Origin of the sequence: Mycobacterium kubicae (genome assembly GCF_015689175.1) — a bacterium.
Lineage (GTDB): Bacteria > Actinomycetota > Actinomycetes > Mycobacteriales > Mycobacteriaceae > Mycobacterium > Mycobacterium kubicae.
In genome coordinates this window covers 5508066-5736691 of the sequence record NZ_CP065047.1, presented here as the reverse complement: position 1 = coordinate 5736691, position 228626 = coordinate 5508066, and the positions used below count along the sequence as shown (strand labels likewise).

Sequence of the window (228626 nt, the reverse complement as noted above, 5' to 3'; positions counted from 1 at the left end):
TTCCCCGGCGGGCTCGACGAGTCGCAGCCGGACGGGTTCGACGCATCAGTGGCCTTGAACCTCACCGGACCTTACCGATTGACGGTCGGACTCTACAAAGCATTGCAGGCCTCGACGACGCTCGGCGGCGGCAGCGTCGTCAATATGGCATCGATGTCGGCGCTGCGGGCGGTGCCGCTGGTTCCCGGGTACGGCGCGGCGAAGGCCGGAATCATTTGCCTCACCAGGAATCTCGCCGTCAAGTGGGCCGGTAAAGGGATACGGGTGAACGCGGTCGCGCCGGGAACGATCGACACCCCCATGACCGCGCCCATGCACATCGCACCCGAACTGGTCGAATCCGAGTTGGCTCATATCCCATTGCGTCGCATGGGTTCAGCTGACGAAATCGCGCCCACGGTGGCATTCCTGTGCACCGAGCACAGCAGCTACACCAGCGGCGCGGTCTTCGTCGTCGACGGCGCGTCGGATTGCGTCTGAAAGGACACCGCCATGACATTTCCGCTGCGACCCGAAGACCTCTATCACACCGGCATCGTGGTACCCGATATCGAAGCCGCCATGGCTCGCTTGAGCGCGCTGGCCGGATACGAGTGGACCACCGTGCAGAGCTATACGCTGCCCTTCCGCACCGCCAACGAGACAACGCAGCTCACCACCAGTTTCGTCTACTCACTGCAAAGCCTGCATCTGGAATTGCTCCAAGAGATACCCGGGACACCGTGGACCGCAAAGCCAGGCAACGCGATTCACCATCTCGGGTACTTCACCGACAACCTCGTCGACACCGCACGCGCGCTGGAGGGTAACGGCTTCTCCTTCGAACTGACCGCGGACTTCGCCGGACCGGACCCGGCGCTGTTCGCTTACTACACCGATGACTCCGGCACCCGGATCGAGATCGTCGATCGCTCAATGTTTCCCGACTTCTCCGCGTTCCTGCAAACCCAGCCCGCGATCGGTAGGCGAACATGATCCTGACGGTATTGCGATTCAATTTTGGCTCGCCTGAAGGTGATCCGCGTACGCAGAGCAAACTGATCGGCGCCGCGCTGGAGATGGCGCAATGGGGCGAATCCCGAGGCATCACCACGGTCAGTGTGGACGAGCACCACGCCACCGGGCACGGGTGGAGCTGCAACCCGATCATGGCCGCGTCGATGTTCTTGGCCCGTACGTCGACGCTGATCGCCAGCGTGGACTGTGCGTTGGGTCCGTTATGGCATCCCGTCCGGTTGGCCGAAGACATCGCGCTGGTCGACAACATGAGTCACGGCCGGCTGCACACCACCGTGGGACTCGGGTACCGCACCGTCGAATTCGAGCTGATGGGTGTGGAATACGCCGAGCGCGGCCCGCTGATGGATGAGCTGGTGGCCAGGATGCTGTCGGTCTGGTCGGGCGCGGACGCGGACGCCGGCGTGTGTACCGGGACGTGGACCCGCCCGCACCCGCCGCTGTACATCGGCGGCGGGGTCCGCGCGACCGCGCGCCGGGCTGCACGGTTCGGCTTGCCACTCAGCCTGGCCGACCACCTGCCCGACATCGCCGACTACTACCGCCAGCTGTGCGCCGAGGCCGGCGTCCAGCCGTTCGTGCTGATGCCCGGCCCGAGCAACCGCGGAATGATCTATCTGCACGAGGATCCGGAGCAGGCCTGGGCCGAACTCGGCGACTACATCTTGTGGGAGGCGATCACTTACGGCGGTTGGTCGGCGCAGGGCCGTTCCTTGATGCATCTGCCCGGAGTGCAAACGCTCGACGAGGTTCGGGCATCGGGACGCTACCGGTTCGTGACCCCCGACCAGCTCATCGCCGAACTCCGCGGCGCAGATCAGTACGGCCCCCTCGTCATGCACCCGTTGGTCGGCGGCATGCCGGTCGAGGAGGCGTGGAAGTCGGTGCACCTGCTCACCGACACCGTGCTCCCGGCGCTGGCGTGACGAATTGATCTAGAGACCGAACGAAGGCCCGGGCGGCGCCATCGCACTTACCAGTACCGGCAGCGAGATCGCTCCGGCCCCGCCGGTGACGACCAGGACCCAGCGACCGTCGACCGGCAGCCTCAGTTGCAGCTCGAAGAAGGCAAACCCGGGGAACTCCGCCACGGCCGCCTCCGGGACCTGGAAGTCCAGCTCTATCGGCTCGTCATCGGACGGCGGGCGCATTTGAAGGTGGACGCTTCGATCGGTGTTTCCCGGTTCGGCCTGAGTGAGGACTACCAGCACGAAGCGCGCCAGCCGGTCGGGGCCCACCATGAACCGGGACACCACGCCGCCCGACACATTGAGCTTGTTATCCACCGCGGCGGCCGCATCTGCCAGGAAGGCACCGGTAAGTATCACGCGCTGAACCTACCCCGCGGTGCTTCCACGGGCGCCGGATTGCTCGCTGCCGCCGCCACTAATTAGTGATCTAGCAGATAGTGTCCTATTGCTACTATTGCATCTGACAGTGATGCCGAATGAGCGGAGGCGGACATGCTGCAGTCCATGACGATCGATTCCGAGGCTGCCCACATCGGCTCGCGCATTGCCGACAACGCCGCCCAGGGAATCCAGTCAGGAGTGACCGCATCGACGGCCCTGACCTCGCTCATGCCGGCCGGTGCGGAGGAAGTTTCGGCACAGGCTGTCTTAGCCTTCACCACCGAAGCCGCCCAACTGCTCGCCCTGAACAAGGCCGCTCAGGAAGAGCTGCTGCGCGCGGGATCGGCCATCACCGAGATCGCCCAAAAGTACGCGGACGCCGACGCCACTGCGGCCGGAGCCCTGCTCGGCGTCGGCTTTCATCGGGCTGCCGGATAGACGCGGTTCAGGCAACGCTTTACCGCTCTTTTCCCAGCCGAACGCGCGATACTAGGCACATGCCTGATCGCCAGCCTGATCGCAATGTGCTGGGCGGCGCCTTGGAACCGTGCGGCACCGAGCCAGTAACCGGGTTTTACCTTGATGGCTGTTGCTCGACCGGCCCCGAGGACCTCGGCTGGCACACGATCTGCGCTGTGGTCACCGCCGAGTTCCTCGAACACCAGCGCTCCATCGGCAACGACCTCTCGACACCGGTTCCCGAGTACCGATTCCCCGGCCTGCTCCCCGGAGATCGTTGGTGCGTGACCGCCGTGAATTGGCTACGCGCCCACCGCGACGGTTGTGCTGCGCCGGTGGTGCTTGCTTCCACCCACGAGCGCACGCTCGAGGTGGTGCCGCTCGAGACACTGCAAGAACACGCCGTCGACGTCCCCGACGATCTGGCCAATCTGTAAATCCGGTGTTTGCTTCCCCCTGATCGAGGGTATGGGGTCGCTACAAGCGAAATCCCCTATCAGGGCGGAGGATTCGATGATCCGCGAAATCATACGCGACATTGGCCGAGCCTTCGCACTGCTAGGAGCTGCGATACTGTTCCTCCTCGCGGTTCTGCTGGGAGGCACCCAGCGGTCGGTCGCGGATCCCACTGCCCCGCCGACGGTGCCGAGCCCGTCAGCCCCTGCGTCCCCGCCCACGGGCGTGGTAATCGCACCAGACCAAGGCGGTACCGGTGACCCCGGTGGCGGCGGCGGTGCCGGTGGTGGTGCCGGCGGCGGTGGCGGCGCCGGCGGCGGATAACCGGTCAGGGCAATTCGGTCGAGTACAGCCACTCCTGCCATAACGGCCGCAGCGGCTCATCGGAATAGCTCGCCGCCAAGCCGGTGAAGTCCTCGGTAACCGCGGTCCCATGTTGATAGCGCTTCGTCCAATCTTGAAGTAGTGCAAAGAATTTGACGTCGCCTAGGCGTGTGCGCAAGGCATGCAGGGTCAGGGCGCCCCGCTTGTACACGCGGTCGTCGAACATATCCTCTGGACCTGGATCGGTCAGGAGTAGGTCTTGCGGCTGGTCTTGCAGTTGCCGGTGGTAGTGGTCGGCGAGTTCGTCGGCGCTGGAACCGCCGCCGTGTTCGGACCATAACCACTCCGCGTAGCAGGCGAATCCCTCGTGCAGCCAGATATCGCGCCAGCGGCGCGCCGTCACCGAGTTGCCGAACCACTGATGCGCCAGTTCGTGAGCGATCAGTCGCTCGCTGTCGCCGGTGCCGTCGCAGTGGTTGGCGCCGAAAATCGAAATACCTTGTGCCTCAAGCGGTATCTCCAACGCGTCGTCGGTCACAACCACGGTGTAGCCAGTGGACAGTGGATAGGGGCCGAACAAATCGATGAACAACTGCATCATCTGTGGTTGCCGGGCGAAGTCATGGTCGAACTCGCTGCGCAGGCGTTCAGGCAAGGCCGCTGCGATCGGCACCGGGGTGCGGGCCAGCCGAGTGGTCTCATAGCGGCCGATCTGCACAGTGATCAGGTAGGTCGACGTGGGTTCGGGTTGCTCGTAGGTCCACACCGTGTGACCCGCTCGCGCCCGGCGCGACACCAGCTTCCCGTTGGCGATCACGCGATAGGCATTTTCGGAGCTGACCTGCAGGCGAAAGGCTGCCTTGGCGCGGGGATGGTCGTCGCAGGGAAACCAGGAGGCGGCGCCGTTGGGCTGACCTGCGACGAGCGCGCCGTCGGTCAGTTCCTCGAATCCGACGTCACCCCACAGTGAACGGATCGGTTTCGGTGCACCGCCGTAACGGACCACGACGGTCATCGCCGCCCCGGTCGCCAGCTTGGTCGCCATCTTCACTCGCAATTTGCCGCCACGGCAGGAGAATTGACCGGCCGGCTCGCCGTTGACCGACACCTTGCGTACCGACAGGGCAGGGGAGAGGTCGAGGGTGAACGACTGCAGCTCGGTGACGGTGACAGCGGTGATGGTCGCAATCCCGGATAGCCGGTTGGCGCCGACCTGGTACTCCAACTCGAGTTCGTATCGGGACACGCGGTAGCCGAAGTTGCCGTTCTTGGGCAGGTAAGGGTCGATCACCGGAGTGTTCGCCGCGGAATCCTTCACGCCGCGTGACCTTCGAGGGCGGCGGCATCACTGGTGCGAGCGCCCTTGCGGCGGCGGGCAACCCAAGGTCGGATCGGGTTGCCTTGCCAGCGCGTCGACGGCGGCACCTCGTCGCCGCGCACCACCAATGACGCCGGGCCTACAGCCGCACCCGCACCCACGCGCGAGGCGGGCAGTGCAACGCAATGAGGGCCGAGCGTCGCACCGGATTCCAGCACGACGTTGTCCATCCTCATAATTCGATCGTGGAACAAATGCGTCTGCACCACGCAGCCGCGGTTGACGGTGCTGCCGTCGCCCAGGGTGACAAGGTCGGCCTCGGGCAGCCAATAGCTTTCACACCAGGCGCCGCGGCCGATGTGGGCACCCAGGCCGCGCAGCCATAGGTTCAGTACCACTGTTCCGCTGGCAGCACGGGCGAACCACGGCGCCGCAACGGTTTCCACGAAGGTATCGGTCAGTTCGTTGCGCCACACGAACGACGACCACAGCGGAAACTCGCTGGGTGCTATGCGCTGCACCAGAACCCATTTCGCGACAATAGTGGTCAACCCGGCGACTGCGCCGGCGGCCAGGAGCAGCACACCGCCACACGACGCGGCCCACCAAATACCGTGCGTGTTGGCCACCGCCTGCAACGATCCCAACACCGCCACACCGATCAGCGCCGTCACCATCACCGGTAGGACCCGGCAGATCTCGACTGCGGCGCGCGCCGCCTTGAGTCGTGCCGGCGGAGCGTAGGTGCTCTCCTCCGTGGTCTCGGCGGGGCGCCTGCGCAGCCGCATGGGTGGGCTGCCCAACCACGACGACCCGCGTTTGGCTTTCGGCGGAGTGGCCGACAGCACTGCGACCAGTCCTTCGTCGGGAACACGACGGCCCGGTTGGGTGATGCCCGAGTTGCCGAGGAACGCACGGCGGCCCACGGTCGTGCGGGCCGCGTAGATCCATCCGCCCCCGAGCTCATAGGACGCGACCATGGTGTCGTCGGCCAGGAATGCGCCGTCTTCGATCACTGTGAATTTGGGAGTGAGCAACACCGTGGAGATCTCTGTGCCACGGCCGACGGTAGCGCCCAGGATGCGCAACCAGACCGGGGTGAACTGGCTGGCGTAGAGCGGAAAGAGGTACTGGCGCGCGGCGTCCATCAACCGCTCGGTCGTCCACAGCTGCCAGCCCGATCGGCTGCGCACCGGGTGGTAACCCTCGCGCAGGCCGATCGAGAGCACACGCACACAGGCCACGGTCGCCACCGCGTAAACAGCCAGGGCGGCCAGCGTTGCCGCCGGTGTCCACAACAGGGCCGGTAGTACGGCCTGCCCGAGCGTATGCGTGCGGTGCACCGCAGCCAGGATCACCGTTACACCGGCGACCGCCGCGAGCAGCGGCAGTCCGGCGAGCAGCAGCGACGTCAGGCCGTACCCGGCCACCCAATGGGCCCTGCTCGGTGGGCGCTCGTCCGGCCAGGGGTGGCGAGCCTTACCCGACTTCACCGCGGGTGAGCCCTTCCAGTACTGCCCGTTCTTGATCTTGTCGAGCACGCCGGACCCGGGTGCCACGTCGGCGTTCTTGCCGACGACGGCGCCGGGTAGCAGCACGGTTCGGCTGCCGATGGTCGCGTCGTTGCCGATGGTGATCGCGCCGAGGTGGAAGGTGTCCCCGTCGATCCAGTGTCCGCACAGGTCGACTTCGGGTTCGACAGCGCTGCGATGCCCGATGCTCAGCATGCCGGTCACCGGCGGCACCGAGTGCAGGTCGACGCCTTCGCCGATGTCGGCGCCGAGCGCGCGCGCGTAGTAGACCAGCCATGGCGCACCGGCCAGGTTCTCCGCCCCGCTGGCGTGCGCCAGTCGTTCGGCGAACCACACTCGCAGGTGCACCGATCCGCCGCGGGGATAACTGCCGGGGCGCACCCCGCGCAGCAGTAACCGGGCGAAGAGCACCGCGATGCCCATCCGGCCCAGCGGTGTGACGAAGAGGACGAACGCCGCCGCCACCAACCACCACGGCACCGAGACCGTCCACGTCACCACATGCACGGCACGCGCGACGTTGTTGCCCAGCGCCAGCCAGGTCACCCATGGCAGCGCTGCCAGCGTCGCGAGCGGCACGGCCAGCACCACCTGAATCGCCTGCGTCTGCCAGGGCGTCGGACGCACATCTCGCGTCGTCACCTGCGGCGGCGGTTCGAGGTCGTCGAGAAACCCGGCCAGCGACCCGAGCCGCGGGTGGTCATACACGTCGGCGACTGTGAGCTGGGGATATCGACGCCGTAGACCGGCGACGAGTTGCGCGGCGGCCAGCGAACCGCCGCCGAGTTCGAAGAAGTCGGCTTCCGCGCCGGCGACCGGCGTGCCGAGCAAGTCACGCCACAACTCGGCCAGCCGGCCCGTCGTACCGGTGAGGTGGGGCGTCTCCTCGGTGTCGCTGTGGCCCGGCGGCGGCCAGGGCAGCGCGTCGCGGTCGATCTTGCCGGAGGTGCGGGTGGGCAGTTCATCGATCCGCACCAGGCGCGGAACCAATGCCGCGGGCAAGTGCTCGGCCAGTTCATTGCGCGCTACCTTCACGTCGAAGGACGGATCTGCGCTGACCACATAGCCGACCAGCACCGGGGTGCCGGTGGCGGTGCGGCGAACCGTGCACGCACCGCCACTGACCTTGGGCAGGTTGACCAACGCCGAATCCACCTCACCCAATTCGATACGCCGCCCGCCGACCTTGACCTGGTCGTCGCTGCGACCGCAGAACAACAGGCCGTCGCGCTGCAGCCGAACCAGGTCACCGCTGCGGTAGGCCCGCCGCCAGCCCAGCGTCGGCAGCGGCGCGTACTTTTCGGCGTCCTTGTCCTGGTCCAGATAACGGGCCAGCCCCACTCCGCCGATCACCAGTTCACCGATCTCGCCGTAGCTGACCGGCTCCCCGTCGGCGTCGACGACGGCGAGGTCCCATCCGGCCAGGGGCAGGCCGATGCTGATCGGACCGGTGCCGTCGATTTTGGCAGCGCAGGCGACCACCGTCGCCTCGGTGGGACCGTAGGTGTTCCATACTTCTCGACCGTCCACTGCGAGGCGCTCGGCAAGCTCGGCAGGGCAGGCTTCACCGCCGAAGATGAGCAGCCGCACCGCTTCCAGCGCTTCGGCAGGCCACAGTGCCGCCAGCGACGGAACCGTCGAAACCACGGTGACGTCGCGCGTGACCAACCAAGGGCCCAGGTCCATCCCGCTGCGCACCAAGGACCGCGGCGCGGGAACCAGGCACGCGCCGTGCCGCCACGCCAGCCACATCTCCTCACACGAGGCGTCGAAAGCCACCGACAAGCCGGCCAACACCCGGTCACCGGGCCCGATCGGACTGGCTTGCAGGAACAGGCGCGCTTCGGCGTCGACGAAGGCGGCGGCGCTGCGGTGGCTGACGGCCACTCCCTTGGGGGTGCCGGTCGACCCTGAGGTGAAGATGATCCACGCGTCGTCGCGGGCCATCGGTGATCCGGCCCGCCAACCGCGCGAAGACCCGGGCCCACGGCGAAGTCCTTCTTCGGTGATCACCACAACGACATTGGCCGCACCGAACACCAACTCGGCGCGCTCGTCGGGATCGTCGGCGTCGACCGGCACATACGCCGCACCGGCGGCCAGCGCCGCCAGAATCGCCACATACAGCGAATAACTGCCCGACGGCATCCGGATCCCGATGCGGTCTCCTCGGCCGACCCCGCGCGCGGCCAGCCAGGCCACGCTGTCTTCCATGTCGGCGACCAATTCGCTGTAGGTCAGCTGCACCGTGCCGTCGTCGATCGCCGCGGCGTCGGGGTAGCGGGCGGCGGTGTCGTAGATGATGTCGATCAGCGTGCGCGGGCTCGGTGCGTCAGCGGACCGCAAATACTGCGCAGGGATGTCGGGCACCCAATATTTCTACGCTGTGAGTGCCGCCGTGGCTGTGCTTGACGCACCGAGCACGACCGTGGCGGTAATCTCACGCGGCTCGCGTCGCCCTCGAAAGTGCTCTGCGACGCCCCGGTTGCCTCCCGGTTGCTTAGGACTTGGCCCAGCGGTCACTGCGCACCGCGTCGAGGGCTTCGGTGACGTAGTGGTCGAGCGGCCGCGGGGCCTCGGCGGACTGCCGTACCCACCGCTGAAAGGCGAAATCTGCTGCGGAGAAGGCGATCTGGACCAGCAAGCCGGGCCGCATGTCGGCTTCAGGGTCGGTGCCCATGCGTTCGGCAACCAACTCGGTCGCCCGCTCCCGGTCGGCGGGGGTGAGAAATCTGAGCTTGTGCAGTAGTTCGGGCGCCACCAACAGCGCTTCGCGCCACTCTTCGGTGTCGTCCTGGTCGAACGATCGGGTCCGCGCCACGATCGCATTGATCAGCGCGGTATCAGGCGATTCGCTGTCCGGCCGGTCCTGCAGCAGGTTGATGATCGCCGTCCCGCCGTAGCGGACGGGCGCGAGCAGCAAGTCTTCTTTCGTCGGTACGTGCCGGAAGTACGTGCGTGGGGAAACGCCTGCGGCACTCGCGATTTCCTCTGTGGTCACCGCATCGTATCCGCGTTCGATGAACAGCCGGAACGCTGCGCGCCTGATGTCGGCGCGAACCTGTGCGCGCTGTCGGTCCCGCAGCGACCCTGCCGTCATCGAAAGCAGCCGATCCCGCCGTCGACATGGATGGTCTGCCCGGTGATGAAGGTGGCATCGGTGCTCAGCAAGAACGCCACCAGCGCACCGACATCGGTGCGGACATCGCCGATACGTTTCATCGGCACGCGCCGCACTGCCTTCGCGTAATCGTCAGGGGCGAACTGCTTCCAAAACTTCACGCCGTCGGATTCGGCGAACGGGCAGATCACGTTGACCCGGATGTTGTCGCGGCCCCATTCCAAGGCCGCGACCTTGGACAGCCCACGGATGGCTTCCTTGGCGGCGGCATATCCGCCCCACTTCGGTTCCCCGCCGGTTCCTGTGCCCGAGCCCAGGTTCACGATCGATCCGCCGCCGGCTGCCACCATCACCGGGTACACGGCTTGCATCAGCAGGAAGCTGGCGCGGGGGCCCACGTCGTGGCCCAACGCGAAGTCTTCGATGGTGACGTCCACGAACCGCTTCGGTTCGTTGGTCGCTATGGCGTTGTTGACCAAGCCGTGCACGGCACCGAAAGCCGATACCGCGGCGGCCACGATGCGCTGCGCGCTAGCCGGCTCGCGCAGGTCTGCCACCACTTGCTCAGCCCGGCCCAGCCTCTGCAGTTCGGCGGTAGTGGCAGCCAGCGCCTCGTCCTGGATGTCGGTGAGCAGCACCGCTGCACCACGCTCCAGCAACGCGGCGGCGATGCCCTTGCCCACGCCCTGCGCGGCGCCGGTGACGATTGCGACCTGCCCGCGTAGCGAGTTTGCATGGGTGTAGCTCATTGTTGTTGCGTCGCAGCGAGTTTCGCGTCCGGACGGCCCGCGATCAGCGGTAGGTCGAGGTAGGTCTTGATGCCTGGCTCAGCGGCGCACACGTCGGGGATGGCGTTGACACAGTGGTTGGCGGTGGCGACGACGCCGGGGTTTCGTTTCAGCCCCTCGGCGATGGTCGGTGGCTGCAGTCCCTTGAACGTGAGGCTGATGGTGGGATCACCGGTGATCTCGATCTCGAAGCGTTCGCCGATTCCGCCGAAGTTCCAGTCCGGGTCGAGGTTCTCCTCACCCATCAGCCAATTGACCGCCGCTGTGATGACCGGCTCGCCGTCGACGAGCGCCTGCCACCGGAACCGGCGAGCGGCCACCGTTCCTGCGGTGATGGGGAACGGGTCGTAGTCGATGTCGGCCGTCGCGACCGCTATGTCCTGCGTCGTCTTGATGTCGGGATCAATGCGAAAACCCATGTGGTCGGCGATCATTCGCACCGACATCTTGAAGCCCGCTTCGAGCAGGCTGGCCATCGGCCCTTGCATGGCCTCCTGCGGGGTTCCGCCGAATCCCATGATGTGGCGCACCACATCAGGTGCGTTGTAGGTGCGGATGTCGGAGAACTCCTCGGCCCTGAGGTGCGTGACTGCAGACGACAATGACGACACCATGAGCGGAAAGCGTTCGGTGATGCCACCGGGATGAATTCCCGAACCGTGGAGAGTGACCCCACCTTCCACGGCAGCGTCGTGAATCGCTTTGCTGCGTGCGTTGGTCAAGTCCGGATACACCCAACCCACCGGGGTGACCACGTTCTTGCCCGACCGCAGGATCGCTTGCACCTCTTTGTCATTGGGAATCAGGGGACTGTAGACGACGCAGTCGGCATCGAGCGCCAAGAGTTGGTCGACGCTGGTCGTGGCGGCGACACCGAGCCGGCCGGTTCCGATGATGTCACCGACGTCGCGCCCGTCCTTTTCTCCGCTGTGCACCCAGCAGCCGGCCAACTCGAGCTGCGGGTGATTGTTCACGCATTCGATGGCGGCCTTACCGACACCGCCGGTCGCCCACTGGATGACGCGAAGCTTGGCTGGGCTACTCATCGGTGACCTCCCGCGGCCGAGTTACGGAGCAGTTGGCACCGTATGACTACATGGCAGTAACTGTCAACGAGGATGGCCGTCGTCGCCTAAACCGGCGTCGGCGCCGGCATGGGTCTGATAGTTTCCGGTCATCGCACCAGTGGTCGGGAGGCGCCATGCTTCGGACAGTCGCTACAGCAATCGGATTCGTCATCGTGGGGTGGTGTGTCGCGATACCTCAGGCCGCCGCGGACAACCCGGTGTGCAGCACGACGTGGTGCGCCTTTCTGGCGCCGTCGGGCAATCTCAGCTGCGAGATCGATTATCAACGGGGCAGCGGCATTTCCGACGAGACGTACTGCCAGACCAACTCGCCGCCGCAGTCCGTGCAGATGACCTCCAGCGGGGCGATCAAGCCGTGCACCGGAGAGGGTTGTCTGGGCAATGCGGGCGAAGGCACCCCCACGCTCGGCTACGGCCAAACCGCCGGGATAGGCCCATTTAGTTGCCGGTCGGAGACCAGTGGGGTCACCTGCACGGTCACCTCGGGGCGCGGCTTCACCATTTCCACCGAGGGGATAACGCCCACCGGCTGATCGGCTCAGCGGACTCCGGTCTCACCGGGGCGAGTTTGGTTGCCGGCGTTGGGGTTCGACGCCGCCGGGTCCGAACCGACCGTGGTGATGAGGTATTCGTAGGTGCCGGTGGTTTGCAGCAGACGGTCCAGGACCGGCGGTCGGTGGTCGAGGTGAAGGTGGATGCCGGCCTGATGGGTCTGACGGTGCACGAGCAGCAGGCCGGAAAGGCCGGCAGAGTCACAGAACACCAACTCGGAGAAGTCGAGGTGGATCTGCGTCAGGGCGGGCTGTTCGGTGATCAGCTGCGATACGGCCGCCACCAGGGTGGTGGTGTTCTGGTAGTCGAGCTCACCGGCCACGCGCACGCAGGCCGATCGGCTAGCGGTGGTGATGGTCAGGCTGAGACTCATTGGGGTGCTCCCGAGGTGGCCGTGAGGGCATCTCCGGCTCCCTGCAGCAGGCGTTGACTGCGGGGAAAGTCCTTCAGCTGCAGGGCCAGCAGGTCCAGCGCCGGGAGGAGACCACCGGCCGGGACCCCGCGGGCAGTCAGGATCTCGGCCGTCCACATGATGAAGTCGGTGAACAGGTCATCGTCGTCGGTATAGAGACCGGTGCCGAGGAAGTCGACGATGTGGGCGATGTCCTCGATGGTGTGCTGACGTTGTTGCTCGGTATAGGCGCGCATCGCCGGAATGCGGTCCTCCAATTCGGTGACGGTCGACTGGACCAGTTGCGGGGCGGTTCGGCTGACCATGGTGTATTCCTGGTCGGCCAGGTGTGGCAGGTCATCAATGGGTTGGCGACTGGCACCGAGGTGCATGCGCGGAAACTCCTGCGCCAGCCGCTCGCAGGCGGCACGGGCGTCCGGCGCCCAGGCGTCGGCCCCCAACTGGCGGGCGTAGCGGCCGTCGCTGCCGAAGGCGGCGCCGCCGGCAAGGACTGGAACCCCTGCGGCCTGGCACGCGGTGATCGCGGCGTGCGCGGTGGGTAGCCGGGTGGGGATGGAACAGGACAGGGCGACGACATCGGGTGCGTGCTGATGCAAGTGTGCCACCAGATGCGGGGTCGGGACCTGTGCGCCCAGGAAATCGACCTGCCAGCCACGCAAGCGCAGCACTTCGGCCAGAAGCCGTGCGGGCAGCGCATGCCACTCACCGTCTACGCACGCCACCGTGACTCGGCCGGTGCGAGCAGGGGTCCTGCTGGCGGGGTGGTGGGCAAGTGCGGCGATCACCCGGTCGTTGATCGCGGTAGCGGCATGTTCTTGCGCAACGGTGATGCGGTTCGCGGCCCACTCGGCACCCACCTTCTGCTGCACGGGGGCAATCACATCCAGCAGTGCGTCCTCGGGCCCCAGGCCCGCATCGATGGCGGCGAAGATGGTGGCGGCGGCCGCGAACTCGTCGCGGTCGATGACCGCTCCCCACAACCGCTCACGAAGAAGGTGCCTGTCAACGGCAGCGGCAGCGCGCGAAGTGGCGGTGTCGGTGTCGTGCATGCTCAAGCGGTGTACCTTCCGCGGGTGTGGCCGTCCACCGCGCTGAGGTAAGTGCGGCGCGGGGCGGTGATGGCCACCACTGCGATGTCGTCGTGGGCGCGTCGGCCCACCCACTGCGTCGTCATCATCAAAACGCGTTCCACTATCGCCTCCGCCGGTAATCCGGCGCACCCCGTCAACGCCGTCGCCAGCCGCTCTTCACCGAAGAAGTCATGGCCCAGCGGACCGCCCCGCGCTTCGGTGACTCCATCGGTGTACAGCACACACGTCTCGCCGGGAGCAAGGCACGTCTCGAACGTCTGCAGCGTGATCCGGGGGAACGCGCCCACCAGGGTGCCCTTGGTGTCGGCCTGTTCCACGTGCCCGCCGTCGCGCACGATCAACGGCGGCGGGTGCCCCGCGCAGGTCAACCGCAACAGGACCGCGCCGTCTCGATGCGAGACCGAGGCGAGCACCAGCGTGGCGAAGCGGGTGCTCTCGGTGGCCAGCATTGCGGTGTTGAGCAACCTGAGCACGCCTTGGTGATCATCGGCCAGCGGCGTCAACGCCTGCAGCGTGTTGCGGATCTTGCCGGTCATCATGGCGGCGTCCAGACCCTTGCCGCAGACGTCGCCCAGCACCACCAGGGTTTCGTCCTCGGGAGTTGCTCCTGGATGAAGGTCGTAGAAGTCGCCGCCGACCACCTCGTAGTCTTCGGAGGCGCGATAGCCGCCGGCGAATTCGATCCCGTGTAATCCGTGCAGCCGCGGCGGCAACAGGTCGCGCATCAGGGTTCGGGTGATCGCGGCTTGCTCGGCATACAGGCGGGCGGCGGACAACGCCGCGCCCGCACGGGCGGCGAACAGGCGGGCGAACACCTCGTCGTCCTCGCTGAATACCGACTGGTCGGTGTGCCGCAGCAACACCAGCGCTCCCGCCGAGACGCCGTGGCCGGGAAGCGGAATGATCATGACCGACCCCACCGGACCGGTGAAGTCTTGCGGGATGAGCCAGTCCGGGACCGTGTCGGGTTGGATCCAGCGCGACGGAACCGGTGGGAAGCCGCGCAGTGCCTCACCCAGGCCCCCCACCTCGGCGGGATCGGCGTCGACACTGCGCTGTTCGACCACACCCGCGGGGCCACTGTAGAAGACGGGCAGCCGCCTACCGTGGCTTACCGGAGCGATGACGACCGCGGCGTCGGCGAGGTGTCGCGCCGCCATCTGCACTGTCGCTTCTCGGCAGCGGTCGACGTTGAGCGACGCCATCAGCACCGACGATGCCTCCAGCAAAAACGCTGTGCGCTCCTGCTCCCGAGCCAATGCCCGCTGCGCCTCACGAAGCAACTGGCCGGTGTTCTCGACCAGCGACCATGCCACCTCGCCACCGGCCAGGACCGCCGGGTGGGCGTCGAATTTGCGGCCACCCACGGTGCCGGAGGCGACGGAATTCTCACCGGTCAAACTACCCGCCGACGTCGTAACGAGATCACGATGCGCCGACGAGAGCCACGCCGCCGCTTCCTCGAGTGGGCTACCCAAGTGCACGCCGGGCAGCGCGGACGGAGCGGAATCGCTCAGTGCGCGCACAACGCCTGCGCGATCGACCACCACCGTCGGGCAGGGAACATTGGTCCACAAACCGGCGAGGTCGATTTCGACGCCCGCGGGAGCACCATCGTGCATGAAGGACCTGCTAATCGTTGCGACCGGCTAACGCTTAACAAGCTAGTCTAAACACACTAATTGTGAATCATGGTCACAAGGATCATTGCGGGGCGCGCGCTGCTACTCGCCTCGCCATTCCGACAGGAAAAGAGCGTTTTTCCAACACAATCGGACTAGCATCGCAATGGCGGCGGATTGAGAACGGTTGCTTCTGCTCCAATGCAAGGCGATCCTGTGGTTGCAACCGCAGCGTTGAGCAAACAGCGCTGACACTCGTCGCCGCCCTGAATCTCAAAGCGCAAACTCATATCAAAGTGCTTGGCTCTCGGTGCCCGGTTCAGCGAGGCGATCAGCGGCTTGCAGAATGCCGGCGGAGCGAACCCAAATGATCAGGGACCCGACCGACAGGGCACCCAACAACAGGAACGCTGCGCGATACCCCAATTCTTGGGCGATGTACCCGCCGAGCAGCGGGCTCAGTGACGCACCTATTCCCTGGGCCGCAATCAGCGCACCCTGACCGACATTGATACGTCCGGTGCCATCGAGCAGTCGGGCAACCAATCCAGGTACGGCCACCGAGAGCATGCCGGCGCCAACTCCATCAAGGATCTGAACCGGGATGACGCCCCAGGTGGTGATGACACCGGCGGCCACCAGGGCGCGCACGGGTAACGCCATGAACGCGATCAATATGACAAGCCAATTGCCCCGGCTCTGCGCGAGTCGCGATGCCGCCAGCGATGCGACAATCATGACGGCCTGGGCGACGACGATGGTGGCGGCCACCGTGATGAACGGGTCGGCGCGGGTGGCCACCACCGCCAGGCCATAGAGGGGCAGCATTGCGGCGTTGCCGAGGTGGAACAAGACGATGGCCGCTGCCAACGCCCGCAGCGGCGGCGACTCCAGCAGCACCCGAAAGCCGGTGACCTGTTCGGCATCTCCGCCTACCATCGCCCCGCGCGCGGCGCGGTGATCGATGTGCCGTGCCGGGATCAGCAGCACCGCAGTGATCGTCAAGCCCGCAAAGGCCGCCGCAAGTCCCAACACGGCAACGAACCCGAATTGCCATCCCACCAGACCGGAAAGGGCTGCACCGACCATATTGCCCGCGTGGTTGTAAGCCTGATTGCGGCCGTTCTGCGCGATGAAACCGGATTGCCGCACCACTCCGAGGGTGATGGCGATGACCGCAGGGCCGAGTACCGCGCCGGCGATTGCGCTGGCAGCCTGGGCCGATGCGACCACCCAGAATCGGTTCGAGGCGATGATCAGCGCCGAGGCGGCGACTGTGCAGAGGCCGGCGACGACCACGGCCGCGCGCTTGCGTGTGGTGACGTCTACGAGCGCGCCCGCGGGGCCGGTGGCAAGCAGCCCCGCCACGTTGCCAAGCGACGTAAGGGCCCCGATAGCCCCGGTTGTCCAGCCGCGGCCAGCCAGCACCACGCCGAGAAATGGGCCGACACCGGCCTGCATGTCGGCGATGAAGAAGTGCACAGCCTGTAGTGCCACACGATCCCGACGCTGGACCGGTAGGGAGTTCGGTTGTGCGGGGAATGTCTTCACGAGCAGACAATAGAGCAGCGCACCGCCCGGCCACCGTTGACGCAGCGCCGCACAGCTTTTCAGGTCGACGCGGCTCCGCTTATCGGCAACCGTCCAACCACAACCACACCATGCGAAGAAATATGTTGTGCCACAATCACTGTGCGCAGCCGGGTCAACAGCAGCTACCGTTCGGCGCCGCGTCGCGATCTAATGATCGCATGGAACTGATGCTGCCCACCGACTCGATGTTCCTCTTCGCCGAATCGCGCGAGCGTCCCTTGCACGTTGGTGGACTGTCATTGTTCGAGCCGCCCAAAGGCGCCGGCCGCAAGTTCGTTCGTCGGTTCTACAAAGGCTTGGTCGCCAACAACGAGTTTCAGCCGACCTTCCGTAGGCGTCCGGCAACCATCGGCGGTGGGATCGCCCAACTGGCGTGGGCCTACGACGACGAGGTCGATACCGATTACCACGTTCGGCGCTCGGCGCTGCCGTCGCCCGGACGGGTACGCGACCTACTCGAACTGACCTCGAGGCTGCACACGAGCTTGCTCGACCGGCACCGCCCGCTGTGGGAATTGCATGTCGTCGAGGGGCTCAAAGACGGCCGGTTCGCGATCTATACCAAGATGCACCACGCCCTCATCGACGGTGTCTCGGCGATGAAGCTCATGCAGCGGACCCTTTCGCCGGACCCGGAGGACACCACGGTGCGGGCGATGTGGAGTTTGCCGCGGCCACCGCGCCCACAGTTCGCCGGGTCACCGTCGCGGTGGGCAGCACTAGCCAAGGCGGCCGGATCTGTTGCGGGACTCGGTTCTTCGACGCTGAAACTGGCCCGCGCCGCATTGGTGGAACAGCAACTGACGCTGCCTTTCGTCGCGCCGCACACCATGTTCAACGTCAAGATCGGCGGGGCGCGCCGCTGTGCCGCGCAGTCTTGGTCGCTGGAGCGAATCAAAGGCGTGAAGCAAGCCGCCGGAGTGACCGTCAACGACGCCGTCCTGGCAATGTGTGCCGGCGCGTTGCGGTCCTACCTGATCGAGCAGAGCGCCCTCCCAGAAACTCCGCTGATCGCAATGGTGCCGGTGAGCCTGCGCGCCGAGAAGGACGCCGACAGCGGCGGCAACATGGTGGGTAGCGTCTTGTGCAATCTCGCCACGCATGTCGAGGACCCTGCCCAACGAATTCAGATCGTCAGCGAGTCGATGCGCGGGAACAAGGAGGTGCTGTCGCAATTGCCGCGCACGCAGGTGCTGGCGTGGTCGGCGCTGAACATGGCACCGCTCACCCTGACGGGGGTACCGGGCTTCTTGGCCACGGTGCCGCCGCCGTTCAACATCGTCATCTCCAATGTGCCCGGACCGGCGCAGCCGTTGTACTACGCAGGCGCCCGCCTCGACGGCAGCTATCCGCTGTCCAATATCCCGGACGGCCAGGCGTTGAACATCACCCTGGTGAACAACGCGGGGAACCTGGATTTCGGGTTGGTGGGATGCCGTCGCAGCGTCCCGCACCTGCAGCGGTTACTGACGCATCTAGAAGATGCGCTCACCGATCTCGAGCGCGCTGTCGGGGTCTGAGGGGCACACACTGATGCCCAGGATGAGTGCGGGCCTGCTGCTGTATCGGTTGCGCGACAGCGTCATCGAGGTTCTGCTCGCACATCCCGGCGGCCCATTCTGGGCCCGCAAAGACGACGGCGCGTGGTCGATCCCCAAGGGGGAGTACACCGAGGCCGAAGATGCCTGGTTGGCCGCCCGACGCGAGTTCGCCGAGGAACTCGGGCTGCCGGTGCCCGACGGCCCCCGCATCGAGTTGGGTGCGGTCAAACAGTCGGGCGGCAAGGTGGTCACCGCTTTCGCGGTGCGAGCCGATCTGGACATCACCGATGCGAGAAGCAACACCTTCGAGCTGGAGTGGCCGAAGGGGTCGGGGAGAACGCGCCAATTTCCGGAAGTCGATCGGGTTGGCTGGTTCACGGTGGGGGACGCGCGCGTGAAGCTGCTGAAGGGACAGCGCGCTTTCCTCGACCGATTGCTGGCTGACGCGGCAGTGACGGGCCTAACCGAGGGTCCGTCTGGGCGGTAGGCGGAAACAAGCGAGCCGCTGCCCGTGGCTGAGCTCAGCGAGTTGCCCCAGAAATACGTTGTTGCCCCAGGACGGCGAGCAGCTGCAATTTCTCGTGAGCTTCGGTGCGCGGCGGTGCGGTCAGCACCAGCAAGGCCTGAGATTGATCTTCGGTCAGGAGCGCTTGACAGTCCACCTCGATCTCACCCAGTTCCGGGTGAACCAGGGTCTTGTGGTCGGCGAATCTCCTCGCGACCTCTTGCCGGTTCCACAACTCGACGAACTCGCTGCTCGACTTTTGCAGAGCTCTCACCAATTCGCCGGCTTGCGAGTGCGCTCCCATGGATCCGTACGCAGCCCGCAAGGCCGCCACCTGTGCGCGGCTTTGCCGGTCATGGTCTTGGGTGCGGTAGCGATTCCGTTCGGCCGGATCGGTGAACCACCGGTATATCCCGCTGCGGGCAAGACCGCTGTATCGCGTGGCATCCCCGAACAGCGCTGCAGCCATGGAGTTTTGCACCAACGTGACATCGAGCGGCGAGATGATCAGGGCTGGAGTGTCGCTGAGCCGATCGAGCACCCGCAGCAGCGCCGGGGCGACATGGGACCCGACTGCTATCGAGTCGGGCGGATTGCGTCCCGCGACCCGAAACAGGTAATCCCGCTCGTCGGCGGTGAGCCGCAGCGCACGGGCCAAGGCTGCCAACATCTGCTCACTGGGCTGCGGGCCGCGCTGCTGCTCCAGCCGGGTGTAGTAGTCGGTGGACATGGCGGCCAGCGCCGCAACCTCTTCCCTGCGCAAACCGGGGGCGCGACGCCGCGCACCGGCAGGGAATCCGACGTCTTCGGGCCGCAACGCTTCGCGGCGGTGGCGAAGAAACTCGGCCAGCGCTGGACGATCCATGCCACCAGTATCGCCTGCCAACCTCACCGCACCACTGCCCAAGCCAGGGACTGCTGATCCCCCGATAACTGATCCTTCCAGCCCCGCTGGCCGATCGGACAATCTGACTACATGGACATTTCGGGAAACACCATCTTCATCCCCGGCTCGACGAGCGGCATAGGCCTGGCGCTGGCGTTGGCGTTGCGGGACAAGGGGAATACGGTCATCGTCGGCGGACGACGCACCGATCTGCTGGAGCGGATCGCCGTCGACCATCCAGACATTGACACAGTGCGCATCGACACCACCGACCCGGACAGCATCGGCGAAGCTGCCCAGCAGGTTCTCCGCACCCACCCAGACCTCAACGTCCTGGTCACCATGGCTGGGGTCATGCGATCCGAAGACTGGCACAAGCCGGATACTTTTGTGTCATCCGCCGAGTCGGTGATCACCACCAATGTGTTGGGTCCCATCCGCTTGATCGGTGCGTTCATCGAACATCTGCAAGCACAGCGAAACGCCACCATCATCACCGTGTCATCCGGCTTGGCCTTCACCCCGTTGCGGCCCACACCGAGCTATAATGCGTCCAAGGCCGCAATCCACATGCTCAGCGAGTCGCTTCGGTTGCAACTCGCCGACACCTCGGTGCAGGTCATCGAATTGGTACCGCCGTCCGTGCGCACCGCGCTCATGCCCGGACAGGAAAGCAACGATTCGGCCATGCCGCTCGACGAGTTTGTCGCAGAGGCCGTTTCACTACTCGAGACGCAGCCCGAGGCCCACGAAATCCTGGTCGAGCGCGTAAAATTGCTGCGCTACAGCGAGAGCCGTGGCGACTACGAGCGTGTAATCGAATTGCTGAATTCCTCTGACCCGCATGCCAATTCGGCGTCAGCGAACAGGAGTGACGGCCATGCCTGACCGTAACGTCATTGTCATCACGGGCGCATCGAGCGGCTTCGGCAATCTCACCGCTCGAGCGCTCGCCCACGCGGGACACACCGTCTATGCGGGAATGCGCGCCACCGCAGGACGCAACGCCGATCGGGTTGCCGAACTGTCCGAGTTTGCAACGACAGAGTCGGTCGATGTTCGCGCCATAGAGATGGATGTTCAGGACCAAGCTTGCGTCGACGAAGCGATCGCGCGCATCGTGAGCGAGCAGGGCCGCTTGGACGTGGTGGTGCACAACGCCGGCCATATGTGTCTTGGTCCTACCGAGGCGTTCACACCCGAACAGTTGGCGCAACTGTATGACGTCAACGTTCTCAGCACCCAGCGGGTGAACCGCGCCGCGCTTCCCGTTCTGCGCAAGCAGGGCAGCGGCTTGCTGGTATGGGTGGGCAGCTCCAGCACCCGCGGCGGTCACCCGCCGTTCCTCGCGCCGTACTTCGCCGCAAAGGCAGCGATGGAATCTCTCGCCGACAGCTACGCCGCCGAGCTGATCAAATTCGGCATCGAAACCGTCATCGTCATTCCCGGTGCTTTTCCCACTGGCACCAACCACTTCGCGCACGCCGCAGCACCTGCCGACCGGGCTCGAAACGATGAATACGCCAGCCGCTACGGCACGCTGCAAGACAAGGTGATCGCGAGCATCGATGACATCTTCCCACCTGGTCACGACGCCGCGGAGGTCGCGGCTGAGATCGTTCGGATCATCGGCCTGCCGGCCGGTGAGCGGCCGTTCCGAACGCATGTCGACCCGACTCGGGATGGCAGCGAAGTCGTGTGCACCGTGTACGACCGCATCAGAGCCGAGTTCTACCACCGCATCGGCATCGAGGAACTGCTGCCCGGTCAAGCCAGTCGCTGATCAGCCAGGCCGGTCGGCGCCCGACGGGCACAATGTCAGCATGACCACCAGCCCGACGGAGCAGGCCGAAGCGCAGACCCTGTTGCTGCAGTTGATCGACCCGGCGACCCGGCCCGATCCGTACCCGGTCTGCGCTCAGGTGCGCGAGCGGGGACCGTTACAAATGCCGGGCGCCAACTTCGTCATGTTCTCGAGTTATCGCGACTGCGATGAGGTGTTGCGGCATCCCGCGTCGAGCAGTGACCAGCTGAAGTCCACCGCCGCCCAGCAGATGGACGTCGACCCGGCAGCACGTCGGGAAACGCCGCCGGGATTCCTGTTCCTGGACCCACCCGATCACACCCGGCTGCGGAAGTTGGTCAGCAAGGCCTTCGCGCCGAAGGTGGTGAACGCGCTGCAGCCCGAGATCCGTGCCCTGGTGCACGGTTTGCTCGACCGCATCGCCGCAGCGGGCCATTTCGACGTCATCGACGACTTCGCCTACCCGCTGCCGGTGGCCGTCATCTGCCGGTTGCTGGGGGTGCCGCTCGAGGACGAGCCGCAATTCAGCTGGGCGTCGGCGCTGCTGGCCCAGTCGCTGGACCCGTTCTTCTCGTTCTCCGGGGAGCAAGCCGACGACCTCAACGAAGCGTTGGACGCGGGCGCCTGGTTACGCGAGTACCTGCACGGCCTCATCGCGCGGCGTCGCTCGCATCCCGGTGACGACCTGATGTCCGGTCTGATCGCCGTGGAGGAGTCCGGCGATCAGCTGACCGCAGAAGAAATAGTCTCCACCTGCGTCCTGTTGCTGGTAGCCGGGCACGAAACCACGGTCAACCTGATCGGCAACGCCATCCTGGCGATGTTGCGTGACCGTCCCCAGTGGGCGGCGCTGGGCGCCGACGCCACCCGCGCGGCCGCGGTCGTGGAGGAGACGCTGCGCTATGACCCGCCGGTGCAATTGCTCGGCCGCATCGCCGATGCGGACCTGGCGATCGGTGACACCCAGGTGGCCAAAGGTGATGTAATGATGTTGCTGCTGGCCGCCGCGCATCGCGATCCCACCGAATTCGCTCGCCCGGACATCTTCGACCCGGACCGGCCGACCATGCGCCACTTGGGTTTTGGGCGCGGTGCGCACTATTGCCTGGGTGCGCCGCTGGCGCGGCTGGAAGCCAGTGTGGCGCTGTCGGCGGTCACCGCGCGCTTCCCGGCGGCGCGCCTCGACAGCGCACCTCAGTACAAGCCGAACGTCACACTGCGCGGCTTGTCGACGCTGACCGTCACCGTCTGACCGCGAGCGTGCGTGTCTGTACAGCGACACGCCGTAATTGCCGTACAACTGCGCACCCTCGCGGCAGAAGGGCCGGCAAAAGGTGTCGGCAAAAGGGGTCGGCGAAGCTAGCCGCCGAAGGAGATCATCAAAGGAATCGGTGTGGCGACCGGCAGGGCGCCTTCCGCATCGCGGTAAACGCCGATGGTGTACTCACCGGTGCTCTCGACCGCGAACGACAGCTGCGGGTTGAAGCACCGGTACTTCGAGGGCCGGCCGTCCTCGTCGGGCCATTGCCACGCCGAACGAAGCGTGCCTCGCACCGAGCCGCCGGGATCCTTGCACACGACGAATATCTCGGCGTCGTACTCGCCGCCGGCGGGTGCATGCACCACGAGCACCAGAGGAATGGTCAACCAAACAGGAACTTGGGTAACCCAATAGCTCGTCGTCGGTATGCGGGTCGCGTCGATGGCGGCGTCGTCAATCGTGGCGGATCCGGCCACCAGCAGTGCGGCTACGTGCATCCCGACAGACTAACGTCCAGCCGGTCGTGTCCGGGCAACTCCAACCTGCGGGTCGGGGCCGGTGTAGGAGCCGCGGGGTGGGCGCCTGCGGTGATCGATCCGCTGCTGCGGCGCGGTGCCCCCGGGATGCACCGACGAGAATGCATATGGCCAAGGGCTTTTCGGCAACGCCGCCTATTTGCGGGCCAGTGCATGCCAGGCCATATCGGCAATGATTTCGCAGTAACCGTCGTCGACGGGACCGTCGCCGTAGAGACCGCGAATGTAGAGCGGTGACGACACAATCTGTACCGCCGCCAAAGTGTTGATCCCGTCGCGCAATTCGCCCCGCTGCCGCGCCCGGTCGATGACCGTGCGCACGACAGCGAAACGCTCACGCCAGTAGTTCAATCGGGTGTCGGTGTCGTGATGTCCACGCCCGTCCATCACCAGCGCGCGCAGAAAGATGCGGCCGTGCATGGTGTTGATCTGGGCGGCAATGTGGCGGGCCAACGCCAGCAAGTCTCCCCGCAGCGAGCCGGTGTCCAACGCTTCACGTATCGCCTCGGCGTCATCGAGGGCGGCATCCATGATCAGGCGTTGCCGATCGCCCCAGTACCGGTAGATCATCGCCGCGTCGAGGCGGTGACGTTCGGCGAGCGCTTCGATGCTGAACCGTTCGACGCCCCAGCGCGCCAACTCGTCGAGCACGGCCGGCATCACCCGGGCTTTGATGTCGGCAGGAATGAACTGGCGAGACGTGTCGGGTTCGTGAAACGGCCGCATGCATCCACCCCTACCCCGTGCCCAGGCCCGGCACTATGTCGCCCAGGCTAAATGTCACAGGTTGTTCGAGTTGCTCGTAGGTGCAAGAACGCGGATCGCGGTCGGGCCGCCATCGGTTGAATTGGGCCGTGTGGCGAAAGCGCGCGCCCTCCATGTGGTCGTAGCGGACCTCGACCACCCGCTCCGGGCGCAGGGGCACGAATGAGAGATCTTTGCCGGCGTTCCACCGCGAGAACTCGTTCTTGCGCGGTGTCCGTTCACCGGCTTCGTGAGCGGCCCAGTTCCATGGATGGCCGTCGAAGGTGGTGACCAGGGGCTGCAGTTCGGTGAACAGCCGGCGCCGTTCGCCCATCGGCAATGCGCCGATCACTCCCACGGAGGCCAGTTGACCGTCGTCCTGGTACAGCCCCAGCAGCAGCGAGCCGATCGCATCGCCGCCCGACTTGTGCACTCGGTAACCGGCCACCACGCAGTCCGCGGTCCGCTCGTGCTTGATCTTGTACATGACCCGCTTGTCGGGCTGATAGGTCCCGGTCAGCGGCTTGGCGACGACACCGTCCAGCCCGGCGCCTTCGAAATCGTCGAACCACCGGGCAGCCAGCTCCTGGTCCGTGGTCGCCGGTGTCACGTGAATCCACGGACCAGAATCGGCCAACGCCTCGACCAGCGCGGCGCGGCGCTCGCTGAACGGACGCTTGGTGTAGTCCTCGTCGGCGAGGGCGAGCAAGTCGAACGCGATGAAGGACGCCGGTGTCTGTTGGGCCAGCATCCGCACCCGCGAGTCGGCCGGGTGGATGCGCTGCTGCAGGGCCTCGAAATCCAGACCGTGGTCGGTGGCGATGACGATTTCACCGTCGATGACACACCGCGGGGGCAACTCCGCTTTGACGGCCGCGACGAGTTCGGGGAAGTAGCGGGTCATCGGCCGTTCGTTGCGGCTGCCCAGCTCCACCTCGTCGTCGTCGCGAAAACAGATGGAGCGGAAGCCATCCCACTTCGGTTCGTACGACGCGTCGGAGGGGATCGCCTTCACCGACTTGGCCAGCATCGGCGACACCGGCGGCATGACGGGTAAGTCCATCCCTTCATTCTGGCCTGCGCCATGTTGGAATCGAAGACATGGCTGCAGCAGCGCAAGAGGTCGACGTCGACGGCATAGCGGTGCGGTTGACCAATCCGGACAAGGTGTACTTCCCCCAGCTGGGCTCCGAAGGCACCAAGGGGCGGCTGGTCGAGTACTACCGGGCCGTGGCCGCGGGCCCCATGCTGGACGCGCTGCGCAACCGGCCCACGCACCTGCAGCGGTTCCCCGACGGTATCGACGGCGAGGAGATCTACCAGAAGCGGGTGCCGCAGCATCACCCCGACTATCTTCAGACGTGTCGGGTCACGTTCCCGTCGGGGCGCACGGCCGATGCGCTCAAGGTGACCCACCCGGCGGCGGTCGTGTGGGCCGCCCAGATGGGTACCGTCACGCTGCATCCGTGGCAGGTGCGCTGCCCGGACACCGACCACCCCGACGAGCTGCGCATAGACCTCGACCCGCAACCGGGCACCGGTTTCGCGCAGGCCCGAGCGGTGGCCGTCGATGTGCTGCGCCCGCTGCTCGACGAACTCGGACTGATCGGTTACGCCAAAACCTCCGGCGGCCGAGGCGTTCACGTGTTCCTGCGCATCAGCACCGACTGGGACTTCATCCAGGTACGCCGGGCCGGCATCGCGCTGGCCCGCGAAGTGGAGCGCCGCGCGCCCGATGCGGTCACCACCTCCTGGTGGAAGGAGGAACGGGGCGAACGCATCTTCATCGACTTCAACCAGAACGCCCGCGACCGCACCATGGCGTCGCCGTACTCCGTGCGACGCACCCCAATCGCGACCGTTTCAACGCCGCTGAGCTGGGACGACCTGGCCGGCGCCGACCCCGACGACTACACCATGGCCACCGTGCCGGATCTGGTGCAACGGCGCGAGGATCCGTGGGCGGGGATGGACGCCAATGCCCAATCGATTGCTCCGCTGCTGGCGATGGTGGAGGCCGACGAGGCGCGTGGGCTCGGCGACATGCCATACCCGCCGAACTATCCGAAGATGCCGGGAGAACCCAAGCGGGTGCAGCCCAGCCGCGACACGGACCTGAAGGACAAGCACGGTTGACCCCTACGCAGCCCGGCGGGAGCGTCTTATTCTGTGAGCACCGCGTAACTCGGGGGCCAGGACGACGGAGGGTCGGATGACGGCCGTAACGGCGTGCCGGGCATGTGGCGTCCAGCCCCTCGAGGGGGCTCGCTTCTGCCACGGCTGCGGTGCCCCGACGGCCGCCGCGGACACCCGCGCCGAGTACAAGCAGGTCACGGTGCTCTTCGCCGACGTGGTGCATTCGATGGACATCGCCGCGACCGTCGGCCCGGAGCGACTGCGCGAGATCATGACTGAACTGGTCACGCGCTCGTCCGCGGTGGTGCAGCGGTACGGCGGCACCGTCGACAAATTCACCGGTGACGGCGTCATGGCGCTATTCGGCGCACCCGCCGCTTTGGAGGATCACGCACTGCGCGCCAGCCTGGCCGCCCTCGGAATACAGGAGGAGGCCAAGCGATTGGCGGCCGACCTTGCCGACGGCGTGCCGTTGATGCTGCGGGTCGGACTCAACTCCGGAGAAGTGATCGCCGGTGAAATCGGTTCTAGCGCTTTGGGTTACACCGCGATCGGCGAGCAGGTGGGCATGGCTCAGCGGATGGAGTCGGTTGCGCCGGCCGGTGGTGTGATGGTGAGCGAATCCACCGCTCGTCTGATCGAAGGTGTTGCGGTGCTGGGCGAGCCGCAGCGCTTGCAAATCAAAGGTGCCCGCGAGCCGATCTCGGCACTGCAGTTGGTCAGTGTCGCTACCCAGCCCGAACGTTTCAAGGTGTCGGAGTCGACCTTGGTGGGCCGAGGGTGGGAAATCAGTGCGCTGACCGCGATGCTGGATCGGGCCATCGGTGGGCGCGGGTCGGTCGTGTCGATCAGCGGACCCGCGGGTATCGGCAAGACCCGGCTGGTGCGCGAGGCCGTACAACGAGCGAAAGCCCTGAACTTCCAGGTCTTTTCCACCTTCGGCGAATCGCATGCCACCGACGTCTCCTATCACGTGATGAAGCGGTTGTTGGGTGCGGTGGCGCAGACAGACGGACTCGACGACGAAGACGCCCGCGCGGCGGTACGGGAGCGCTTTCCCGACGGTGACCCCCAGGACCTGTTGCTGCTCGACGATCTGCTGGGAATCAGCGACCCCGAAATCCAGCTGGGGAAGGTCGACCCGGACGCGCGTCGCCGTCGCCTCACCGCACTGATGAACACGACCCTGTTGGCCCGCACGGAACCAGCGATCTTCGTCATCGAGGATGCGCACTGGATTGACGAGGCCAGCGAATCGATGATCGCCGACCTGTTGCCGGTGATCCCACAGACCCAGTCGGTGGTGCTGATCACCTACCGCCCCGAATACCGAGGGGCCCTGCAGCTGGTCGCCGGTGGGCAAACCTTCGCGTTGCCACCGTTGACGGACACCGAAGCTTCGGCTCTGGTGGCCGAGCTGTTGGGCGACGATCCCTCCGTCGGCCAGATCGGCGAAGTCATTGCCTCGCGCGCCGATGGCAACCCGTTGTTCGCCGAGGAGATCACCCGTGAGCTCGCCGAACGCGGTGTACTCGGGGGCGAGCGCGGACGCTATGCGTGCCATGCGGACGCGCATGAGGTCCGGGTACCGGCCACCTTGCAGTCGACCATCGCCGCGCGCATCGACCGGCTGAGCCCGGGAGCCAAACGCACCCTCAGCGCCGCGGCGGTCGTCGGGTCCCGATTCAACTGCGACCTGTTGGTCACCCTCGGTATCGATCCCTGCATCGACGAGCTCATCGATGCGGAACTGATTCACCAGGTTCAATACCACGCCCCCGAGTACGCGTTCCGGCATCCGCTGATTCGCACCGTGGCATACGAGTCGCAACTGAAATCCGATCGCGCGCAATGGCATCGGCGATTAGCCGCTGCGATCGAAGCGCGTGATCCCGACTCGCCCGACCAGTACGCGGCACTGATCGCCGAACATCTGGAAGCCGCCGGCGACCAGCACGACGCGTACGGCTGGCACATGCGCGCGGCGACCTGGGCAACCAACCGCAACATCGCCGCGGCGCGGCTGAGCTGGGAGCGGGCGCAGAGGATCGCCGATGCACTGCCCGCCGATGATGCGCTCCGCAAGGCATTCCGTATTGCGCCCCGCACCATGTTGTGTGGCAGCGCGTGGCGCGCCCACACCGACCCCAGCGCCACCTTCGAGGAATTACGCCAATTATGCAGCGAGGCAGGCGATAAGGCGTCACTTGCCATCGCGATGGCGGGGCTGGTGATAGACCTGGCGTATCAAGCGCGCATCCGGGAGGCATCGCAGTTGGCGTCCGAGGCGATGGCACTCATTGAATCGGTTGGCGATCCCACGTTGACGGTCGCGTTGTCGTTCGCGCTCATCTATGTCAAAGGGGAGAGTACCGAGTGGCTGCAGGTGATCGAGTGGTCACAGCGAGTCATCGACTTGGCGGACGGTGACCCAGCGAAAGGCAACTTCATCATCGGGTCCCCGTTGGCGATCGCTTTCACCACGCGGGCCATCGCGTGTTACTGCCGGGGCCGACTCGGATGGCGAGAAGACTTGCGGCAGGGCCTGGACATGGCTCGCCGAGCCGATCCGCTGACCTACGCCCGGTCCGTCGCGTACGTCTACTTCCCGGCGATCCCGGCGGGTGTGTTGCGACCCGACGCTCACGTGGTGCGAGAGATCGAAGATGCCCTGCGGATCGCCGAAAGGTCCAGTGACGATTTCGCTTTGGGGTTTGCCCGGCTCACCCTGGGGGTCGCGCTGGTGCATCACGAGACAGACCATGACCGGGGAGAGCGGCTGCTGGCCGAGGTCAGTGAACTGTTCCGCCGGCACGGCCACAACCTGTCCGAATTACCGATCGTCAATGTGTACTCCGCTCGCGACATGGCCCGGCGCGGACGTGCGGACGAGGCCATAGCCCTGCTGCGTGCCACCGTCGAGCAGCTGGCTATCGAGGGTCAGCTACTGACGTGGGGCATCCCCGCGACCGCGGTGCTCGTCGAGGGCTTGCTCGAGCGAGGCACAGAAAGCGACGTGGCCGAAGCTGTCGCAGCGATTGACCGTGTCGTAAGCGAACCCCACGACGACGATCTGCCAGTGCGCGACATATGGCTGTTGCGGATGCGGGCACAGCTGGCCCGGGCTCAACGCCGGGCGAGCGACTACGCGACGTTGGTGCATCGCTATCGCGAGATGGCCATCGCCCTGGGTTATGAGGGGCACCTGGTGTGGGCTGCGGCGATGCCTGAATCCCTCTCAGCCGATTGATGATTCGCGCAGCGCGGCCACCGTATCGGCCAACGTGGTACGCGCGTCGCGGTAGTTGATGCCAAGCTCCTTCTCGCTCGGAGAATCGTCGGACGCCGGCATCTGGGTGTAATACTGCATTCCCGCCGCGGTGAGCGGATTGTCAAACGGCAGATACGGATTGACCAAGTCCATCACCGCTCCCACCGCACGCAGCGCGGAATCGGGAACCGGAAGAGGGACCATGGTCGTATCGGAGACCTCGCCGAGCAGCTTGGCCAGTTCGGTGACCGAAACCCGATGCCCGCCAACCATGTACCGGCGCGGCCCGCGCCCTGGCTCCAGCAGCGCCGCGTGCACCGCCGCCAGGTCTCGGACGTCGATCACCAACCATGCGCCGGCGCGTCCGGGGATGGCGTGCATCTGCAGCGCGGCTTTGACACCCTCGCCGGCCTCACCGTACTGATCGCCACAAGGGGGGCCCAGAACCATTCCCGGGTAGGTGATGTTGACCGGCGCGCCGGCGTCTTGCAAACCGCGCGCATAGATTTCGACCTGCGCCTTGGATGTGCCGTACCCGTCGGTCCCACCGACCACCGGCAGATCCGCCGACAGCGTCTCCAGGCCCGGATCGAAAAGCGCAGAGAAACTCGAGACGTGCACGACGGGATCCAGCCCAAGCTGGACCGCCTGACCGAGGACATTGCGCGCGCCGTCCATGTTGGTGGACAACATCTGCGCCCGCTGCCGCGGATCGGTCGCCACCAGTGCTGCGGCGTGGACGACGGCGTCGCACCCGTGCAGCGCCTTGCCGACCGAGTCGCGGTCCTTGATGTCACCGACCGCATAGTCGGACACGTCCACGCCCAGCGCGGCGACCGATGTCTGCAGGCGCTCGGGCTTTCGCACCAGGAAGCGGACCTCATGACCCGCGTCGGCGATGGCCTTGGCGGTCCATCCGCCGACGAACCCTGTACCCCCGGTTACCAGAACACGCATGCACGCATTGTGCACGACGGGTTTGCTGCGCAGTCCGATCGGGTAACACCGGTTACCAGATCGCACCTTTCGGGAGGGATGCCGGCGTGGCTGTCGACTTCAAGGACGTCATCAAGTCCAAGTACTTGCTTCTGACGACGTTTACCAAGGACGGCCGCCCCAAGCCGACGCCGATCTGGGGCGTACCGGACGGTGACCGGCTTCTCGTCATCACCGACGACGGGTCGTGGAAGGTCAAGCGGATTCGCAACACGCCACGAGTGACCATCGCCAAGAGCGCGGCGCTGGGCAAGCCGAAAAGCGATGAGGTGGAGGCCGTCGCCCGCGTCCTGCCCAAGTCCGAGACCCGGCGCGTCTACAACGCGGTGCTCAAGCGGTACTGGTATCACGCGTGGTGGTTCTACGCGCATTCGATCGTGCGCGGCGGCATCGACAAGGTGCACATCGGCCTCGAGGTGAAACCCGCCGCGTAAGCCGGCTCCGCCCCAGCCGCGGCGGAGCTGTCACCATGGATACGTGACCACGGTGATTGTGGTGACGGTGTTGGTGCTTCTCGGGCTCGGCATCGTGATCAACGAGCTTCTTCGGCTACGCAGGTATCTGAAGAACACGGCTTTGCCACCCGAACCGCCGGCGCCGCCGGAGCCCCCCTCGTTTGACCCCCCTATTTAGGGGTAGAGCTTCCCCAACGACTTCAGGGGAGCAACATGCGAGCGATGGTGTATCGCGGTCCGTACAAGGTGCGGGTCGAAGAGAAAGACATGCCCCCCATCGAGCACCCCAACGATGCCATCGTGCGGGTGACGATGGCCGCCATCTGCGGGTCTGACCTGCACCTCTACCACGGCATGATGCCGGACACCCGGGTGGGCATGACGTTCGGTCACGAGTTCATCGGGGTGGTGGAACAGGTCGGGTCCTCGGTGCAGAATCTGAGTCCGGGTGACCGGGTGATGGTGCCGTTCAACGTCTACTGCGGGTCCTGCTACTTCTGTTCGCGGGGACTGTACTCCAACTGCCACAACGTCAATCCCAACGCCACCGCGGTGGGCGGCATCTACGGCTACTCGCACACCTGCGGCGGCTACGACGGCGGTCAAGCCGAATTCGTGCGCGTCCCCTTCGCGGACGTCGGGCCCGCGAAGATCCCGGACTGGATGGACGAAGAGGACGCGCTGCTGTGCACCGACGCGTTGGCGACCGGGTACTTCGGCGCACAACTCGGTGACATCGTCGAAGGCGACACCGTCGTGGTCTTCGGCGCGGGACCGGTCGGGCTTTATGCCGCACGGTCGGCATGGTTGATGGGGGCCGGACGCGTCATCGTCATCGACCACCTCGAGTACCGGCTGGAAAAGGCCCGCAGTTTCGCGTTCGCCGAAACCATCAACTTCGCCGAGTGCGACGACATCGTCGTCAAAATGAAGCAGGAAACCGAATACCGGGGCGCCGACGTCGCGATCGACGCGGTCGGCGCCGAGGCCGACGGCAACTTCCTCCAACACGTCACCGCCGCCAAGTTCAAGCTCCAGGGCGGCTCACCCATCGCGGTCAACTGGGCCATCGACTCGGTGCGCAAGGGCGGAACGGTGTCCATCATGGGCGCCTACGGGCCGATGTTCAGCGCCGTGAAACTGGGGGACGCGCTGAACAAAGGGCTCACGCTGCGCATGAACCAGTGCCCGGTCAAGCGGCAGTGGCCGAGGTTGTTCGAGCACATCCGCAACGGCTACTTCAAGCCTAATGACATTGTGACGCACCGTATTCCGCTTGAGCATATCGCCGAGGGATACCACATCTTCTCGGCCAAACTGGACAATTGCATCAAGCCGGTCATTCTGCCCACCGCAAGCTGAGGACGCCGACGAATCATGGCCTACACACCCAATCTTCCGCTGACACACAACTGCGACGCGTTGCGCGCCCGAATCCCGGGCTGGGGCGCAGATCTCGACCCGAAGGACCGCCCGTCCTTCCCGAAACTTCAGGAGAACGCCCCGCCTGCCACCGGAGCGCACTGGGAGTTTCCTGAACGCCAGCCCGAGAAGTGGCCCAGGGAACGCTCGATCGAGCACCAATTCCTCACGCCGGTGTTCGGCACCTCGGCACCGCCCAAGGGCTTGTCCGGCGTCATCCGCAAGTACGCCTACCGCAAATACAGCGAGGCTCGGGCCGCGCACTGGTTGCTGCTGATCGCCGCGGACCGCGTCGACGCGTTCGAAAGTCACGTGACCTCGATTCTGCGCGGGCACCCGGACAATCCGTTCACCGAGACGGGCATCAAAAGCGAATTGAGCCATCACGGTTACTCCTCGCGAGTCGGCACCAAGCGCGTCGACCTGGCGCACGCCTGGATCGATCCGATACTCGTCGGCGCGCCATGGGTTATCCCCGGCATCGCCGCCATGTGGGCTGCCAAGGCCATCCGCCGCACTGGTCGCACCGACTCCGACACCTGACGCCGCTGGTGGCTGACCTAGCCGAGCGGCGAAGTTTGTCGGTCCAATTTTGGGGAACATGCTGGTCGTGACGGTCATCGGCATGCAGACGCGGCGGGTGTTGGAACCCGCGGGTGCCGGCCAGCGCCCGATGATCAGTTACTTACTCATGCCCCGGCCGAAGGACCTGGTCAAGGGTTGGCTGCCGGCTGTGACCTATGTGCTCGGGGTGCTCAGCACCGGTGAGATCAGTGCGCAGTCGATCGCACGCGCACTGCTGGTGTTGGCCGCGGTCGAACTCTTGATCTATCCGGCGCGGTATCAGTGGAACGACATCCGCGGGTTCGTCGCCGACCAGAACCACCCGGCGGCAAGCCGACGTGGCCGGCTGCCCGGCCCATTGAGCAAAGCGCGCGACCGCGTCACGGCCAGCGGCATGGTCGCCGCGGCGAAGCTGGCGATCACCGGGTTGTTGATCGTGCTGCTCCCCGGACTGCAGTTGGCCGGCGTGCTGACCTTCGCCGTTGTCGGCGTATTCGGTGTGGCCATCCTCTACGAGGCGGTGCGATCCACCAGCACAGGAAAAAGCGGCGCCATACCGCCACCGGTTCGACCCGGGGTCGTTTCCCTGTGGGTGCTGGTGGGCGCAGGCTACGTAGTGCGCGGCATGGTCGGGCTGGCCCTGGCGGTCGACCTGAGTCAACGGCCGACGTTGGCCTTGGCGGCTGCGGTCACATTGTGGTGCTACGGAACCGCCTTCGTGACCTCGCGGTGGGCGATCGAGGCAATCAGCTTCGCCTCGGCCCGCAATGGCCGGCTGGTCTGGAGCGCGCGGGCAGATCAGGCGCGCGAGCACCTTTTGGCGCTCGTGCGGTGGCTACCACCCTCAATCGCGCAGCCGGACAAAGACATTCGCCGCTGGGTTCCGCTGCAGCAACATACCGCGGTGAGTGCACCGTGGAATCTGGCGATGATAGGGGCCGGTGCGTCGGCGGCCTTGACGGGTCGATTGTTGTCGGGCACCTGCTCTGTTGAACAGGGCGTGTGGGTGGCGGCCGTAGGCGCACTGGCTGCCGCGCTGGCCATCTGCGCGCCAGACCGTCGGCTCATGGCGGTGCTGATGACCGCGCTGTTGTTCATGGGCACGATGACGGTGTTGCAGGTGCCACGTCCGATTCTGACCGCTTTGCCTTGGCTGCTGCTGCTGAGCGCCTATCTGTTCTTCAGCACGCGCAGCCTCCGAAAATTACACCGCCCGAATGTATTTCGCTACGCGCTCGGTCGGATCGGCGCGGCGGCGGGACGGGTTGTCGTGGGCCCGACCACCTGGCAGGCGCTGCAGGTGAAGGATAGTTCCGGGACTGAAAGTCAGGCGTGGGCGACGGTACAGCGCTCGAGCTGATGGAGGTCGCGCAGCGGGCCGCTGAAGCCGGCGCGCGTGTTGCGATGCACTGGCGGGAAAACGCCGAAGACCTGCCCATTGAGCAGAAAACCGGCCCTCGCGACCTGGTCAGTCGAGCCGACCGGGAAAGCGAAGACGCCATCGTCGCGGTGCTTCGCCAGATGCGGCCCGACGACGGCATCTTGGGAGAAGAACACGGTGCCGTCGCGGGCAGCAGTGAGGTGGTGTGGGCAGTCGATCCGATCGACGGCACCACCAATTACCTGTATGGCCGGTCCGACTGGGCAGTCAGCGTTGCGGCCCTGAGCAGGCGCGACAATTGCGTGCTGGCCGCCGCCATTGCCGAGCCGCCGATGGGCTTGATGACCACCGCCTGCCAGGGTGGCGGAACTTGGTCACAAGGACGGCGGGTCTCGATCTCCGAGCAGGATTCGCTCGAGTGCGCGCTCATCGAAGTCAACTTCGGGCGAGAAAATCAGCGCGGCAAAGCGGGCGCGATGATCGACGCCCTGTCACCGCACACCCGTGACATCCGCCGCGGCGGCAGCGCTGCCAGCGCGCTGGCTCAGGTGGCAACCGGTCGCGCCGATGCGGCGTGGGTCCCCGGGCTGCAACCCTGGGACGGAGCCGCCGGTGTGCTGCTGGTGTCCGAGGCAGGCGGGGCGGTAGGCGACCTGGCTGGGCCTACCCCGCCATGTTGGCCGGCCAGCGGTGACGTCTTGGCATCCACCCCCAACTTGTGGGCACCATTACAGTCCCTTATCGCGCCGCTTTATACCGAAGTTGTTTGAGGCGGTTTTCGGCGGGTATCTGGGCTCCAAGCGTCTAGCACTTGCGCCTCTGCTGATTCACTGCCCGATCGAGGGAGAAGCGACGTGTCTAGTGTGATCCGACTACGGCGAAGTGTAGCCGTTCCGCTCAGAAGTGCCACTCTGCAGTTGCATTGCCGTGCCGTCGATGTACCGACGTATGACCGAGCGGCGCTGACGCCGGGAATCGTCCACATCGGCGTTGGAAACTTCCATCGTGCACACCAGGCCGTGTACTTCGATGACCTTGCTGCGCTTGATGTTTCGAGCCAGTGGGGAGTCACCGGAGTCAGCCTGAGGAATAGTCGGGCGACAGGCCTGCTGTCGGAGCAGGATGGGCTGTACACCGTGGTGCAGAGAAGTAGCCGGGGCGACACCGCGCGGGTGATCGGATCAATCGGGCGATGCCACTATGCCCAGCATGAAAGTGATGCAGTGCTCGACGTTCTGGCCGATGACCGAACCAAGGTTGTCAGCCTGACGATTACGGGCAACGGTTACTACATCGACGGCCACACCGGCCAATTCGACGACGCCCATGACGATGTGCGCGCCGACCTGAATTCGACACGAGCCTTCAGCACCGCATGGCCTTTTCTGGCCGAAGCCCTGGATCGGCGTCGGCGCAACGGCATCGCACCGTTTACGGTGCTGTCCTGCGACAACCTGCCGGACAGCGGCAAGGCATCGCGCACTGCCTTGGTGTCGTTCGCGGCGCTGCGCGACGAGTCGCTTGCCCATTGGATCGGCCAGAACGTCGCATTCCCATCCAGCATGGTGGACCGCATCACCCCGAAGACCGGAGATGCCGAGATGCAGTTGGTCGAAAGCAGCTTCGGCATCGCCGATAAAGCGCCTGTGGTGGCCGAAGAATTCCGCCAGTGGGTCATCGAGGACACGTTCTGCAACGATCGCCCGCCGCTGGAAGAGGTTGGCGTCGAGTTCGTCACCGACGTGTCGGCCCACAAGCTGGTCAAGACCCGTCTGTTGAACGGAATTCATTCTGCCGTTGGCTATTTGGGCACGCTGGCGGGCTATCAACGCACCCATGAAGCCATGGGTGACCCGGTGATCTACTCCTACGTCGAGCAACTGATGCGCGAGGAAGTGGCGCCGCTGTTGCCGGCCGTGCCAGGTCTGGACGTCGACGCATACTGCACAACCGTGCTGGACCGGTTATGCAATCCGCGTATCAGTGACCAGCTGTCCCGGCTGGCCGGACGAGGTTCGGTGAAGATGCCGTCGTATCTGCTGCCCTCGTTGCACGAGGCGGCCGCCGCGGGCAGGCCGCGGACGCTGTTGACGTTGGCGGTCGCCGCCTGGATCCGCTATCTGTGGGGCTATGACCTCAATGGCGCCGCCATCGAAATCCAGGATGTCCAAGGCGATCTGCTGACCACGCTGGCCACCCTGGGCAAGTACAACCCCAGTCCGCTCCTGCGCCACGAATTGTTCGGCGATCTGCGTATGGTGCCAGACTTGGTACATGAACTGGGCCAACTGGTACACAGCCTGGACACTCGCGGGGTGGCACCCACGTTGCGTCGCTACCTGTGGAGCGATCACCGGGAGCTGCTGCGTCGATGAAAAGGGAGCGAATGAAAGTCATTCGACAGATTGAGGTAGCGAGCATCACCACGGTGCTGTGTGACGCCGACGGGAATCTCTTTCCTTCGGAGGAACCAGCCTTCGATGCCTCTGTCGAGGTGACAAACGACTTCCTGGCCAAATTCGGCGTGGCAGTCCGGTATACCGCCGAAGAGCTCCGAATAGGCACCACCGGCAAGAACTTTCGCACCACGGCCGTCGACTTGGCGGTGCAAGCCGGGGTGCCCCTTGATGAGACGCTCGCCCGAGGCCGTCCCGACGCGCGCATCGCCTCGCCCGACGACGTCGCACAGGGGCGCGCCCTGGGCAGCACCGAGCTGGAGCAGTGGGTGCAACGTGAACGTGAACACGTCACCGCCCACCTCGCAGCCACCCTACGTCCGGACGGGCACGTGCACGATGCGCTGCAAGCGCTGGCGACTCGATATGGGTTGGCGGCGGTGAGCTCCAGCGCCGCCGCTCGCCTCGCCGGATGTTTCACAGCGACCGGTCTGGACGCCCTGATCCCCGCTGACCTGCGCTTCAGCGCGGAGGATTCGTTGCCAGTGCCGACCAGCAAGCCGGATCCGGCGGTGTACCTGCTGGCCGGTGAGGTGTTGGGCGTCGGCCCCGCGCAGGGACTTGCGATCGAGGACTCAGTGCCCGGTGTCCTGTCCGCCGTCGCGGCCGGCTTTCCGACGATCGGCAACCTCATGTTCGTTGCCCCAGAGGAACGCGCGGCCCGCACTCGGGAACTGGTGGTCGCCGGCGCCTGCGCCATAGCTGAGTCTTGGTCGGCCATAACCGATTTCGTGCTGTGGTCGGATGCCTCATCGCTGCTTCGGGAACGTCAAGAAGCGACCGGCTGACGGTTGACGCGCCGCATCCGCGGGCGGACCCCCTTGCTCGTTGCGGAGGGGTGGAAATGCCCAAGCGCGGGTGCCCCAGCGACTGGTGCCGCTACAGGTGGCTGACGACGAAGTCCGCCGCCTGGGCGGTCATGCCGTTCGCGCCGTAGGACGCATGGGCAGCGGGATCATTCCCGGTTCCGCAGATCCCGTCTCCGGGCGCGCACAGCTGGATGGTCTTGCCCTGATACAGCGGACCGATAGCGATCGGCGGCGCTTTGAGATTGCTCAAGAATTGCGGCGATGGGGTTCCGAGTAACGCGACGGCGGCGACGTGGTTGGCCACTTCTGGTGACAGCGGCTGCGGTACAGATGCCGCCGGAACACCTTGCGGCACAGCCGCGGACGTCACATAACCGGCCACCGCAGCACCCTGGGAGAAGCCCCCTAGCACCTGTCTGGTCTGAGGGCAGCTATTGGCCATGGATTCGATATGCGAGCTGGCGTCGCGGATCCCGTCGACAACGGTCCGGGGGAAATCGGGACTGCCGAAGTCGTTGCTGGCGGGATAGTTCACCGCGTACACGTTGAGCGATCTGCCGCCCACTCGGGACCGCAGCGCGTCGACGAACGAGGTGCCGATGCCGCCGACACCCGGAGGTTCGCTGGTGCCGCGGGCGAACACCACCTCGACGTCGGGACAGGGTTGGGCTGCCGACGTGGGTGCGGCCACGATGGCCGACGCTGCGACCCCCGCTGCTATGCCGGCACCAGCCGCAAGCCGGCGCACGGTTGGGTGTATCTGTGGTGTCACTGAATTTCCTTGCCTCATTTGGGTCTAAGCGGTCGGGGTGAGCTTCAGTATCGGAATGCGGCGACCTTGCTCTGCGGTCTTGCCCCGGTAATCGCGGTAGCCACCGTAGGACCGTTCAGCAAGCTGGTACAGCCGCTGGTATTCGTCGGGATCTTCGACTTCGGTGGCGTGGAACGGTTCTCCACCCAATTCACAGTCGGGGTTGGCCACCAGATTGTGGTACCACTGCGGGTTATGGTCTTCGCCGAAGTTTGAGGCGACCACGATCACGTCGCGGCCCTGGTGGAAGTAGGCCAGTTGGGTCTCGCGCGGCTCACCGGTTTTGGCACCGTTCATCCGCAACGTCGCCGACGGGGCCACTAGGGCACCCCAGTTCAGTTTGCCGTTGGAGATCCGGCTCAGCACCGGATCCGTTCGGGCCGCGACATGCTTGGCGAACAGCTGGCCGACGCGTGAGCGCGCGAAACCGCTGCCCAGGCGGGACAGCGGCGTGGTGCGGCGCTCGGGATCGACGTAGCGCAGGGGCATCGTGGCGAGGTACCCCGCTACGACGGGTTTAATGCTTGAAGGCGTCCTTCACCTTTTCGCCGGCGTCTTTCAAGTTGGCTTTGGCCTGGTCCAGCTTGCCTTCGTTCTTGGTGCTGTCGTCGTCGGTAGCGCGACCCAGGCCCTCTTTGGCCTTGCCGCCCACGTCGTCGATCTTGTTCTTGATCTTGTCTTCAGCGCTCATGGGTGGGGGGATACCCGATGCGGGCCGATCTTGAAACCGTGGACCTCCTCACGCCTGCGGCACGACACCACGCGGCAGCGTCAGCGGCAGGTCGGCGTAGGTGACGATGCCCGGTGCGGCGGCGACGACTGCCGGGATGGCGTGAATGGTCGGCATCGCCGTCATGATGTGCCCGAGCGTCATGAACTCGGCGATGGTGGTGGCCTCGAAGTACGGCGGCGGCAGAAAGCCCACCTTGGTGGTGACGGTCGGCTGTCCGTCGATCTGAATGACCCAGCCGTCCTGGTCGATCTGCCAGTCCGGCTCCAGCGTCTGCCCTTTGCGCCACCGCACGTTGAGCTCGACGACGGTCTTGCCGCCCACCACCCCTTGCCAGCTCGCGTAGACGCCGGCGACACAGCCGGCGGGTATCGTCCACGACCCCAGATCCAGATCGGCCGTGGTTTCGGCGTACTCGGCCACACACCGCACGTCGTCGAGTTCGACACCGAGCGCGTCGGCGACCAGTCGGACGGCTTCACCGAAGATGGCCGTGCCATGCTCGGTCATGGCCTGCAGGCCCGGATGATCGATCGGCTTGCCGAACCCCACCGGCTGCTCGGTGGCCGGCGAGTCATAGAACGTGGTGTCCGCGGCCTCGTTGACGGTCACCTTGTCCACCCGGTTGCAGACCATCGCCGACACGATCGCCAACAACTCCGCGAAACCCGGGCTGACCCCGGAGCCGAAGATCGTGGAGCCACCCGTTCGGCATGCCTGAAGTATCCGGTCGCGCCCGTCGCCCAGATTGTGTCCGGTGATGAACGACGCCGTGGTGACCACATTGACCCCGGCGGACAAGATGCGGACCAGCTCGTCGACGTCGATCCACATCGGGTTGTAGACCACACAGTCCGGTTTCAGCGCGAGCAGCTGCCCGGCGTCGTTGGTGGCGGCTACGCCCAGTGGGGGCAATCCGCACAGCTCACCGGCATCTTGTCCGGCCTTGTCCGGTGACCACGCATAGCACCCGATCAGTTCCAGCGCGGGGTTGGCGACGATGGACTGCAAGGAGCTTTTGCCGACATTTCCCGTAGTCCACTGCACGACCCGATAAGTGTTTGGCACTCGCTCAGCATAGGTAAGCGCACGCGCCCGCGACAGAGGTTGTGGTCCGGCTCAGTAGGCGGATTCGCTGGCCAGTACCTCGGCCAGAAACGCGTCTTCGGGCGGCTGGTCCAGTCGCGCCCGGGCCCAGCGGCGAACCCGGTCCCGGGTGTCGCGCGACTCCTCGACGTCGGCGCCCACCACCACAGACGTCGCCGGCCAGTCGTGGCCCCAGGCGGCCGTCTCGGTCATCGGCCGACGCTGAGAGTCCAGGATGGGCAGCGTGGCACGACCGTCGGCTGCCAGGGCGCCAACACCGCTGACTTCGCCGGATCGCACCGCGACGGTGACCCCGGTGGCCGGATCCGGCCCGATCACGGCCGCCCGCACGACGGCGACGACGTCCTGACCGGTCGTCTCGACGCTCCAGTCGACGGTCTGCTCCGCCGCGTCGAAGATGCCGGGCGGCACCGCGCCCCAGTTGATCGACGCGACACCATGTGCGATGGCGCCGCGCGCACGGGGGTCGGTCCCGGCGGCCAACGCATAGTCGTCCCGATGTCCGGTCGCCAGCTCACTCACCGCCGACGAATCACCCACTGCCGCCGCCAGTTCGGACCATACCGGGTCCTCCAGGCCGAGCTCGTCGGCGAGGTCGGCGCCGGCTGCGATGAGATCGTGGACGCGCCGGTCATCGGTATAGAGGTGGGTGAGCAGGTCCGCGGCGTGGGGCTCGAGCAGTCCCGCCACATCGGAGTCCAGGGTGTCGTCGGTGAAGAAACCCTGCGCGCCGCTGGTCAGCAGCGCCACCTCGACGTCGAGCAAGGCCCGGTCCAGGGCCGCGATGTCGTCGCGCTGGCTGGCCGGCCACCAGCGTCGTAGCCAATGGCCCACCGCCAGCCTGTGCAACGGCCCCAACGACCCTGGGATCAAGTTCACGTCGGTCAGTTCGACGCCGGGCGATTCTTGCTCGTCGACCAGCGCCGACGCGATCGCGACGTGGCCCGACTCACCGACCACCCGCCACAGCCAGTCGGCGCGCGAGACATCGGTGAAGGTGATCCGCGTTGCCTCGGCCGGCTCGTCGATGGTCCAGGACAACACCGCGCCGCTGACCTCGAGCACCGCGACCAAGGGTGACGGCGTGGCCAAGGGCTCGGTGGCGCCGGTGCCCCAGAGCCCGGCTTCGGTGACCAGTCTCATCCGGCCACCTGCAATTGCAGCATCGTCTTGATTCGTTGCCGATGGTCCAGGCTGACGGACCGGGCGACGCCCTCGAGCAGCGACCGCACGTCGTCGACATCGTCACACGGTTCCTGCCAGACGTCGCGTCCATGCAGGCGCGCCCACAACCGGCTGAGGTAGGGCTGTGAGTAGGCGGCAAGATCGTCGACCACCTGGCGTTGCCGTGGATGGATGGGGCCGCCTTCGGCGAGGTAGCGCCGAGCATGCAGCACGTATGCCTCCTTGCGCAGCCGCGCTTGGATCTGCGCGGCCAGGGCGTAGCGGTTGGTGGTGGATCGATCCAGCGGAGACAGCTCGACGGCGACCTCGATCCCGGCCACCATGGCCGCCTGCTTGTCCTCGCTGAGCAGCCCCCACGGGGCGCACGCCCGGTCCACCTCTTCGGCGCACAACAGCGGAACGTCGGGCAGCGCGTCACGATCCAGGGCCCGTCGCAAGGTGGCCCGTACCCGGTCCACCACGCTGCGATCGAGCGGCCGGTCGCTGTCGGAGTTGGCCGAGATGGCCGGACGGCGTTGTGGCTCAACGGAACTCAAGCCGAGGCTGACGATCGACCAGGGCAGCTTCGCCGGTTCGATGCGGGCCAGCGCGCCGAGGTTGTACGGGGTGGCGTCGGCGATCACCGCCGACCACACGCGCTGCCGCGCGGTCTTGGCGTTGTGGCTGGTGGCGGGTCCGAGCACGGTGCCGAGTTCGGCAAAAAACGGCTCGATGGGGGTGTCGTCGGGGCGCACATCACGCCAGCTGCGGTCGAGTTGGTGACCCAGGGTGGCGACGACCTGCGGGTCGGCCACGTAGTCGTGCAACACCTCGACTGCGGTGCGGTCCCTGCCTTGGTGAATGTCAGTGAGGACCGCCGCCGCGGTCTCGCGATCCTGGGGTGCGGGCGGCCCCTTGGTCACGGCGAGCTCGAAGCACACCGGGAAGTACAGTTCCTGAGCGTTCCCGCTGCGAATCCGCTGTCGGCGCCGCTCCAGCTTGAGCAGCTCGAACCATGCTGCGGCAGCACATAATTGAGAGCCATTGCCGACGATGAGGGCGTGCATCTGCGCGGCGGTTTCGGCGGTGACGACCGGGGTCGAGTACTGCGGGTTGGCACGCAAGCGCAGGACGAGCGGGTCGATGATGCGTTTGACGGTTCGGCTCAGCGGCCCGCCGTCGTCACTGCTGAGCACCTCGACACCGGGACCGATTGCGCGCCACGCTTGGTCGATCACCGCTCGGCGGGGATGGCCCACCGGCGCGGCGGTCGTTACCTGCGGGTCGGCACTCATGTGCACAGAATAGGGGCAAAGGCCGAAACTAAACCATCAGAAAAGTTGGGTTCGGTAGCCGGCGGGGCACTAGAGCCTGGTGCCATGAACAAGACCAAGCTGCTGGCCTTCGGCGCCGAGATCGCGCTGATCGCAACGACCGTCCTGTACCTGGCCTTCCACGAGTTGTGGATTTCGATTCTCAGCGTTGTCCTGGGCGGCGCCACCGTGGTGATCATCAGCCGGACCGGCCGCGGTGAGCGCTCGCTGCCACCAGGCGAGCGCACCGTCGGCGTCGGCACGGTGCGCGAAGTCGGTGCTGAGGTGTCGCACCCCGATGCCGGCGAACCGCAGATCTGGGTCGAGGTGTGCAGTGTGCACGGCGACACCTTCATCGGCCGACTGGTGCGCGATGACTCAGACCCCGCCGTGGCGACGTTACGGCCCGGATCGGTGGTACTGGTGGCCTTCAACCCCGAGGAACCCGAACAGCTTTCGCTGCCGGACGACGTGCTGGCCGTCCGCGCATCAGGGCTGGTCTTCGCGTGATGTTCATCGCGCGCCGTCGACAGCGAAAGTGGCGAGGGCACCCCAAAACAATGGGCTGGCGGTGACGGTTCCGTCCCGCCAGCGCCGCATTTGTTGCCGTTGCCAGCGATTGACGGCGCACCCGGCCTCTTCAGCCTCGTGAGCATCGTCCACGGCCGCGATCACCTCGGCCATCGGATCCACGGATTCTTGTGTTGCCGCGGCGAATTGCCGATACGCCGCGGTGGTGGGCAGCGACCACAGGGTGGCAGTCACCAACTGTGCGCCGCACAGAATCATCGCCGCTACCAGGCCGGTGGCCTCGTCGAAATGGTAGTCACCGCCGGAGGCGCAGGCGATCAGCGCCACGCGTGGCGGCATCGGCAGTCGCAGGGCCATCAGATCCGCGGCGGTCAACGGCCGGTGGTTGCCGATGGGCTCGGCGTCGCCTGGGCAGTCGGCGGTGCAGGCGAGGTGCAGGGCCGCACGATCGGCCTGGCCCGCTGCACCATCGGCTGAACTGGCATGTCCGACAAACAGCAGCCGGCTCGGCTCGTGCGCCAGTAGCGCGGCCAGCCAGCGGCGATCGGCGTCCTGGCGGCGAAACAACTCGACCGCGGCCGCGACGCTGGGCAATACCGGGCGCCGGCTCATCGATTCGGCGAAGTGCCGCGCCAGCGGTGTCTGGTTCGAGGGTCTGCCGAGGACCGAACCGAGTGCAGAATCCGGCCGTTGCCCGGGCACTCGCGGGTCCAGCACCAGCAGCGGCGAACCGTCTTGTCTGATGCGCCACGGCGCCGGTGTGCGCGGCGCGTGCACGATGTTCTGCGGTACGGCCCAGAAGACGTCGACCAATTCCATCAGCCGGTAGCCATCGGTGTGTTCCCTGACATCGGCCAGTTGCCAGGGGATTCGAGCCGCCGCTCGGCCGCTGGCCGTGATCGCATGGTGCCGGGCGTGCACGAGTTCCTCCTTGCTGGGCCCGGATTTGGGCAGCGCCAGCAGTCCCCACGGCACCCGAGCCAGCCGGGCGCTGGGAGAGACGAACAGGACCGCGCGGGGCGAGGCGATGCACTCGGTCAGCAACTGCCAGCCCGACGTGCCGATCAGCAAGACGCCCAAGATGTAGGCGACGGTCAGCTCGGCTTGCGGGTCGGCGAACGGGCCGCGCTGCAGGGCGCGCTCGATGGCGTCGCGCCGGCTTTCGGTGTCGTGCGGCTCGGGCAGTGCGGCGGCCAGTTCGTCCAATGCCGCCAGCAGGATCGGCTCTTCTACCACCCAGGTGACGGTTCTCGACGGCTGACCCACGATCCGCAGACTGGCGTAGGTGGCGATCCCCACGTCGGCGAATCGCAAGACCAAGGTCAGTCGGTCCGGCTCGGTCACGGCCAAGTGGACCAGACCGGTTCGGCCGCGGTGACCTCCCGGCCGTATCGCTGCACCGCCAGTTCGCGGTAGTGGCTCATGATCGGCGGGGCATCCGGTTGCATCTGCAACGGTGGAAGCGGGCCCAGCCGCGTCAGCGAACTGCCGGCTTGGGGCGTCGGCCCGGCGGCGGCGGTGGCAAGTTCCGGTGCGGTGTCGGGGGCGTCGAGGAACGCCGGCGCGGCAGCGGTGGACGCCCACTCGGGCTGCTCGGCTGGGCGGCGCGCATCTGAGCTGAAAGTCCCCCGCGCGCTATGGTATTCGACCAGTTCGCTGATCAGTGCGGTGTTCTCCCACTCCCAGGCGACGGCGAAGGCGCTAGCCAGAATCGGCGCGGACACGTTAGCGGCCCAGCGCGCCCTCGCGTCGGCGTCGGTGATCGAATACCGTACCGAGTCGACGGCCAGCGCGGCGGGCACCTTGAGCTCGGCGGCCTGTTCGAGTTTGGTCATCGCACGCCAGTATTCGGGCGTGCCGACCTCGCCCTTAAGTATCCCCAAGGATTGGGCATGGCGCGCCTCGGTTTCCTCCAGCGTCTCGTCCGGGTTCCCCGCACCGTCGAACCCCAGATCCGTCAAGGCGTCCGCGCGCCATACCGTACCCAGGTGGCTGTCGAGTCGGGCGTACTGCAGCCAGTTGCTGCGCGGTGAGGAGTCGAGCAGTTCTCGCGCCTGCGCGATCAGTTCCACCGCCTCAGCGAAGCGGCCCCAGAAAATGGCTATCCAGCTGCGCTGCATGAGAATTCGGTGCAGATGCAGGGGTTTGCCCAATTCCCGCCAGTGTCGCTCGGCATGTTCCCAGCATTCGTCGGCCGCCTGCAGCGCACCGAGTCCCGCGCGGGTGAGACCCGCATACAGCCAGCAGCGCGCAACGTCGTGCGCGCGGGCATATTTCGCGATGACCGGATACGCCTGGTTTATCAGCCGCTCGGTGCCGTCGTAATCGTTTGCGATCCAGGTCGCGGCCGCGAGCTCCAGTTGCGTTCTGGCAGAGGCCAACTCCCAGCCGTTGGCTTGTGCGCGCGAGTCGGCGCGGCGCAGCCACGGTTCGGCATCGTCCAGCCGCCCGGTCTCCACGCAGAATCTGCCGTATGCGGTGGCGCCGGTGACCCACAGAAAGTCGTCGCGCCGGTTTGTGGCGCGGGGCGCGTTGAGAAACTCGACAACGTTGTCCCACAGATCAACCGACTGCACGTGCAAGTCGTCGTCACACAGCGCCTCGGCGCACAGGATTCGGGCGTGGGTACGCAGGTATACGTGCTCGCCGGTCAGGTCGGGGAACTCCTCGGCGTGGTCTGCGTCCAATACCGACAGCGCCGCCGCGGCGCCTTCATGATCACCTTGGGCTGCGGCCAGCCCGGTCTGCAGGAACTGGGCGCGCCGCGAATACCGGCAGATCATGTGCGACATCTCGGTTTCGGACATCCGCACCTGAGCCGCGGCCTCGGGCATGGTGCCGGCGAGTATGCCGGAATAGATGGACAGGCAGTCCCGGATGCGCTGAATGCTCTCGGGCACTGCGTGATACGCGCCGCGGGTCAGGTAGATGGCGCCCAGTTGCGCGATGACCTCGAGCAGCAGGTCGTCGCGGTCCTCCCGTTCGATGTCCGGTATCAGAGACAGCAACAACTCCTGGGCGCCACCCTCGTAGGCGGCGAAGGCCAGGTGCTGTGCGCGGTCGAGTTCGTCGGCGATCGACACGGCTGCATCATAAGTCCGCGCAGCTGCCGCCGCGGGCGCAATCCGCAGCGGCGGACGTGCCAGGCACGCCCGCCGCCCGGAAGATTTCCCCATCAGCCGCAGGTCACCTTGATGTTGAAGTCCTTGGTGATCATGCCGGCCATCGGGTTCTTCAAGTCCGCACCCTGAGCCTGGCCGGTGATGGTGTAGGTCTTGCCGTCGACCGCGACCTTGGCCGAGCCGACCTTGGCGCCCATGCTGTCGCTGACCGACAAGGCGTTGCCTTCCACCACCAAAGCCAGCGATTCCACCCGAGGCGTGGGCTCGTCGGTCATCACAACCGCCAGCGCCTGCTGCTGTCCACCGGTTGAGCCGCTGCCGATGTCGATCTTGCCGCCCTGCTTCACGCACGTCACCGAGGCGGGGTTGAGGCCGGGGAGGTCGGTGCCGCCCACCTGAACCTGCGTTCCGCCGTTTCCGGTGGAGACACTCGACGCCGGACCGGCCGAGTGGCCGCCACTCGAGCAACCCACCAGGGCCGACGCACAAGCAACGCTGCCGATCGCAACCGCGAGAACACGCTTCACTGAACTTCCTTCCCTCACACGCCGCCCCGTTGGCGTCGTCATGGGAACAAGTACAGATGCGCCGATTCGCTACCGATCCCAATTATGGTTGCGGCGAGTCGGTGAGACAGAAAAGGAGCCCGGTGATGGCGAAGGTGAAGTGGCTAAAAGCCCCTGAAGGGCACGACTATCCGGCTGCCGCTGACTATCTCGACCTGCTTGCGGACGCGGCGACGGTCGATCAGTTGACGCAGAAACTGCGGGCCGGTGCCGTCGCACACAAGAAGGCCAAGGACATCCTGCGGGCGGCGGCGTTGCCGTTGCTGCCCAAGAAGAACGCGCACGTCGCCGAGGACTTGTCCAAAGTCAAGAAGGGACAGCCGTTGTCGCCAATCCTGTTGGTGCGCGGAGATTTTGCGGCCGGCGTGCCGCCGCAGATCGCTGATGGCTACCACCGGGTGTGCGCCAGCTTCTACACCGACGAGAACACCGACATTCCGGTGATCCTCGTGTAGTGGGAGAGTTTGTCACTGTGATCGACATCCAGGCCTCGCAATCGGCGCGCGTATTGACCATGTCGGCCGGGCGCGTCAACGCCCTCGACGTCGAGTTGCTCGGTGAGCTGACCGACGCCGTCAATGACCTGGCCCGTACCTTCGGTGGACCCCTGGTGGTGACCGGCGCCGGACGGGTGTTCTGCGCGGGCGTCGACCTCAACCGTGTCACCGAAGGCGGCGCCGAATACACCGACCGGTTGGTCCCGGCGCTTTCGGCGGCGTTCGAGGCGCTGTTCGTCTATCCCGGACCCACCGTGGCCGCGATCAATGGCGCCGCCATCGCCGGCGGCTGCGTCCTGGCCTGCGCCTGCGACTGGCGGTTGATCAGTCCGGAGGCCCAAATCGGCGCCTCGGAGGTCCGGGTGGGCGTGTCGTTTCCGGTGGCCGCGCTCGAAGTCATGCGCTACGCATGTGGTGCACATGCCGAGGAAGTGTTGCTGGGCGGCAGAAGCTATCGGCGGGCCGAGGCGGTGGCTCGGGGACTGGCGCACCGGGTGGTTGCCGATGAGGAACTGAGCGCGGCGGCTCTCGCCGAGGCGACGGATCTCGGCGAAATTCCCGCCGCGGCTTATCGGCACACCAAAGCGCAATTGCGGGCGCCCGCGCTGGCCCGCATCCGCGAGGGTGAGTCGGTTGACCGTGAGGTGCGAGCGCTGTGGGGCGCGGCCGAAACCCGGCAGGGGATCGTCGACTATCTGCAGCGCCTACGGCGCAAATGAGGCGACTATTCGTCGACGGCGATACCGCCACGGGTGCGGCGACGCCGGTGCGAGGTCTTGCCGCTCGGGCGGCGGTTGCGTAGTCCGGTTCGAGGCTCGGCTTCGTCGGCCGGGGCTTCCACCGTTTCGGCCGCGTCGGGCTTCGGGCTCTCGGCCGTCTCGGCCGGCTCCTCTTCTGCCGACTCCGCGACCGGTTCCGCTGCTGCCGGCTCGGTGGCTTCGGTCTCTGTTTCGGCGACCTCGGCTGGCTCGGCTTCGGCTTCGTCGGCTTCGGCTTCGTCGTCTTCGGCTTCGTCGTCGACGTCTTCGTCGAGATCTTCAGCCGCTTCGGCGTCCTTCTTCTTGCGCCGCCGGCGCCGCTCCTTCTCCTTCTTGGGCTTGAGCGGCTTCGGGGGTGGCGGCGGCAGTTCGGCGATGAAGGACAGGTAGAACGAGAAGAAGGCGAGCACCGCAATCGCGGCGGCGGCGCCGTAGATCGCGAACAACCACCTGCCGAAGGTGTCCACGCTGAGCCATATCTCGCTGATGGCCGTGCCGACGACCAACACACCGGCCAGGATGTGGCCCACGATCGACCAGGTGCGCAACGAGAGCGCCAACTTGGGGGTGCCGAGTTCGGGCCGGCGAGTCCGTAACAGCGTGAACAGCACCGGCAGCGCGGCCAGCCCGATCAGGACGCCCGTCGTGATGCGCAACGCCGTCCCCAACTTGTGCGACGTGTCGCCCATCAGCTCAGGCCAGCGGGGGAGCACGAAGTAGAAGAAGAGGACGCCGGCGCCAATGGAGACTGACGCGTGCAACAGCATGGCGACCCTGCGCCCCATACCCCTCCTCATGGCAGAACGTACAGCGGAGGATGCGGGATTTGAACCCGCGAGGGCTGTTAACCCAACCCGCGTTCCAGGCGAGCGCCATAGGCCACTAGGCGAATCCTCCGTGGTCATGGTAGCGGCTAAGTGAAGCTCCAGTGTCTCGCGGTGGCCGCCGAGTGTCTCTCGGCAGGTATTACACTCACGATGGACCCCGCGCGGCGTCTATCCTGTGAACTCCCCCAGGGCCGGAAGGCAGCAAGGGTCAACGGGCTCTGTCGGGTGCGCGGGGTCCCCTCAGTTCGGGCACAGCCGAACCAGTGCTTGCAACCACTCGACGGCGAAAGGGCCTTACGGTGTCGTTCGATTCCCTCAGCCCCGAAGACCTGTCCGCGCTGCACGCGCAACACCAGCAGGAGTACGCGGAGCTGCAGTCCAAGAAGCTGAGCCTGGACCTGACCCGCGGCAAACCCGCGACCGAACAGCTTGACCTGTCCAACCAGCTGCTGAGCCTGCCCGGTGAGGACTTCCGGGACCCCGAGGGCGTGGACACGCGCAACTACGGCGGCTCGCACGGCCTGCCCGCCCTGCGCGGCATCTTCGGTGAGCTGCTGGGCATTCCGGTGCCGAACCTGATCGCGGGCAACAACTCCAGCCTGGAGATGATGCACGACGTCGTCGCGTTCTCCATGCTGTATGGCGGCGTGGACTCGCCGCGGCCGTGGAAAGACGAGCCGACGGTGAAGTTCTTGTGCCCCGTCCCCGGCTACGACCGGCACTTCGCCATCACCGAGACCATGGGCGTCGAGATGATTCCCGTCCCGATGCTCGACGACGGCCCGGACGTCGGCCTCATCGAGGAACTCGTCGAAAACGATCCCGCTATCAAGGGCATGTGGACGGTCCCGGTGTTCGGCAACCCGACCGGCGTCACCTACTCCTGGGAGACGGTTCGCCGGCTGGTGCAGATGCACACCGCGGCCCCCGACTTCCGCTTGTTCTGGGACAACGCCTACGCCGTGCACACCCTGACGCACGACTTCATCCGGCAGGTCGACGTGCTGGGCCTGGCCGCGAAGGCCGGCAACCCCAACCGGCCCTACGTCTTCGCGTCGACATCCAAGATCACCTTCGCCGGAGCGGGCGTCAGCTTCTTCGGTGGCTCGTTGGGCAATATCGCGTGGTATCTGCAGTACGCCGGGAAGAAATCCATCGGTCCGGACAAGGTCAACCAGCTGCGGCACCTGCGTTTCTTCGGCGACGCGGACGGGGTGCGCCTGCATATGCTGCGCCACCAGCAGATCCTGGCGCCGAAGTTCGCGTTGGCCCTGGAAATCCTGGAGCAACGGCTCAGCGACTCGAAGATTGCCTCCTGGACCGAGCCCAAGGGCGGCTACTTCATCAGCCTCGACGTGCTGCCCGGCACGGCACGCCGGACGGTCGCGCTGGCCAAGGACGCCGGAATTGCGGTCACCGAGGCGGGCGCGTCGTTCCCGTACCGTAAGGATCCCGACGACAAGAACATCCGCATCGCGCCGACGTTCCCGTCGCTGCCGGACCTGCGTAACGCGGTCGACGGACTGGCGACCTGCGCGCTGCTGGCCGCGACCGAGTCGCTGCTCAACCTGGCTCCCGCGCGGTGAGCTGTGTGAGTGTGCGCTGGCGGCTTCGAGTGTGCGCTGCCGGCGGGGAAACGAGCGAAATCCCGCCCTACGGTCACGCTGAAAGCCGCTGATGCACAGTCGACGCGTAGCCCGGGATGGTCGTCAGAGCGCGCCGGTAGCCTGCTGACGTGGCTCTGTACCGCAAGTATCGACCCGCGACTTTCGCCGAAGTGGTGGGGCAGGAACACGTCACCGAGCCGCTGTCGATCGCCCTGGAAGCGGGCCGGATCAACCACGCTTACCTGTTCTCCGGGCCCCGCGGCTGCGGCAAGACGTCCTCGGCGCGGATCCTGGCCCGGTCGCTGAACTGCGCGCAGGGCCCCACGGCGTCGCCGTGCGGGGTCTGCGAGTCCTGTCAGGCGTTGGCGCCCAACGCCCCGGGCAGCATCGACGTGGTGGAACTCGACGCCGCCAGCCACGGCGGCGTGGACGACACCCGTGAACTGCGCGATCGGGCGTTCTACGCCCCGGCCCAGTCGCGCTACCGGGTCTTCATCGTCGACGAGGCGCACATGGTGACCACCGCCGGGTTCAACGCGCTGCTCAAGATCGTCGAGGAGCCCCCCGAGCACCTCATCTTCATCTTCGCCACCACCGAACCGGAGAAGGTGTTGCCGACGATCCGGTCGCGCACCCATCACTACCCGTTCCGGTTGCTGCCCCCGCGCACCATGCGGGCGCTGATCGGGCGGATCTGTGAGCAGGAGGGCGTCGTCGTCGACGACGCGGTATATCCGCTGGTGATCCGCGCCGGCGGCGGCTCTCCCCGCGACACGTTGTCGGTGCTGGATCAGTTGGTGGCCGGCGCCGAGGGCAACCATGTCACTTACCCGCGGGCGCTGGGCCTGCTGGGAGCCACTGACGTGGCGCTCATCGACGACGCGGTCGACGCGCTCGCCGCCGGGGATGCCGCCGCGCTGTTCGGGGCGGTCGAGTCGGTGATCGACGCCGGTCACGACCCGCGCCGCTTCGCCACCGACCTGTTGGAACGATTCCGCGACCTGATCCTGCTCCAAGCGGTGCCCGACGCGGCGACGCGCGGCGTGGTCGACGCGCCCGAGGACGTCTTGGAGCGGATGCGCGAGCAGGCGACTCGCATCGGGCCGGGCACGCTGACCCGATACGCCGAGGTGGTGCAGGCCGGTCTGGGGGAGATGCGGGGTGCCACGGCGCCGCGTCTGCTGCTGGAAGTGGTGTGTGCGCGGCTGCTGCTGCCCTCGGCCAGTGACGCCGAATCGGCGCTGCTGCAGCGGGTGGAACGGATCGAGACCCGCCTGGAGATGTCGTTGCCGGCCTCGCAGACCGCACCGGCACCCGCCGCCGCGCCCGTCGTGCCGGTCCGGCGAGCCGCTGCGGCACCCCCGGCCGAGCCCAGGCCCGCCCCCGTCGCGGCGCCGGCGGCCAAGCCGGCTCCCGAGCCGCCGCCGGCTCCCGAACCGGCTGCAGAACCGCCGCCCAAGCCGGCTCCCGAGCCGGCCGCCGCGCCCGGTGAACTCAACGCCGCGGCAGTGCGAAGCATGTGGCCGACGGTGCGGGAGAAGGTGCGTCAGCGCAGCCGCACGACCGAGGTGATGCTGGCCGGCGCGACCGTGCGTGCGCTCGAGGACAACACGCTGGTGTTGTCCCACGACTCGGCACCCCTGGCCCGGCGGCTGTGCGAACAGCGCAACGCCGACGTCATCGCCGAGGCGCTCAAGGACGCGTTGGGCGTCAACTGGCGGGTGCGGTGTGAGACCGGCACGCCCGAGCCGGCCCCGAGCGTGACCACGACCAGGGCCGAAGATCTTGCGCCCGAGGCGCTTTCGGCGCAGCGCGACGAAGAGGAAAGCATGTTGGCCGAAGCCGGCCAGACGGACACCTCGGCGCCTCGCCGCGATCCCGAAGAGGTTGCCCTCGAGCTACTGCAGAACGAACTGGGCGCGCGGCGAATCGACAACGTCTAGGGCGTCCACCAGGGCCGCAGCGGCAGGTCGTCGTGGCCCCAGGTGTCGACCTTGGTCGCCAGCACGTGATGCAGCTGCAGATTGTTCTGTTCGAACGCCACCCGCGACGCGGCCATGTACATCCCCCACACTTTCGCGGTCGGTAGCCCCACCTCGGCCACCGCCTCGTCCCAGTGCGCGACGAGGTTGTGGCACCAGTCGCGCAGCGTCATCGCGTAATGGTGACGGAAGTTCTCCTCGTGCAGCACCTCGAGACCGGCATCCTGGATCTCGGTGATGATGCGTCCGGAACCCGTCAACTCCCCGTCGGGGAACACGTAGCGATCGGTGAACCCGCCGGCGAACGACGTCGACTTGTTGTCGTGACGGGTGATGCAGTGATTGAGCAGCAGACCGCCGGTGCGCAACTTCGACTTCAAGAATCCGAAGTAGGCGGGGTAGTTCTTGACGCCGATGTGTTCGGTGAGCCCGATCGAGGACACGGCGTCGAAGCCGGTCTCGGCGACGTCGCGGTAGTCGCAGTGGCGTACCTGCGCCAGCTCACCCAGCCCCTCGTCGTTGATCGCCTGCTGCGCCCACTTGGCTTGTTCGGCCGACAGGGTGGCACCGATGACCCGGACGCCGTGGCGGGCGGCGTAGCGGACCATGCCGCCCCAGCCGCATCCGACGTCGAGCAGCCGGTCGCCGGGCTGTAGCCGCAGCTTCTCGAAGATCAGCCGGTACTTGTTGTCCTGGGCCTGTTCCAGCGTGGTCTCGGCGTCGGGGTAGACCGCGCACGTGTAGGTCATCGACGGCCCCAGCACCCACTCGTAAAAGGTGTTGGACACGTCGTAGTGGTGGTGGATGGCCTCGGCATCGCGGGTCTTGCTGTGCATCACGCCGTCGGCGATGCGGCGCCAGCGGGGCCGCGTCTCCTGGGGCGGCGGCGCGATCGGCAGCAGGTGCTCGACGCCGATCGAGCGCACGACGTTGGCCAGGGTGCGCAACGACGGCCGCTTGAACTGCACCTTGTTGGTCAGGGCCTTGAGCAGTTCGTACGGGTCGCCGGGATGCACGCCGTGCAACTGCAGGTCCCCCGAGACGTAGGCGCGGGCGATGCCCAGTTCACCGGGCGCGGTGGCCAGGTATGTGGCGCCCCGCGGGCTGCGCAGGTCCAGTCCCAGGACGGCGTCGTCGGGTCCGGCGGTACTGCCGTCGTATGCGGTGAATCGCAGCGGCTGGCGGCCGCCGGCGGTGAATACCGCCAGCACCTCGGCCATGCTGAGTCGAGCGCCGATGGGGCCGGCGGCCCGGCTGGGTTCCTTAACCGTCGTCATCGTCTTTGCACCGCCTTTGCATAGAGATCGAGCAGACGTGAATCAGGGTCGTAGGTTTTCTTCACGGTGTTGTAGGACTCCCCGCCGTAGAGCTCGTCGAACTCTTCGCGGGTGTAGAAGGAGTCGGAATACAGCGACTTGTGCCCGTCGAGCTGACTGACTTTGCGCTCGATGGCGCGGTTCGTCTCGCCCTCGGTTGCACCGGCCGGAACCGATGACCAGAACCCGATGTTGACGTAGGTGTGGTCGGGGCGGATCGGATACAGCGGCCAGCCATGGTGATCGCGAAGACGCAACGGGCACAACCAAATCGGCGTGATCGGCACGGCATCGAGGAACCACTGCAAGAATTCGCGGGCCCGTTCGATGGGCACCTCGACGTCTTGCACCACCCGCTCGCGCGGTGGACGGCCGTTGTGATTTTCGATCCTGTCGCCGATCCCGAAGCGCTGATCGAGGCTGACGAACTTCCAGTAGACGCTGCTGCGCCGGAAGCGCCGTGGCCACCAACGCCGCAACCGGGGGTGCTGCGCGCCGAATGCCCGTGAGCACCAGAACCAGTCGGTGTCCCATCGCCAGAAGTAGTCGTTGATGGTCAACCGGTCTTCTTTGCCGCTGCCCTCGGCGCTGTCGTGCTGAATCGACCGGTAGTAGATGTCGTTTCCGGTGTAGTCGCTGACCGGCCCCGGCGTGGTGGTCCGCTTGCCTACACACAGGTAGCTTTCGTCGGCGCTGAACACCACGGCGTCGAGGTAATCGACCGCCACGCCGTCGAGACCGCGGGTTTCGACGATGCGCTCCATGGCCGCCAGCATTGCGTCCAGCGAATGGAAGCGAATGTGTCGCAGCGCCACGAACGGCGCGATGGGCTCCAGCTCGATCCGCAGTCTCGTCGAGTAGCCCAGCGTGCCATACGAATTCGGGAAGGCGCGATACAAATCAGCATGCTGGTCGGCCGACACTGTCAGCAATTCGCCTGCGCCGGTGAGGATGTCCATCTCCAGCACCGATTCGTGCGGCAAACCGTTGCGGAATGACGCCGACTCGATACCCAGGCCGGTGACCGCCCCGCCGAGGGTGATCGTCCGCAGTTGCGGCACCACCAGTGGCGACAAGCCGTATCGCAGTGTGGTAGCCACCAGATTTTCATAGGTGCACATGCCGGCGACGTCGGCGGTGCGGGCGTCGGGGTCGATGCTGATGACGTCGGTCAGTCCGGACGTATCTAGGCCGGGCGCACTGGTTTTGGCGCGCGTGCGGAACAAATTGGACGTGGGCTTGGCGAGCCGGACCGACGCTGTCGCAGGGATGGAACGATAACTGGCCAGCAGTCGCTCGACGCCGGACGTGTAGGTAGACAGTGCGGATCCCGAGACAGGCATCACATATACCCTAGTCCTCGACTAGGGCCCCTGCATCTGCGCGCGGGCCCGTACCCGAATACCACAGAGGAGGTGCTCGACGATGGGACAAGTGAGCGCTGCCAGCACTATTCTGATCGACGCCGACCCCGCGGCCGTGTTCGACGCGGTGGCCGATTACCAGACTGTTCGCCCGAAGATCCTCTCCCCGCAATACAGCGACTACCAAGTGCTGCAGGGCGGCAAGGGCCAGGGCACGGTCGCCAAGTGGCGGCTGCAAGCCACCAAATCCCGCGTGCGCGACGTGCAGGTCAACGTCGACGTCGCCGGTCACACCGTCATCGAAAAGGACACCAACTCGTCCTTGGTCACCAACTGGACGGTGGCACCGGCCGGACCAGGTTCCAGCGTCACCGTGAAGACGACCTGGACCGGCGCCGGCGGAGTCAAAGGTTTCTTCGAGAAGACGTTTGCGCCGCTTGGGCTCAAGCGGATCCAGGGAGAGGTGCTGGCGAACCTGAAGACAGAACTGGAGCGCTCGGCCTAGCGCGCCTGGCCCTGGGTAGCCAGGAATCCCGCGACGCCGCGGGTCAACGCGTCGGCGTATTTCTGGCGGCCTTCGGCCGACTCCATCAGCGCCGAGTCGGCGGGGTTCTTCATGTTGCCCAACTCGACCAGCACCGACGGATATTGCGCCAGGTTCAGGCCGGCCAGGTCCGAGCGCCCGTACAGACCGCTTTGCCCGATGTAGTTGGCCGGCGGGATACCCGAGGCCTGCAACTGGTCGCGCATCACCCGCGCGAACTGCACCGACGGTCCCGCCTGTGCCGCGTTGAGCGGCGGCGACGAGTAGTTGACGTGGAAGCCGCGACCCGAGGCCGGGCCGCCGTCGCCGTGCAGGCTCACCACCGCGTTGGGGTGCAGGGCGTTGGCCATGTTGGCGCGTTCGTCGACGCACGGCCCCAAGGCGTTGTCGTTGCCGCGCGACATGGCGGTCCGCACGCCCAGGGCATTTAACGCGGCGCGCAGCCGCAGCGCGGTGTCCCAGGTGAACGTGTGCTCCTGGTAGCCGCTGTTGGTTGAGGTTCCGCTGGCTTGGCAGTCTTTGGTGCCGCCGCGACCGGTGGGCACCTGACGGCCGATGGAGGCGTCGTTGGCGCCGTTATGGCCGGGATCGATGAACACCACCATGCCGGCGATGTTGGAGGGATTTGCGGTCGCGGTGGGGAGGGTCGGCGTCGAAGCAGCAACGAGCACCCCGGCAACCATGGCTATTCCGACACGCAGGCTAACTCGTAGGTCCACGGCGCCAAGGTAGCGTCGCGCGGTCTACGCTGGGTGTTTCGAATCGCCCGACATCCGCAGGCGAAACCAACTCGAGACCAAGATGCGAGGGGACTGTCATGCAACCCGGAGGCGATATGTCGCAGCTGCTCGCTCAGGCGCAGCAGATGCAACAGAAACTGTTGGAGGCCCAGCAGCAGTTGGCGAACTCCGAGGTGCATGGGCAAGCCGGCAAAGGCCTGGTCCAGGTCCGGGTCAAAGGCAGCGGCGAAGTGATCGGCGTGACCATCGACCCGAAGGTGGTCGACCCGAGTGACATCGAAACCCTGCAGGACCTGATCGTCGGCGCCATGCGCGACGCATCCGCACAAGTCACCAAGATGGCCCAGGAGCGGCTGGGCGCGCTGGCCGGTGCCATGCGCCCACCGGCCGCGCCCGCTCCGCCCGCGCCTCCCGGGATGCCCGGTGTGGCCGGCGGTCAGGGCATCTGACCTGCAAATATGTTTGAAGGACCGGTCCAGGATCTGATCGACGAGCTCGGCAAGCTGCCGGGCATCGGTCCCAAGAGTGCCCAGCGCATCGCCTTCCACCTGTTGTCGGTGGAACCCCCGGACATCGATCGGCTGACCGCCGCGCTGGGCAAGGTCCGCGACGGGGTGCGGTTCTGCGCGGTATGCGGCAACGTCTCCGACGCCGAGCGGTGCCGGATCTGCGCCGACCCCCGTCGGGACGGCGCCCTGGTGTGCGTCGTCGAAGAGCCCAAGGACGTCCAGGCCGTCGAACGCACCCGCGAATTCCGCGGCCGCTACCACGTGCTGGGCGGGGCGCTGGATCCGCTGTCGGGCATCGGCCCTGAGCAGCTGCGGATCCGTGAGCTGCTGACCCGGATCGGGGAACGGGTCGACGACGTCGAGATCACCGAGGTGATCATCGCCACCGACCCCAACACCGAGGGAGAGGCGACCGCGACCTACCTGGTGCGGATGCTGCGCGACATCCCCGGGCTGACGGTGACGCGGATCGCCTCAGGTCTGCCGATGGGCGGGGACTTGGAATTCGCCGACGAGCTGACGCTGGGCCGTGCGCTCACCGGCCGTCGCGCCATGGTCTGATCTCGTTGTTCGCGCCGAGCCGGTAATTCTGCAGGCCGTTACTCGCTTGGGTTCAGGGGGTAATTGCAACACTTCGTAGTAAGGAGTGTTCGGTGACGCGCCAATGGCAGGGGTTATCGGCTCGGCGTCGGTTCTGGGAGTTGATCGCTGCGGGATGGTCTTCAGAGGATGCCGGTGTTGCTGTCGGCGTGTCTGGAAGCTGCGGCTGGAGATGGTTTTGCAGATTTGGTGGCGTGAATCCACAACTGCAAGCGCCACAGGGGCGCAAGCGTCCGCGGCTGTCGCCTGAGGAGCGCGAACAGATCATGATCGGCACCTCACGAGGTGAGTCGATTCGCTTGATCGCTCATCGATTGAAGCGGGCGCCGTCAACGGTCATGCGCGAGATTGACCGAAACGGCGCTGCTCGCGGTCTGACCGGTCGCTATCGGGCTAAGTATCGGTTCGGGGCCCGCCAGTGCGGGTGGGATGCCACGTCGGGGTATTCGGCGCGGATCGCTCAACGCCGGAGCGAGGAACGGGCGCGCCGCCCGAAGGCCGGCAAGCTGACCCGCTGCCCGCAGTTGGCCGGCAAGGTGCAGGCATTGTTGACTAAGAAATACAGCCCGGAGCAGATCGCCGGCGAGCTAGCCAAGACCTATCCCGACAGCCCGGAGATGCACGTGTCCCACGAGACCATCTACCGAGCGCTTTACGTGCAAGGACGCGGTGAGTTACGCCGCGATCTGGTCACCTGCCTGCGCACCGGGCGCGCGCTGCGTCGACCCCGTAAGAGAGCTCGCGCAGGAGATGGTCGCAGCCGCATTCCGGGCATGGTCAACATCAGCGAGCGCCCCGCCGAGGCCGCCGACCGCGCCGTACCTGGGCATTGGGAGGGAGACCTCATCATCGGCAAGAACCAGGCCTCTCAGATAGGCACCCTAGTCGAGCGCTCCACTGGATTCGTGCAGCTGCTGCACCTACCCGCTAGCCGCCAGGCCGATGTGGTCGCCGAGGCCATGATCGCCAAAATCCAAGTCCTGCCACGAGATCTGTGGAAGACCCTAACCTGGGATCAAGGCCACGAAATGGCCGCTCACGGCCGTATCAGCCTTGCCGCTGACCTCGACATCTACTTCTGCGACCCACATTCACCCTGGCAACGCGGCAGCAACGAAAACACCAACGGCCTCTTGCGCCAATACTTTCCGAAGGGCACCGACTTATCAATCCACTCAGCTGCCTACCTCGACGAGGTTGCTGCCGAACTCAACAACCGGCCACGAAAGCGATTCGACTGGGACAGCCCCGCCAAGATGCTCGATCGGCTACTGTCGAGCGCGTCAACAGCCACTGTTGCAAGCAAACCTTGAATCCGCCTCGAACTTCTGCCGCAATTCTTCAGGCTCAGCGCGTCGACAGCCGCTCGCGGCGCAACAACTCGACCTCGGGAAGTTCCAGCGGTGGCAGGTCGCCGACCACCTTGCTCAACAGCCGATCGGCCAACTCCGGGTTGCGCGCCAGACACGGGCCGTGCATGTAGGTCGCGACGACGCTGCCCTGCACGGCGCCGTCCACGCCGTCCCCGGCCCGGTTTCCGGCGCCCTTGACGACCTCGCAGAGTGGCGAGGCCGCCGGCCCGAGCGTCGTCCCGCCGCGGTGGTTCTCGAACCCGGTGAGGCGTTGGGTCAACCCGGCCAGCAGCGGCTTGGCCACCACTTCGCCGATGGTGCGGGTGGGCTGCGGCGAGGTCGTCGCGTCCAGCAGGCCGACGCCTTCGACGCGCTCTCCCGACGACGTCTCATACCAGTGCCCCAACACCTGAATGGCCGCGCAGATGGCCAACACGGGCGCGCCCCGGTCGGCGGCGCGCTGCAAGCCCGGATGCCGGATCAGATGCCGGGTGGCCAGCCGCTGCGCATAATCCTCCGCCCCGCCGAGGGTGTAGAGGTCCAGCGACTCCGGCACCGGGTCGTCCAGGGTGATCTCTTCGATCTGGGCGTCGATGCCGCGCAGCAGCAGCCGTTGGCGCAAGACCAGCGCGTTTCCGCCGTCGCCGTAGGTGCCCATCACGTCGGGCAGCACCAGCCCGATCCGCACGGTCGAGTCAGCCATGACGCCCCAATGCCCGCTGCAGTTGCAAGAACGCGGTGTAGTTGGCGACGACCTCCACCCGCCCGGGCGGGCAGGATGCGATGGCCGCGACGGTGTCGTGCACCAGCGTGTGCTCGACGCCCGCGTAGCCCAGACGGACCGCCAGGTCGGTGCCGCGCTCGCCGGCGGCCACCACCTTGGTCTGCTCGAAGTGCTCGAACCGCACATCCCACAACCACGACAGGTCCTCACCGTCGGGCACCTGACCGTTGACCGCGATCACCACACCGGCCGCGTGCTTGTCCACCATCGACAGCGCCTCCTGCCAGCCGGCCGGGTTCTTGGCCAGCAGGATCCGGGCCTCGTGCGCACCCACGCGCACGGTCCGGTAGCGCCCGGCGACCTCGTCGACGCCGGACACCGCGGCCACGGCCTTGCCCGGGTCGGCACCCAACGCGACTGCGGCCGCGACGGCCTGGGCGGCGTTACCGCGGTTCACCGCGCCCGGCAGGGCCAGCTGCATGGGCAGGGCCAACCCGTCGGGGCCGTACAGGGTCTCCTCGTCGAACCACCACTGCGGGCTGGGCCGCTTGAAGTCGGCGCCGGTGGAATACCAGTGACCCTTGTCGCGGACGATGACCTCGCCGCTGCGCGGGCAGCTGACCGAGTCGTTGGCCCAGGAGCCGCCCGCGGCCACCCACACCACGTGGGGGCTGTCGTAGGCGGCGGAGGTCATCAGCACGTCGTCACAGTTGGCGACGACGACGGCTTGCGGGTGCCGAGCCAATCCGGCGCGCAGGGTGCGCTCGATGACGTTGATCTCCCCGACGCGGTCCAGTTGGTCGCGCGACAGGTTGAGCAGCACGACGACGCGCGGGTCGACCGCGTCGCAGACGTGCGGGACGTGCATCTCGTCGACTTCCAGGGCGGCCAGTTCGGCGGCGCGGTCGGCGGCGAGCGCGGCGACCAGGCCGGCGTCCATGTTGGCGCCCTCGGCGTTGGTGGCCACACCGCCCAGGGTGCCCAAGGCCGCGGCGGTCATCCGGGTGGTCGTTGACTTGCCGTTGGTGCCGGTGACGACGACCGTGCGCCGGCCCGCCCCCAGTTGGCGCAGGACCGAGCGGTCCAGCGTCATCGCGACCAGCCCGCCGATCATGGCGCCGGCTCCCCGCCCGGTCACCCGCGACGCCCACCGGGCGCTCGCTCCGGCGGCGAGCGCCAGACGGGCGCGGGCGGTGATCACGCGGGTGAGTTTAGAGGTGATCGCAAGCGCGGCGCTTGTCGCCGGGCGCAGCGGGTCACCTCCGTCGGGTCCAGAGGTGATCGCAAGCTCGGCGCTTGTCGCCGGGCGCAGCGGGTCACCTCGGGGATAACAACTCGACACGAGGCGTCAGCGAGCCGGCGATGTCGGTCGGACATGTCATCCTCGAGCCATGAACCGGATGTCCTGGGGTCGGCCGGCGCGCGAGCCGGACGAGGGATGGGCCGTGATCGACGTCGAGACCTCGGGCTTCAGGCCCGGCCAGGCGCGAGTCATCAGTATTGCCGTGCTCGGGTTGGACGCCGCCGGCCGCGTCGAGCAGTCGGTGGTCAGCCTGCTCAACCCGGGAGTCGATCCCGGGCCTACGCATGTGCACGGGTTGACTGCCGCCATGCTGGAAGACCAGCCGCGATTCGCCGACATCGTCGGCGAGGTCGCGCAGGTGTTGCGCGGGCGCACGCTGGTCGCCCACAACGTCGCCTTCGACTACGCCTTCCTCGCCGCCGAAGCCGAGTTGGCGGAGGCCGAACTGCCGGTCGACTCGGTCATGTGCACCGTCGAGTTGGCGCGCCGACTCGAACTCGGCATCGAGAACCTGCGGCTTGAGACCCTCGCCGCGCACTGGGGGGTCGCGCAGGAGCGGCCGCATGACGCGTTCGACGACGCCCGCGTGTTGACCGGAATCCTGAGCCCGGCGCTGCAACGCGCCCGGGAACGCGACGTCTGGCTGCCCGTCTACCCGGTGACCCGGCGCCGCTGGCCCAACGGCCGGGTGACCCACGAGGAGCTGCGGCCGCTGAAGTTGCTGGCGTCGCGCACGCCGTGCCCGTACCTCAACCCGGGGCGCTACGTCTCGGGCAGGCCGCTTGTGCAAGGCATGCGGGTGGCGCTGGCGGCCGAAGTGCGCCGCACCCACGACGAACTCGTCGAGCGCATCCTGCACGCCGGCTTGGCCTACACCGATTCCGTCGACCGCGACACGTCGCTGGTGGTCTGCAACGAAACCGTGCCCGAGCAGGGCAAGGGCTATCACGCGCTACAGCTGGGGGTGCCGGTCGTTTCCGACGCGCAGTTCATGAACTGCGTCGGATCCGTCGTCGGCGGTACCAGCATGGAAGACTTCACCGACGTCACCGCGCTCGACGATCAGCTCGCCCTGTTCTGACGCCGGGTCACGGGCCGCCGCGCCAGTGTTCGATGCGGTGATGGTCGGGAGTGAAGCCGTGCTGCACTCCCCACAGCACGGCTTGGGTGCGGCTGCTGACGCCCAGCTTGCGGTAGATGGTGCGGATGTAGGACTTCACCGTGTTGGGACTCAAGTAGGTGAGCCGGGCGACGTCGGCGTTGCTCTTGCCCTGGGTGATCAACGCCAATACCTCGGCCTCGCGGTCGCTGAGCCCTTCACCGCGGCCGGGCCAGTCCAGTCCCGGCGCGCTGCGCGCCCGCGGCGCCACGTCGCTGATCACCACCTCGCCCGCATGCACGGCCTCCAAGGCGGCGACCAGTTCTCGCGCCGGCAGGGTCTTCGACAGATACCCGTGTGCCCCGTGCTGCCGGGCGCTGTCGACGAGATCGGGGTGGAAGTTCCAGGTGTAGACGACCACTCGGTGCGCCCGAGGGTTGGCCACCAGCACCCCGATCTCCTCGTGGTCGGATTCGGGTTGGGCGAACGAGTCGTACAAGACGATGTCGACGGTGTCTTCGACCGGCATGGTCGAGTCGAGTTCGGCGATCACGACCCGGTCGCGGTAGGGGTCGAGCATGTTGGCGACGCCCTTCACGACGACGTCATAGTCGTCGACGAGCGCGATCCTGATCGGCGCGCCGGCAGCTGGCGGCATGCCGGCGACATTACCTCCCTAGGGGTGTATTGCCACCCCCCTTAGGGGTGGTCAACTGAGGTCGGCGTCGGGGGAACCGGGCCAACGAACAGTCGGCCCTCATCTAGAGGAAGGCTTGTCATGATTATTCTCGGCATCATCGCGCTGATCGTTGGATTCGTGCTCAAGATCTCCATCTTGTGGACGATCGGCATCATTCTCATCGTGGTCGGCGCCATCTTGTGGGTCTTGGGCTCCACCGGACGCGCCGTCGGCGGCCGCCGCCATTACTTCTGACCCCGAGCGGTCCGTAGCCGCCGGCCCCCGTTTCAGCCAGGCCGATATTTAGTGGTCACACCGGCGGGGGCCGGAAGCTATGTTGAACGCCATGCTGAGCGGGCGGGCGCGGACCCTGGCGGCCACGCTGCTGGGAGCCGCGCTGGCGGGCACAGCGTGCGGCGGTGCGCAGGCCGGGTCGAACGCCGAGGTGGTGCGGATACCCGCCGACTTCTGTGCGCTGCTCAGCGCGGCCGACATCAGCCGGGCGACCGGCCGGACGCTGCCGTCGCCGCGTCCCTTCAAGACCGGATTGGGCGAACAGGACTGTGAGTCGGTCCCGTCGTCGGGCGACACCGTCAGCTTCAACCTGTTCTGGGGCAACTGCGTGGACGGCAAGCCGCCCAACATGGATTGCCTCAACTCGGTGTCCGGGGTTTTCGCGACCGACAGGCAGCAGGCTATCGGCCCAGTCCAGCCGCTTGCGGGCCTGGGCGAGCAGGCGTTCTGCCTTTCCGGCCCGTTCTCGATGGTGCAGGTCCTCAAGCGCTGGTTCCAGGTGACCGTGGTGGCCGACACCTGCCCGCAGGCCCAGCAGCTGGCCGGAACCTTGCTGACCAAGCTCGACTAGCGCACCGCCCGGTTGACCGCTGACACCACCGCCCGCAGCGACGCGGTGGTGATGGACGGGGCAATGCCAACGCCCCACACCGTCTTACCGAAGATCGAAGCCTCGACGTACGCCGCCGCCTGGGCATCCCCGCCGGCGCTCATCGCGTGCTCGGAGTAGTCCAGCACCGCCACGTCGAAGCCGACGGTGCCCAGGGCGTCGACGAAGGCCGCCAGCGGACCGTTGCCCGAGCCGCTGATCTCGGTGTCCACTCCGTCGATCTTGACCGTCGCGGTGATGGTCGTCGCGCCGCTGTCATCCTCGGGGGCCTCGACGCGTTGCTTGATGCGCTCCAGCGGCCGCACCGGCGCGAGGTACTCCTGGGAGAAGGCTTCCCACATCTCCTTGGGCGCGACCTCCCCGCCCTCGCCCTCGGTGATCTTCTGGATCACTTGGGAGAACTCGATCTGCAGCCGTCGCGGCAGCGCCAGGCCGTGATCGGCCTTCATGATGTAGGCCACCCCGCCCTTGCCGGACTGCGAGTTGACCCGGATCACGGCCTCGTAGGTCCGCCCCACGTCCTTGGGGTCGATCGGCAGGTACGGGACCTGCCACAGCATGTCGTCGACATCGGTGTCGGCCGCGTCGGCGTCGAACTTCATTGCGTCCAGGCCCTTGTTGATGGCGTCCTGGTGACTGCCGGAGAACGCGGTGTAGACCAGGTCGCCGCCGTAGGGATGACGCTCGTGTACCGGCAGCTGGTTGCAGTACTCGACCGTGCGCCGGATCTCGTCGATGTTGGAGAAGTCGATCTGCGGGTCCACGCCGCGGGAGAACAGGTTCAGCCCCAACGTCACCAGGCAGACGTTGCCGGTGCGTTCGCCGTTGCCGAACAGGCAGCCCTCGATCCGGTCGGCCCCGGCCTGGTAGCCCAATTCGGCTGCGGCGACGGCGGTTCCGCGGTCGTTGTGGGGGTGCAGGCTCAGGATCACCGACTCCCGGTTGGCCAGGTTGCGGCTCATCCACTCGATCGAGTCGGCGTAGACGTTGGGCGTGGCCATCTCCACGGTGGCGGGCAGGTTGAAGATGATCGGGTTGTCCGGCGTGGGCTGGATGATTTCGCCGACGGCGTCGCACACCTGCTTGGCGTACTCCAGCTCGGTTCCGGTGTAGGACTCCGGTGAGTACTCGAACCGCCAGCGGGTGCCCGGGTACTTGACCGCCTCCTCCATGCACTTGCGGGCGCCGTCGGTCGCGATGGCTTGCACCGCGGCCCGGTCGGCGCGGAAGACCACGCGGCGCTGCAGGATCGAGGTCGAGTTGTAGAAGTGCACGATGACGTTCGCCGCGCCTTGGCAGGCCTCGAAGGTCCGCTCGATCAGCTCGGGGCGGCACTGGGTCAGCACCTGAATGGTGACGTCGTCGGGAATGGCGCCGTCGGTGATGATCTCGCGGACGAAGTCGTAGTCGGTCTGGCTGGCCGAGGGAAAGCCGACCTCGATCTCCTTGTAACCCATGCGGACCAGCAGGTCGAACATGCGCCGCTTGCGGGCCGGGCTCATCGGGTCGATCAGCGCCTGGTTGCCGTCGCGCAGGTCCACCGCGCACCACAGGGGAGCGGTATCGATGACGCGGTCGGGCCAGGTGCGGTCGGCGACCCGGATGGGCTCGACTTCCTCGGCGAAGGGCCGGTACCGGGTGACCGGCATGGACGATCCCCGCTGCGGATTCCAGGCGGGCTGGCCGGGCCGCGGCGGACCGGCGGGTGTGACGATGGTGCGTGCTGACGTGAACGAGTCGGGTGAATCGGGATTAGTCACGGTTATTGCTCCGGGTATATGAGAGAAGGACCTCAGACCGGCGCATCGCGAACCCCCGCGACGGGAAGCCGGTCTGGATCAGACCCCGTCGCGGCGTCCGAGGAGGAGCACCCGCTGCACGGTGTGAACTCTACCGCGATCCACGCTGCGGCCAAAACCGCGCCGAACGTGCGCTGGCGGCTTCGATTGTGCGTGCATGGCGGCGAATGCCGGGAAAGGTCGCCGCTGCCTCACTCCCGAAGCCGTGAGCTCACACGCGAGGCCCTGCCGTAACTGCGGCCATCGCCACATCATTACGAAATGCGCCGCCACGTATCCTGTTGTGGACTTATAGCCAGCGCTAGACGCGGACTCTCCTGGTAGCGGAAGGGAAATAGTGGCGCTCGTCGTGCAAAAGTACGGCGGATCCTCGGTGGCCGACGCCGACCGGATTCGTCGTGTCGCGGAGCGCATCGTCGAGACAAAGAAGCAGGGCCATGACGTGGTTGTGGTCGTTTCGGCGATGGGTGATACCACCGATGACTTGCTGGACTTGGCGCAGCAGGTATGCCCGATCCCGCCGCCGCGGGAACTCGACATGCTGCTGACGGCCGGTGAACGGATCTCCAACGCGCTGGTGGCAATGGCCATCGAATCGCTCGGCGCGCAAGCGCGGTCGTTCACCGGGTCGCAGGCCGGGGTCATCACCACCGGCACCCACGGCAACGCCAAGATCATCGAAGTCACGCCCGGCCGGCTGCAGGCCGCGCTCGACGAAGGACGGATCGTTCTGGTCGCCGGCTTCCAGGGCGTCAGCCAGGACACCCGCGACGTCACCACGCTGGGCCGCGGCGGTTCGGACACCACAGCCGTCGCGCTGGCCGCGGCGTTGGGCGCCGACGTCTGCGAGATCTACACCGACGTCGACGGCATCTTCAGCGCCGACCCCCGCATCGTGCACAACGCGCGCAAGCTGGACACCGTCACCTTCGAGGAAATGCTCGAGATGGCCGCCTGCGGCGCCAAAGTCTTGATGCTGCGCTGTGTGGAATACGCACGGCGCCACAACATTCCGGTGCATGTCCGGTCGTCGTACTCGGACAAGCCAGGCACCGTCGTCGTCGGATCGATCAAGGACGTAGCTATGGAAGATCCCATCCTGACCGGAGTCGCGCACGACCGCAGCGAGGCAAAGGTGACCATCGTCGGGCTGCCCGACATTCCCGGCTACGCGGCCCGGGTGTTCCGCGCGGTCGCCGAGGCCGACGTGAACATCGACATGGTGTTGCAGAACGTCTCCAAGGTCGAAGACGGCAAGACCGACATCACCTTCACCTGCTCACGCGACAGCGGTCCGACCGCGGTGGCCAAGCTGGACTCCCTCAGAGAGGAGATCGGCTTCACCCAACTCCTCTACGACGACCACATCGGCAAGGTGTCGCTGATCGGTGCCGGCATGCGCAGCCACCCCGGCGTCACGGCGACCTTCTGTGAGGCGTTGGCCGCCGTCGGGGTCAACATCGAGCTCATCTCGACCTCGGAGATCCGCATCTCGGTGCTGTGCCGCGACACGGAACTAGACAAAGCCGTTGTTGCGTTGCACGAGGCGTTTGGTCTCGGTGGCGAGGAGGAGGCGACGGTGTACGCGGGGACGGGGCGGTAGCTATGGGCGCAAAGGGTGTGTCGATCGGCGTCGTCGGGGCCACCGGTCAGGTGGGCCAGGTGATGCGGACCCTGCTCGACGAGCGCGACTTCCCCGCCGAATCGGTGCGGTTCTTCGCCTCGGCCCGGTCACAGGGCCGCAAGCTGTCCTTCCGGGGGCAAGAGATCGAGGTGGAAGACGCCGAAACCGCCGACCCGAGCGGGCTGGACATCGCGCTGTTCTCCGCGGGCGCATCGATGTCGCGGGTGCAGGCGCCGCGCTTCGCCGCCGCCGGTGTGACGGTGATCGACAACTCCTCGGCGTGGCGCAAAGACCCGGACGTGCCGCTGGTGGTGTCCGAGGTCAACTTCGACCGCGACGCGGCAAACCGGCCCAAAGGCATCATCGCCAACCCGAACTGCACCACCATGGCCGCGATGCCGGTGCTCAAGGTGCTGCACGACGAAGCTCAGCTGGTGCGCATCGTGGTCTCGACCTATCAGGCCGTCTCGGGCAGCGGGCTGGCCGGGGTCGAAGAGTTGGCCACCCAGGCGCGCGCGGTGATCGGCGACGCCGAGCGGCTGGTGCACAGCGGCGGCGCCGTGACCTTCCCGCCGCCGAACAAGTACGTCGCGCCCATCGCGTTCAACATCGTGCCGCTGGCCGGCTCGCTGGTGGACGACGACTCCGGTGAGACCGATGAGGACCAGAAGCTGCGCCACGAGAGCCGCAAGATCCTCGGCATCCCCGACTTGCACGTCAGCGGGACCTGCGTGCGGGTGCCGGTGTTCACCGGCCACTCGTTGTCGATCAACGCCGAATTCGCCCGGCCGCTGTCCCCCGAGCGGGCCCGTGAACTGCTGAAGGACGCCCCGGGCGTCAAGCTGGTCCAGGTGCCGACACCGCTGGCCGCCGCGGGGGTCGACGAATCACTGGTGGGTCGCATCCGGCAGGACCCCGGCGTGCCGGATGGTCGCGGCCTGGCGCTGTTCGTCTCGGGCGACAATCTGCGCAAGGGCGCCGCGCTGAACACCATCCAGATTGCAGAGCTGCTCGCCGCCCAATTGTGAGCTCGGCTCGCGCGGCCACGCTGACCGCTTTCGCGTGGGTGGTTGCCTCGCAATGCTTTCCCGTCGCGCACGCGGACCCTCCCGCGCCGATGCCCGAGCCGGTCGTGCAGCCGCTCGAGCCGGGTCAGGTGCTGCGGATCGGGCCGTCAGCCGGAACCGGTACGCCCACAAGGGATTTCAACGTCGGGGCGACGGACCTCTGCGAATTCATGGAGTTCCCAGCAGAAGTGCTGCAGATCTGCGGGGACAGCTTCCCCGGGCAAGGGGTGGGCTTCGGTCGCGACTTCGCACCGATCGCCTTGCGCGTCGACACCGCTTCGGTCGACGACCCCGAGGGTGTGCGCTACTCGGGCGTGATGGGCGTATGGGAGCCGTTGCTGGCCGATCCGACGCCGCCGCAGACCTCGCAGTTGCCCGCCGGAGTGGTGCAGATCAATCGCCGCAACTACCTGATGATCACCACGGCCAGAAACCTCGAGCCGCAGACTTCGCGGCTGGTGACGGCCGAACCCGCGCGCGGACGGTGGCGCACCGTACCGGGCTCGGCGCGCGAACCCGCCTACCAGGACGGACGCCAGACGCAGATCAGCGGTTACTACGACCCGATCCCGACGCCAGATTCACCGACCGGCTGGGTCTACATCGTCGCCAACAGCTTCACCCGCAGGCAGCCGGTGGTGCTCTACCGGGTCACGCCCGAAGCCTTCACCGACCGGGGGCGCTGGCAGGGCTGGGCGGCCGGACCCGACGGCGGTTGGAACAAGCCGCCCACACCGCTGTGGCCGGACCTGGTCGGCGAGATGAGCATCCGCCAGATCGAAGGCCAGACGGTGTTGTCCTACTTCAACGCCAGCACCGGCGACATGGAAGTCCGGGTGGCTCATGACCCGACGCAGTTGGGCACCGCCCCGGTCACCACGGTGGTACAACACGACGACTGGCCCGACCCCGCCGAAAGCCTGCCGGCCCCACAGGACAACCGCCTGGCGCAACCGTACGGCGGGTACATCTCGCCGGGATCGACGCTCGACGAGCTGCGGATTTTCGTCAGCCAGTGGAACACCCGGCCGCGGGAGACCGGCCCGTACCGGGTCATTCAGTTCGCGGTGAACCCGTTCAAGCCGGAGTGATCCGGTCAGCTTCGACGACAGCCTTGATGCGTTCCAGGGTGGTGCGCATGTCGCGCAGGTTGCGCCGCTTGCGCAGAAATCCCAGGAACGAGGTCGCCCGCAACCAGGCCGGCACCGGCACTCGAAACGACTCGGTCACGTCCGTGCCGTCGTCCGTCTGGGTGAATCGGTAATGCCAGGTGTTGACCGCTCGGTCACCGAGCAGCACCTCGAAACCGAACTCACGACCGGGGTCGCAGGCCGTCACCCGGCAGGTGGTCCAGTACACGGGCCCGATCTCGTTGCGCTTGACATGCCCGCGGAAGCGGGCCCCGACCGCCGGCTCGGTGGCACCGTCGAGCCACTCGGCGTCGAAAGTCTCCGGCGAGAAGCGGCCGGTATTGCGGACATCGGCGACCAGCCGCCAGATGGCCATGGCGGGCGCCTGCATGTGGACGGTCACTGCTCCCTGCACTGGCCAATCGTATTCCCCGCGCTCACAGCTGCTACATAAGTTGCGCATAGCGGCCACTACTGGTTTCCCCCGCATCATCTGTCTCATGAGCGAAATTTCTGACACCCCAACTGCGCGGACTTCGACCGCGGTAGCACCTGCGCCAGCCAACGCACCGGCATACCAGACCCCCAAGGTCTTCCGAGCCGCCGCGTGGGTGGCCATCGTCGCCGGCATCGTCTTCATCGTGTCGGTCATCTTCTTCACCGGGTTCCGGCTCGGGATGCACAACGGCGGCGGCCACCACGGCCACCACCACGGGCATCACGCGTTGTGGCACCGTACCGGCGGACCCGGCGGTGGACCCGGCGCCGTAACCGGCGGCGGAGGCCAGGGCGCCAACCCGGGCGCCGGTCAGACCGGTCCCGGTCAGGTGCCCTCTTCGGTGGCGCCCTCGGGCGCGCCGGCCCCCACACCCGGTCGGTAGAACACTTGCAACCAGTAGCCCGGTGCTCGTTTGACGAGCACCGGGCTACATCACTTCATAACAACTTTGTCTTGGTAGCCCTTTACGGTTGCCGCGACCCGGGCCATATTCGAAGGCATGAGTGAAACACCCGAATCCTCAACCCCGCCGCGTCCGGTCGCTACCGAACCCGCGCCGCCGCATCGCGGTCCCGCCTACCTGGAGAAGCCGCCCCGGCTGTACCAGGCCGCGGCATGGGTGGTGATTGTCGCCGGAATCATCTTCATCGCGTCGACCCTGTTCTTCACCGGTGCGATGATCTTCGGTCACCACCATCACCACCACCGCCACCACCATCACGGCATGTTCGCTCCGGGTGGCCCGGGCGGGCCCGGCCCCGGTCCCGGGTGGCAGTTCCGCTACCCCGGCCCACCGCCTCCGGGCATGGGCCCCGGCTTCCCCGGCGGACCGGGCGCTCCGGCCAACGGCGGCCCGGCCCCCGGCCCCAGCAGCGCGACACCCGCACCGGCGAGCCCCGGTCCCAGTACCGCGCCGGCTCGCCCCTAGCGTTTCGGCAAGGCTCGCCTTTCTTGATTCGTTCCAGAATCGGCGCATACTGGGCGCCGTGATCCCCCCTGTCGTCGGCCAGTGCATGTGGTCGGTGCCGTACCGCAATGCTGTTGCCGCCATTGATGTTTCGTTGATTTAGCCCTAGTTGACGAGGAGTACCGCATGACTCAGCCCTACACGACCACCGACGCCGGGGCCCCCGCGCCCAGTGACGATCAGTCGTTGACCGTCGGGCCCGACGGTCCCATCCTGCTGCAGGACCACTACCTGATCGAACAGATGGCCCAGTTCAACCGGGAGCGCATCCCGGAACGTCAACCGCATGCCAAGGGCGGCGGCGCGTTCGGCCACTTCGAGGTGACCAACGACGTCAGCCAGTACACCCGGGCCGCGGTATTTCAGCCGGGGACCAAAACCGAGACGCTGATCAGGTTCTCCACCGTGGCCGGCGAGCGCGGCAGCCCAGACACCTGGCGCGACCCGCGCGGCTTCGCGCTGAAGTTCTACACGTCGGAGGGGAACTTCGACATGGTCGGCAACAACACGCCGGTCTTCTTCATGCGCGACCCGATGAAGTTCCAGCACTTCATCCGGTCCCAGAAGCGCCTGCAAGCCAGCAACGTGCGCGACCACAACATGCAGTGGGACTTCTGGACCTTGTCGCCCGAATCGGCGCATCAAGTGACGTGGCTGATGGGCGATCGCGGGATCCCCAAGACCTGGCGACACATGAACGGCTACAGCAGCCACACCTACAGCTGGATCAACGCCGCCGGCGAGATCTTCTGGGTGAAGTACCACTTCAAGTCGGATCAAGGCGTCGACTTTCTGACTCAAGAAGACGCCGACCGACTGGCCGGTGAGGACGGCGACTACCACCAGCGCGACCTGTACGAGTCGATCGAGCGAGGCGAATTCCCGAGCTGGACGCTCAAGATGCAGATCATGCCGTTCGAGGAAGCTAAGACCTATCGCTTCAATCCGTTCGACCTGACCAAGGTGTGGCCGCACGGCGACTACCCGCTGATCGACGTCGGCAAGTTGACGCTGGACCGCAACGTCACCGACTACCACACCGAGATCGAGCAGGCCGCCTTCGAACCGAACAACATCGTGCCCGGCACCGGCTTGAGCCCGGACAAGATGCTGCTCGCTCGCGGGTTCTCCTATTCCGATGCTCACCGCGCCAGGTTGGGCACCAACTACCGGCAGATCCCGGTCAACGAGCCGAAGGTCCCGGTGCACAGCTACTCCAAAGACGGTGCGATGCGGATCAGGAACACCACCGATCCGGTGTACGCGCCGAACTCCTACGGCGGCCCACACGCCGACCCGGCCCGCGCCGCGGAAATCCGGTGGCAAGCCGACGGCGAGATGATCCGCGCCGCCTACACCCTGCGCGCCGAAGACGACGATTGGAGCCAGGCCGGCACGCTGGTCCGGGAAGTTCTCGACGACGACGCCCGGGAGCGCCTGGTGCACAACATCGTCGGCCACGTGTCCAAAGGCGTGAAGGAACCGGTGCTGTCGCGGGTGTTCGAGTACTGGCGCAATGTCGACGCCGATCTGGGCAAGAAGGTCGAGGAAGGGGTGCGGGCCAACTCGGGCCAGTAGGGCATGATCTTGCCCATGAGCATCGAAGTCGTTTACACCACCGCGTCGACGGCCAGCGGCGGCGGCCGCGACGGCCACGTCAAGTCCGACGACGGCCGCATCGACCTGGACACCCGGCCGCCAAAAGCCATGGGAGGCAACGGCGAGGGCACCAACCCCGAGCAGCTCTTCTCGGCCGGTTATGCGGCGTGCTTCCTGGGTGCGCTGCGGCTGGTGGCGGGCAAGTCCAAGATCAAGCTCGACGACGCCACCACGGTGACCGTCGAGATCGGGTTCGGCAAGGACTCCGACGGCGGCTTCGGTCTCACCGGCACGATCGTGGATTACCTGCCCGGGCTCGAGCAGAGCGTCGCCGACGACTTGGTCGGACAAGCCCATCAGGTGTGCCCGTATTCGAAGGCCACCCGGGGCAACGTCGACGTTGCGGTGTCAGCGAAGGTCTGATGCGCGCAGCCAAGGTGGCGGTCACTCTGGCCATCGGGGGCACGCTGGCGGTCCCGGTAGCCCAAGCCCGCCCGTCGGAGCCGGGGGTGGTGAACTACGCCGTCCTCGGCAAGGGATCGGTCGGCAACATCGTCGGCGGACCGATGGGCTCGGAGTCGACCTTCACCCGGCCGTTCCAGCCGGAATGGGTGGATGCGCCCGAGTGCAACAACTGGGCCGACGTCGGATTGCCCGAGGTCTACAACGACCCGGACCTGGCGTCGTTCAACGGGGCCACCACCCAGACGTCGGCCACCGATCAGACCCATCTGGTCAAACAGGCGGTCGGCGTGTTCGCCACCAACGACGCCGCAGCGCGGGCATTTCACCGGGTCGTCGATCGCACCGTGGGCTGTCCGGGCCAGACCACCGCGGTGCATTTCGACGACGGTTCCACGCAAGTGTGGTCGTTCAGCGGTGGCCCGGCGACGGCCACCGACGAAGCCTGGACCAAGCAGGAAGCCGACACCGACCGCCGTTGCTTCGTTCAAACCCGGCTGCGTGAAAACGTGTTGTTGCAGGCCAAGGTCTGCCAATCTGGCAACGCCGGTCCTGCGGTCAATGTGCTGGCCGGCGCGATGCAAAACGCGCTGGGACAGTAGCGGGTACGGGGACTCCCAGGGCGGCGGGAATATGTCGGTGCGATCTGGAAGATGAAGTGTTGGCGGCTGTCGCTAGGGATAGCCCGCGCAACCTAGGCTGCGAAAGACGCTCGTGGCCCGGAGGGATCGTGACATGACGTTCGGCGCAACCACCGCCGCGGCTTCCCCGCTGGGGAATGCCCGCCGCGATGACGTCGAGATGACCAGTTCGGCGGCCGCCGCGAAATACATCGCGGACGGATGCCTCGTCGATGGCCCGTTGGGACGCGTGGGCCTGGAACTCGAGGCGCACTGCTTCGACCCGGCGGACCCGTCGCGTCGGCCGTCCTGGTCGGAGATCTCCAACGTCGTCGACTGGCTGGGTCCGTTGCCGAACCGCAGCGCGGTCACCGTGGAACCCGGTGGTGCGGTGGAACTGTCCGGACCCCCGGCCGACGGCATCGTCGCGGCCATCGACGCCATGGCCGCCGACCAGGCCGTGCTGGGGTCGGCGTTCGCCGATTCCGGTTTGGGATTGGTGGCCCTGGGCGCCGATCCGCTGCGCCCGCCGATGCGGGTGAATCCCGGGCTGCGCTACCGCGCCATGGAGGAGTTCTTCGGCGCCAGCCACAGCGGGGCCGCCGGCGCGGCGATGATGACCTCGACCGCCTCGATCCAGGTCAATCTGGATGCCGGGCCGCAGTCGGGGTGGGCCGCGCGCGTGCGACTGGCACACGCACTCGGGCCGACGATGATTGCGATCGCGGCCAACTCCCCGATGATCGGCGGCGAGTTCTCCGGCTGGAAGTCCACCCGGCAGCGGGTGTGGGGACAGATGGACTCGGCGCGGTGCGGACCCATCCTCGGCGTCAGCGCCGACGACCCCGGCACCGACTGGGCCCGCTACGCGCTGAAGGCGCCGGTGATGATGGTGCTCGACCCGGACCCGTCGGCGGTCACCGATTACGTGCCCTTCACCGACTGGGTCGACGGCCGGGTGCTGCTGGGCGGTCGTCGACCCACCGTCGCCGACCTCAACTACCACCTGACCACGCTTTTCCCGCCGGTACGCCCGCGCCGATGGCTCGAGATCCGCTACCTGGACAGCGCTCCGGGCGAGCTGTGGCCCGCAATCGTGTTCACCCTGGTGGCACTGCTCGACGACCCGGTCGCGGCCGACCTGGCCGCCGAGGCCGTCGAACCGGTGGCCACCGCATGGGACATCGCCGCCCGCGTCGGCCTGGGTGACCGCCGCCTGCACACCGCCGCCAACCGATGCTTGGCCATCGCCGCCCAGCGGGTGCCCGCCGAACTCACCGACGCCATGCAGCGGTTGATCGTCAGCGTCGAGGCGGGCCGGTGTCCGGCCGACGACTTCTCTGACCGGGTGATCGCCCACGGCATCGCCCCGACCGTGGCCCAGTTGGCGCAAGGAAAGTCGTGACCACGCGTGAGAAGATCGCTGCCGACCTGCAGCGGGCCCGAAACCGCACGCTGCGGCTGGTCGACTTTGACGACGCCGAACTGCGCCGTCAATACGACCCGCTGATGAGCCCGCTGGTGTGGGACCTCGCGCACATCGGTCAGCAAGAAGAACTGTGGCTGCTGCGCGGCGGCGACACGACCAGGCCCGGACTGCTCCCGACGGCGGTGGAGGGACTCTACGACGCCTTTGTCCACGACCGGGCCAGTCGGGTCGACCTGCCGCTGCTCTCCCCGCAGCAAGCACGGTCGTACTGCCAGACCGTGCGCTCGGCGGCACTCGACGCCTTGGACACTTTGGCCGACGACGCCGACGACTTCGCATTTGGCCTGGTCATCAGCCATGAGAACCAACACAACGAGACCATGCTGCAAGCGCTGAACCTGCGGACCGGCGCGCCGCTACTGCAGGCGGCGGCCGCCTTGCCGCCTGGGCAGCCGGATCTGGCCGGCACCTCGGTGCTGGTGCCCGGCGGCCCCTTCGTGCTCGGCGTGGATGCCGCCAGCGAACCGTACTCCTTGGACAACGAACGTCCCGCCCACGTCGTCGACGTGCCGTCCTTCCGCATCGGCCGGGTACCGGTCACCAACCGGGAGTGGCGGCAGTTCATCGACGACGGCGGCTACCACCAGCGGCGGTGGTGGTCAGAGCGGGGTTGGCAACACCGGCAGAGCGCGGGACTCACCGCGCCGCAATTCTGGGGCCCCGATGCCGCGACACGCACCCGCTTCGGTTACGTCGAGGACATTCCCGCCGACGAGCCGGTGCAGCATGTCACCTACTTCGAAGCGCAGGCGTACGCGGCCTGGGCCGGTGCCCGGCTGCCCACCGAGGTGGAATGGGAGAAGGCCTGCGCCTGGGATCCGGTGACCGGCTCGCGGCGGCGCTACCCCTGGGGCAGCGCGGAGCCGACGGCCAAGCACGCCAACCTGGGTGGAGCGGCGCTACGTCCGGCGCCCGTCGGCGCCTATCCGGCGGGCGCCTCGGCCTACGGCGCCCAGCAGCTGCTGGGTGACGTATGGGAGTGGACCAGTTCGCCGTTGCGGCCCTGGCCCGGGTTCGTCCCGATGATCTACGAGCGCTACTCACAACCGTTTTTCGACGGCGACTACCGCGTCCTGCGCGGCGGATCGTGGGCGGTCGAACCGGCCATCCTGCGGCCCAGCTTCCGCAACTGGGACCACCCCATCCGGCGGCAGATCTTCTCCGGTGTCCGGTTGGCCTGGGACGTCTGATGTGCCGTCACCTCGGATGGCTCGGCGCGCAGGTGCCGGTGTCCTCGTTGATGTGGGATCCGCCGCAAGGGTTACGAGTGCAGTCCTATGCGCCGCGCCGGCAGAAGCACGGCCTGCTCAACGCCGACGGCTGGGGGGTCGGCTTTTTCGACGGCCAGATGCCGCGGCGCTGGCGCAGTGCCGCGCCGCTGTGGGGCGAGACGTCGTTCGAGTCGGTGGCGCCGGCGCTGCGCAGCCACTGCGTGATCGCCGCGGTGCGGTCGGCGACCGTCGGCATGCCGATCGAAGTCAGCGCGACCGCGCCGTTCACCGACGGACACTGGTTGTTGTCGCACAACGGTGTGGTGGACCGCACCGTGTTGCCGCTTCGTTCCACGGCTGAATCGCTCTGCGACAGTGCGATATTGGCGGACGAAATCTTCCAGCGGGGAATGGACAGGCTGGGCGATACCATCGCCGAGGTGGGTGCTGCCGACCCGCTCGCAAGATTGAACATTCTGGCGGCCAACGGTTCTCGGCTTGTCGCCACTGCGTGGGGAGACACCCTGTCGATTCTGCGCCGGGCGGACGGGGTGGTGTTGGCCAGCGAACCCTATGACGATGACCCGGACTGGGAGGACGTGCCCGACCACCATTTGGTGGAGGTCACAGGAGATCAAGTCAACATCACCGCACTGGACGGAAAAGGAATCAGATGACGCTGTCGCTGTCCAACCATCTGGCCGAGGACTCGGCTTATCTCGCGCTGCGGCGCGACGTGTTCGACGGCCTGCAGCAAACACCGAAGTCGTTGCCGCCCAAGTGGTTCTACGATTCGGTGGGCAGCGATCTGTTCGACCAGATCACCCGGTTGCCCGAATATTATCCGACGCGCGCCGAGGCGGCGATTCTGCGCGCGCGATCGGTCGACATCGCTTCGGCGAGCGGGGCGGACACGCTGGTGGAGTTGGGCAGCGGCACTTCGGAGAAGACGCGAATGCTGCTCGACGCATTACGGGGGCAGGGATCGCTGCGCCGGTTCGTGCCGTTCGATGTCGACGCCAACGTGTTGTCGGCGGCCGCCAACGCCATTCAGCGCGAGTACCCAGGCGTCGAAATCCACGCTGTGTGTGGTGATTTCGAGGAGCACCTGACCGAAATCCCCGGCGGTGGACGGCGATTGTTCGTCTTCTTGGGGTCGACGATCGGTAACCTCACGCCGGGCCCGCGTGCGCAGTTCCTCGCTACGTTGGCCGCCGTGATGCGCCCGGGAGACAGCCTGCTGCTGGGCACCGACCTGGTCAAGGACACCGACCGCCTGGTCCGGGCCTACGACGACGCGGCGGGGGTGACGGCGAAGTTCAACCGCAATGTGCTGTCGGTGGTCAACCGGGAACTCGACGCGGATTTCGACGTCGATGCCTTCGCGCATGTGGCGCGGTGGAACGCCGAAGAAGAGCGCATCGAGATGTGGCTGCGCTCGCAGCGCCAGCAGCGGGTGCGCGTGGGTGCCCTGGATTTGACGGTCGAGTTTGCCGCCGGTGAGGAGATGCTGACCGAGGTGTCGTGTAAGTTCCGCCCGCAGGCGGTCGACGCCGAGCTGGCCGAGGCGGGGTTGCGTCGCACGCACTGGTGGACCGACGACGCAGGCGATTTCGGATTGTCGCTGGCCGCCAAGTGAGCCGCCCCGACGAGCTGGCCGACCGCTGGCGAGCGGCGCGCCCGCCGTTCGCCGGGCTGCATCTGGACAGCGCGGCCTGCTCGCGACAAAGCTTCGCGGTCCTAGACGCTGTCGCCAAGCATGCGCTGCATGAATCGGAGGTGGGCGGATACGTCGCCGCGGACGCCGCCGCGCCCGTGCTGGATGCCGGACGTGCCGCAGCCGCAAAACTATTCGGAATGCCCGGTGCCGAGGTGGTGTTCACCACCGGCTCATTGCATGCCCTTGATCTGTTGCTGGGCAGTTGGCCGTCCGACCAGCGCACACTGGCCTGCCTACCCGGCGAGTACGGGCCCAACTTGGCGGTCATGGACGCCTACGGATTCGAAGTACGCACGTTGCCTGCCTTGGCCGACGGGCGCCTGGCGCTCGACGATGCGGCCTTTGAACTCGCTGACGACCCACCGGACTTGGTGCATCTGACCCCCGTGGCCAGTCACCGAGGTGTGGTGCAACCGCTGGCCATGGTGGCCAAACTCTGCGGCGAACTCGGGTTGCCACTGGTCGTCGACGCCGCGCAGGCCCTGGGTCAGATCGATTGCGCAGTCGGTGCCGACGTCACGTACTCTTCGTCGCGCAAATGGATTGCCGGGCCGCGCGGTGTGGGTGTGCTGGCCGTGAAACCCGAGCTGATGTCCCAGCTGACCCCGCGGCTGCCCGCACCGCAATGGTCGGCCGAGCTCTCAATCGCACAGCAACTTGGTTTCGGGGAAGCCAATGTCGCTGCGCGGGTCGGGTTTTCGGTGGCGTTGGGTGAGCACCTGGCCTACGGGCCGGACTCGATACGCGCCCGGTTGGCCGAACTGGGCGACACCGCCCGCAGCCTGCTGGCCGATGTCGGCGGCTGGGTAGTGGTGGAGGAGGCCGAAGAACCGAGCGCCATCACCACGCTCGCGCCAGTCGACGGAGCGGACCCCGAAGCGGTGCGCGCATGGTTGCTGGCCGAGCGGGGCATTGTCACCACCTACGCCGCAGTGGCCCGCGCGCCGCGGGAACTGACGGCCCCGGTGCTGAGGATTTCGCCGCATGTGGACACCACGGCGGCGGACTTGGAGGTCTTCGCCGAGGAACTGATCGCCGCCACTTCGGCCACCATGCCTTAGAGATCGGATGCATGGAGCGATCGCTCCTGGCGGACGGTACGGACCTCGGTAAAAAATCGAACTTTTTGGGCACTAAAGACGGTGCTTATTAGGCGCGTGTGCGGTAGCTTGTCGCTCCAATGACGCGCGCCGGCGTTGGGGTCGCGACCCCTGCGGTGGCCCGCGGCTCCACGTTTGAGTCTGCGAGAAAGGCTGCCGAATGAACTTCTCAGTGTTGCCGCCGGAGATCAATTCGCTCCGGATCTTCTTGGGCGCGGGACCCGCGCCGATGCTGGAGGCGGCGGCAGCATGGGACGGACTGGCCAGCGAATTGAGCACCGCCGCCGCATCATTCAACTCCGTAACCGCAGGTCTGGTCGGCGGCTCATGGCAGGGCGCGGCGTCGCAGGCGATGGCTGCGGCCGCGGCACCGTACGTCGGATGGTTGAGCGCAGTCACCGCGCAGGCCGAGCAGACGGCCGCGCAGGCCCGCACGATGGCCAGTGCGTTCGAAGCGGTGCGGGCGGCGACCGTTCATCCGGCGATCATCGACGCCAACCGCGCCGGGCTGCTCTCGCTGGTGCGGACCAACCTGTTCGGCTTCAATACCCCGGCGATCGCGGCGTTCGAAGCGGCTTACGAAGAGATGTGGGCCGTCGATGTGGCCGCGATGTTCGACTACTACGCCCAAGCCGCGGCTGCGGTTTCGACGTTGACGCCGTTCGCCCAGCCCCTGCAAGCGCTGGCGGGTCTGGCATCCCAGGTGGCCAGTGCGCCGGCAGCCGCCGCCGCGCCGGCCGCCGCGGCGACGCGGTCCCTGCAACTTTCCCTCGGCTGGGCCAATGTCGGCGCCGGTGACTTCGGTTTCGGCAACCTGGGCTCCGGCAACATCGGCAACGGAAACTTCGGCTTGTCCAACCTCGGGTCAGCGAATCTCGGCGATTGGAACATCGGCCTCGGTAATCTCGGTACCTCCAACATCGGCTTCGGGAACTTCGGATTCGGAAACCAAGGGTTCGCCAACTCCGGCAACTTCAATATCGGCTTGGGCAACACCGGTAACAACAACATCGGCATCGGCCTCACCGGCAACAACCAATTCGGCATCAATCTGAACTCCGGCGCCGGCAACATCGGCTTGTTCAACTCGGGCACTGGCAACATCGGGTTCTTCAACTCGGGTACCGGAAACTACGGTCTGTTCAACTCCGGAAGCTTCAACACCGGCATCGGGAACTCGGGTATCGCGAACACCGGATTCTTCAACCCGGGCTCGATCAACACCGGCGCCTTCAACGCGGGTGTGGCGAATACGGGTACTTACAATGCCGGCAGTTTCAATACCGGCGACGTCAACCCGGGCTCGTACAACACCGGTAGCTTCAATATCGGCAACACCAACACCGGCTATTCCAACTGGGGAAATTACAACACCGGCGCGTTCAATTCCGGCAACCTGAACAACGGATTCGGCTGGACCGGAGACCAACAGGGCGGGGTTTACTTCGCGGTCACCACGCCAGATATCCAGCTGCCGCCGGTCGACATCTCCAAGATTCTGGTGGGCGCGTTCAATCTGCCGCAGATCGACGTTCCGCCCATCCACATCGGTCAGTTCGTGTCGCCCGAGGCTTTGGTGAGCGCGTTCAAGTTGCCCCAGATCACGGTCCCGCCGATCGACATCGGGCCGTTCCTGTCACCGGTCGCCGCGCTCAGTGCATTCCAGACGCCCGCGATCACGTTGCCGTCGGTGAGTGTGCCGTCCGGCGCGACCTTGGCGAACCTCATGTTGGGTGCGTTCCAGACACCGGCGATCACCTTGCCGTCGATCAGCGTTCCGTCCGGGGCGACGCTGGCGAATCTCGCGGTGGGAGCATTCCAGCTGCCGGAGATCACCATTCCGCCGATCAACATTGCTTCCGGGCAATTACCGCCCATCAGCGTGGGTGGGTTCAGCCTGCCGCAGATCAACACCCCGGCGATAACGGTCCCGGGAATTCAACTGCCCGAGATAACGATACCGGAATTCAATACGCCGCTGATAAAGATCACGCCGTGGAGCTTGCCGTCGATAAGTATCCCCAATTTCACTTTCCCAACAATCAGCTTCCCGGACATCATCATTCCTGGTGGCGACCAGACACTGATCACGCTGCACACCGGGTTCGCGCTGGCACCTGATTACCAAATTCAGCTCGGAAACATCAACATCAATCAGATACTGCTGGGTAGTCAAAACCCTGGCTCCTTCGGCGGCTTCACCTTCCCGAGCATCGGCATCGGACAAATGACCCTCCCGACGCTGAACATCAGCAACAATGGTGGCCCATACACATTCCCGTCCATCGGAATCTCCGGCTTCACCATCCCGGCCCTGCAGATCAACCCCATCAGCCTGCAGCCCTTCGACCTGCCGCAGGTCAGCTGGCCGGCATTCTCGACGCCGCAGCTGACCATCCCGAGGATTTCACTCAGCGACTTCCTGCTGCCGCAACTGAGTTGGCCGGCATTCAGCACTCAGCCGTTCACCATCCCGCCGATCGGCATCGGCGACTTCCTGCTGCCGCAGCTCAGTTGGCCGGCGTTCACGACGCCACAATTCACCATCCCGCCCATCGGGATCGGCACCTTCAATCTCCCGCAACTCGCTTCGCAGGCGTTCAGCCTGCCCCAGATCGGGATTCCGCCCATCTCACTCGGCGCGTTCAACCTGCCGCAGATCTTCTCCGAAGCGTTCGACCTGCCCTCGTTCGGGATCCCGCCCATCTCACTCGGCGCCTTCAACCTGCCGGACGTCTCGATCCCCAGCATCCACCTGTACAGCCAGAAGCTCTTCGAATTCCAGATTCCGCCGGCCCCTGGCTTCGGCAACACCACGGACTCGATCCTCACCTCGTCGGGCTTCTTCAACACCGGTGGCGGCAACGTGTCGGGGTTCTTCAACAACGGCTCGAACGCCTCAGGGTTCTTCACCGGCAACCCGCTGGGACTCAACGGCGTCTCGGGCTACAACGTCTTCGGCGAAATCTCTTCGGGCATCTCTAACTTGGGCGGTGGCGTCTCGGGCATCGGCAACATCGGCACAGCGACCGTCAACAGCTTCGTGTCCGGCCTGGAGAGCATCGGCTCGAATCTCGCCGGAATCTTCCTGCAGAACTACTGAGCCGGTTTGTGCGCCTGCAGCAGATAGGCCGGGAACTTGATGCGGCCCTTCTCGTCGAGGTCGTGCGGCGGGAAGGCGATCGGGGTCTCGGGCACCTCGTTCGGGATCGCCGAGGCGTTGGCGTGGATGAAGGCCGGGCGGATCTCGTCGATCTCCCAGTACTTGCTCACCGCGGCGCGCAACTCCTCCTCGTCCACCTCGTTGGGCTTGGTCTCCAGTTCGGCGGGGAAAGCGCCCTTGGCGAACACCAGCACGTAATAGTTGGCGCCGGGGGCCGCCGCGCGATGCACCGACCGCAGATAGCCGTCGCGTCCCTCCACCGGCAGCGAGTGAAACAGCGTGCTGTCGATGACCGTGGCGAAGCGCCCGTCATAGCCGGTGAACGACGTAATGTCGGCTTGCTCGAAGCTGGCCGTGGTCAGCCCGCGTGTTTGTGCGGCCTTGGTGGCCGCCGCTATCGCGGTCGGGGTGATGTCGATGCCCACCACGGTGTAGCCCTGGGCGGCCAGCGCCAGTGACAATTCGGCGAACCCACATCCGGCGTCCAGCACGTCACTGCGGACCTTCCCCTCGGCGATCAACGCCGCCAGTTCGGGCTGCGGCTCACCGATATTCCAGGGTGGCGGACCCTCGAAGCCGGCTTCTCCCCGGTATGCGCCGTCCCAGTCCATAACCTCAGATGTCATGGCTCCCAACGTACGCGCCGCTAGACCGCCCAGCTGTGCACCGGCTCGTTAGCGTGCATGTGCTCGCAATACCGGCGCAGCATCTCGGCCAGCGCGGCCGGGCGGGTCAGCCCTCCCTCTTCGAGGGCCGCCACGGTGGCCACCTGCCAACTGGCGCCGTTGCGCCCGGTCTTGGCCCGTCCCTCGATCACCCCGAGGAAGCGCTCGCGCACCTCGACGTCGACCCCCCACCGGCGCAGACCGTCGTCGGCCATGGGCAGCAAGGCGTCGAGCACCAACTGGCGCGCGCTGACCTCCCCGGTCTCCGGCCAACGCATGCGCGCGTCGATGCCGTCTTTGGCCGCGGCCAGAAAATTCTCCTGTGCCACAACGAAATCCATGCGCGTCCACAACGGAGAGTCGGCTTCGGCCAGGGTGCGCAGCAGGCCGTAGTAGAAGGCCGAGTTGGCCAGCATGTCCACCACGGTGGGCCCGGCCGGCAACACCCGGTTCTCCAGCCGCAGGTGCGGGCGTCCGTCGACCACGTCGTACACCGGCCGGTTCCACCGATAGACGGTGCCGTTGTGCAAACGCATCTCGGACAGTTGCGGAGTGCGGCCGGCGGCCAACTCCGCGGCCGGGTCCTCGTCGGACACCTCGGGCAGCAACGACGGGAAGTAGCGGACGTTCTCCTGGTACAGGTCGAGCACCGAATCGATCCAGCGTTCCCCGAACCACACCCGCGGTCGTACGCCTTGGGTCTTCAGTTCCTCGGGCCGGGTGTCGGTGGATTGGGCGAACAGCTCGATACGCGTTTCGGCCCACAACCGATGGCCGAAGAAGTACGGCGAATTGGCGCCGAGTGCCAACTGTGGTCCGGCCAGCACCTGGGCCGCGTTCCAATGCGCCGCGAAATCGCCCGGCGACACCTGCAGATGCAATTGCATGCTGGTACAAGCGGATTCGGGAGCGATGGAGGCCGCCTGCCAACTCAGCGGCTCCGGACCGGAGATGTTGATCGGAATGTCCTCGCCGCGGGCGTTGAAGATCGACTCGTTCAAGGCGGTATAGCGCGTCGACTCGCTCATCCAGCCCTCGTCGAGATGCTCGGGCATCAGGGTGGGCAAGATGCCGATCATGACGATGTGACTGCCGCGGGCGTTGGCCTTCTGCTCGGCGTCGTTGAGGCTTCTGCGTACCTCATCCTCCAGGTCCAGCCCGGTGTGTCCGGGAAGCGGCCGTGGCGGAACGTTGAATTCGATGTTGTAGGCGCCCAACTCGGTTTGGTAAGCCGGATCGGCAATGGCGTCCAGCACGCGCCGATTCGACATGGCGGGCTGGTAATCGGCGTCGACGAGGTTGCACTCGATCTCCATGCCGGTAAGCGGGCGATCGGAATCGAAATTGGACCGCTCGAGCATCGTCTCGAAGACGTCCAAGCACAGTTGCACCTTGCGCCGGTACTCCCGCCGATGTGTGCGGTCATACGTGGTGCGCTTGACCTCTTCGCCCACACTGCGATGCAACAGGTTTACCGACCGCGACGCAACTACGCGCATCATGGACCATTACATGCAGTGTCGTATGTCACTAGCGAGGAGAGCCGTTGCCCGAGTCCTGTGAATTCGTAGCCGCCATCGATCAGGGCACGACCAGCACGCGCTGCATGATCTTCGACCACGACGGGGCCGAAGTCGCCCGTCATCAGCTCGAGCACGAACAGATCCTGCCGCGCGCCGGCTGGGTCGAACACGACCCCGTGGAAATCTGGGAACGCACGTCGTCGGTGCTGATGTCGGTGCTGAACCGGGCCAATCTCACTGCCAAAAACATTGCGGCGCTGGGCATAACCAACCAGCGCGAGACGACCCTGGTGTGGAACCGGCGCACCGGACGGCCCTATTACAACGCGATCGTCTGGCAGGACACCCGCACTGACCGCATCGCCTCGGCGCTGGACCGCGACGGCCGCGGCGAGGTCATCCGCCGCAAGGCCGGCCTGCCGCCGGCCACCTACTTCGCCGCCGGAAAGCTGCAGTGGATTCTGGACAACGTCGACGGGGTCCGCGATGCCGCGCAACGAGGTGACGCGCTGTTCGGCACCGCCGACAGCTGGGTGCTGTGGAATCTGACCGGCGGCCCGCGCGGCGGCGTGCACGTCACCGACGTGACCAACGCCAGTCGCACCATGCTGATGAATCTCGAGACGCTGGACTGGGACGACGAGTTGCTGTCGTTGTTCTCCGTGCCGCGCGAGATGCTGCCGTCCATTCAGCCGTCGTCCCCGGTGCTGCCGTACGGCGTCACCGTCGATACCGGTCCGGTGGGCGGTGAGGTGCCGATCACCGGGATGCTCGGCGACCAGCACGCGGCGATGGTGGGGCAGGTGTGCCTGGACACCGGGGAAGCGAAGAACACCTATGGCACCGGCAACTTTCTGCTGCTCAATACCGGCGAACAGATCGTGCGGTCCGACAACGGGTTGTTGACCACGGTGTGTTACCAGTTCGGCGACGCCAAACCGGTCTATGCGCTGGAGGGTTCGATCGCGGTGACCGGGTCGGCGGTGCAGTGGTTGCGCGATCAGTTGGGGATCATCAGCGGCGCCGCGCAGAGCGAGGCGCTGGCGCGTCAGGTCGACGACAACGGCGGGGTGTACTTCGTGCCGGCGTTCTCCGGGCTGTTCGCCCCGTACTGGCGATCGGATGCGCGCGGCGCCATCGTCGGGTTGTCCCGGTACAACACCAACGCGCATGTGGCGCGCGCGACGCTGGAGGCGATCTGCTACCAGAGCCGCGATGTGGTGGATGCGATGGCGGCCGATTCCGGGGTGCGCCTCGAGGTATTGAAGGTCGACGGCGGCATCACCGCCAACGACTTGTGCATGCAGATCCAGGCTGACGTGCTGGGGGTGGACGTCGTGCGGCCGGTGGTCGCCGAGACCACCGCCCTGGGCGCGGCCTACGCGGCCGGGTTGGCCGTCGGGTTCTGGGACGACCCGTCCGACCTGCGCGCCAACTGGAAGGAAGACAAACGCTGGACGCCGGCGTGGAGCGACGATCAGCGCGCCCAGGGTTATACCGGCTGGCGTAAAGCCGTCGAGCGCACCCTGGACTGGGTCGACGTCTCCTGACCCCCATGCCGCGAGCGTGCGTGTCTGTACAGCGACACGCCGGCAGAGCCGGCATTCTGCGCACGCTCGCGGCACACCGGGAGTGACTATTCCTCGCCGAGGATGCCGTAGATCTCCCGGCGGGCGTTGTTGACGATGTCGACGATGCGCTGCTGCTGCTCGGCGCTGGCGGTGTGCGCCGACTGTGCGACGGCCCCGAACAGCTGTCCGACCGCGGACCGCAGATTCAGCTGGCCCGGATCGACGCCCTCGGCGATCTCATCCCACGGGGGGCTGACCACTTTCTCGGCGGCGCCGCGCCCCTCGTCGGTCAGTTCGAACAGCTTCTTGCTGCCGTCGGACTCGCTGGCCCTGATCAGGCCTTCGTCGCCGAGTAGCTGCAGCGTCGGGTAGACCGAGCCGGGGCTGGGCCGCCAGATGCCGTTGCTGCGTTCGGCGATCTGCTGAATCATCTCGTAGCCGTGCATCGGCCGTTCGGCCAGCAGGACCAGGATGGCCGCGCGCACGTCGCCCCGCCGGCCGCGGCCGCCCCGCCGAAAGCCGCCGCGCCCTCCGCCCGGGCCCCCGAAGGGTCCGAAGCCGAAGCCGCCGCCGAAACCGGGCCCGAAACCGGGGCCGAAGCCCATCGGCCCGTCGTGGCCGGCGGCCTGGTCGCGCAGGTGCTCGAAGAATTCTCGTTTGGCGTGTCGCTTCGCGTCATGCAGAGCGCGCCGCTGAGCGGGGCCCGGCCCGAAACCGAAGCCGGGACGCCCACCGAACGGCCCGCCGGGAGGAATGAATGGGTTGTGCATGAGTGTCTCCTTGAGTTCTCTGAAGAAAGCGCCGAGTGCGACGCCCTCGGGTGTGTTACCTATGCATCACGATATATCGCTAACTATCGCTTCGCAATGTGGACTTCGGGCGCCGGGAGCGTCATCGCCGGTTTGCATCGCCCCGCGGCGGGGTAGCACCTGAGCAATGAACGGCGAGAATCACCACCTCACGTTGCCGACCGGTCCGGGCAGCGCCACGCAGCCGAGGCCGGGTGAGGGAGAGCCCGGCGTGGGAAATCGATCGTGGGTCAACTGGGTGTTGGCCCTGTTGACGGTGCCGGGCGCGGCGATCGTGATGTTGTTTGCGCTTGGGGCGGTGATGAGCACCGACTCCTGCATCGACAGCCAGTGCTCCAATCTGGGTGCCGGTGTCAACTTCGACGTGCTGTTCTACGGCCCGCCCTTCGTGGCCCTGGCGGTCATCGTCACCTCGGTCTTCACCGCCAAGAAGCGGGCCGGCATTGCGGTACCGCTGTGCGGGATAGCGCTGTTGATTGCCGACGTCGGCTTGCTCGCGTTGTCAGTGCAGCACTAGCTCGGGGGCGAGAAGCCGCCGGTGTTCGGCGGTTGCGGCGGTGGTCCGGGCTGTGCGGCGGCCGCCGGCCACGGCGACGGTTGCTGCCCCGGCCAGGGCGCGCTGCCGGGCGCCATGGGCGTGGGCCACGGCGTCGGTTGAGGCGCCACGGGCCGCATGCGGGCCAGTTCCCGGCGGTGACGTTCGGCGAGGACGGCCGCGAGCACCAACTGCGGCGGTACCCCGGGAGGTGGTGGCGGCGCGATGTGCGACAGCACATCGCTGGCGATCCGGTAGGCCATCTGGTCGCGCAGCGCTGGGGCGAGTTGTGGGGCGCGAGACAGGAATTGGCGGGCGACTTCGGCTTGCCCGGCGGTGAGCCCGGACAGCTGCAATGAGGACGCCCACCAGGTGAGTGCCGGCGGCATCAGCGGTGGCGGACCCAACCGGGGACCGCGTTCGCTGACGACGACGGTGCCGGCGAAGATGTCACCGATGCGCTTGGCTTTCGGCGACAAGATGCTGCAGATCACCGCCGGGCTTCCGAACAGCATCCAGATCTCCACCGACGACGCGAGCGCGCGAAACAGGGCCTGCCGGAACCGTTCCGGGCCGCCGTCGTCGGACACCACGCGCAGACCCATCACGATCTTGCCCACCGAACGTCCGCGCGTGGCGGTTTCCCAGCCCAGCGGATAGCCGATGACCACCAGCACCGTGAAGATGATCAGGAACGCGACCGTCAACGCTTCGTCGAACTGGCTCAGCGTGGCCGCCCACAACATCAGCCCGAGCAGATAACCGATGAACATGACGAAGATGTCGATGAGCGCGCTCACTGCCCGCACCGGCAACTGGGCGATCTGGACGTCCAGGACCACCGCGTCCCCGGTCACCACCTCCGACATACTCCGGAACGGTACAGGCTTTGCCGAGCTGGTCCGCTGGACTGGATCGGTAGGCTGCGCAGGGTGGACGTCGACGCGTTCTTGCTGACTCACCGCGCCACGTGGGATCGGCTTGACCAGCTGATCAAACGCCGTCGCTCGTTGAGTGGCGCGGAGGTCGACGAGCTCGTCGAGCTCTATCAGCGGGTGTCCACGCATCTGTCGATGTTGCGGTCGGTGTCGTCGGACTCGCTGGTGGTGGGGCGGCTTTCCAGCTTGGTGGCGCGGGCGCGCTCTGCGGTCACCGGCGCCCATGCGCCGCTGTCCAGCACGTTCGTCCGGTTCTGGACGGTCTCCTTCCCGGTGGTCGCTTACCGGACGTGGCGGTGGTGGCTGGCCACCGCCGTGGTGTTCTTCGCCGTCGTGGTGGTGATGGGCTTCTGGGTGGCCGGTAGCCCCGAAGTGCAGTCCCTGGTCGGAACCCCCACCGACATAGACGAATTGGTCAATCACGACGTGAAGTCCTATTACAGCGAGCACCCCGCGGCGGCGTTCGCGCTGCAAGTCTGGGTGAACAATTCGTGGGTGGCAGCCAAGTGCATCGCCATGTCCGTCGTTCTCGGACTGCCGATTCCGGTGGTGCTGTTCCAGAACGCCGCCAACCTGGGTGTCATCGGTGGGCTGATGTTTCAGGCGGGCAAGGGTGGCCTGCTGCTGGGATTGCTGCTCCCGCACGGATTGCTGGAGCTCACGGCGGTGTTCCTGGCGGGCGCAAGCGGGATGCGGCTGGGTTGGTCGGTGATCGCGCCCGGGGACCGGCCGCGCGGTCAGGTGCTCGCCGAACAAGGCCGCGGGGTGGCCTCGGTCGCGGTGGGTTTGGTGGCCGTGTTGCTGGTCGCCGGTCTCATCGAAGCGATGGTGACCCCTTCACCCTTGCCGACGTTCGTGCGGGTCGGCATCGGTGTGCTGGCCGAGGCGGCGTTCCTGTCCTACGTCGTCTACTTCGGTCGCCGCGCCGCCCGGGCGGGGGAAACCGGCGACATCGAAGACGCCCCCGACGTCGTGCCGACCGCCTGACGCGGGGCAGCGTTACAGCCGCCCCGTCGCCTTCATCGCCAAATAGCGGTCGGCCAGACCGGGCGCCAGTTCGGTGGGCGGTTCGTCCACCACCTCGACGCCGTCGCGGCGCAGTCGCGAGGCGATAGCGCGCCGGTCGTTGCGGGCTCGTTCGGCCGCTGCAGCGTCGTAGACCGCTGCCGCGTCGGAACGTCCGAGGGCCAACTCGTCGACGCGGGGGTCAGCGACCGCGGCGACCAGCACGTGATGCTTGGTTGACAACCGCGGCAGCACGGGCAGCAGCCCCTCGTCGAGCGCGGTGGCATTGAGGTCGGTCAGCAACACCACCAGCGAGCGCCGCCGGGTGCGCCGCGCGATGGTGGCAACCATTGCGCGCCAATCGGATTCGACGAGGGCCGGCTCGAGCGGGGCCATCGCGTTGACCAGCTGGGCCAGTAGTTCGGTGCGCGACGCGCCGAACACGCCGGCCCGGCTGACCCGGTCGTGGGCAAGGAAATCGACATGGTCCCCGGCGCGGGACGCCAGGGCCGCCAGCAGGAGGGCGGCGTCCATGGCCCAATCCAGCCGGGGCCAGCCGGCGGGGTCGGCGGCGGTGGGGTCCACGCCGACTCGTCCCGCGGCCATGCGTCCGGTGTCGAGCACGATGACCACCCGCCGGTCGCGTTCGGGCCGCCAGGTGCGAACCATGACGTCGGCGCGCCGGGCGGTCGCGCGCCAGTCGATGGAGCGAACGTCGTCACCGACGACATACTCACGCAGCGAATCGAATTCGGTTCCCTGCCCGCGGATCAGCGTGGGCAGCAATCCGTCGATCTCGCGAAGTTTGGCCAACCGCGACGGCAGGTGCTTGCGCGACAGGAAGGGCGGCAACACCCGCACCGTGCCGGGCACCGACTGCGAGCCCTGCCGTCCTGCCAGGCCCAGCGGACCGATCGAGCGCGCGGTGACCACCGCGGCACGCTGGTCGCCGCGACGCACCGGCCGCAGTGCGGTGTCCACCCGCTGGTGTCCGCCGGCGGGCAGGGTGAGCCGGTGGGTACGCGGCTGCGCCCGCGCGCTCGGCGGCCAGGCGTCGCGCACCTGACCGCGAAACCGGCGCCGTCCGTCGTTGTGGATCTCCAAGCCGGCGTCCACCGGCTGGCCCAGGCGTGCCGAAGAGTCCGGCGACCGGGCATAACGCAGGTTGCGAGTACTCGCCGCCAACCCGACGTCGACGGCCACAGCCGCCGCCAGCACCACCAGCAGGACCGCGAAAGCCCTTGCCGGCCACGGTGACACTGCGATCGGCAGCACACACAGCAGCGCCAGTAAGCCGGTGCGTCCGGTCAGGACCACTAGCGGGGCACCGCCACCGAGGCCAGGATGCCGTCCAGCACACCGTCGGGCGTGGCGCCTTCCAGCTCGGCTTCGGGCCGCAACATCACCCGGTGCCGCAGCGTCGGACGGGCCATGGCCTTGACGTCGTCGGGAGTGACGTAGGTACGCCCGGACAGCCAGGCCCACGACCGTGCGGTGCCCAACAGCGCGGTCGCCCCGCGCGGCGACACTCCCAACTGCAGCGCGGGCGAGGAGCGGGTGGCCGCGACGATGTCGACGATGTAACCCAGCACCTCGTCGGCGACCAGCACCTGGCGCACCGCCTCGCGGCCGGCGGCCAGTTCGGCCGGTCCGGCGACCGGACTGATCCCGGACAGATCGCGGGGATCGAAGCCGTGTGCGTGCCGGCCCAGGATGGCGATCTCGGCGTCGCGGGCCGGCAGGCTGACATTCAGCTTGAGCAGGAACCGGTCGAGTTGGGCTTCGGGCAACTGGTAGGTGCCCTCGTATTCGATCGGGTTTTGCGTGGCGGCGACGATGAACGGGTCCGGCAGCGCTCTGGGCTCGCCGTCGACGCTGACCTGACGCTCCTCCATGGCCTCGAGCAGCGCCGCCTGCGTCTTGGGCGGCGTGCGGTTGATCTCGTCGGCCAGCATCAAGTTGGTGAACACCGGTCCGGGTCGGAAGGCGAACTCGGCGGTGCGCGCGTCGTAGACCAGCGATCCGGTGACGTCACCGGGCATCAAGTCGGGAGTGAACTGCACCCGCTTGAACTCCAGCTGCAAGGCCGCGGACAGGGCACGGATCATCAGCGTTTTCGCCACGCCGGGAACGCCTTCCAACAGCACGTGGCCGCGGCACAGCAGCGCGATGACCAGGCCGCTGATCACTCCGTCCTGTCCGACGACGGCCTTGGCGATCTCGGTGCGTAGCGACAGCAGCGCCTCACGCGCCGAGTCGGCGGTCGGCGTCTGGGCGGGCGGGGACTGTGTCACGAGTGGGTGACCTGCCTTTCGATGTCGTCGAGCGCACGGGCAAGTTGTAGCAAGTCGCTGTCGGTGGCCGGTGGCGGGCCGAAGAGGTGGTAGCGGACGAACTCCGGATCGGCGCCGCTGCGCTGGGCGATCGTTGCCACCACCGCCGGCGGTGCCGCGCCCGCGCCGACGCCGAGGCGGGGCACCAGGCGCTGCAATGTCGCGGTCCGCAACGCGTCGGCGGCGCGGTCGCGGGCCCGCCGCGACCGGTAGAGCCGGCCGCGGCCCTCCACGGTCTCCGAGGCGCGCACCACGACGGGCAGCTCCTCGGCCACCAGCGGACCGACTCGGCGACCCTTCCACAGCGCCACCAGGATGACCACCAGCCACAGCTGCCAGACCATCCAGGTCACGTTCGCCGGAATCAGGTCGAAAATCGAGGTGGCAGAGGACTTCTCGCCTTCGATGCGCTGCGGTGCGAACCAGATCACCCGGGGGCGGTCGCCCACGAGGTTCATCGCCAGCGCCGCATTGCCCGCCTGGAGCAGTCCGTCATTGGTCATGAACTTGCTGCTGCCCACGACGGTAACGGTTCGGGTGCCGGTGCTACCCGAGTCCCGATAGCGGACCAGTGCACCGCCGTAGCAACTGGTCACCGGGATATTGCCGCTGGCCTCGTAGGTGTCGCTCGGTCCGAAGCTGACCGGTCCGGCCCGGGTGGCTTCGCGCAGCGAACAATTGGGCTGACTGTCGAAAGGATCGGCGGATCCGATGCGCAGGCCCGGGGTGAGTGCCGCGCGGGTTCGCGAGGTGGGGTCGACGAGCAACAGGTCACCGGGTGCTTTCGCCAGGCGGTCGAGAAGCGCCGTGTCGGTGAGGTATTGACTCTGGGCCACCAACAGCAGCGTGTCGGGACGCGCGGCGTTCTCCACGTCGGCGACGGTGTTGGCCACCACGACCTCCACCCCGGCGTCACGCAGCAGCGTCACCAGGGCGTGCGCGCCGGACGAACTGGTGGATTCGGGGTCCATCGTCCCGCCGGGTCGCGGTGCGGTCAGGTACGTGGTGAGGGCGGCGACCACGGTGATTGCCGCCAGCGCCAGCAGGATCGCCCGCCACGGCCGACGGCGCTGCGCCGGTTCCACCCGGGCGGCGGTCACCGGACTTGCGCCCATGAATCCGGGGCGATGAGTTTGTGGCCCGCTGAGTGCGTGGCCGGTGTGCGGGATCGCAGGTGGTCGTCGAGGTCGGCGATCATCTGGTAGGCGGCTTGGGTACCGGGCCGTTCGCCGTATGTGACGTCGTTGAATGCGGTTGCCGCTTCGGCCAATTCGCCCGCTAGGTGGGGTATGGCCGCGCCGGCATCGGAAGCCAACTCGTTGGCGGTGCGCCCAGGTGTCGGATCGAGCACCCCGGTCTCTTCGAGCTGGCGAGCGACGGCGCGCAACCGGTGCCGGATCGCCGCGGCCCAGTTACCCTCGGCGGCATAGCTTTCCGCGGTGGCTCGGTGCTGCGCTGCGGTGAGCTGACCGGCGTCGAAGAGTTGATGGTCACCGCCGCGGTGGGTCCGCATGGTGTTGCGCGCGATGTGGACGCCGACGATGACGGCGATCACGAGCAAGATGAGCAGCACGGTGACGGTGAACCACCCGCCGGACACCTGCGAGCCCTTCTCCAGCAACCGGTACAGCAGCTCATTGATCCAGTCGCTGAACGCCTTGGCGGGGGAGTCCTTTGGGTAGATGGGTTTGTTGAGCTCACGCTGCGCGGCCTGATGGGCGGCATCGCGGTCAATGTCGATGGAAGGCACTATCCGTAGGCCCCTAAACCGGTCTCGTGAGCCATAGGTTGTCGGTGGACTCCACCGCGGCCGGGCCGCCGGCCGCGCCGGTCTGCAGAACCAGGTCGAACGCTTCAGCGCGCATCCGCCGATCCATGTAGAGCAGCACGACCACTCCGGCGGTGAACGGCGCGGTGATTATCTGGCTGATCGCGCCGCCGATGCTGCTCAACGTGGTGCCGACGAGCAGCATGGCGGTCGACCCGCCGGCGGCGGTCATCAACTGGCCGACGAGGCTGAACGGCGCCGAAACGGCCCCACCGACCACACCCACCACCAGCGCCGTCAGCAGTCGGATGCCCAGCACCCGCCAGAAGCCGTTCCTCACCAGCGCGAACGACCGGCTGATGGCGTCGAGGACCGGCAGCCTTTCCAGCACGATCAGTACCGGGGCGAACAGCAGCACGGTGTACAGGTAGGCCAGCAGCAACCCCACCGCCAGCAGCAGCGGGAACCCCAGCAGCACCGCGGCGGCTCCGTTGGCGGCCACTCCCACACCGACCAGGATCACGATGACCAGCCCGACCAGCGCCACCAGCCCGGCGGCTTCGATCAGGGCCAGCCCGAGCAACGCGAGCAGGCGACCGCGGACCTTGGCCCATGCCTCCCGCACTGTGATCGGCGACCCGAACACCGCCCGCCCGACGATGACGGTGAGCATCCCGCTGAGCAGCATTCCGCCCAGCCAGGTCACCAGCAGGCCCCCGGCGATCGAGGCCAACCACGTTCCCACGACGCCGCCGGTCAATTCGTCTGGGCGGCTGTCGCTCAAGTTGCCGTAGGCGGCCAACGGTCCGAGCGTGGCCAGCAACGTGATGACCTGCATGACCACGACCACCATGGCGGTCAGGCCGAGCGTCGCCTTGGGATTGGTCCGGATGTAGCCCACAGCGCCGTTGAAGATGTCGCTGAGCGTCAACGGTCGCAGCGGGATGATGCCCGGCTTGGCCGCGCCTGGGATGAGCGGTGGACCGTACTGCGCACCATAACCGGGCACAGGGCCGTAAGCCGGCCCAGAAGGCGGCACAGGGCCGTAAGCCGGCCCGTAAGGCGGCACAGCGCCGTAAGCCGGCCCGTAAGGCGGCACAGCCCCGTAAGTGGGGGGACCGTATGGCGCGCCATGCGCGGGCGGCGGCCCGTACGCCGGGGGCGGGCCATAAGCCGGCGGCGGTCCGTAGGCCGGCGGGACGCCGTACGCCGGAGGGACGGGCGGCTGGCCAACCGGATAGCCAGGCGGCGGCGTGCTCACCGGGTGCGGCGCCCGTCGTCGTTCGTCATGGCCTCCATCCTGTCGGCGGCCGGGGCATTTCACAATGTGGGCCCGGCGGGCGAGTCCGGTGCTCAGCACTCGATCGCGTGGCGTCCCGGCGCGTAGCGTCTCAGCCATGGCGGAACTCAAATCCCGGCTCCGGTCGGATCTGACCGAGGCGATGAAGACGCAGGACAAGCTGCGCACCGCGACCCTGCGCATGGTGCTGGCCGCGATCCAGAACGAGGAAGTCTCGGGCAAGCAGGCCAAGGAACTCTCCGACGCAGAAGTGCTCAAGGTGCTGGCCAGGGAATCTCGCAAGCGCGGCGAGGCGGCCGAGATCTACACGCAGAACGGCCGGGGCGAGTTGGCCGCCAATGAGCACGCCGAGGCCCGCATCATCGACCAATACCTGCCCACACCGCTCACCGAGGCGGAGTTGGCCGACGTGGCCGACACCGCGATCGCCCAGGTTGCCGAACAGATCGGGCAGCGGCCCAGCATGAAGGAGATGGGTCTGGTGATGAAGATGGCCACGGCGATCGCCGAAGGCAAAGCCGACGGGGCGCGACTGTCCGCGGCCGTAAAAGACCGGCTTTAGCCTCGCCGCCACGGGGTACTCGGGGGGTTATGGCGCGTTTCGGCTATACCCTCATGACAGAACAGACCGGCCCCAAAGAGCTTGTGCGCGACGCGGTTTCGGCCGAGGAGCGGGGCTTCGACTTCGAAGTGTGCAGCGACCACTTCTCGCCGTGGCTGACATCGCAGGGCCATGCTCCCAATGCCTGGGCGGTGCTGGGCGCGGTGGCGCACGCGACCGAACGGGTGGACCTGTACACCTACGTCACCTGCCCGACGATGCGGTATCACCCGGCGATCGTGGCGCAGCAGGCGGCCACCGTGCAGATCCTTTCCGACGGACGATTCACCCTCGGGTTGGGTAGCGGCGAAAACCTCAACGAACACGTCGTCGGCAAAGGCTGGCCGACCGTCGAGCGCAGGCAAGACATGCTGCGCGAAGCGATCAAGATCATCCGTGAACTGTTCGGCGGCGACCTGGTCGACTGGCGCGGCGAGTACTTCCAGGTCGACTCCGCCCGGTTGTGGGACGTGCCCGACATCCCTCCCGCGATCGCGGTGGCGATGGCCGGGCAGCGGGGCGTGGACAAATTCGGCAAACTCGCCGACCACCTCGTCGCCGTGCAACCCGACAAAGAACTGGTCGACGCCTGGCACATCGCGAGACAAAGCGGTGGCTGGCCCGGCGCCGGACGGGTCATCGGCCAGATTCCGGTGTGCTGGGACCCCGACCGTGACGCCGCCGTCCAGCGGGCGCACGACCAATTCCGCTGGTTCGCCGGTGGATGGGCGGTCAATGCCGACCTGCCGACGCCCGCGGGATTCGCCGGTGCGACGCAGTTCGTGCGGCCCGAAGACGTCGCCGAGAGCATTCCCTGTGGACCGGACCTGGACGCGATCGTGGAGGGCGTGCGGCCGTACTGGGAGGCCGGCTTCTCCGATATCGCCCTCATCCAGATCGGCGGACCGAATCAGGACCAATTCTTGAAAGAGGCCGCCGAACCGCTGCTGGAGAAACTGCGCGCGGCGTCGAGTTGACGTTTGGTCAATTGCCGCAGGGGTATGGGTCCGAAATACGAAGGACGGCTGGGCCTGGACCACGACCCGGATCGAGTGAGACCGCCGGAGTTGTCGTCGGCGAGTGTCCGGCAGCGCAAGGAGCTTATAAATGAATGACACTGGGGCGAGCACGACGACGAAGCTGGTGAAAGGGCTTGGCGTGGCCAGTCTGGGCCTCGGCCTCACCGAGGTGCTGGCGCCCGGAAAAGTCACCGCGCTGGCCGGCGTGGACGACACGCAGCGGTCTCGTCTGGTGACGCGCGTGCTGGGAGTGCGCGAATGCGGCCACGGCACAGCGCTGTTGCTCGGGTCGGAAAAGTTGGTGTGGACCCGCGTGGCCGGCGACGTGCTCGACGTCGCGATGCTTGCGGCCGGTGTGGTCCGGCGCGGGCGGGGCCGGCGCAGGCGGGGCACCATCACCGCGGTCGCCCTGACCGCCATCGGCGCCGCCGATCTGTACGCCGCGCTGCGCACCACAGGCTCTGGTGGCGCGGCGGGGGGAGGCCGCCACGCGGGAGCCACCCGTCACCACACCTTGCGCGCCGCTGTCACCGTACGGCGCTCACCGCAGGACGTCTACGGTTTCTGGCGCAATCTGGAAAACCTGCCCAGCTTCATGTACCACCTGGAGTCGGTCTCGGCCGGCCCGGACGGCCGTTCGCACTGGGTGGCCAAATCGCCGGTCGGGCAGCCCGTGCACTGGGATGCGCAGATCACCGAGGACGAACCGAACCAACGCATCGCGTGGCAGTCATTGCCGGGCTCGGGAATTGAGAATGGCGGCAGCGTCGAGTTCCGGCCCGACGCCTCGGGGGAAGGTACCGAGGTCCGGGTGATGATCGGCTATCACCTGCCGGGCGGCGCGCTGGGCAAAGCCGCGGCAACGCTACTGGGTGAGTCGCCCGACCAGCAGGTCAACGACGACCTGCGCCGCTTCAAGCAGATCATGGAAACTGGCCAAGTACTGCGTTCCGACGGTTCACCGGACGGGACCGTCGCATTCCGGCAGATGCATCAGCAGAAGGCGCAACCGGCAGGCGAAGGAGCGCAGAAATGAAGGCCAACGTCTATACCGGGCGCAATAGTGTTGAGGTACAAACGGTTCCGGACCCCACCATCCTCAACGACCGCGACGCCATTGTCCGCGTCACCTCGACCGCCATCTGCGGTTCGGACCTACACCTCTACGACGGCTACATCCCGACGGTGAAGCACGGCGATGTGCTCGGGCATGAATTCATGGGCGAGGTCGTGGAAGTCGGCAAGGCGGTGACCAATTTGGCGGTCGGCGATCGGGTCGTGGTGCCGTTCCCCATTGCCTGTGGAGCTTGTTCGGCATGCGAGCGCGACCTGTACTCGCTATGCGAGAACTCCAATCCCAACGCCGGCATCGCCGAGAAGTTCATGGGCCATTCGCCGGCCGGCTTGTTCGGCTATTCGCACATGCTGGGCGGATTCGCCGGTGGCCAAGCCGAATACGCGCGGGTGCCCTTCGCCGACGTGGGACCGCTGAAGATCGACGATGATCTCACCGACGACCAGGCGCTGTTCTTGTCCGACATCCTGCCCACCGGTTACATGGGCGCGGAGATGTGTGACATCAAGCCCACCGACATCGTCGCCGTGTGGGGCGCCGGTCCGGTCGGGTTGTTCGCCATCATGAGCGCCTACCTGTTGGGCGCGGCCAAAGTCGTTGCCATCGACCGGGTGCCGTACCGACTGGACCTTGCCCGCAAGCTCGGCGCGACACCGCTGAACTTCGAGGAAACGTCGGTGCTGGCCGAACTGCAAGACATCACCGCCGGCCGCGGGCCCGACCACTGCATCGACGCCGCCGGTATGGAAGCCCGCAACGGCGTGACGGTGGTGGACGCCTACGACCGGGTTAAGCAGGCGATGCGGCTGGAAACCGAACGGCCACATGCGATTCGGGAAGCGATCATGGCCTGCCGCAACGGCGGCACCGTGTCCATCGTCGGCGTCTACGGTGGACTGATGGACAAGTTTCCCATCGGCTCGTTGATGAATCGCTCACTGACCGTCAAGACCGGCCAATGCCATGTGCAGCGGTACATGCGTCCCCTGCTGGAACGGATCCGCAACGGCGACATCGATCCGACCGTGATCATCAGCCACCACCTGAAACTCGACCAGGCGCCGCACGGGTACGAGATCTTCAAGCACAAGCAAGACAACTGCACCAAGGTTGTTCTCAATCCGTAGAGGAGTACGACAATGTCAAATGAACTGGACGGCAAGAAGATCGCCATACTGGCCGCGGACGGTGTGGAGAAGATCGAGTTGGAGCAGCCCCGCACGGTGTTACAGGAAGCGGGTGCCCAGATCGAGGTGCTGTCGCTGAAGGAAGGCGAAATCCAGGCACGTGAGCATGATCTCGAGCCGGCCGGCCAAATCAGCGTGGACCGCACAGTGTCCGACGCCTCGGTCGACGAATATGACGGATTGGTGTTGCCCGGCGGCACCGTGAACCCAGACAAACTGCGACTGGACGATTCGGCCGTCTCGTTCGTGCGCGATTTCGTCGAATCCGGCAAGCCGGTCGCCGCCATCTGCCATGGTCCGTGGACGTTGGTCGAGGCCGGCGTGGTGAACGGACGAACGGTCACTTCGTATCCGAGCATTCGCACCGACCTTCGCAATGCCGGTGCCAATGTGGTGGACGAAGAGGTCGCCGTCGACGGCAACCTCATCACCAGCCGCTCACCGAAGGATCTGGAGGCCTTCTGCTCAACGCTCGTCAAGCAATTGGCGCACGCCGCAGCGGGTTCGACCTCGGCGTGACCAGCACAATCCGTGGGTTTCAACTATGTAAATTGCGGGCATTAGAAACGCCATGCCGTGCTCGCCACGGCTACAGCCCAGCAAGTGCCGAGAAAGGCTCAATGTGACGACCACCTACCCAGCGCCGGGTGATTCTCTGGTCGCCGATCGGGTGTACCAGCCGCAATCTGACTCACACCTACTCGTCGACGCAATGCGACGTTCGGGACTTATCCCGCAGCGCAGGGTGCTCGACTTGTGTACCGGCACAGGGTTCGTCGCAATATCCGCCGCCGAAATGGGTTGCGCGAGCGTCACCGCCTTCGATGTCTGCCCACACGCGGTGCGCTACTCGCGCGGCAACGCTGCGGGCGCCGGGGTCGAGGTCGATGTGCGGCAAGGATCTTGGGAAGGGGCGATCGAGTACGGGCCGTTCGACGTCGTCGTGTCCAACCCGCCTTACGTGCCCACCCCGCCGGTCGATGACACCGACCTGATTCCGTCGGCGGCAGGCCCGTCCTGGGCGTGGAATGCCGGCCCGGATGGGCGGATGGTGCTGGATCCGCTGTGCGCAACCGCGTCAAAGCTGTTGTCCGACGGCGGGTCTCTGCTACTGGTGCACTCCGCGCTGGCCGGTCCTCAGCGGTCGCTCGATACTCTGCGGTCCACTGGGCTGGACACCTATGTTGTTGCCTCCGAATGGATCCCTTTCGGCCCGGTGATGACGGCGCGGGCGGCGTGGTTCGAGGAGACCGGTCAGATAGCCCCCGGCTGCCGGGAGGAAGAGCTCGTGGTGATCCGGGCGGACAAGCCGTGAGCACCACTCGAGTACAAGTGGTGCCCAACGGGCCGGTGCTCGTCTCCGGTCCCGCGCGGATCGAGATGCCCGACGGTGCCGTGGTGGAATCGGACCGCTTCATGGTGGCGATCTGTACCTGTCGGCGCAGTCAGGAGTATCCGCTGTGCGACACCAGCCATCGCAGATGCCGCCGGGTCAAGGCGCAGCAGTCCGCCTAACCAATTGGTCTGCGCAACGAGCTCTCACCGCGCTGCCAGGCGGCCATGAGGACATCGGCCAAGCGATTCTCCACTGCGGCGTGCGCACGGATTCCGAAGACGACGTCGGATTCCAGGTGGGGTTCGCGGGCCACCAGATCACCGACCACGTCGATGCGCACCACGTGTTCGTGGACCGCGTCCGCCTCGACGTGCTCGCGGTAGAACTCGATACAGGCCGGCGGCGCTTGCATCCGCTGCAATGCCTGCACCATGCGGCGCGATCCGGGCGGGGACGTGATCTCGGTTGACGCGAAGTGCCCCACCGCCGCACCACGCCACCGACGGTGCAAGCCGAACAGCGACATCAGATTGACCGCCGCCAACGCCTCGGCGGGCACCGCGTCCAGGTACGCCAGATATGTCGAATCCAGATCGGCGGCGTCCAGCAGGTCGGCGAAGAGCTGTTGGTGCATCTGCGGCCCGCGGCCGGCCCCGTATTCGTCGAACTCGATCGCCACGAACGCCGCCTTGGCCCGACCCGTCAGCCGTGGAATGGCGAACGCGTGCGGGTCGGCTTCCTTGAGGTGGTACAGCGACCTGTGCACGAAGTATTCGCGCATCTGCTCCCAGGTTCCGGTGTCGCGCAGATGGTAGGACGGACCGGTGCCATCGGCGGGTTCGATTGTCAGCGCTTCCATTTCGGCGGCCGCGGTGTGCTCCGGATCGATGGGGCCCACGTCGCGAAGTACACCGGCCAGAAAGACCCGTTCCAGTTCGGCGCGCAGCGCCAACAGGGTCGGGTTCCACTCCCAGCCCGGATCGACCGAGGCGAATCCCCGGTAGTGCAGCTCGTAGCACATGTACAGGGCCAGTTGTAGGTCCAACCCGTAGGGGTCGGAGTCACGCACGGATGCGGTGACGTGGCTGGACTGCTCCTGTGACGGGGTCCCGGTCAGCATCCGGCGTACCGCCATCGACAACGGCCCGTGGGCCGCAGGCAGGACGGGGTCGACGGCAATCGATGCGCGAGTCACAGTTCTTTGTACCCGGATAGCGGGTCGGCAAACGGGATCATCGGGTCAGTCCAGCGGCGTGGAAACGGAAAAGGCCATGTCAATGCGGGTCCCGTCGGCCGTGTTGGCGACGTCGACCGCGTCACTGATCGCCCTGATCAACGGCAGGCCGCGCCCGGAGTTGCCGGGGTCGGCCGGCGGTGTCTTCCAGGTTCCCCAATCGGCTACGCGGGCGCGGATTTCACCGTCGGCGGCGGTCACTTCGACCAGCATCTTTCCGGTGTCGTTGCCGCGGTAAGCGTGCTCGACGCAGTTGGTGCAGGCCTCGCTGATGACCAGGACAATGTCACAGGCTTGCTCCTGCGGTACGGCGGCGGCCCGCAGCCAGGGGGTCAGCTGACGGCGGACCACCACCAATTGATCTGGCGTGGCGGCGGTTTCAAGGCGAAGCGGCGCTAATTCGTGTCGGTACACCACCATTGCTACATCGTCGTCGAAACCGGCCGCCGGCGCCAACCGGTCCAGCATCGCATCGGCCACCGCGTCAACCGGTAGTCGCATCGTGTCGCCGAGCACCTCGGCGACCCGGGCCAGGCCCTCGTTCAGGTCTTCATGCTTGCGTTCCACCAAACCGTCGGTGAACAAGATGAGCGTCGAATCGGGAAGCAACGCATGCGACCCCTCTGGCCGAGAGTGGTTGCGGCGCACGGCAAGCGGTACCGACGTGGCGTGGTCCAGAAATGTCGGGTCGGCCGCGGGTGCGGCGAGTATGGCAGGCATATGGCCGGCGTTGCTGTATTCGAGCATCCCGGTGCTGATGTCAAGAATCGCCAAAAACACTGTGGTGCAATAGGCGTCCGGCGTGAACGACGCCGCCGCATCCAGCTGTTCGAGCAGCGTCGCCGGCCTGGCGCCGGTGAGCAGCAACGCGCGCGCCGAACTGCGCAGCTGACCCATGATCGCCGCCGCAGGCAGACCGCGGCCCACGCAGTCACCCACCACGATGCCGATCCGGTGGTTGTCGATCGGCAGCACGTCGTACCAGTCACCGCCGATCTCCAACGGCGGCACCGCCGGTTCGTAGCGCACGGCGAAGCCGGGCGGGGGCGTCACCGGCGGCAGCATGGCACGCTGCAGGGTCAGCGAGGTTTCGCGTGCGCTCTCGAATTGGCGGACATGCCCCACTGCCAGGCTCAAGTGGCCGATCAGCACCGTCACCAACAGCCGATCTTCGGCGATCACCCAGCGCGGCACCCGCAGTTCGAGCCACAGCGCAACGTCGGCGGCGCCGGAGAGCACTGCCACCATGCCTCGTGCCTTGCCCGGAGTATCCGGCCACTCGACGGTTCTGGCCGTCAGCGGCAGTTGGCGGCGTGAGTCGAGAAACACTTGGCGTAACACCGGATCCATTGCCCGCCAGCTTGTTTCGTGGGGTTCACCGGCCACTTGGACGATCGGTTCGCCGTCGCCGGGGGGCCAGGTAACCGCGATCACCCGTTGTACGTCCACGGCGGCGCGGCATTCTTCGAGGGTGATCTCCAATAATTCGCCCATGCTCTTGGCCACCCCGACAGCGGTGGCCAGTCGCAGTACCGCGCTTTCCCGGGCGGCGAAGGCGCGCTCGGCGGTGATATCGCGGATGGTGCCCACGTACACGTCTCGACCGGCACCGCCGCCCCGGACCGCGTTGATGCTCACTGCGACCCAGGCCAGATGACCGTCATGGTGGCGAATGGGCGTCTCGTACTGCGCGCTGCCGATCTGGCGCACCACCGCCATCTGCTGGGCAGCGGTCTTCTTGTCCATCAACCAGGGATGCGGCCACCGGTACGGCAAACCCTGCGCGGAATATCCGAGGATGTCGGTGAACGCGTTGTTGATCTCGGTGACCGTACCGTCGTGGTCGGCTACGAAGAAGCCTTCCTGCAGCGAGTTCACCACGGCGGTACGGAATCGGTCGCGATCGGCCAGGCCCTCGGCGCGGGCCCGCTCTTCGGCGTATCGCTTTGTCCCGTCGAGGAATCCGCGAGTCGCGATGTCAAGGGTCGCCAACGTCTGCAACAGAAACTCGAGCGCGGTGTCAGCGTCGCCGGCAACGGTCTTGGATCGCTCGTCGATCAGGCGGAAGTGGTTTTCGATGATGTCGAGGATGCTGATTTGGTCTTGCAGCGCCCGGCGGCCAAGCTCATGGCCGACGGCAAGGCTGTCCTCGTCGCGCGTCGCCAGATACCGGTGCAGCGCGGCGACGTAGCTTTGGTGAAAGTCGTCGGCGGAGGTCATGTCGAGATACCGCGATGACGCGCGGCGAGCACCATCGCGTCGTCGGTTTCCTTGGCGTGCTTGCCGAGTATCTGATCGGCGATATCGACCGCCGAGGCCGCGAAGTCAATATGGTCCAGGTGGTCATCGCCGATGCCGTCGCTGGTGATCACGAGCAGGTCGCCGAGGCGGATGGGAACCACTTGGGCGGGCCGAATCTCGGGGATCCGGAAGCCGACGATCCCCCCGGCCAGCCGGGCCGAGCTGCGGATCTGGGTTCCGGCCGCCGATTTGGCCACCAGGTGGGCGCTGACATTGCCGATCCCGGTCCAGCTCAACTTGTTGGTCTGGAAGTCCACCCGCGCTACCGTCATCGCGACACCTCGGGTGCCGCCCAACACGCGATGGCACAGCTGCAGCAGGACCTCGAGTCGTTCTGCGCGCGAACGGGTCAGGGTCTGCACCGCCATTGCCGCGGCGCTCGCGGCCGCGGCGCCATGACCGAGGCCGTCGAGCACGCCGAACAAAGCGCCCACCGGGCTGCCGTCACCGTCGATGTCGACGGCTACCTGCTGGTCGCCGCAGGACTGCTCGCCGGGGCGGGGCCGGCCCGCGCTCGCCCACTCGATGGGGCCGATCCGCCCACTGTCGCGCAGGGTGTCAGGCACGGGACGGGACCCACTTCCACATCTCGATGACCGTTCCCTGGCCGAGCGCGGATTCCACGATCAACCGATCCATCAACCGGCGCGCACCGGGCAGGCCCATGCCCAGGCCCCGCCCGGTGGTGTAACCGTCCTCCATCGCACGGTCGATGTCGGCGATCCCCGGGCCCTCGTCCTCGGCGCGCACGACCAGCGCTTTGCGGCCTTCCCGGTCAGCCACGCCAACGCGGACCGCGCCCCGGCCGGCGTAACTGGTGATGTTGCGCGCGATCTCCGAGATCGCGGTGGCGATCATGGTGACGTCGGTCAGTGAGAAGCCAAGCTCGAGGGCAAGTTCGTGGCCGGCTCTGCGGGCGGCGACGATGTCGTCGGGGTTGTTGATTTCGACCAATATGTCACCCGGCACCGTCGCGCCCGATCGTCGTTTTGCCCAACCCCAACCTCTTGTGCAGTAGGGCGATGCCCTCCTCGAGGTCGAGCGCCGTACTCATATCGTCGAAGGCCAGCCCCAACTGGACCATCGCGAACGCCACCTCCGGCTGCAGGCCGACGATCACCGTGTCGGCCCCGCGCAGCCGCGTCATGTGCGCGATGGTGCGCAAGGACCTGGCCGCGAACGAATCCATCACGTCGATGGCGGTGACGTCGACCACGATGCCCTGGGCCCGAAACCGGCTGACCCGCTCCATCAGGTCATAGCGCAGCCGCTCGGTGTCGGAGTCGGTGAGTGCGGCCTGCACAGTGGCGATCAAGATCGCGCCCTGTTTCAAGATCGGTACGGGCATGGGCAGCTCCGGTCAGTCTCGGTCGCCGGTGCTAGTCGCCGGTACGGGTGACTTCGTAGCCCAGCAGGCGCTCGGCCTCCTCGATGCCACCCTGCAGGTCACCGACGGCGTTCATCTTCGACAAGTCCAATCCGATCGTCACCAGTGTCAGCGCGATCTCCGACGACAAGCCGGTGATGATGACGCTGGCGCCCATCAACCCCGAGGCATCCACCGTTTGCACCAGGTGGTTGGCCACCGTCGAGTCGATGGTCGGCACACCGGTGATGTCGATGACCACCACTTTCGCGCGGTTGGCGCGGATCGCGCGCAGCAGTTGCTCGGTGACCTGCCGGGCACGCTGACTGTCCAGCACGCCGATGATCGGCAGAATCAGCAGCTGCTCGCGCACCTGCAGCACCGGCGTGGACAGTTCGCGGATCGCCTCCTGCTGCTGGCGGATGATGCGTTCACGTTCCTGGACGAAGCTGACGCCCACGGTGTTGGCGATGCGGTTGGCCGCCGGCTCGTACGCGTCCAGAACCCGGTTGAGCATGTCGAACTCGGCCTGATACTTCTCGAACAAGGAGCGCGCCAGCACGTCGCGGAGCAGCAGGACGATGCCCAGGACCTCGTCGGTTTCCACCCCGCGGGGAATGATCCGTTCCGACAGGTCGCGCGCATAGTCCTGCAGCGCTTCCACGCTGCCGGTCTCGAGCACCTCCACATAGTTGTCGTAGACAGCGGTCGCCTCGGAGAAGATTTCCTCGGGCGTCATCGCCGTCAGCAACTCGGCTTCGGTGATTCTTCGAGCCCACTCTTCACGCAATGCGGTGCGGTTCTGGCGCAGGTGTTGGACGAGCTGAGGCAGCAGACCTTCGCTGGAAACGGTCGCCGTGGCGTTCATGCTGTTGAAGTCCGTCGAATCTGACATTTGGCCTCCCAAGGCCTCCCAAGTGCCACGACGCGCTCGCAGGGCGCAACTCCTATGGGGGAGAGTAGCCTGATTCTCGACGTGGGACGTGTTGAGGTCTTCTTCTCGCGATATGCACCGCAGGTTAGGCTTGCAGCACGCTCGCCGCTTTGTGAGGCCCGGACTGAAGGATCGCCATTGTCAGCTCCTGATTCGATCACTGCCACCGTTGCGGACCATGACGGAGTTGCCGTGCTCAGTATCGGCGGCGAAATCGACTTGGTCACCGCTCCGGCCCTCGAAGAGGCAATTGGTGGCGTGGTGGCAGGCAATCCGGCAGCGCTCATCATCGACCTTTCCGGTGTGGAATTCCTGGGCTCGGTAGGCCTGAAGATCCTGGCGGCGACGTACGAGAAGGTCAGTGATGCGGCCGAGTTCGGCGTGGTGGCGCGCGGCCCGGCAACGCGACGCCCGATACATCTGACCGGTCTGGATCAGACTTTCCCGCTTTATCCGACGCTGGACGACGCGCTGACCGGTGTGCGCGACGGCAAGCTCAACCGCTAGCTATACCGCCAGTTGGTGCCATAAGTAGGTAACGGTTCCGTCACGATCGAAGATTACGATCTCTTAAGAACTCGCCGTCCTTCCTAAGAATTCTCAGCTTTCCCTTCCGAATTTGGCTGTTATTTAACAAGTTTTGCCACATAAGTTGCATTCGTCACGCGCCGGGGCGAGTAACTGCGCAAACCCGTGTTCGTTATCGGCGAACATCTCCGGGAATGTGTTTTCGCTTCCGCTACTTTGGATTTCGGGACGTTCGGGAGTCCTTTCATCAGATCGAGCTCAGTTCGCTCATTCGGAGGAACAAGACACCATGAATTTCAGCAGTATCGTCGCGCGTCGGCGAGTTGCCGGCGTCAGCGCCGGATGTCTGCTCGGGGGAATCGCTTTGGGAATCGTCGGCGCGCCGTCGGCCGCGGCGGCACCCGACTGCAGTCAGCAAAGCGTGAATGCCACCGTCTCGTCGGCAACCGGAGCGGCGCAGCAGTACCTCGCCTCGCACCCGGGAGCCAACGACGTGGTGATGGCAGCCTACGGTCAGCCACGCGGGGAGGCGGCGGCTAACCTTCGCGGCTACTTCACCTCGCATCCAAACGAGTACTACGACCTGCGCGGCATCTTGGCGCCCATCGGTGACACCGAGCGTCAGTGCAACGTATCGGCCTTGCCGCCGAACCTGGAATCGGCCTACCACGAGTTCATGGCCGGCTGATCCAGCACAACTGGGTGCCTACCCGCCACGACCCGCCACAACTTTCCCGTGGCGGGTCGTTTGGCTTTTCGGCGGTTCGCGACGGGCATCCGGCAGGGGCCCCAACCGCGGCCGTGGGCGTGCAATGATCTCCGCCATGGATGTCGACCATCCGGAGAACGACCAGCAATGGGACCACCGTGAGCGCGGCGAAACCGAACTGCAACGGCTCGACCGCAACTGGACCAGCCTGTTGCAGGAACTGCGCGTGGTGCAGACCGGCGTGCAGCTGTTGACCGGGTTTCTGCTCACGCTGCCCTTCCAGCAGCGGTTCGACATTCTCGGTGACGATATGCGGGTGGTGTACCTGGTGACCGTGGGGTGCTCGGTGGCCGCGACCCTGCTCCTCATCGCCCCAGTCGGCATGCACCGGCTGCTGTTCCGGCGGCACCGCCTGGCCGTACTGGTGTCGGCGGCGCACCGGTGCGCCTACGCCGGCCTGGTACTGCTCGGGCTCGCGTTGGCCGGGGTCACGGTCATCATTTTCGACGGAGTGGCCGGCTCGGTCGCGGGGGTCATCGCCGGCGTCTGCGCGCTGACCATGTTTGCCGTCTTCTGGCTTGTCGTCCCGTTACTGCTGCGCACCAAGGATGTGGAGCTGCCCGGTCTGTGAGCCGAAGCCGGTGCACAGGTGTGAAGCATTGGCTGCGTGGGTAACTCCCGTTTCAAGCTTCGACAGAAGCCCAGACGGCTCGACCCGAGGAGCGACATGCGGCTGCGTCGCAGCGTGCTCAGCAAGCCCGGCCTTACTCGCAAGCGCCGGGGCAAAGGCTTTGCCTACTACGGTCCCGACGGTGAATTGATCACCGACCCGGGCACTTTGCAACGCATCAAAGAACTCGTCATCCCGCCGGCGTGGAAGAAGGTGTGGATCGCCCCCTACCCCAACGGGCACATCCAGGCCGTCGGTACGGACGCGGCCGGCCGTCGCCAATACCTCTATCACCTGGCGTGGCAGCAGGAGCGCGCCGAGGAGAAGTTCGACCGGGTGCTCGAGATGTCCAAGGAATTGCCGGCGTGGCGTTCCCGAGTGGCCAAAGACCTTGCCGGCCGCGGTCTTAGCCGTGACCGGGTGCTCGCGCTGGCGCTGCACCTGCTGGACCGTGGCTATTTCCGCGCCGGGGGCGAGCAGTACGCCGAGGAAAACGAGTCCTACGGAATAGCCACGCTGCTCTGTGAGCACGTCACCATCCGCCGCAAGGCGGTGGGCTTCGACTATCCCGCCAAGAGCGGAGTGCGGCGCACCTTGGAGATCGAGGACCCCGAAGTGGTCCGTGCGGTGCGTGCGCTGTTGCGTCGCCCCGACCGTACCGAGCGACTGCTGGTGTGCCACACCGCATCCGGATGGGCGGACGTCAAAGCCGACGACCTCAACGCACGATTCAAAGAACTGGTTGGGGAAAACTACAGCGTCAAAGATCTACGAACCTGGCATGGCACGGTATTGGCCGCCGCGGCGTTCGCCGATGCCGACCCACCAGTGAACCAGCGGGTGATCAAGCGGGTCGAGTCCGCCGTGATGAAAGAGGTGTCCGAAGGACTGGGCAATACGCCGGCGGTCGCTCGAGGTTCGTATGTGGATCCCCGCGTGGTCACCGGTTACGAGCGGGGCATGACGATCGCCGGTGCGGTGCGCCGCGCGGAGCGTGAGCGTCGACCCGATGTCGCGCAGGAGATCGTGGAGAAGGCGACCCGGATGCTGATCCGCCGGGTCGCCAAAGGCGAAGGATCAGCCGCCTCGCCTGCGCTGGCGAAGACCGCCTGAGTTCGTCTGCTTTCTTAACTGTCCGCATTATGAAGTAGTTGTGCGGGCATCGCGACCACAGGGTTTCCCGCGACGACCGCTGAGAATGGTCGGATGAGCGCGCTGATGCACGGCTACCAACCGGGCAGCTTCACGCCGACCGCCGATTTGCTCCTCTCACACGCCCATCGACGACAAAGGGTTCTGAGCGAGTTGATCGATCGAGTGCGCCGGTTCCAAACCGCCTTCGGTTGCCGGCACCGGCTCATCGATACCAAGGCGAGGTTCCGACCTCACCGAGAAGTTCGAGGCCGACGTGCAAGAGCGGGTTCCTCAGACGGTGCTGGGCCGTCAGTGCGCGGCGGGCAGGGATCAATCAAGCCATGGGCATTGTGATGATGCGCTACGGGGTGGATCCCCAAGCCGCCTTCGGATTGCTGACGAGTTGTCGCAAAGCTCGAACATCAAGCTCCGGTTTTTGGGCCGAAGAAATCGTCGACGATGCGATGGCACGGCAGACGCTGCTCACCGACGCCGTGCACCCCGGTGGTCGACCACTGTCCGTGTACAGCAGGCGGTAGCCCCCGCAGAAGTTCAGGGCACTACCCAGTGTTGGCCACCTGCCGGGGCTGGACGGAATCCGCCTGACGGTAGATATTCAGCGCGTCCAGCGCGATTCGTTCCCAGTTGAACCGTGACTCGGCTCGCAACCGCCCCGCTGCGCCCATGCCTTCTCGTCTAAAGGGTTGACACTGAAGGGTTTTCAACGCGTCCGCGAACTCCCTAGGAACGTTCGGCGAAACCAGCAGCCCGGTGACGGAGTGAATGATGGTGTCGGTCAGGGCCCCGATGGCTACCGCGACCACGGCGACCCCACTGGCCATTGCTCGCAGGGCGGAGGTCGCGTCACCCCCTTGCCGAGGCGCGCACGCGACGACATCGGCCGATCGCAACAGCATGGGCAGCTGATCAGCGGCGACGGTGCCCAAGAAGTGCACGCGGTCGCGTACTCCCAGTTGGGCGGCAAGGCCGGCCAATGCGGCTCGGTCGGTATCACCGTCGGCGCTTGGCGCCGTCTCCACGATAACCAGCTCAGCGCCGGGAAGCTTGGGTAGCGCGCGGATAGTACGGTCAAACCCGTTGGCGCCAGAGAGATCTGGGCCAAAACACAGGATGCGATAATGGTGCGTTCGGTCTAGTGCTGGGCCAACCGGGCTGAACCGTGAGACGTCGACACCGGTCGATAGCACGGATAGCTTTGCCCGGTTACGCCGCAATCGCGCCAGCGTCATCAACTCATCGCTGCTGCCCCCGGTTACCCAGGTCGCATTCCGGACCAGTAGCGGCTCCAGGCGGGCTCTTTCGGTTTGTGAGGCATCGACGTGACTCGGACGCCACATCGCGGTCAGCCCACGAAAAGTCTGAACGGTCGGCGCGCCGTGGCGCCGGGCCGCGAGCTGCGCGGCCAAGCCGCCCAACCAGCCGTGCCCGTGCACGACGTCGGGCGGATTCGACGACCACACACTGGCCAACTCGCTCGCCCAGTCGCCAACGAACGGCAGCACTTGCGCCGCGGACTGCGGAGTGGCCGGCCCAGCGCATATCGGGACGACAGCGAAGTCGCGGTGGGCACCTGCTTCAGCGGAGGCGTGATTGGGCCGTCGCGGATAAGAGGTGACCTGGTGACCGTGACCTGCCAGCGCAGCGGCGAGCTGCTCGCAGCCATCACCGATCAGGTCATCTCCATGGACGATCGCAATCCGCACCGAGTTTCCCTCCTAGGCACCCACCATGGGCGCCTCGAACTGCGGGAATACCCGATGCTCAGCGGGCGAGAAACGCTCTGACGCCTAAGCTTCGTATATTGGACAGACTTCGCATAGCGACTGTCGTAATGCCCGGCACGGGTGTTAGTCGAGCACCTCCATGAGCAGCAGCGCGCCGCCCACCCCACGCTCGGTGGAGCGCCCTACCGTTTTCCAGCCTAGGGAACCATGCCTCGCACCGATATAGGCCCGGGGATCGATCTCGCTTGAAGTTGACGTTTAGCGAATAACGTAAAGGGTATTCGGAGCGCCATGTTGGAGCCTGGTGCTGCCCAAAAAGCGCCCAGAAATGTCCTGGTGTGGCATGTGCATGGCTCCTGGACACAGGCTTTCGTCGCGGGGGCGCACCGCTATCTGATTCCGGTTGCTGCCGATCGGGGCAGCGGCGGCATCGGCTTGGCCGGCCGGTCGTGGCCCAACGCGCGCGAGGTAGCGCTCGAAGAGTTGAGGCAATGCGACATCGATCTTGTGGTGCTGCAGCGCCCGGAAGAGGTAGAGCTGTTGGCGCAGTGGGCTGGTCGACGCGCTGGTGTCGATTTGCCGGCTGTCTACGTCGAGCACAATGCACCCCGCCCGCATGCCGAGCGCAGTCGCCATCCACTTGCCGACCAAAGCGATATCCCGCTCATCCACGTCACCGACTTCAACCGGCTGATGTGGGACAACGGGTCGGCGCCGACTCAGGTGATAGATCACGGGATGGCCGACCCGGGCCAGCTGTACACGGGCGACATCCCGCGGGTCGCCGCCATGATCAACGAGCCGGTGCGCCGCGCCCGTACGGTCGGCACTGATTTGTTGCAGCCGTTGTCGGCCTATGGCCAGATTGACGTCTGGGGTATGGGCACCGAAGCGCTGAGCGCAGATAACGGCGCGGTCATCGGCCGTGGTGATGTGGCCGCCCCGCAGCTGTGGACGCAGGTCGCCCGCCGCCGGGTGTATTTGCACACGGCCCGCTGGACTTCGCTGGGGCTGTCGCTGGTCGAGGCGATGTTCTTGGGCATGCCGGTGGTAGCGGTGGGTACCACGATGGCTCCCTTCGTCGTGCCGACCGAGGCAGGTGTGGTGAGTGCCGACGTGTGCGCGCTCGGCAGCGGAGTGCGTGAGTTCCTCAACGATCATGCGGCCGCTGTGGCCGCCGGCAAGGCCGCTCGCGAATTCGCCACTACGCGTTTCGGTCTCAAGCGCTTTCTGACCCAATGGGACGAAGTGATCGACCAAGTAATCGAGGAGCAGCGGAGTTGACGCCGAAGGAAGCCCGCATGAGAATCGCGATGATCTCCGAACACGCCAGTCCGCTGGCGCATCTGGGTGGCGTAGATGCCGGCGGCCAAAACGTCCATGTCGCAGAGCTTTCGGCGGCTCTAGCACGACGCGGACACGACGTAGTGGTCTACACTCGCCGCGATGATCCTGACCTGCCCGAGCGGGTGGAGACCGAGCACGGCTACGCCGTGATTCATGTGCCGGCCGGCCCGGCGCGGGTATTGGCCAAAGATCAACTCCTGCAGTATATGTACGCGTTCGGATACTACTTGGAAAACCACTGGGCAACGGAAACGCCGGACGTGGCGCACGCCCACTTCTGGATGTCCGGCCTCGCGACGCTGCGCGCCGCCCAACCGCATCACATTCCTACGGTGCAGACCTTCCATGCGCTGGGTTCGGTCAAGCGTTTGCACCAGGGTGTCGACGACACCAGCCCGGACTGCCGCGTCGACCTCGAGACGACGCTCGCCCGCGGTGTGGATTGGGTTGCTGCCACCAGCACCGACGAGGTATTCGAACTTGTGCGCATGGGCCGCGCTCGGTCCCGCACGTCAGTCGTGCCGTGTGGAGTGGACATCGACGCGTTCAGTACCGAAGGCCCGGCCGCCGCGCGCAGTGATCGCGGACGCATCGTTTCGGTCGGAAGGCTGGTGCCGCGCAAAGGATTCGAAACCCTCCTCCATGCCCTACCCGACATTCCCGACGCCGAGTTGGTCATCGTTGGCGGGCCGCAGCGGGCGGCGTTGGCCGACGATCCGTATGCGCAGCAGTTACAGCGGTTGGCCGGTCGACTCGGGGTCGCGGACCGGGTCGATTTCGTCGGTGCCATCAGTCGGGCCCAGATGCCGTCGGTGTTGCGCTCGGCCGATGTGGTCGCCTGCACACCGTGGTATGAGCCGTTCGGCATCGTGCCGCTGGAGGCCATGGCGTGTGGCGTGCCGGTGGTGGCCTCCGCGGTCGGCGGCATCCGCGACACCGTCGTCGACGGTGTAACCGGCCGCCTGGTGCCGCCCAAGGATCCGCATGCGCTGGCGCAGGCCATCAGCGCACTGCTTCGAGACCGCAAATCGTGCAAGGCGCTGGGGGACGGGGGACGGGAGCGGGCCAAGGCCCGCTACACCTGGGATCGGGTCGCCGCCGATACCGAGCGCGTCTACGAAAAGGTGGTGCCGGCGCGGCGAGAAATGACGGCAGCCGGCAGCCGGTCTGGGTAATGTTGTGGCTCAGTGGCTTTCCAGCAGTCGCACCGAGCGTTCGACCGGCTCGGGCAGTGGGTGTCGCTCCCGCAGGACGGCGGGCACTGCGGCCAGTGCCTCGAGCAGAGCCGCCGCATGCGCGCGGTCACGCACCGCCGCCCAGGCCAACTCGGCGCTTGCCCGCAGCCATCGGCTCGCAGGTCGGCGCAAGCCGGCGGTGAGCGCGGTATTGCGCCGAACGCGGGCCTGCTCCACCTTGCTCGGGTGCCGTGTCGGTGACGGCTGGTGGTATGCGACCAGCGATCCGCAGAAGCAGAGATCCCAGCCGTGCGCGGCCAGATCCCAGGACAGCAAGGCCTCTTCGCCGCGGAAGTGCAGGATCGGGCTGAACCCGCCGACCTCTTCGAACGCCTTCCTGCGCACCATTGCTGAGCATGCTTGGAAGCCCAGGATCGACGGGCCAGGCAACTGCGGGTCATGCCCGAGGGGGCTATCGGCGAGCAGAGCGACGAACGGATCGTCCTTTTGTTGGGGCCACATCACGGTTCGGGCGGCCAGCACCGCCACCGTCGGATATCGGTCGAAGACGGATTCGGCAAGCTCGATCGCGTCCGGTGACCACCAGGAGTCGTCGTCGCAGAAGGCGACATACGGCGTATCACAGTGGGCCACACCGATGTTACGAGCGACCGCACCTTCGTTACGGGCCAGCGGCACCACCGTCACCCGACCCGCGGACCGCTCGGCGATGTCGGTGGCGGCCGCTACCGAATCGTCATGTGAGTCGTTGTCCACCACCACAATCGGACACTTGGTGGTGTCCAACAGCCGTATCAAGACGGAGGACAACTCCGCGGCGCGGTCGCGCGTCGCGATCACGAAAGAGGTTCGAGATTGGTTGCCGGAGGAGGTGGCCACAATTGCATCGGCTACCCGGGATTCCCTACGCCAAACTCGGTTTCAGTATCGAATTGCGGGGTATGAAGTGCCGGTGCGTCAGTTATCGCGCGTCCTTATCACGGGTGGCGCCGGGTTCTTGGGCGGTCACTTGTGCAGTCGTCTGCTCGACTCGGATGTCGAAGTCGTAGTGGTTGACGACTTGTCCACCAGCCTGCCCGGCGCGGCGGACAGAATGACCGACCGGTCGGGCTATCGCCTTGTCCGGCAGAACATTTGCGATCCGGCGGTGATTGACACGATAGGCACCGATTTCGACACCGTCTTCCATCTGGCTTCACCCGCTTCACCGATTGACTACCAGCGGTTACCCATCGAGACGTTGCGTGTGGGGTCGGCAGGCACCGAGACGGCGTGTGCGATCGCCGAGCGTGGTGGTGGCCGGCTGGTGTTGGCGTCGACCAGTGAGGTATACGGCGATCCCGAACAGCATCCGCAGCGCGAAACTTACTGGGGCAACGTCAATCCGGTGGGCCCGCGTAGCGTATACGACGAAGCCAAGCGATACGCCGAGGCGTTGGTGTTCGCCTATCGCCGACTCGGCCGCGTCGATGCCGGCGTGGCGCGCATCTTCAACACCTACGGGCCCGGCATGCGTGCCGACGACGGCCGGATGGTGCCGACATTCTGCCGCCAGGCACTCGCCGGTGAACCGCTGACCGTGTCCGGCAGTGGTGCCCAGACCCGTTCGTTGTGTTATGTCGACGACACGGTCGCCGGTCTGATTGCGCTGGCGCGCAGCGACTTCAGTGGTCCGGTCAATGTCGGCAACCCGATCGAGTTGACGGTGCTGGCGGCTGCGGAGATCATCCGAGATCTGGCCGGTAGTGACAGCCCGATCGAATTCACCCCAGCCGCCGAAGACGACCCACAGCGCCGCTGCCCCGACATCACCGTGGCCCGCGAGCGTCTGGGGTGGGAACCACAAGTCGATTACCGGACCGGGCTGGCAACCACGCTGCAGTGGTTCCGCGACACCAGCGACGTCAACCGGGACTTCGTCTCGGTGCCTGAGCAGATGGCACGGTAGGAGGCAGTAGTGCGAATTCTCGGTGTCAACGCGGTCTTTCATGACCCGGCTGCGGCCCTGGTCGTTGATGGACAGGTGGTGGCGGCCGCCGAGGAGGAACGGTTCTCGCGGCGCAAGCACGGGAAACAAGCCGTTCCGTTCTCGACGTGGGAAGTGCCGGTGGCCGCAATCCGGTGGTGCCTGGAGCAAGGCGGAGTCGATGCCGCCGACATCGACGCCGTCGGCTATTCCTACGACCCGGCGCTGATGTACGAAGAACCGGTCGACCCGGCCGGACTGGACCGAGACTGGGAATACCTACGGACGCTGTACGCCCAACGCGCACCACGGTTCCTGGCTGCTGCCGTACCCGGTCTGAACCCCGCCGTCTTCCAGCACGTACGCCACCACGTCGCGCACGCGGCATCCACCGCACTGGCTTCACCGCACCCCGACACCGCCGTGTTGGTCGTCGACGGGCGCGGGGAGCGGACCTCGATGCTGGCCGGCGTATACCGCGATCACAAACTGGACGTGCTGGCGTCCCAGCCGTTGCCGCATTCGCTGGGACTGTTCTACGAAAGCCTCACCGAACACCTGGGATTTGCGCGGTCGAGCGACGAGTACAAGGTGATGGCGATGGCTTCCTACGGCCGACCCAGATTCGTCGACCAGCTCAAGGAGAAGGTCTACGCCTGCGGGGACGGCGGATTCCGCACCGAACCGATCGACTGGGACGCGCTGGCGCCGCAACGTCCGCCCGGCACGACAGAGCTCGACCCCGTCCATGCCGACCTGGCCTGCAGTGTGCAGCGGGTGGTCGAGGACGTGTTGCTGGAGCTGGTGGGCTGGCTGCGCGAGCGCACCGACGGAGACGCGCTGTGCCTGGCCGGTGGCGTGGCACTCAACTGCGTTGCCAACACCCGCATTCACGCCGAAAGCGGATTCGACCGGATCTGGGTCCAGCCCGCCGCCGGTGACTCCGGCACCGCACTGGGAGCCGCACTGAGCCTGGCCGCGGGGTTCGGTGAGCCGATCGCGCCGATGCCGACGGCGCAGTTGGGCCGCGGCTGGTCCGACGAGCAGATCAAGGCGACCCTCGACGAGGCCGCCGTGCGCTATGAACAGCCCGAGGACTTCGCCGGTGCGGTCGGTGACGCGCTGGCCGACAACCAGTTGATCGGCTGGTTTCAGGGGCGTGCCGAATTCGGGCCGCGGGCACTCGGTGGTCGCTCGTTGCTGGCCGACCCGCGCGCCGCGGCCAACTTGGAACGCCTGAACGCGGTCAAGGGGCGCGAACAGTTCCGTCCCGTTGCGCCAATGGTTTTGGCCGAACGCGCCGCCGAGATCTTCTCCCGCGGGCCGCTGCCCAGCCCGTACATGCTGTTCGTGCACGACGTTGCGCAGGCATGGCGGAACCGCATCCCCGCGGTCACCCACGTCGACGGCACCGCGCGGATCCAGACCGTCGAGCAGGCCGCCAACCCGCGCCTGCACGCGACGATCAGCCGATTCGCCGAACGCACCGGCGTTCCAGTGGTGGTCAACACCAGCTTCAACACAGCGGGCCGGCCCATGGTGGACAGTCCGCGCGACGCGCTCGAGGTGTTCGGCAGCTCACCGATCGATATGCTGGCGATCGGTTCCTATCTGGTCAGGCGGCGCCCGTGACCGACGGTTACTCGATCGTGATACCGACCATCGGCCGAGAGTCTCTGCGCCGCTTGCTCGTTGCGCTGGAGCAGGGGTCGGGACCCGAGCCGGACGAGGTGGTCGTTGTCGATGACCGGCCTAGGGCCGACGACGACCTTCCTCTTCCCGGCGGTTTGAACCTGCGGGTACTTCGCAGCGGCGGTCGCGGGCCGGCCGCCGCACGCAACGTGGGCTGGCGCGCCGCCTCCACACGCTGGATCTGCTTCCTCGACGACGACGTGCTGCCGCATCCGACGTGGAAGTCGGACGTGATCGCAGACCTGCAAGCCGCCGAGAAGACGGGAGCCGTCGGCTCCCAGGCCACGATTGAAGTGCCCACGACACCGACGCGTCAACCGACCGACGATGAACGGCGCACCCTGCGCCTGGCGCAGGCGCGCTGGATCACCGCCGACATGGCGTACCGGCGCGACATGCTTGTCGCCATAGGCGGTTTCGACGAGCGCTTTCCCCGCGCCTACCGGGAGGACTCCGATCTGGCGGTACGCATGGTGGCGGCCGGCGGAGAGATTGTGCGCGGCCGCCGGCGGTGCACGCATCCCGTCGCTGCGACCAACTGGTGGGCCAGTGTGCGGGCCCAGATCGGCAACCGCGACAACGCCCTGCTGCGGCGCAAGTACGGCCGAACCTGGCGAACCATGATCGGCGAGGGCCCCGGTCGCATGCCCGCGCACACCGCCACCACCCTGGCCGCCGCACTGACCCTGATCGCCGGGATTGCCCGACGCGGTTCGGCGGCCCGCCTCGGCGCGCTGCTGTGGCTGGGCTGTATCGTGGAATTCACCATCCGGCGCTGGCGCAGCGGTCCTCGCAGCGTCGCCGAAGCGCTGCGGTTGACGGTTACCAGCGCGGTCATTCCACCAGTTGCCGTGTGGCACCGCCTGGTTGGGGAGTGGACGTTTCGCCGGGCCCGGCGTGATCCGCCGCTGGCCGTGCTGCTGGACCGCGACGACACCATCATCGTCGACCGGCACTACCTCAACGATCCCGACGGCGTGCTGCCCACCCTCGGCGCCACTCGGGCGCTGGCGCGGCTGCGGCAGCGCGGAGTGCTGCTCGCCGTCGTCACCAATCAGTCCGGGGTGGCGCGCGGGCTGATCAGCCCGGACCAACTCACCGCGGTCAACGCCCGCGTCGACGAGGTGCTCGGGCCGTTCGACTCCTGGCAGGTATGCGTACACGGGGAGAGCGACGGGTGCGGTTGTCGCAAGCCGCAACCGGGGATGGTGCTGGCGGCCGCCGAGGCGCTGGCGGTACCGCCGGACCGCTGCGTGATGATCGGCGACACCGGCGGCGACGTGGACGCGGCGTTGGCCGCCCAGGCCGGCGCGGTGCTGGTGCCGACCGCGCGCACGCTGCCCGAGGAGGTCGATCGGGCCCGCGCGCACGCGCGCGTCGCCGCCACGCTCGAGGACGCGGTCTCGCTGGTGTTGCGGGAGTGGCTGTGACGGCCGCGCGTACCGCGGTCGTCGCTCGCCTGGACAGTGCGGGCGATGTGTTGATCACCGGCCCCGCGGTGCGGGCCGTTGCCGCCTGCCACGACCGGGTGGTGATGCTGGTCGGACCGCGCGGTCGGGATGCTGCCGAACTGCTGCCGGGGGTTGACGAAATCCTGGAGTGGCAGGCGCCGTGGGTGGACTTCGACTCCCCAGAACTCACCGCTTCGCACGCCGAGGCGTTGATCAAACAGCTTCGCGACATCGGGCCCGCTCGGATGTACATCCTGACGTCGTTTCACCAGTCCCCGTTGCCGCTGGCGCTGTTGGCGCGGATGGCGTCGGTGCCCTGGATAGGGGCGATCTGCGTCGACTACCCCGGCACCTTGCTGGATTTGCGGCATCAGGTGCCCAGCGGCATACCGGAACCGGAGCGTGCGCTGTCGCTGGTGGCCACCGCCGGATGCGCCCTGCCCGATGGGGACGACGGTGCACTGCGCATTCGTGATGTCGGCCCGCTGCCACAGCACCTGGCCGCACAGCTGGGGACTGACCCGTTTGTCGTCTTCCACCCCGGTGCCGCGGTGCCCGCACGGCAGCCCGGCCAACAGCGCAGCGCGGCCATGGTCGCGGCGCTGGCCGGGGCCGGGTACCGCGTGGTGGTGACCGGCGGTCCGGACGAGGCCGGCCTCACCGCCGCGGTGGCCGGTGACGTGGCGCTGGATCTGGGCGGCCGGACCAGCTTCGCCGAACTGGCGGCGGTGTTCGCGGTCGCGCGAGTGGTCGTGGTCCCCAACACCGGCCCGGCACATTTGGCCGCCGCCGTCGGGACTCCGGTGGTGTCGTTGTTCGCCCCCGTCGTGCCGGCCGCGCAGTGGAGCCCGTACACCCGGCGGGTCACCGTGCTCGGCGACCAGCAGGCGGCGTGCCGCGCCACCCGCGCCCGGGTCTGCCCGGTGCCGGGCCATCCCTGTCTAGACGGAATCAGCGACGCGGAGTTGCTGGCCGCGGTGCGGTTCAGAGGAGGAGAGCCATGATCGAGACGCATTTCGACGCGTTACGCGATGCGGTGGAACGCACCAGCGGGGAGGTGCCGCGGCTGCGGGAGTGGGGGCGTCACCTTGCGCAGGTCCTGTCCGGCGGAGGCCGGTTGTTGGCATGCGGAAACGGCGGCAGCGCGGCCGAAGCCCAGCACCTCACCGGCGAACTCGTCGGCCGCTTCCGTGAAGAACGAATTCCGTTGTCTGCCATAGCCCTACATGCGGAGACTTCCGCGTTGACCGCGATCGCCAACGATTACGGCGAAGAGGAGATCTTCGCCCGCGGAGTGCGGGCACACGGGCGTCCCGGCGACGTTCTGGTGGCGCTGTCCACCAGCGGCACCAGCCGCAACGTGGTGGCCGCGGTCAAGGCCGGCCAGGAGATCGGAATGCAGACGTGGGGACTGACCGGGCCCGCGCCCAACATGCTCGCCTCCATGTGCGACCAGGCGATCAGTGTGGACGCGGCGTCGACAGCGACCGTGCAGGAAATCCATCTGCTGTTGGTGCACGGGCTGTGCATGGCGCTCGACGATGCGCTGCTGCGCCCGGAGACCTCATGAAACCCCTTGTGATCATCGGGGATTCGATACTCGACGTCGATGTCGAAGGCACCGCGACGCGGCTGAGCCCCGAGGCGCCGGTACCGGTGGTCGACGCCGAGCGGACGGTGCAGCGGCCGGGCGGGGCAGGGTTGGCCGCGGTGCTCGCCGCCCGCACCGAAACCGAAGTCGTGTTGGTCACCGGCATCGCCGATGACGAGCCCGGGCGTCGGTTGCACGGTCTGCTCACCGACGCGGGCGTGCGCGTTCTGCCGCTGCCGATGACCGGAACCACCGTGACCAAGACCAGGATTCGGGCGCGGGGCCAGTCGATGCTGCGGCTGGACCGCGGCGACGGCCGACCGGCGGATCGTGAACTGGCGGCGGAGGTGACCGACGCACTGAGTGCGGCCAGGGCGATCTGCGTTGCCGATTACGGCGCCGGGGTGACGAGTCTGCCGGCGGTGCGGGCCGCCTTGACCCAGCTGACCGCCCGGATCCCGGTGGTGTGGGATCCGCATCCGCGCGGTGCGACACCAGTACCGGACTGCGCGTTGGTCACGCCCAATCAGGAAGAGGCGCGCCACTTCGGTGGTGACGAGGGGGACGCCGGTGAAGTGCTGCGCCAGAAATGGCTTGCCGGCGCGGTGTGCATTACCCGCGGCGCCCGCGGTGCGCGGGTGTACGCCGCCCAGGGCGGTGTCCGCCATATCGGCGTGCCGGATTTGCCGGTGGCGGGTGCGGCCGATGTCTGTGGCGCCGGAGACCGGTTCTCCGTCGCCGCGGCGGCGGCCCTGGGTTCGGGTGCCGACGCGATCGCGGCGGTTGAAGCCGCCGTGGCCGACGCCGCCCGATTCGTGGTCACCGGTGGGGCCAGCGCCGTCTCGACTCCGGTGACCGGTAGGGGTGCCGACATCGTGCCGATGTCGGCGCACGCCGAGGACTCAACCGGCGCTGACGCGATCGCCTTGGCGGAGCGGCTGCGGCGCAACGGGCGAACCGTCGTCGCGACCGGCGGCTGCTTCGACCTGCTGCACAGCGGTCACATCCGCCTGCTGCGCCAAGCCCGTGACCTCGGTGACGCCCTGGTCGTGCTGGTCAATTCCGATCGCTCGGTGCGCGCACTGAAAGGTCCGGGGCGGCCGGTGATGCAGGACGTGGACCGCGCCCGGGTCCTGGCCGCGCTGGCCTGCGTCGACGCCGTCGCAATTTTCGATGCGGCCACCCCCGAAGGCGTGCTCGAAGATCTGCGACCCGACGTCTGGGTCAAGGGCGGCGACTACACCGCCGATGATCTGCCGGAAGCCGACGTCGTGCGCCGTCATGGCGGCGAGGTCGTCATCTTGCCCACCGTTGCCGGTTATTCCTCCTCCCGCTTGATCGCGGCGGCGAACTCCGGCCGCGCCAACGACGAAAGGCACTGACATGACTGAACTTTCCACGACGTCCGACACCAACCCACTGGGGGCGGTCCTGATCAGCGGTGGCTCTTCGGGGTTGGGCGCCAGCACGGTGGCGGCGGTCGCCCGCCGCGGTGGGGTGCCGTTGGTGATCGACAAGAAGCCACCCGCAGCCGACGTGCCATGGGCGCCCTGCGATCTGGCCGACACCAGCGCGGTGACGGCGGCCGTCGAGTCACTCGCCGAACGGGTCCAGGGGCAGATCACGGGTGTCTTCACCGCCGCGGGCATCGACTCCTGCGGAACCCTCGAACAGGTACCGGCCAAGGAATGGGAACAGGTCATCGCCGTCAACCTGGTCGGCACCGCCGCCGTCATTCGCGCCGCCCTGCCCTATCTGAAGACCACACACGGACGCATCGTCACCTGCGCCTCGACCCTGGGCATCAAAGCGGTCAGCGATGCGACGGCCTACTGCGCCTCGAAGTTCGGCGTCGTCGGCTTCACCCGGGCGCTGGCGGCCGAACTCGCCGGTGAAGTGGGCGTCACTTTGCTGATTCCCGGTGGCATGCACACCCCGTTCTTCGACGGCCGCACCGAGCAATACAAGCCGCCACCGGACGCCAAACTGAATCAGCCCGAAAACGTCGCCGAGACAGTGCTTTTCGCGCTGTCTCAACCGATAGGGTGTGAGGTGCGCGAAATCGTGGTATGCGCCCCCACGGAGTCGTCGTGGCCGTAACGGCGCCGCCTGACCCGCCCGACACCATTGTGGTGCTGCGGGCGCTGGGTCTCGGTGACCTGCTGACGGCGGTGCCCGCCCTGCGCGGCTTGCGCCGCCACTATCCCGATGCCCGGATCCTGCTGGCCGCACCCGAACGCTACCGGGATCTGGCGATGCTCACCGGGGCGATCGATGCCTTGCTGCCCACCGAACGCCTGGGCGACCTGCACTCCAAGCCGCGTCCGCCGGCACTGGCGGTGAATCTGCATGGCAGCGGACCGGAAAGCATCGATCACCTGCTTTCCTGGCAGCCGAAGTCGGTGATCACCCATGCGCATCACCGCCACCCCGCCCTGGCCGGTCCGCCGTGGGATTCCGAAGTACACGAAGTGACGCGTTGGTGCAGCCTGCTCGAGTGGGCTGGAATCCATTGCGAGGCAACGGATGTAACGCTGAGACGCCCTTCGGTGCACTTCGACCAGGCCGGTGCCGTGGTGATCCATCCGGGCGCCTCGGCACCCGCACGCCAGTGGCCGACCAGAAGATTCGCCGCGGTGGCCGCGGCCCTGCGTGATGAGGGGTACGAGATCGTGATCACCGGGTCCACCGGCGAGTTCGATCTCGCCCACGATGTCGCCCGCGCCGCAGGGTTGCCACGTACCACGGTGGTGGCGGGGTTACTCGACCTGCCGGCATTGACCGCTTTGGTCAGAGACAGCCGGCTGGTCATCTGTGGGGATACGGGCCTGGGTCACCTGGCCGCCGCCACGTCGACGGCCTCGGTGGTGCTGTTCGGGCCCACACCACCGCGTCGCTGGGGACCTCGCGGGCCCGCACCGCACGTCGCACTGTGGGCCGGCGAAACCGGCGACCCCAACGCCGGCACCCCGCATCCCGGTCTCGAGAAGATCAGCGTCGCCAGTGTGCTGGAAGCCAGCCATCACCTGTTGAGCGAGGCGGCATGAGTACCGCTGTCCGGGTAGGTGTGGTGGGTGTCGGCTACGTCGGACTGACCACCGCGGTCTGCATCGCCGAGCGAGGTTTGGACACCGTCGCTGTGGACGTCGACCCGCAGCGGGTCGATCAGCTGCGATCTGGCATTCCGGTGATCGACGAGCCGGAGCTGCCAGAACTGTTGCGCGACGGGCTCGCTGCCGGACTGCTCCGCTTCAGTGGCGACTATGCAACCCTGGCCGACCGCGACATCGTCTTCGTCTGCGTGCCGACGCCCAGCGCCGATGATGGCCGCCCAGACCTCAGCGCGGTGCACTCGGCCGTCGACCGCCTCGGCGAGGTGCTTTGCAGCGGCGCCATCGTGGCGATGAAGTCGACGATTCCGGTCGGCACCACGTCGGTGGTCGCAGAGCGGCTGCGAGACAGAGGGATTCGGGCGGTGTCAACTCCTGAGTTCTTACGCGAGGGGCGGGCCGTGCACGATTTCAGGCACCCCGATCGTCTCGTCGTCGGCACCCTCGACGAAACGGTCGCCGACGTCATCAGCCGCACCTGCGGGTCGGGCACCGAACCCGTCTTCCAGATGACTCCGGAAAGCGCGGAGGTGGCCAAATACGCCAGCAACGCCTTCTTGGCCGTCAAGCTTTCCTACACCAATTCGCTGGCGACACTGTGCTCCCGAGTAGGCGCCGACATCCACGACGTGACCCGCTGCATGGGCGCCGACCGCCGGATAGGGTCGGAATTTCTGCGACCCGGTCCCGGCTGGGGCGGATCCTGCCTGCCCAAGGACACCGCGGCGTTGGTGCACACCGCGCGCCGCCACGGGGTCACGTTCGCCGAAGTGGAGGCGGCTCGCACGACCAACGCCGCCCAAGCCGACCGCATCGCCGCCGCGCTGCGCCATGCCCTGGGTCGAGAGCTCTCGGGATGCCGAATCACCGCGCTGGGCTTGACATTCAAAGCCGACACCAGCGATACCCGGGATTCCCCCGCACTGGCGGCCTGCCGAGAGTTGGCGCAGGCCGGCGCCCACGTCATGGGCTATGACCCGCAACTGCGCGGCATCGATCCTGTCGTATTGCAGCAGTCCCGAGTCACCGCGGTGGACGAACCGTACCGGGCCGCCAAAGCTGCAGAAGCAATCGTCGTGCTGACCGAGTGGCCCGCATTCCGGGAACTGGACTGGCGCGCCATCGCCCGGGAGGCGCCGGCGGCGGTCGTCGTGGACACCAGGAACCTGCTGGACCCGGTGCGGGTGCGGGACGCGGGCTTGGCCTACTTGGGAAACGGTGTGCCACTAGGGTTTTGACACGATGACGGCCCCGGCCGCCGGGCCGGGGCCGTCATCTGTGTGATTATTGGTTGGACTTCTGCCGCTCCTCGGCGGCCTCTGCGCCGCCGCGCGCCGATTCGGCTTCCGCTTCTTTCTTGGCGACGTCGCGCTGGGCGTCGGCCTTCTCTTGCTGGGCGGCGCCTTCGTTCTTCAGGTCGTCGCTGCCGGTGACGCTGCCGATGGCCTCCTTGGCCTTGCCCTTGATGCCTTCGCCGACGCCCTTGGCGCCCTCTGCCGGACCACTGTCGCTCATGACATTCCCATCGTTGTTCTTACTTGGTTCGCGAGCCGCGCCTGCCGCGCGGCACACCCCGATCGGGATTCCCGATCACCACCGCACGAAACAGCAACCGGAGTTCACCGCACCGCACGCGCTCCGGAGACGACGCTAAGTAGTGGTGATGACGGCCGAGTTGGCTTTGGTCTGGTTTGGCAGCACCAGGCGCAGGCAATGCCGTTAGGGGTATGCGAATTCCAGGAGGTGCCGTTCATGCCCAATTCGTCGATCAAGAACGAGAAGCTCTACCAGGACCTGCGCAAAAAAGGTGACTCGAAGGAAAAGGCGGCGCGGATTTCCAATGCCGTCGCCGGCCAGGGCAAATCCAAGGTCGGCCGCAAGGGTGGAAAATCGCAGTCTTACGACGAATGGACCGTCCCGCAGCTGCGAAAGAAAGCCAAAGAGCTCGGTATGACCGGCTATTCGAGCTTGACTAAAGACAAGTTGATCAGCAAGTTGCGTAATCACTGAGCCGCTGACCTGCGTCCGAGCCGCGGGTCCGAGCCGCACGGGCGATCGGTCATTGCCGTCGCGCAAGAAAGTACGTCGAAAATGTTTCCGCGCATTACAGCGGGGTAAGCGTAGGCACGCGATGGTGCGGGCCGGTGCCTTCACGATCGTCGCGGGTGAAAGGACTAAGCAGCATGTTCTTTCACTCGGTTATCTGTCGCGACCGCAAATAAATGGAGGAACAATGCGTAAGACCCTTGCAGTCATGTGTGCCACCGGTTCGCTTTTGTTCGGTGGGGCGGGGCTTGCCAACGCCACCACTGAAGTCTCGGTGCCGGCCTCGACGACGACAATCGTGGCGGACAACGACGCCAACAACAACAACCACAGCGACAAGACGGGCCTGTGGGGCCTCACCGGTCTGCTCGGTCTGTTGGGACTCGCCGGGCTGAAGCGGCGTAACGACGTTCGTCCCACGGCGGGAACGACGACGACCAACCCGCGCGGTGGTGCCGTCTAACGACCTTTGGGTGCAAGCCCCCGCAGTACTTCGGTACTGCGGGGCTTCTCCATCGGTTGCCGGTCGCGCCTGGCGCCGCAGTCGCTAATCCGGAGGTTCCTTCTCGGCCGCCTCGGAACCGAGTCTCGGAGCTTGTTCCCGCTCGCTCACGTTTCCCGGTACACCCTGGTCGCGCCGTTCTTCGGTCACGCCGCTCTCAAGTGAGTCGACGACATCCTCGAGCTCTTCGTCACGGCTCGGATGGGATTCCATAGTGCAGTACGGTACCCAGTTGCACCGGGTTCTAACTGTGCCGGAGCTGGAGATCACGCGCGGTCATTCCCGCAGCCCCAGCCGGCCGGCGAGCACCAGGAATGCGACCGCGAAGTCGTTGTCGGCGGTCTTCTCTTCGATCGTGTCCCAGTCCAGCTGTTCGCGGATCGCCCGCGCGGCCGGCAGCAGCTTGGTGAAGTCGCAGTAATGCTCGGTGAGGGCCCGCAACTTCTGAATGAACACCGTGGTCGGCGGCAGTACTGGCATGAGGATCGCTTGCACCACACGCGGCTGGGCGCAGTCGAGCAACTCAGGCTCGACGATTTCGCTGTTGACCCGGTGCAGCACGTCGACCACGGTTTCACCGATCTGAGCCTTGAACAGCCAGTCCTCCGGCGGGCGCGTGATGCGGAAGCCAGCCTTCTCCAGAGTCGTGACGGCCGCTGGGACGTCGGACTCCGCAACCACCATGTCGACGTCGTGAGTGGGCTCCGGCGCCCCATAGGCCCACAAGGCGTAACTTCCGGCGAGAGCAAACCGTGGACCATGCTCCTTGAGGGCCGATGCTGCTGCTCGCAACGTCTCGCGCAGATCGGCGCAGCGAGCGTCGCGGTCAGCGCCGGAGTCCGCTTCGAGGCTGGCAGTCATGGTTGGTAGGGCATACCCCGCGTTCGCGGAAAGACAACCTGACTAGTCTGGGGGTATCGGGCAATCGTTTAGTGGGCTGAGTTTCGGGAAAATCAGCATGCCATGGCAGTCGCAGCGTCGCGAGCTTGGTGCAGCCTGCGCGGGTTTCGCGCACTGGCCTCCGGCGAGGGTCTAGCTGCGGTCCTGGTTGCGCGGGTGGCGCCGGTCTTCTGTGCCAGTCACCCGCTGCGACTGGTGGGGGCGGCAGAAGAGGTTTGGGTATGACGGCCGGCTTGGTGCAGCACTGGCTGGAATCGGGGCGATTAGAGTTACCACTTCCCGCATCGGGGCGTACCGCCGAACGCTGGCAGCGGCTCACGGAGCTGGCCCATGAGGACATCGCGGCGGCCCGCATCGCCGAAACGCATGTGGAAGCGATCGCGATCCTCAACGAGCTGGGTGGCAAGCCGCCCAGCTCCGATCAGCTGTGGGGCGTGTGGGCGACCGAATCCCCCGATGCCGTACTGATTGCGAGCAACGTCTGTGGTGACGCGTTCACGCTCAGCGGCACCAAGGTGTGGTGCTCGGGTGCCGGCTTTTGCACCCACGCACTGGTCACCGCTCATATCGACGATCCGCATGGCGAACTCGGCCTGTTCGCCGTCACCGTCACCGACCCGGGCATCAAACCGCTGCCGAGCACGTGGTGGAACTCCGGTATGGCCGGCAGTGACACCCGGCCAGTGCAATTCACCAACGCGCACGCGGTTGCGGTCGGCGATCCCGGTGGCTATCTGAACCGGCCCGGGTTCTGGCACGGCGCCATCGGCGTTGCGGCGTGTTGGCTGGGCGGCGCCCGACGCGTGGCCGACCCGCTGTACAAATGCGCCGGCAGCAAATCGGCCGACGCGTACGCGCTGGCGCACCTGGGTGCGGTGGACGCTGCCCTTGCCGCCGGCGATGCGATGTTGTCGGTGGCGGCAGCCCAGGTCGATGCGGACCCGTTCGACCGGGCCCGTACCGCCCAACTGCTGGCCCGGCGCACCCGCGCTGTCGTGGAACACGCTGTCGACGAGGCGATCACCCGCACCGGCCGTGCTCTGGGACCGGGCCCCCTGACTCAAGACGGCCGGCACGCGCAACGCGTCGCCGACCTGTCCATATATATACGGCAGAGCCACGCCGAGCGGGACCTTGCCGAGCTGGGCCGTCTGGCCGGGCGGACGTAGGGATGGTGCCGGAGTCGGAACCCCGGGCGTAGCCGTGCGCGTGGCGACCTTCAACATCCTGCACGGCCGCACCGTTGGTGACGGAGTCGATCCGCAACGGCTGCGCGATTGCGTGCGTCGCCTTGATCCCGACGTCCTTGCCCTGCAAGAGGTCGACTGCGATCAACCCCGGTCGGGACGCGCGGACCTGACCGCGGCAGCGGCCGAAGCCATGGGTGCGGTGGAGCACCGCTTCGTCGCCGCCATCTCGGGCACTCCCGGGGCGACATGGATGGCCGCCACCGGCCGGGAACAGCCCGGCACCGCCGCCTATGGGATCGCGCTGCTGTCCCGGTTCCCGGCGGTCAGTTGGCAGGTGGTGCGATTGCCGCGCATTCCGATGCGGTTCCCGATGTACCTGCCCGGACCGAACAAGGTCATGATCGTCGACGAAGAACCGCGGGCGGCGGTCATCGCTCGATTGGATACTCCGTTGGGGCCGTTGACGGTGGCCAACACCCACTTGTCGTTCGTGCCGGGTTGGAATCGGCGACAGCTGCGCCGACTGGTCCGCGACCTGCGCGGTTTGCCCGGCCCGCGGCTGCTGCTCGGCGACCTCAATCTCACGCCGGCCGCGGTGCACCGCTGGTCGGGCATGCGGCCGCTGGCGTCGGCGGTGACCTTTCCGGCGCCTGAGCCGCAGCGCCAGCTCGACCACATCTTGACCGACGATCGTGGCCTGCGCGCCGCCGGGACGGAGGCGGAGTTGATGCCGATTTCCGACCACCGTCCGCTGGTGGTCGATCTGCACCGGTAACGCGGGCTCAGCCGTCCTGGCTGCGCGCCTCCGCACCGGTCATGCCGGCGTCGAACTCGTCGTCGCCGGATTTGCGTCCGACGTACGCGCCGTCCTCGTCGCGGCTGGCGCGTGACCGAGACTGATGATGCTCTGCCTCGACGTCGGACTCGGTCTGATCGGACTTACCCTTGCTCATGTGCAGCCTCTCGTTGGGGCGTTGTGGTGGCCGGGATGGCCAGTGCTCCGACATTCCCGCAATGCACCGGTCGCAAACGCCGGGTCAAGGCAAACACTCTGCAGCAGAAACGATTTCAGCATTCATGTTGCGCTCCATCATCTTCAGCGCGGCGGCCCCGAGATCTTTGTCGATGTGCGCGACGGCGTCGGGCGGTACCACGACGTCGAAGTGGCGCAGGTAACCGTCGAGCGCGCTGTAGAGAATGCACTGCTCGGTGACCTGACCGGTGAGCACGATGCGCTTGGTTTTCAGCCGATCCAGTAAGTAATCCAGCGGGGTGGAATAGAAGACGCTGTGGCGCACCTTGGTGATGAGCCGCGTGCCCGCGGGCGGCACCAGTGGCCGGACCAGGTCGGGATGTTCACCGTCGACCGCGCTCGAGATGATGTCGTGCGGCTCGGCGGTGAAGTCGCCGTGGTTGTCGTTGACGTAGATCAGGTCGACGCCGTCGTGCTCATTGGCATCGTCGATGAGGCTGACCAGTGGGTCGATGATGTTGCCGACGTTGGTGGCCAACTGGTCGGCGTCGGGGTGGCGGTAGTCGTTGAACATGTCGATTACCAGCAATGCAGTATCACTCACGGCCCGAGGAATACCCACCTTTGCGCCCTCCACCCGTCCGGAATTGGCTGCGCGCCGCCAAGGCGTCCCGACATTAGAACGCCCATGTTTGAACAGCAAGGTCATCGGGTATGCCCGCGAAGTACGTTACCGCTGGTGAGTGGTGGTCGAGCACGGCCTACACGCAAGCCCGCGGCGATGTAGCAAAAATAGCGAACTGAACAACTGTATCCACAGGATATAGTCGTTGTGCGGCAGCAATCGGGACTGCCCAGAGTTCGTAACGGTTTTCGAGCCGGCCCCGCCGGTTTGCAGTGGTATTTGCTGGGAGTAGTCATGGTTTACACCGGACACGGCGCAGCTCGTTGTGCCCACGCGGCTGACGAAGCGGCTACCAGCGGTGTGAGCATCCCCGGCCTGATCACCGCCGGTGCGTGGGCACTCGGCTTGGTGGCCGGCATCGTGGCCTTGGTGACGGGACATACCGCCGTCGCCGCAGTGGCGTTGGTCGCCGCGGTCATGGCGCCGTGGCTGGGGCTGGCCTTGATCGGCCATCGGGACCACGGGGCTTCGTTCCCAACCAGGCAACCGGTCGAGGGTTCGTCGGCCGATGCCACCTCTTTCGCCGGCGGGTGGCCAAGCCTGCGCTTCACCACGAATTAACGGCCCTACGCGCCGGTTTCGCTGTCAATTTTCTGATGCTGGCGGGTGTGGATCGTTTCTGAATGGGGTACTGCCTGAGCCACGGGTGACCACAGTGGGGTGTGTGACCCGGGCACACAGCAGGGAGGAACCCCTATGACTACTGCTAGCGATTACGACGCACGCCGCGTGTCAGACCCGGACGCCGGCGACGGGGCCGCCCTACGCGACTTGGGTTCCTCTTTACCTGGCATGTCCACGGCGGTCGTGGATGAAGATCCCAACGACGTCCCGTTCTTCGAGCTACCCGATGGCGACCTGACCGGCGAAGAATTGTCCGTTGCGGTTGTTCCCAAGCGCGCCGATGAATTCACTTGCTCGTGCTGCTTTTTGGTGCAGCACCGCAGCCGCCTGCGCAGCTCGGCGAACGGGCGCTTTGTCTGCGCCGACTGCAGCTGAGGTGCCGTGGCCGGCGGCATAACGGCTTGTCGACGCTCTGGTCGGGCACTAGTGCACTAGCGTCGCCTTCATGGCGATCCCGCTGAGTCGTCCGCCGGGTCTGCCCGCTCCTCGCAGGTTCCGCGGCGTGTTCGCCGCGGCGTACGCGCTGGCCTATCTGGTCGGCGGTGAGCGGCGGATGCTGCGGCTGATCCGTCGCTACGGTCCGATCATGACGATGCCGATCCTGAGCCTGGGTGACGTCGCCATCGTCTCTGATCCGGTACTGGTCAAGGAAGTGTTCACCGCGCCGCCAGACGTCCTGCTCGGTGGCGAAGGCGTGGGTCCCGCCGCGGCTATCTACGGTTCGGGATCGATGTTCGTGCAAGAGGAGCCCGAGCACCTGCGACGCCGTAAACTGCTGACCCCGCCGCTGCACGGCACGGCCCTGCACAGCTATGTGCCGATCATCGAAAACTCCACGCGCGCAGCGATACACAGCTGGCCGGTCGATCGTCCGTTCGAGATGCTGGAAGCGGCTCGGTCGCTGATGCTCGACGTGATCGTCAAGGTCATCTTCGGCGTCGAGGACCCCGCCGAGGTGCGCCGCTTGGGGCGGCCGTTCGAACGGCTTCTGACACTGGGAGTTTCGGAGCAATTGACGGTCCGGTATGCGTTGCGTCGGCTCGGTACCTTACGCGTGTGGCCTGCGCGTGCCCACGCTTTTCGAGAGATCGACGAAGTGGTCATGCCGCTGATCGCCCGACGCAGACACGATCCCAAGCTCAGTGCGCAGCACGACATCTTGGCCTTGCTCATGTGTGCTCGCGGCGAAGACGGTGAAGGGTTGTCGGACAACGAGATCCGCGACGATCTGATTACGCTGATGCTGGCCGGGCACGAGACCACCGCGACCACGCTGGCGTGGGTGCTCGATCTGCTGTTGCACCACCCGCAGGCGCTGCAGCGGGTGCGCGAGGAAGCCGTCAGCGGTGTGGAGGAATTCACCACCGCGGTGATCAACGAGACCTTACGGGTACGGCCGCCCGCACCGTTTACCGCACGCGTTGCAGCGCAACCCCTTTCGATAGGTGGATACCGCATCGAGGCGGGCACTCGCATCGTGGTCCACATCATCGCAATCAACCGCAACCCGAACATCTACGACAACCCGCACGAATTCCGTCCGGAGCGATTCCTGGGGACCCGGCCGCAGACCTATGCGTGGGTCCCGTTCGGTGGCGGCATCAAACGGTGCCTGGGCGCGGCCTTTTCGATGCGCGAGCTGGTCACCGTGCTGCACGTCTTACTGCGCGAAGGCGACTTTGCTGCCGTCGACGACAAGCCCGAGCGGATCGTGCGGCGCTCCATCATGCTGGCCCCCCGTCACGGCACCCGGGTCACCTATCTTCCAGCGTTCCAAGAATCCGTTTAGAACCCGTCAAGCGCTGACCGCGATCGTCTTGTCTTGGACCGCAGCGAGCGAAGGGGAACCCGCGATATGAACGCGACATTCGAACCGACCGTTGTCCAGACCGCGCCGGTGCGCCCCGGTAATGCCTATGCATCCGCGGCGCTCGCCTTCGGGCTGGTGGGCGCGGTGGTGCTGAGCGTCATCTGCGCGATCGCCGCGTTGAGCCAGATCCAGGGTTGGGAAGAGGGTCGCGGCGAGGCGCTGGCCGGGCTCGGCATTTCGGTCGCGTGGATCGTGACGGTCGTTTCGTTGGCGCACGCGCATGTCATCTAGCGGCAGTAAGTCATTTCGATTGGAAGCGCTTCCGGCCGGGTACCCCAGAGAGGTCAGCTAATTAGACACCGTTCAAAAAGGGGCTGCGGACATGATCATCTTGGGCATCATCCTCTTGGTGGTCGGGTATTTCACCGGCCTGAGCATTCTGTACACGATCGGCGGCATCCTGGTGCTCGTCGGCGTGATCTTGTGGATCCTGGGAGCGGTCGGGCGTCCGGTGGGCGGGCGCAGAGTCTGGTTCTAGGACCGTCACGGCACCGTAGAAAGGCCCTGCCTAACAACTAGGCAGGGCCTTTCTACGTAAGTCCATACGAGTCGGGGTGGCGGGATTCGAACCCACGGCCTCTTCGTCCCGAACGAAGCGCGCTACCAAGCTGCGCCACACCCCGATTGAAGCCACGACAGCCTATCGCACCGGCCCATCGCCGCACCAAACCGCAGGCCAAGCGGTCACGGCCACCGGCAGGTTTGTTCGAACTCGATCAGTAGCCGAGCCGGTCCCGACGGATCGAGCCCCTGGGCGCTCACCCAGTCGTCGCTGAAGTAGGTGTCGGCGTACCGGTCCCCGCTGTCGGCGAGCAGCGTCACCACCGAACCGCTGCGGCCGTCGGCGACCATCTCGGCGAGCAGGCCGAACGCGCCCCACAGGTTGGTCCCGGTGGACGGTCCGACGCGGCGACCCAGCACCGCACTGACGTGGCGGGCAGCGGCGATCGAGGCGGCGTCGGGAACCGACACCATGCGGTCGACCACCGTGGGCAGAAACGAGGGCTCGACGCGCGGCCGGCCGATACCCTCGATCCGCGACGAGGACGGCATGACGATGTCGTCGCGTGCTTGGGCGTAAGCGGGGAAGAACGCCGAATTCTCCGGATCCACCACACACAAGCGGGTCGCGTGTCGGCGGTAGCGCAGGTAGCGGCCGATGGTGGCGCTGGTTCCGCCGGTGCCCGCGCCCACCACGATCCACTCGGGGACGGGATAGGTCTCGTCGCGCATCTGCGTGAAGATCGACTCGGCGATGTTGTTGTTGCCGCGCCAGTCGGTCGCGCGCTCGGCGTTGGTGAATTGGTCGACGTAGTGGCCGCCGGTCTCGTGCGCCAATCGCTCGGCTTCGGCGTAGACCTGGCGGGAGCTGTCGACGAAATGGCAACGGCCGCCTTGTGCTTCGATCAGGGCGATCTTGGTAGGGCTGGTCGCGGCCGGCATCACGGCGATGAACGGCAGCCCGAGCAGGGCGGCGAAATACGCCTCGGATACCGCCGTGGACCCCGACGACGCTTCGACCACCGTGGTGCCCTCGTGGATCCAGCCGTTGCACAACGCGTAGAGGAACAACGACCTCGCCAACCGGTGCTTGAGGCTGCCGGTGATGTGGGTGGTCTCGTCTTTGAGGTACAGCGCGACGTCGGCCTCGGCGGACCATGCCGTGGGCAGTGGGTAGCGCAGCAGGTGGGTGTCAGCGCTGCGGCGGGCGTCGGCCTCGATCAACCGGACCGCGTTGTCCGCCCAGTTGCGGGACTGGCTGCGGACCGCGATGTCGGTCCGGTCGGTCAACGCACCGAGACTTTTGGCTGCGACCGGCCCAGGTTGCTGGTTGAATCGCGGCCGCCCATCGGGGTGGCGATCAGCGTGAGCAAGGTGGCTTCGGGTCGGCAGCAGAAGCGCACGGGTGCATACGGTGAGGTGCCGATTCCGGCCGAGACGTGCAGGCGCATGTGCTCGCCCCACTGCGATGCGCCCTTGGCCCGAGAGCGGTCCAGGCCGCAGTTGGTCACCAAGGCGCCGTAGAACGGCAGGCAAAGCTGTCCGCCGTGGGTGTGTCCGGCCATCACCAACTGGTAGCCGTCCGCGGCGAAGCGGTCCAGCACCCGCGGTTCCGGCGAATGCGTCAACCCCAGCCGCAAATTCGCCGCGGGGCTGGCCGGGCCGGCGATGGTGTCATAGCGGTCCCGGTCGATATGCGGGTCGTCGACGCCGGCGGCGGCGATGTGCAGGCCGGCCACCTCGAACTCGCGGCGAGTATGGGTGAGATCCAGCCAGCCGCGCTCGGTGAACGCCGCGCGCAGGTCCTGCCACGGCAGCGGTTCGCCGCGGGTGCGATGTCCCGGGTTGGTCAGGTAGTTCATCGGGTTCTTCAACCGCGGCCCGAAGTAGTCGTTGCTGCCGAACACGAAGACGCCCGGGCGGCCCAATAGGTCACCAAGAGTCTGAACCACCGCGGGAACGGCCTTGGGGTGAGCCAGATTGTCACCGGTGTTGACGACGAGGTCGGGTTCCCAGCTGGCCAGCTCGCGCAGCCACGCCTGTTTGCGCCGCTGGTTGGGCAACATGTGCAGATCGCTGATATGCAACACCCGCAACGGCGTGGACCCCGGGCTCAACACCGGCATGGTCACCTCGCGCAACACGAATGCGTTGCGCTCGACCAGCGCGGCGTAACCTACCCCGGCGACCGCCGAGCCGAGCGTGGCAGCACCGGTGCGTAACAAGGCGGGGAGCACCCGGCCACGATGCGAGCCGCGCGGCGGCCCGGGGAGAGACCGAGCTATCGATTTCTGGGCATCAGCCATGCCAGGCATGCTACTGCCGGTCGCCGACTGGGGGCGCGTCTCCGCCGTGATCAAGGCCTACGGAGGAGGCGGCTCGGCCGGCGGCGGCGCGAGCAATGGAATGGTGATCGGCGGCAGGCCCGGAATCTCGACCACCTGCGAACCGACCGGCACCGGCGCACCCTCCGGCGGTGGCGGCGGTGGCGGCGGGATGCCGTTGCTGACCTGGATCGTGATGATCGAGCCGGGGATCGTCTGCCCGGTGGGCGCGGTTCCGACCACCTCACCGAGTTTGGCGCTGCTGTTGACCGAATTGGTTTGGTCGGCGACCTGGAATCCGGCGTCTTTGAGGCGCTGGCGGGCCTGGTTCACGTCCAGACCCACGACACTGGGCACCCGCGAGCCGGGGGAGCCGTCGACATAACGCGGGTCGGTCGGCGGCAGGTGCACTTCACCGAAGTTCAAGGCGATCGGCTTCATGGCCGTGAACCAGGTGCGCGCCGGCTCGTTACCGCCGTACAGGTCGCCCTCACCGCAGTGGCGCAGCGGCGCCGAACACAGGTCGGTCGGATTGGTGGAGTCGTCGTAGATGTAGTTCGCCGCGGCGTAGCGGTTGGTGAAGCCCACGAAACCCGAAGAGCGGTGCGCTTCGGTGGTGCCGGTCTTACCCGACATCGGCAGGTCCCAGCCCGCGGCCCCGGCCGATCCCGACGCGGTGCCGCCGCCCGAGGCGTCCTTGCTCATCGCGTTGGCCAGCGTGTTGGCCAGCCCTTCGGGCACGACCTGATCGCAGGTCTCGGTGGTGACGGCGACCTCGTTGCCGTTGCGGTCGATCAGCTTGTCGATCGGGTTGGGCGGGCACCACATTCCACCGGAGGCCAGCGTGGCGGCGACGTTGGACAGCTCCAAGGCGTTGACCTCGATGGGCCCGAGGGTGAACGAGCCGATGTTCTGCCGCTTGACGAAGTCAGCCAGGCTTTCGTTGCTGTCGGGGTTGTAGTCGCGGGCGGTGCCCGGGTTGGCGTAGGAGCGCAGCCCGAGTTTGATCGCCATGTCGACCGCGCGCCCGACTCCGATCTGTGAGATCAGCTTGGCGAAGGCGGTGTTGGGTGAGGTGGCAAGCGCTTCGGTGACATTCATCGATCCGCGGTAATTGCCGGCATTGACCACACACCAGGTGTCCTTGGGGCATCCCTTGGCCCCACCGCTGCCCAGCCCCTTGGCCTGGAAGCGGGGTGGCACGTCGAGTTGGGCGTTGATGCCCATGCCCATGTCCAGGGCGGCCGCGGTGGTGAACAGCTTGAAGATCGAGCCCGCGCCATCGCCGACGAGGGAGAACGGCTGCGGACGCATGGTCTCGCCGGCTTCGGTGTTCAGCCCGTACTTACGGTTGCTGGCCATCGCGATCACTTTGTGCGAATCCTTGCCCGGCCGGATCACGCTCATCACGCTGGAGATACCGGCCAGGGTCGGCGGGGCGAACTTGTCGATGGCCGCCTTGACCGGGACCTGCACGTCTGGGTCCAGCGTGGTCCGGATGAGGTAGCCGCCGCGGGCCACCTGCTCCTTGTTGATGCCGGCGCGAGACAGATATTCCTGGACGTAGTCGCAGAAGAAGGCGCGATCTCCCGCGGCGATGCAGCCGCGCGGCAATTCGTTGGGCTGCGGCAGGATTCCCAGCGGCTCGGCCTTGGCCGCCCGCAAGGCGTCGGCTTCCTGCGGGATGTTGGCGATCATGGTGTCCAGCACCAGGTTGCGCCGGGCCAACGCCCCTTCGGGGTTGGTGTAGGGGTTCAGCGTGCTGGTCGACTGCACCATGCCCGCCAGCAGCGCAGCCTGCTGCCAGTTCAGATCGACGGCATTGATGCCGAAGTAGGTCTGCGCCGCGTCCTGAACCCCGAAAGAGTTGTTGCCGAACGACACCAGGTTCAGGTAGCGGGTGAGGATCTCGGGTTTGGTGAAGGTCTTGTCCAGCGTGAGCGCCATCCGGATCTCACGCAGCTTGCGCGCCGGGGTGGTTTCGACGGCCGCGCGCTTCTCGGCATCGGTCTGGGCGGTCACCAGCAGTTGGTAGTTCTTGACGTACTGCTGCTCGATGGTCGAGCCGCCGCGGGTGTCCACATCGCCGGAGGCGTACCCGGCCAGACCGGTCAGGGTGCCTTTCCAGTCCACCCCGTTGTGGTCGGCGAACCGCTTGTCCTCGATCGAGACGATCGCCAGCTTCATCGTGTTGGCGATCTTGTCGGACGGCACTTCGAACCGGCGCTGGGAGTACAGCCAGGCGATGACGTTGCCCTTGGCGTCGACCATCGTCGACACCGCGGGCACTTGACCCTCCAAAAGCTGAGCGGAACCGTTCGCCACCACTTCCGAGGCGCGGTTCGACATGAGACCGACTCCGCCTGCGAAGGGGAACATCAGGGCGGTGGCGACGATACTGGCCAGCAGACAGCACCCAGCAAGCTTCAGGACCGTGATCACGGCCGGGGGGCGCTCGGACATGCGTACTACAGTAGCGACCTTCTGTCACCCCACCGCGCCGCGCAGGCGGAAAATTTTCTTTCAGCAGGTAGGGCGCCCGCGGACCCGTCGTAGCGGCGCTATTTGCAACTGAGTCACAGGTCAGAGGCCAAAAATGGGACAGGCGCGACCCGTTTCCCCCGGCCGGTCGGGATAAGACTGCACGGCCGTCCCAAAAAAACCGTTATAGGACTGTTGCGCAATTGGCACCTGACCACCTAACTTAGATACGCAGTGAGATTCAGGTAACACCGATGAGCACAGTGTGGCTAACTACGCACCATCGGCTGTACCCGAGGAGGGCGGTCGCGAACAGCGGCCGGAAGGAAGGGATCAGCTCGTGTCAGGTCAGCGTCCGGCGGCCCGGCGGACAAATCTTACGGCCGCACAAAATGTCCTTCGCCCTGTGGAGGCGGAAGACCGTATTGCCTGGGTCTCGAAGGCTTTGTGCCGAACGACCGATCCCGACGAGCTTTTCGTCCGGGGCGCAGCTCAGCGCAAGGCCGCTGTCATCTGCCGGCACTGCCCGGTGATGCAGGAGTGCGGTGCAGATGCGCTGGACAACAAGGTGGAGTTCGGTGTGTGGGGTGGCATGACCGAACGCCAGCGCAGGGCACTGCTCAAGCAGCACCCTGAGGTCGTCTCCTGGTCGGACTACTTCGACAAGCGCAAGCGCCGCGGCGTCAGCTAGTCGTTCTGCGGTAGGCCGAGGGGGCGGACCCAGCGGCCTTCCTCATTACTTTTCTGTTACAGCTTAGCTGGCCGCAGTATCGATCCGTCGGTATCTCTGCAGGTCACGGGCGTTTTTTGCCTATTTTCGGCGCCAGCGGTTGATGACGGCCATTGAATCGGCGTCAAATAAGCGCCGGTCTGCGTCCGGCGCCTCGTTCATCGTCGCAGGTAGACGCGATAACGGGGTTGCCGGCCGCGGGCACCTCTGGGGCGGTCGGGGCCAGAGCCTTCCGGGATCGGCTATCCCATACGGCAGCGCCGTGGATTTGCAATCAAAAAGCACGTTCGCGCGAAATTCGCATGATGAGCGGTTTGTATCTGACGCTTTAGTTAGCAATTTCGGCGGGATTTGAGGCGGTTTAACCGACGGCTGTCGAGTGCCCGTCTTGACGGGCTTCCTCATTACGAAAGTATTACACGTTAGGTGGGCTTGTCACTTTAACAACGCTGTTTTCGCAGGTCACAGGCATTATTCGGCGAAATAGACAGCTGTCAGGTTCGGCCCGTCGTTGAATCGGCGTCAAATAAGGAGGTGAGGGCAACCCCGCGGCGCGGCTCTTAGCCGGTATTTGTCCAGGTCAAAGCGCTACAGGCGGCGCCGGTCGGCGTCAATAAGACTTTTCGAGGGCTGCGGAACCGGTTTGACCGGTTGATCAGCGGGCGGTTGAGCGGCTCACGTCGTCACCGGTGCGGGCCGGCGTGATCTGGTCGGCCAGGGCGCGCAGCGCATCCAGGTCGGACACGTCGAACGGCAGCGACGGCACGCCGACGATCGGGACGTCGGGGTTAGCGCCGGTGAACCGGGACAGCAGCCGCACCTCCCGTTTGGCGGTCTGTCCGCGGTCGGCGTGGATATGCAGTACGGCCGCGGCCAGTGTGGCTGAGTCGCTGGACTCGGCGTCGAGCTTTTCGGCCGCGTCGATGGCACGCTCGACCGGCAGGGCGCACAACGTCGGGTGCGTCCGGTTCAACACCAGCCCCGCGAGCGGCATCCCTTCTTGCGATAGCCGGTCGACGAAAAAGGATGCTTCCCGCAGTGCGTCGGGTTCGGCGGCCGACACCACCACGAATTGGGTGCCGCGCCGCTTCAGGAGGGCGTAGGTGCGGTCGGCCTTCTCGCGGAAGCCGCCGAAGGTGGCGTCCAGGGACTGCACGAACGCCGCCGCGTCACCCAGCATCTGCGAACCGAGCACGGTCGACAATGCCTTCATGGCCAAGCCCATGGCGCCGGTGACCAGTCGCCCGATGCCGCGGCCCGGAGCAAGCAGCAGCCGCCACAGCCGGCTGTCCATGAAGCTGCCCAGGCGTTGGGGGGCGTCGAGGAAATCGAGTGCATTGCGGGAGGGAGGAGTGTCGACCACCACCAGGTCCCACCGGTCCTCGCTGAGCAGCTGCCCCAACTTTTCCATGGCCATGTACTCTTGCGTCCCGGCCAGCGAGGTGGCGACGGTCTGATAGAACTGGTTATCCAGAATCGACTGGGCCCGTTCGGGTCCGGAGTATTGGACCACCATCTCGTCGAACGTGCGGCGCATGTCGAGCATCATCGCGTGCAGCTCGCCGGTCACCTCCGGGGCTAGCGGCACCCGCTGCGGGGTGTTTCCAAGATCGTTGACGCCCAACGCTTGCGCCAACCGTTTCGCGGGGTCGATGGTCAACACGACCACCGTGCGGCCGTATTCGGCGGCGCGCAAGGCGATTGCGGCCGCGGTCGTGGTCTTTCCGACGCCGCCCGCGCCGCAGCACACGACGACCCGGTTGCTGGTGTCGGCCAGAATGGCCGCCATATCAAGGGTCTTGGGTGTGGTACTCATCGAACTCCCTGCTGCGCAAGCGATTCCGACAACTCATACAGGCTGCCCAAGTCCACGCCGTCGGAGATCGCCGGCAGTTCCAGGCGCGGCACCTGCAGGGAATCCAGCTGCTGGGCGGTTTCCGATCGGGCGGCGATCCGCGTGGCGTGCTCGATGGTTTCGGTCAGCAGGCCGGCGAAGTCGTCCTCGGAGAGTTCGATACCGGCGGTGGCCAGCCCCGCGCGCACCGCGTCCGCGTCCACGTCACCCTCGGCCGCCTTGGCCAGGTCGTCGGTGTCCAGATACGCCGGAATGTTGCGGTTGACGATGACGCTGCCGATGGGCAGTTCCATCTCCGCCAGCTCTTCGATGGCCTCCAGAGTTTCCTGCACCGGCAGCGCCTCGAGCAGCGTCACCAGATGGATGGCGGTCTGCTCACTGTGCAACAGCTGCACCACGCCCTCGGCCTGCGAATGCACCGGCCCGCCGCGGGCCAGATCCGACACGGCCTTGGTGACGTCGAGAAAGCGCGCGATCCGACCGGTCGGAGGCGCGTCGACGACGATCGCGTCGTATACCGGTAACCGGTTCTTGTCCAGGCGGATGACCGTTTCTTTGATCTTGCCGGTCAGCAGCACGTCACGTAGGCCGGGCGCGATCGTGGTCGCGAACTCGATGGCGCCGATGCGGCGCATGGCACGGCCGGCGATGCCCAGGTTGTAGAACATGTCGAGGTATTCCAGAAAGGCGGCCTCGATGTCGATGGCCAGGGCGTTGACCTGGCCGCCGCGCTCGGCGGTCGCGATCTTCAGTTCCTGGTAGGGCAGCGGGGGCACGTCGAAAAGTTGCGCAATCCCTTGTCGCCCTTCGACTTCCACCAGCAGGACTTTGCGACCGCCGGCTGCCAGCGTCAGGGCCAAGGCTGCGGCGATGGTCGACTTGCCGGTACCGCCTTTGCCGGTCACAAAGTGCAGGCGGGCCTTCGACAAACGCGACGGCCAGCCGACGGAACTACCGCCGGTAGAAGTGTTTGCCACCTTCGCATGCTAGCCCGACCGCCTAGCCCCGCCACCGGCCTGGCCGGTGCTGGTCACCGCCGGCGGATAAGCTCGCGAGATGACCCAACCCACCGCATGGGAGTACGCGACGGTTCCGCTGCTCACGCACGCCACCAAACAGATCCTCGATCAGTGGGGCGCCGATGGCTGGGAGCTGGTAGCGGTGCTGCCCGGGCCCACCGGCGAGCAGCACGTCGCCTACCTCAAGCGCCCGAAATAGCGCACGGGCGATGAACGCTGGCTCCTCCTGGACGGCGCGATTGGGCCAACTCGGTGTCGCGCTTCCGCAGACCGTGGCGCCACTGGCCGCCTACGTTCCCGCCGTCCGCACCGGCAATCTCGTCTACACCGCCGGTCAACTGCCCTTCGAGGCCGGGAAGTTGGTGGCCACCGGCAAGGTCGGCGCGGACATCAGCCCCGAAGAAGGCAAACGGTTGGCCCGGCTGTGTGCGCTCAACGCGCTGGCGGCCATCGACTCCCTGGTCGGGCTCGACACGGTGACCCAGGTGGTCAAGGTGGTCGGGTTCGTCGCGTCGGCATCGGGTTTCCACGGTCAGCCCAGCGTCGTCAACGGGGCTTCCGACCTGCTCGCCGAGGTGTTCGCCGACAAAGGGGCGCACGCGCGATCGGCCGTCGGTGTGGCGGAGTTGCCGTTGAATGCCCCGGTCGAAGTCGAGCTGATCGTGGAGGTTGGCCTGACGTTGCGATGACCCTGACCCATCCGGCATACGGGCAGTTGCGGCCGGTCACCGACACCGCGTCGGTGCTGCTGGCCGACAACCCGGGCCTGTTGACGTTGGAGGGCACCAATACCTGGGTGCTGCGGGGGTCGCGAAGTGACGAGGTGCTGGTTGTCGACCCCGGGCCCGAGGACGAGCACATCGAGCGGCTTGCCGCGCTGGGCCGCATCGCCTTGGTGTTGATCAGTCACCGGCATGTCGATCACACCGCTGGCATCGACAAGTTGGTCGAGCTGACCGGGGCGCCGGTGCGCGCGGCGGATCCGCAGTTCCTGCGGGGTGACGGGGTGGCGCTGAGTGATCGGGAGATCATCGACGCCGCCGGCGTAACGGTCACGGTGCTGACCACGCCCGGCCATACCGCCGACTCGGTGTCGTTTGTTCTCGACGACGCGGTGCTGACAGCCGACAGTGTGCTGGGCCGGGGCACCGCGGTGCTCGACAAGGATGACGGCAACCTGGCCGACTACTTGGATTCGCTGCACCGGCTGCGCGGGCTGGGTCGCCGGACGGTGCTGCCCGGGCACGGCCCCGAGCTGCCCGACTTGGACGCCGTCACAGCCGAATACCTGGTGCACCGGCGGGAGCGGTTGAATCAGGTGCGCTCGGCGCTGCGGTCGCTGGGGGATGACGCCACGGCGCGACAGGTGGTCGAACACGTGTATGTCGACGTCGACGAGAAGCTGTGGGATGCGGCCGAGTGGTCGGTTCAGGCGCAGCTGAACTATCTGCGTCGGGAGTGAAGTTCGGGCGTCGAGTGTGCGGCTGGGGCGTCGAGCGTGCGGCGGAGGCGTCGAGTGTGCACGTAGGGCGATCGGGTGTGAAGTGTGGGCGGCTGGGGCGTCGAGTGTGCAGCTAGGGCGTCGAGTGTGAAGCTACGGCGGGTAAACCGCGAGATTCCCGCCCTGGACGCACACTCGACGCCCTACGTGCACACTCGACGGAGAAGGCCGACGGGCTGCGCCCGCGCTGCGCGCGGGCTTACCTCGCTCGGCGCGCCAGACGCTCGGAGTCGGAGATCAGCACGCTCTTGCCCTCCAGCCGGATCCACCCCCGGTGGGCGAAGTCGGCCAGCGCCTTGTTCACCGTCTCCCGCGAAGCGCCGACCAGCTGGGCGATCTCTTCCTGCGTCAGGTCGTGGGTGACTCGCATGGCGCCGCCCTCCTGAGTGCCGAACCGCTGGGCGAGCTGCAGCAACTGCTTGGCCACCCGGCCCGGCACGTCGGTAAAGATCAGGTCCGCCAGGTTGTTGTTGGTGCGGCGCAGCCGTCGCGCAAGCACCCGCAACAGTTGCTCGGCAATCTCGGGACGGTCGGCGATCCAGGCCCGCAGCGCATCACGGTCCATCGACACCGCGCGCACCTCGGTGATCGTCGTCGCGCTGGACGTCCGCGGCCCAGGGTCGAAGATCGACAACTCGCCGAACATGTCCGACGGCCCCATGATGGTCAGCAGGTTCTCCCGGCCGTCCGGTGACCGACGACCGATCTTCACCTTTCCGGCGACGATGATGTAGAGCCGATCGCCCGGCTCGCCCTCGGCAAAAACCGTGTGTCCTCGGGGGAAGTCGACCGGCTGCAGTTGTTTGGTCAGTGCGGCGACTGCGCTGGGCTCAACCCCTTGGAAGATTCCTGCCCTTGCCAGGATCTCATCCACGATGCCTCTTCAGCCTTCCAACGAAGTGATACGGGCAGGCCAATTAATTACGACTGACACGAGTCTAAAGGTAGGCCAATAGGTGCGACCTGCCAACGCTACACACGATTGACATGTCGAGAAGCCGTAACCGGCGTATTGGGCCGGTGCCGACCGTGCAGGCGCGACGGCCGCCCCACCTCGGCCCGAACGGCACCATCGGTGGCAAAGAAGGCCTCGGCGTGGTGGCGGCCGGTGAGCGCTCGGGGCGCCGGAACCGCGGCGAGTTGCTGGGCCTGACGTCGATGTAGGTATTCCAGCGCCTCCGGCATTCCCTCCCGGGCCAGCGTGCGCACATCGACAGGCTCGGCCTGGTCGAGGAAGTCGGCGACGTCGGTCGCGCTCACCGTGCCATGGGCAAGCACCTTCTCCAGCCGCCCGAGGCCGAGTGCAGCAACCATCAGCAGCCCCGGGATGCAGGCCACCAGCAACCATGACACAGAGAGAGTAAACATGGCCTTGCATCAACACCGGGTCTCGGGAAGATCACGAAATCAGTACTCTGTCGTAGGTGACAGCGGCCAAGTCATCCGGGCGTTCCAAGTCCAAGCCACCCGCGCCCGGCTCCGAAGTCGCCAAGCGCTGGACAACCGAGACCCGAACGGGTCTGGTGCGGCGCGCCCGCCGCATGAATCGCACGCTGGCACAGGCCTTTCCGCACGTCTACTGCGAACTGGACTTCACCACGCCGCTCGAGCTGGCGGTGGCCACCATCCTGTCGGCACAGAGCACCGACAAACGGGTGAACCTGACGACGCCCGCGCTGTTCGCCAAGTACCGGACGGCGGTGGACTACGCGCAGGCCGACCGCACCGAACTGGAAGCCCTCATTCGCCCTACCGGCTTCTACCGCAACAAGGCAACGTCGTTGATCGGTCTCGGGCAGGCGCTGGTCGAGCGGTTCGACGGTGAGGTGCCGGCCACCATGGAAGAGCTGGTCACGCTGCCGGGCGTGGGCCGCAAGACGGCAAACGTCATCCTCGGCAACGCCTTCGATATTCCCGGCATCACCGTCGACACCCACTTTGGCCGGCTGGTTCGGCGCTGGCGCTGGACCGCCGAGGAGGACCCGGTCAAGGTGGAGCATGCGGTGGGCGCACTGATCGAGCGCAAGGAATGGACCTTGTTGAGTCACCGGGTGATCTTCCACGGCCGGCGCGTCTGCCACGCCCGCAAACCCGCCTGCGGGGTGTGCGTGCTGGCCAAGGATTGCCCGTCTTACGGGCTGGGGCCTACCGAACCCTTGTTGGCGGCCCCGCTGGTGCAGGGCCCGGAAACCGAGCACTTGCTGGCTCTGGCCGGGTTGTGAGCCAGCCGCCGGACGCCGGGATGACGCGTTGACCAGCAGAACCCGCTGGACCATTGCGGTCCTGGTGGTGGTCGCCGCGCTGATCGTGGCCCTGGTAGCCCAGTTGCGCGACGACAACGCACCCACCTCGACCCCCCAACCACCGGCGGCGCGGGAACACCGCGATGCCGACACACCCGCGGCGCTGGCCGGCCCGCGGCAGCGGGCAGCCTTGGCGCCCTGTCCCGGGCCGGGTGACGGTCCCGGTTCGACGGCGTTGCGCGATGTCGTGGTGGAGTGCGCGGCCGACGGCGCGCCCGTGGACGTGGCGCGGGCACTAGCCGGACACCGCGTGGTGCTCAATTTGTGGGCCTATTGGTGCGCGCCTTGTGTGGCCGAACTGCCCGCAATGGCTGAATATCAACGACGGGTGGGAAACGACGTATTGGTGGTGACGGTGCATCAGGACGAGAACGAGACGGCCGGGTTGCTGCGACTGGCCGATCTCGGTGTTCGGCTGCCCACCCTGCAAGATGGTCGCCGTAAGGTGGCGGCGGCGCTGCGGGTTGCAAACGTCATGCCCGCGACGGTGGTGCTGCGGCCGGACGGTAGCGTTGCGCAGACCCTGCCGCGGCCCTTTGGCAGCGCCGACGAGATTGCGGCTGCGGTCGGAAACGACACGGGGTAAGCGTGGGCAATGGGACCCGAGGAGGCGCCGATGAGTGCTGCGGTGGCCTTGACTCCTGAACTCGCTCCGCCGTGGCTGCGGCCGCTGGTCGACAACATCGACGAGATCCCGAACTCCTACCGTCGTCGCCTGTCGGCCGAGATGCTGGCGATGGTGACGGCGGCCAAGGTGACGTCTTCTGCGGCGGCGCGCCGCGGCGCCGGTCGGGAGGCCGCCGTGCTGGTGCTGTTCTCCGGCCCGGACGCCGGACCGGCCGACGGTGGTCCGCCCGATGACGCTGACCTCCTATTGACCGTGCGCGCGTCGAGCCTGCGCCACCATGCCGGGCAGGCCGCCTTCCCCGGCGGCGCTGCCGATCCGGGTGACCGGGGACCGGTGGCCACGGCCCTGCGGGAGGCGCGTGAAGAGACCGGGATCGACGTCGACCGGCTCTATCCGCTGGCCACCATGGACCGCACGTTCATCCCGCCGTCCGGGTTTCACGTCGTACCGGTGCTGGCTTACTCGCCGGATCCCGGCCCGGTGACCGTGGTCAACCAGGCGGAGACGGCGATCGTCGCCCGGGTTCCGGTACGCGCTTTCATCAACCCGGCCAATCGCCTGATGGTGTATCGCGATGCGCTGACCCGCCGGCTGGCCGGTCCGGCGTTTCTGCTGAACCAAATGCTGGTGTGGGGCTTCACTGGCCAGGTGATTTCTGCTGTGCTCGACGTCGCGGGTTGGGCCCAGCCCTGGGACACCACCGACATCCGCGAACTGGACGAGGCGATGCGGCTGGTCGGCGACCAGGGTGAGCCGCGATGAACTCAATGACTCCGTCGCAGGGCTGGACATCGCCGTGCTGGCGGTGGCGTTCATCGCGGCGATCTCCGGCTGGCGCTCGGGCGCCCTCGGCTCCCTGTTGTCCTTCGCCGGTGTGTTGCTGGGGGCGATCGCGGGGGTGCTGTTGGCGCCGCACATCGTCAGCCACATCGCGGCTCCGCGCGCTAAGTTGTTCGCCGCGCTTTTCCTCATCTTGGCGCTGGTCGTGGTCGGCGAGGTGGCCGGAGTGGTGCTAGGCCGGGCGGTGCGCGGCGCCATCCGCAACCGGCCCGTCCGGCTCACCGACTCCGTCATCGGTGTGGGCGTGCAACTGCTGGTGGTGCTGACCGCAGCCTGGCTGTTGGCGACGCCGCTGACCCAGTCCAAAGACCAGCCCGAACTGGCCGCCGCGGTTCGCGGTTCCCGGGTCCTGGCCCAGGTCAACGACGTCGCGCCCAGCTGGCTGAAAAACGTACCGAAGCGGCTCTCGGCGTTGCTGAACACTTCGGGTCTGCCCGCGGTGCTCGAACCGTTCAGCCGCACCCCGGTCATCCCGGTCGCCTCACCGGACCCGGCGCTGGCCAACAACCCGGTGGTGGCGGCCACCGCACCCAGCGTCGTCAAGGTTCGCAGCCTGGCGCCCAGCTGCCAGAAAGTGTTGGAAGGCACCGGATTCGTGATCTCGCCCGACCGGGTGATGACCAACGCGCACGTGGTCGCCGGGTCCAACAGCGTGTCGGTGTATGCGACCAACAAGCCGTATGACGCGACGGTGGTCTCCTACGACCCCTCGGTCGATATCGCGATTCTGGCCGTCCCCAACCTGCCGCCGGCGCCGCTGGTCTTCAACGACGGTCCGGCGAAAACCGGCACCGATGTGGTGGTGCTGGGTTATCCCGGCGGCGGCAACTTCACGGCCACTCCGGCGAGGATCCGTGAGGCCATCCGGCTCAGCGGCCCGGACATCTACCGAGACCCGCAGCCGGTGACCCGCGACGTGTACACCATCAGAGCCGATGTGGAGCAAGGCAATTCGGGTGGTCCGCTGATCGACCTCAACGGCCGAGTGCTCGGTGTGGTGTTCGGCGCCGCGGTCGATGATCCCGACACGGGGTTTGTGCTGACGGCCGAAGAGGTGTCCGGTCAGCTGGCCCGGGTCGGCGCCACCCAACCGGTGGGTACCGGGGCCTGCGTCAGCTGATCCGGCGGCCGTGCACCTGGTCGAGGAATCGTGTCAGGTGGCGGTTGATTTCGTCGGGCACCTCTTCATGGCTGAAATGCCCTGCGCCGGCGATGGATAGGTAGCGTCCGTGCGGGGCGTAACGTTGGGTGCGCTCGACCGGCGCGGCCAGCACGTACGGATCGGCGTCGCCGCGCAGGTGCAGCAGCGGCATACTCAGTTGCTGCGTCATCGATTTCATGAAGCGACGGCCCTCGGCGCGCAGCTGACTGCGTACCGCCCAGCGTTGATACTCCAGCGCGCTGTGCGCGGCCGCGGGAATCATGATCGCTTGTCGCAGGTATCCGATGGACTGTGAGAAGTCCTCGGAAGCAGGCCATTTCGCGCAGGCGCGGCTGCGCATCAGCCGCTCGATCTCCGCCCCGTCGTTCCGGGTGAGTAGCCGCTCCGGCCAGATCGGCACCTGGTAGCGCAACAACGTGGGCAGTAGTGCGCGACCCTGATCGCGGCGCATCAGTGTGGTGCGCCGCAGCGCGGCCGGGTGCGGTGAACTGATCAGGGCAATGGCCCGGACCAGTCGCGAATGCAGCAGCGCGGTGGTCCAGCATGCCAATCCACCGTCGGCGTGACCGATCAGCGTGGCCGACGAATGACCCAGTGCCCTGATGAGCCCGGCCGTATCACCGGCCAGTGTCCAGCCGTCGTAGCCGCGGGGAGGCTTGTCGCTGCCCCCGTAACCGCGCAAGTCGACGGCAACCACTCGAGCGCCGGTCAGCCCACGCAGTTGATGCCGCCATGACCACCAGAACGAACCGAAACCGTGCAGCAGCATGACCAGCGGGCGCGCCGTCACCGGTTCGGTGGGCGCAGCCCGTCCCGCCGGCAATGCTTCGACGACGTGGAAGCGGATGCCGTTGGCGTGCACGTCGAGATGTCGCCATGGCCCGTCGATGCGGGTGATCGACGGATCGGGTGCCGGCATTTACCAGCCCGAGGGGTCGGCCGGCGTCTTGTCGTCGGCCGTGAGGGCCTTGGCCTTGGCGGCTGCGGCCACGTTCTTCTCATGGCCCGGAGTGAGCGCGTCGCGCGTCTCTTTGACCGAGGCGATGGTTTGGCGCGGACCCCGGATGCGTCGGACCTTCAAGAAACCCAACAGCGCCAGCACCGCGGTGACCACGACCATGATCCCGAAGACGATGAGGAACGCCGCCCAGCGCCAGATCCAGTTGTCGAGCAGTTCGGCGAGGAAGAAGAAGAAAAAGAAGGTGGAGTAGAACAGCACGACCAGCGCGGCGATGAAGTAGACGCTGCCGGTCAATCCCTTCTTGACGTCGCGGGTGATCTCGGCGCGGGCCAGTTCCACTTCGGCCCGTACCAGGGTCGATACCTGGGTTGTCGCGTCTTTGATGAGGTCACCGATCGACGGCTCCCCGGCCCTGGCATGCGGATCGGCCAACGGAATGGTGGTCAGCGTGCTGGGCACACCGTTCTTGCGATCAGGTTTGCTCACAGACGGTCCTCTCGGTGTGACTGCCCGCGGTGCGCAGTCGTCGCGGTTTATGTTGCCATGACCTCTGGTGCGGTACGCGGCCAGCCGAACAGGGCGGGGTCCCCTCGAACGGATGCGGCAAATTGACGATCGCGGTCATTTCGCACGCCGCTGTGCTCGGGTAGGAATCATCTAGACTGCCCTCTGGTTTTCTGATTCCCACAACCTGACGGGAGTATCGCTGTGCAGACGGCGCATCGCGGCTTTGCCGCGGCGATCGGGGCGGTGCTCCTGAGTCCGCTATTCATGCCCGCCGCTACCGCGGTCGCGGACGACAAGGTGCCGTTGGGCGGGGGTGCGGGCATTGTGGTGAACACCGGCACGCTGTGCACGCTGACCGCCATAGGGCACGACAGAAACGGTGATCTGATCGGCTTCACCTCCGCGCACTGCGGTGGCCCCGGCGCGCCCGTCGCCGCCGAGGGCGCGGAGAACCGGGGACAGGTGGGCATCATGGTCGCCGGCAACGACAACCTGGACTACGCGGTGATCAGGTTCGACCCGGCCAAGGTGACACCGGTCAACAACGTCAACGGGTTCGCGATCAACGGGATCGGCCCGGACCCAACGGTCGGGCAAGTCGCCTGCAAGCAGGGCCGCACCACCGGCAATTCGTGCGGTGTCACCTGGGGCCCGGGGCAGGATCCGGGGACCATCGTGATGCAGGTCTGCGGCGGGCCCGGTGACTCCGGGGCGCCCGTCACCGTCGACAACCTGCTGGTCGGGATGATTCACGGCGCCTTCAGCGACAGCTTGCCGAGCTGCGTCACGAAATACATTCCGCTGCACACACCGGCGGTGGTGATGTCCATCAACGCCGACCTGGCCGACATCAACGCCAAGAACCGGCCCGGCTCCGACTTCGTACCGATCCCCGGTTAGGGCGTTACTTCGCGGCGCGGATGGCGTCGAAAACGTTGGGATCCAACAACGTTGACGTGTCGCCCAGCTCCCGGTTCTCGCCGATGTCGCGCAACAGCCGGCGCATGATCTTGCCGCTGCGGGTCTTGGGGAGTTCGGGCACCACGTGGATTTCGCGGGGCCGGGCGATCGGGGAGATCTCCTTGGCGACTTGGGCGCGTAATTCGTCGACGATGCCGTCATAGGGTTCGGTGTCGGCCCGTAACACCACGAACGCGCTGATCGCCTGACCGGTGGTCTCGTCGGTCACACCGACCACCGCGGCTTCGGCCACCCCGGAATGCCCGACGAGCGCCGACTCGACCTCCGCGGTCGAGATCCGATGCCCGGATATGTTCATCACGTCGTCGATGCGGCCCAACACCCAGATGGCGCCGTCGGAGTCGAAACGCGCGCCGTCGCCGGCGAAGTAGTAGCCCTTGTCGGCGAACTTCGACCAATACGTCTCCCGGTAGCGGTCCGGGTCACCCCAGATGCCGCGCAGCATCGAGGGCCAGGGCTGGTCCAGGACGAGGTAACCGCTGACGTGCTCACCTTCGTCGGGGCCGGCCTCCAGCGGATCGCCGTGATCGTCAACGATTTTCGCTGAGATGCCCGGCAGGGGGCTCATGGCCGATCCCGGTTTGGCGGCGGCGACGCCGGGCAGCGGTGAGATCATCGCCGAGCCGGTTTCGGTTTGCCACCAGGTGTCGACCACCGGGACCTTGTCTGCGCCAATGACTTCGCGGTACCAACGCCAGGCCTCGTGGTTGATCGGTTCACCGACCGAACCCAGGAGTCGGAGGCTGGACAGATCGTGCGCGTCGGGGATTTCGCGACCCCACTTCATGAACGTGCGGATCAACGTGGGCGCGGCGTAATAGATTGTCACGCCGTATCTTTCGATGATCTGGAAGTGGCGGTGTTCGTCTGGAGTATTGGGTGTGCCCTCGTAGAGCACTTCGGTGATGCCGTTGGCGAGCGGACCGTAGACCCCATAGGTGTGTCCGGTGACCCAGCCGATGTCGGCGGTGCACCAGAACACGTCGCTGTCCGGTTTGACGTCGAAGATGGTGTGCACCGTGTACGCGGTTTGGGTCAGATAGCCGCCGCTGGTGTGCACGATGCCTTTGGGCTTGCCGGTGGTGCCGGAGGTGTACAGCAGGAAGAGCGGATGCTCGGAATCGAACGCTTCGGCGGTGTGTTCGGCCGCAGCCGAATCGATGACCTCATGCCACCACAGGTCCCGGTCGTCATGCCATGACACGTCAATTCCGGTGCGGCGCACCACCAGAACATGCTCGATCGGGCTGTCCGGGTCGTCGACGGCCTCGTCGGCGGCGGCCTTGAGCGGGGCGGGTTTGCCGCGCCGGAATTGTCCGTCGGCGGTGATGAGCAGCTTGGCTTGGGCATCGGCGATACGCGCTTTCAGCGCCTTCGCGGTGAAACCGCCGAAGACCACGCTGTGCATCAACCCCAGCCGCGCGCAGGCCAGCATCGCGATGACGGCCTCGGGAATCAGCGGCAGATAGATGGCGACGCGGTCACCGGCGACCAAGCCGAGGTCGGTCATCGCGTTGGCCGCTTTACTCACCTGCGTGAGGAGGTCGGCATAGGTCAGGGTGCGGCGGTCGTCGGCGGGCTCCCCTTCCCAGTAGATGGCCACCCGATCCCCGTGCCCTGCCTCGACGTGGCGATCCACGCAGTTGTAGGCGACGTTGAGCTTGCCGCCCACGAACCACTTGGCGAAAGGCGGATTCGACCAGTCCAGCACCTCGTCGAACGGCGTGTCCCACGACAGGCGGTTGGCTTGCTTGGCCCAGAACGCCAAGCGGTCTTCTTCGGCCTCCTGGTACAGCTCTGCGCGGGCATTTGCCTGTTCGGCGAACCGCTCCGGGGGCGGGTAGGACGACGGAACTTCGGACGTGGCGTCAGTCACCCTGTGAGCCTAAAGCGTGTTGATGCGGCCGTCACGGCCCAGGCCCGGGGGTCCCTTAGGGTCGAGTCATGCGTCGGATGCGGACCGCGATGGCCGCCGTGGCTGCGGCTGTGCTGGCGGTCGCGCCGGTGGCCGCCTGTGGCGGCGGCGCACTGACTCCCGACGTGGTGCTGGTCAACGGCGGCGAACCGCCCAACCCGTTGATCCCTACCAGCACCAACGACAGCAACGGCGGCCGCATTCTCGATCGGCTCTTCGCCGGACTGATGTCCTACGACGCCAACGGCAGACCGTCGCCGGAGGTCGCCCAATCGATCGAGACGACCGACAACGTGAACTACCGGATCGTCCTCAAGCCGGGTTGGAAGTTCACCGACGGTTCACCCGTGACGTCCCATTCGTTCGTCGACGCGTGGAATTACGGGGCGTTGAGCGCCAACGGCCAACTGCAGCAGAGCTTCTTCAGCCCCATCGATGGCTTCGACGAAGTCGCCGGCCCGGCCACCGGTACTACCCGCACAACCATGTCGGGGCTGCGGGTGGTCAACGACCTCGAATTCACCGTGCGGCTCAAGGCGCCGACGATCGACTTCACGTTGCGACTCGGGCACAGCTCGTTCTACCCGTTGCCCGACGCGGCCTTTCGGGACATGGCCGGGTTCGGCCGCAATCCGGTCGGCAACGGCCCCTACCAGCTGGCCAGCGGCGGCGACGGGCCCGCCTGGGAGCACAACGTCAAGATGGACCTGGTGCCCAACCCCGGCTATCACGGCAACCGGACGCCCCGCAACAAAGGTCTGCGCTTCGAGTTCTACGCCAACCTGGACACCGCCTACTCCGACTTGCTATCGGGCAATCTCGATGTGCTGGACACGATTCCGTCGAGTGCCTTGACGATCTACCGGCGCGACCTCGGTGGCAACGCCGCCGGTGGGCCCGCCGCCGTCAATCAGTTCGTGGACACCCCGTTGCGCCTGCCGCACTTCGGCGGTGAAGAGGGCCGGTTGCGACGACTGGCGCTGTCGGCCGCTATCAACCGCCCACAGATCTGCAAGCAGATCTTCGCCGACACCCGTGCCCCGGCGCGCGACTTCACCGCCGAGTCGCTGCCCGGGTTCGACCCGAACATACCGGGCAACGACGCACTGGATTTCAATCCCGAACGAGCAAGGCAACTTTGGGCGCAGGCCAACGCGATCTCGCCGTGGACGGGCCGTTACCCGATCGCGTACAACGCCGACAGCGGGCACCAGGACTGGGTGGACGCGGTGGCCAACAGCATCAAGAACGTTCTGGGTATCGACGCCGCCGGCGCGCCACAGCCCACCTTCGCCGCACTGCGCACCCAGATCACCAATCGCACCATCGACAGCGCTTTCCGCGCCGGGTGGCAGGGCGATTATCCCTCGAAGATGGAATTCCTGGCGCCGTTGTTCGCCACCGGCGCGGGCTCCAACGATGTCGGCTATTCCAGCCGCGAGTTCGACGCCGCGTTGGCCAGAGCCGAAGCCGCACCCAGCCTGCCCGCCGCGAGCGTGCTCGCCAACGAAGCCCAGCGAATCCTGTTCCACGACATGCCCAGTGTGCCGTTGTGGTACTACATCAGCGTGGTCGGATGGTCGACCGAAGTCAGCAGTGTGACGGTCACCTGGAACGGGCTGCCCGACTACGAACACATCGTCAAGGCCTGACATGGGTTGGTACATCGCTCGCCGGATCGCCGTGATGGTGCCGGTCTTTCTGGGCGCCACGTTGCTCATCTACGGCATGGTGTTCCTGCTCCCCGGTGACCCGTTGGCGGCGTTGGCCGGTGACCGGCCGCTGACTCCGGCGGTGGCGGCCCAGTTACGTGCGCGCTACCACCTCGACGACCCGTTCCTGGTGCAGTATCTGCGTTATCTCGGCGGTCTGGTGCACGGTGATCTGGGCCGAGCGTATTCCGGACTGCCGGTGCGAAGCGTTCTGGCCCACGCCTTTCCGGTCACCCTCCGATTGGCGCTCATCGCGTTGGTCGTGGAGGCGGTGTTCGGCATCCTCTTCGGGGTGATCGCGGGCCTGCGCCAAGGCGGCATCTTCGACGCGACGGTGTTGGTCACCGGGCTGATCATCATCGCCATCCCGATCTTTGTGCTCGGCTTCCTCGCGCAGTTCCTGTTCGGCGTGCGCCTGGGCATCGCGCCGGTCACCGTGGGCGAGCGCGCGACGTTCGGACGGTTGCTGCTTCCGGGCATCGTCCTGGGAGCGGTGTCCTTCGCCTATGTGGTTCGTCTGACGCGCTCGGCGGTTTCGGCCAACGCACATGCGGACTACGTCCGCACCGCCACCGCCAAAGGTTTGTCGCGGTCGCGGGTGGTCGCGGTGCACATCTTGCGCAACTCGCTGATTCCGGTGGTCACGTTCCTGGGCGCCGATCTGGGCGCGCTGATGGGCGGAGCCATTGTGACAGAGGGGATTTTCAACATCCACGGCGTCGGCGGCGTGCTGTACCAAGCGGTCACCCGCCAGGAGGCTCCCACTGTGGTGTCGATCGTGACGGTGTTGGTTCTGATCTACCTGATCACCAATCTCTTGGTCGATCTGCTGTATGCCGTGCTGGACCCGCGGATCCGCTATGGCTGACCAGACCGGTGTGTGGCTTGATATTTGGCGACGGTTGCGTCGACGTCCGCAGTTCGTCCTCGCCGCCGTCATGATCGGGTTCATAGTGTTGGTCGCGGCGTTTCCGGCGTTGTTCACCGGAATGGATCCCAATTATGCCGATACCAGTCAGAGCTTGTCCTCCCCCTCGGCGGCGCATTGGTTCGGCACTGACCTACAGGGCCATGACATCTACGCCCGCACCGTTTACGGTGCCCGAGCCTCGGTAACCGTCGGACTGGGCGCGACGCTGGCTGCGGTCGTCGTCGGTGGGGTGCTGGGCGCACTGGCCGGCTTCTATGGCGGGTGGGCCGACGCGGTGGTCTCGCGGCTTACCGACGTGTTTTTCGGACTGCCTTTGCTGCTGGGCGCGATCGTGTTGATGCAAGTGCTGCACCACCGCACGGTGTGGACCGTCATCGCCATCCTGGCGCTGTTCGGCTGGCCGCAACTGGCCCGAATCGCCCGAGGGGCGGTGCTCGAGGTGCGGGGCAGTGATTACGTCTTGGCGGCCAAAGCGTTGGGGCTGAGCCGGTTTCAGACCTTGGTGCGTCACGCCGTGCCCAACGCGCTGGGGCCGGTGATCGCCACGGCCACCATAGCGTTGGGCATTTTCATCGTCACCGAGGCGACGCTGTCCTACCTCGGCGTCGGGTTGCCGACGACGGTGGTGTCGTGGGGCGGTGACATCAACATGGCGCAGACCCGGCTGCGGGCGGGTTCACCGATCTTGTTCTATCCGGCCGGCGCCCTGGCCGTCACCGTGCTGGCGTTCATGATGATGGGCGACGCCCTGCGCGATGCTCTGGATCCGGCGTCACGGGCATGGCGAGCATGAGTTCCCCACCCGGCCAACCGGATGCGCCGCTGCTGTCGGTGCAGGGGCTGGAGGTTCGGTTCGGCACCGACGAACCGGCGGTCCGCGGAGTGAATCTGACGGTCGGACAAGGCGAAACGGTCGCCCTGGTGGGGGAGTCCGGGTCGGGGAAATCCACCACCGCCGCCGCTGTGCTGGGATTGCTCTCACCCGGCGGACGCATCACCGACGGGCGCGTCGTCTACGACGGTCGCGACATCACCGCAGCGGACCGGCGGGTGTTGCGGTCGATCAGGGGCCGCGAGATCGGTTATGTACCGCAAGACCCGATGAGCAACCTCAATCCCGTATGGAAGGTCGGCTTTCAGGTCCGAGAAGCGTTGCGTGCCAACGCGGGGAGCCGGGAGGCGCGGCGACAGGCGGTGGAGTTGCTCGCCGAAGCCGGCATGCTTGACCCGGCTACTCAGGCCGCCCGTTACCCGCACCAGCTTTCCGGCGGCATGTGTCAGCGGGCGCTGATCGCCATCGGGCTGGCCGGCAGGCCGCGGTTGCTGATCGCCGACGAGCCGACGTCCGCCCTCGACGTGACGGTGCAGCGGCAGGTCCTCGATCATCTGCAGCACCTGACCGACGAGCTGGGCACCGCCCTGCTGCTGATCACCCACGACTTGGCGCTGGCCGCCGAGCGGGCCGAATCGGTGGTGGTGATGCACCGCGGATCGATCGTCGAATCCGGTGCTGCGCAACAAATCCTGACCGACCCACAACACGAGTACACCCGGCGTCTGGTGGCTGCGGCCCCGTCGGTGGCGGCACGCAACACGAGGAACGCTCGGCGGCGCGCGGAGGTGGCGCCTGCCGCCGGTGAACGGGATGACCTTCTGGTGGTGACCGAACTGACCAAGATCTACCGGGAGACGCGCGGTGCGCCGTGGCGTCGGGTGGAGTTTCGCGCGGTCGACGCGGTGTCGTTCCAGGTGCGGCGGGCCAGCACGCTGGCAATCGTGGGGGAGTCGGGGTCGGGCAAGTCCACGCTGGCGCGCATGGTGCTGGGACTGCTGCAGCCGTCGTCGGGCTCGGTGAGCTTCGACGGTGCTCAGGTCAGCGGCAAGCTGGACCGTGGCACGGCTTTGGCCTTGCGTCGCCGGATGCAGCCGGTGTTCCAAAACCCCTACAGCAGCCTCGATCCCATGTACTCGGTGTATCGCGCCGTCGAGGAGCCGTTGCGCATTCACCAGGTCGGGAACCGGGCCCAGCGGCAGCGAGCGGTGCGCGAGTTGATCGATCAGGTGGCGTTGCCCTCGTCGGTGCTGGGTCGGCTGCCCCGCGAGCTGTCGGGTGGACAGCGGCAGCGGGTCGCCATCGCGCGGGCGTTGGCGCTGCGCCCGGAGGTGCTGGTGTGTGATGAGGCGGTGTCGGCGCTTGACGTCTTGGTGCAGGCTCAGATCCTGGAATTGCTGGCCGAGTTACAGGCCGATCTGGGCTTGACCTACCTGTTCATCAGTCACGACCTGGCGGTGATCCGGCAGATCGCCGACGACGTTCTGGTGATGCGTGCGGGTCGGGTGGTGGAACATGCACCGACTGAGGACGTGTTCAGCCGGCCCCGCCACGAGTACACCCGACAATTGCTGGAGGCCATTCCTCGTGCGCCGGCGGCATCGGGCTAGGTTGGCAAGCTGTGAAGCGTGATCCGTTGGCCCCGTTGATGGAGCTGCCCGGCGTCGCTGAAGCCAGCGACCGCGCCCGCGAGGCGTTGAGCAGGGCCCATCGGCACCGGGCGAACCTGCGTGGCTGGCCGGTGACCGCCGCCGAGGCGTCGTTGCGTGCGGCGCGGGCCTCGTCGGTGCTCGATGGTGGGCCGGTGCGGCTGGATGACCTTGCCGATGCCGGTGAGGTCAGCGATCCGGTGTTCGGCGGAGCGTTGCGGGTGGCTCAAGAACTCGAAGGCGGAACCGGCACGTTGATCCGGGTGTGGCAGCATGCGCCGTTGCAGGCCTTGGCCAGGCTGCATATGTTGGCGGCCGCCGATCAGGTCGACGAGGCCCGATTGGGCCGGCCCCGCAAAGACCCCGAAGTAGGGCCGCGGCTGGCGCTGCTCACCGACCTGGTGACCAGTCCCACGCAGGCGTCGGCACCGGTGGTGGCCGCAGTTGCTCACGGAGAGCTGTTGACGCTCAAGCCCTTTGGCAGCGCCGACGGGGTGGTGGCCCGTGCGGTGTCCCGCTTGGTGACGATCACGACCGGGCTCGATCCGCACGGACTCGGTGTTCCGGAAGTCAGTTGGATGCGTAAACCGGCCGATTACCGCGACGCTGCTCAAGGTTTCACCGAAGGCACCCCTGCCGGCTTGGCGCGCTGGCTGGTGCTGTGTTGCCGGGCGCTGCGGGCCGGTGCGCAGGAGGCGTTGTCGATCGCCGATTCGATGTCGGGTGGCTGAAACGGTAGCTAGGCGGTCCCGAAAAAAACGAGTGGGCAGAAATTGAAAAGGACGGCGACCCGACAAATTCGAGTCGCCGCCCCCGTCAGCACAGTCCCCGGTTACCAAGCGTGCACTTCTGGGTTGCGTGGGTGGCCTCGGCGCGTTTACGAAGCTTCCGACTGCAACCCCACCCAAAGGGCCGTCGATGTCATCCGATCTTCGCAATTACGCAGGCCCGCAACACTTCTGCCATTTTCGCGGCTATGACTCCGCGTGGGTGCCGAGGATCCGTGCTGGGCGCCCGGGTTGGGAGAACGATCCTTCTCTTCCGGATCGACCTTGGCCTCGCCGGGCTTCCGTGATTTCCTTTGTACTACTAGACCTCAGGCACAGCAAGGCCCAATCGGGTCCGAATTGCGAAACACGTTGGGAATGACCGCTCTAAGCGTTTGCTGCCGTGGCGAATGAGAAAGCTGGGGCGTCAGCCTAGAACGCGAAGCGGCGCAGCAGTGCGTAGGTGACCGCGCCCGCGGCCAACGCGCTGACGCCCACCGCGGCCGTCGTCGCGATCGCGGCGCCCGACGGGGCGGGGATCCGGTCGCGCAGCGACACCGGCCGCGAGAACGACAAGACCGGCCAACCGCGTTCCAAGGCTTCTCGGCGCAACCCGCGATCGGGGTTCACCACCGAGGGATGGCCGACGGCCTCGAGCATCGGCAGGTCGGTGATGGAGTCGGAGTAGGCGTAGCAGTGTTCCAGCGGGTAGCCCTCTCGGGCCGCCAACTCACGGATCGCTTGCACCTTGCCTTCGCCGTAGCAGTAGAACCCGACCTCGCCGGTGTACTTGCCGTCCTCGACGACCATCCGCGTCGCCATCGCGTGGGTAGCGCCGAGGGCGCGCGCGATGGGACCCACGATCTCCTCACCAGAGGCGGACACCACCACGACGTCACGTCCGCACAGCTTGTGGCCGGCAATGAGATCCGCGGCCTCAGCGAACACCAGCGGCGTCACGATGTCGTGCAGCGTTTCGTTGACGATCGACTTGACCTGCTCCACATCCCAGCCGGTGCACATGTTGGCCAAGTGGGTCCGCATCCGGTCCATCTGGTCATGGTCGGCGCCGGAGAGCAGAAAGATGAACTGCGCGTAGCTCGACTTGAGCACCGCCCGTCGATTGAGCAGTCCCTGGGCGAAGAACGGTTTGCTGAAGGCCAATGTGCTGGACTTGGCGATGATGGTCTTGTCCAGGTCGAAGAAGGCTGCGGTACGCGGTTGCGGAGCAGTTGTTCCAGGTGTTTGCGGCGAGCTTTGCTGTTGCGCGGCCGATTCAGGGACGGTCACTCATTCAGCATAGGTCGACCGGTCCGGTAGAGCCGGTAACTCCGTGCCGAAACGACCGCTCGATGGCGGGTGTTGTCCCGTTGGTATCGGCATTTACCCGGTTCAAGCCCCACTTTCATCAAAAGCAGTACTTGCGTGAATGCCGTCTGTCATGTGTATAGTAAGCATTACTCGGCCTCGCGCCGAGAGTGCATCAGCCCGACCCCCCGGGGCTGATACACGACGACCCTCGCCTCCTCCCCCCCTGGCGGGGGTCGTCCCTTTTCTGCAGTATTTCTGTTGCATTTTCGGGTTAGCCGGACAGTTGTGGCGTTGCGTGCCCAACGTGAACGGTGTGCCGGTGGTTAATCCGCGTGAACCTAATTGTGCACAGCTGCGTTCTTTTCCACAGATTGCTTCCGGACCCTTTTGCCGACCCGCACCGCGCCGCAGGGTGGAACGGTGACCACCACTTCTCGGCCGACTCCCGGCGCTGCGGCGACTGCGGGGGTTCTAGCAATGCTCGCCGACCCAGAGTTGCGCGAAGGTCTGGACCGGGTTGCGGCAGCCGTCGGTGTGCGAGTCGTCCACACCGGAGACCGCGACGCCGTCAGCAGGAAGACGTGGTCGGCGGCCGCCGCTGTGGTGCTCGATGAGGCCGCGGCCGACCGGTGTGGCCAACTCGGTCTGCCGCGACGTGGCCATGTCAGTGTGCTCACCGTTGCCGAGCCCGGATCGGTCACCTGGGCGGCGGCCATCAAGGCCGGTGCCCACCAAGTGCTGACGATGCCCGCCCAAGAACACGACCTGATCCGCGATCTCGCCGAAGCCGCGGAGACGGTGCGCGACACTGCTCTGCGCGGTCAAGTGGTCGCTGTCATCGGCGGTTGTGGTGGTGCCGGGGCGTCCTGGTTCTCGGTCGCCTTGGCACGGGTGGCCACCGATGCCCTGTTGGTGGATCTGGATCCGTGGGGCGGCGGCATCGATCTACTGCTCGGCGCGGAGGGTGTGTCCGGTCTGCGCTGGCCGGACCTGGCCGTGCAGGGCGGCCGGCTCAACTTCTCGGCCGTGCGTGAGGCGCTGCCGCGGCATCGGGGGGTCAGCGTGCTTTCGGGAACCAGGCGCAGTTACGAGCTTGACGCCGGCGCTGTCGACGCGGTGATCGATGCCGGTCGCCGCGGCGGAGTCACGGTGGTGTGCGACGTTCCCCGTCGGATGACAGATGCCGCCGAATATGCCCTTGACACTGCAGATCTCGTCATTCTGCTCACCCGGTGTGACGTTCGGTCGTGCGCGGCGACCGCGGCAATAGCGCCCATACTGGCGGCGATCAACCCCAACATCGGATTGGTGGTGCGCGGGCCCTCGCCTGGCGGGCTGCGCGCGGCCGAGCTCGCCGACATCGCCGGCGTGCCACTGCTGGCATCGATGCGAGCGCACCCCCGCCTGGCCGAGCAGTTGGAGCGCGGCGGGCTGCGACTGGGGCGGCGATCGGCGCTGACCGAGGCCGCGCGCCGCGTCCTGGGCGTATTGCCCACGCATCAACGTCCGACCCACTCGGGCAGGGCCGCATGACCGGGGAGTTGATCGAACGGGTCAGGGAGAGGCTGGCCGCCGAATCAGCGCCACTGCGGCCCAACGTGGTCGCCGCCGCGATACGAGCGGAAGCCGGCGGCGTTCTGGGCGACACCGAGGTGTTGGCGAACCTGCGGATATTACAGACCGAGCTGACCGGTGCCGGCGTTCTCGAGCCGCTGCTGTGCGCCGTCGGAACCACCGACGTTCTGGTGACCGGGCCCGAGGCGGTATGGGTCGATGACGGAAACGGCTTGCGCCGCAGCCATATTCGGTTCGCCGACGAGGCGGCGGTGCGACGGCTGGCGCAGCGGCTGGCGTTAGCCGCCGGGCGCCGGCTCGACGATGCACAACCGTGGGTGGACGGGCAGTTGACCGGGTTGGTCGCCGGTGGTGTCGCGGTGCGACTGCACGCCGTGCTGCCGCCGGTGGCCGCCGACGGCACCTGCATCTCACTGCGGGTGCTGCGTCCGGCGACCCAAGACCTGGCCGGCTTGAGCGCCGCGGGTGCGATCGCGCCGGAAGCGGCGGAACTGATCGACCAGGTGATCGCCGCGCGACTGGCGTTCCTGGTGTCGGGCGGAACCGGGGCCGGGAAGACGACGCTGCTGGCGGCGATGCTGGGTGTGGTTTCACCCGCCGAGCGCATCGTGTGCGTCGAGGACGCCGCCGAGTTGTCACCGCAACATCCGCATCTGGTCAAGCTGGTCGCGCGGTGCGCCAATGTCGAAGGTGTTGGTGAGGTGACCGTGCGCCAACTGGTGCGGCAGGCTTTGCGAATGCGCCCCGACCGCATCGTCGTTGGGGAGGTCCGGGGAGCCGAAGTGGTGGACCTGCTCGCCGCGTTGAACACCGGGCACGAGGGTGGGGCGGGCACCGTGCATGCCAATAGCCCCGGTGAGGTTCCCGCGCGCCTGGAGGCATTGGGCGCGCTTGGTGGGCTGGATCGGTCGGCGCTGCACAGCCAGCTTGCCGCGGCCGTCCAAGTGCTGCTGCACGTTGGTCGGGACAGGAAGGGGCGGCGCCGACTCGGCGAGATCGCCGCGCTGCGTCAGACCGAAAGCGGCCGCGTGCAAGCGGTGACGGTATGGCATGTTCAGCGCGGGATGTCTGATGACGCAACGCTGTTGGGCGACTTGCTGAGCACGCGGATGTCGGCGTGAACGGTGTTCAACATGCTGCCCTGTTGCTGTCGGCGGCGATGCTGGCCGGCCCGCCGTCACCGCGGCGGCGGCTCGGGTCCGGCGCGTCGAAGCGCCGATTGCGCCGACGGGCTGGTATCCGGCCGCTGGGCTGGGTGCTTGGGGGACTGGGCCTGGTCGCCGGAACCCTGCTGCTGCAGTTGACGACCGTCCTGGCTGTCGCGGCGGTCGCGGGCACCACTGCGCTGCGTTACCAGCGGGCCCGCAACAGCAGGCGGGGTGCGGCAATGGGGCAGGCGCTCGAGGCGGCCCTGGACGTGTTGGTCGGTGAATTACGAGTGGGCGCACATCCGGTGCACGCCTTCTCGGTCGCCGCGGCGGAGACCGGTGGTCCGGTGGGCACCGCGCTACGTGGTGTGGCGGCGCGCGCCCGCCTGGGCGCCGACGTCACCAGCGGCCTGCGCGCCGCCGCGGCATCGTCTGGCCTTCCCGCACGCCTTCCCACGCATTGGGAGCGACTGGCGGTGTGTTGGCAGCTGGCCAGTGATCATGGCCTGGCGATATCGACATTGATGCGTGCCGCACAACGCGATATAGCTGAGCGACAACGGTTTTCGGCGAAGGTCGCATCGGGATTGGCCGGCGCCCGCGCCACCGCTGCCATCTTGGCGGGGCTGCCCCTGCTCGGCGTGCTGCTTGGCCAACTGATCGGCGCGCGACCGCTGAGGTTTCTGCTCAACGGACACGCGGGCGGTTGGTTGCTGGTCGTCGGGGTGATGCTGGCGTGCGCGGGACTGTTGTGGGCGGACCACATCACCGATCGGGTGGTGTCATGATCGCCGCGGCGGTATTGCTCGCTGCGGCGTTGTTGGTCGATGCCGGTCCCACAGTGGTACGGGCGCGGGCCGGTCGACTGCCCCGCACCCAGGGTCCGCGGCGACGGCTGATCCGCGGCACGGATCCCCTGGCAGTGGCGTCCAGCCTCGACGTGTTCGCGGTGTGCCTGCAGGCGGGCATGGCGGTATCGGTAGCCGCGGCGGCCACGGCCGTATCGGCGCCCCCGGCGCTGGCGGCGCAACTGTCGCGGGCTGCTGACCTGCTGGCCCTCGGCGCGGACCCGTCGCTGGCGTGGTCGCCTGCGCCCGATCTGCCGGCAGGTGACCTGGACGCGCAGACCGACGCGCTGCTGCGGTTGGCGCGGCGGTCGGCGTCCTCGGGTGCGGCGTTGGCCGAAGGCGTCGTCGAATTGGCGGCTCAGTCCCGGCATGACGCCGTGCAGGCGGCGGCCGCCGCCGCGGAGCGCGCCGGGGTGCTCATCGCGGGGCCGTTGGGGTTGTGCTTTCTGCCGGCGTTTGTCTGCCTCGGCATTGTGCCCGTGGTGGCAGGGCTGGCCGGTCAGGTTTTCCAATCGGGGTTGCTATGAGAATGGGAGTTGTTGATGAGCAACATGTTTCGGAGCCTTGCCGCGCGCATGACGCTGCTGATGACCGACGAGTCGGGGATGTCCACGGTGGAGTACGCGATCGGAACGATTGCCGCGGCCGCCTTCGGGGCCATTCTCTACACCGTCGTCACCGGCGACTCGGTCGTGTCGGCGTTGAACCACATCATCGGACGCGCCCTGAGCACCAAAGTCTGACTGGCAGTGCCGGCTCCAGCACCGTCGAGGCGGCCCTGGCGATCGCGACGTTGGTGTCGGTGTTGGTTCTGTGCCTGGCCGGGATCACCGCGGCGTCAATGCAGGTGCGGTGTGTCGACGCGGCCCGCGAAGCGGCCCGGCTCGCGGCACGCGGTGACGGACGCGTTGCGGTTCAAGTGGCGCACCGCATCGCGCCGCAAGGCGCGCGGGTCCAGGTCCGCCGCGACGGCCAATACCTCGTCGCCACCGTCATCGCGCGTTCAAAGATATTGCCAGGACTTGACATTCGGGCCAATGCCGTGTCAGCGGCCGAGCCGCAATGACCAGGGCGCCGCCACGGTGGTCGCGGCGATCATGGTGGCGGTGTTGCTGTGCGTCACCGTGGCGGGGGTGTATCTGGGCTCGGTCGTGATAGCTCGTCACCGCGCTCAGGCCGCGGCGGACCTGGCCGCCCTGGCCGCTGCCGCGCGGCTGCCGGAGGGGGCCGGCGCCGCGTGTGCCCGGGCGACGGCAGTGGCTCAGCAGATGGGTGTCGGCAACAGCCAATGCGCGGTGGACGACTTGGACGTGATCGTCACCGCCGAAGTGCCCGTGGCTTTCGCAGGTGTGGCGCGGGCCGCTGCGCGGGCGGGTCCGGCCGACGCTGCAGACCGGTCAGGCTCCGTCGCCGGACGAGTCCGGTAGCCGGGCGCTGGCCACTTCCTCCTCGGTGGGCAACCGCAGCGACAGCAGGCCGGCGAAGGTCTCCGGTGCGAGCTCCACCCGATTGACGGTCACATGCACCGGGACCCAATCGGTATCGTGGCCAGGCAGGCGTAACACTCGACTGGTCGGGCCATTGACGAATTCCTCGGTCATCGAACGCATTTCGCGCTCATCGTCGGGGTGTACCCGCGGCTTGCTGCCGTCGTTGCTGCGCCAGTCGTAGAAAGTGCACGGGTCGTCGATCCATTTCAGCAAGTTCCAGTTGTTGAGATCGACCAACGCGCGGTGCACTCCGACCTGCGCCAGACTTTGCAGGATCCGCTGGGCCAGATCGTCGGACGAGACGACCGGGCCCTTGTGTTCGGTCCGCCAGTTGATCGCTCGCGCCACCAGATGGTCACGGCCGTCGGATCCTTGCTCGAGTGCGGTACGTGCCACGAAACCGATCCGGATCGGATTGCCTTGCCAGTCGGTGAGATCCCAGGTGCTGCACAGGGTTTGGTTAGGCCGGGCGCGAATTGCCATGGCCAGTACCTTGGTTTCGTTGGGGTTGAGTTCTCGCGAGGGCAGATCCTCGGCGAACGCGCGACCGAAAGTGACTTCGACTTCGGGATTCTTGCCGCTGTTCGCCAGTGACTCGGGGGTGTCGGTGGCGACCCCGCGGGTCAGATCCCACTTGAGCGGTCCCGGCGTCGGCCGCTCGGGAGGCTCCTCGTCGGCCGGGCCGCTCCACACGTGCACGCCGTGCACCCGACCGTCGGACATCACCACCGGCTCGGTTCGGATCACCCGATCGCTTTTTGGAGTGATGCTCGACAAACTTTGGCCCGTTTGCAGTGTCTCGGCGATCGCGGTCTGCACCGCCGACAAAGCGGGATTACGCCGCAAAAACGTCTTGATGGGAACCAGGTTCTTGAGCTGACGCCCCTGTGCGACAACGGCCGGTTCGTCCCCCAGCGTCTCCACGAGCAGCCAGTCGTGGGTCATGCCAGCATCTTACGGAACGCGCAAGGACGCGCCGATGCGGTGGGGCTAACTCGATGGGCTCTCGGGTGAGTAAGACATGGGTACCTCGCGCGGAAACCTGCACCGTAGCGGCTATCCGCACGCTAGCGCGGGATCCGGCAAACTGTTGTATTAGAAGTCAGATCAGCGCTCGTCACCCAACTCCCTGAGCACCAGCCGCAGCACCTGGACCGCACCAGCTTTATCCAGTGGGTCGTTGCCGTTGCCGCACTTGGGCGATTGCACACAAGACGGGCATCCGCTCGGACACTCGCAAGCATCGATGGCTGCAGCGGTCGCGCCCAACCAGGTGCGGGCCTGACGGAAGCCGCGTTCGGCGAAGCCGGCCCCGCCTGGATACCCGTCATAGACGAAGACGCTGGGCAACCCGTCGGGACCGATCGCGGTGGACAGCCCGCCGATGTCGCCGCGGTCGCAACTGGCCACCAACGGCAGCAGGCCGATGGCCGCATGCTCGGCGGCATGTAGTGATCCCGGTATCCGAGGCAGTTCAATACCATTGTCCAACAACGCTTCCGGGGCGATGGTGTACATGACGGCATTGGTGGGCAACTTCTGCAACGGCATGTCCAGTTCCACGAAGTCGATCACCTCACCGCTCAACTGGCGCCGCAGATAGCCCACCACTTGATGGGTGACACATACCGGCACCACCCCCAAGGTCACGGGTCCGAAGGTGAGGCGTTCGCCGGTACCGGTGACCTCGATGTCGGTGATCTCCCGCGCGAAAGTCGAATAACCGGGGTCTTCGGCGTGGACGAAGGCGATGCCCTCCTCGAAATCCAGCGAGTCGACGACGTAGCTGTCGCCCTGGTGCAGGTAGACCGCGCCGGGGTGCACCGAGGCCGGGGCCTGACCGACATCGGTGCTGCCGAGCAGTCGCCCGGTGTCGGCTTCGACGATGACGATCTGCCCGCCGGAGGATCCCCGAATGTCCACGGCCCCATGCGGTTCCACGCCGGGCGCGGGAAAGTACTTGCTGCCGCGCCGCCGCAACAGCCCGTCGTCGACCAATCCGTCGGCCACCTCGACGGCGTCCAGCGACCGGACCTCCGCCTCGTCGAGCGGCAATTCGGTTGCCGCGCAGAGCAGTTGCGGACCCAAGAGATAGGGGTTGGCCGGGTCGATGACCACCCGCTCGACGGGCTTGCCCAGCAGCGCGCTGGGGTGATGCACCAGATAGGTGTCCAGGGGATCGTCGCGGGCCACCAACAACACCAACGCACCCTGACCGCGCCGACCCGAGCGGCCGGCCTGCTGCCAAAAGGAGGCGACCGTCCCCGGAAACCCGGCCAGCACCACCGCGTCCAACCCCGCGATATCGACGCCCAACTCCAGCGCGTTGGTGGTCGCCAGCCCGCGCAACCGCCCCTCGGCCAGCGCCTTCTCCAACGCCTTGCGGTCCTCGGCGAGGTAACCGGCGCGATAGGACGCGACCTTCCCGGCCAATTCCGGGGCAGTGTCCTCAAGCCGGGCCCTGGCGCCCAGCGCGGTCAGCTCCGCGGCGCGCCGGGACCGGACGAACGTCAAGGTCTGGGCGCCTTCCACGATGAGGTCGGCCATGACGCGCGCGGCCTCCGCGCCGGCCGAGCGCCGCACCGGGGCGCCGTTCTCACCCAACAGGTCGGTGCGCAACGCGGGCTCCCACAATGCCACCGTGCGCGCCCCGTGCGGTGAGCCGTCTTCGGTGACCTCCACCACCGGCTGGCCGATCAGCTCGGTGGCCGTCTCGCCGGGCGAGTCGGTGGTCGCGCTGGCGAAGATCACCGTCGGCGCCGACGAGTACCGCGCACACAACCGCAACAGTCGCCGCAGCACCATCGCCACATTGGAGCCGAAAACCCCTCGGTAGTAATGGCATTCGTCGACGATGATGTATCTCAGTCCGCGCAACAGCACCGCCCAGCGCGCGTGGTTGCGCAGCACCGACAGGTGGACCATGTCCGGGTTGGAGAACAACCAGCGCGAGCGCTCTCGTGCGAAGCGGCGCACCTCGGTGGGACTGTCCCCGTCGTAAGCGGTCGGCGCGACATCGGCCAGTCGGGGAACCGCCGCGACCAACGCGTGCGCGGTGCGCAACTGGTCGTGACCGAGCGCCTTGGTCGGGGAGAGGTAAAGCACGCGGGCGCGAGGGTCATTAGCGAGCGCATTGAGCACCGGAAGTTGATATGCCAGCGATTTGCCCGACGCCGTGCCGGTGCTGACCACGACGTGGCGGCCCGCGTAGGCCAACTCGGCGGCGGTGGTCTGATGTGACCACGGCACCTCGATGCCGCGGTCGGTGAACGCCCGAATAACGTCCGGGTCGGCCCAAGACGGCCATTCGTGGGGTTGTCCGGTCCGCGGCGCAAGCTCTGCGACGTGCCGCAACGGCTGCTCGCCCGGCGCGGTTCCGGCGAGGGCGGCGGCCAGCAGTTCGCCGCCGAAACTGGCCATCACAGTCCTTTCTGGGCGATATCCGGGGCCCTTCCTGGAGGCCCAGGCTCGGGCGAATTTAGCGTCTAGATGACGCTGGGGTTACCAGAGGATCCATTAGGGATCGTCGTTAGTAGAAGGCTGTCGCCGAAGCGGTGAACATGTTCTACTAAGTGCGGTCGCAGCTTCTGTGTTCGTGTCAAACTTTCGCAGGATCGACGTTGCGATCGCTCGTTCCTGCGAGGTTATCTGTCGGGTGAAGTTCCGGCGACTCCGCGAGGTATGGCGGTCGCAGCTGGCCCGGGGCACCGAAAGGCGGTGCACCGCACCCAGAAGAAAAGGAAAGATCAGAGAGATGCCACAGGGAACTGTGAAGTGGTTCAACGCGGAGAAGGGGTTCGGTTTCATCGCCCCCGAGGACGGTTCCGCAGATGTGTTTGTCCACTACACGGAGATCCAGGGTTCGGGCTTCCGCACCCTCGAAGAGAACCAGAAGGTCGAGTTCGAGATCGGCCACAGCCCTAAGGGCCCCCAGGCCACCGGAGTCCGCTCCCTGTAGATCGGGCAGATTCTGACGAAAACCCCCCGGCGCAGTCCCGCCTCGCAGGACTTGCCCGGGGGGTTCTCAATTTCTGCGTGTTGATCCGCGCGCTGTTGTGACCCCGCCGCGCCGGATAGAACAACCCAGCGATCGGCTGACTGGCTTACTGTCGGTGGCGTGAGCCAGCTTTCCTTCTTCGCCGCGGAGTCGGTTCCGCCTGCGGCGGCGGACCTTTCCGGGGTGCTGGCTGCCTCCGGGCAGATCGTGATGGTCGGCGCGGGCGCACGGTTGTCGGTGGTCGTCGAGCACATGTGGCGCGCCGAGGCGTTGGCGGAGATGATCCGCGAGGCCGGTTTGGAGCCCGAGGTGGCTCGCACCGAAGAAGACAGTCCGTTGGTGCGCACCGCGGTGGATCCGCGGTTGCGCGGTATCGCCGCCGAGTGGACCCGCGGCGCGGTCAAGACGGTACCGCCGCGGTGGTTACCGGGGCCGCGGGAATTGCGGGCGTGGACGTTGGCCGCCGGCAGTCCCGAGGCCGACCGATACCTCCTGGGTTTGGATCCGCATGCCCCCGACACCCATGCGCCGCTCGCGTCGGCGCTGATGCGGGTGGGCATCGCACCCACCTTGATTGGCACCCGCGGCGCCCGGCCGGCGCTGCGGATCAGCGGCCGACGTAGGCTATCGCGCCTGGTAGAGAACGTGGGAGAACCACCGGAGGATGCCGAGGCGTTGGCGCAATGGCCCCGGGTCTGACCGGTCGCCCAGCCCGGTCCTGCGAGCTGTCGGTTTGCGCAGTCGCGCCCCAGGGTGGGAAATTGTCAGGTGCCCGCGAGCGAAGGAACGGCGACGTACTGCGAATTCCACCGGAATTTTTCCAGCCGACCTGTCATTCTTCGGAGCGGAGTGGTTCCGCGTGGAACCGGATTAGTGAGATGGAGCGTAGGCGCAGTTGGCTAGCGGAGGGCGTACGAACGGCGGAAATGGCAGCGGCCGGCGACTTGTGATTGTCGAGTCGCCCACCAAGGCGCGCAAGCTGGCCGGTTACCTCGGTTCTGGCTACATCGTCGAGTCGTCGCGTGGTCACATCCGCGACCTGCCGCGCGCCGCGGCCGATGTGCCCGCGAAATTCAAGTCGGAGCCGTGGGCCCGCCTGGGGGTCAATGTCGACGCCGATTTCGAGCCGCTCTACATCATCTCTCCGGAGAAGAAGAGCACGGTCACCGAGCTGAAGGGCCTGCTCAAGGACGTCGACGAGCTCTACCTGGCCACGGATGGTGACCGCGAGGGCGAAGCCATCGCCTGGCACCTGCTGGAAACCCTCAAACCCCGCATCCCGGTCAAGCGGATGGTGTTCCACGAGATCACCGAACCGGCCATCCGCGCCGCCGCCGAGCACCCCCGCGACCTGGACATCGACCTGGTCGACGCGCAGGAAACCCGCCGCATCCTGGACCGCCTCTACGGCTACGAGGTCAGCCCGGTGCTGTGGAAGAAGGTCGCGCCCAAACTGTCGGCGGGCCGGGTGCAGTCGGTGGCCACCCGCATCATCGTGCAGCGCGAACGCGACCGGATGGCTTTCCGCAGCGCGTCGTACTGGGACATCGTGGCCCAACTCGACGCCAGCGTCTCCGACCCCGCCGCCGCGCCGCCCACCTTCGCCGCCCGGCTGACCAGCGTCGATGGTCTGCGCGTGGCCACCGGGCGCGACTTCGACTCGCTCGGTCAGCTGCGCAAGGCCGACGAGGTCACCGTGTTGGACCAGGCCGGCGCCACCGCGCTGGCCACCCGGCTGCAAGGCGCGCAGCTCAGCGTCGCCTCGGTGGACGAAAAGCCTTACACCCGGCGCCCCTATCCGCCGTTCATGACTTCGACGCTGCAGCAGGAAGCGGGCCGCAAGCTGCGGTTCTCCTCCGAGCGCACCATGAGCATCGCCCAGCGGCTCTACGAGAACGGCTACATCACCTATATGCGTACCGACTCGACCACGCTGTCGGAGTCGGCGATCAACGCGGCGCGCACGCAGGCCCGTCAGCTCTACGGCGAGGAGTACGTCGCGTCGTCGCCGCGCCAGTACACCCGCAAGGTGAAGAACGCGCAGGAGGCGCACGAGGCGATCCGCCCCGCGGGCGAGACCTTCGCCACCCCCGACGCGGTGCGCCGTGAACTCGACGGCGACGAATTCCGGCTCTACGAACTGGTGTGGCAGCGCACGGTTGCTTCCCAGATGGCCGACGCGCGCGGCACCACGCTGAGCCTGCGCATCGCCGGCGCGGCCGGAGAGCAGCAAGTGGTGTTCTCCGCCAGCGGCCGCACCCTGACCTTCCCCGGCTTCCTCAAGGCCTACGTCGAGACGGTCGACGAACTCGCCGGCGGAGAAGCCGACGACGCCGAGCGCCGGCTGCCCAACCTCACCGAGGGCCAGCGCCTCGAGGCGCTCGAGCTCACCCCCGACGGCCACTCCACCAACCCGCCCGCCCGCTACACCGAGGCGTCGCTGGTCAAGGCGCTCGAGGAGCTCGGCATCGGCCGCCCGTCGACGTACTCCTCGATCATCAAGACCATCCAGGACCGCGGGTACGTGCACAAGAAGGGCAGCGCCCTGGTGCCGTCCTGGGTGGCGTTCGCCGTAACCGGTTTGCTGGAACAGCATTTCGGCCGGTTGGTGGACTACGACTTCACCGCTGCGATGGAAGACGAGCTCGACGCGATCGCCTCGGGGCAGGAGCGGCGCACCGACTGGCTCAACCGGTTCTACTTCGGCGGCGACCACGGGGTTGCCGACTCGGTGGCCCGCTCGGGTGGGCTGAAGAAGCTCGTCGGCGTCAACCTGGAAGGCATCGACGCGCGAGAAGTCAACTCCATCAAGCTTTTTGACGACGCCCAAGGCCGGCCCATCTACGTCCGGGTTGGTAAGAACGGCCCCTACTTGGAGCGCACGGTCACCGGTGACGACGGTGAACCGACGCCGCAGCGGGCCAATCTCAACGACTCGCTGACCCCCGACGAGCTGACCCTCGAGGTGGCCGAAGAACTCTTCGCCACACCGCAAGAGGGACGGGTGCTGGGCGTGGACCCCGACACCGGCCACGAGATCGTCGCCAGAGACGGCCGGTACGGGCCGTACGTCACCGAGGTCCTGCCCGAACCGCCCGAGGACGGCGACGGCGCCACCGCCAAGAAGGGCAAGAAGCCCACCGGCCCCAAGCCGCGGACCGGTTCCCTGCTGCGCAGCATGGACCTGCAGACGGTGACGCTGGAAGACGCGCTGAAACTGTTGTCGCTGCCGCGCGTGGTCGGCGTCGACCCCCAGACGGGAGAGGAGATCACCGCGCAGAACGGGCGCTACGGCCCATACCTCAAGCGCGGCACCGACTCTCGCTCGCTGGCGACCGAAGACCAGATTTTCACCATCACCCTCGACGAGGCCTTGAAGATCTACGCCGAGCCCAAACGCCGCGGCCGGCAGAGCGCGGCGGCGTTGCCGCTGCGCGAGCTGGGCACCGACCCGGCGTCGGGCAAGCCGATGGTGATCAAGGACGGCCGCTTCGGGCCGTATGTCACCGACGGCGAAACCAACGCCAGCCTGCGTAAGGGCGACGACGTCTTGTCCATCACCGACGAGCGGGCCGCGGAACTGCTGGCCGATCGGCGGGCCCGCGGCCCGGTGAAGCGGACCGCCAAGAAGAGCGCGGCGAAGAAAACCGCCAAGAAGGCGCCGGCCAAGAAGGCCGCCAAGCGCAGCTAGCTGCCGTTACCGGCGGGCTCTGCTGGACACCTGCGCGCCGTCGCGCAGCATGTCTTCTGGTGTCGCGAGATTCAGCGGCCGGGCCAGCTGGGTGGGTGCGGCGCGTCCGCGCAGCTCGACCACCTCGCCGACATCCCAGCACAGCGCCTCGGCGTCCAGGGCGCCGCTGACCGCGATCGCCGAGGCCAGCACGTGGCCGGGCTCCAGCTTGGCCAGCTCGGTGAGCCGGGCGGCCTCGTTGACCGGGTCGCCGATCACCGTGTACTCGAAGCGGGCTTGCGCGCCGATGTGCCCGGCGATGGCCCGTCCGGCCGAGACTCCGATGCCGAACTCCGCCGAGCCGAGCACCGGCAGCAGTTCGTCGTGCAGCTCGCGGGCGGCGCACAGCGCGGCCCCGGCGCCGTCCGGGTGTTCGATCGGGGCGCCGAAGATCGCCAGCGCCGCGTCACCCTGGAACTTGTTGACGAACCCGCCGTGGCGGCCGACGGTGTCGACGACCACCCGGAAGAACTCGTTGAGCAGGTGCACCACCTCAGCCGGCGGCCGGGTCGCGGCCAGCTGCGTCGAGCCCACCAAGTCGACGAACAACACCGCGACGTCGCGTTCCTGGCCGCCCAGTTCGGTGCCGCGTTCGATGGCGCGGCGCGCCACGTCCTCACCCACGTAGCGGCCGAACAGGTCGCGCAGTCGCTGTCGTTCGGACAGATCCCGCACCATGTCGTTGAAGCCGGCCTGCAGCAGGCCCAGCTCGCTGGCGTCGTAGATCTGCATGTGCGCGTTGTAGTTGCCGCGCTGCACCTCGCTCAGCGCCCAACGCAGCTGGCGCAGCGGATCGGCGATCGACATGGCCACCAGCAGGGTGCTGACCGATCCGATGCCCAACGCCGCCAGTGCGAGCAGCAGGATCGGATTGAACAGCTTCTCCGCCGAGGCGTGCAGCAGGGAGACCTTGTCACTCACCACGGCCAGCACGATCGCCACCAGCGGCACGGCGGTGGACAGCACCCAGGCCAGCATCAGGCGCAGGATGACGCCGGGCGCCTTCAGCTTCTCCGGCACACCGCTGCGCAGGGCGGCGACGGCCACCGGGCGCAGCACGCGTTCGGACTGCAGGTAACCGATGATGGCGGTGGCGGTGGCGCCCAGGGCGGTGGCGACGGCGACGACGGGCGCGGCGTTGCGGGCCACCGACCAGCTGGCGACGATGAACACCACACTGCCGACCGCCCAGGCGGCCATGCTGATCAGCGTGCGGTAGAACGGCATCCGCAGCGCGCGGCTACGGGCCAGTTCGGTGGCGGCGGGGTCCGTCTCCACCAGTAGGTTGTCGCGGCGCTGCCACCGAAAGACCGGCATCAGCAGTTTGAGGTTCCAGGCGAAACCCGCGAAGAACAGGATGATCACGCTGCTGATGAAGATCGCCACGTTCAGCGGTGGCAGGTCGTCGAGCTGGATGCGATCGTGGGGCGGCAGGCCGTAGCGCAGGAAACCCAGCACGAACAGGCCGCCGATGATGTCGGCCTGCAACATGCTCAGCGAGAACACCGGCCACGGCGTGCGCACCACCCACCGGACGAATGCATTGATTCGCCCAGGGAGTGCTGCTGCCGAGTTCACGAATCCACCGTATCGGGCGGCGGTGACTCGCCGGAAACTTACCGAGGAGTCGGGCAAGTCGCGCCGCGGACCGCAGTTGGCCGGAAGATCACAGAACTGTCGCGAAACGATGGCCAATCGGTATCTGTCGGCGGTGATTACTAGTGTTAACGATGATGTCCGGGGTGTTTACGCGGCTGGTAGGCCAAGCGGTGGTGGAGTCTGATCTGCTCGCGGCCGCTCGAGCGGCCCGCCGTGAACCGGGTCACAGCTCGACAGAGTCCGGGACTATGACACATGCCTGGCTGATCACCGGGCCGCCGGGCTCCGGGCGTTCGGTGGCGGCGTTGTGCTTTGCGGCCGCCCTGCAGTGCACGTCGGACGACGACCCGGGCTGCGGCAGCTGCAAGGCGTGCACCACGACCATGGCCGGCACCCACGCCGACGTGCGACGGGTGGTTCCGGAGGGGCTGTCCATCGGCGTCGACGAAATGCGGGCCATCGTGCAGATCGCCTCGCGCCGGCCGACGACGGGACGCTGCCAGATCGTGTTGATCGAGGATGCCGACCGGCTGACCGAAGGGGCTGCCAACGCCTTGCTGAAGGTGGTCGAGGAGCCGCCCGCGTCGACGGTGTTCCTGCTGTGCGCGCCGTCGGTGGATCCCGAGGACATCGCGATCACCCTGCGCTCCCGATGCCGGCACGTCGCGTTGGTGACCCCGTCGACGCCGGCCATCGCGCAGGTGCTGATCGACAGCGACGGGCTGAGCGCCGAGACGGCGCAGTGGGCCGCCTCGGTCAGCGGCGGTCATGTGGGCCGCGCGCGCCGGCTGGCCACCGATTCCGAGGCGCGGCAGCGACGGGAGCGGGCGCTGGGCCTGGTGCGTGACGCGGCGACGCCGGCGCGGGCCTATGCGGCCGCCGAAGAGTTGGTCGCCGCCGCCGAGGCCGAGGCGGTGGTGTTGACCGCCGACCGCGCCGAGGCCGAGACCGAGGAGCTGCGCACCGCGTTGGGGGCCGGCGGCACCGGTAAGGGCACGGCCGGTGCACTGCGCGGTTCGGCCGGAGCCATCAAGGACCTGGAACGGCGCCAGAAGTCCCGGCAGACCCGCGCCTCCCGGGATGCGCTGGACCGGGCCCTGATCGACTTGGCTACTTACTTCCGCGACGCGCTGCTGGTGTCGGCCAACGCCGGCGACATTGCGGCCAATCACCCGGACATGGCCGAGCGGGTGGCGGCGCTGGCCGACCATGCCGCACCGGAACGGCTGCTGCGCTGCATCGAGGCCGTGCTGGAGTGCCGCGAAGCGCTGGCGATCAACGTCAAACCGAAGTTCGCCGTCGACGCCATGGTCGCCACCATCGGGCAGGAACTGCGCTAGGCCGTCGGACTTGGGCGGTGCTGGCGCCCTGCCGTAGACTCGTGCCGCCCGGCCGCCTTAGCTCAGTCGGTAGAGCGATTCACTCGTAATGAATAGGTCGGGGGTTCGATTCCCCCAGGCGGCTCCATTCTTCTGACCCTGAACGTGAAGCCAGCTTCACGTTCGATGCCCAGCGTGCGGCCAGCTTCACGCTGGGTGACCGGGCGGCAGCGGCGGTAGGGCCGGCGCCACAAACCCCACCGGTCCCGAGGCGATACACACCGCCAGGGCGGTGGTATCGGCCTCGACAGTGATCGCGTCGCCGGCCCCGGGCAGTCGCACGAAGACCCGGTTGAGTCCGGGGTGCACCGGAACCTTGGTGCGATGGCCGTCGGACAAGGACAACGTCATCGAGCCGTCGGTGTTGGCCAGATAGTTGAGCTCGACGGTCCAATCGGCGGGCAGCAACGGCCCATCCAGTACCAGCCGCGCGGGTTTGTCGGGCTGGGCGAAGTAGCCGCACTGCGGCAGTGGCCCGGGCCGGATCGTCCGCACCCACGTCACCCGCGCGTCGATCAACCGGCCGGAGTTGTCGAACATGCGCAATTGCGTTGTCGCCGAGGCGAACTCGGGCCGGTCACGCACCAGGGCGAACATGTGGCTGGCCAGGTTCTCCGGCCAGGCCACGCGCTGCAGCACCAGCGGATCGACCTCCTGGTCCAGCAGCGGAGCATTCGATGCGGCATGTGCCGCCGCCAAACTGGCGCGCGCGTTCTTCAGATACGGCTCGGCGGGGTTGTCGCGCCAGCTGCCAAGAAACGTCCACGTCGAAAACAGGCTGCTGGCCACCAACAACACCGCCACGCCGGTCACCACCGCAGTGCGCGTCCGCGACGCATCCAGCCAGCCCGACGCCGCCCGGTTGGGCGCGGTGAACGCCACCGCGGCCAGCAACGCCAGCACCACAACCAGATCCGGGAAGTACCGCAAGGTCTGGGCCAACTCCAGCGCGGTGAACCGCGACGAGCGCATCAGGTAGATCGGCACCTGACAGGCGACGGTGTACCCGGCCGCGGTCAGCCACACCGGGCCGATCCGCTCTTTGCGCGCCAGCGAGACCACCAGCGCCGCCGCCAGCACCAGCCAGCCCAGCCCCATGACCAGCGGCGGCGGAGTGGCCCACGGCGAGGCCGGTGCCCAGCGCGCCCACTGCCAGGGCCCACCGGCCAGCCCCGGCACGATGCCGTGCGTGACCGATCGGCGCAGCAACGCCCACGTCATCGCCAGATCCGAGCTCCAGCGCCGTTGGTTCACCACGGCCAGATACAGCGCCACCCACGCCACGGTCATGCTCAGCGCCGGGACCCATAACCGGACCCCGGCCCGCCACGCGGTGCGCAACGCGGCGCTGTCGCCGCCCGCATGGCAGAGCAGGGCGACGACGGCAAAGGCGACGAACGTGATCACCGCCGCCTTCTCGAAGAACAACAAGCCACCGAAGTAGACGAGGGTCCCGGTGGCCGCATAGCGCTGCCTGCCGGTACGGACCAGCAAGACGGCGTCGCCGCACACCCAGGCCAACGCCGCCAGCATCGGCAACGAATTGAGCGCCGCCGCCCACCAGGCGTACCCGGGCACGGCCAGCGGGGTGAACAGCGCAAAAGTCAGGGGGACCAGCAACACCGGCCGCCAGCCCAGGATCACGTGCAGCGCGCGCAACAAGGCCAGCGACGCCAGCAGTTGCAGCACCACCAGGCTGAGCGCCGGACCAGTCCAGTTCAGCGGCGCCACGTGGATGATCGCGCCGGCGACCAGGAACGCTCCCGGCATCACGTGCCCGTCGTGGTCGTTGAACAGATAGGCCGGTGACAGCAGGCCCTGGGTCCCGGCGCGGCCGATGAGAATCAGGTCATCCCAATAGAAATAGCCACCGAATGCCAGCACGGCGCGGATCGCCAGGTGCAGTGCGATCAGCGCCGCGGCGGCCAGCACGACAACCCGCCGGTATGGTGGGCCGGTGCGCGCACTGGTCACCGGGGCAGCCGGTTTCATCGGGTCGACGCTAGTCGACCGACTCCTCGCCGACGGCCACACGGTGGTGAGCCTGGACAACTTCGCCACGGGCCGCGCCACCAACCTCGAGCACCTGGCGGGCAACCTCGAGCACTCCTTCGTCGAGGCCGACATCGTCACCGCCGACCTGAACGCCATCCTGGCCGAGCACCGGCCCGAGGTGGTGTTCCATCTCGCCGCCCAGATCGACGTCCGGCATTCGGTGGCCGATCCGCAGTTCGACGCGTCGGTGAACGTGGTGGGCACCGTGCGCCTGGCCGAGGCCGCCCGCCGCGCCGGAGTCCGCAAAGTGGTGCACACCTCGTCGGGCGGATCCATCTACGGCGTCCCGCCGCAGTACCCGACCCCGGAGACGGTGCCCCCCGACCCGGCTTCGCCGTACGCCGCGGGCAAGGTGGCCGGCGAGATCTACCTGAACACCTTCCGCCACCTGTACGGCCTGGACTGCTCGCACATCGCACCGGCCAACGTCTACGGCCCGCGTCAGGACCCGCACGGTGAAGCCGGCGTGGTGGCGATCTTCGCCCAGGCACTGCTGGCGGGTAAGCCGACCAAGGTGTTCGGCGACGGCTCCAACACCCGCGACTACGTCTTCGTCGACGACGTGGTCGACGCGTTCGTCAAGGCGTCCGGCGACGCCGGGGGCGGGCAGCGTTTCAATATCGGCACCGGCGTGGAAACCTCTGACCGCCAACTGCATTCGGCCGTGGCAGCGGCCGTCGGCGGCCCCGACGACCCGGAGTTCCACCCACCCCGCCTCGGTGACCTCAAGCGGTCGTGCCTGGACATCGGTTTGGCGGGAAGGGTTTTGGGCTGGCGCCCACAGGTCGAGCTGGCCGACGGGGTGCGCCGCACCGTGGAGTTCTTCCGCCACAAGCACTCTGGCTAGTGCTCGGGCGCTTGCGCGCCCTCCAGCGCCGATCTGTATCTGGGCTCCTCGGGTGCTTGCGCCCCCTCGAGTGCCACCGCACGGGCCAACCGGGCGTACCGCAATTCCAGGTCCTTGAACCGCAGGTAAGTGCTCAGTGTGGTGAAGCTGAAGGCCATCACCAGCGCGTAGAGCATCAGGTCGGTGCCCCGGTTGACCCCGAACCAGTGCGCCACCACCGTGGTGTCGTCGGGCCGCAGCACCGCGTAGACGCCGGCCAACACGAACAGGACGTAGCCCACCTTCACCCATGCCTTGGAGCGCGCGCTGCGCCGCGAGCGCAACAAATACACCAGCAGCACGATGATGGAGCCGATCAACAGCACCTGAATCCAGTTCACCGTCGCATCCTTCCTCGCAGGAACCCGTCGAAAATGATGTTGACGCCGTTGAGCAACGGCTGGCCCTTGGACTTCGAGTAGTCGGTGTAGAGCACCTCGACCGGCTGTTCGGCGATGCGCCAATGGTTTTCCGCGATCAACATGATGATCTCGGTGGCGTGGCTCATGCCGCTCATGGTGATGTTGAGGCCGTCGGCGACCTTCTTGTTGAACACCCGCAGGCCGTTGTTGGTGTCGGTCAGCCCTAGCTGGCGGCCGCGTCGGCTCAACCGCGCGGCGGTCCGCAGCACGATCCGCTTGAGCAACGGCGGCCGGGTGGCAGCTGCCTGGTCGGAGGGCCCGGCGAAGCGCGTCCCGATGACGACGTCGACGTCCTCTGTGCACAGGCGGTCGATCATGGCGGCGACGTCCTTGACGCGGTGCTGCCCGTCGGCGTCGAAGGTGGCGAACACCTGGGCCCCGGGCTGGCGGCGGGCGTACTCCACGCCGGTCTGAATGGCCGCACCCTGACCGAGGTTGATCGGGTGGCGCACCAAGTGCGCGCCGGCCCGCCGAGCGATCTCGCCGGTGCCGTCGGAGCTACCGTCGTCCACGCACACGACGTTGTCGAAGACAGCGCGTAAGTCGGCGATGACCTCGCCGATGACGGCGGCTTCGTTGAAGGCGGGAACGACGATCCAGACGTCAGGGTGCAGCGATTGAGTGGCCATTTAAGCCCACAAGCTACACGTTGCGCCCGCCTATTCAGGTGCTTGACCGGCCGACGCGGGACAGCGCCGCCAGATGCACGCCGATTCCCACCAACGGACCGCACAACAGGGCCACCACGGTGCGGGTTTGTAGTTCCAGTGGCAGTAGTAGCAACAATCCGGCGGCCACCGTCGCCCCGACCCAGCCCAACGAATACGCCCGATGCAACGCCGCGGCCACGGTGGCCGCTCCGGTGAGCGTCAGCATGGCGATGGCCACCGCCGCGGCCGTCAGCCAGGCCAGTAGTGCGCTGCTGGCCTGGTAGTCGGCACCGAAGAACTCCCGCAACAGCCAGGGGCCCAGCACTGCGGCCAACAGCACACCGAGTGCGCCGACGCCGACGACGAGCGTCGCCGGCCTGATCAGCGCCCGCAGTCGGTGGCTGCGCTCGTCGACGAAGTGGGCGATCAGGTTGCCCTGCATGGCGGTCAGCGGCACTAGCAGCGGCGCGCGGGTCAGCGTGACCGCCAGAATGACGACGCCGCCCTGCGACCCCAACGCGTCAGAGGTCACCTTCAGCAGCACCGGAAAACCCATCACCAGGATCGCGCTGGCGCCCGCGGCGGTGATCGAGTGGGCGGCGCCGCGCAGAAACGTCACCGTGTTGCCGGGCGTCATCAGATGCGCCGCGGCGCGGGTGCTGGGTGAGGCGGCCAGCATGATCAGCCAGGCCACCGCGCCGCCTACCGTCGCCCACAGAAACCCCACCAGACCCCAGCCAAGCAGGAACGTCGCCGCGGCGATCGTGACGCGGATGACGGCGTCGGTGACCATCAGTGCGCCGTACTGGGACCACCGGTTGGTGCCGGCCAGCATGCCCAACAAGGTGGCGTGCAGGCAGAACCCGGCCAGCCCCACGCTCAGCAGCGCCACCGACAGCCACCGGTTCTCCACGAACACCCGCCCGCCCCACAGCACCGAACTGCCCGCGATTGCGACGGCGGCACCGACGCCGACCATCCCGGCGATGCGCAGGGGATGGGTGCGGCCACCGCCGGGCAACGCCGCCAGGTCGCTGACGTAGCGCATCGAGCGGACTTCGCGGGTGGTCTCTTGCAGCAGCCCATTGGCCGCCCCGGTCACCAGCCCGAACGCTCCCCAGAACACGCCGAAGACGGAGAACCCGGCGGGTGCCAGATCGCGGGCGGCCAGGTAGATCACCGCGTAGCCGCACAGCGCGGTCAGACCGGTAGCGGCGCCCACCCGCACCACGCTGCCCCGAGCGAGCCCCCCCGAGACGCCCGTCGGACCTTCGACAGGCGATCCGAACGGGGACGCGCTGCCGCCGACTTCCGTCACCGTCCGAATACTAAGCGCCGCGGGCCTTCGCTATTCTGGGCGGCTGTCGGGAAAGGACCCATGACCACCCTCCGCATTTTCGGCTTTTCGCTGCTGGTGACCGTGGTCGCGTTGGCCGTCGGGTATTGGCATGGCGGCCTCAAGGCACTGTTGCTGCTGGTGGTACTGGCGGTGCTCGAGGTGTCGCTGTCGTTCGACAACGCCATCATCAACGCCGCGATCTTGCAGCGGATGAGCCCGTTCTGGCAGCGCATGTTCCTGACCATCGGCATTCTCATCGCGGTATTCGGGATGCGGCTGGTTTTTCCGTTGTTGATCGTGTGGGCCAGCGCCGGACTCGACCCGGTTCGGGCGATGGAGTTGGCGCTCAACCCGCCGCCGGGGGGTGCGCTGGAATTTCCCGACGGCTCACCGAGCTACGAGAAGCTGATCACCGCGGCCCATCCCCAGATCGCGGCGTTCGGCGGGATGTTCCTGCTGATGCTGTTTCTGGATTTCGTCTTCCACGATCGAGACATCAAATGGCTCAAGTGGCTCGAGGTGCCGTTCGCTCGCATCGGCCGGCTCGGTCAGCTGCCGGTGATCGTGGCCGGTGCGGCGCTGGTGTTGATCGGCACCCAGTTGACGCATTCGGACCAGGGCCGTGCGACGGTGTTGACCGCTGGGCTGTTGGGTCTGGTCACTTATCTGGTGGTCAACGGGCTGAGCAGGGCGTTCCGGCCGGCCGATATCGACGACGCGTCCGACAGTGGCGGCGAAAAAGCTTCTGGCAAGGCAGGTTTGACGCTTTTCCTGTATCTCGAGGTGCTTGACGCCGCGTTCTCCTTCGACGGGGTCACCGGCGCCTTCGCCATCACCACCGACCCGATCATCATCGCGTTGGGCCTGGGGCTGATCGGCGCGATGTTCGTCCGCTCGATCACCGTCTACCTGGTTCGTCAGGAGACCCTGGACCGGTATGTCTACCTCGAACACGGGGCGCACTGGGCCATCGGGGCACTGGGCGTGATCATGCTGATGTCCATCGACCACCGCTTCCACATCCCGGAGTGGATCACCGCGTCGGTGGGCGTGGTGTTGATCGCGGCGGCGTTCGGCAACAGCGTGTGGCGCAATCGTCGTGTTGCCGAACGCGAATCGGTCAGTGACCGTTCTTCTTGAACCTTTCCAGCGAACGCTGCACCTCGGCTTCGGCCTCTTCACGGCCAACCCAGTCGGCGGCCTTGACGAACTTGCCCGGCTCCAGGTCCTTGTAGTGGACGAAGAAGTGCTTGATCGCGTCTAGCTCGAACTCCGGCACATCCCCGATGTCCTGGATGTGCTCCCAGCGGTGGTCGCCGGCCGGCACGCACAACACCTTGTCGTCGCCGCCTGCTTCGTCGACCATCTTGAACATGCCCACCGGTCGCACCTCGACCAGCACACCGGGGAACAGCGGCTCGGGCAGCAGCACCAGCGCGTCCAGCGGGTCGCCGTCTTCGCCGAGGGTGTTCTCGATGAAGCCGTAGTCGGTCGGGTACGCCATCGGGGTGTAGAGGTAGCGATCCAGCTTGACCCGCCCGGTGTCGTGGTCGACCTCGTACTTGTTGCGCTGGCCCCTGGGAATTTCGATGACAACGTCGAATTGCACCGCGTCGGCTCCTTTGTATACGCATGCGTGGCGCGTCCACCCTAGTCGAGCGGTGTCCTGACGTCGCTCGGCGGCTGGTTGGGCAGAATGGACCGCAAAGACAGGAGAGTCATGGGTCCCAAACGGTGGCGGAGAACCACCCATGTGCTGGTGGGGCTGGTTGTCCTGGCGTTCGTTGCTGCCGTCGTCGCCGCCGCCGTGTTCTTCACCAGCGGAGGGCACGGGACCGGCGGCGCGCGTTCGCCGGTACCGCCGCCGCGCCCGCCCACGGTGAAGCCCGGGGTGATTCCGGTCGCCGAAACCGCCACCGCCCCCAGCCCCGGTGGCGTGAGCGCAGCGCTGGCCGCGGCCGCGGCCGACCCGAACCTGGGCCGCCTGGGCGGGCGCATCACCGACGCCATGACCGGACAAGAACTCTGGCGTCAGCTCGATGACGTGCCGCTGGTGCCCGCGTCGACCAACAAGGTACTGACCGCGGCGGCCGCCCTGTTGACCCTGGACCGGCAGGCCCGGATCAGCACCAAAGTGGTGGCCGGCGGCCAGGGCGCCCAGGCGCCCGTGGTGCTGCTGGGTGCCGGTGACCCCACGCTGTCCGCGGCCCCGCCCGGCGTGGAGACCTGGTATCACGGCGCGGCCCGGATCAGCGACCTGGTCGAGCAGATCCAGCGCAGCGGCGTCACGCCCACCGCCGTCCAGGTGGACATCTCCGCGTTCAGCGGCCCCACCATGGCGCCGGGCTGGGATCCGGCCGACGTGGACAACGGTGACATCGCCCCGATCGAGGCGGCCATGATCGACGCCGGACGCATCCAGCCCACCACCGTCAACTCACGCCGCACTCGCGCTCCGGGATTGGACGCCGGACGGGAGCTGGCCAAGGCCCTCGGGCTGGACCCGAACGCGGTAAGCCTCGCCAAGGCGCCGCCCGGCGCGCGCCAGCTCGCGGTGGTGCAGTCGCCGCCGCTGATCCAGCGGCTGATTCAGATGATGAACGCCTCGGACAACGTGCTGGCCGAATGCATCGCACGCGAGGTGGCGGCCGCCATCAACCGGCCGCAGAGCTTCACCGGCGCCGTGGACGCCGTCACCAGCCGGTTGAACACCGCCCACGTCGATACCGTCGGCGCGGCGCTGGTCGATTCCAGCGGCTTGTCGATCAACGACCGGTTGACCGCGCGAACGCTCGACGGCACGGTCCAGGCCGCGGCGGGACCCGACCAGCCCGCGCTGCGGGCCTTGCTGGACCTGCTGCCGATCGCCGGCGGCAGCGGCACCTTGGCCGAACGCTTCCTGGACCGGGCCACCACCCAGGGACCCGCCGGCTGGTTGCGCGCCAAAACCGGCTCGTTGACCGCGATCAACTCACTGGTCGGGGTGCTCACCGACAGCAGCGGACGGGTGCTCACCTTCGCCTTCATCAGCAACGACGCCGGCCCCAACGGGCGCAACGCGATGGACGCCCTGGCCACCAAGCTCTGGTTCTGCGGGTGCGCGGCGTGAACCGGTCGACCGATGTGACGCTGGGCAATGCCGTCGACTGGCGGTTCGCCGCCACCGTCGGCGAGAAACTGGCGCGTCCGGCGCCGCCGTCCAGTGAATACACCCGGCGGCAGGTGATCGAGGAGCTGGCCAGCGCCGCCGCTGCCGCCGAGCCCCCGGTGCGCGACGTGACCGGGCTGGTCACCGACGGTGACGTGCCGCCGGCGCGCGTGGTGAATCGGCAGCAGTGGGTCCGCGCCGCCGCCGAGTCGATGCGCACCATGACCAACGGAACCGACAAGCCGCGCGGGCGGGTCACCGGCCGCATCACCGGCGCCCAGACCGGTGCGGTGCTGGCGTTCGTGGCCTCGGGCATCCTGGGCCAGTACGACCCGTTCACCGGCGATGACGGCACCCTGCTGCTGGTGTATCCCAACGTCATCGCCGTCGAACGGCAATTGAAGGTGGAGCCGTCGGACTTCCGGTTGTGGGTCTGCCTGCACGAGGTCACCCACCGGGTGCAGTTCACCGCCAACCCATGGTTGGCCGGTTACATGTCGCAGGCGTTGGGGTTGTTGACCCAGGAACCGGCCGACGACATCCGAGAGGTGGCCAGCCGGCTCGCCCAATTCGTCCGCAGCCGCGGCGACGGACCCGACGACGACACCCCGGGCGGCATTCTCGGGCTGATGCGCGCCGTGCAATCCGAACCTCAGCGCGACGCACTGGATCGGCTGTTGGCGCTCGGCACGCTGCTGGAAGGCCACGCCGAGCACGTCATGGACGCGGTCGGTCCGGTGGTGGTGCCGTCGGTCGCCACCATCCGTCGCCGCTTCGACGAACGTCGCCAGCGCAAGCAACCGCCGCTACAGCGGCTGTTGCGGGCGCTGTTGGGGTTGGAAGCCAAACTCAGCCAGTACACCCGCGGCAAGGTGTTCGTGGACCAGGTGGTGGACCGGGTGGGCATGAAACGCTTCAACACGGTCTGGACCAGCCCCGAGACGCTGCCCCGGCCTGCCGAGATCCAGCATCCGCAACGATGGATCGACCGGGTGCTCTAGCGCAGCTACGCACGGCTGCGCAGGCGTTCGCCCAGGCATATCTGGACCCCGGCGAGCGGTGGTGTGTCGGACTGTCCGGCGGTCCCGACTCGCTGGCGCTCACCGCTGTGGCCGCCCAGTTGCGCCCGACGACCGCGTTGATCGTGGACCACGGCCTGCAACCGGACTCCGGCGCGGTGGCCGAAACCGCACGCAATCACGCACTGTCGTTGGGATGCGTGGCGGCGCACGTGCTGCGCGTGCAGGTGGGCGCCGAAGGCGGTCCGGAGGCGGCGGCACGTACCGCTCGCTACGCCGTCCTGGACGCCGCTCGCGACGGGCCGGTGCTGCTGGCGCACACGCTCGACGACCAGGCCGAGACGGTGCTGCTGGGTCTGGGCCGGGGTTCGGGGCCCCGGTCCATCGCGGGCATGCGTCCCTACGACCCGCCGTGGTGTCGGCCGTTGTTGGGTGTCCGGCGCAGCGTGACCCACGCCGCCTGCGCTGAGCTGGGTCTGGCCGCTTGGCAGGATCCGCACAACGCCGACCGTCGCTTCACGCGTACCCGGCTGCGCACCGAGGTGCTGCCGTTGCTGGAGGATGTGCTGGGCGGTGGCGTCGCCGAGGCGCTGGCCCGTACCGCAACCGCGTTGCGCGAGGACACCGAGCTGATCGACGCGATGGCCGCTCAGGCGCTGCCGGGTCTCAGCACAGAGTCGGCGGCCGGTCCGGGCTTGGACGCGGGGGCCTTGACTGCCCTGCCCGCTGCGGTGCGCCGCCGGGTGATCCGCGGGTGGCTGCTGGCCGGTGGGGCGATTGGGTTGACGGATAAGCAGATTCGTGCGGTGGACGCACTGGTCACCGCCTGGCGTGGGCAGGGTGGGGTTGCGGTGGGGTCCACGCTGCGAGGTCAGCGCTTGGTGGCCGGCCGCCGCGACGGTGTTCTCACCTTGGGCCCGGAACCAATCTGACGCCCACGTTGGTTGATTTTGCCGCGGCGTGGCAATCTGTGGACGTGACCCACGGCGCCTCGGCGATCACCCCAGGGCAGACACCCGAGCTGTATCCGGGCGACATCAAGTCGGTGCTGCTGACTTCCGAGCAAATCCAGGCTCGCATCGCCGAACTCGGCCGGCAGATCGCCGTCGACTACGGGGACCTGGCCGCCACGACCGGCCAGGATCTGTTGTTGATCACCGTGCTCAAGGGCGCGGTGCTGTTCGTCACCGATCTCGCGCGCGCCATCCCGCTGCCGACCCAGTTCGAGTTCATGGCGGTGAGCTCTTACGGCTCCTCGACATCGTCGTCGGGCGTGGTCCGCATTCTCAAGGACCTCGACCGCGACATCAACGGCCGCGACGTGCTGATCGTCGAAGACGTCGTCGACTCCGGCTTGACGCTGTCCTGGCTACTGCGCAACCTGACCAGCCGGCATCCGCGTTCGTTGCGGGTGTGCACGCTGCTGCGTAAGCCCGACGCGGTGGGCGCCAACGTCGACATCGCCTACGTCGGCTTCGACATTCCCAACGACTTCGTGGTCGGCTACGGCCTGGACTACGACGAGCGCTACCGCGACCTGTCCTATATCGGGACGCTGGACCCGCGGGTCTACCAGTAAGCGCTACTTGAGCTCCCATACCGCGGTGACCGAGAAGCTCACCGTCTGCTGGCCGGGCTCCAGCGGCACCGCCGAGGCGCGCGGCGCCTGCTCCGGCGGGCCCGTCGCGGGAGTGGCGCCGGCCGCCTCAGAAATACTGAGCACCTTGCCCAGGCCGAGCCCGGACAGCTGAGCGTATTGCTGAGCCCGGTTCTTGGCGTCCTCGAACGCGCGGGCGCGCGCGTCCTTGACCAGTTGTGAGTCATCGACGATGGAGTAATGCACCGAGGCGATCCGGGTGGCGTCGCCGCCGGTGCTGACGATCAGGCCCAGCAGCCGGGACGCGGCGTCAGTGGGGTGGATCTTCACCTCGATGGCGTTGTTGGCGCGGTAGCCGGTGATGGTGGCGGCACCGGTGGGCCCCGGGGTGTTGTACTGCGGCTGGAGCGTGACCTGTGTGGTGCGGATGTCTTTGCGCTCCAGGCCGGCACCAACCAGCGCGTTGATCACCGCTTGTTGACGGTCGTTGGTTTGGTTCATCGCGCTGGTGGCATCGCCCGCTGTGGACTCGATGCCGACGTCGGCGGTCAAAGTGTCCGGGACACCCTGGACCTGTCCAGAGCCGAAGACGGTCACCTGGCGCGGATTCGGCCCCGGCGAGGCTGCGGAATGTGAGTCGCATGCAGACAGCAATGCGATGCTGACGCCGGCTATGGCGAGGATGGCCGGCCTGGGGACGAAACCGGGTGCGCTGCTTGCAATCGGCATGGCTGGCACCCTAGTCGTCTTTTCGGGACGTCACGGCCCCGACGAGCGTTGTCGTGGCGACGCCGGTTGTTAACCTTCTGGCCAAGTAGCGGCTCAGTTCGGCAGAAGACAATGGCCCCGCGTGGAATCCAGCAAATGGTCGCTCGCCGCCGCGGGGCCGGGTTACGCCAATTCCGCGCAGGTCGAGTTCACCGATTCAACACCGGTGCGGGAGCGGCGACTTTTGTGCTTGACCACCAGGCCGGGACGGCGGCGGCGACGGTGTCGCGGACGTGTGCCGACCAGTCGCGGAATGCCCGTTTCGGCTGGTAATCGCAGGATGTCAGCGGGTACTGGGACAGCCCGGTGGTCGGGTGTGAACGGAGGTGATTCCGGCGCAATGGAATTGGGTTTCATCGGGGCGGACCGACGTTGTGATGCCCGGCCTGGTAAGGCCGAAACCCGGCGCGAAAATCACTGCCCTGGAGCGCCTTCCGCTGCTTACTCCGCCGTCATATGCTCTCCCGCCCGACCGGGTCACGCCGGGATAGTCAGCAAGTGAAGACACGTGGGCCGCAAATTTTAGCGGCAGACACGCGTGAAACCTATCAAGTCATATAAAACTCAAAACATATTTGAAACATATATGACTCATATAAAAGCATCGCAGATGTAGCAAATATCACTCAGCAAATGAATAGTTATTTACTCGCCAGTGAACAGGCCGTATGGACCCTGTAATAGGGCCGCACGGCTGGCTTAATGTGGCGATTGATCCGCTTCGGGGGCGAGTGACGACGCCGTCAGCTGTCGCCGAATGTCGTTGAAACGAAAACGGTTTGAGGGAGGAAACAGTCGTGTCTCTAGTTTTCGCAGAACCCGACGCCTTGTTGGGGGCGTCCGCAGAGTTGCAGTCCATCAACGCGGCCATGCACGGGGGAAACGCGGCCGCCGCCGGCCCGACGACCTCGGTGGTGCCGGCCGCTTCTGACTTCGTGTCGTTTCTGACCGCCGCGCAGTTCGCCGCCCACGCGAAGCTCTATCAGGAGATCAGCGCCAAGGCCGCCGCAGCGCGCGAGCGAATGGCCACCACGCTGGGTCTCAACGCCAGTTGGTATGCGGCCTCTGAGGCCGTGAACAACAGCGCACTCGCCTAGCCGAAAGAGACGCGAGAAATGGATTTTGCAGCATTGCCGCCGGAGATCAACTCCGCGCTGATGTATGCGGGACCAGGCTCGGGGCCGATGCTCGCTGCGGCTGCGGCCTGGGAAGCCCTAGCGGCCGAACTGGCCAGCAACGCCGCAGCCTGGACGACAGTGATCACTGGCCTGACCGACGGACCATGGCTGGGGGCGTCGTCGATGACGATGGCCGAAGCGGTCGCACCCGAGATCGCCTGGCTCAGCTCGGCAGCCGGGCAGGCTCAGGACGCGGCATCACAGGCTACGGCGGCGGCGAGTGCTTACGAGGCGGCCTTTCTGGGCACCGTGCCACCGGCGGAGGTTGCGGCCAACCGGGCGTTGTTGATGACGCTGTTGGCGACGAACTTCCTCGGCCAGAACACCGCGGCAATCGCGGCGACGGAGGCGCAGTATGCCGAGATGTGGGCACAGGACGCCGCTACGATGTACAGTTACTCAGGTGCATCGGCGGCCGCGGCGGAGTTGCCTCCGTTCAGCCCGCAGGGCATAGCCAACGTGCTCACTGGCATCGGCACCTCTTTGAACAACCAAGTGAACGCGCTCAATTCGGCACTTGCGGGGCAGGGACTGCACGAGATACCGAAAGCGCTGAGTCAGATGGCCGGGCTGACGAATGCGCCGCCGGGGCTCACGAACCCTCAGGCAGCGCTCGGTCTGACCGGAAGCGCCTGGAACTCCAACGGCGATGGAATTGTCGTGGGTGGAATGTTCGGCGACGTGCTGGCGGCCTTGACCGGATCCAGTACTTTGGATAGCGGTTCTGCTATCAACGGCTTCACCAGAATGATCTCGCCCGTACGGCTCTTTGTCACAACCTTCAGGGACATCGATGGCCTGACCCGTAACTTCTTCCCGGCCGCCAAGGCCGCCGAGGGTGCCGCCAAGGCCGCCGAGGGCGCCGCGAACGCCGCCGCCAGCGCGTTGCCGAATCTGGGGAGTGGGTTGGGCGGTATTGCGGGAGCCTTGGGCAACGCGTCCAAGGTTGGGGCAGTGTCGGTTCCGGCCAGCTGGGTGAGCACCCCGGCGGCCAACCCCATCACCCTCGCGGTCAACGGCGCCGCCGGCGCCGCCGCAGCAGAACCCGCGGCGAGCGCGTTCGGGGGGTTGCCGATGGCGCCCGGTGCCGGCACCGGCCGCAGCGTGGCGAACTTCGCCGCTCCGCGGTACGGATTCAAGCCCACCATGGTCGCGCAGCCCCCGTCCGGGGGCTGACGACCGGATCCGGCTGGGCTTGGAACCGGTTACGGGGTAACGAGAATCTTGCAGTGCCGCTCGGGGTCGGCGAGGTCGTCGAAGGCCGCGCCGACCCCGTCCAGGCCTACCTCGCCGGTGATCAGCGGCGCCACGTCGATCTCGCCTTCGGCGATCAATCGCAACGACTCGGTGAATTCCTCGGGCTCGTAGGCGTTGACGAACTGCAGATTGATCTCTTTGGCAATCGCGAAGAACGGATGCACCGTGTCGGCCTGCATGCACACGCCGGCCACCACGAGCCGAGTGCCACGTCGGGCTCGCTTGATCACGTCGTCGATGATGCCGGGCACCCCGATCGCCTCGAACACCACCGCGGCTTTGACCGAATCGAACGGTGACCCCTGCGCGGGATCAATCGTCTGATGAGCACCCATCGCCGCGGCTAGCTCGCGGCGCTTGGTCGAAAAGTCTGCCGCCACAATCGTTTCGACACCGCGCACCTTGAGCGCGGCGACGATGGCGATGCCGATCGGACCACAGCCGAGCACCAACGCCGTCTCCGTGGGCGCGATGCCGGACTTGTTGACAGCGTGCCACCCCACCGCCATGGGCTCAGTCAGGGCGGCGTGCTTGAAGTCCAGGCCGTTGGGAATCGGCAGCAGCAACGGCGCCGATAGCAGCATCCGTTCGGCGTACCCGCCTAGTGTGCTGTTGCTGAAGACGATTGGCTCGACGCCTCTTTCCGTGAGAAGAACCGGCAGGGACGTGACCAGAGTGCCCGGCGGGTGCGTGTCGGTGTCCGGTCCGGCCTCGAGGACCTCGGCGCTGAACTCATGACCCATGAACACGTCGCGATCCAAATCCAGGTCCATGCCGCGACCGCGTGCCAGCTCGTTGCTCAACCCCACCACTTCGGCGCCGTGGGCCGCGAAATGCAGGTCGGAACCGCAGATCCCACAGGCCCGCACCCCCACCAGCACCTGGCCCGGGCCGGGCACCGGGTCCGGCACGTCGTCCCGATACACCATGCGCCCGTGGCGCAGCACCGACGCACGCATCAGCTGCTCTCCCGATCGTGCTCGGAGACATGCTCGGTGATCGCTTGGACGATGGCCTGCCCGGCGCGGCCGATCAGTTCTTCGCGTTTGCCCTTGGCCCACTCGTGTGATGCCCGCGCCGCGTCCAGCTGACCCTTGAAGTACGGAATCACCTTGCGGGCGAACAAGTCATAGGAGTGGAAGGTCGCCTGTGGTGAAGCCCAGTCATGGCCCAGCAGTAGCAGTGTTCCGAAGCCGCCCGACCGGTTCAGCAAGTCTTCGATATGCGCGATGGCGTCGTCAGGGGTTCCGATGCAGCAGTTGCCCTTGGCCGCATAGTCTTCGACGAACTCGCGCGGCGACTGCGCCCCTTCGACGGTATTGGCGAGCGGAACGAAGCCGGCCGCCCCGAAATACTTGGCGAAATCCAGCAGCCCGTAGGTGCAATCCTCGATGGCCTGGTCGCGGGTGTCCGCAAGATGCATGATGCTCAACACGCGCCAGTCGCTGCGTTGCGGTTCGGCACGGCCCACCTTCTCGGCCTGCTCGCACACCACCTCCCAGGTGTTCTCCAGCGCGGCATAACCGCCCGGCACAGACATCGACAGCGACAACAACGACGTGCCCAGCGCGCCCGCCAGGCGCGGACCGGACGGAGAAATCATTGCGGCCGTGGAGATCTCAGGATAAGGCCAGGTGTACGGGCGGATGTGCAACTGCGCGTCACGCAGCGTGAACCACTCGGAGTCACGGTTGATGCGTTCATCCGGTGCCGCGCGAAACAGCGCGAGAATCGCCTCGAGCGACTCCTGCATCATCCGCCGTTGCTCCATCGGATCGATACCCATCATGTAGGCGTCGGATGGCAACGCGCCGGGGCCGGTGCCGAACATCACCCGGCCGCGGGTCAAATGGTCCAGCAGCACCCAGCGATCGGCCACCATCAGGGGATGGTGGTAGGGCAGCGACACCACGCCGGTACCCAACCGAATGTGCTTGGTCCGCTCGGCGGCGGCGGCGATGAACACTTCCGGACAGGCGATCAACTCGTATCCGCCGGAGTGGTGCTCGCCGAACCACGCTTCATCAAAGCCGAGGCGGTCCAGCGCGACCACCCGCTCCATGTCGTATTCCAGTGCGACGGTGGGAGATTGGCCGGTCGGGTGAAACGGCGTGATGAAAACGCCGAACCGCATGGGGGCGCTCATCACCAGTCAACTCCTTGGAGAAACTCGAGCAGAGTGGTGTTCACCTCGTCGGGTCGTTCCTGCTGCAGCCAGTGCCCGGCACCGTCGATCATGACCTCGCGATACGGGCCCGTGATCACTTCTGCGGCGCGGTCGCTGCGGGTGAACGACAGCACGGGATCGGCTGTGCCGCCGATGAACAGCGAGGGCACCGAGATGGTGGCTCCGTCCAGGTGGGCCGTGGTCTCCCAGTTGCGGTCGAAATTGCGATACCAATTCAGGCCGCCGGTGAATCCGGTGCGGGTGAATTCGCTGATGTAGTAGTCGAGTTCGTCCTGCCTGATCCAGTCCGGCAGCCGCTCGGGTTCCGGCAACCGGTCGACGAAACCCTCGGGGCCGGGCGCCACCAGTCGCAGGGCCGCCTCGTGGTCATCGGGTGACCGCAAGCTCCCGATCATCCGGCGCAATACGCGGGCTGGGTCCGCGTTGAGTTCGGCATCGGCCACACCCGGTTCCTGGAAGTACAGAATGTAGAAGAAGTTCTCCCCGAACACCTTTCGGAAGGCCTGGGTCGGCGCCACCTTCGCCCGCGGCAACACCGGCACACTCATCGCGGCGACGCCGGCCACCCGGTCGGGGTGGAGTAACGGCGCGTTCCACACCACGACGGCACCCCAGTCGTGTCCCACCCATACCGCGCGCTCGGCGCCCACATCGTCGAGCAGCCCCACCAAGTCACCGGTCAGCTGGTGAATGTCGTAGGCCTCGATCGCCTCGGGCTGCGACGAGCCGCCGTAGCCCCGCTGATCGGGCGCCAGCACGTGATAGCCGGCCTCGGCCAGCACGGGTATCTGGTGGCGCCAGGAGTAGGCGAGTTCGGGAAAGCCGTGGGCCAGGATCACCACCGGTGCCCCGCGGTCGCCGGCCTCGATCACCCGCAGTTGGACGCCGTTGGTCTCGACTAACCGTTCGGTAGATTGCAGCACCGTCTCACCAAAGCACAAGGGCTTCTGACTGAGAAGGGCCTCGCGAGTAGTTTTGTGCACCATGAGGCGTCTGGATCATGTCGTGCTGTGGACGAAGAACCCGCAGGCATCCATGGACTTCTATACCCGCGTCGTCGGGCTTGCCCCGGTGCGCTTCGACGAATACCGAGCCGGCGAGGCCCCCTTTCCAAGCGTGCGAGTCAGCGAGGACTCCATCATCGATTTGATGGCCGCCGAAGGCGCTGGCTTCACCGAAGCCATGACAAAGGTCGAAAACAGTGCCGGCCATCCGGTCAACCACGTGTGCCTGGCCATGTCGAAGGAGGAGTACGACGCCCTCGACCAGCGGTTGCGCGATGAGGGCGTGGACACCAGCGCCCGGCTGAACAACTCCTTCGGGGCACGGGGCTGGGCGCCGCAGGGCTACTACTTCGCCGATCCCGACGGCAACGTGGTCGAGGCTCGGTACTACGAATAGCCGGCCGGTTAGCCGATCCGGTGACACATTGGGAACTTCCGCACGTTGCTTAGGTGAGATGCTGGCGACCCGCTGCGCTCCGCCATACCGGAGCTTGCGATCGGTAGGGCAGGATCTGGCGACCCGCTGCGCTCCGCCATACCGGAGCTTGCGATCGCCAGTGCGCGGTAGCCTGGACTTTTGCAGCTGCGTGTATCGGGAAGGACATGGCCGGTACGGCCGATGATTGATGAACCGTAAAAACTTGATCCGCACCGTGACGGCGATCGCTGTGGTGGTGCTGCTCGGCTGGTCGTTCTTCTACTTCAGCGACGACACCCGCGGTTACAAGCCCGTCGACACCTCGGTGGCGATGGCCCAGATCAACGGCGACAACGTCAAGAGCGCGCAGATCGACGACCGTGAGCAGCAGTTGCGGTTGACCTTGAAGAAGGCCAACAACGACACCGACAACTCCGACAAGGTCATCACCAAATACCCCTCCGGCTACGCCGTCGACCTGTTCAACGCGCTCAACGCCAAGAACGCGAAGGTCAGCACGGTCGTCAACGAAGGCAGCATTCTGGGCGAGCTGCTGGTCTACGTGTTGCCGCTGCTGTTGCTGGTCGGCCTGTTCGTGATGTTCTCCCGGGTGCAGGGCGGGGCCCGCATGGGCTTCGGGTTCGGCAAATCGCGCGCCAAGCAGCTGTCCAAGGACATGCCCAAGACCACGTTCGCCGACGTCGCCGGCGTCGATGAGGCGGTCGAAGAGCTCTACGAGATCAAAGACTTCCTGCAGAACCCCAGCCGGTACCAGGCGCTGGGTGCCAAGATCCCCAAGGGCGTGCTGCTCTACGGCCCGCCGGGAACCGGCAAGACTCTGCTGGCCCGCGCGGTGGCCGGTGAGGCCGGGGTGCCCTTCTTCACCATCTCCGGCTCCGACTTCGTCGAGATGTTCGTCGGCGTCGGCGCCTCCCGGGTGCGTGACCTGTTCGAGCAGGCCAAGCAGAACAGCCCCTGCATCATCTTCGTCGACGAGATCGACGCGGTCGGCCGCCAGCGCGGCGCCGGCCTGGGCGGCGGGCACGACGAACGCGAACAGACCCTGAACCAGTTGCTGGTCGAGATGGACGGTTTCGGCGACCGCGCCGGCGTCATCCTCATCGCGGCCACCAACCGGCCCGACATCCTCGACCCGGCGCTGCTGCGGCCCGGCCGCTTCGACCGGCAGATTCCGGTCACCAACCCCGACCTCGCCGGTCGCCGCGCCGTCCTGCGGGTGCACTCCAAGGGCAAGCCGATCGCCGACGACGCCGACCTGGACGGGCTGGCCAAACGTACGGTCGGCATGACCGGGGCCGACCTGGCCAACGTCATCAACGAAGCCGCGCTGCTGACCGCCCGGGAGAACGGCACCGTCATCACCGGACCCGCGCTGGAAGAGGCGGTGGACCGGGTGATCGGCGGGCCGCGCCGCAAGGGCCGCATCATCAGCGAGCAGGAAAAGAAGATCACCGCCTACCACGAGGGCGGGCACACGCTGGCGGCCTGGGCGATGCCCGACATCGACCCCGTCTACAAGGTCACCATCTTGGCCCGCGGACGCACCGGCGGCCACGCGGTGGCGGTGCCCGAAGAGGACAAGGGCCTGCGCACCCGCTCGGAGATGATCGCCCAACTGGTGTTCGCCATGGGCGGGCGTGCCGCCGAAGAACTGGTCTTCCGCGAGCCGACCACCGGCGCCGTCTCCGACATCGAGCAGGCCACCAAGATCGCCCGCGCCATGGTCACCGAATACGGCATGAGCTCGCGCCTGGGTGCGGTCAAATACGGCACCGAACACGGTGATCCGTTCCTCGGCCGCACCATGGGCACCCAGCCCGACTACTCCCACGAGGTCGCCCGCGAGATCGACGAGGAGGTGCGCAAGCTCATCGAGGCCGCGCACACCGAGGCGTGGGAAATCCTCACCGAATACCGCGACGTGCTGGACACGCTGGCCGGAGAACTGCTGGAAAAAGAAACCCTGCACCGTCCCGAGCTGGAAAGCATCTTCTCCGACGTCGACAAGCGGCCCCGGCTGACCATGTTCGACGACTTCGGTGGCCGGATCCCGTCGGACAAGCCGCCGATCAAGACCCCAGGCGAGCTGGCGATCGAGCGCGGCGAGCCCTGGCCGCAGCCGCTGCCCGAGCCGGCGTTCAAGGCGGCCATCGCCCAAGCCAGCCGCGCCGCGGAGGAAGCCGGGGCCACAGCCACCCCGGGCGGACACGGCCCCAACGGCTCGGCGCGCGGGGCCAACGATCGCCCGCACCGCCCGACCCAGCCCGACTACGGCGCCCCGGCCGGCTGGCATGCGCCCGGCTGGCCGCCCCAATCGCCCAATCGCCCCCAACCGGCACCGGGCTACTCCGGGCCGGACAACGACGAGTCATCCGACCAACGCGACAAGACTCGGTGGAACCCGCCGGCTCACGGCTGACGAACGGAGACTTCATGACGCAGGTGGAATCTCGCGACGCAACGACACGGGCGCGGGTATTCGACCAGCCACGAGCCGAGGCAGCCGTCCGCGAATTGCTCTACGCCATCGGCGAGGACCCGGACCGCAATGGGCTGCGCGACACCCCGGCTCGCGTCGCGCGGGCCTACCGCGAGATATTCGCCGGTCTCTACACCGACCCGGAGTCGGTCCTTAACGCGATGTTCGACGAGGACCACAACGAAATGGTCATCGTCAAAGACATCCCGATGTTCTCCACCTGCGAACACCACTTGGTGTCCTTCCACGGCGTGGCCCATGTCGGCTACATTCCCAACGCCGACGGCAGGGTCACCGGACTGTCGAAAATCGCTCGGCTGGTTGATCTTTACGCCAAGCGGCCCCAGGTCCAGGAACGGCTGACCAGCCAGATCGCCGACGCGTTGATGAAAAAGCTGGAACCGCGTGGGGTGATCGTCATCATCGAAGCCGAGCATCTGTGCATGGCGATGCGCGGCGTGCGTAAGCCGGGTGCTTTGACCACCACATCGGCGGTGCGCGGTCAGTTGCAACGGGATTCCGCTTCTCGAGCCGAAGCGCTGGACCTCATCCTGCGCAAGTGAGCCTGGCGCCCGTGCAGGTTATGGGGGTTCTCAACGTCACCGACGACTCGTTTTCCGATGGCGGCCGTTACCTCGATGCGGACAGCGCCGTTGCCCACGGTCTCGCATTGGCCGCCGAAGGCGCAGACATTGTGGACGTCGGGGGAGAGTCGACGCGGCCCGGCGCCACGCGGGTGGACGCCGAGCTGGAAGCCTCCCGCGTCGTACCGGTCGTCAAGGAGCTTGCGGCGCAAGGGATTACCGTCAGCATCGACACCATGCACGCCGGTGTCGCGCGAGCGGCATTGGAGAGCGGCGCGCAGCTGGTCAACGACGTATCCGGCGGGCGGGCCGATCCCGCGATGGCGCCGCTGGTGGCCGAGGCCGGTGTGCCGTGGGTGTTGATGCACTGGCGGCCGGTGTCGGCGGACCGGCCGCACCAGGTCCCGGACTACACCGACGTGGTGGCCGACGTGCGCGCCGAGTTGCTCGACAGCGTCGACGACGCGGTGGCCGCCGGCGTCGACCCGGCCAAGCTCGTCATCGATCCGGGTCTGGGTTTCGCCAAGACAGGCCAACACAATTGGGCCCTGCTGCACGCGTTGCCCGAACTGGTCGCCACCGGGGTCCCGGTGTTGCTGGGCGCGTCCCGTAAACGGTTCCTCGGTACCTTGCTGGCCAGGCCGGACGGCACACCGCGACCACCGGACGGTCGCGAGACGGCGACGGCGGTGATCTCGGCGCTGGCCGCCTTGCACGGAGCCTGGGGCGTGCGGGTGCACGACGTGCGGGCCTCGGTCGACGCGCTGAAGGTCGTCGCGGCCTGGAACCGAACGGAGACGACGTAGCGCGATGGCCGACCGAATCGAATTGCGCGGCTTGACAGTGCACGGCCGGCACGGCGTCTTCGACCACGAACGGGTCAACGGGCAGCAATTCGTCATCGACGTCACGGTCTGGATCGATCTTGCGCAGGCCGCCGCCAGTGACGAGCTGGCCGACACCTACGACTACGGCGCCTTGGCCCAGCTGGCCACCGACATCGTCGCCGGGCCGCCCCGGAAGTTGATCGAGGCGGTCGGGGGTGCCATCGCCGATCAGGTCATGGGAGATCAGCGGGTGCATGCCGTGGAAGTCGTGGTGCACAAGCCGCAAGCGCCCATTCCCCAACAGTTCGCCGACGTCGCGGTGGTGGTGCGGCGGTCGCGGCGCGGCGGGCGCGGATCGGTGGTGCCGGCAGGCGGGGCGGTATGACCCGAATGGTGTTGTCCATCGGCTCCAACCTCGGCGACCGCATGGCCCACCTGCAATCGGTGGTCGACGCGCTTGGCGAGGCGGTGCGTGCGGTGTCACCGGTGTACGAGACCGATCCGTGGGGTGGTGTGGCGCAGGGCCCGTTCCTCAACGCCGTGCTGATCGCAGACGACGCCGGCCGCGACGCCCACGACTGGCTGCGTCGTGCTCGTGAACTCGAGCGGGCAGCCGACCGGGTGCGCGAAACACATTGGGGTCCACGCACTCTCGACGTCGACCTGATCGCCGGTTGCGCCGGTGCGCAAGAGGTGGTGATCGACGACAGCGACCTGACACTGCCGCACCCGCGGGCCCACCAGCGCGCGTTCGTGCTGATTCCCTGGCTCGACGTCGACCCGCACGCCGAGCTGACCGTCGACGGCCGGCGCCGGTCGGTCGACGCCCTGCTGGACGAACTGGATCCGTCCGAGCGGGCCGGGGTACGGCGGTTCGCGCAACTGCACACCAGCAGAACGCCCCGCTGATGGGACCCACCCGCAAACGGGACCTGACCGCCGCGGTGATCGGTGCGGCGGTGATCGGCTATCTGCTCATCGCGGTGCTCTACCGCTACTTCCCGCCGATCACCGTGTGGACCGGGGTGTCGCTGCTGGCCGTCGGGATCGCCGAGGTGCTCTGGGGGCGGTATGTGCGGGGCAAGATCAACGAAGGCGAAATCGGCGATGCGCCCGGCTGGCTGCATCCGCTGGCCGTCGCGCAGAGCGTCATGATCGCCAAGGCCTCGGCCTGGGTGGGGGCGCTGGTCTTGGGTTGGTGGCTGGGGGTGCTGGTGTACTTCCTGCCGCGGCGGTCCTGGCAGCGGGCCGTCGCCGAGGACACCACCGGCACGGTGGTGGCGGCCGTCAGTGCCCTGGCTCTGGTCGTCGCGGCGCTGTGGCTGCAGCATTGCTGCAAATCTCCGCAGGATCCGACCGAAAACGGCGAGGGTGCGGAAGGCTGACCCAGCTCGCAATTCGGTGTGAGAATCGCCGGACCGGCGCGACACGCGCACTGACCTCGCCCGGTACAGTCAGGCCATGACCGTTCTGTCCCGCGGCGCCCGGGTTCGGCGCGGCGGCCGCAGGCCGGGTTGGGTGCTGCTGACGACGTTGCTGGTCCTGGCAATCGGGGCCAGCTCCGCTCTGGTTTTCACCAATCGCGTGGAACTGCTCAAGCTCGCTGTGATCCTGGCCCTGTGGGCCGCGGTGGCCGGCGCCTTCGTCTCCGTGCTGTACCGCCGCCAAGCCGACGCCGAACAGGCTCGGGCTCGCGACATGAAGCTGGTCTACGACCTTCAGCTGGATCGCGAGATCTCCGCCCGGCGCGAGTACGAACTGACCGTGGAATCGCAGCTTCGCCGCGAACTCGCCTCCGAGTTGCGGGCGGCGGCCGCCGACGAGGTGGCGGCCCTGCGCGCCGAACTCTCCGCGCTGCGCACCAACCTGGAGATTTTGTTCGACACCGACCTCGAACACCGGCCGGCGCTGGAGACGCTTTCCCAAAACGGCGCCCAGCACAACGACACCCCTGCCGCCGATTGGGTGTCCAGCGACCGGGTGCGGTCGGTTCGCGAAGACCGCGAAGTAAACCCGCCCAGCCGCGCCGAAGAGACGACGATCATCGACGTGCCCGAGGTGGGCGTACCGCCGGTCACCGACGGCCCGGTCTTTGCCCCGCCCAGACAGCCGCCGCCCAGGAGGCAGCACACCGGGGAGCGCGTGCGTCCGCCTTACGAGCCACCTCCGCCGGAGGCCCGCCCGTCCCAGCCCGAGCCATCGTATGAGCCTCGGCACCGGCCGCCACCTGCGCCCGCGCCGCCGCGGCCGCAACCCATGCCGCCGCCCATGCAGCCCGTCTCCGTGGCGCAGCCGACCGGGGCGGAATGGCGACCGGTGGCCGCAGAGGGTCAGTGGCTGCCCCCGGGCGCGCCGGGTAGCAACTGGGCCCCTGCCGAGGCTGCCGAGCCCGCGCCGCCTGCCGAGCCGCCCGAGCCCGAGCCGTCTGCGCCCGTCGCTCCGGCCGCCGACGCTGCTGAACCGGCCGGCCGGCGCCGGCGCTACCGTCACTCTGGTCCGGACGAGCAGATCGATAACGGCATCGAACTGCCCGAGTCCTACCGGGAGGCAGGTCGGCGGTCGCGGTCCCGGCATTCCGCGGAATACCGCGACTACGGCGTCGGCAGCCTGATCGGCGCCGAGCGCACTGCACCGCCGCCACCGCCGGCGCCCGAGCCCGCCGCCCCGCCGCCACCGCGGCTGGCACCCGCACCACCGCCGGAACCGGCGCCGCGACACCGCAGCCCGGAGGCGATCGCCGAGGACCCCGAAGCGGTGGACGGGCTGGGCCCGTCGACCGGTGGTCAGTCCGTGGCCGACCTGCTTGCCCGCCTGCAGGTGCAGCCCAGCGGTGGTGGTCGCCGCCGCCGCCGCGACGGGTAACTGGGCCGCGCCGTTCAAATCGACTAGAGTCTTAATGACCGTCCGGTACCCGAGACATGGGACTGGAACGCACGAAGAATCCTGTGAGGTCGTCTGCGATGGGGCAGTTCGACGGTTTGCGCCCGGCCAGGCTCAAGGTGGGGATCATCTCCGCCGGCCGGGTCGGCACCGCGCTGGGTGTGGCGCTGGAGCGCGCCGATCACGTGGTGGTGGCGTGTAGCGCCATCTCGCACGCGTCGCGGCAACGAGCGGCGCGGCGGCTGCCCGACACCTCGGTGCTGGCAGTGCCGGACGTCGCTGCCAGCGCAGAGTTGCTGGTGCTGGCCGTTCCCGACAGCGAACTGGCCGGCCTGGTGTCCGGTCTGGCCGCCACCGAGGCGGTGCGGCCGGGCACCATCGTGGTGCACACCTCCGGGGTCAACGGAATCGGTATCCTCGCACCGCTGACCGGGCAGAGCTGCATTCCACTGGCCATTCATCCCGCGATGACCTTCACCGGGTCCGACGAGGACATCAGCCGGTTGCCGGACACCTGCTTCGGGATCACCGCGGCTGACGACGTGGGTTATGCGATCGGGCAGTCCCTGGTGCTGGAGATGGGCGGGGAGCCGTTCTGCGTGCGCGAGGACGCCCGCGTCCTCTACCACGCCGCGCTGGCGCACGCCGGCAATCACCTGGTCACAGTGCTCACCGACGCGCTCGAAGCGCTGCGGGCCGCCCTGCGCGGCAACGAACTGCTCGGCCAACAACTCGTCGAAGACCAACCGGGCGGCATCGCCGAACGCATCGTCGGGCCCCTGGCCCGGGCCGCGCTGGAGAACACGCTGCAGCGGGGGCAGGCCGCACTGACCGGTCCGGTCGCCCGCGGTGACGCCGCCGCGGTGGCCGGGCATCTGGCCGCGCTCGCCCAGGTCGACCCGCAGTTGGCGCAGGCATACCGCGTCAATGCACTGCGCACCGCCCAGCGCGCCCACGCGCCCGACGACGTCGTCGAGGTGCTCACGCCGTGAGAGCGCAGCAACCCAAATTTCACCCCGGTGAGCTCAACGTCTACTCGCTGCCCAGCGACGTCACCGGCGTCAGCCGCGCGCTGCGGCACACCGGGCGGCGGGTGATGCTGGTGCCCACCATGGGAGCGCTGCACGAGGGCCACCTTGCCCTGGTCCGCGCGGCCAAGAGGACACCCGGCGCGGTGGTCGCCGTCTCGATCTTCGTCAACCCGCTGCAGTTCGGTGCCGGCGAAGACCTCGACGCCTACCCCCGCACGCTGGGCGAGGATCTCGCGCAGCTGCGCGAGGCAGGTGTCGACATCGTGTTCGCGCCCACCGCCGCGGCGATGTACCCGAATGGGCTGCGCACCACCGTGCAGCCCGGCCCGCTGGCGGCCGAACTCGAAGGCGGTCAGCGGCCGAGCCATTTCGCCGGAGTGCTCACCGTCGTGCTCAAACTGCTGCAGATCGTGCGTCCGGACCGGGTGTTCTTCGGCGAGAAGGACTATCAGCAACTGGTGCTGATCCGGCAGATGGTCGCCGACTTGGACGTCGATGTCCAGGTGATCGGGGTGCCGACCGTGCGGGAAGCCGACGGGTTGGCGATGTCGTCGCGCAACCGCTACCTCGATCCGGCGCAACGCGAAGCTGCCGTGTCACTTTCGGCGGCGCTGACAGCAGGTGCGCACGCCGCCGCCGACGGACCGCGGGCGGCGCTTGACGCCGCGCGTTCGGTGCTGGACGCCACACCCGGACTGGTGGTCGATTACCTCGAGCTGCGCGACGTCGAGCTGGGCCCGTTGCGCGACAACGGATCCGGTCGGCTGCTGGTCGCGGCCCGGCTGGGCGGCACCCGACTGCTGGACAACGTGTCGATTCAAATCGGAAATATCGCCGGCACCCATGGGCCGGACGGACAACCTCAATCACCTTGGAGGAACTGATGTTACGGACGATGCTGAAGTCGAAGATCCACCGCGCCACCGTCACCCAAGCCGACCTGCACTACGTCGGATCGGTCACCATCGACGCCGACCTCATGGAAGCCGCTGATCTGCTCGAAGGCGAACAGGTGACCATCGTCGACATCGACAACGGTGCCCGGCTGGTGACGTACGCGATCACCGGTGAGCGCGGCAGCGGCGTCATCGGAATCAACGGCGCCGCCGCCCATCTCGTTCACCCTGGCGACCTGGTCATCCTGATCGCTTACGGCACCATGGAAGACGCCGAGGCCCGGGCCTACCAGCCGCGCATTGTGTTCGTCGACGCCGACAATAAGCCCGTCGACTTGGGTCACGATCCGGCGTTCGTTCCCGCCGACGCAGGCGAACTGCTCGACCCCCGGATCGGCGTGCGGTAACCGTGCTGCTGGCGATCGACGTCCGCAACACCCACACCGTCGTCGGCCTGATCTCCGGAGCCAAAGAGCACGCAAAGGTCGTGCAGCAGTGGCGGATTCGCACCGAACCGGAAGTCACCGCCGACGAACTGGCGCTCACCATCGACGGCCTCATCGGCGAGGACTCCGAGCGCCTCACCGGCGCTGCCGGACTGTCCACCGTTCCCTCGGTTTTGCATGAAGTGCGGATCATGCTCGAGCAATACTGGCCGGCGATCCCGCATGTCCTGATCGAACCCGGCGTGCGCACCGGCATTCCGCTGCTGGTCGACAACCCCAAAGAAGTGGGCGCCGACCGAATCGTCAACTGCCTGGCGGCTTTTCACAAGTTCAACACCGCGGCCATCGTCGTCGATTTCGGGTCGTCGATCTGTGTTGACGTGGTGTCGGCCAAGGGCGAATTCCTCGGTGGCGCGATCGCGCCCGGGGTGCAGGTGTCTTCCGATGCGGCCGCAGCCCGCTCGGCGGCGCTGCGCCGGGTCGAGTTGGCCCGGCCGCGCTCGGTGGTCGGAAAGAACACCGTCGAGTGCATGCAGTCCGGCGCGGTATTCGGCTTCGCCGGCCTGGTCGACGGCTTGGTCACCCGGGTGCGCGACAACGTGAAGGGCTTTTCCAGCAGCGACGACGTCGCGGTGGTGGCTACCGGGCACACCGCGCCGCTGCTGCTGCCCGAACTGCACACCGTCGACCACTACGACCAGCACCTCACCCTGCACGGGCTGCGCCTGGTCTTCGAGCGCAACAGGGAAGCTCAGCGCGGCCGGCTGAAGACCGCCCGCTGACCCACCGGCCCGACCGCCCCGCCTCGCCGAGCGTGAATCCTGGGCGCCCACCGGGTAGTCAGGGCGTCGTTTCGACGACTTCGCCGCCCTGAGTACACACCCGACGCCCACGCTTCACACTCGGCGCACCGCGGCGGCCCCACTGTGATCCGCAGCTCATGCCGCCCGCGGACGCGGTCGGGCACAAGAATTCATTTAAGCTGGCAGGTCGTGAGCTCCGCCGACCTCCCCGACACCGAAGCTGCCCTGCCCGAGCAGTTCCGGATCCGTAGGGAGAAGCGTGCTCGCCTGCTGGCCGAGGGCCACCAGGCCTATCCGGTCGACATCCACCGCACCCACACCCTGGCGCAGGTCCGCGCCGCGCACCCCGACCTGGCCGTCGACGAGGCCACCGACGACGTGGTCGGGGTCGCCGGCCGCGTCGTGTTCGCGCGCAACACCGGAAAGCTGTGCTTCGCGACGCTGCAGGAAGGCGACGGCACCCAGCTGCAGGCGATGATCAGCCTGGACAAGGTCGGTCAGGAGTCGCTGGACGCCTGGAAGGCCGACGTGGACATCGGTGACATCGTCTACGTGCACGGCACCGTGATCAGTTCACGGCGCGGCGAACTCTCCGTGCTGGCCGATTCGTGGCAGATCGCCGCCAAGTCGCTGCGTCCGCTGCCCGTCGCGCACAAGGAGATGAGCGAAGAAGCCCGCGTGCGGCAGCGCTACGTCGACCTCATCGTGCGCCCGCAGGCCCGTTCCGTGGCCCGGCAGCGGATTGCGGTAATTCGCGCGATACGCAATGCACTGGAGCGCCGCGGCTTCCTCGAAGTCGAGACGCCGATGCTGCAGACGCTGGCCGGCGGCGCCGCGGCCCGCCCGTTCTCCACCCATTCCAATGCCTTGGACATCGAACTTTACCTGCGGATAGCGCCGGAACTGTTCCTCAAGCGCTGCATCGTCGGCGGTTTCGACAAGGTCTTCGAACTAAATCGGGTATTCCGAAACGAAGGGTCGGATTCCACGCATTCCCCGGAATTCTCCATGTTGGAGACCTACCAGACCTATGGCACCTATGACGATTCTGCGGTGGTCACCCGAGAGCTTATTCAAGAGGTGGCCGACGAGGCGATCGGGACCAGACAACTTCAGATGCCCGATGGCAGCGTCTACGACATCGACGGGGAATGGAAGACTATCCAGATGTATTCCTCCCTCTCCGAGGCGCTCGGGGAAGAGATCACACCGCAGACCACGGTCGAACGTTTACGTAACATCGCGCATCGACTAGATGTCGAGATTGACGACAGCCGTGGCTTTGGTCACGGCAAACTCGTCGAGGAACTCTGGGAACACACCGTCGGCCATACCTTGACCTCACCGACGTTCGTCAAGGATTTCCCCGTTGAGACAACGCCTTTGACGCGTCAGCACCGCAGCATCCCCGGAGTTACCGAGAAGTGGGACCTGTATGTGCGCGGGGTGGAACTGGCCACCGGCTACTCGGAATTAAATGATCCGGTGGTGCAGCGGGAGAGATTTGAAGATCAGGCGCGCGCCGCTGCCGCCGGCGATGACGAGGCGATGCTACTCGATGAGGATTTTCTGGCCGCTCTCGAGTATGGGATGCCGCCATGTACCGGAACAGGAATGGGTATCGATCGGTTGTTGATGTGTTTGACCGGGTTGTCAATTCGGGAGACTGTTTTGTTCCCGATTGTTCGGCCCCACTCCAACTGAACTGCGCTTCTTGCTTCAGATTGAGGATTTCGGGTACTTATGGCACATTGGTGCCGGGGAGTCTATCCATACTGCATCAGTTACTGCACAGGACGAAACGTGAGGGTAAGCCAATGGCGAAGAAAGTAACCGTCACCTTGGTCGACGATTTCGACGGTTCGGGCGCCGCTGACGAAACTGTCGAATTCGGGCTTGACGGGGTGACCTACGAGATCGATCTTTCTTCCAAGAATGCCGCAAAACTGCGTAACGATCTGAAGCAGTGGGTGGCGGCCGGCCGGCGCGTGGGTGGCCGCCGGCGCGGGCGCTCGAGCTCCGGACGTGGCCGTGGTGCGATCGACCGCGAGCAGAGCGCTGCGATCCGCGAGTGGGCCCGTCGCAACGGCCACAATGTGTCGACGCGTGGCCGCATCCCGGCCGACGTCATCGACGCCTTCCACGCCGCGACCTAGCAAACGTCTGGCGGCGCCCGGGCTGAGACCGCCCGGGCGCCGCTTTGCTTTCGCTGTTGGCGAACCGTTCGGTGGTCGGCGCGGGAAACGTATTGAGAGTTTTCCTCGTTTATCTGGTGCGGCTTGTTTTTCGGACAGGGATATATGCCTGTGGCGGTCTTGCGGCGTGGTGCCCCTAGTCGCCGCACGGTAGGAACCCTGGCAGGCCGACCATTACAGTGGATGGCAGGTACGTGATGCCGACCGGCTGTACCGATGGTGAGGGAGAGCAGGTAACCACCGATGTTTGAACGTTTTACCGATCGTGCCCGCAGGGTGGTCGTCCTGGCGCAAGAAGAGGCCCGGATGCTCAACCACAACTACATCGGCACCGAGCACATTCTTCTGGGTCTCATCCACGAAGGTGAGGGCGTCGCGGCCAAGTCGCTGGAGTCGCTGGGGATTTCGCTGGAAGGCGTTCGCAGCCAGGTCGAGGAGATCATCGGCCAGGGCCAGCAGGCGCCGTCGGGGCACATCCCGTTCACTCCTCGGGCCAAGAAGGTCTTGGAGCTGAGCCTGCGCGAGGCGCTGCAGCTGGGCCACAACTACATCGGCACCGAGCACATCCTGTTGGGTCTGATCCGCGAGGGCGAGGGCGTGGCCGCCCAGGTGCTGGTCAAGTTGGGCGCCGAACTGACCCGGGTGCGTCAGCAGGTGATTCAGCTGCTGTCGGGCTACCAGGGCAAGGAGGCCGCGGAGGCCGGCACCGGTGGTCGGGGCGGGGAGTCCGGCTCCCCGTCGACGTCGCTGGTTCTCGACCAGTTCGGCCGCAACCTGACCGCCGCGGCGATGGAGGGCAAGCTGGACCCGGTCATCGGCCGCGAGAAGGAAATCGAGCGGGTCATGCAGGTGCTGTCCCGTCGCACCAAGAACAACCCGGTGCTGATCGGTGAGCCCGGCGTCGGTAAGACCGCCGTCGTGGAGGGTCTGGCGCAGGCCATCGTGCACGGGCAAGTTCCCGAGACGCTGAAGGACAAGCAGCTCTACACCTTGGACCTGGGTTCGCTGGTGGCAGGTAGCCGTTACCGCGGTGACTTCGAGGAGCGGCTGAAGAAGGTGCTCAAGGAGATCAACACCCGCGGCGACATCATCCTGTTCATCGACGAGCTGCACACCCTGGTGGGTGCCGGTGCCGCCGAGGGCGCGATCGACGCCGCGAGCATCCTCAAGCCCAAGCTGGCCCGCGGCGAGCTGCAGACCATCGGCGCCACCACCCTCGACGAGTACCGCAAGTACATCGAGAAGGACGCCGCCCTGGAGCGCCGCTTCCAGCCGGTGCAGGTGGGGGAGCCGACGGTGGAGCACACCATCGAGATCCTCAAGGGCCTGCGCGACCGCTACGAGGCGCACCACCGGGTGTCGATCTCCGATGCGGCGTTGGTGGCCGCCGCCACGCTGGCCGACCGCTACATCAACGACCGGTTCCTGCCCGACAAGGCGATCGACCTGATCGACGAGGCGGGCGCGCGGATGCGGATCCGCCGGATGACCGCGCCGCCAGACCTGCGTGAGTTCGACGAGAAGATCGCCGACGCGCGCCGGGAGAAGGAGTCCGCGATCGACGCCCAGGACTTCGAGAAGGCCGCCAGCCTGCGCGACCGGGAGAAGACCCTGGTCGCCCAGCGTGCCGAGCGCGAAAAGCAGTGGCGTTCCGGCGATCTCGACGTGGTCGCCGAGGTCGACGACGAGCAGATCGCCGAGGTGCTGGGCAACTGGACCGGCATCCCGGTGTTCAAGCTGACCGAGGCCGAGACCACGCGGTTGCTGCGCATGGAGGACGAGCTGCACAAGCGGATCATCGGCCAGGAGGACGCCGTCAAGGCCGTCTCGAAGGCGATCCGCCGCACCCGCGCCGGGTTGAAGGACCCCAAGCGCCCGTCGGGCTCGTTCATCTTCGCCGGCCCGTCCGGTGTGGGTAAGACCGAGCTGTCCAAGGCGCTGGCGAACTTCCTGTTCGGCGACGACGACGCGCTCATCCAGATCGACATGGGTGAGTTCCACGACCGGTTCACCGCGTCGCGGCTGTTCGGCGCCCCGCCGGGATACGTCGGCTACGAGGAGGGCGGCCAGCTGACCGAGAAGGTGCGGCGCAAGCCGTTCTCGGTGGTGCTGTTCGACGAGATCGAGAAGGCCCACCAGGAGATTTACAACAGCCTGTTGCAGGTCCTCGAGGACGGCCGGCTCACCGACGGCCAGGGCCGCACGGTGGACTTCAAGAACACCGTGCTGATCTTCACGTCGAACCTGGGCACCGGCGACATCTCGAAGCCGGTGGGGCTGGGCTTCACCCAGGGCGGCGGCGAGAACAACTACGAGCGGATGAAGCAGAAGGTCAACGACGAGCTGAAGAAGCACTTCCGGCCGGAGTTCCTCAACCGCATCGACGACATCATCGTCTTCCACCAGTTGACCCGCGACGAGATCATCCGGATGGTCGACCTGATGATCGAACGCGTCGGCAAGCAGCTCAAGGCCAAGGACATGTCGATGGAGCTGACCGACAAGGCCAAGTCGTTGCTGGCCAAGCGCGGCTTCGACCCGGTGCTGGGTGCTCGCCCGCTGCGGCGCACCATCCAGCGCGAGATCGAGGACCAGCTGTCGGAGAAGATCCTGTTCGAGGAGGTCGGGCCCGGGCAGGTTGTCACCGTCGACGTGGACAACTGGGACGGCGAAGGTGCAGGCGAGGAAGCAGTCTTCACCTTCACCGGCACCCGTAAGCCGCCGGCGGAGCCGGACCTGGCCCAGGCTGGAGCTCAGTCGCAATAGCGTGCACAACGACGGCGGTGCCTTCTCGGCGCCGCCGTCGCACGTTTAGACTGGCCCTCGTTAGCGACGGACACCGGAATCTGGTGAAACTCCAGAACGGTCGCGCCACTGTCACAGTCAGACCCGCTGCCCGTCACCAGCACCCAAGGGGAACGCGTACATCCCCGGAAGGAGTCACCGTGGCCAATTCCCAGACGGCTCGCGCCGGATCGGTTGATCTGTCGGCAGCGACTGCCGCCCTTTGGTTGGCGGCGACAGCCGTCCTGGCGCTCTTGGCGCTCTACTTCGTCGGCATCGACCAGGGTGCTGTCTCGCTGTTCGGCAGCGACTCACACGTACACGAGTTCTTCCACGACGCACGCCATCTGCTCGGCTTCCCCTGCCACTGAGCCGTCGGCGTGGAGAAGCGTCTGATAGCGCGCGGTGTGCTGGCCGGCGCGGTCGGTGCCGTGCTGGCGTTCGTATTCGCCCGGGTGTTCGCCGAGCCGGTGATAAGACGCGCCATCGCCTTCGAAGACGACCGCATCGAGGCTCAGCACGCTCAAGGCGTCCACGAGCACGGGGCGGAGTTGTTCAGTCGCGGTGTTCAAGGCAACGCCGGATTGGGCTTCGGTGTGCTGCTTGTCGGGGTGGCCGTGGGCGCGTTGTTCGCCGTCGTCTTCTGTGTGGCCTACGGACGCACCAGAGCCGTTGAGCCGCAAGCATTTTCGATTCGTCTTGCGGTCGCGGCGTTCGTCGCCGTCGAGCTGATTCCCTTCGTGAAGTATCCACCCAACCCGCCGGCTGTCGGGCAGGCGGACACCATTGGTACCCGCACGCTGTGGTACCTGGTCATGCTTGTCGCGTCGGTGGCCTTGGCGGCTGCCGCTGTCTGGCTGGGCCGGCGCATCTCGACGCGATTGGGTGCGTGGACCGGCGGGCTGATCGCCGCCGCCGCCTACTTGATCGCTGTCGCGGTAGTGATGACGGTGTTGCCGACGGTCGACGAGACACCGGCCGGCTTCCCCGCCGACGTGCTCTATGAATTCCGGCTGGTCTCGTTGGGTACGCAGCTGGTGCTGTGGGCGGCCATCGGTTTGGTCTTCTCGCGACAGGCCGGCCGGCTGCTCGGCGAGCCGAGCGAAACGAAGCGAGCGGAGAGCATTGTGGCGTGACCGGAGTGCTCCGGTTGACCCTGATCTCCCACGCGATGACCGAGGCCATGGCCGTCGCCCGGTTTCCCGGCGACGAGCCGCTCAGCGACGTCGGCCGGCGGCAGGTCCCAGCGCCGATTGAGGGCGGGGCCCGCCAACTCGTCGCACCCGAGCGGCGAGCCCAGCAGACCGCGCAACTGCTCGGCCTGCGGGCCACCACCGAACCGCGGCTGGCCGACCTGGACTACGGCTGCTGGCGGGGCCAGACACTGCACGAAGTCCCGCCCGCCGAACTGCAGTTGTGGCTGACCGAACCGGCCGCGGCGCCGCACGGCGGCGAGTCGATCGGCGATCTCGTCGAACGGGTTGCCGGATGGATGAACTCGTTGTCGGGCGCGACACCGACCTCGGCCGTCACTCATCCAGCGGTGATCAGGGCGGCGCTGCTGGTCGCTCTGCATGCCCCGCTGGAAGCGTTCTGGCGTATCGATGTGGCACCCGTCAGTCGCACCGTTTTGCATCTGCGCGGACAGTGCTGGACGCTGCGCCTCTAGGTCGGCATTCGCCGCTCTTTACCAAACCTTGACCAGGCATTGAACTGTCTTACAAACCATGGGAGGCATGAGTACGCTTCCTTGCGTGGAACTGGGGGTTTTGGGACCTCTCCAGGTTCGACTCGGCGGCGCGCCCGTCACCATCCCGGGCACCAAAGCGCGTGCCATCCTCACCATGCTCGGCTTGCACGACGGATCGGTCGTGCCGGCTGACACGTTGATCAAGTTGCTGTGGGACGACGAACCCCCACGCACCGCCGAAAAAGCCCTGCAGACCCACATCTCCGCACTGCGCCGCACTTTGGGTGAGGGATTCATCGTGACCCAGGGGGCGGGCTGGACGCTGGCGGCCGCCGAAGTCGACGCGTCGCGGTACCGGTTGGCCGCCCGACTCGGGCGTGACGCCGTTGCCGCAGGGGACACCAGTGCGGCGGTAATGCGTCTCGAAGAGGCACTGACGCTCTGGCGCGGAACGCCGGAACTACCTGACGGCCAGCGGGGGAGGTCGGAGAAGACCAGGTGGATCGAGGGCCACGCGGCCCTGGTGGAGGATCGGGCCGATGCGCTCCTGGCCACGGGCCGCGCAGCCGAACTCATCGGTGATCTGGAGGCAGCGGTGGCAGAAGCCCCGCTGCGAGAAAGACGATGGGGCCAGTTGATGCTCGCCCTGTACCGCGCCGGCAGGCAGGGTGATGCCCTGGGCGCCTATCAACGAGCGCGGTCGCTGCTGGCCGACGAGCTGGGCGTAGACCCCGGTCCCAAACTCCGGCAACTCGAATCCGCGATCGTCGCGCAGGATCCCTCGCTGGAACTCGTTATCGCCCAACATGTTTCATCGGTGACGCGGGCCGTGACCTTTCTGCTCACCGATATCGAGGGGTCCACCGCCGCCTGGGAGGTGGACGCCGCTGCCATGGCCGTAGCGCTCGCTCGTCACGACGAACTGGTCGAACAAGTCGTCACCTCGCGCGGTGGCCGGTTGATCAAGACACGCGGTGAGGGTGATGCGACCTTCTCGGTGTTCGACCGGCCGTCGGCGGCCGCCGCCGCGGCGATCGAGTTGCAGGACGCGATTACGCACGAGCCGTGGAAGTTGCGCACGCCCATGCGGGTGCGAGTTGCGTTGCATACCGGTGAAGTCGAGTTGCGTGACGGCGACTACTTCGGTCGGGCGGTCAACCGGGCGGCCCGGCTCCGGTCGGTGGCGGTGGGCGGCCAGATTCTGTGCTCGGGTGCGACGGCTGAGCTCGTCATCGACTCCTTGCCCGACGACGTGGTCCTCAGCGATCTGGGCATGCGTCAGTTGCGCAATTTGACGCGCCCCGAACACGTCTTCGAGCTGCGTCTCCAAGCCGACGACGACCGTCCTGCGGCACCGGCCACCGATGCGCCGATCGAGCGGCCCGGCCTGCCGGCGGTGCTGACCGGTCCTGGCCCGTTCGTCGGGCGCGAGCGCGAGCTCGAGCGGCTATCTTCGGCGTTTGTGGTTGCGCTGAGTGGTGGCGCCAACGCGGTGCTGATCGCCGGCGAGCCGGGCGTCGGCAAGACACGGCTTGCCGGCGAATGGGCCCGACAGGCCTATGGTCAAGGGGCCGTGATCATTTACGGGCGTTGCGACGAGGACTTGGGTGCGCCGTACCAGCCCTTCGCGGAAGCTCTGCGTTCCTTGGTGCCATGTCTGAGCGCCAGCGGGCTTCGCGGTCTGCGCGGCGTGGAAGCGCTACTGGCGCTGGTCCCCGGACTGACCGACATGCTGCCCGATCTGGCCGCGCCGCCCCGCGCCGATCCCGACACCGAACGTTATGCGTTGTTCGACGCGGTGGTTGCGTTGCTGAGACTCGCCTCCGGCGGCGCACCCGTCGTTCTCATCCTCGACGACCTGCACTGGGCTGCCAAGCCGACGCTGCTGCTGCTGCGGCACCTGCTGCGCTTCGGCGAACATGCCCAAGTCCAGATCGTCGGTACCTATCGCAGCACCGACCTCGACCGCTCCCACCCGTTGGCGGCGATGCTCGCCGACCTGCATCGCGACGGCACGGCCACTCGCTTGAACCTCAGCGGCCTGGACGAGGACGACGTCACCGCCTACGTCGCCGAGGCCGGCTACGACGATGAAGAACTCGCCCGGGCATTGTCGTCGGTAACCGGTGGCAACCCCTTCTTCCTCATCGAGGCGCTGCGCCACGTCGACGAAAGCGGTGGGGTCTGGGATCAAAGCACCCTGCCACAGGGTGTGCGGGAAGCCGTGAGCCGTCGACTTTCGCGACTTCCCAGCGAGACCAACAAGGCCCTTGCCGCAGCCGCAGTCGTCGGCAGCCGGTTCGCCGTAGATCTGGTGGAGCGAGTGGTCGGAAACGACCTTATCGACGCGTTGGATCAGGCGTGCCAAGCCGGCATCGTCGTAGAAGAACCTGGCGGCATTTACCGCTTCAACCACGCCATCGTCCGGCAGTCACTGCTGGCCGAGTTGGCGTCGGTGCGGCGGATGCGATTGCACCAGCGCATCGCCACGACACTGGAGGCCCAGCGCGAGGGTGGCGATGAGTTGCTCGCCGAACTGGCTCACCACTATTTCGAATGTGCTTGGGCGGGAAACGCCGCCAAGGCGGTGTTCTACTGCAGGCGTGCCGGTGACCAGGCGATGGCCCGGCTTGCGTATGAGGGCGCCGCCGACCTCTACGGCCATGCGCTGCACGCGCTGGAGGAGGTTGACGACGAGCTGCCCGACCGCGACGACCAGGCCGCCGATTTACTGGTCGCGCGCTGCGAAGCACTGCTGGCTGCGGGTGACGTCACCTCGGCCGAAGGTGTGGTTTCCCAATTGCGAGACGCCACAGTCGATTCCGCCCGACTCGCGGCATGGGCCACCTGCTTTGCCGGTCAGCTTTCGGTGCTGGTTCATCCCGAGCGATTGGACGAGGTCGAAGGCGCGTTGGACGTAGCCGCCCGGAAGCTGGCCGAATTCGACGATGCCGCAGGAGAAGCGAAGGCTCACACCGTCCGCGCCACGTGCCTGGCGCGGCTGGGCCGAATAGGGGACTGCGAGACCGCTCTGGACGACGCGCTGACCGCCGCCCGACGCGCCCGGGAGACCCGCCGGGTCAACGCGGTGCTCGCCGGTGCGCCGCTCGCGGCGCTGTGGGGCCCAAACCCGGTGCCGCGCGCGGGTGGTCGATGTCTTGATGTCGTGCGGTTGTTACGGATCACCACCGACTCCCCTGCAGTCGAAGCCACGTCGACGCGGTGCCAGGCCGTATTGGAGGCGTTCCGCGGCCGCGCCGTCGCGGCCCGGAGGATGATCGACTCGGCTCGGCGCACCGTCACCGAACTCGGCCTGCGTCATGCGCTGTTAGAGGTTGAGCAATTTGCCGGCATTGTCGAACTCGTCGCCGACGATCCCGCCGCAGCCGAGACACATCTGCGCTTGGCGTACAACGGTTTCCGCCGGATGGGGCTGGACGCCGACACCGCCGAGACCGCTGCGCTGCTCGGGCGCGCATGCGTCATGCTCGACCGAGACGCCGAAGCCGACGAATTGTGCACGGAGAGTGAGCAACTCGCTGGGCATGCCCTGAAGCCGTCCATCGCCTGGCGCGTGCTTCGAGCGCAGTTGTTGTCGCGCCGCGCTGACCACGCCCAGGCTCGTCGGGTCGCCGAGGCTGCTGTCGGTTTAGCCCAGCGTACTGACGCCTTGGTCGATCACGGCGATGCCTGCCTGGCCCTGGCGACCGTGTTGGGAGCCGCAGGTGACGACTCCGCAGCGCGAGCCGCCGCCTCTCGAGCGGTGGATCTGTATCAGCGCAAAGGCGCTGTAACACTTGCCGACAAGGCTCGCCGCATCATTGGGCAGTGTGAAGCACCGCCTTCTCCGGCGCCTCCCGCGCCCCGGCCGATCGAGTTGGACAACGCTTGTGCGCGGGCGATCGGGCGTCTCGACGCTGCGGTCCATCGCTTGGCATGGCACGAGCTCGAGCATCTGATTACACCCAGCGTCTCTGTCGAGAACCGTCGTAAGATCGTCGGCTTCCCACGTATCGATTTCACCTGCACCGAGTACGCAAGCGAGGCGCGACGTTATCACGAGGTAGGGCCGGTGCGGCACCACCGCACGGTAGTCGCCGTGCGAGGCGAGCGGCTGGCTCTCACCCGACTGGAGCTAGGCACTGCAGATTCCAGCCCCGGTGCTCCGCGAGACGAGGCCTATCAGCTATTCGCGTGTGACGAGGACGGTCGAATCGCGACGGAAATGTGGTTCGACGTCGAGGACACCGAAGCGGCCTTGGCCGAACTGGATGCCGTGCATGCGCGGTTTCAGCAGCGGCGGTCGCCGCGCCTGGAGAACGCGGCAAGCCGCATGATCGAGCGCTTCGCCGCGTGCTTCGCGGCCGGTGACCTGGTCGCCGCGGCGGATACCTTTGCCGTCGACTACTACCTGGACGACCGCCGCGGAGTCGTCAACTCCGGTGTACGACAAGGGCGAAAGACGGCGATCGACGACCTGCGAGTCTCAGCACAGGTCGGATTCACACATGTGGCAGCGCACTTCATTGCGACGCGTGGTGACCGCCTCGTCCTATGGCGCAGCCACTGGTCGGGGGTGAACCAGCGGCCCCAGACATTCGAGATGGATGGCCTTCACGTCACCGAGGTCGACGCCGACGGGCGGGCTGCGGCGGTCGTCGCATTCGACCCCGATGACCTCGACGCTGCCACCACCGAACTCGATCGCCGGTACCTCGCAGGCGAGGCAGCCGCCCATGCACACACGTGGTCGGTCATCACGCAGGCCTACGCCGCGCTGAACCGGCACGCGCTGGCCCCCACGACGAAGGACTGGGTCAACATCGACCACCGGCGACTGGTCGGGATCGACAAGGGCGGCTTGTCCGCATATCTTCGTGCCACGTGGGCGGATTCGCAGCAATCCCACTTCTATGTCGAGTCCGTACATCGCCTGACCGACAAAGGTGCCCTGTTCACTCGGGTCGCGCTTGAAGCATCGCAACAGGGTTTCGACGCCGAATGGCGGGGCGTCGACATTCTGCTGGTGGAGGGAGACCTCATCAACCGATGCGAGATCTTCGACGAGGATGAGATCAACGCTGCCGCTACCAGATTCGATCAGCTGAACCGGTCGGCGCGCCGGCTGGAGAACGCGGCAACCCGGGCGTCCGAGCGGTTGCGGACATGCTTCGAGCGCTCCGACTGGACTGCGATCGGCGAGCTGCTGGCCGACGACATTGTCACCGCCGATCGTCGGAAGGTGGTGTATTCCGGTGTGCGAGAAGGTAAGGACGCCGTCTTCACCGAGATCAAGACCATCACCGAGATCGGCGTCAGGTACATGACTTCGGAGGCGATCGCCCTCCGCGGGAGCCGCCTGGCCCTCAGTCGCACCCAAACCTGGGGTCGTGACAGGCGACCAGAGGCATTCCACAGCGATGTCCTCGACGTCGTCGAAGTCAATGCCGAGCAACACCTCGTGGCACGCGTCGTCTTCGATTTCGCCGACATCGACGCCGCCTTCGAAGAACTCGAACGCCGGTACCTCGCCGGCGAGGCGGCGCCTTTCTCGGACACGTGGTCCATCATCTTACAGGCCTTTGCTGCCCTCAACCGGCGCGAACTGCCCGCCGTCACAGACGACTTCGAGAGTGTTGATCATCGCCGGGTGGCGGCATACGCGCCCGGTGAGTTGCTCGCGTACGTCCTCGCCGGGTGGGAACTCGGCCAACGAGTGCACACATACGTCGAAAGTGTGCACCGGTTGACCGACCAGGGAGCAGTCCTCACCCATGCCGCATATGGCAACTCCCAGGACGGCTTCAACGCCGAATGGCGGGGCGTCGATCTGCTGCTGGTCCAAGGTGAAAGATGCAAGCGATCTGAGGTCTTCGACGAGGTGGATCTCGACCAGGCTCTGGCGAGGTTCGAGCAACTCAGCAGGCAAAGCGGCGGCTAGCCGTACCCGCACCGGTGACTACCTGCTCGCCACCGGTGCGGACATCCCTGCCCAGGCGGGATGACTGCTGCGCAGACCCCGACTTATCTCTTCGCTGACGCCCGGGCCAGCGGGCGGAGTCACCTGCTGGCAGCTGCAGCTAAGGCCGCCGAACACGTTCTCGTTGACGTCGACCGCATCGGGCTCGGCGCTGGCCGGAGCCGCTGCCCCGACCCAAACACCCAGGAAGACTGCGGCGCCAGCGAAACAATTCCTGAGCATATGCGGCGACGCGATTGACATCAGGACCCTCCGGTTGCGCGGCTGAGGAGCTACGGCGCGAGGGTATTTCCGGTCTCACCGACGATCAAGGGAACTGGCCATACGCATGGAAAACCCATACTTTGGGCGGTTGTCCGCTAGCGGGGAGCGATCAGCGCGAAGGCCTGCCTGGCGACCTGCAGCATCCAGCCGGTGACCGTCGGCCCGTGATCACGCGGCCAGTTCAATTGGAAGCTGACCACCCAGGGCTGTCCGGTCTTGTCGACCGCGTACCAACTGAACGTCAGATCACCCGGCAAGCCACCGGCTTTGGCGCCGATGTACGGCCACACGTTGCGATCGAGTTGAATGCCCGCGACGGCGGACAGGATCTGCCGCACGGGTGCGGCAGCCCCTACCGCGTCGGCTTGCAGCGCCAGGTGTACCCGGCAGACATCTTCGGCGTTGCCATACCATTCCGCACCGAACATGGACGCCGGCGTGTGAGCTCGCGTCGGATCGGGTTGGTACGGCGTCGAATTCGCCTGCGCAAGCAACTGGGCACGTTGTGGTTGGGACGCCTTCTTCCACTGCTCCCGCAGATCGGGCTGACCCCAGCCGACCGAGAACAGTTCGTACATGGTCGGAAACGGCGTCATGCTGGCCGGATCGTGATGCCCGGCGGTCACCAGCGCCTGCTCTATCGCGTGCGTGCCCATCCGTTCGATGAGTAAGTCAGTGGCCATGTTGTCGCTGGTGGCGATCATCTTCTCCGCGGCCGTGCGCACCGAAACATGCGCGCCTGGAGACAATTCCAGTCCCGACGAGCCGACGGCCTTGCTCTTCTCGGTCACCGTCAACTGATCATCCCAGGACACCGTGCCGTCCTTGACCGCGCCGGCCAGCGCGTGCAGCACGTACAACTTGAATATCGATGCCAGCGGCAGAGATTGGCCGGTGTTGGTGCCGGCAACCTTATCGCAATTGCCGTGGTCGACCTTGCTCACCTGATACGAGTAGCGGGCACCGGTCCGCCCCAGAACGGCGTCGACATCGGCCCACGAGGTGACCGACGGTGGCTGAGTCTCCAAGGCGAACCGATCCACCCACCCGCCGTCGTCGGTGTGGATCCGGATGTCCTGATGCGCGCCGTAGGAGGAGGTGAGGTGCAGGGTGGCTACGCTGGCCCCGAGGTCGACGCCCTGCAGGGCGAAGGGCCGGTCCCACCACAGTTCTTCCATGGTCCGCTGGACGGCTTCGACCTTGTCGGACGCAGCCAGGGTGCGCACACCAACCTCACCGATCGGCCAATCCGAGTTGAGCATGTCCAACGTCTGCTGGGCGCGCAGCCCGGGCGGAGTCACCATGTCGATGCGGCGCCCGGTGTTCGCCGCGTTCGCCGACGGGGTCGGCGACGACGTGCAGCCGGGAACCAGGGTGAGCACGAGTGCGGCGGCGGCGCTGATGGCCCATGCGCGGCGCCGGCCCGCGCACCGGCTATGCAGTGTTGCCTGCCCCGGCAACGTCGAGCACAACCTCGAATTCCAACAGCGTCGCACCCGTCGCGACCGGGTTGGCCTTGTGGCCGGCGTGGGCGTGGATGGCGGGGCCATTCGCCCAGGCCTGAAACGCTTCTTCGGACTCCCACTGCGTCACCACGAAGTAGCGGTCCTCGCCCTTGACCGGACGCAGCAGCTGAAAGCCGAGGAACCCGGGGGAGTTCTCCACCGCATGGGCCCGGTGCGCGAAGCGCTTTTCCAGCTCAGGGCCAGCGTCGGCGGGCACCTCGATTGCGTTTATCTTCACCACTGGCATGCCGCTAGGTTACCGTGCCGGGCATGTCCAGCGATCTGCTGACCCATCGCGGTGGGAGGGGCGAGCCGGTGGTCCTGGTGCACGGATTGATGGGGCGGGGCACCACCTGGTCGCGGCAGCTTCCTTGGCTGACCGAGCTGGGCAGCGTGTACACCTATGACGCGCCGTGGCACCGGGGGCGTGACGTCGAAGACCCACACCCCATCAGCACCGAACGCTTCGTCGCCGATCTCGAGGACGCGGTCAGCGGGTTGGGGGTGCCGGCCAGGTTGGTGGGGCACTCCATGGGTGCCCTGCACTCGTGGTGTCTGGCCGCCCGGCGTCCGGACTTGGTGACCGCCCTGGTGGTCGAAGACATGGCGCCGGATTTCCGGGGCCGCACCACCGGCCCATGGGAACCATGGTTGCACGCCTTGCCAGTCGAATTCGGTTCTGCCGAACAGGTTTACGCCGAATTCGGGCCCGTCGCGGGTCAATATTTCCTGGAAGCATTCGACCGGACCGACACCGGGTGGCGGTTACACGGCCACACCTCGCGATGGATCGAGATCGCCGCGCAGTGGGGCACCCGTGATTACTGGACGCAGTGGCGCGCGGTGCGCGCGCCCACGCTGCTGATCGAGGCCGGCAACTCCGTCACCCCAACCGGCCAGATGCGCAAGATGTCCGAAACTGACTGCGTCAGAGGGTATCTGCGGATCTACGACGCCGGTCACCTGGTGCACGACGAAGCACCTGATGTCTACCGACGGGCGGTCGAAGAGTTCCTCGAAGCGTGATCCCGCGCTACTCCTCGCCGGCCAGGGCGAAACGGCCATCGGCGGTCTGGGTGACCAGGCCATCGGCCAACAACGAATACAGCGCCCGGTCGCGCTGCGCGGTATCGCTGCGCCAGGCAACGTCGAGCTCGGCGCGCGTGACCGCACAATCGTTGGCACGCAACACATCCAGCAGTCGACCGCGTACCTGACGGTCGGTACCGGCGTAGCGCTGAACCCGGCGCGGCGGACCTGAGGCGGGAGGGGAGCCCGCCCTCCGCCACGCGCACGCATCCAGTGGGCACGAGCCGCACCGCGGCGCCCGAGCGGTGCAGACCAGGGCGCCCAACTCCATCAGTGCCACCGAGAACACCGGCGCGGCATCACCGTCGGGCAACAGCGCCGAGACGTCGGCGTGGTCACGGGTGGCCGAGGGTGAGCCGGCGTCGGCGCGGCCGTGCACGGCGCGAGCCACCACGCGGCGCACATTGGTGTCCACCACCGGCACCCGCTGGCGGTAAGCGAAGCATGCCACCGCCCGTGCGGTGTAACTGCCGACACCGGGCAGGGTCAACAAGGTGTCCACGTCGTCGGGAACGCGATCGTCATGGTCGCGGGCAATGACGGTGGCGCACTCGTGCAGTCGCTTGGCCCGTCTCGGATAGCCGAGTTTGCCCCAAGCTCGCAGCACGTCTGCGGCACTGGCCGCGGCGGTGGCCGACGGGGTCGGCCACCGCCGCACCCACTGCGACCAGATCGGCAGCACCCGAGATACCGGCGTCTGCTGCAGCATGAACTCGCTGACCAGGATCTGCCAGGCGCTGACACCGGGCGCCCGCCACGGCAGATCGCGACTCGATTGCTCATACCAGGCAAGAAGATTGGTGACTGGTATGTTTCCCGCACCCGTCACCGGCCGGTCCGGCACAATGTGTGCCATGCCCAACATGACTCCGGCCACCGCATGGAAAGCACTCAACGAGGGTAACGAGCGATTCGTCGCCGGCAAGCCCGAACATCCCGACCAGGATGTCGATCGCCGGCAGAGTCTCACCTCGGGTCAGCAACCGATCGCGGCGGTGTTCGGATGTTCGGACAGCCGGGTGCCGGCCGAACTGGTCTTCGACCAGGGTCTCGGTGACATCTTCGTGGTTCGCACCGCCGGGCAGGCGATCGATGGCGCCGTGTTGGGCTCACTCGAGTACGCGGTGGCGGTCCTCAATGTGCCTCTGCTGGTGGTACTTGGTCACCGCAGCTGCGGGGCCGTCAAGGCGACGGTCGGAGCGGTCGAGGACGGTTCGGTTCCGGCCGGTTTCATCCGCGACGTTGTGGAGCGGGTGATGCCGTCCATCCTGGTGGGCCGCAAGGACGGCCTGAGCAGTGCCGAGGAGTTCGAGGATCGGCACGTGAGCGAGACGGTCGCGCAGTTGGTGGCGCGTTCGACCATCATCTCCGAGCGGGTCACCCAGGGAACGCTGGGCATCGTGGGCGCGGTCTATCACCTGGCCGACGGGCGGGCGGCGCCGGTCGAGCGGGCCGGCAAAGTCGCCGAAACGGTCTGACTTCTGCCATCGCAATACACGGCGGTTGGCCAGCTAACTGCGCGACACGCCGAGTCGGGTCAACCGAACAGGCCTGACCTGGCCCTACGGTGTGAATGTGCTGGATCTGGAACCGCGTGGCCCGCTTCCGACTGAGATCTACTGGCGGCGCAGGGGACTTGCCCTGGGTATCGCGGTCGTCGTCATCGGTATCGCGGTTGCCACGGTCATCGCATTCGTGAGCAGTAGCGCCGGGGCGAAACCCGCCGGCGCCGACAAGCCGGCCTCGGCGCAGGGCCATCCGGGCTCGAACGCGCCGCAGGCGCCGCAGACACCACAGCCCGCCGGCCAAACCGAAGGCAATACCCCGGGAGCGCCGCCACAGGTGGCCAACCCCGAATCGCCCACTCCTACCGCGGCGGTGCAACCGCCACCGGTGCTCAAGGACGGCGACGATTGCCCCGATTCGACGCTGGCCGTCAAGGGTCTGACCAACTCGCCGCAGTACTACATCGGTGACCAGCCGAAATTCACGATGGTCGTCACCAACATCGGCCTGGTGTCGTGCAAGCGCGACGTGGGTGCGGCGGTGTTGGCGGCCTACGTGTACTCACTGGACAACAAGCGGCTGTGGTCGAACCTGGATTGCGCGCCGTCCAACGAGACGCTGGTCAAGACCTTCACCCCAGGCGAGCAGGTGACCACGGCGGTCACCTGGACCGGGATGGGCTCGGCGCCGCGCTGCCCGTTGCCGCGTCCGGCGATCGGGCCGGGCACCTACAACCTGGTTGTGCAGTTGGGCAATCTGCGTTCCCAGCCGGTTCCGTTCGTGCTCAACCAGCCGCCTCAGCCGCCGGGGCCGGTCCCCGCTCCCGGGCCGGCGCTGGCCCCGCCGCCCGAGGCGCCGCCGGCCTCACCCGGCCAAAGCGGCTAGCCCTCAGGTCAGCGGGTCGGCGATCGTCGACTCCGCCAGCTGCGACAGGCCTTCGCGGACGTGGCGCGCCCACATGGTGCCGATCCCCTCGACCGATTGCAGGTCGCCGGCGCTGGCCGCCAACAGGCCCTGCAACGTTCCGAACGCCCGGACCAGCAGATCGACGTGAGCGAATTGGAGTCGGGGGATGCCGGCCATCGCCCGGTAACCCCGCGGACTGAGCGCCGAATCCTGCGCCTCATCCGTCGTCGGATAGCCGAATATCTTGGCCAGCGCGGTCAGTTCCAGCAGATCGGTGTCGGACAAGGCGTCCAGTTCGTCGAGGGTGGCGCTGATCTCCGCCTTGGACAGCGGCTCCGGATTGGCGTGGTAGTCCCGGACGATCAGCTCCCGGGCGGTGTCATTGCCGCCCAGCAGTTCCTCTAGCTGCAACCGCAGCTGGCGGCCGTCGGTGCCCAGTTCCACGGCGTCGTGGTCGATGGACAGGCCGATGCGGCGGACCAACTCGAGCCGTTGCACCACCGTCATGACGTCGCGCAACGTGACGAAGTCTTCGATCTCCGCGCGCGACAGTTGCCGGCTGACCTCGTCGAGGCGGGTTTTGTACCGCTCCAGGGTGGCGATGGCCTGATTTGCGCGCGACAAGATGGTCGCTGAGTCGGTGAGCACGTGGCGCTCCCCGGCGACGTACACCGTCACGATGTTCATCGAGTGGCTGACCGAGATCACCGGATAACCGGTCTGGATTGCGGCCCGTTCGGCTGAGCGATGTCGGGTGCCCGATTCGTCGGTCGGGATCGACGGATCCGGAACCAACTGCACGTTGGCCCGCACGATCCGGCTGCCGTCAGTGGACAGCACCACCGCGCCGTCCATCTTGCACAGCTCACGCAGCCGGGTCGGCGCATATCGGACATCCAGGGAGAAGCCGCCGTCGCAGATGGCTTCCACATTTTCGTCGTGGCCCAGCACGATCAGCGCGCCGGTGCGACCACGCAGGATGCGTTCCAGCCCGTCGCGCAGCCCGGTGCCGGGGGCTAGGCGGGCGACGGCCTCACGCAGGGTCGGACGAGTCACAGCGTGCATTCTGCGGCGCGGAAGGCTTATGCGTCTAGCCGATGCACCCGTGCGGGTCTGGCCTTGCCGTGATCGGCGATGTCGATCATGTGCTTCAACGCCGCGGAGATGGTCGGTGCGCACAGGGTGCGCAAGCCCGCCGGTGGCGCCTTGCAACCCGGCGGGATCAGCGCGATGTTGAACCCTTGGCGGGCGGCTTCGGCAAGGCGCCGCTCCATCCCGTTGACCCGCCGCAGGTCCCCGGCCAACCCGACCTCGCCGATCATCACCGCGGTCGTGGGCAGCGGCAGGTTCACATAGGCGGAGGCCAGCGCGATCGCGACGGCCAAATCCGCCGACGGATCGGTCAACCGCATCCCGCCCACAGTGGACAGATAGATGTCGTTGGCGGCGAGGGTGAGCTTGCCGTGCTTCTCCAGTACGGCGGTGATCATCGCCGCGCGGGCGTGGTCGATCCCGCTGACCGCGCGGCGCGGCGAGCCGCCGGCGGGCACTGCCAGCAACGCCTGCACCTCCCCGATCAGCGGCCGCTTTCCGTCCAATGTCACCGTGATCGCGGTTCCGGGCACCGGCGTCGGCCGCTGATCCAGAAACAAGTGTGATGGGTCCGCGACACCTTCGATTCCGTTGTCGTGCAACAGGAAACAGCCGACTTCGTCGGCGGCGCCGAAGCGGTTCTTGATCCCGCGAACCATCCGCAATGCGCCGTTGCGGTCGCCTTCGAAGTGCAGCACCACGTCGACTAGGTGCTCGAGGGAACGCGGTCCGGCGATCGCTCCGTCCTTGGTGACGTGACCGACTAGGATCAGGGCGACGCCCTTGGTTTTGGCGGTGGCCGTCAATGCGGCCGTCACCGCGCGCACTTGGGTGACCCCACCGGCCACGCCGTCGGCCTCACTGGTCGACATCGTCTGCACCGAGTCGACGATCACCAGCGCCGGTCCCACGCTGTCGATGTGCTCGAGCACCGTGTGCAAATCGGATTCGGCCGCCAAGTAGATGTCTTCCACGCCGGGGCCGCCACACCCGATGCGGTCGGCGCGCAGCCGGATCTGACCGGCGGACTCCTCGCCGGAGACGTACAGCACCCGCCGCCCGGTCTGCGCCCAGCGATGAGCGACCTCGAGCAGCAGCGTCGACTTGCCAACGCCGGGATCACCGGCCAACAGCGTCACCGAACCGGGCACCACACCGCCGCCCAGCACCCGGTCGAGTTCGTCCACGCCCGTCGACCGGTGCCGGCTCAAGCTCGGCTCGACGGAACTGATCGGCACCGCGCGGGCGCCCGAGGATGACGAGCGACGCCCGCCGCCGACCGCGCTGAGCACGGTCACCTCTTCGACGGTGCCCCAGCTACTGCACTCCAAGCAGCGGCCCACCCACTTGGCGCTGACATGGCGACATTCCGAGCATCGGTACTGCGATCGCGCGTTGGCCACGAAGTGACCGTAACGGCAGGATCTGACAACTGGCCCGCAATCAGTGGTGCGACACGGGCTCCGGCGCAGGACCCTGGCCGGACGAGATCGGGACCAGCACGTTGCCCTGGCCTGCCTTCTCGAAATTGAAGGTGAAGTTGTAGGTGAGACCGTTACTGATGGGCTTGCTCAAGGTGATGGTGGCTCGGGCTGCGCCACTGGACTGCGGCGGTCCGGGCGCCGCGTTCTGGCCGCCTGGGGTGCCGACGAAAAGCATCCCGCTTGCCGGCACGCGCGCGTCACCGCTGATCGTGACGGTGCCGATGTCGGTCGTGACGCTGGTCAAGCGGTCCTCGACATTCGGCGACTGGTTGACCACGACCATTACCAGGTCCACCGTGCGACCGGGCTGGATGAAGTCGCCCTGCTGAGCCCCTTGCATGCGGATGTCGCGCAGCGCCAGATTGTTGATCGTGACCTTGTTGCCGTTGACGGCCGGCTCCTGCATGGCCGTCTGGGAGACCTGACCGGCCCCGCAACCGCTCAGCGCGACCGCCGCCATACCGACGATCGCCAGCCAGGCGCCCAGCTTGGCCAATCGGATCGGCAGGCCGATGTTGAAGCGGTTCACTCGATGCCTCCTGCTCGACCTCAGCGCGGCGCGGTACCGATATGAGACGGCCGCCGCGGTTCGACTATGCACAGTAGTAGCACTGCTGCGCCGACGGTAGCTGGCGGTGCACCTGCCGCCGATCGTGGGGTGGCAGTGCGGCTTTGGAAGTTATGTCAGGGGCCGGGGCGAATCCCCGACATTGCACGTCTTAGCCCGCCTGTCAACCCCCAATGTTTGCCGACGATGCCCCTGACCTGCACCGTTACTCCGCGGGGCTTGGTTGCCCGTGTTAGACTTGGGGGCAACGAAAGGGGCTCGAATCAGATGATCTTCAAGGTCGGTGACACCGTTGTCTATCCACACCACGGTGCTGCGTTAGTCGAGGCGATTGAAACTCGATCCATCAAAGGGGTGCAGAAAGAGTATCTCGTCTTGAAAGTGGCGCAGGGCGACCTGACGGTTCGAGTGCCCGCGGAGAACGCCGAATATGTCGGCGTCCGCGACGTCGTCGGCCAAGAAGGCCTCGACAAGGTGTTCCAGGTTTTGCGTGCTCCGCACACCGAAGAGCCGACCAACTGGTCCCGGCGGTACAAGGCCAACCTCGAGAAGCTCGCCTCTGGCGACGTGAACAAGGTTGCCGAGGTAGTGCGTGACCTCTGGCGTCGGGACCAGGAGCGCGGCTTGTCCGCCGGTGAGAAGCGGATGCTGGCCAAGGCCCGTCAGATCCTCGTTGGTGAGCTCGCGCTGGCGGAGAGCACCGACGACGCCAAGGCCGAGACCATCCTGGACGAGGTTCTGGCCGCCGCTTCTTGACTCCCCGAGGGCGCTGAGTGGCCGGGGGACAAGGCACCGTAGTTGCAATCGTCCCGGCCGCAGGTTCGGGGCAGCGGCTAGCCGCCGGTGTTCCTAAAGCGTTCTACCAACTCGAAGGGCACAGCCTGGTCGAGCGGGCCGTCACCGGCCTGCTCGACTCCGGCGGCGTCGATACCGTGGTAGTCGCGGTCCCGCCGGATCGCACCGACGAGGCCAAACTGATCCTCGGGCGCAACGCGACCGTCGTCCCAGGTGGGTCCAGCCGTACCGACACGGTCAGCCGGGCCTTGGCCTCGCTGCGGGCAACACCGGATACGGCGGCCCCGGACTTCGTGTTGGTTCATGACGCAGCCCGCGCCCTGACGCCGCCGGCGTTGATCGCCCGGGTGGTCGAGGCCCTGCGGTCCGGGCGCGATGGCGTGGTGCCCGCCCTGCCGGTGTCTGACACCATCAAAGCCGTGGACGCCAACGGGTTGGTCCTGGGCACGCCGGAACGGGCCGGCCTGCGGGCGGTGCAGACGCCCCAGGGCTTCGCCACCGAATTGCTGCTGCGGGCCTACCAGCACGCTGGCTCCGCGGTTTTCACCGACGACGCGTCCCTGGTGGAGCATGTCGGCGGCCAGGTCCACGTGGTCGATGGTGATCCGTTGGCCTTCAAAATCACCAACCAGCTGGATCTGATGCTGGCCAAAGCGATCGTGTGCCGGTGAACGAACTGCCTCGCGTCGGGCTCGGCGTCGACGTCCACCCGATCGAGCCGGGACGGCCGTGCTGGCTGGTGGGGCTGCTGTTCCCCAGCGCCGATGGCTGCGCCGGGCATTCCGACGGCGACGTTGCCATCCACGCGCTGTGCGACGCGGTGCTCTCGGCGGTCGGATTGGGCGACATCGGTGATGTGTTCGGCGTCGACGATCCGCGCTGGGAAGGCGTCAGTGGCGCCAACATGCTGCGCCATGTCGTCGAGCTGATCAACGGCCACGGCTACCGCGTCGGCAACGCCTCGGTGCAGGTGATCGGCAACCGGCCCAAGATCGGCTGGCGCCGCATCGAGGCGCAGGCGGTGCTGTCCCGGCTGCTCAACGCCCCGGTATCGGTGTCGGCCACCACCACCGACGGGCTGGGCCTGACCGGGCGCGGTGAGGGGCTGGCCGCGATCGCCACCGCGCTGGTCGTTTCCCTGCGTTATCCGCACTCGTAGCGGCCCGCGCGGCGCTGAGCTGACGCTGGCCGACCTCGGCCCGCCGATCAGGCAGTAAGCTGGCACGTCGTGACCAATCATGCCCGCCTGCGGCTTCATGACACGGCGTCGGGCGTCGTGCGTGACTTCGTGCCGCTGCGGCCCGGCCACGTCTCCATCTATCTGTGCGGTGCCACCGTGCAGGGCCTGCCGCACATCGGCCATATCCGTAGCGGCGTGGCCTTTGACCTGCTGCGCCGGTGGCTCATCGCCCGCGGCTACGACGTCGCCTTCATCCGCAACGTCACCGACATCGACGACAAGATCCTCAACAAGGCGGCCACCGCTGGGCGGCCGTGGTGGGAGTGGGCGGCCACCCACGAGCGCGCGTTCACCGCGGCCTACGACGCCCTGGACGTATTGCCGCCGTCGGCTGAACCGCGGGCCACCGGGCACATCACGCAGATGGTCGAGTTAATGCAACGCCTGATCGAAACCGGGCACGCCTACGCCGGTGGCGGCGACGTGTACTTCGACGTGCTCAGCTACCCCGAGTACGGCCAGCTGTCCGGGCACAAGATCGACGACGTGCATCAAGGCGAGGGCGTGGCGACCGGTAAACGCGACCAGCGGGACTTCACTTTGTGGAAGGGCGCCAAGCCGGGGGAGCCATCGTGGCCGACCCCGTGGGGGCGCGGGCGCCCGGGTTGGCATCTGGAGTGCTCGGCGATGGCCCGCAACTACCTGGGGCCGGACTTCGACATCCACTGCGGCGGTATGGATCTCATTTTCCCGCACCACGAGAATGAGATCGCGCAAAGCCGCGCCGCCGGGGACGGCTTCGCCCGCTACTGGCTGCACAACGGCTGGGTGACCATGGGCGGGGAGAAGATGAGCAAGTCGCTGGGCAACGTGTTGTCCATCCCGGCGATGCTGCAACGGGTGCGCCCCGCCGAGCTGCGCTACTACCTGGGCAGCGCGCACTACCGCTCGATGCTCGAATTCTCCGAGACGGCTCTGCAGGACGCGGTGAAAGCCTATGTCGGCGTTGAGGATTTCCTGCACCGCGTGCGGAGTCGGGTGGGTGCCGTCATCGCCGGCGAGTGGACCCAGCGGTTCGCCGCCGCGCTCGACGACGATCTATCGGTTCCCATTGCGCTGGCCGAGATCCACCAGACCCGCGCTGAAGGCAACCGGGCTCTGGACGCCGGCGACCACGAAGGGGCATTGGCCAGCGCGCGCTCGATCCGCGCCATGATGGCCATCCTGGGCTGCGACCCGCTGGACGAGCGGTGGGAATCCAAGGACGAGACGTCTGCCGCGCTGTGCGCCGTCGACGTGTTGGTGCAGGCAGAGTTGCAGAACCGGGAGAAGGCCCGCGAGCAACGCAATTGGGCGCTCGCCGACGAGATCCGGGATCGGCTCAAGCAGGCCGGCATCGAGGTCACCGACACCGCCGACGGCCCGCAATGGACGCTGGGCGGGGACAGTAAGTAGTGCCCGGCAATTCGCAGCGCCGAGGCGCGATACGCAAAGCCGGATCCAAGAAAGGCCCTACCGTCGGTTCCGGTGGTCAGCGCCGGCGCGGGCTGGAAGGGCGCGGTCCCACTCCGCCGGCGCACCTGCGTCCCAACCATCCGGCCGCCAAGCGCGCCAATGCGCAGCCGCGCCGGCCCGCCAAGCGCACCGACGAGACCGAAACCGTGCTGGGTCGCAACCCGGTGCTGGAGTGCCTGCGCGCGGGCGTTCCGGCCACCGCGCTCTACGTTGCGCTGGGCACCGAAGCCGACGAACGGGTGACCGAATCCGTCGCTCGCGCAGCAGATTCCGGAATCGCCATCTTGGAGGTCCCGCGCACAGATCTGGACCGCATGACGGCCAACCACCTACATCAAGGCATCGCCCTGCAGGTGCCGCCGTACCAGTACACCCACCCCGATGACCTGCTGACCGCTGCGCTGGCCGCGCCGCCGGCATTGCTGGTGGCGCTGGACAACATCTCCGACCCGCGCAACCTCGGCGCCATCGTGCGATCGGTGGCCGCATTCGGTGGACACGGCGTATTGATTCCGCAGCGCCGTTCGGCGTCGGTGACCGCGGTGGCGTGGCGGACCAGCGCCGGCGCGGCGGCCCGGATCCCGGTGGCGCGTGCCACGAATCTCACTCGCACACTCAAGGATTGGGCCGGTCGAGGACTGCGGGTGGTCGGCTTGGACGCCGGCGGCGAGACCACGCTCGATGACCTGGACGGCGGCGATCCGCTGGTGCTGGTCGTCGGTTCCGAGGGCAAAGGCTTGTCCCGCCTGGTGCGGCAGAACTGTGACGAGGTGGTGTCCATCCCGATGGCCGGGGAGACCGAGTCGCTGAACGCGTCGGTGGCCGCCGGGGTGGTGTTGGCCGAAATCGCCCGTCAGCGCAGAAGCTAAGTGAGCGCGCGGCCGCTGGCAGTCCTGCTGACGCTGGCCATCGCCCTCATTGCGCCGGGCCCGGTGTCCGGCCAATCGGCCGGCTTCGACCTGCAGTCGCATGCCGGAGGGCGCGGCGAAACTACCGGTGAATCGCTGCCCGCGTTCGCGAAGTCAGTCGAAATCGGCGTAACCACACTGGAATTGGACATCGTTGTTACCAAGGACAGTCAACCGCTGGTGTGGCACGATCTGAACATTGCGGCCACCGCGTGCAGCGACACCGGCCCCGCATTCGACGGCGACCCGGACTTTCCCTACGTCGGCAAGTCGGTGCACGACCTCACCCTCGCGCAGATCCGCACACTGGACTGCGGCAAACCCAGTGCCGAGTTCCCGGCCGCAGAGGTGGTGCGGGGCAACAAGATTGCGATACTGCCCGAAGTATTCACGGTGACCGACTCCTATCGAGCAGACGTGCGCTACAACATCGAAACGAAGGTACCGGCCGACCATCCAGACTCCAGCGCCGGTCCGCAGGAGTTCGTCGACGTCATATTGGCCGCGGTACGTGCCGCCGCCAAGGTCGACCGGGTGGAGATTCAGAGCTTCGACTGGCGCACGTTACCGTTGGTGCGCCAAGCCGAGCCGTCGATCCCCCTGGTCGCCTTGTGGACTGAGCAAAGCTGGACGCCGGGATCACCATGGCTGGCGGGCATCGATCCGGCGGTAGTCGGCGATCCGATCGTCGGCGCGACCATGGTGGGGGCCACCATATTGTCGCCCAACTACCAACAGGTCACCGGGAAGTCGTTCACCGCGCGGGCACACGGATTGGGCCTCAAGGTCATTCCGTGGACCGTCAATGACACCGACGCCATGCGCATACAGATCGGCTACGACGTAGACGGAATCATCACCGACTACCCGACGAGGCTGCGCGGCGTACTGGCCTCACTGGGCATGGCTCTGCCCCGCGCTTTTTCTCGTCCGTGAGTGCCGTCTTGGGGTTGACGAGCGCGGGCGCGGGCCGCTCGCCACACGATTGCGGGCCGCAGCAACCGGCCGGCAGGGTCGAGCAGTGAGGTCACCCTGGTGAACTGCTCCAGGACGACAGGGTCATATTCGGCCGC

The 228626-nt window shown here is 66.8% G+C and carries 226 protein-coding genes, 3 tRNA genes, 1 other RNA gene and 1 pseudogene (2 of these 231 cut by a window edge); 145 read left to right on the top strand and 86 right to left on the bottom strand.

Going from position 1 to position 228626, the window contains the following annotated elements; all coding sequences use genetic code 11:
• The 3 genes in view from I2456_RS26910 to I2456_RS26900 are tightly spaced (at most 12 nt apart) and all read left to right on the top strand, a layout consistent with a single transcriptional unit that may run on beyond the window.
• On the top strand, positions 1–480 hold the 3' portion of the coding sequence (locus tag I2456_RS26910) for an SDR family NAD(P)-dependent oxidoreductase (protein WP_085075492.1). Its footprint begins 270 nt before the window's first position; the window shows 480 of its 750 coding nt (coding positions 271–750); the start codon falls outside the window, past its left edge; its stop codon occupies positions 478–480.
• Positions 481–492: 12 nt separating this feature from the next.
• Positions 493–975: a VOC family protein gene (locus I2456_RS26905; protein ID WP_085075491.1), complete on the top strand. Its 483-nt coding sequence runs from the start codon at positions 493–495 to the stop codon at positions 973–975.
• The gene (locus tag I2456_RS26900; RefSeq protein ID WP_085075490.1) at positions 972–1943 is read left to right on the top strand and encodes an LLM class flavin-dependent oxidoreductase; all 972 of its coding nucleotides are present in this window, start codon (positions 972–974) and stop codon (positions 1941–1943) included. Before I2456_RS26905 ends, I2456_RS26900 begins: the two co-directional genes overlap by 4 nt.
• A gap of 9 nt (positions 1944–1952) precedes the next feature.
• Here I2456_RS26900 and I2456_RS26895 read toward each other — a convergent pair whose 3' ends face one another.
• The gene (locus I2456_RS26895; RefSeq protein WP_068034255.1) at positions 1953–2345 is read right to left on the bottom strand and encodes a hypothetical protein; all 393 of its coding nucleotides are present in this window, start codon (positions 2343–2345) and stop codon (positions 1953–1955) included.
• A gap of 138 nt (positions 2346–2483) precedes the next feature.
• On the opposite strand from I2456_RS26895, the gene I2456_RS26890 reads away from it, so the two are divergent.
• Together I2456_RS26890 and I2456_RS26885 are read left to right on the top strand one after the other, a co-directional pair.
• Entirely contained in the window at positions 2484–2807 is a 324-nt protein-coding gene (locus I2456_RS26890; RefSeq protein ID WP_241008033.1) for a PE domain-containing protein, read from the top strand.
• A 59-nt stretch (positions 2808–2866) separates the two neighbouring features.
• On the top strand, positions 2867–3265 hold the full coding sequence (locus I2456_RS26885) for a DUF2237 family protein (RefSeq protein WP_085075489.1): 399 nt from the start codon (positions 2867–2869) through the stop codon (positions 3263–3265).
• A 347-nt stretch (positions 3266–3612) separates the two neighbouring features.
• On the opposite strand, the gene I2456_RS26880 is transcribed toward I2456_RS26885, so the two are convergent.
• From I2456_RS26880 to I2456_RS26860, 5 genes are all read right to left on the bottom strand, one after another.
• A complete protein-coding gene (locus I2456_RS26880) occupies positions 3613–4926 on the bottom strand; it encodes a M1 family metallopeptidase (protein ID WP_085075488.1) in 1314 nt (437 codons plus the stop codon).
• Complete coding sequence (locus tag I2456_RS26875; protein ID WP_085075487.1) at positions 4923–8828, bottom strand: Pls/PosA family non-ribosomal peptide synthetase; 3906 nt, start codon at positions 8826–8828, stop codon at positions 4923–4925. The genes I2456_RS26880 and I2456_RS26875 overlap by 4 nt, the downstream gene beginning before the upstream one ends.
• A gap of 130 nt (positions 8829–8958) precedes the next feature.
• The gene (locus I2456_RS26870) at positions 8959–9558 is read right to left on the bottom strand and encodes a TetR/AcrR family transcriptional regulator (protein WP_085075486.1); all 600 of its coding nucleotides are present in this window, start codon (positions 9556–9558) and stop codon (positions 8959–8961) included.
• The gene (locus tag I2456_RS26865) at positions 9555–10328 is read right to left on the bottom strand and encodes an SDR family NAD(P)-dependent oxidoreductase (RefSeq protein ID WP_085075485.1); all 774 of its coding nucleotides are present in this window, start codon (positions 10326–10328) and stop codon (positions 9555–9557) included. Before I2456_RS26865 ends, I2456_RS26870 begins: the two co-directional genes overlap by 4 nt.
• On the bottom strand, positions 10325–11413 hold the full coding sequence (locus I2456_RS26860) for an NAD(P)H-dependent amine dehydrogenase family protein (RefSeq protein ID WP_085075484.1): 1089 nt from the start codon (positions 11411–11413) through the stop codon (positions 10325–10327). Before I2456_RS26860 ends, I2456_RS26865 begins: the two co-directional genes overlap by 4 nt.
• A gap of 155 nt (positions 11414–11568) precedes the next feature.
• Here I2456_RS26860 and I2456_RS26855 point away from each other — a divergent pair, with 155 nt between their 5' ends.
• Positions 11569–11988, top strand: a complete 420-nt coding sequence (locus I2456_RS26855; protein ID WP_068034267.1) for a hypothetical protein — start codon at positions 11569–11571, stop codon at positions 11986–11988.
• Between the two features lie 5 nt (positions 11989–11993).
• Here I2456_RS26855 and I2456_RS26850 read toward each other — a convergent pair whose 3' ends face one another.
• From I2456_RS26850 to I2456_RS26835, 4 genes are all read right to left on the bottom strand, one after another.
• The gene (locus I2456_RS26850; protein WP_068161167.1) at positions 11994–12380 is read right to left on the bottom strand and encodes an STAS domain-containing protein; all 387 of its coding nucleotides are present in this window, start codon (positions 12378–12380) and stop codon (positions 11994–11996) included.
• Complete coding sequence (locus tag I2456_RS26845) at positions 12377–13468, bottom strand: cobalamin B12-binding domain-containing protein (protein WP_085075483.1); 1092 nt, start codon at positions 13466–13468, stop codon at positions 12377–12379. Before I2456_RS26845 ends, I2456_RS26850 begins: the two co-directional genes overlap by 4 nt.
• A gap of 2 nt (positions 13469–13470) precedes the next feature.
• The gene (locus I2456_RS26840; protein WP_085075482.1) at positions 13471–15132 is read right to left on the bottom strand and encodes a PP2C family protein-serine/threonine phosphatase; all 1662 of its coding nucleotides are present in this window, start codon (positions 15130–15132) and stop codon (positions 13471–13473) included.
• Between the two features lie 291 nt (positions 15133–15423).
• Positions 15424–16629 carry an MFS transporter gene (locus I2456_RS26835; RefSeq protein ID WP_241007814.1) on the bottom strand — a complete coding sequence of 402 codons (1206 nt, stop codon included), beginning with the start codon at positions 16627–16629 and terminating at the stop codon, positions 15424–15426.
• A 254-nt stretch (positions 16630–16883) separates the two neighbouring features.
• On the opposite strand from I2456_RS26835, the gene I2456_RS26830 reads away from it, so the two are divergent.
• Positions 16884–18245 carry a WS/DGAT/MGAT family O-acyltransferase gene (locus I2456_RS26830; RefSeq protein WP_085075481.1) on the top strand — a complete coding sequence of 454 codons (1362 nt, stop codon included), beginning with the start codon at positions 16884–16886 and terminating at the stop codon, positions 18243–18245.
• 13 nt (positions 18246–18258) lie between these two features.
• Positions 18259–18753: an NUDIX hydrolase gene (locus I2456_RS26825; RefSeq protein ID WP_085075514.1), complete on the top strand. Its 495-nt coding sequence runs from the start codon at positions 18259–18261 to the stop codon at positions 18751–18753.
• Between the two features lie 34 nt (positions 18754–18787).
• Here I2456_RS26825 and I2456_RS26820 read toward each other — a convergent pair whose 3' ends face one another.
• Positions 18788–19636, bottom strand: a complete 849-nt coding sequence (locus I2456_RS26820; protein ID WP_085075480.1) for a helix-turn-helix transcriptional regulator — start codon at positions 19634–19636, stop codon at positions 18788–18790.
• Positions 19637–19747: 111 nt separating this feature from the next.
• Between I2456_RS26820 and I2456_RS26815 the strand changes: the two genes are divergently transcribed.
• The 3 genes from I2456_RS26815 to I2456_RS26805 are packed head-to-tail and all read left to right on the top strand — an operon-like array spanning position 19748 to position 22713.
• Positions 19748–20545, top strand: a complete 798-nt coding sequence (locus I2456_RS26815) for an SDR family oxidoreductase (RefSeq protein WP_085075479.1) — start codon at positions 19748–19750, stop codon at positions 20543–20545.
• Entirely contained in the window at positions 20538–21440 is a 903-nt protein-coding gene (locus I2456_RS26810) for an SDR family oxidoreductase (RefSeq protein ID WP_085075513.1), read from the top strand. The genes I2456_RS26815 and I2456_RS26810 overlap by 8 nt, the downstream gene beginning before the upstream one ends.
• 40 nt (positions 21441–21480) lie before the next feature.
• Entirely contained in the window at positions 21481–22713 is a 1233-nt protein-coding gene (locus I2456_RS26805; protein ID WP_085075478.1) for a cytochrome P450, read from the top strand.
• A 107-nt stretch (positions 22714–22820) separates the two neighbouring features.
• Here the strand turns inward: I2456_RS26805 and I2456_RS26800 are convergent, their stop codons facing one another.
• The 3 genes from I2456_RS26800 to I2456_RS26790 all read right to left on the bottom strand — a co-directional run bounded on the left by I2456_RS26800 (position 22821) and on the right by I2456_RS26790 (position 25065).
• The gene (locus tag I2456_RS26800) at positions 22821–23219 is read right to left on the bottom strand and encodes a hypothetical protein (protein ID WP_068034284.1); all 399 of its coding nucleotides are present in this window, start codon (positions 23217–23219) and stop codon (positions 22821–22823) included.
• A 174-nt stretch (positions 23220–23393) separates the two neighbouring features.
• Entirely contained in the window at positions 23394–23984 is a 591-nt protein-coding gene (locus tag I2456_RS26795; protein WP_085075477.1) for a TetR-like C-terminal domain-containing protein, read from the bottom strand.
• A gap of 10 nt (positions 23985–23994) precedes the next feature.
• Positions 23995–25065 (bottom strand): ATP-dependent DNA ligase, encoded by a 1071-nt coding sequence (locus I2456_RS26790; RefSeq protein ID WP_085075476.1) that lies wholly within the window; start codon positions 25063–25065, stop codon positions 23995–23997.
• Positions 25066–25103: 38 nt separating this feature from the next.
• On the opposite strand from I2456_RS26790, the gene ligD reads away from it, so the two are divergent.
• Together ligD and I2456_RS26780 are read left to right on the top strand one after the other, a co-directional pair.
• Positions 25104–26138: a non-homologous end-joining DNA ligase gene (gene ligD / locus I2456_RS26785; RefSeq protein WP_068034288.1), complete on the top strand. Its 1035-nt coding sequence runs from the start codon at positions 25104–25106 to the stop codon at positions 26136–26138.
• 76 nt (positions 26139–26214) lie between these two features.
• On the top strand, positions 26215–29388 hold the full coding sequence (locus I2456_RS26780) for an ATP-binding protein (protein ID WP_085075475.1): 3174 nt from the start codon (positions 26215–26217) through the stop codon (positions 29386–29388).
• On the opposite strand, the gene I2456_RS26775 is transcribed toward I2456_RS26780, so the two are convergent.
• Positions 29377–30366: an NAD-dependent epimerase/dehydratase family protein gene (locus tag I2456_RS26775; protein WP_068034565.1), complete on the bottom strand. Its 990-nt coding sequence runs from the start codon at positions 30364–30366 to the stop codon at positions 29377–29379. The two genes, I2456_RS26780 and I2456_RS26775, sit on opposite strands and share 12 nt — an antisense overlap.
• 86 nt (positions 30367–30452) lie before the next feature.
• Here I2456_RS26775 and I2456_RS26770 point away from each other — a divergent pair, with 86 nt between their 5' ends.
• The 8 genes from I2456_RS26770 to I2456_RS26735 all read left to right on the top strand — a co-directional run bounded on the left by I2456_RS26770 (position 30453) and on the right by I2456_RS26735 (position 37471).
• Positions 30453–30839: a PPOX class F420-dependent oxidoreductase gene (locus I2456_RS26770; RefSeq protein WP_068034291.1), complete on the top strand. Its 387-nt coding sequence runs from the start codon at positions 30453–30455 to the stop codon at positions 30837–30839.
• A 43-nt stretch (positions 30840–30882) separates the two neighbouring features.
• Entirely contained in the window at positions 30883–31038 is a 156-nt protein-coding gene (locus I2456_RS26765) for a hypothetical protein (protein WP_163703869.1), read from the top strand.
• A gap of 35 nt (positions 31039–31073) precedes the next feature.
• Positions 31074–32222 (top strand): zinc-dependent alcohol dehydrogenase, encoded by a 1149-nt coding sequence (locus I2456_RS26760; protein ID WP_068034293.1) that lies wholly within the window; start codon positions 31074–31076, stop codon positions 32220–32222.
• 15 nt (positions 32223–32237) lie between these two features.
• Positions 32238–32825 carry a hypothetical protein gene (locus I2456_RS26755; RefSeq protein ID WP_085075474.1) on the top strand — a complete coding sequence of 196 codons (588 nt, stop codon included), beginning with the start codon at positions 32238–32240 and terminating at the stop codon, positions 32823–32825.
• A 58-nt stretch (positions 32826–32883) separates the two neighbouring features.
• A complete protein-coding gene (locus I2456_RS26750; protein WP_085075473.1) occupies positions 32884–34206 on the top strand; it encodes a hypothetical protein in 1323 nt (440 codons plus the stop codon).
• On the top strand, positions 34179–34997 hold the full coding sequence (locus tag I2456_RS26745) for an inositol monophosphatase family protein (RefSeq protein WP_085075472.1): 819 nt from the start codon (positions 34179–34181) through the stop codon (positions 34995–34997). Before I2456_RS26750 ends, I2456_RS26745 begins: the two co-directional genes overlap by 28 nt.
• Before the next feature lie 84 nt (positions 34998–35081).
• A complete protein-coding gene (locus tag I2456_RS26740) occupies positions 35082–36602 on the top strand; it encodes a mannitol dehydrogenase family protein (RefSeq protein WP_085075471.1) in 1521 nt (506 codons plus the stop codon).
• Positions 36599–37471, top strand: a complete 873-nt coding sequence (locus I2456_RS26735) for an HAD family hydrolase (protein ID WP_085075470.1) — start codon at positions 36599–36601, stop codon at positions 37469–37471. The genes I2456_RS26740 and I2456_RS26735 overlap by 4 nt, the downstream gene beginning before the upstream one ends.
• Positions 37472–37562: 91 nt before the next feature.
• Here the strand turns inward: I2456_RS26735 and I2456_RS26730 are convergent, their stop codons facing one another.
• From I2456_RS26730 to I2456_RS26705, 6 genes are all read right to left on the bottom strand, one after another.
• Positions 37563–38213 carry a cutinase family protein gene (locus I2456_RS26730; protein ID WP_241008031.1) on the bottom strand — a complete coding sequence of 217 codons (651 nt, stop codon included), beginning with the start codon at positions 38211–38213 and terminating at the stop codon, positions 37563–37565.
• A gap of 75 nt (positions 38214–38288) precedes the next feature.
• Positions 38289–38792 (bottom strand): nitroreductase/quinone reductase family protein, encoded by a 504-nt coding sequence (locus tag I2456_RS26725; RefSeq protein ID WP_068034302.1) that lies wholly within the window; start codon positions 38790–38792, stop codon positions 38289–38291.
• Positions 38793–38820: 28 nt separating this feature from the next.
• Positions 38821–38994 carry a CsbD family protein gene (locus I2456_RS26720; RefSeq protein ID WP_068034304.1) on the bottom strand — a complete coding sequence of 58 codons (174 nt, stop codon included), beginning with the start codon at positions 38992–38994 and terminating at the stop codon, positions 38821–38823.
• A 48-nt stretch (positions 38995–39042) separates the two neighbouring features.
• Complete coding sequence (locus I2456_RS26715) at positions 39043–40101, bottom strand: NAD(P)H-dependent amine dehydrogenase family protein (RefSeq protein WP_085075468.1); 1059 nt, start codon at positions 40099–40101, stop codon at positions 39043–39045.
• Positions 40102–40152: 51 nt separating this feature from the next.
• Positions 40153–41283, bottom strand: coding sequence for a hypothetical protein (locus I2456_RS26710; protein WP_085075467.1), 1131 nt, complete (start codon positions 41281–41283; stop codon positions 40153–40155).
• Entirely contained in the window at positions 41280–42599 is a 1320-nt protein-coding gene (locus tag I2456_RS26705; RefSeq protein ID WP_068034310.1) for a hypothetical protein, read from the bottom strand. The genes I2456_RS26710 and I2456_RS26705 overlap by 4 nt, the downstream gene beginning before the upstream one ends.
• An 84-nt stretch (positions 42600–42683) precedes the next feature.
• Here I2456_RS26705 and I2456_RS26700 point away from each other — a divergent pair, with 84 nt between their 5' ends.
• The gene (locus I2456_RS26700) at positions 42684–43127 is read left to right on the top strand and encodes a hypothetical protein (RefSeq protein WP_068158177.1); all 444 of its coding nucleotides are present in this window, start codon (positions 42684–42686) and stop codon (positions 43125–43127) included.
• 3 nt (positions 43128–43130) lie between these two features.
• On the opposite strand, the gene I2456_RS26695 is transcribed toward I2456_RS26700, so the two are convergent.
• From I2456_RS26695 to I2456_RS26685, 3 genes are all read right to left on the bottom strand, one after another.
• Positions 43131–44498, bottom strand: a complete 1368-nt coding sequence (locus I2456_RS26695) for a CHAT domain-containing protein (protein WP_276052377.1) — start codon at positions 44496–44498, stop codon at positions 43131–43133.
• Positions 44489–46231 (bottom strand): hypothetical protein, encoded by a 1743-nt coding sequence (locus tag I2456_RS26690; RefSeq protein ID WP_085075465.1) that lies wholly within the window; start codon positions 46229–46231, stop codon positions 44489–44491. Before I2456_RS26690 ends, I2456_RS26695 begins: the two co-directional genes overlap by 10 nt.
• Positions 46232–46323: 92 nt before the next feature.
• A complete protein-coding gene (locus I2456_RS26685; RefSeq protein ID WP_068034318.1) occupies positions 46324–46797 on the bottom strand; it encodes a lipoprotein LpqH in 474 nt (157 codons plus the stop codon).
• 125 nt (positions 46798–46922) lie between these two features.
• Between I2456_RS26685 and I2456_RS26680 the strand changes: the two genes are divergently transcribed.
• Positions 46923–47291 (top strand): hypothetical protein, encoded by a 369-nt coding sequence (locus I2456_RS26680; RefSeq protein ID WP_085075464.1) that lies wholly within the window; start codon positions 46923–46925, stop codon positions 47289–47291.
• Complete coding sequence (locus I2456_RS26675) at positions 47291–48052, top strand: enoyl-CoA hydratase/isomerase family protein (protein ID WP_241007813.1); 762 nt, start codon at positions 47291–47293, stop codon at positions 48050–48052. The genes I2456_RS26680 and I2456_RS26675 overlap by 1 nt, the downstream gene beginning before the upstream one ends.
• A 5-nt stretch (positions 48053–48057) precedes the next feature.
• Here I2456_RS26675 and lucA read toward each other — a convergent pair whose 3' ends face one another.
• Both lucA and I2456_RS26665 read right to left on the bottom strand, forming a co-directional pair.
• Positions 48058–48876, bottom strand: a complete 819-nt coding sequence (gene lucA, locus I2456_RS26670; RefSeq protein ID WP_085075463.1) for a lipid uptake coordinator LucA — start codon at positions 48874–48876, stop codon at positions 48058–48060.
• 26 nt (positions 48877–48902) lie between these two features.
• Positions 48903–48988 (bottom strand) — tRNA-Ser (locus I2456_RS26665).
• A 78-nt stretch (positions 48989–49066) separates the two neighbouring features.
• On the opposite strand from I2456_RS26665, the gene ffs reads away from it, so the two are divergent.
• The 3 genes from ffs (at position 49067) to I2456_RS26650 (ending at position 52468) form a co-directional block, all read left to right on the top strand.
• Positions 49067–49163: signal recognition particle sRNA small type (ffs, locus tag I2456_RS26660), an RNA gene on the top strand.
• Positions 49164–49217: 54 nt separating this feature from the next.
• Positions 49218–50504: an aspartate aminotransferase type Ic gene (locus I2456_RS26655; protein WP_068034324.1), complete on the top strand. Its 1287-nt coding sequence runs from the start codon at positions 49218–49220 to the stop codon at positions 50502–50504.
• A gap of 149 nt (positions 50505–50653) precedes the next feature.
• Positions 50654–52468, top strand: a complete 1815-nt coding sequence (locus I2456_RS26650) for a DNA polymerase III subunits gamma/tau (RefSeq protein ID WP_085075462.1) — start codon at positions 50654–50656, stop codon at positions 52466–52468.
• Here I2456_RS26650 and I2456_RS26645 read toward each other — a convergent pair.
• Positions 52465–53784 carry a class I SAM-dependent methyltransferase gene (locus I2456_RS26645; RefSeq protein ID WP_186246586.1) on the bottom strand — a complete coding sequence of 440 codons (1320 nt, stop codon included), beginning with the start codon at positions 53782–53784 and terminating at the stop codon, positions 52465–52467. The two genes, I2456_RS26650 and I2456_RS26645, sit on opposite strands and share 4 nt — an antisense overlap.
• On the bottom strand, positions 53781–55166 hold the full coding sequence (locus I2456_RS26640) for an FAD-binding oxidoreductase (protein WP_139823321.1): 1386 nt from the start codon (positions 55164–55166) through the stop codon (positions 53781–53783). Before I2456_RS26640 ends, I2456_RS26645 begins: the two co-directional genes overlap by 4 nt.
• Positions 55167–55248: 82 nt before the next feature.
• On the opposite strand from I2456_RS26640, the gene I2456_RS26635 reads away from it, so the two are divergent.
• Positions 55249–55692 (top strand): SRPBCC family protein, encoded by a 444-nt coding sequence (locus I2456_RS26635; protein ID WP_068034332.1) that lies wholly within the window; start codon positions 55249–55251, stop codon positions 55690–55692.
• On the opposite strand, the gene I2456_RS26630 is transcribed toward I2456_RS26635, so the two are convergent.
• On the bottom strand, positions 55689–56450 hold the full coding sequence (locus I2456_RS26630) for an Rv3717 family N-acetylmuramoyl-L-alanine amidase (RefSeq protein WP_186246585.1): 762 nt from the start codon (positions 56448–56450) through the stop codon (positions 55689–55691). The two genes, I2456_RS26635 and I2456_RS26630, sit on opposite strands and share 4 nt — an antisense overlap.
• 98 nt (positions 56451–56548) lie before the next feature.
• Here I2456_RS26630 and I2456_RS26625 point away from each other — a divergent pair, with 98 nt between their 5' ends.
• The 3 genes from I2456_RS26625 to I2456_RS26615 all read left to right on the top strand — a co-directional run bounded on the left by I2456_RS26625 (position 56549) and on the right by I2456_RS26615 (position 58893).
• Positions 56549–56920 carry a YbaB/EbfC family nucleoid-associated protein gene (locus I2456_RS26625; RefSeq protein ID WP_085075460.1) on the top strand — a complete coding sequence of 124 codons (372 nt, stop codon included), beginning with the start codon at positions 56549–56551 and terminating at the stop codon, positions 56918–56920.
• A 9-nt stretch (positions 56921–56929) separates the two neighbouring features.
• Positions 56930–57541 carry a recombination mediator RecR gene (gene recR, locus I2456_RS26620; RefSeq protein ID WP_068034337.1) on the top strand — a complete coding sequence of 204 codons (612 nt, stop codon included), beginning with the start codon at positions 56930–56932 and terminating at the stop codon, positions 57539–57541.
• Positions 57542–57633: 92 nt separating this feature from the next.
• A complete protein-coding gene (locus I2456_RS26615; RefSeq protein WP_163703785.1) occupies positions 57634–58893 on the top strand; it encodes an IS30 family transposase in 1260 nt (419 codons plus the stop codon).
• 34 nt (positions 58894–58927) lie between these two features.
• Here I2456_RS26615 and I2456_RS26610 read toward each other — a convergent pair whose 3' ends face one another.
• Both I2456_RS26610 and I2456_RS26605 read right to left on the bottom strand, forming a co-directional pair.
• Positions 58928–59635, bottom strand: coding sequence for a type 1 glutamine amidotransferase (locus I2456_RS26610; RefSeq protein WP_068034339.1), 708 nt, complete (start codon positions 59633–59635; stop codon positions 58928–58930).
• Positions 59628–60857: a Mur ligase family protein gene (locus tag I2456_RS26605; protein ID WP_085074717.1), complete on the bottom strand. Its 1230-nt coding sequence runs from the start codon at positions 60855–60857 to the stop codon at positions 59628–59630. The genes I2456_RS26610 and I2456_RS26605 overlap by 8 nt, the downstream gene beginning before the upstream one ends.
• A 190-nt stretch (positions 60858–61047) precedes the next feature.
• Between I2456_RS26605 and I2456_RS26600 the strand changes: the two genes are divergently transcribed.
• A complete protein-coding gene (locus I2456_RS26600) occupies positions 61048–62040 on the top strand; it encodes a DEDDh family exonuclease (RefSeq protein WP_371869943.1) in 993 nt (330 codons plus the stop codon).
• A gap of 7 nt (positions 62041–62047) precedes the next feature.
• Here I2456_RS26600 and I2456_RS26595 read toward each other — a convergent pair whose 3' ends face one another.
• The gene (locus I2456_RS26595) at positions 62048–62716 is read right to left on the bottom strand and encodes a LuxR C-terminal-related transcriptional regulator (protein ID WP_068034342.1); all 669 of its coding nucleotides are present in this window, start codon (positions 62714–62716) and stop codon (positions 62048–62050) included.
• Between the two features lie 120 nt (positions 62717–62836).
• Here I2456_RS26595 and I2456_RS26590 point away from each other — a divergent pair, with 120 nt between their 5' ends.
• Both I2456_RS26590 and I2456_RS26585 read left to right on the top strand, forming a co-directional pair.
• Positions 62837–62992 (top strand): DUF6131 family protein, encoded by a 156-nt coding sequence (locus tag I2456_RS26590; protein ID WP_169717203.1) that lies wholly within the window; start codon positions 62837–62839, stop codon positions 62990–62992.
• A gap of 91 nt (positions 62993–63083) precedes the next feature.
• The gene (locus I2456_RS26585) at positions 63084–63602 is read left to right on the top strand and encodes a hypothetical protein (protein WP_139823224.1); all 519 of its coding nucleotides are present in this window, start codon (positions 63084–63086) and stop codon (positions 63600–63602) included.
• Here I2456_RS26585 and leuA read toward each other — a convergent pair.
• Positions 63599–65401, bottom strand: a complete 1803-nt coding sequence (leuA, locus tag I2456_RS26580) for a 2-isopropylmalate synthase (RefSeq protein ID WP_085074715.1) — start codon at positions 65399–65401, stop codon at positions 63599–63601. The genes I2456_RS26585 and leuA overlap by 4 nt on opposite strands.
• A 376-nt stretch (positions 65402–65777) precedes the next feature.
• Here leuA and I2456_RS26575 point away from each other — a divergent pair, with 376 nt between their 5' ends.
• The 3 genes from I2456_RS26575 to I2456_RS26565 all read left to right on the top strand — a co-directional run bounded on the left by I2456_RS26575 (position 65778) and on the right by I2456_RS26565 (position 69222).
• Positions 65778–67043 (top strand): aspartate kinase, encoded by a 1266-nt coding sequence (locus tag I2456_RS26575; protein WP_068034347.1) that lies wholly within the window; start codon positions 65778–65780, stop codon positions 67041–67043.
• Positions 67044–67045: 2 nt separating this feature from the next.
• Positions 67046–68092, top strand: a complete 1047-nt coding sequence (locus I2456_RS26570; RefSeq protein ID WP_085074714.1) for an aspartate-semialdehyde dehydrogenase — start codon at positions 67046–67048, stop codon at positions 68090–68092.
• Between the two features lie 89 nt (positions 68093–68181).
• A complete protein-coding gene (locus tag I2456_RS26565) occupies positions 68182–69222 on the top strand; it encodes a DUF4185 domain-containing protein (protein WP_082965719.1) in 1041 nt (346 codons plus the stop codon).
• On the opposite strand, the gene I2456_RS26560 is transcribed toward I2456_RS26565, so the two are convergent.
• Positions 69209–69676, bottom strand: a complete 468-nt coding sequence (locus tag I2456_RS26560; RefSeq protein ID WP_085074713.1) for an SRPBCC family protein — start codon at positions 69674–69676, stop codon at positions 69209–69211. The genes I2456_RS26565 and I2456_RS26560 overlap by 14 nt on opposite strands.
• Positions 69677–69761: 85 nt before the next feature.
• On the opposite strand from I2456_RS26560, the gene I2456_RS26555 reads away from it, so the two are divergent.
• The 11 genes from I2456_RS26555 (at position 69762) to I2456_RS26505 (ending at position 82031) form a co-directional block, all read left to right on the top strand.
• Positions 69762–70142, top strand: coding sequence for a hypothetical protein (locus tag I2456_RS26555; RefSeq protein WP_068034354.1), 381 nt, complete (start codon positions 69762–69764; stop codon positions 70140–70142).
• Between the two features lie 117 nt (positions 70143–70259).
• Complete coding sequence (locus tag I2456_RS26550) at positions 70260–70688, top strand: hypothetical protein (RefSeq protein ID WP_068034357.1); 429 nt, start codon at positions 70260–70262, stop codon at positions 70686–70688.
• A 165-nt stretch (positions 70689–70853) separates the two neighbouring features.
• The gene (locus I2456_RS26545) at positions 70854–72305 is read left to right on the top strand and encodes a catalase (protein ID WP_085074712.1); all 1452 of its coding nucleotides are present in this window, start codon (positions 70854–70856) and stop codon (positions 72303–72305) included.
• Positions 72306–72320: 15 nt separating this feature from the next.
• Positions 72321–72749 (top strand): organic hydroperoxide resistance protein, encoded by a 429-nt coding sequence (locus tag I2456_RS26540; RefSeq protein ID WP_174814213.1) that lies wholly within the window; start codon positions 72321–72323, stop codon positions 72747–72749.
• Positions 72749–73390: a sensor domain-containing protein gene (locus I2456_RS26535; protein ID WP_068158253.1), complete on the top strand. Its 642-nt coding sequence runs from the start codon at positions 72749–72751 to the stop codon at positions 73388–73390. Before I2456_RS26540 ends, I2456_RS26535 begins: the two co-directional genes overlap by 1 nt.
• Positions 73391–73523: 133 nt before the next feature.
• On the top strand, positions 73524–74813 hold the full coding sequence (gene egtA, locus I2456_RS26530; protein ID WP_085074710.1) for an ergothioneine biosynthesis glutamate--cysteine ligase EgtA: 1290 nt from the start codon (positions 73524–73526) through the stop codon (positions 74811–74813).
• Entirely contained in the window at positions 74810–76087 is a 1278-nt protein-coding gene (egtB, locus tag I2456_RS26525) for an ergothioneine biosynthesis protein EgtB (RefSeq protein WP_085074709.1), read from the top strand. The genes egtA and egtB overlap by 4 nt, the downstream gene beginning before the upstream one ends.
• Positions 76087–76785, top strand: coding sequence for an ergothioneine biosynthesis protein EgtC (egtC, locus tag I2456_RS26520; RefSeq protein WP_085074708.1), 699 nt, complete (start codon positions 76087–76089; stop codon positions 76783–76785). Before egtB ends, egtC begins: the two co-directional genes overlap by 1 nt.
• Complete coding sequence (egtD, locus tag I2456_RS26515) at positions 76782–77747, top strand: L-histidine N(alpha)-methyltransferase (RefSeq protein WP_085074707.1); 966 nt, start codon at positions 76782–76784, stop codon at positions 77745–77747. The genes egtC and egtD overlap by 4 nt, the downstream gene beginning before the upstream one ends.
• A complete protein-coding gene (egtE, locus tag I2456_RS26510) occupies positions 77744–78889 on the top strand; it encodes an ergothioneine biosynthesis PLP-dependent enzyme EgtE (RefSeq protein ID WP_085074706.1) in 1146 nt (381 codons plus the stop codon). The genes egtD and egtE overlap by 4 nt, the downstream gene beginning before the upstream one ends.
• 199 nt (positions 78890–79088) lie before the next feature.
• Positions 79089–82031, top strand: a complete 2943-nt coding sequence (locus tag I2456_RS26505; RefSeq protein WP_085074705.1) for a PPE family protein — start codon at positions 79089–79091, stop codon at positions 82029–82031.
• On the opposite strand, the gene I2456_RS26500 is transcribed toward I2456_RS26505, so the two are convergent.
• Both I2456_RS26500 and I2456_RS26495 read right to left on the bottom strand, forming a co-directional pair.
• Entirely contained in the window at positions 82025–82717 is a 693-nt protein-coding gene (locus I2456_RS26500; RefSeq protein WP_085074704.1) for a class I SAM-dependent methyltransferase, read from the bottom strand. The two genes, I2456_RS26505 and I2456_RS26500, sit on opposite strands and share 7 nt — an antisense overlap.
• Positions 82718–82737: 20 nt before the next feature.
• Entirely contained in the window at positions 82738–84210 is a 1473-nt protein-coding gene (locus I2456_RS26495; RefSeq protein WP_085074729.1) for a glutamate-cysteine ligase family protein, read from the bottom strand.
• Positions 84211–84302: 92 nt separating this feature from the next.
• Between I2456_RS26495 and glpK the strand changes: the two genes are divergently transcribed.
• Positions 84303–85829: a glycerol kinase GlpK gene (gene glpK, locus I2456_RS26490; protein ID WP_085074703.1), complete on the top strand. Its 1527-nt coding sequence runs from the start codon at positions 84303–84305 to the stop codon at positions 85827–85829.
• 86 nt (positions 85830–85915) lie between these two features.
• On the opposite strand, the gene I2456_RS26485 is transcribed toward glpK, so the two are convergent.
• Positions 85916–86620 (bottom strand): PadR family transcriptional regulator, encoded by a 705-nt coding sequence (locus I2456_RS26485; RefSeq protein ID WP_068156418.1) that lies wholly within the window; start codon positions 86618–86620, stop codon positions 85916–85918.
• A 166-nt stretch (positions 86621–86786) separates the two neighbouring features.
• On the opposite strand from I2456_RS26485, the gene I2456_RS26480 reads away from it, so the two are divergent.
• Positions 86787–87176 carry a hypothetical protein gene (locus tag I2456_RS26480; protein ID WP_068034382.1) on the top strand — a complete coding sequence of 130 codons (390 nt, stop codon included), beginning with the start codon at positions 86787–86789 and terminating at the stop codon, positions 87174–87176.
• Here I2456_RS26480 and I2456_RS26475 read toward each other — a convergent pair.
• Positions 87173–88063, bottom strand: a complete 891-nt coding sequence (locus tag I2456_RS26475; protein ID WP_085074702.1) for an RDD family protein — start codon at positions 88061–88063, stop codon at positions 87173–87175. The genes I2456_RS26480 and I2456_RS26475 overlap by 4 nt on opposite strands.
• Positions 88064–88126: 63 nt before the next feature.
• On the opposite strand from I2456_RS26475, the gene I2456_RS26470 reads away from it, so the two are divergent.
• Positions 88127–89119: a stage II sporulation protein M gene (locus I2456_RS26470; protein WP_085074701.1), complete on the top strand. Its 993-nt coding sequence runs from the start codon at positions 88127–88129 to the stop codon at positions 89117–89119.
• Positions 89120–89131: 12 nt separating this feature from the next.
• Here the strand turns inward: I2456_RS26470 and I2456_RS26465 are convergent, their stop codons facing one another.
• Genes I2456_RS26465 through I2456_RS26445 form a run of 5 tightly spaced genes read right to left on the bottom strand, consistent with a single transcriptional unit; the run spans position 89132 to position 94637 of the window.
• Positions 89132–90454: a DUF58 domain-containing protein gene (locus I2456_RS26465; RefSeq protein WP_068034389.1), complete on the bottom strand. Its 1323-nt coding sequence runs from the start codon at positions 90452–90454 to the stop codon at positions 89132–89134.
• Positions 90454–91431 (bottom strand): AAA family ATPase, encoded by a 978-nt coding sequence (locus tag I2456_RS26460; protein WP_085074700.1) that lies wholly within the window; start codon positions 91429–91431, stop codon positions 90454–90456. Before I2456_RS26460 ends, I2456_RS26465 begins: the two co-directional genes overlap by 1 nt.
• A complete protein-coding gene (locus I2456_RS26455) occupies positions 91428–92585 on the bottom strand; it encodes a DUF4350 domain-containing protein (protein WP_085074699.1) in 1158 nt (385 codons plus the stop codon). The genes I2456_RS26460 and I2456_RS26455 overlap by 4 nt, the downstream gene beginning before the upstream one ends.
• Complete coding sequence (locus tag I2456_RS26450; RefSeq protein WP_068156435.1) at positions 92567–93220, bottom strand: DUF4129 domain-containing protein; 654 nt, start codon at positions 93218–93220, stop codon at positions 92567–92569. Before I2456_RS26450 ends, I2456_RS26455 begins: the two co-directional genes overlap by 19 nt.
• Positions 93221–93233: 13 nt before the next feature.
• Complete coding sequence (locus I2456_RS26445; RefSeq protein WP_276052913.1) at positions 93234–94637, bottom strand: DUF7847 domain-containing protein; 1404 nt, start codon at positions 94635–94637, stop codon at positions 93234–93236.
• Between I2456_RS26445 and I2456_RS26440 the strand changes: the two genes are divergently transcribed.
• The 7 genes from I2456_RS26440 (at position 94636) to I2456_RS28820 (ending at position 99935) form a co-directional block, all read left to right on the top strand.
• On the top strand, positions 94636–95100 hold the full coding sequence (locus tag I2456_RS26440; RefSeq protein ID WP_068034399.1) for a GatB/YqeY domain-containing protein: 465 nt from the start codon (positions 94636–94638) through the stop codon (positions 95098–95100). The two genes, I2456_RS26445 and I2456_RS26440, sit on opposite strands and share 2 nt — an antisense overlap.
• Positions 95101–95129: 29 nt before the next feature.
• Positions 95130–96116: an LLM class F420-dependent oxidoreductase gene (locus tag I2456_RS26435; protein WP_068034401.1), complete on the top strand. Its 987-nt coding sequence runs from the start codon at positions 95130–95132 to the stop codon at positions 96114–96116.
• Between the two features lie 130 nt (positions 96117–96246).
• On the top strand, positions 96247–97194 hold the full coding sequence (locus I2456_RS26430) for an SRPBCC family protein (RefSeq protein ID WP_085074697.1): 948 nt from the start codon (positions 96247–96249) through the stop codon (positions 97192–97194).
• Positions 97191–98360: a zinc-dependent alcohol dehydrogenase gene (locus tag I2456_RS26425; RefSeq protein ID WP_068156448.1), complete on the top strand. Its 1170-nt coding sequence runs from the start codon at positions 97191–97193 to the stop codon at positions 98358–98360. Before I2456_RS26430 ends, I2456_RS26425 begins: the two co-directional genes overlap by 4 nt.
• A 12-nt stretch (positions 98361–98372) precedes the next feature.
• The gene (locus tag I2456_RS26420) at positions 98373–98939 is read left to right on the top strand and encodes a type 1 glutamine amidotransferase domain-containing protein (RefSeq protein ID WP_068156451.1); all 567 of its coding nucleotides are present in this window, start codon (positions 98373–98375) and stop codon (positions 98937–98939) included.
• A 103-nt stretch (positions 98940–99042) separates the two neighbouring features.
• Positions 99043–99735, top strand: a complete 693-nt coding sequence (locus tag I2456_RS26415) for a HemK2/MTQ2 family protein methyltransferase (RefSeq protein ID WP_085074696.1) — start codon at positions 99043–99045, stop codon at positions 99733–99735.
• Positions 99732–99935, top strand: coding sequence for a CDGSH iron-sulfur domain-containing protein (locus I2456_RS28820; RefSeq protein WP_068034412.1), 204 nt, complete (start codon positions 99732–99734; stop codon positions 99933–99935). The genes I2456_RS26415 and I2456_RS28820 overlap by 4 nt, the downstream gene beginning before the upstream one ends.
• Here the strand turns inward: I2456_RS28820 and I2456_RS26405 are convergent.
• Genes I2456_RS26405 through I2456_RS26380 form a run of 6 tightly spaced genes read right to left on the bottom strand, consistent with a single transcriptional unit; the run spans position 99932 to position 105552 of the window.
• A complete protein-coding gene (locus I2456_RS26405) occupies positions 99932–100951 on the bottom strand; it encodes an iron-containing redox enzyme family protein (protein WP_068156454.1) in 1020 nt (339 codons plus the stop codon). The two genes, I2456_RS28820 and I2456_RS26405, sit on opposite strands and share 4 nt — an antisense overlap.
• 45 nt (positions 100952–100996) lie before the next feature.
• On the bottom strand, positions 100997–103210 hold the full coding sequence (locus I2456_RS26400; protein WP_085074695.1) for a SpoIIE family protein phosphatase: 2214 nt from the start codon (positions 103208–103210) through the stop codon (positions 100997–100999).
• Positions 103207–103845 (bottom strand): SpoIIE family protein phosphatase, encoded by a 639-nt coding sequence (locus tag I2456_RS26395; RefSeq protein ID WP_068034584.1) that lies wholly within the window; start codon positions 103843–103845, stop codon positions 103207–103209. Before I2456_RS26395 ends, I2456_RS26400 begins: the two co-directional genes overlap by 4 nt.
• A gap of 4 nt (positions 103846–103849) precedes the next feature.
• The gene (locus I2456_RS26390) at positions 103850–104260 is read right to left on the bottom strand and encodes an anti-sigma regulatory factor (protein ID WP_116645567.1); all 411 of its coding nucleotides are present in this window, start codon (positions 104258–104260) and stop codon (positions 103850–103852) included.
• Positions 104250–104639, bottom strand: coding sequence for an STAS domain-containing protein (locus tag I2456_RS26385; protein WP_068034416.1), 390 nt, complete (start codon positions 104637–104639; stop codon positions 104250–104252). The genes I2456_RS26390 and I2456_RS26385 overlap by 11 nt, the downstream gene beginning before the upstream one ends.
• A 31-nt stretch (positions 104640–104670) precedes the next feature.
• Positions 104671–105552 (bottom strand): STAS domain-containing protein, encoded by an 882-nt coding sequence (locus I2456_RS26380; protein ID WP_068034419.1) that lies wholly within the window; start codon positions 105550–105552, stop codon positions 104671–104673.
• Between the two features lie 177 nt (positions 105553–105729).
• Between I2456_RS26380 and I2456_RS26375 the strand changes: the two genes are divergently transcribed.
• From I2456_RS26375 to I2456_RS26355, 5 genes are all read left to right on the top strand, one after another.
• Positions 105730–106098: an STAS domain-containing protein gene (locus tag I2456_RS26375; RefSeq protein ID WP_068034420.1), complete on the top strand. Its 369-nt coding sequence runs from the start codon at positions 105730–105732 to the stop codon at positions 106096–106098.
• Positions 106099–106408: 310 nt separating this feature from the next.
• Positions 106409–106807: a heme-binding protein gene (locus tag I2456_RS26370; RefSeq protein ID WP_068034422.1), complete on the top strand. Its 399-nt coding sequence runs from the start codon at positions 106409–106411 to the stop codon at positions 106805–106807.
• 136 nt (positions 106808–106943) lie between these two features.
• On the top strand, positions 106944–107459 hold the full coding sequence (locus tag I2456_RS26365; RefSeq protein WP_085074728.1) for a DUF6328 family protein: 516 nt from the start codon (positions 106944–106946) through the stop codon (positions 107457–107459).
• Between the two features lie 96 nt (positions 107460–107555).
• Entirely contained in the window at positions 107556–108611 is a 1056-nt protein-coding gene (locus I2456_RS26360; protein WP_085074694.1) for a DNA topoisomerase IB, read from the top strand.
• A gap of 362 nt (positions 108612–108973) precedes the next feature.
• Positions 108974–109171, top strand: coding sequence for a hypothetical protein (locus tag I2456_RS26355; RefSeq protein ID WP_085074693.1), 198 nt, complete (start codon positions 108974–108976; stop codon positions 109169–109171).
• Positions 109172–109192: 21 nt separating this feature from the next.
• Here the strand turns inward: I2456_RS26355 and I2456_RS26350 are convergent, their stop codons facing one another.
• Positions 109193–110356 carry a glycosyltransferase gene (locus I2456_RS26350; RefSeq protein ID WP_085074692.1) on the bottom strand — a complete coding sequence of 388 codons (1164 nt, stop codon included), beginning with the start codon at positions 110354–110356 and terminating at the stop codon, positions 109193–109195.
• Between the two features lie 312 nt (positions 110357–110668).
• Between I2456_RS26350 and I2456_RS26345 the strand changes: the two genes are divergently transcribed.
• Together I2456_RS26345 and I2456_RS26340 are read left to right on the top strand one after the other, a co-directional pair.
• Positions 110669–111661, top strand: a complete 993-nt coding sequence (locus I2456_RS26345) for a glycosyltransferase (RefSeq protein ID WP_139823222.1) — start codon at positions 110669–110671, stop codon at positions 111659–111661.
• A 17-nt stretch (positions 111662–111678) separates the two neighbouring features.
• Complete coding sequence (locus tag I2456_RS26340; protein WP_085074690.1) at positions 111679–112899, top strand: glycosyltransferase; 1221 nt, start codon at positions 111679–111681, stop codon at positions 112897–112899.
• A 9-nt stretch (positions 112900–112908) separates the two neighbouring features.
• On the opposite strand, the gene I2456_RS26335 is transcribed toward I2456_RS26340, so the two are convergent.
• Positions 112909–113760 carry a glycosyltransferase family 2 protein gene (locus I2456_RS26335; protein ID WP_241007812.1) on the bottom strand — a complete coding sequence of 284 codons (852 nt, stop codon included), beginning with the start codon at positions 113758–113760 and terminating at the stop codon, positions 112909–112911.
• 112 nt (positions 113761–113872) lie between these two features.
• Here I2456_RS26335 and I2456_RS26330 point away from each other — a divergent pair, with 112 nt between their 5' ends.
• Genes I2456_RS26330 through I2456_RS26290 form a run of 9 tightly spaced genes read left to right on the top strand, consistent with a single transcriptional unit; the run spans position 113873 to position 123968 of the window.
• A complete protein-coding gene (locus I2456_RS26330; RefSeq protein WP_174814215.1) occupies positions 113873–114868 on the top strand; it encodes an NAD-dependent epimerase/dehydratase family protein in 996 nt (331 codons plus the stop codon).
• A gap of 9 nt (positions 114869–114877) precedes the next feature.
• Complete coding sequence (locus I2456_RS26325) at positions 114878–116518, top strand: carbamoyltransferase family protein (protein WP_085074689.1); 1641 nt, start codon at positions 114878–114880, stop codon at positions 116516–116518.
• Positions 116515–118008 (top strand): HAD-IIIA family hydrolase, encoded by a 1494-nt coding sequence (locus tag I2456_RS26320; protein ID WP_205880190.1) that lies wholly within the window; start codon positions 116515–116517, stop codon positions 118006–118008. The genes I2456_RS26325 and I2456_RS26320 overlap by 4 nt, the downstream gene beginning before the upstream one ends.
• Entirely contained in the window at positions 117999–119033 is a 1035-nt protein-coding gene (locus I2456_RS26315; protein ID WP_085074687.1) for a glycosyltransferase family 9 protein, read from the top strand. Before I2456_RS26320 ends, I2456_RS26315 begins: the two co-directional genes overlap by 10 nt.
• Positions 119030–119599: a D-sedoheptulose-7-phosphate isomerase gene (locus I2456_RS26310; RefSeq protein ID WP_085074686.1), complete on the top strand. Its 570-nt coding sequence runs from the start codon at positions 119030–119032 to the stop codon at positions 119597–119599. The genes I2456_RS26315 and I2456_RS26310 overlap by 4 nt, the downstream gene beginning before the upstream one ends.
• Complete coding sequence (locus I2456_RS26305) at positions 119596–121002, top strand: PfkB family carbohydrate kinase (RefSeq protein ID WP_085074685.1); 1407 nt, start codon at positions 119596–119598, stop codon at positions 121000–121002. The genes I2456_RS26310 and I2456_RS26305 overlap by 4 nt, the downstream gene beginning before the upstream one ends.
• 1 nt (position 121003) lies before the next feature.
• The gene (locus tag I2456_RS26300) at positions 121004–121720 is read left to right on the top strand and encodes an SDR family oxidoreductase (protein ID WP_085074684.1); all 717 of its coding nucleotides are present in this window, start codon (positions 121004–121006) and stop codon (positions 121718–121720) included.
• Positions 121690–122667, top strand: a complete 978-nt coding sequence (locus tag I2456_RS26295) for a glycosyltransferase family 9 protein (protein ID WP_085074683.1) — start codon at positions 121690–121692, stop codon at positions 122665–122667. The genes I2456_RS26300 and I2456_RS26295 overlap by 31 nt, the downstream gene beginning before the upstream one ends.
• Positions 122664–123968, top strand: a complete 1305-nt coding sequence (locus I2456_RS26290) for a UDP-glucose dehydrogenase family protein (protein ID WP_085074682.1) — start codon at positions 122664–122666, stop codon at positions 123966–123968. The genes I2456_RS26295 and I2456_RS26290 overlap by 4 nt, the downstream gene beginning before the upstream one ends.
• 46 nt (positions 123969–124014) lie before the next feature.
• Here the strand turns inward: I2456_RS26290 and mbp1 are convergent, their stop codons facing one another.
• Positions 124015–124245: a microaggregate-binding protein 1 gene (gene mbp1, locus I2456_RS26285; protein ID WP_068034454.1), complete on the bottom strand. Its 231-nt coding sequence runs from the start codon at positions 124243–124245 to the stop codon at positions 124015–124017.
• A gap of 237 nt (positions 124246–124482) precedes the next feature.
• Here mbp1 and I2456_RS26280 point away from each other — a divergent pair, with 237 nt between their 5' ends.
• Positions 124483–124740 carry a DUF7218 family protein gene (locus I2456_RS26280; RefSeq protein WP_068034595.1) on the top strand — a complete coding sequence of 86 codons (258 nt, stop codon included), beginning with the start codon at positions 124483–124485 and terminating at the stop codon, positions 124738–124740.
• A 223-nt stretch (positions 124741–124963) separates the two neighbouring features.
• Positions 124964–125239 (top strand): WGxxGxxG family protein, encoded by a 276-nt coding sequence (locus tag I2456_RS26275; RefSeq protein WP_068034457.1) that lies wholly within the window; start codon positions 124964–124966, stop codon positions 125237–125239.
• Between the two features lie 315 nt (positions 125240–125554).
• On the opposite strand, the gene I2456_RS26270 is transcribed toward I2456_RS26275, so the two are convergent.
• Positions 125555–126139 (bottom strand): nucleotidyltransferase family protein, encoded by a 585-nt coding sequence (locus I2456_RS26270; protein WP_085074681.1) that lies wholly within the window; start codon positions 126137–126139, stop codon positions 125555–125557.
• Positions 126140–126399: 260 nt separating this feature from the next.
• Between I2456_RS26270 and I2456_RS26265 the strand changes: the two genes are divergently transcribed.
• Positions 126400–127347 (top strand): acyl-CoA dehydrogenase family protein, encoded by a 948-nt coding sequence (locus I2456_RS26265; RefSeq protein ID WP_068034461.1) that lies wholly within the window; start codon positions 126400–126402, stop codon positions 127345–127347.
• Between the two features lie 34 nt (positions 127348–127381).
• Entirely contained in the window at positions 127382–128143 is a 762-nt protein-coding gene (locus I2456_RS26260) for an endonuclease/exonuclease/phosphatase family protein (protein ID WP_085074680.1), read from the top strand.
• Between the two features lie 7 nt (positions 128144–128150).
• Here I2456_RS26260 and I2456_RS26255 read toward each other — a convergent pair whose 3' ends face one another.
• Positions 128151–128321: a hypothetical protein gene (locus I2456_RS26255; RefSeq protein WP_165612761.1), complete on the bottom strand. Its 171-nt coding sequence runs from the start codon at positions 128319–128321 to the stop codon at positions 128151–128153.
• 84 nt (positions 128322–128405) lie between these two features.
• A complete protein-coding gene (locus I2456_RS26250; protein ID WP_068034597.1) occupies positions 128406–128945 on the bottom strand; it encodes a cysteine hydrolase family protein in 540 nt (179 codons plus the stop codon).
• 315 nt (positions 128946–129260) lie between these two features.
• Between I2456_RS26250 and I2456_RS26245 the strand changes: the two genes are divergently transcribed.
• The 5 genes from I2456_RS26245 (at position 129261) to I2456_RS26225 (ending at position 131998) form a co-directional block, all read left to right on the top strand.
• Positions 129261–129587: a hypothetical protein gene (locus tag I2456_RS26245; protein WP_068156496.1), complete on the top strand. Its 327-nt coding sequence runs from the start codon at positions 129261–129263 to the stop codon at positions 129585–129587.
• 135 nt (positions 129588–129722) lie between these two features.
• A complete protein-coding gene (locus I2456_RS26240; protein WP_068034467.1) occupies positions 129723–130025 on the top strand; it encodes a DUF4193 domain-containing protein in 303 nt (100 codons plus the stop codon).
• 70 nt (positions 130026–130095) lie between these two features.
• Positions 130096–131439 carry a cytochrome P450 gene (locus I2456_RS26235; RefSeq protein ID WP_139823220.1) on the top strand — a complete coding sequence of 448 codons (1344 nt, stop codon included), beginning with the start codon at positions 130096–130098 and terminating at the stop codon, positions 131437–131439.
• Positions 131440–131472: 33 nt separating this feature from the next.
• Positions 131473–131751 (top strand): hypothetical protein, encoded by a 279-nt coding sequence (locus tag I2456_RS26230; RefSeq protein ID WP_241007811.1) that lies wholly within the window; start codon positions 131473–131475, stop codon positions 131749–131751.
• Between the two features lie 91 nt (positions 131752–131842).
• A complete protein-coding gene (locus tag I2456_RS26225; RefSeq protein WP_116645569.1) occupies positions 131843–131998 on the top strand; it encodes a hypothetical protein in 156 nt (51 codons plus the stop codon).
• Between the two features lie 71 nt (positions 131999–132069).
• Here the strand turns inward: I2456_RS26225 and I2456_RS26220 are convergent.
• The 4 genes from I2456_RS26220 to ponA2 form a co-directional block, all read right to left on the bottom strand.
• Positions 132070–132143: transfer RNA gene (locus I2456_RS26220), tRNA-Pro, on the bottom strand.
• 61 nt (positions 132144–132204) lie between these two features.
• Complete coding sequence (cds1, locus tag I2456_RS26215; protein WP_085074679.1) at positions 132205–133311, bottom strand: L-cysteine desulfhydrase Cds1; 1107 nt, start codon at positions 133309–133311, stop codon at positions 132205–132207.
• Positions 133308–134327: a metallophosphoesterase gene (locus I2456_RS26210; RefSeq protein WP_068034470.1), complete on the bottom strand. Its 1020-nt coding sequence runs from the start codon at positions 134325–134327 to the stop codon at positions 133308–133310. The genes cds1 and I2456_RS26210 overlap by 4 nt, the downstream gene beginning before the upstream one ends.
• Before the next feature lie 57 nt (positions 134328–134384).
• Positions 134385–136808, bottom strand: a complete 2424-nt coding sequence (ponA2, locus tag I2456_RS26205) for a transglycosylase/D,D-transpeptidase PonA2 (protein ID WP_068034473.1) — start codon at positions 136806–136808, stop codon at positions 134385–134387.
• Between the two features lie 358 nt (positions 136809–137166).
• Between ponA2 and I2456_RS26200 the strand changes: the two genes are divergently transcribed.
• On the top strand, positions 137167–137517 hold the full coding sequence (locus I2456_RS26200) for a WhiB family transcriptional regulator (RefSeq protein WP_068034474.1): 351 nt from the start codon (positions 137167–137169) through the stop codon (positions 137515–137517).
• A 694-nt stretch (positions 137518–138211) separates the two neighbouring features.
• Here the strand turns inward: I2456_RS26200 and bagB are convergent.
• Positions 138212–139372, bottom strand: a complete 1161-nt coding sequence (gene bagB / locus I2456_RS26195) for an ATPase BagB (RefSeq protein WP_085074678.1) — start codon at positions 139370–139372, stop codon at positions 138212–138214.
• On the bottom strand, positions 139369–140388 hold the full coding sequence (bagA, locus tag I2456_RS26190; RefSeq protein ID WP_068034479.1) for an ATPase BagA: 1020 nt from the start codon (positions 140386–140388) through the stop codon (positions 139369–139371). The genes bagB and bagA overlap by 4 nt, the downstream gene beginning before the upstream one ends.
• Positions 140389–140467: 79 nt before the next feature.
• On the opposite strand from bagA, the gene I2456_RS26185 reads away from it, so the two are divergent.
• Genes I2456_RS26185 through I2456_RS26175 form a run of 3 tightly spaced genes read left to right on the top strand, consistent with a single transcriptional unit; the run spans position 140468 to position 141892 of the window.
• Positions 140468–140629 carry a Sp36 family protein gene (locus I2456_RS26185; protein ID WP_003419736.1) on the top strand — a complete coding sequence of 54 codons (162 nt, stop codon included), beginning with the start codon at positions 140468–140470 and terminating at the stop codon, positions 140627–140629.
• Positions 140630–140639: 10 nt separating this feature from the next.
• Complete coding sequence (locus tag I2456_RS26180) at positions 140640–141119, top strand: RidA family protein (protein ID WP_085074677.1); 480 nt, start codon at positions 140640–140642, stop codon at positions 141117–141119.
• The gene (locus I2456_RS26175) at positions 141116–141892 is read left to right on the top strand and encodes an MBL fold metallo-hydrolase (protein WP_085074676.1); all 777 of its coding nucleotides are present in this window, start codon (positions 141116–141118) and stop codon (positions 141890–141892) included. The genes I2456_RS26180 and I2456_RS26175 overlap by 4 nt, the downstream gene beginning before the upstream one ends.
• Before the next feature lie 238 nt (positions 141893–142130).
• Here the strand turns inward: I2456_RS26175 and crp are convergent, their stop codons facing one another.
• A complete protein-coding gene (crp, locus tag I2456_RS26170) occupies positions 142131–142805 on the bottom strand; it encodes a cAMP-activated global transcriptional regulator CRP (protein WP_036362963.1) in 675 nt (224 codons plus the stop codon).
• A 98-nt stretch (positions 142806–142903) separates the two neighbouring features.
• The gene (locus tag I2456_RS29055) at positions 142904–143299 is read right to left on the bottom strand and encodes a hypothetical protein (RefSeq protein ID WP_085074675.1); all 396 of its coding nucleotides are present in this window, start codon (positions 143297–143299) and stop codon (positions 142904–142906) included.
• 173 nt (positions 143300–143472) lie between these two features.
• Here I2456_RS29055 and nth point away from each other — a divergent pair, with 173 nt between their 5' ends.
• The 4 genes and pseudogenes from nth to marP all read left to right on the top strand — a co-directional run bounded on the left by nth (position 143473) and on the right by marP (position 146822).
• Entirely contained in the window at positions 143473–144153 is a 681-nt protein-coding gene (gene nth / locus I2456_RS26160) for an endonuclease III (protein ID WP_116645715.1), read from the top strand.
• A 28-nt stretch (positions 144154–144181) separates the two neighbouring features.
• Positions 144182–144820 (top strand): TlpA family protein disulfide reductase, encoded by a 639-nt coding sequence (locus I2456_RS26155; protein WP_085074674.1) that lies wholly within the window; start codon positions 144182–144184, stop codon positions 144818–144820.
• Positions 144821–144829: 9 nt separating this feature from the next.
• Complete coding sequence (locus I2456_RS26150) at positions 144830–145624, top strand: NUDIX hydrolase (RefSeq protein ID WP_116645713.1); 795 nt, start codon at positions 144830–144832, stop codon at positions 145622–145624.
• A gap of 5 nt (positions 145625–145629) precedes the next feature.
• Positions 145630–146822, top strand: a pseudogene (gene marP, locus I2456_RS26145) (acid resistance serine protease MarP).
• Here the strand turns inward: marP and I2456_RS26140 are convergent.
• Both I2456_RS26140 and I2456_RS26135 read right to left on the bottom strand, forming a co-directional pair.
• Positions 146815–147783: an alpha/beta fold hydrolase gene (locus tag I2456_RS26140; protein WP_085074673.1), complete on the bottom strand. Its 969-nt coding sequence runs from the start codon at positions 147781–147783 to the stop codon at positions 146815–146817. The pseudogene marP and the gene I2456_RS26140 sit on opposite strands and share 8 nt — an antisense overlap.
• The gene (locus tag I2456_RS26135) at positions 147784–148311 is read right to left on the bottom strand and encodes a phage holin family protein (RefSeq protein WP_068159973.1); all 528 of its coding nucleotides are present in this window, start codon (positions 148309–148311) and stop codon (positions 147784–147786) included.
• A gap of 222 nt (positions 148312–148533) precedes the next feature.
• Between I2456_RS26135 and I2456_RS26130 the strand changes: the two genes are divergently transcribed.
• Entirely contained in the window at positions 148534–149232 is a 699-nt protein-coding gene (locus tag I2456_RS26130; RefSeq protein WP_068034495.1) for a S1 family peptidase, read from the top strand.
• A gap of 4 nt (positions 149233–149236) precedes the next feature.
• Here I2456_RS26130 and acs read toward each other — a convergent pair whose 3' ends face one another.
• The gene (gene acs / locus I2456_RS26125) at positions 149237–151189 is read right to left on the bottom strand and encodes an acetate--CoA ligase (RefSeq protein ID WP_085074672.1); all 1953 of its coding nucleotides are present in this window, start codon (positions 151187–151189) and stop codon (positions 149237–149239) included.
• Between the two features lie 68 nt (positions 151190–151257).
• On the opposite strand from acs, the gene I2456_RS26120 reads away from it, so the two are divergent.
• From I2456_RS26120 to I2456_RS26100, 5 genes are read left to right on the top strand one after another with little or no spacing between them, the layout of a single operon-like run.
• Positions 151258–152880: a peptide ABC transporter substrate-binding protein gene (locus I2456_RS26120; RefSeq protein ID WP_068034499.1), complete on the top strand. Its 1623-nt coding sequence runs from the start codon at positions 151258–151260 to the stop codon at positions 152878–152880.
• A gap of 1 nt (position 152881) precedes the next feature.
• A complete protein-coding gene (locus I2456_RS26115) occupies positions 152882–153808 on the top strand; it encodes an ABC transporter permease (protein WP_085074671.1) in 927 nt (308 codons plus the stop codon).
• Entirely contained in the window at positions 153801–154664 is an 864-nt protein-coding gene (locus I2456_RS26110) for an ABC transporter permease (RefSeq protein WP_085074670.1), read from the top strand. The genes I2456_RS26115 and I2456_RS26110 overlap by 8 nt, the downstream gene beginning before the upstream one ends.
• The gene (locus I2456_RS26105) at positions 154652–156313 is read left to right on the top strand and encodes a dipeptide ABC transporter ATP-binding protein (protein ID WP_085074669.1); all 1662 of its coding nucleotides are present in this window, start codon (positions 154652–154654) and stop codon (positions 156311–156313) included. The genes I2456_RS26110 and I2456_RS26105 overlap by 13 nt, the downstream gene beginning before the upstream one ends.
• Before the next feature lie 11 nt (positions 156314–156324).
• Complete coding sequence (locus I2456_RS26100; RefSeq protein WP_116645712.1) at positions 156325–157083, top strand: Fic family protein; 759 nt, start codon at positions 156325–156327, stop codon at positions 157081–157083.
• A 468-nt stretch (positions 157084–157551) separates the two neighbouring features.
• On the opposite strand, the gene I2456_RS26095 is transcribed toward I2456_RS26100, so the two are convergent.
• The gene (locus tag I2456_RS26095) at positions 157552–158409 is read right to left on the bottom strand and encodes an HAD-IB family hydrolase (protein WP_068034507.1); all 858 of its coding nucleotides are present in this window, start codon (positions 158407–158409) and stop codon (positions 157552–157554) included.
• A 498-nt stretch (positions 158410–158907) separates the two neighbouring features.
• On the opposite strand from I2456_RS26095, the gene ssd reads away from it, so the two are divergent.
• The 7 genes from ssd to I2456_RS26060 are packed head-to-tail and all read left to right on the top strand — an operon-like array spanning position 158908 to position 163428.
• Positions 158908–159963 (top strand): septum site-determining protein Ssd, encoded by a 1056-nt coding sequence (ssd, locus tag I2456_RS26090; RefSeq protein ID WP_068034509.1) that lies wholly within the window; start codon positions 158908–158910, stop codon positions 159961–159963.
• A complete protein-coding gene (locus tag I2456_RS26085) occupies positions 159960–161126 on the top strand; it encodes a TadA family conjugal transfer-associated ATPase (protein ID WP_085074668.1) in 1167 nt (388 codons plus the stop codon). Before ssd ends, I2456_RS26085 begins: the two co-directional genes overlap by 4 nt.
• Positions 161123–161941 carry a type II secretion system F family protein gene (locus I2456_RS26080; protein WP_085074667.1) on the top strand — a complete coding sequence of 273 codons (819 nt, stop codon included), beginning with the start codon at positions 161123–161125 and terminating at the stop codon, positions 161939–161941. The genes I2456_RS26085 and I2456_RS26080 overlap by 4 nt, the downstream gene beginning before the upstream one ends.
• Positions 161938–162528: a type II secretion system F family protein gene (locus tag I2456_RS26075; protein ID WP_085074666.1), complete on the top strand. Its 591-nt coding sequence runs from the start codon at positions 161938–161940 to the stop codon at positions 162526–162528. The genes I2456_RS26080 and I2456_RS26075 overlap by 4 nt, the downstream gene beginning before the upstream one ends.
• Positions 162529–162537: 9 nt before the next feature.
• Complete coding sequence (locus tag I2456_RS26070; protein ID WP_139823219.1) at positions 162538–162744, top strand: DUF4244 domain-containing protein; 207 nt, start codon at positions 162538–162540, stop codon at positions 162742–162744.
• Positions 162741–163067, top strand: coding sequence for a TadE family type IV pilus minor pilin (locus I2456_RS26065; protein ID WP_085074724.1), 327 nt, complete (start codon positions 162741–162743; stop codon positions 163065–163067). The genes I2456_RS26070 and I2456_RS26065 overlap by 4 nt, the downstream gene beginning before the upstream one ends.
• Positions 163039–163428, top strand: a complete 390-nt coding sequence (locus I2456_RS26060) for an Rv3654c family TadE-like protein (RefSeq protein WP_085074664.1) — start codon at positions 163039–163041, stop codon at positions 163426–163428. Before I2456_RS26065 ends, I2456_RS26060 begins: the two co-directional genes overlap by 29 nt.
• On the opposite strand, the gene I2456_RS26055 is transcribed toward I2456_RS26060, so the two are convergent.
• Together I2456_RS26055 and I2456_RS26050 are read right to left on the bottom strand one after the other, a co-directional pair.
• Entirely contained in the window at positions 163399–164436 is a 1038-nt protein-coding gene (locus tag I2456_RS26055) for a PAS domain-containing protein (protein WP_068023068.1), read from the bottom strand. The two genes, I2456_RS26060 and I2456_RS26055, sit on opposite strands and share 30 nt — an antisense overlap.
• A 162-nt stretch (positions 164437–164598) precedes the next feature.
• Complete coding sequence (locus I2456_RS26050) at positions 164599–166911, bottom strand: DEAD/DEAH box helicase (RefSeq protein ID WP_085074663.1); 2313 nt, start codon at positions 166909–166911, stop codon at positions 164599–164601.
• Positions 166912–167245: 334 nt separating this feature from the next.
• Here I2456_RS26050 and cspA point away from each other — a divergent pair, with 334 nt between their 5' ends.
• From cspA to topA, 3 genes are all read left to right on the top strand, one after another.
• Complete coding sequence (gene cspA, locus I2456_RS26045; protein WP_007772268.1) at positions 167246–167449, top strand: cold shock protein CspA; 204 nt, start codon at positions 167246–167248, stop codon at positions 167447–167449.
• 159 nt (positions 167450–167608) lie between these two features.
• Positions 167609–168187 (top strand): hypothetical protein, encoded by a 579-nt coding sequence (locus I2456_RS26040; RefSeq protein ID WP_068163810.1) that lies wholly within the window; start codon positions 167609–167611, stop codon positions 168185–168187.
• Positions 168188–168383: 196 nt separating this feature from the next.
• Entirely contained in the window at positions 168384–171179 is a 2796-nt protein-coding gene (gene topA / locus I2456_RS26035) for a type I DNA topoisomerase (protein WP_085074662.1), read from the top strand.
• Between the two features lie 6 nt (positions 171180–171185).
• On the opposite strand, the gene I2456_RS26030 is transcribed toward topA, so the two are convergent.
• The gene (locus I2456_RS26030; protein ID WP_174814246.1) at positions 171186–172853 is read right to left on the bottom strand and encodes an adenylate/guanylate cyclase domain-containing protein; all 1668 of its coding nucleotides are present in this window, start codon (positions 172851–172853) and stop codon (positions 171186–171188) included.
• Between the two features lie 98 nt (positions 172854–172951).
• Between I2456_RS26030 and I2456_RS26025 the strand changes: the two genes are divergently transcribed.
• Positions 172952–174157: a DNA polymerase III subunit delta' gene (locus I2456_RS26025; protein ID WP_139823218.1), complete on the top strand. Its 1206-nt coding sequence runs from the start codon at positions 172952–172954 to the stop codon at positions 174155–174157.
• Between the two features lie 51 nt (positions 174158–174208).
• Positions 174209–174284: transfer RNA gene (locus I2456_RS26020), tRNA-Thr, on the top strand.
• A gap of 59 nt (positions 174285–174343) precedes the next feature.
• Here the strand turns inward: I2456_RS26020 and I2456_RS26015 are convergent.
• Entirely contained in the window at positions 174344–176188 is a 1845-nt protein-coding gene (locus I2456_RS26015) for a hypothetical protein (protein ID WP_085074660.1), read from the bottom strand.
• On the opposite strand from I2456_RS26015, the gene I2456_RS26010 reads away from it, so the two are divergent.
• Complete coding sequence (locus tag I2456_RS26010) at positions 176154–177098, top strand: NAD-dependent epimerase/dehydratase family protein (RefSeq protein WP_068163822.1); 945 nt, start codon at positions 176154–176156, stop codon at positions 177096–177098. The two genes, I2456_RS26015 and I2456_RS26010, sit on opposite strands and share 35 nt — an antisense overlap.
• Here I2456_RS26010 and I2456_RS26005 read toward each other — a convergent pair.
• The 3 genes from I2456_RS26005 to I2456_RS25995 are packed head-to-tail and all read right to left on the bottom strand — an operon-like array spanning position 177095 to position 179536.
• Positions 177095–177478 (bottom strand): DUF2304 domain-containing protein, encoded by a 384-nt coding sequence (locus I2456_RS26005; protein ID WP_085074659.1) that lies wholly within the window; start codon positions 177476–177478, stop codon positions 177095–177097. The genes I2456_RS26010 and I2456_RS26005 overlap by 4 nt on opposite strands.
• Positions 177475–178188, bottom strand: a complete 714-nt coding sequence (locus tag I2456_RS26000) for a glycosyltransferase family 2 protein (RefSeq protein WP_068023099.1) — start codon at positions 178186–178188, stop codon at positions 177475–177477. Before I2456_RS26000 ends, I2456_RS26005 begins: the two co-directional genes overlap by 4 nt.
• Positions 178189–178222: 34 nt before the next feature.
• Positions 178223–179536, bottom strand: coding sequence for a polysaccharide biosynthesis protein (locus I2456_RS25995; RefSeq protein ID WP_139823217.1), 1314 nt, complete (start codon positions 179534–179536; stop codon positions 178223–178225).
• Positions 179537–179587: 51 nt separating this feature from the next.
• Between I2456_RS25995 and I2456_RS25990 the strand changes: the two genes are divergently transcribed.
• Positions 179588–180688: a DUF475 domain-containing protein gene (locus tag I2456_RS25990; protein ID WP_085074657.1), complete on the top strand. Its 1101-nt coding sequence runs from the start codon at positions 179588–179590 to the stop codon at positions 180686–180688.
• On the opposite strand, the gene I2456_RS25985 is transcribed toward I2456_RS25990, so the two are convergent.
• On the bottom strand, positions 180669–181157 hold the full coding sequence (locus I2456_RS25985) for an inorganic diphosphatase (protein ID WP_068023106.1): 489 nt from the start codon (positions 181155–181157) through the stop codon (positions 180669–180671). The genes I2456_RS25990 and I2456_RS25985 overlap by 20 nt on opposite strands.
• A gap of 111 nt (positions 181158–181268) precedes the next feature.
• On the opposite strand from I2456_RS25985, the gene dacB reads away from it, so the two are divergent.
• Genes dacB through hpt form a run of 4 tightly spaced genes read left to right on the top strand, consistent with a single transcriptional unit; the run spans position 181269 to position 185294 of the window.
• Positions 181269–182657 carry a D-alanyl-D-alanine carboxypeptidase/D-alanyl-D-alanine endopeptidase gene (gene dacB, locus I2456_RS25980; protein ID WP_139823216.1) on the top strand — a complete coding sequence of 463 codons (1389 nt, stop codon included), beginning with the start codon at positions 181269–181271 and terminating at the stop codon, positions 182655–182657.
• On the top strand, positions 182654–183697 hold the full coding sequence (locus I2456_RS25975; RefSeq protein WP_116672280.1) for a zinc-dependent metalloprotease: 1044 nt from the start codon (positions 182654–182656) through the stop codon (positions 183695–183697). The genes dacB and I2456_RS25975 overlap by 4 nt, the downstream gene beginning before the upstream one ends.
• Complete coding sequence (tilS, locus tag I2456_RS25970; RefSeq protein ID WP_068023110.1) at positions 183676–184647, top strand: tRNA lysidine(34) synthetase TilS; 972 nt, start codon at positions 183676–183678, stop codon at positions 184645–184647. The genes I2456_RS25975 and tilS overlap by 22 nt, the downstream gene beginning before the upstream one ends.
• Positions 184644–185294 (top strand): hypoxanthine phosphoribosyltransferase, encoded by a 651-nt coding sequence (gene hpt / locus I2456_RS25965; protein ID WP_139823215.1) that lies wholly within the window; start codon positions 184644–184646, stop codon positions 185292–185294. Before tilS ends, hpt begins: the two co-directional genes overlap by 4 nt.
• A 3-nt stretch (positions 185295–185297) precedes the next feature.
• Here hpt and I2456_RS25960 read toward each other — a convergent pair whose 3' ends face one another.
• The gene (locus I2456_RS25960) at positions 185298–186041 is read right to left on the bottom strand and encodes an SIMPL domain-containing protein (protein ID WP_085074656.1); all 744 of its coding nucleotides are present in this window, start codon (positions 186039–186041) and stop codon (positions 185298–185300) included.
• Between the two features lie 836 nt (positions 186042–186877).
• On the opposite strand from I2456_RS25960, the gene I2456_RS25955 reads away from it, so the two are divergent.
• Both I2456_RS25955 and I2456_RS25950 read left to right on the top strand, forming a co-directional pair.
• Entirely contained in the window at positions 186878–187177 is a 300-nt protein-coding gene (locus I2456_RS25955) for a PE family protein (protein ID WP_068023129.1), read from the top strand.
• Positions 187178–187195: 18 nt separating this feature from the next.
• On the top strand, positions 187196–188434 hold the full coding sequence (locus tag I2456_RS25950; protein WP_085074655.1) for a PPE family protein: 1239 nt from the start codon (positions 187196–187198) through the stop codon (positions 188432–188434).
• A 29-nt stretch (positions 188435–188463) separates the two neighbouring features.
• Here I2456_RS25950 and I2456_RS25945 read toward each other — a convergent pair whose 3' ends face one another.
• Genes I2456_RS25945 through I2456_RS25935 form a run of 3 tightly spaced genes read right to left on the bottom strand, consistent with a single transcriptional unit; the run spans position 188464 to position 191626 of the window.
• The gene (locus I2456_RS25945; protein ID WP_068023132.1) at positions 188464–189474 is read right to left on the bottom strand and encodes a zinc-binding dehydrogenase; all 1011 of its coding nucleotides are present in this window, start codon (positions 189472–189474) and stop codon (positions 188464–188466) included.
• Positions 189474–190661, bottom strand: a complete 1188-nt coding sequence (locus tag I2456_RS25940) for an LLM class flavin-dependent oxidoreductase (protein ID WP_085074654.1) — start codon at positions 190659–190661, stop codon at positions 189474–189476. Before I2456_RS25940 ends, I2456_RS25945 begins: the two co-directional genes overlap by 1 nt.
• The gene (locus tag I2456_RS25935) at positions 190661–191626 is read right to left on the bottom strand and encodes an alpha/beta fold hydrolase (protein ID WP_139823214.1); all 966 of its coding nucleotides are present in this window, start codon (positions 191624–191626) and stop codon (positions 190661–190663) included. Before I2456_RS25935 ends, I2456_RS25940 begins: the two co-directional genes overlap by 1 nt.
• Positions 191627–191687: 61 nt before the next feature.
• Between I2456_RS25935 and I2456_RS25930 the strand changes: the two genes are divergently transcribed.
• From I2456_RS25930 to I2456_RS25840, 19 genes are all read left to right on the top strand, one after another.
• Positions 191688–192104 carry a VOC family protein gene (locus tag I2456_RS25930; protein ID WP_085074652.1) on the top strand — a complete coding sequence of 139 codons (417 nt, stop codon included), beginning with the start codon at positions 191688–191690 and terminating at the stop codon, positions 192102–192104.
• 229 nt (positions 192105–192333) lie between these two features.
• The gene (gene ftsH / locus I2456_RS25925; RefSeq protein WP_085074651.1) at positions 192334–194565 is read left to right on the top strand and encodes an ATP-dependent zinc metalloprotease FtsH; all 2232 of its coding nucleotides are present in this window, start codon (positions 192334–192336) and stop codon (positions 194563–194565) included.
• A gap of 14 nt (positions 194566–194579) precedes the next feature.
• The gene (folE, locus tag I2456_RS25920) at positions 194580–195188 is read left to right on the top strand and encodes a GTP cyclohydrolase I FolE (RefSeq protein WP_068023384.1); all 609 of its coding nucleotides are present in this window, start codon (positions 194580–194582) and stop codon (positions 195186–195188) included.
• The gene (folP, locus tag I2456_RS25915) at positions 195185–196015 is read left to right on the top strand and encodes a dihydropteroate synthase (RefSeq protein WP_163703894.1); all 831 of its coding nucleotides are present in this window, start codon (positions 195185–195187) and stop codon (positions 196013–196015) included. The genes folE and folP overlap by 4 nt, the downstream gene beginning before the upstream one ends.
• Positions 196016–196019: 4 nt before the next feature.
• The gene (gene folB / locus I2456_RS25910; RefSeq protein WP_085074650.1) at positions 196020–196421 is read left to right on the top strand and encodes a dihydroneopterin aldolase; all 402 of its coding nucleotides are present in this window, start codon (positions 196020–196022) and stop codon (positions 196419–196421) included.
• Complete coding sequence (gene folK / locus I2456_RS25905; RefSeq protein WP_068023149.1) at positions 196418–196945, top strand: 2-amino-4-hydroxy-6-hydroxymethyldihydropteridine diphosphokinase; 528 nt, start codon at positions 196418–196420, stop codon at positions 196943–196945. Before folB ends, folK begins: the two co-directional genes overlap by 4 nt.
• The gene (locus I2456_RS25900; RefSeq protein ID WP_068023151.1) at positions 196945–197421 is read left to right on the top strand and encodes a DUF3180 domain-containing protein; all 477 of its coding nucleotides are present in this window, start codon (positions 196945–196947) and stop codon (positions 197419–197421) included. Before folK ends, I2456_RS25900 begins: the two co-directional genes overlap by 1 nt.
• Positions 197422–197497: 76 nt before the next feature.
• Positions 197498–198898: a DUF6779 domain-containing protein gene (locus I2456_RS25895; protein ID WP_085074649.1), complete on the top strand. Its 1401-nt coding sequence runs from the start codon at positions 197498–197500 to the stop codon at positions 198896–198898.
• A 98-nt stretch (positions 198899–198996) separates the two neighbouring features.
• On the top strand, positions 198997–199908 hold the full coding sequence (locus I2456_RS25890) for a Rossmann-like and DUF2520 domain-containing protein (protein ID WP_085074648.1): 912 nt from the start codon (positions 198997–198999) through the stop codon (positions 199906–199908).
• On the top strand, positions 199905–200831 hold the full coding sequence (gene panC / locus I2456_RS25885) for a pantoate--beta-alanine ligase (protein WP_085074647.1): 927 nt from the start codon (positions 199905–199907) through the stop codon (positions 200829–200831). The genes I2456_RS25890 and panC overlap by 4 nt, the downstream gene beginning before the upstream one ends.
• Entirely contained in the window at positions 200831–201250 is a 420-nt protein-coding gene (gene panD, locus I2456_RS25880; protein WP_068023161.1) for an aspartate 1-decarboxylase, read from the top strand. Before panC ends, panD begins: the two co-directional genes overlap by 1 nt.
• A 2-nt stretch (positions 201251–201252) precedes the next feature.
• Complete coding sequence (locus I2456_RS25875) at positions 201253–202071, top strand: type III pantothenate kinase (RefSeq protein WP_068023164.1); 819 nt, start codon at positions 201253–201255, stop codon at positions 202069–202071.
• Between the two features lie 210 nt (positions 202072–202281).
• Positions 202282–203796 (top strand): lysine--tRNA ligase, encoded by a 1515-nt coding sequence (gene lysS, locus I2456_RS25870; RefSeq protein ID WP_068157470.1) that lies wholly within the window; start codon positions 202282–202284, stop codon positions 203794–203796.
• A gap of 113 nt (positions 203797–203909) precedes the next feature.
• Positions 203910–204248, top strand: a complete 339-nt coding sequence (gene lsr2, locus I2456_RS25865) for a histone-like nucleoid-structuring protein Lsr2 (protein WP_068023169.1) — start codon at positions 203910–203912, stop codon at positions 204246–204248.
• Positions 204249–204530: 282 nt separating this feature from the next.
• Positions 204531–207053 carry an ATP-dependent protease ATP-binding subunit ClpC gene (clpC1, locus tag I2456_RS25860; protein ID WP_068023172.1) on the top strand — a complete coding sequence of 841 codons (2523 nt, stop codon included), beginning with the start codon at positions 204531–204533 and terminating at the stop codon, positions 207051–207053.
• A gap of 179 nt (positions 207054–207232) precedes the next feature.
• Positions 207233–207442 (top strand): CbtB domain-containing protein, encoded by a 210-nt coding sequence (locus tag I2456_RS25855; protein ID WP_068023179.1) that lies wholly within the window; start codon positions 207233–207235, stop codon positions 207440–207442.
• Between the two features lie 9 nt (positions 207443–207451).
• A complete protein-coding gene (locus I2456_RS25850) occupies positions 207452–208207 on the top strand; it encodes a CbtA family protein (protein WP_085074646.1) in 756 nt (251 codons plus the stop codon).
• Complete coding sequence (locus I2456_RS25845) at positions 208204–208740, top strand: histidine phosphatase family protein (RefSeq protein WP_068023185.1); 537 nt, start codon at positions 208204–208206, stop codon at positions 208738–208740. Before I2456_RS25850 ends, I2456_RS25845 begins: the two co-directional genes overlap by 4 nt.
• Positions 208741–208807: 67 nt before the next feature.
• On the top strand, positions 208808–214702 hold the full coding sequence (locus tag I2456_RS25840; protein WP_085074645.1) for an ATP-binding protein: 5895 nt from the start codon (positions 208808–208810) through the stop codon (positions 214700–214702).
• A gap of 398 nt (positions 214703–215100) precedes the next feature.
• Here the strand turns inward: I2456_RS25840 and I2456_RS25835 are convergent, their stop codons facing one another.
• Together I2456_RS25835 and mhuD are read right to left on the bottom strand one after the other, a co-directional pair.
• Positions 215101–216465: a serine hydrolase gene (locus tag I2456_RS25835; RefSeq protein ID WP_241007808.1), complete on the bottom strand. Its 1365-nt coding sequence runs from the start codon at positions 216463–216465 to the stop codon at positions 215101–215103.
• Positions 216440–216757 carry a mycobilin-forming heme oxygenase MhuD gene (gene mhuD / locus I2456_RS25830; protein ID WP_068023191.1) on the bottom strand — a complete coding sequence of 106 codons (318 nt, stop codon included), beginning with the start codon at positions 216755–216757 and terminating at the stop codon, positions 216440–216442. Before mhuD ends, I2456_RS25835 begins: the two co-directional genes overlap by 26 nt.
• A gap of 23 nt (positions 216758–216780) precedes the next feature.
• Here mhuD and I2456_RS25825 point away from each other — a divergent pair, with 23 nt between their 5' ends.
• Positions 216781–217536 (top strand): alpha/beta fold hydrolase, encoded by a 756-nt coding sequence (locus I2456_RS25825; RefSeq protein ID WP_085074644.1) that lies wholly within the window; start codon positions 216781–216783, stop codon positions 217534–217536.
• 7 nt (positions 217537–217543) lie between these two features.
• On the opposite strand, the gene I2456_RS25820 is transcribed toward I2456_RS25825, so the two are convergent.
• Positions 217544–218455, bottom strand: coding sequence for an HhH-GPD family protein (locus tag I2456_RS25820; RefSeq protein WP_085074643.1), 912 nt, complete (start codon positions 218453–218455; stop codon positions 217544–217546).
• On the opposite strand from I2456_RS25820, the gene I2456_RS25815 reads away from it, so the two are divergent.
• Positions 218454–219077: a carbonic anhydrase gene (locus I2456_RS25815; protein WP_068157448.1), complete on the top strand. Its 624-nt coding sequence runs from the start codon at positions 218454–218456 to the stop codon at positions 219075–219077. The genes I2456_RS25820 and I2456_RS25815 overlap by 2 nt on opposite strands.
• A gap of 97 nt (positions 219078–219174) precedes the next feature.
• A complete protein-coding gene (locus I2456_RS25810; RefSeq protein WP_116645606.1) occupies positions 219175–219990 on the top strand; it encodes a hypothetical protein in 816 nt (271 codons plus the stop codon).
• A gap of 3 nt (positions 219991–219993) precedes the next feature.
• On the opposite strand, the gene disA is transcribed toward I2456_RS25810, so the two are convergent.
• Genes disA through I2456_RS25795 form a run of 3 tightly spaced genes read right to left on the bottom strand, consistent with a single transcriptional unit; the run spans position 219994 to position 223116 of the window.
• The gene (disA, locus tag I2456_RS25805; protein WP_082951982.1) at positions 219994–221076 is read right to left on the bottom strand and encodes a DNA integrity scanning diadenylate cyclase DisA; all 1083 of its coding nucleotides are present in this window, start codon (positions 221074–221076) and stop codon (positions 219994–219996) included.
• 17 nt (positions 221077–221093) lie between these two features.
• On the bottom strand, positions 221094–222506 hold the full coding sequence (radA, locus tag I2456_RS25800; RefSeq protein WP_068157442.1) for a DNA repair protein RadA: 1413 nt from the start codon (positions 222504–222506) through the stop codon (positions 221094–221096).
• Positions 222507–222546: 40 nt separating this feature from the next.
• Positions 222547–223116: a copper chaperone PCu(A)C domain-containing protein gene (locus tag I2456_RS25795; RefSeq protein WP_068023206.1), complete on the bottom strand. Its 570-nt coding sequence runs from the start codon at positions 223114–223116 to the stop codon at positions 222547–222549.
• Between the two features lie 306 nt (positions 223117–223422).
• Between I2456_RS25795 and carD the strand changes: the two genes are divergently transcribed.
• The 6 genes from carD to I2456_RS25765 all read left to right on the top strand — a co-directional run bounded on the left by carD (position 223423) and on the right by I2456_RS25765 (position 228489).
• Positions 223423–223911 (top strand): RNA polymerase-binding transcription factor CarD, encoded by a 489-nt coding sequence (carD, locus tag I2456_RS25790; RefSeq protein WP_068023209.1) that lies wholly within the window; start codon positions 223423–223425, stop codon positions 223909–223911.
• A 17-nt stretch (positions 223912–223928) separates the two neighbouring features.
• Positions 223929–224621 (top strand): 2-C-methyl-D-erythritol 4-phosphate cytidylyltransferase, encoded by a 693-nt coding sequence (gene ispD / locus I2456_RS25785; protein ID WP_085074642.1) that lies wholly within the window; start codon positions 223929–223931, stop codon positions 224619–224621.
• Entirely contained in the window at positions 224618–225109 is a 492-nt protein-coding gene (gene ispF, locus I2456_RS25780; RefSeq protein ID WP_068023392.1) for a 2-C-methyl-D-erythritol 2,4-cyclodiphosphate synthase, read from the top strand. The genes ispD and ispF overlap by 4 nt, the downstream gene beginning before the upstream one ends.
• Positions 225110–225178: 69 nt before the next feature.
• Positions 225179–226585 carry a cysteine--tRNA ligase gene (cysS, locus tag I2456_RS25775; protein ID WP_085074641.1) on the top strand — a complete coding sequence of 469 codons (1407 nt, stop codon included), beginning with the start codon at positions 225179–225181 and terminating at the stop codon, positions 226583–226585.
• Positions 226585–227514 (top strand): 23S rRNA (guanosine(2251)-2'-O)-methyltransferase RlmB, encoded by a 930-nt coding sequence (gene rlmB / locus I2456_RS25770; protein WP_085074640.1) that lies wholly within the window; start codon positions 226585–226587, stop codon positions 227512–227514. Before cysS ends, rlmB begins: the two co-directional genes overlap by 1 nt.
• A complete protein-coding gene (locus I2456_RS25765; RefSeq protein ID WP_085074639.1) occupies positions 227515–228489 on the top strand; it encodes a glycerophosphodiester phosphodiesterase family protein in 975 nt (324 codons plus the stop codon). It abuts the gene before it with no gap.
• On the opposite strand, the gene I2456_RS25760 is transcribed toward I2456_RS25765, so the two are convergent.
• Positions 228417–228626 carry the 3' end of an FAD-dependent oxidoreductase gene (locus I2456_RS25760; RefSeq protein WP_085074638.1) on the bottom strand. 1218 nt of this gene lie beyond the right edge of the window, so 210 of the gene's 1428 nt are visible here — the last part of the coding sequence; its start codon lies off the right edge, out of view; the stop codon is at positions 228417–228419. The genes I2456_RS25765 and I2456_RS25760 overlap by 73 nt on opposite strands.

Excerpts from the sequence above, each read along its gene's own strand:
- I2456_RS26310 (WP_085074686.1), top strand. The coding sequence starts at position 119,030 with ATGATCGAGACGCATTTCGACGCGTTACGCGATGCGGTGGAACGCACC.
- I2456_RS26500 (WP_085074704.1), bottom strand. The coding sequence starts at position 82,717 with ATGACATCTGAGGTTATGGACTGGGACGGCGCATACCGGGGAGAAGCC.
- I2456_RS26760 (WP_068034293.1), top strand. The coding sequence starts at position 31,074 with ATGCGAGCGATGGTGTATCGCGGTCCGTACAAGGTGCGGGTCGAAGAG.
- I2456_RS25900 (WP_068023151.1), top strand. The coding sequence starts at position 196,945 with ATGGGACCCACCCGCAAACGGGACCTGACCGCCGCGGTGATCGGTGCG.
- I2456_RS26210 (WP_068034470.1), bottom strand. The coding sequence starts at position 134,327 with ATGGCTGATGCCCAGAAATCGATAGCTCGGTCTCTCCCCGGGCCGCCG.
- I2456_RS26825 (WP_085075514.1), top strand. The coding sequence starts at position 18,259 with ATGCCCAGGATGAGTGCGGGCCTGCTGCTGTATCGGTTGCGCGACAGC.
- carD (WP_068023209.1), top strand. The coding sequence starts at position 223,423 with ATGATCTTCAAGGTCGGTGACACCGTTGTCTATCCACACCACGGTGCT.
- I2456_RS26440 (WP_068034399.1), top strand. The coding sequence starts at position 94,636 with ATGGCGGAACTCAAATCCCGGCTCCGGTCGGATCTGACCGAGGCGATG.
- I2456_RS26780 (WP_085075475.1), top strand. The coding sequence starts at position 26,215 with ATGACGGCCGTAACGGCGTGCCGGGCATGTGGCGTCCAGCCCCTCGAG.
- I2456_RS26265 (WP_068034461.1), top strand. The coding sequence starts at position 126,400 with ATGACGGCCGGCTTGGTGCAGCACTGGCTGGAATCGGGGCGATTAGAG.
- I2456_RS26800 (WP_068034284.1), bottom strand. The coding sequence starts at position 23,219 with ATGCACGTAGCCGCACTGCTGGTGGCCGGATCCGCCACGATTGACGAC.
- I2456_RS26370 (WP_068034422.1), top strand. The coding sequence starts at position 106,409 with ATGAATTTCAGCAGTATCGTCGCGCGTCGGCGAGTTGCCGGCGTCAGC.
- I2456_RS26610 (WP_068034339.1), bottom strand. The coding sequence starts at position 59,635 with ATGGCTGACTCGACCGTGCGGATCGGGCTGGTGCTGCCCGACGTGATG.
- I2456_RS26280 (WP_068034595.1), top strand. The coding sequence starts at position 124,483 with ATGCCCAATTCGTCGATCAAGAACGAGAAGCTCTACCAGGACCTGCGC.
- I2456_RS26815 (WP_085075479.1), top strand. The coding sequence starts at position 19,748 with ATGGACATTTCGGGAAACACCATCTTCATCCCCGGCTCGACGAGCGGC.
- ftsH (WP_085074651.1), top strand. The coding sequence starts at position 192,334 with ATGAACCGTAAAAACTTGATCCGCACCGTGACGGCGATCGCTGTGGTG.
- clpC1 (WP_068023172.1), top strand. The coding sequence starts at position 204,531 with ATGTTTGAACGTTTTACCGATCGTGCCCGCAGGGTGGTCGTCCTGGCG.
- ssd (WP_068034509.1), top strand. The coding sequence starts at position 158,908 with ATGCTCGCCGACCCAGAGTTGCGCGAAGGTCTGGACCGGGTTGCGGCA.
- I2456_RS26865 (WP_085075485.1), bottom strand. The coding sequence starts at position 10,328 with ATGAGCTACACCCATGCAAACTCGCTACGCGGGCAGGTCGCAATCGTC.
- I2456_RS26275 (WP_068034457.1), top strand. The coding sequence starts at position 124,964 with ATGCGTAAGACCCTTGCAGTCATGTGTGCCACCGGTTCGCTTTTGTTC.
- I2456_RS26805 (WP_085075478.1), top strand. The coding sequence starts at position 21,481 with ATGACCACCAGCCCGACGGAGCAGGCCGAAGCGCAGACCCTGTTGCTG.
- ponA2 (WP_068034473.1), bottom strand. The coding sequence starts at position 136,808 with ATGTCCGAGCGCCCCCCGGCCGTGATCACGGTCCTGAAGCTTGCTGGG.
- I2456_RS26365 (WP_085074728.1), top strand. The coding sequence starts at position 106,944 with ATGGATGTCGACCATCCGGAGAACGACCAGCAATGGGACCACCGTGAG.
- I2456_RS26870 (WP_085075486.1), bottom strand. The coding sequence starts at position 9,558 with ATGACGGCAGGGTCGCTGCGGGACCGACAGCGCGCACAGGTTCGCGCC.
- I2456_RS26255 (WP_165612761.1), bottom strand. The coding sequence starts at position 128,321 with ATGAGCAAGGGTAAGTCCGATCAGACCGAGTCCGACGTCGAGGCAGAG.
- I2456_RS26725 (WP_068034302.1), bottom strand. The coding sequence starts at position 38,792 with ATGCCCCTGCGCTACGTCGATCCCGAGCGCCGCACCACGCCGCTGTCC.
- I2456_RS26105 (WP_085074669.1), top strand. The coding sequence starts at position 154,652 with ATGGCGAGCATGAGTTCCCCACCCGGCCAACCGGATGCGCCGCTGCTG.
- I2456_RS25940 (WP_085074654.1), bottom strand. The coding sequence starts at position 190,661 with ATGAGCGCCCCCATGCGGTTCGGCGTTTTCATCACGCCGTTTCACCCG.
- I2456_RS26820 (WP_085075480.1), bottom strand. The coding sequence starts at position 19,636 with ATGGATCGTCCAGCGCTGGCCGAGTTTCTTCGCCACCGCCGCGAAGCG.
- I2456_RS26700 (WP_068158177.1), top strand. The coding sequence starts at position 42,684 with ATGAACAAGACCAAGCTGCTGGCCTTCGGCGCCGAGATCGCGCTGATC.
- I2456_RS26600 (WP_371869943.1), top strand. The coding sequence starts at position 61,048 with ATGAACCGGATGTCCTGGGGTCGGCCGGCGCGCGAGCCGGACGAGGGA.
- I2456_RS26845 (WP_085075483.1), bottom strand. The coding sequence starts at position 13,468 with ATGCACGACACCGACACCGCCACTTCGCGCGCTGCCGCTGCCGTTGAC.
- I2456_RS25815 (WP_068157448.1), top strand. The coding sequence starts at position 218,454 with ATGCCCAACATGACTCCGGCCACCGCATGGAAAGCACTCAACGAGGGT.
- I2456_RS26000 (WP_068023099.1), bottom strand. The coding sequence starts at position 178,188 with ATGGCCACTCAATCGCTGCACCCTGACGTCTGGATCGTCGTTCCCGCC.
- I2456_RS26840 (WP_085075482.1), bottom strand. The coding sequence starts at position 15,132 with ATGCACGATGGTGCTCCCGCGGGCGTCGAAATCGACCTCGCCGGTTTG.
- I2456_RS26270 (WP_085074681.1), bottom strand. The coding sequence starts at position 126,139 with ATGACTGCCAGCCTCGAAGCGGACTCCGGCGCTGACCGCGACGCTCGC.
- tilS (WP_068023110.1), top strand. The coding sequence starts at position 183,676 with ATGGATCGACCGGGTGCTCTAGCGCAGCTACGCACGGCTGCGCAGGCG.
- ligD (WP_068034288.1), top strand. The coding sequence starts at position 25,104 with ATGGCTGCAGCAGCGCAAGAGGTCGACGTCGACGGCATAGCGGTGCGG.
- I2456_RS26565 (WP_082965719.1), top strand. The coding sequence starts at position 68,182 with ATGCCCGAGCCGGTCGTGCAGCCGCTCGAGCCGGGTCAGGTGCTGCGG.
- I2456_RS26435 (WP_068034401.1), top strand. The coding sequence starts at position 95,130 with ATGGCGCGTTTCGGCTATACCCTCATGACAGAACAGACCGGCCCCAAA.
- folK (WP_068023149.1), top strand. The coding sequence starts at position 196,418 with ATGACCCGAATGGTGTTGTCCATCGGCTCCAACCTCGGCGACCGCATG.
- I2456_RS26245 (WP_068156496.1), top strand. The coding sequence starts at position 129,261 with ATGGTTTACACCGGACACGGCGCAGCTCGTTGTGCCCACGCGGCTGAC.
- egtA (WP_085074710.1), top strand. The coding sequence starts at position 73,524 with ATGACGTTCGGCGCAACCACCGCCGCGGCTTCCCCGCTGGGGAATGCC.
- egtC (WP_085074708.1), top strand. The coding sequence starts at position 76,087 with ATGTGCCGTCACCTCGGATGGCTCGGCGCGCAGGTGCCGGTGTCCTCG.
- I2456_RS26860 (WP_085075484.1), bottom strand. The coding sequence starts at position 11,413 with ATGAGTAGCCCAGCCAAGCTTCGCGTCATCCAGTGGGCGACCGGCGGT.
- I2456_RS26175 (WP_085074676.1), top strand. The coding sequence starts at position 141,116 with ATGACCCTGACCCATCCGGCATACGGGCAGTTGCGGCCGGTCACCGAC.
- lsr2 (WP_068023169.1), top strand. The coding sequence starts at position 203,910 with ATGGCGAAGAAAGTAACCGTCACCTTGGTCGACGATTTCGACGGTTCG.
- I2456_RS26085 (WP_085074668.1), top strand. The coding sequence starts at position 159,960 with ATGACCGGGGAGTTGATCGAACGGGTCAGGGAGAGGCTGGCCGCCGAA.
- I2456_RS26680 (WP_085075464.1), top strand. The coding sequence starts at position 46,923 with ATGGCGAAGGTGAAGTGGCTAAAAGCCCCTGAAGGGCACGACTATCCG.
- I2456_RS25990 (WP_085074657.1), top strand. The coding sequence starts at position 179,588 with ATGACCACCCTCCGCATTTTCGGCTTTTCGCTGCTGGTGACCGTGGTC.
- I2456_RS26455 (WP_085074699.1), bottom strand. The coding sequence starts at position 92,585 with ATGGGCGCAAGTCCGGTGACCGCCGCCCGGGTGGAACCGGCGCAGCGC.
- I2456_RS25825 (WP_085074644.1), top strand. The coding sequence starts at position 216,781 with ATGTCCAGCGATCTGCTGACCCATCGCGGTGGGAGGGGCGAGCCGGTG.
- I2456_RS26750 (WP_085075473.1), top strand. The coding sequence starts at position 32,884 with ATGCTGGTCGTGACGGTCATCGGCATGCAGACGCGGCGGGTGTTGGAA.
- I2456_RS25950 (WP_085074655.1), top strand. The coding sequence starts at position 187,196 with ATGGATTTTGCAGCATTGCCGCCGGAGATCAACTCCGCGCTGATGTAT.
- I2456_RS26540 (WP_174814213.1), top strand. The coding sequence starts at position 72,321 with ATGAGCATCGAAGTCGTTTACACCACCGCGTCGACGGCCAGCGGCGGC.
- I2456_RS26025 (WP_139823218.1), top strand. The coding sequence starts at position 172,952 with ATGTCCGGGGTGTTTACGCGGCTGGTAGGCCAAGCGGTGGTGGAGTCT.
- I2456_RS26345 (WP_139823222.1), top strand. The coding sequence starts at position 110,669 with ATGTTGGAGCCTGGTGCTGCCCAAAAAGCGCCCAGAAATGTCCTGGTG.
- I2456_RS25890 (WP_085074648.1), top strand. The coding sequence starts at position 198,997 with ATGGGGCAGTTCGACGGTTTGCGCCCGGCCAGGCTCAAGGTGGGGATC.
- nth (WP_116645715.1), top strand. The coding sequence starts at position 143,473 with ATGAATCGCACGCTGGCACAGGCCTTTCCGCACGTCTACTGCGAACTG.
- mhuD (WP_068023191.1), bottom strand. The coding sequence starts at position 216,757 with ATGCCAGTGGTGAAGATAAACGCAATCGAGGTGCCCGCCGACGCTGGC.
- I2456_RS26120 (WP_068034499.1), top strand. The coding sequence starts at position 151,258 with ATGCGTCGGATGCGGACCGCGATGGCCGCCGTGGCTGCGGCTGTGCTG.
- I2456_RS26720 (WP_068034304.1), bottom strand. The coding sequence starts at position 38,994 with ATGAGCGCTGAAGACAAGATCAAGAACAAGATCGACGACGTGGGCGGC.
- I2456_RS26790 (WP_085075476.1), bottom strand. The coding sequence starts at position 25,065 with ATGGACTTACCCGTCATGCCGCCGGTGTCGCCGATGCTGGCCAAGTCG.
- I2456_RS26385 (WP_068034416.1), bottom strand. The coding sequence starts at position 104,639 with ATGCCCGTACCGATCTTGAAACAGGGCGCGATCTTGATCGCCACTGTG.
- I2456_RS26140 (WP_085074673.1), bottom strand. The coding sequence starts at position 147,783 with ATGCCGGCACCCGATCCGTCGATCACCCGCATCGACGGGCCATGGCGA.
- mbp1 (WP_068034454.1), bottom strand. The coding sequence starts at position 124,245 with ATGAGCGACAGTGGTCCGGCAGAGGGCGCCAAGGGCGTCGGCGAAGGC.
- I2456_RS26795 (WP_085075477.1), bottom strand. The coding sequence starts at position 23,984 with ATGCGGCCGTTTCACGAACCCGACACGTCTCGCCAGTTCATTCCTGCC.
- I2456_RS26885 (WP_085075489.1), top strand. The coding sequence starts at position 2,867 with ATGCCTGATCGCCAGCCTGATCGCAATGTGCTGGGCGGCGCCTTGGAA.
- recR (WP_068034337.1), top strand. The coding sequence starts at position 56,930 with ATGTTTGAAGGACCGGTCCAGGATCTGATCGACGAGCTCGGCAAGCTG.
- I2456_RS26570 (WP_085074714.1), top strand. The coding sequence starts at position 67,046 with ATGGGCGCAAAGGGTGTGTCGATCGGCGTCGTCGGGGCCACCGGTCAG.
- I2456_RS26185 (WP_003419736.1), top strand. The coding sequence starts at position 140,468 with ATGACCCAACCCACCGCATGGGAGTACGCGACGGTTCCGCTGCTCACG.
- I2456_RS26595 (WP_068034342.1), bottom strand. The coding sequence starts at position 62,716 with ATGCCGCCAGCTGCCGGCGCGCCGATCAGGATCGCGCTCGTCGACGAC.
- I2456_RS25820 (WP_085074643.1), bottom strand. The coding sequence starts at position 218,455 with ATGGCACACATTGTGCCGGACCGGCCGGTGACGGGTGCGGGAAACATA.
- I2456_RS26810 (WP_085075513.1), top strand. The coding sequence starts at position 20,538 with ATGCCTGACCGTAACGTCATTGTCATCACGGGCGCATCGAGCGGCTTC.
- lucA (WP_085075463.1), bottom strand. The coding sequence starts at position 48,876 with ATGGGGCGCAGGGTCGCCATGCTGTTGCACGCGTCAGTCTCCATTGGC.
- I2456_RS26625 (WP_085075460.1), top strand. The coding sequence starts at position 56,549 with ATGCAACCCGGAGGCGATATGTCGCAGCTGCTCGCTCAGGCGCAGCAG.
- I2456_RS25840 (WP_085074645.1), top strand. The coding sequence starts at position 208,808 with ATGAGTACGCTTCCTTGCGTGGAACTGGGGGTTTTGGGACCTCTCCAG.
- I2456_RS26360 (WP_085074694.1), top strand. The coding sequence starts at position 107,556 with ATGCGGCTGCGTCGCAGCGTGCTCAGCAAGCCCGGCCTTACTCGCAAG.
- I2456_RS26115 (WP_085074671.1), top strand. The coding sequence starts at position 152,882 with ATGGGTTGGTACATCGCTCGCCGGATCGCCGTGATGGTGCCGGTCTTT.
- I2456_RS26015 (WP_085074660.1), bottom strand. The coding sequence starts at position 176,188 with ATGAAACCGGCTGCCCCGGTGACCAGTGCGCGCACCGGCCCACCATAC.
- I2456_RS25895 (WP_085074649.1), top strand. The coding sequence starts at position 197,498 with ATGACCGTTCTGTCCCGCGGCGCCCGGGTTCGGCGCGGCGGCCGCAGG.
- I2456_RS26425 (WP_068156448.1), top strand. The coding sequence starts at position 97,191 with ATGAAGGCCAACGTCTATACCGGGCGCAATAGTGTTGAGGTACAAACG.
- I2456_RS26430 (WP_085074697.1), top strand. The coding sequence starts at position 96,247 with ATGAATGACACTGGGGCGAGCACGACGACGAAGCTGGTGAAAGGGCTT.
- I2456_RS26535 (WP_068158253.1), top strand. The coding sequence starts at position 72,749 with ATGCGCGCAGCCAAGGTGGCGGTCACTCTGGCCATCGGGGGCACGCTG.
- I2456_RS26400 (WP_085074695.1), bottom strand. The coding sequence starts at position 103,210 with ATGACCTCCGCCGACGACTTTCACCAAAGCTACGTCGCCGCGCTGCAC.
- I2456_RS26290 (WP_085074682.1), top strand. The coding sequence starts at position 122,664 with ATGAGTACCGCTGTCCGGGTAGGTGTGGTGGGTGTCGGCTACGTCGGA.
- I2456_RS26420 (WP_068156451.1), top strand. The coding sequence starts at position 98,373 with ATGTCAAATGAACTGGACGGCAAGAAGATCGCCATACTGGCCGCGGAC.
- folB (WP_085074650.1), top strand. The coding sequence starts at position 196,020 with ATGGCCGACCGAATCGAATTGCGCGGCTTGACAGTGCACGGCCGGCAC.
- I2456_RS26705 (WP_068034310.1), bottom strand. The coding sequence starts at position 42,599 with ATGAGTGCCGACCCGCAGGTAACGACCGCCGCGCCGGTGGGCCATCCC.
- I2456_RS26380 (WP_068034419.1), bottom strand. The coding sequence starts at position 105,552 with ATGTCAGATTCGACGGACTTCAACAGCATGAACGCCACGGCGACCGTT.
- I2456_RS26640 (WP_139823321.1), bottom strand. The coding sequence starts at position 55,166 with ATGCCTGTCTCGGGATCCGCACTGTCTACCTACACGTCCGGCGTCGAG.
- I2456_RS26110 (WP_085074670.1), top strand. The coding sequence starts at position 153,801 with ATGGCTGACCAGACCGGTGTGTGGCTTGATATTTGGCGACGGTTGCGT.
- I2456_RS26445 (WP_276052913.1), bottom strand. The coding sequence starts at position 94,637 with ATGGCTGAGACGCTACGCGCCGGGACGCCACGCGATCGAGTGCTGAGC.
- I2456_RS25960 (WP_085074656.1), bottom strand. The coding sequence starts at position 186,041 with ATGCCGATTGCAAGCAGCGCACCCGGTTTCGTCCCCAGGCCGGCCATC.
- I2456_RS26480 (WP_068034382.1), top strand. The coding sequence starts at position 86,787 with ATGAACGGCGAGAATCACCACCTCACGTTGCCGACCGGTCCGGGCAGC.
- I2456_RS26850 (WP_068161167.1), bottom strand. The coding sequence starts at position 12,380 with ATGAGTCTCAGCCTGACCATCACCACCGCTAGCCGATCGGCCTGCGTG.
- I2456_RS26905 (WP_085075491.1), top strand. The coding sequence starts at position 493 with ATGACATTTCCGCTGCGACCCGAAGACCTCTATCACACCGGCATCGTG.
- I2456_RS26355 (WP_085074693.1), top strand. The coding sequence starts at position 108,974 with ATGGGCATTGTGATGATGCGCTACGGGGTGGATCCCCAAGCCGCCTTC.
- I2456_RS25945 (WP_068023132.1), bottom strand. The coding sequence starts at position 189,474 with ATGCGTGCGTCGGTGCTGCGCCACGGGCGCATGGTGTATCGGGACGAC.
- I2456_RS26830 (WP_085075481.1), top strand. The coding sequence starts at position 16,884 with ATGGAACTGATGCTGCCCACCGACTCGATGTTCCTCTTCGCCGAATCG.
- I2456_RS26340 (WP_085074690.1), top strand. The coding sequence starts at position 111,679 with ATGAGAATCGCGATGATCTCCGAACACGCCAGTCCGCTGGCGCATCTG.
- I2456_RS26555 (WP_068034354.1), top strand. The coding sequence starts at position 69,762 with ATGAGCGAAATTTCTGACACCCCAACTGCGCGGACTTCGACCGCGGTA.
- panD (WP_068023161.1), top strand. The coding sequence starts at position 200,831 with ATGTTACGGACGATGCTGAAGTCGAAGATCCACCGCGCCACCGTCACC.
- I2456_RS26075 (WP_085074666.1), top strand. The coding sequence starts at position 161,938 with ATGATCGCCGCGGCGGTATTGCTCGCTGCGGCGTTGTTGGTCGATGCC.
- cspA (WP_007772268.1), top strand. The coding sequence starts at position 167,246 with ATGCCACAGGGAACTGTGAAGTGGTTCAACGCGGAGAAGGGGTTCGGT.
- I2456_RS26585 (WP_139823224.1), top strand. The coding sequence starts at position 63,084 with ATGCTGAGCGGGCGGGCGCGGACCCTGGCGGCCACGCTGCTGGGAGCC.
- I2456_RS26060 (WP_085074664.1), top strand. The coding sequence starts at position 163,039 with ATGCCGTGTCAGCGGCCGAGCCGCAATGACCAGGGCGCCGCCACGGTG.
- folE (WP_068023384.1), top strand. The coding sequence starts at position 194,580 with ATGACGCAGGTGGAATCTCGCGACGCAACGACACGGGCGCGGGTATTC.
- I2456_RS26775 (WP_068034565.1), bottom strand. The coding sequence starts at position 30,366 with ATGCGTGTTCTGGTAACCGGGGGTACAGGGTTCGTCGGCGGATGGACC.
- I2456_RS26635 (WP_068034332.1), top strand. The coding sequence starts at position 55,249 with ATGGGACAAGTGAGCGCTGCCAGCACTATTCTGATCGACGCCGACCCC.
- I2456_RS26485 (WP_068156418.1), bottom strand. The coding sequence starts at position 86,620 with ATGCACAACCCATTCATTCCTCCCGGCGGGCCGTTCGGTGGGCGTCCC.
- I2456_RS26050 (WP_085074663.1), bottom strand. The coding sequence starts at position 166,911 with ATGGCCAGTTTCGGCGGCGAACTGCTGGCCGCCGCCCTCGCCGGAACC.
- I2456_RS26475 (WP_085074702.1), bottom strand. The coding sequence starts at position 88,063 with ATGTCGGAGGTGGTGACCGGGGACGCGGTGGTCCTGGACGTCCAGATC.
- disA (WP_082951982.1), bottom strand. The coding sequence starts at position 221,076 with ATGCACGCTGTGACTCGTCCGACCCTGCGTGAGGCCGTCGCCCGCCTA.
- I2456_RS26755 (WP_085075474.1), top strand. The coding sequence starts at position 32,238 with ATGGCCTACACACCCAATCTTCCGCTGACACACAACTGCGACGCGTTG.
- bagB (WP_085074678.1), bottom strand. The coding sequence starts at position 139,372 with ATGAGTACCACACCCAAGACCCTTGATATGGCGGCCATTCTGGCCGAC.
- I2456_RS26545 (WP_085074712.1), top strand. The coding sequence starts at position 70,854 with ATGACTCAGCCCTACACGACCACCGACGCCGGGGCCCCCGCGCCCAGT.
- I2456_RS26900 (WP_085075490.1), top strand. The coding sequence starts at position 972 with ATGATCCTGACGGTATTGCGATTCAATTTTGGCTCGCCTGAAGGTGAT.
- I2456_RS26300 (WP_085074684.1), top strand. The coding sequence starts at position 121,004 with ATGACTGAACTTTCCACGACGTCCGACACCAACCCACTGGGGGCGGTC.
- I2456_RS26505 (WP_085074705.1), top strand. The coding sequence starts at position 79,089 with ATGAACTTCTCAGTGTTGCCGCCGGAGATCAATTCGCTCCGGATCTTC.
- I2456_RS26645 (WP_186246586.1), bottom strand. The coding sequence starts at position 53,784 with ATGACGACGGTTAAGGAACCCAGCCGGGCCGCCGGCCCCATCGGCGCT.
- egtD (WP_085074707.1), top strand. The coding sequence starts at position 76,782 with ATGACGCTGTCGCTGTCCAACCATCTGGCCGAGGACTCGGCTTATCTC.
- I2456_RS26240 (WP_068034467.1), top strand. The coding sequence starts at position 129,723 with ATGACTACTGCTAGCGATTACGACGCACGCCGCGTGTCAGACCCGGAC.
- I2456_RS26710 (WP_085075467.1), bottom strand. The coding sequence starts at position 41,283 with ATGAGACTGGTCACCGAAGCCGGGCTCTGGGGCACCGGCGCCACCGAG.
- I2456_RS26305 (WP_085074685.1), top strand. The coding sequence starts at position 119,596 with ATGAAACCCCTTGTGATCATCGGGGATTCGATACTCGACGTCGATGTC.
- I2456_RS29055 (WP_085074675.1), bottom strand. The coding sequence starts at position 143,299 with ATGTTTACTCTCTCTGTGTCATGGTTGCTGGTGGCCTGCATCCCGGGG.
- I2456_RS26150 (WP_116645713.1), top strand. The coding sequence starts at position 144,830 with ATGGGACCCGAGGAGGCGCCGATGAGTGCTGCGGTGGCCTTGACTCCT.
- I2456_RS26550 (WP_068034357.1), top strand. The coding sequence starts at position 70,260 with ATGAGTGAAACACCCGAATCCTCAACCCCGCCGCGTCCGGTCGCTACC.
- I2456_RS26735 (WP_085075470.1), top strand. The coding sequence starts at position 36,599 with ATGAAAAGGGAGCGAATGAAAGTCATTCGACAGATTGAGGTAGCGAGC.
- I2456_RS26055 (WP_068023068.1), bottom strand. The coding sequence starts at position 164,436 with ATGACCCACGACTGGCTGCTCGTGGAGACGCTGGGGGACGAACCGGCC.
- I2456_RS26855 (WP_068034267.1), top strand. The coding sequence starts at position 11,569 with ATGCTTCGGACAGTCGCTACAGCAATCGGATTCGTCATCGTGGGGTGG.
- I2456_RS26180 (WP_085074677.1), top strand. The coding sequence starts at position 140,640 with ATGAACGCTGGCTCCTCCTGGACGGCGCGATTGGGCCAACTCGGTGTC.
- dacB (WP_139823216.1), top strand. The coding sequence starts at position 181,269 with ATGGGTCCCAAACGGTGGCGGAGAACCACCCATGTGCTGGTGGGGCTG.
- I2456_RS25930 (WP_085074652.1), top strand. The coding sequence starts at position 191,688 with ATGAGGCGTCTGGATCATGTCGTGCTGTGGACGAAGAACCCGCAGGCA.
- I2456_RS26225 (WP_116645569.1), top strand. The coding sequence starts at position 131,843 with ATGATCATCTTGGGCATCATCCTCTTGGTGGTCGGGTATTTCACCGGC.
- I2456_RS26295 (WP_085074683.1), top strand. The coding sequence starts at position 121,690 with ATGCGCCCCCACGGAGTCGTCGTGGCCGTAACGGCGCCGCCTGACCCG.
- I2456_RS26235 (WP_139823220.1), top strand. The coding sequence starts at position 130,096 with ATGGCGATCCCGCTGAGTCGTCCGCCGGGTCTGCCCGCTCCTCGCAGG.
- I2456_RS26590 (WP_169717203.1), top strand. The coding sequence starts at position 62,837 with ATGATTATTCTCGGCATCATCGCGCTGATCGTTGGATTCGTGCTCAAG.